This window comes from Blastopirellula retiformator (assembly GCF_007859755.1).
Lineage (GTDB): Bacteria > Planctomycetota > Planctomycetia > Pirellulales > Pirellulaceae > Blastopirellula > Blastopirellula retiformator.
On record NZ_SJPF01000001.1, the window covers coordinates 1,205,111 to 1,435,796 of the forward strand.

The 230,686-nt window shown below is 59.5% G+C and carries 180 protein-coding genes, 1 tRNA gene and 1 pseudogene (2 of these 182 cut by a window edge); 92 read left to right on the plus strand and 90 right to left on the minus strand.

Annotated features, from left to right (window positions below; genetic code table 11):
- Nucleotides 1–1,285: the 5' portion of a lipase family protein gene (locus Enr8_RS05025; protein ID WP_146429493.1), read on the minus strand. It extends 176 nt beyond the left edge of the window; the window shows 1,285 of its 1,461 coding nt (coding positions 1–1,285); its start codon is at nucleotides 1,283–1,285; the stop codon falls past the left edge of the window.
- Between the two features lie 319 nt (nucleotides 1,286–1,604).
- Here Enr8_RS05025 and Enr8_RS05030 point away from each other — a divergent pair, with 319 nt between their 5' ends.
- From Enr8_RS05030 to Enr8_RS05040, 3 genes are all read left to right on the plus strand, one after another.
- Nucleotides 1,605–2,213, plus strand: a complete 609-nt coding sequence (locus Enr8_RS05030) for a superoxide dismutase (RefSeq protein WP_146429494.1) — start codon at nucleotides 1,605–1,607, stop codon at nucleotides 2,211–2,213.
- Between the two features lie 502 nt (nucleotides 2,214–2,715).
- Nucleotides 2,716–3,723 (plus strand): hypothetical protein, encoded by a 1,008-nt coding sequence (locus tag Enr8_RS05035; RefSeq protein WP_146429495.1) that lies wholly within the window; start codon nucleotides 2,716–2,718, stop codon nucleotides 3,721–3,723.
- Between the two features lie 252 nt (nucleotides 3,724–3,975).
- Nucleotides 3,976–4,638: a carbonic anhydrase gene (locus Enr8_RS05040; RefSeq protein ID WP_246119949.1), complete on the plus strand. Its 663-nt coding sequence runs from the start codon at nucleotides 3,976–3,978 to the stop codon at nucleotides 4,636–4,638.
- A 99-nt stretch (nucleotides 4,639–4,737) separates the two neighbouring features.
- Here Enr8_RS05040 and Enr8_RS05045 read toward each other — a convergent pair whose 3' ends face one another.
- Together Enr8_RS05045 and Enr8_RS05050 are read right to left on the minus strand one after the other, a co-directional pair.
- On the minus strand, nucleotides 4,738–4,956 hold the full coding sequence (locus Enr8_RS05045; protein WP_146429497.1) for an SPOR domain-containing protein: 219 nt from the start codon (nucleotides 4,954–4,956) through the stop codon (nucleotides 4,738–4,740).
- A gap of 170 nt (nucleotides 4,957–5,126) precedes the next feature.
- A complete protein-coding gene (locus tag Enr8_RS05050; RefSeq protein ID WP_146429498.1) occupies nucleotides 5,127–5,453 on the minus strand; it encodes a DUF6793 family protein in 327 nt (108 codons plus the stop codon).
- Between the two features lie 342 nt (nucleotides 5,454–5,795).
- Between Enr8_RS05050 and Enr8_RS05055 the strand changes: the two genes are divergently transcribed.
- Complete coding sequence (locus Enr8_RS05055; protein ID WP_186767439.1) at nucleotides 5,796–6,632, plus strand: tetratricopeptide repeat protein; 837 nt, start codon at nucleotides 5,796–5,798, stop codon at nucleotides 6,630–6,632.
- Nucleotides 6,633–6,707: 75 nt separating this feature from the next.
- Here the strand turns inward: Enr8_RS05055 and Enr8_RS05060 are convergent, their stop codons facing one another.
- The 4 genes from Enr8_RS05060 to Enr8_RS05075 all read right to left on the minus strand — a co-directional run bounded on the left by Enr8_RS05060 (nucleotide 6,708) and on the right by Enr8_RS05075 (nucleotide 10,826).
- The gene (locus Enr8_RS05060; protein ID WP_146429500.1) at nucleotides 6,708–7,712 is read right to left on the minus strand and encodes a GGDEF domain-containing protein; all 1,005 of its coding nucleotides are present in this window, start codon (nucleotides 7,710–7,712) and stop codon (nucleotides 6,708–6,710) included.
- Nucleotides 7,713–7,773: 61 nt separating this feature from the next.
- Nucleotides 7,774–7,962, minus strand: coding sequence for a hypothetical protein (locus tag Enr8_RS05065; protein ID WP_146429501.1), 189 nt, complete (start codon nucleotides 7,960–7,962; stop codon nucleotides 7,774–7,776).
- 189 nt (nucleotides 7,963–8,151) lie between these two features.
- Entirely contained in the window at nucleotides 8,152–9,993 is a 1,842-nt protein-coding gene (locus Enr8_RS05070) for a methyl-accepting chemotaxis protein (protein WP_146429502.1), read from the minus strand.
- A 398-nt stretch (nucleotides 9,994–10,391) separates the two neighbouring features.
- On the minus strand, nucleotides 10,392–10,826 hold the full coding sequence (locus tag Enr8_RS05075; protein ID WP_146429503.1) for an EamA family transporter: 435 nt from the start codon (nucleotides 10,824–10,826) through the stop codon (nucleotides 10,392–10,394).
- A gap of 366 nt (nucleotides 10,827–11,192) precedes the next feature.
- Between Enr8_RS05075 and Enr8_RS05080 the strand changes: the two genes are divergently transcribed.
- Together Enr8_RS05080 and Enr8_RS05085 are read left to right on the plus strand one after the other, a co-directional pair.
- Entirely contained in the window at nucleotides 11,193–12,542 is a 1,350-nt protein-coding gene (locus Enr8_RS05080; protein ID WP_146429504.1) for an alkaline phosphatase D family protein, read from the plus strand.
- 291 nt (nucleotides 12,543–12,833) lie between these two features.
- Nucleotides 12,834–14,099 carry an MFS transporter gene (locus Enr8_RS05085; RefSeq protein WP_146429505.1) on the plus strand — a complete coding sequence of 422 codons (1,266 nt, stop codon included), beginning with the start codon at nucleotides 12,834–12,836 and terminating at the stop codon, nucleotides 14,097–14,099.
- A 76-nt stretch (nucleotides 14,100–14,175) separates the two neighbouring features.
- Here the strand turns inward: Enr8_RS05085 and Enr8_RS05090 are convergent, their stop codons facing one another.
- Nucleotides 14,176–14,601, minus strand: coding sequence for a carboxypeptidase-like regulatory domain-containing protein (locus tag Enr8_RS05090; RefSeq protein ID WP_146429506.1), 426 nt, complete (start codon nucleotides 14,599–14,601; stop codon nucleotides 14,176–14,178).
- 1 nt (nucleotide 14,602) lies between these two features.
- Entirely contained in the window at nucleotides 14,603–15,472 is an 870-nt protein-coding gene (locus Enr8_RS05095) for a DUF1559 domain-containing protein (protein ID WP_146429507.1), read from the minus strand.
- Between the two features lie 382 nt (nucleotides 15,473–15,854).
- On the opposite strand from Enr8_RS05095, the gene Enr8_RS05100 reads away from it, so the two are divergent.
- Both Enr8_RS05100 and Enr8_RS05105 read left to right on the plus strand, forming a co-directional pair.
- Entirely contained in the window at nucleotides 15,855–16,358 is a 504-nt protein-coding gene (locus tag Enr8_RS05100; RefSeq protein WP_222434795.1) for a MarR family winged helix-turn-helix transcriptional regulator, read from the plus strand.
- 92 nt (nucleotides 16,359–16,450) lie between these two features.
- Complete coding sequence (locus Enr8_RS05105; RefSeq protein WP_146429508.1) at nucleotides 16,451–17,080, plus strand: FMN-dependent NADH-azoreductase; 630 nt, start codon at nucleotides 16,451–16,453, stop codon at nucleotides 17,078–17,080.
- Between the two features lie 73 nt (nucleotides 17,081–17,153).
- Here Enr8_RS05105 and Enr8_RS05110 read toward each other — a convergent pair whose 3' ends face one another.
- The 3 genes from Enr8_RS05110 to Enr8_RS05120 all read right to left on the minus strand — a co-directional run bounded on the left by Enr8_RS05110 (nucleotide 17,154) and on the right by Enr8_RS05120 (nucleotide 22,237).
- Nucleotides 17,154–17,573, minus strand: coding sequence for a VOC family protein (locus tag Enr8_RS05110; RefSeq protein ID WP_146429509.1), 420 nt, complete (start codon nucleotides 17,571–17,573; stop codon nucleotides 17,154–17,156).
- 75 nt (nucleotides 17,574–17,648) lie between these two features.
- Nucleotides 17,649–21,053: a CHASE domain-containing protein gene (locus Enr8_RS05115; RefSeq protein WP_186767440.1), complete on the minus strand. Its 3,405-nt coding sequence runs from the start codon at nucleotides 21,051–21,053 to the stop codon at nucleotides 17,649–17,651.
- Nucleotides 21,054–21,340: 287 nt separating this feature from the next.
- Nucleotides 21,341–22,237 (minus strand): transporter, encoded by an 897-nt coding sequence (locus Enr8_RS05120; protein WP_246119950.1) that lies wholly within the window; start codon nucleotides 22,235–22,237, stop codon nucleotides 21,341–21,343.
- Between the two features lie 1,323 nt (nucleotides 22,238–23,560).
- Here Enr8_RS05120 and Enr8_RS05125 point away from each other — a divergent pair.
- Nucleotides 23,561–26,071, plus strand: coding sequence for an ATP-binding protein (locus Enr8_RS05125; RefSeq protein ID WP_146429511.1), 2,511 nt, complete (start codon nucleotides 23,561–23,563; stop codon nucleotides 26,069–26,071).
- A gap of 352 nt (nucleotides 26,072–26,423) precedes the next feature.
- Nucleotides 26,424–27,086, plus strand: coding sequence for a hypothetical protein (locus Enr8_RS05130; protein WP_146429512.1), 663 nt, complete (start codon nucleotides 26,424–26,426; stop codon nucleotides 27,084–27,086).
- A gap of 242 nt (nucleotides 27,087–27,328) precedes the next feature.
- On the opposite strand, the gene Enr8_RS05135 is transcribed toward Enr8_RS05130, so the two are convergent.
- From Enr8_RS05135 to Enr8_RS05150, 4 genes are all read right to left on the minus strand, one after another.
- Nucleotides 27,329–27,402 (minus strand) — tRNA-Asp (locus Enr8_RS05135).
- A gap of 269 nt (nucleotides 27,403–27,671) precedes the next feature.
- Nucleotides 27,672–28,514 carry an aminoacyl-tRNA hydrolase gene (gene pth2, locus Enr8_RS05140; protein WP_146429513.1) on the minus strand — a complete coding sequence of 281 codons (843 nt, stop codon included), beginning with the start codon at nucleotides 28,512–28,514 and terminating at the stop codon, nucleotides 27,672–27,674.
- 45 nt (nucleotides 28,515–28,559) lie between these two features.
- Entirely contained in the window at nucleotides 28,560–28,964 is a 405-nt protein-coding gene (locus tag Enr8_RS05145; protein ID WP_146429514.1) for a TM2 domain-containing protein, read from the minus strand.
- Nucleotides 28,965–29,045: 81 nt separating this feature from the next.
- Nucleotides 29,046–29,258, minus strand: coding sequence for a putative signal transducing protein (locus Enr8_RS05150; protein WP_186767441.1), 213 nt, complete (start codon nucleotides 29,256–29,258; stop codon nucleotides 29,046–29,048).
- Nucleotides 29,259–29,408: 150 nt separating this feature from the next.
- Between Enr8_RS05150 and Enr8_RS05155 the strand changes: the two genes are divergently transcribed.
- Nucleotides 29,409–29,690: a hypothetical protein gene (locus tag Enr8_RS05155; protein ID WP_146429516.1), complete on the plus strand. Its 282-nt coding sequence runs from the start codon at nucleotides 29,409–29,411 to the stop codon at nucleotides 29,688–29,690.
- 36 nt (nucleotides 29,691–29,726) lie between these two features.
- Complete coding sequence (locus Enr8_RS05160; protein ID WP_146429517.1) at nucleotides 29,727–30,005, plus strand: hypothetical protein; 279 nt, start codon at nucleotides 29,727–29,729, stop codon at nucleotides 30,003–30,005.
- 9 nt (nucleotides 30,006–30,014) lie between these two features.
- On the opposite strand, the gene Enr8_RS05165 is transcribed toward Enr8_RS05160, so the two are convergent.
- Genes Enr8_RS05165 through Enr8_RS25730 form a run of 3 tightly spaced genes read right to left on the minus strand, consistent with a single transcriptional unit; the run spans nucleotide 30,015 to nucleotide 31,731 of the window.
- A complete protein-coding gene (locus Enr8_RS05165) occupies nucleotides 30,015–30,617 on the minus strand; it encodes a DUF2500 family protein (protein ID WP_146429518.1) in 603 nt (200 codons plus the stop codon).
- A gap of 5 nt (nucleotides 30,618–30,622) precedes the next feature.
- Entirely contained in the window at nucleotides 30,623–31,006 is a 384-nt protein-coding gene (locus Enr8_RS05170; protein ID WP_146429519.1) for a hypothetical protein, read from the minus strand.
- Nucleotides 31,007–31,026: 20 nt separating this feature from the next.
- Entirely contained in the window at nucleotides 31,027–31,731 is a 705-nt protein-coding gene (locus Enr8_RS25730; protein ID WP_222434796.1) for a DUF2500 family protein, read from the minus strand.
- Nucleotides 31,732–31,908: 177 nt separating this feature from the next.
- On the opposite strand from Enr8_RS25730, the gene Enr8_RS05180 reads away from it, so the two are divergent.
- The gene (locus tag Enr8_RS05180) at nucleotides 31,909–33,135 is read left to right on the plus strand and encodes a molybdopterin-binding domain-containing protein (protein WP_146429520.1); all 1,227 of its coding nucleotides are present in this window, start codon (nucleotides 31,909–31,911) and stop codon (nucleotides 33,133–33,135) included.
- 350 nt (nucleotides 33,136–33,485) lie between these two features.
- On the opposite strand, the gene Enr8_RS05185 is transcribed toward Enr8_RS05180, so the two are convergent.
- The 3 genes from Enr8_RS05185 to Enr8_RS05195 form a co-directional block, all read right to left on the minus strand.
- On the minus strand, nucleotides 33,486–34,697 hold the full coding sequence (locus tag Enr8_RS05185) for a class I SAM-dependent rRNA methyltransferase (protein WP_146429521.1): 1,212 nt from the start codon (nucleotides 34,695–34,697) through the stop codon (nucleotides 33,486–33,488).
- Nucleotides 34,698–34,715: 18 nt separating this feature from the next.
- Nucleotides 34,716–36,293 carry a glutamate--tRNA ligase gene (gltX, locus tag Enr8_RS05190; protein WP_146429522.1) on the minus strand — a complete coding sequence of 526 codons (1,578 nt, stop codon included), beginning with the start codon at nucleotides 36,291–36,293 and terminating at the stop codon, nucleotides 34,716–34,718.
- Nucleotides 36,294–36,468: 175 nt separating this feature from the next.
- On the minus strand, nucleotides 36,469–38,067 hold the full coding sequence (locus Enr8_RS05195; RefSeq protein ID WP_146429523.1) for an amidophosphoribosyltransferase: 1,599 nt from the start codon (nucleotides 38,065–38,067) through the stop codon (nucleotides 36,469–36,471).
- A gap of 346 nt (nucleotides 38,068–38,413) precedes the next feature.
- Between Enr8_RS05195 and Enr8_RS05200 the strand changes: the two genes are divergently transcribed.
- Together Enr8_RS05200 and Enr8_RS05205 are read left to right on the plus strand one after the other, a co-directional pair.
- Nucleotides 38,414–39,490, plus strand: a complete 1,077-nt coding sequence (locus Enr8_RS05200) for a DUF1559 domain-containing protein (protein WP_146429524.1) — start codon at nucleotides 38,414–38,416, stop codon at nucleotides 39,488–39,490.
- Between the two features lie 85 nt (nucleotides 39,491–39,575).
- Nucleotides 39,576–40,031, plus strand: a complete 456-nt coding sequence (locus tag Enr8_RS05205; RefSeq protein ID WP_146429525.1) for a carboxypeptidase-like regulatory domain-containing protein — start codon at nucleotides 39,576–39,578, stop codon at nucleotides 40,029–40,031.
- Between the two features lie 87 nt (nucleotides 40,032–40,118).
- On the opposite strand, the gene Enr8_RS05210 is transcribed toward Enr8_RS05205, so the two are convergent.
- On the minus strand, nucleotides 40,119–40,895 hold the full coding sequence (locus tag Enr8_RS05210) for a response regulator (protein WP_186767442.1): 777 nt from the start codon (nucleotides 40,893–40,895) through the stop codon (nucleotides 40,119–40,121).
- Between the two features lie 326 nt (nucleotides 40,896–41,221).
- On the opposite strand from Enr8_RS05210, the gene Enr8_RS05215 reads away from it, so the two are divergent.
- Both Enr8_RS05215 and proB read left to right on the plus strand, forming a co-directional pair.
- A complete protein-coding gene (locus Enr8_RS05215) occupies nucleotides 41,222–42,727 on the plus strand; it encodes an ATP-binding response regulator (RefSeq protein WP_146429527.1) in 1,506 nt (501 codons plus the stop codon).
- A 92-nt stretch (nucleotides 42,728–42,819) separates the two neighbouring features.
- On the plus strand, nucleotides 42,820–43,968 hold the full coding sequence (gene proB / locus Enr8_RS05220) for a glutamate 5-kinase (protein ID WP_146429528.1): 1,149 nt from the start codon (nucleotides 42,820–42,822) through the stop codon (nucleotides 43,966–43,968).
- 12 nt (nucleotides 43,969–43,980) lie between these two features.
- Here proB and Enr8_RS05225 read toward each other — a convergent pair whose 3' ends face one another.
- From Enr8_RS05225 to Enr8_RS05240, 4 genes are all read right to left on the minus strand, one after another.
- Entirely contained in the window at nucleotides 43,981–44,184 is a 204-nt protein-coding gene (locus tag Enr8_RS05225; RefSeq protein ID WP_146429529.1) for a hypothetical protein, read from the minus strand.
- Between the two features lie 240 nt (nucleotides 44,185–44,424).
- Nucleotides 44,425–45,561, minus strand: a complete 1,137-nt coding sequence (gene hpnH, locus Enr8_RS05230) for an adenosyl-hopene transferase HpnH (RefSeq protein WP_146429530.1) — start codon at nucleotides 45,559–45,561, stop codon at nucleotides 44,425–44,427.
- Nucleotides 45,562–45,570: 9 nt separating this feature from the next.
- On the minus strand, nucleotides 45,571–47,646 hold the full coding sequence (locus Enr8_RS05235; RefSeq protein ID WP_146429531.1) for a terpene cyclase/mutase family protein: 2,076 nt from the start codon (nucleotides 47,644–47,646) through the stop codon (nucleotides 45,571–45,573).
- A 116-nt stretch (nucleotides 47,647–47,762) separates the two neighbouring features.
- Nucleotides 47,763–49,994: an ArnT family glycosyltransferase gene (locus tag Enr8_RS05240; RefSeq protein ID WP_146429532.1), complete on the minus strand. Its 2,232-nt coding sequence runs from the start codon at nucleotides 49,992–49,994 to the stop codon at nucleotides 47,763–47,765.
- 237 nt (nucleotides 49,995–50,231) lie between these two features.
- On the opposite strand from Enr8_RS05240, the gene Enr8_RS05245 reads away from it, so the two are divergent.
- Nucleotides 50,232–51,251 (plus strand): dihydrodipicolinate synthase family protein, encoded by a 1,020-nt coding sequence (locus Enr8_RS05245; protein WP_146429533.1) that lies wholly within the window; start codon nucleotides 50,232–50,234, stop codon nucleotides 51,249–51,251.
- Nucleotides 51,252–51,559: 308 nt separating this feature from the next.
- On the opposite strand, the gene Enr8_RS05250 is transcribed toward Enr8_RS05245, so the two are convergent.
- From Enr8_RS05250 to Enr8_RS05270, 5 genes are all read right to left on the minus strand, one after another.
- Nucleotides 51,560–51,958: a hypothetical protein gene (locus Enr8_RS05250; RefSeq protein WP_146429534.1), complete on the minus strand. Its 399-nt coding sequence runs from the start codon at nucleotides 51,956–51,958 to the stop codon at nucleotides 51,560–51,562.
- Nucleotides 51,955–53,295 (minus strand): PepSY-associated TM helix domain-containing protein, encoded by a 1,341-nt coding sequence (locus Enr8_RS05255; RefSeq protein WP_146429535.1) that lies wholly within the window; start codon nucleotides 53,293–53,295, stop codon nucleotides 51,955–51,957. Before Enr8_RS05255 ends, Enr8_RS05250 begins: the two co-directional genes overlap by 4 nt.
- Nucleotides 53,296–53,408: 113 nt before the next feature.
- Entirely contained in the window at nucleotides 53,409–54,485 is a 1,077-nt protein-coding gene (locus tag Enr8_RS05260; RefSeq protein WP_146429536.1) for a DUF1559 domain-containing protein, read from the minus strand.
- A 56-nt stretch (nucleotides 54,486–54,541) separates the two neighbouring features.
- Nucleotides 54,542–55,516 carry a DUF1559 domain-containing protein gene (locus tag Enr8_RS05265; protein WP_146429537.1) on the minus strand — a complete coding sequence of 325 codons (975 nt, stop codon included), beginning with the start codon at nucleotides 55,514–55,516 and terminating at the stop codon, nucleotides 54,542–54,544.
- A 120-nt stretch (nucleotides 55,517–55,636) separates the two neighbouring features.
- A complete protein-coding gene (locus Enr8_RS05270) occupies nucleotides 55,637–56,311 on the minus strand; it encodes a hypothetical protein (RefSeq protein ID WP_146429538.1) in 675 nt (224 codons plus the stop codon).
- Nucleotides 56,312–56,680: 369 nt separating this feature from the next.
- Between Enr8_RS05270 and Enr8_RS05275 the strand changes: the two genes are divergently transcribed.
- A complete protein-coding gene (locus Enr8_RS05275) occupies nucleotides 56,681–59,008 on the plus strand; it encodes a TolC family protein (RefSeq protein WP_146429539.1) in 2,328 nt (775 codons plus the stop codon).
- Here the strand turns inward: Enr8_RS05275 and Enr8_RS05280 are convergent.
- On the minus strand, nucleotides 59,005–59,409 hold the full coding sequence (locus Enr8_RS05280; RefSeq protein ID WP_146429540.1) for a GNAT family N-acetyltransferase: 405 nt from the start codon (nucleotides 59,407–59,409) through the stop codon (nucleotides 59,005–59,007). The two genes, Enr8_RS05275 and Enr8_RS05280, sit on opposite strands and share 4 nt — an antisense overlap.
- Nucleotides 59,410–59,519: 110 nt before the next feature.
- On the opposite strand from Enr8_RS05280, the gene Enr8_RS26575 reads away from it, so the two are divergent.
- A complete protein-coding gene (locus tag Enr8_RS26575; protein ID WP_222434797.1) occupies nucleotides 59,520–59,900 on the plus strand; it encodes a type II toxin-antitoxin system HicB family antitoxin in 381 nt (126 codons plus the stop codon).
- Between the two features lie 137 nt (nucleotides 59,901–60,037).
- Here the strand turns inward: Enr8_RS26575 and tssH are convergent, their stop codons facing one another.
- The gene (gene tssH, locus Enr8_RS05295; protein ID WP_146429541.1) at nucleotides 60,038–62,716 is read right to left on the minus strand and encodes a type VI secretion system ATPase TssH; all 2,679 of its coding nucleotides are present in this window, start codon (nucleotides 62,714–62,716) and stop codon (nucleotides 60,038–60,040) included.
- A gap of 386 nt (nucleotides 62,717–63,102) precedes the next feature.
- On the opposite strand from tssH, the gene Enr8_RS05300 reads away from it, so the two are divergent.
- From Enr8_RS05300 to Enr8_RS05310, 3 genes are read left to right on the plus strand one after another with little or no spacing between them, the layout of a single operon-like run.
- On the plus strand, nucleotides 63,103–65,124 hold the full coding sequence (locus tag Enr8_RS05300) for an efflux RND transporter periplasmic adaptor subunit (protein WP_146429542.1): 2,022 nt from the start codon (nucleotides 63,103–63,105) through the stop codon (nucleotides 65,122–65,124).
- 8 nt (nucleotides 65,125–65,132) lie between these two features.
- Nucleotides 65,133–66,041, plus strand: coding sequence for an efflux RND transporter periplasmic adaptor subunit (locus tag Enr8_RS05305; protein WP_146429543.1), 909 nt, complete (start codon nucleotides 65,133–65,135; stop codon nucleotides 66,039–66,041).
- A 2-nt stretch (nucleotides 66,042–66,043) separates the two neighbouring features.
- The gene (locus tag Enr8_RS05310; RefSeq protein ID WP_146429544.1) at nucleotides 66,044–68,230 is read left to right on the plus strand and encodes an HlyD family efflux transporter periplasmic adaptor subunit; all 2,187 of its coding nucleotides are present in this window, start codon (nucleotides 66,044–66,046) and stop codon (nucleotides 68,228–68,230) included.
- 324 nt (nucleotides 68,231–68,554) lie between these two features.
- Here the strand turns inward: Enr8_RS05310 and Enr8_RS05315 are convergent, their stop codons facing one another.
- Nucleotides 68,555–69,343 carry a hypothetical protein gene (locus tag Enr8_RS05315; protein WP_146429545.1) on the minus strand — a complete coding sequence of 263 codons (789 nt, stop codon included), beginning with the start codon at nucleotides 69,341–69,343 and terminating at the stop codon, nucleotides 68,555–68,557.
- A 379-nt stretch (nucleotides 69,344–69,722) separates the two neighbouring features.
- Here Enr8_RS05315 and Enr8_RS05320 point away from each other — a divergent pair, with 379 nt between their 5' ends.
- The 6 genes from Enr8_RS05320 to Enr8_RS05345 all read left to right on the plus strand — a co-directional run bounded on the left by Enr8_RS05320 (nucleotide 69,723) and on the right by Enr8_RS05345 (nucleotide 92,071).
- On the plus strand, nucleotides 69,723–83,087 hold the full coding sequence (locus Enr8_RS05320; protein ID WP_146429546.1) for a hypothetical protein: 13,365 nt from the start codon (nucleotides 69,723–69,725) through the stop codon (nucleotides 83,085–83,087).
- Nucleotides 83,088–83,288: 201 nt separating this feature from the next.
- Nucleotides 83,289–88,559 (plus strand): protein kinase domain-containing protein, encoded by a 5,271-nt coding sequence (locus Enr8_RS05325; RefSeq protein WP_146429547.1) that lies wholly within the window; start codon nucleotides 83,289–83,291, stop codon nucleotides 88,557–88,559.
- Nucleotides 88,560–88,736: 177 nt separating this feature from the next.
- Nucleotides 88,737–89,942 (plus strand): FHA domain-containing protein, encoded by a 1,206-nt coding sequence (locus Enr8_RS05330; RefSeq protein ID WP_146429548.1) that lies wholly within the window; start codon nucleotides 88,737–88,739, stop codon nucleotides 89,940–89,942.
- A gap of 352 nt (nucleotides 89,943–90,294) precedes the next feature.
- The gene (locus Enr8_RS05335; protein ID WP_146429549.1) at nucleotides 90,295–90,792 is read left to right on the plus strand and encodes a MarR family winged helix-turn-helix transcriptional regulator; all 498 of its coding nucleotides are present in this window, start codon (nucleotides 90,295–90,297) and stop codon (nucleotides 90,790–90,792) included.
- 73 nt (nucleotides 90,793–90,865) lie between these two features.
- Entirely contained in the window at nucleotides 90,866–91,564 is a 699-nt protein-coding gene (locus Enr8_RS05340) for a pirin family protein (RefSeq protein WP_146429550.1), read from the plus strand.
- Nucleotides 91,565–91,627: 63 nt separating this feature from the next.
- A complete protein-coding gene (locus Enr8_RS05345) occupies nucleotides 91,628–92,071 on the plus strand; it encodes a DoxX family protein (RefSeq protein ID WP_146429551.1) in 444 nt (147 codons plus the stop codon).
- A 101-nt stretch (nucleotides 92,072–92,172) separates the two neighbouring features.
- Here Enr8_RS05345 and Enr8_RS05350 read toward each other — a convergent pair whose 3' ends face one another.
- From Enr8_RS05350 to Enr8_RS05360, 3 genes are all read right to left on the minus strand, one after another.
- Nucleotides 92,173–92,397 (minus strand): BON domain-containing protein, encoded by a 225-nt coding sequence (locus tag Enr8_RS05350; RefSeq protein WP_146429552.1) that lies wholly within the window; start codon nucleotides 92,395–92,397, stop codon nucleotides 92,173–92,175.
- Between the two features lie 197 nt (nucleotides 92,398–92,594).
- Nucleotides 92,595–93,260 (minus strand): adenylyl-sulfate kinase, encoded by a 666-nt coding sequence (cysC, locus tag Enr8_RS05355; protein WP_146429553.1) that lies wholly within the window; start codon nucleotides 93,258–93,260, stop codon nucleotides 92,595–92,597.
- 20 nt (nucleotides 93,261–93,280) lie between these two features.
- Nucleotides 93,281–94,336, minus strand: a complete 1,056-nt coding sequence (locus Enr8_RS05360; RefSeq protein ID WP_186767443.1) for an acyl-CoA dehydrogenase family protein — start codon at nucleotides 94,334–94,336, stop codon at nucleotides 93,281–93,283.
- Between the two features lie 368 nt (nucleotides 94,337–94,704).
- On the opposite strand from Enr8_RS05360, the gene glgP reads away from it, so the two are divergent.
- Nucleotides 94,705–96,906, plus strand: coding sequence for an alpha-glucan family phosphorylase (glgP, locus tag Enr8_RS05365; RefSeq protein WP_186767444.1), 2,202 nt, complete (start codon nucleotides 94,705–94,707; stop codon nucleotides 96,904–96,906).
- Between the two features lie 168 nt (nucleotides 96,907–97,074).
- The gene (locus Enr8_RS05370; protein ID WP_146429555.1) at nucleotides 97,075–97,461 is read left to right on the plus strand and encodes a zinc-ribbon domain-containing protein; all 387 of its coding nucleotides are present in this window, start codon (nucleotides 97,075–97,077) and stop codon (nucleotides 97,459–97,461) included.
- Here Enr8_RS05370 and Enr8_RS05375 read toward each other — a convergent pair.
- Together Enr8_RS05375 and Enr8_RS05380 are read right to left on the minus strand one after the other, a co-directional pair.
- Nucleotides 97,407–97,847 (minus strand): ATP-binding protein, encoded by a 441-nt coding sequence (locus Enr8_RS05375; RefSeq protein WP_146429556.1) that lies wholly within the window; start codon nucleotides 97,845–97,847, stop codon nucleotides 97,407–97,409. The genes Enr8_RS05370 and Enr8_RS05375 overlap by 55 nt on opposite strands.
- Nucleotides 97,829–98,206: a hypothetical protein gene (locus tag Enr8_RS05380; protein WP_146429557.1), complete on the minus strand. Its 378-nt coding sequence runs from the start codon at nucleotides 98,204–98,206 to the stop codon at nucleotides 97,829–97,831. Before Enr8_RS05380 ends, Enr8_RS05375 begins: the two co-directional genes overlap by 19 nt.
- A gap of 347 nt (nucleotides 98,207–98,553) precedes the next feature.
- On the opposite strand from Enr8_RS05380, the gene Enr8_RS05385 reads away from it, so the two are divergent.
- Entirely contained in the window at nucleotides 98,554–99,516 is a 963-nt protein-coding gene (locus Enr8_RS05385; RefSeq protein ID WP_146429558.1) for a deoxyhypusine synthase family protein, read from the plus strand.
- Nucleotides 99,517–99,552: 36 nt separating this feature from the next.
- Here the strand turns inward: Enr8_RS05385 and Enr8_RS05390 are convergent, their stop codons facing one another.
- From Enr8_RS05390 to Enr8_RS05430, 9 genes are all read right to left on the minus strand, one after another.
- Nucleotides 99,553–101,166: a methyltransferase regulatory domain-containing protein gene (locus Enr8_RS05390; RefSeq protein ID WP_186767445.1), complete on the minus strand. Its 1,614-nt coding sequence runs from the start codon at nucleotides 101,164–101,166 to the stop codon at nucleotides 99,553–99,555.
- Nucleotides 101,167–101,340: 174 nt separating this feature from the next.
- Nucleotides 101,341–101,868 (minus strand): TspO/MBR family protein, encoded by a 528-nt coding sequence (locus Enr8_RS05395; protein WP_246119951.1) that lies wholly within the window; start codon nucleotides 101,866–101,868, stop codon nucleotides 101,341–101,343.
- A gap of 10 nt (nucleotides 101,869–101,878) precedes the next feature.
- Nucleotides 101,879–103,378 carry an AsmA-like C-terminal region-containing protein gene (locus Enr8_RS05400; RefSeq protein WP_146429560.1) on the minus strand — a complete coding sequence of 500 codons (1,500 nt, stop codon included), beginning with the start codon at nucleotides 103,376–103,378 and terminating at the stop codon, nucleotides 101,879–101,881.
- Nucleotides 103,379–103,543: 165 nt separating this feature from the next.
- Nucleotides 103,544–104,068 carry a thiol peroxidase gene (gene tpx / locus Enr8_RS05405; RefSeq protein ID WP_146429561.1) on the minus strand — a complete coding sequence of 175 codons (525 nt, stop codon included), beginning with the start codon at nucleotides 104,066–104,068 and terminating at the stop codon, nucleotides 103,544–103,546.
- A 343-nt stretch (nucleotides 104,069–104,411) separates the two neighbouring features.
- A complete protein-coding gene (locus Enr8_RS05410; protein WP_146429562.1) occupies nucleotides 104,412–104,624 on the minus strand; it encodes a BON domain-containing protein in 213 nt (70 codons plus the stop codon).
- A 198-nt stretch (nucleotides 104,625–104,822) separates the two neighbouring features.
- Nucleotides 104,823–107,636 carry an alanine--tRNA ligase gene (alaS, locus tag Enr8_RS05415; RefSeq protein ID WP_146429563.1) on the minus strand — a complete coding sequence of 938 codons (2,814 nt, stop codon included), beginning with the start codon at nucleotides 107,634–107,636 and terminating at the stop codon, nucleotides 104,823–104,825.
- Between the two features lie 318 nt (nucleotides 107,637–107,954).
- Nucleotides 107,955–109,115: a recombinase RecA gene (gene recA / locus Enr8_RS05420; protein ID WP_146429564.1), complete on the minus strand. Its 1,161-nt coding sequence runs from the start codon at nucleotides 109,113–109,115 to the stop codon at nucleotides 107,955–107,957.
- Between the two features lie 688 nt (nucleotides 109,116–109,803).
- Nucleotides 109,804–110,697: a MotA/TolQ/ExbB proton channel family protein gene (locus Enr8_RS05425; RefSeq protein WP_146429565.1), complete on the minus strand. Its 894-nt coding sequence runs from the start codon at nucleotides 110,695–110,697 to the stop codon at nucleotides 109,804–109,806.
- 12 nt (nucleotides 110,698–110,709) lie between these two features.
- A complete protein-coding gene (locus tag Enr8_RS05430) occupies nucleotides 110,710–113,898 on the minus strand; it encodes a tetratricopeptide repeat protein (RefSeq protein ID WP_146429566.1) in 3,189 nt (1,062 codons plus the stop codon).
- Nucleotides 113,899–114,121: 223 nt separating this feature from the next.
- On the opposite strand from Enr8_RS05430, the gene Enr8_RS05435 reads away from it, so the two are divergent.
- Both Enr8_RS05435 and Enr8_RS05440 read left to right on the plus strand, forming a co-directional pair.
- Entirely contained in the window at nucleotides 114,122–115,123 is a 1,002-nt protein-coding gene (locus Enr8_RS05435; protein ID WP_146429567.1) for an NAD-dependent epimerase/dehydratase family protein, read from the plus strand.
- Between the two features lie 16 nt (nucleotides 115,124–115,139).
- Nucleotides 115,140–115,385 (plus strand): hypothetical protein, encoded by a 246-nt coding sequence (locus Enr8_RS05440; protein ID WP_146429568.1) that lies wholly within the window; start codon nucleotides 115,140–115,142, stop codon nucleotides 115,383–115,385.
- A gap of 146 nt (nucleotides 115,386–115,531) precedes the next feature.
- Here Enr8_RS05440 and waaF read toward each other — a convergent pair whose 3' ends face one another.
- From waaF to mdh, 4 genes are all read right to left on the minus strand, one after another.
- Nucleotides 115,532–116,584, minus strand: a complete 1,053-nt coding sequence (gene waaF / locus Enr8_RS05445) for a lipopolysaccharide heptosyltransferase II (RefSeq protein ID WP_186767446.1) — start codon at nucleotides 116,582–116,584, stop codon at nucleotides 115,532–115,534.
- Between the two features lie 46 nt (nucleotides 116,585–116,630).
- Nucleotides 116,631–118,133, minus strand: a complete 1,503-nt coding sequence (gene rfaE2, locus Enr8_RS05450) for a D-glycero-beta-D-manno-heptose 1-phosphate adenylyltransferase (RefSeq protein WP_146429570.1) — start codon at nucleotides 118,131–118,133, stop codon at nucleotides 116,631–116,633.
- A gap of 429 nt (nucleotides 118,134–118,562) precedes the next feature.
- The gene (locus Enr8_RS05455) at nucleotides 118,563–119,294 is read right to left on the minus strand and encodes an alpha/beta hydrolase (protein WP_186767447.1); all 732 of its coding nucleotides are present in this window, start codon (nucleotides 119,292–119,294) and stop codon (nucleotides 118,563–118,565) included.
- A gap of 231 nt (nucleotides 119,295–119,525) precedes the next feature.
- Nucleotides 119,526–120,473, minus strand: a complete 948-nt coding sequence (mdh, locus tag Enr8_RS05460; protein WP_186767448.1) for a malate dehydrogenase — start codon at nucleotides 120,471–120,473, stop codon at nucleotides 119,526–119,528.
- 213 nt (nucleotides 120,474–120,686) lie between these two features.
- Between mdh and Enr8_RS05465 the strand changes: the two genes are divergently transcribed.
- The 3 genes from Enr8_RS05465 (at nucleotide 120,687) to lpxK (ending at nucleotide 124,392) form a co-directional block, all read left to right on the plus strand.
- The gene (locus Enr8_RS05465; protein WP_146429572.1) at nucleotides 120,687–121,961 is read left to right on the plus strand and encodes an outer membrane protein assembly factor BamB family protein; all 1,275 of its coding nucleotides are present in this window, start codon (nucleotides 120,687–120,689) and stop codon (nucleotides 121,959–121,961) included.
- 115 nt (nucleotides 121,962–122,076) lie between these two features.
- Nucleotides 122,077–123,177 carry an isocitrate/isopropylmalate dehydrogenase family protein gene (locus tag Enr8_RS05470; RefSeq protein WP_146429573.1) on the plus strand — a complete coding sequence of 367 codons (1,101 nt, stop codon included), beginning with the start codon at nucleotides 122,077–122,079 and terminating at the stop codon, nucleotides 123,175–123,177.
- Nucleotides 123,178–123,321: 144 nt separating this feature from the next.
- Nucleotides 123,322–124,392: a tetraacyldisaccharide 4'-kinase gene (gene lpxK / locus Enr8_RS05475; RefSeq protein WP_146429574.1), complete on the plus strand. Its 1,071-nt coding sequence runs from the start codon at nucleotides 123,322–123,324 to the stop codon at nucleotides 124,390–124,392.
- On the opposite strand, the gene Enr8_RS05480 is transcribed toward lpxK, so the two are convergent.
- Nucleotides 124,393–125,058 carry a histidine phosphatase family protein gene (locus Enr8_RS05480; RefSeq protein ID WP_146429575.1) on the minus strand — a complete coding sequence of 222 codons (666 nt, stop codon included), beginning with the start codon at nucleotides 125,056–125,058 and terminating at the stop codon, nucleotides 124,393–124,395.
- Nucleotides 125,059–125,352: 294 nt separating this feature from the next.
- Between Enr8_RS05480 and Enr8_RS05485 the strand changes: the two genes are divergently transcribed.
- The 29 genes from Enr8_RS05485 (at nucleotide 125,353) to Enr8_RS05630 (ending at nucleotide 155,203) form a co-directional block, all read left to right on the plus strand.
- Nucleotides 125,353–127,845: a tetratricopeptide repeat protein gene (locus Enr8_RS05485; RefSeq protein WP_146429576.1), complete on the plus strand. Its 2,493-nt coding sequence runs from the start codon at nucleotides 125,353–125,355 to the stop codon at nucleotides 127,843–127,845.
- A 16-nt stretch (nucleotides 127,846–127,861) separates the two neighbouring features.
- Nucleotides 127,862–128,317, plus strand: a complete 456-nt coding sequence (locus tag Enr8_RS05490) for a hypothetical protein (protein WP_146429577.1) — start codon at nucleotides 127,862–127,864, stop codon at nucleotides 128,315–128,317.
- A 2-nt stretch (nucleotides 128,318–128,319) separates the two neighbouring features.
- On the plus strand, nucleotides 128,320–129,213 hold the full coding sequence (locus Enr8_RS05495; protein ID WP_146429578.1) for a sensor histidine kinase: 894 nt from the start codon (nucleotides 128,320–128,322) through the stop codon (nucleotides 129,211–129,213).
- Complete coding sequence (locus Enr8_RS05500; RefSeq protein WP_146429579.1) at nucleotides 129,210–130,610, plus strand: sigma-54-dependent transcriptional regulator; 1,401 nt, start codon at nucleotides 129,210–129,212, stop codon at nucleotides 130,608–130,610. Before Enr8_RS05495 ends, Enr8_RS05500 begins: the two co-directional genes overlap by 4 nt.
- A 185-nt stretch (nucleotides 130,611–130,795) precedes the next feature.
- A complete protein-coding gene (gene flgB, locus Enr8_RS05505) occupies nucleotides 130,796–131,209 on the plus strand; it encodes a flagellar basal body rod protein FlgB (RefSeq protein WP_146429580.1) in 414 nt (137 codons plus the stop codon).
- A 14-nt stretch (nucleotides 131,210–131,223) separates the two neighbouring features.
- Entirely contained in the window at nucleotides 131,224–131,646 is a 423-nt protein-coding gene (gene flgC, locus Enr8_RS05510; protein ID WP_146429581.1) for a flagellar basal body rod protein FlgC, read from the plus strand.
- A 24-nt stretch (nucleotides 131,647–131,670) separates the two neighbouring features.
- Nucleotides 131,671–131,970, plus strand: a complete 300-nt coding sequence (gene fliE, locus Enr8_RS05515; protein WP_146429582.1) for a flagellar hook-basal body complex protein FliE — start codon at nucleotides 131,671–131,673, stop codon at nucleotides 131,968–131,970.
- Between the two features lie 40 nt (nucleotides 131,971–132,010).
- Nucleotides 132,011–133,651 (plus strand): hypothetical protein, encoded by a 1,641-nt coding sequence (locus Enr8_RS05520; RefSeq protein ID WP_146429583.1) that lies wholly within the window; start codon nucleotides 132,011–132,013, stop codon nucleotides 133,649–133,651.
- Nucleotides 133,652–133,665: 14 nt separating this feature from the next.
- Nucleotides 133,666–134,811, plus strand: coding sequence for a FliG C-terminal domain-containing protein (locus Enr8_RS05525; protein WP_146429584.1), 1,146 nt, complete (start codon nucleotides 133,666–133,668; stop codon nucleotides 134,809–134,811).
- Nucleotides 134,812–134,823: 12 nt separating this feature from the next.
- Nucleotides 134,824–135,483 carry a FliH/SctL family protein gene (locus Enr8_RS05530; RefSeq protein WP_146429585.1) on the plus strand — a complete coding sequence of 220 codons (660 nt, stop codon included), beginning with the start codon at nucleotides 134,824–134,826 and terminating at the stop codon, nucleotides 135,481–135,483.
- Complete coding sequence (locus Enr8_RS05535) at nucleotides 135,483–136,856, plus strand: FliI/YscN family ATPase (protein WP_186767449.1); 1,374 nt, start codon at nucleotides 135,483–135,485, stop codon at nucleotides 136,854–136,856. The genes Enr8_RS05530 and Enr8_RS05535 overlap by 1 nt, the downstream gene beginning before the upstream one ends.
- A gap of 23 nt (nucleotides 136,857–136,879) precedes the next feature.
- On the plus strand, nucleotides 136,880–137,329 hold the full coding sequence (fliJ, locus tag Enr8_RS05540; protein ID WP_146429586.1) for a flagellar export protein FliJ: 450 nt from the start codon (nucleotides 136,880–136,882) through the stop codon (nucleotides 137,327–137,329).
- A 3-nt stretch (nucleotides 137,330–137,332) separates the two neighbouring features.
- Nucleotides 137,333–138,031 carry a hypothetical protein gene (locus Enr8_RS05545; RefSeq protein ID WP_146429587.1) on the plus strand — a complete coding sequence of 233 codons (699 nt, stop codon included), beginning with the start codon at nucleotides 137,333–137,335 and terminating at the stop codon, nucleotides 138,029–138,031.
- A gap of 17 nt (nucleotides 138,032–138,048) precedes the next feature.
- Nucleotides 138,049–139,722, plus strand: coding sequence for a flagellar hook-length control protein FliK (locus tag Enr8_RS05550; RefSeq protein ID WP_146429588.1), 1,674 nt, complete (start codon nucleotides 138,049–138,051; stop codon nucleotides 139,720–139,722).
- A 105-nt stretch (nucleotides 139,723–139,827) separates the two neighbouring features.
- Entirely contained in the window at nucleotides 139,828–140,406 is a 579-nt protein-coding gene (locus Enr8_RS05555) for a flagellar hook assembly protein FlgD (protein ID WP_146429589.1), read from the plus strand.
- A gap of 94 nt (nucleotides 140,407–140,500) precedes the next feature.
- Nucleotides 140,501–143,332 (plus strand): flagellar hook-basal body complex protein, encoded by a 2,832-nt coding sequence (locus Enr8_RS05560; RefSeq protein WP_146429590.1) that lies wholly within the window; start codon nucleotides 140,501–140,503, stop codon nucleotides 143,330–143,332.
- A 98-nt stretch (nucleotides 143,333–143,430) separates the two neighbouring features.
- Nucleotides 143,431–143,649, plus strand: a complete 219-nt coding sequence (locus tag Enr8_RS05565) for a flagellar FlbD family protein (RefSeq protein WP_146429591.1) — start codon at nucleotides 143,431–143,433, stop codon at nucleotides 143,647–143,649.
- A gap of 18 nt (nucleotides 143,650–143,667) precedes the next feature.
- On the plus strand, nucleotides 143,668–144,444 hold the full coding sequence (locus tag Enr8_RS05570; RefSeq protein ID WP_146429592.1) for a motility protein A: 777 nt from the start codon (nucleotides 143,668–143,670) through the stop codon (nucleotides 144,442–144,444).
- On the plus strand, nucleotides 144,444–145,217 hold the full coding sequence (locus Enr8_RS05575) for an OmpA/MotB family protein (RefSeq protein WP_146429593.1): 774 nt from the start codon (nucleotides 144,444–144,446) through the stop codon (nucleotides 145,215–145,217). The genes Enr8_RS05570 and Enr8_RS05575 overlap by 1 nt, the downstream gene beginning before the upstream one ends.
- Nucleotides 145,218–145,399: 182 nt before the next feature.
- Nucleotides 145,400–145,825 (plus strand): flagellar basal body-associated FliL family protein, encoded by a 426-nt coding sequence (locus Enr8_RS05580; RefSeq protein ID WP_186767450.1) that lies wholly within the window; start codon nucleotides 145,400–145,402, stop codon nucleotides 145,823–145,825.
- 30 nt (nucleotides 145,826–145,855) lie between these two features.
- Nucleotides 145,856–146,488, plus strand: a complete 633-nt coding sequence (gene fliN, locus Enr8_RS25245; protein WP_186767451.1) for a flagellar motor switch protein FliN — start codon at nucleotides 145,856–145,858, stop codon at nucleotides 146,486–146,488.
- Nucleotides 146,489–147,018: 530 nt separating this feature from the next.
- A complete protein-coding gene (locus Enr8_RS05595) occupies nucleotides 147,019–147,672 on the plus strand; it encodes a flagellar biosynthetic protein FliO (RefSeq protein ID WP_146429596.1) in 654 nt (217 codons plus the stop codon).
- A 2-nt stretch (nucleotides 147,673–147,674) separates the two neighbouring features.
- The gene (locus Enr8_RS05600) at nucleotides 147,675–148,628 is read left to right on the plus strand and encodes a flagellar type III secretion system pore protein FliP (protein ID WP_146429597.1); all 954 of its coding nucleotides are present in this window, start codon (nucleotides 147,675–147,677) and stop codon (nucleotides 148,626–148,628) included.
- A gap of 23 nt (nucleotides 148,629–148,651) precedes the next feature.
- Nucleotides 148,652–148,927 (plus strand): flagellar biosynthetic protein FliQ, encoded by a 276-nt coding sequence (locus Enr8_RS05605; RefSeq protein ID WP_146429598.1) that lies wholly within the window; start codon nucleotides 148,652–148,654, stop codon nucleotides 148,925–148,927.
- 147 nt (nucleotides 148,928–149,074) lie between these two features.
- The gene (locus Enr8_RS05610) at nucleotides 149,075–149,878 is read left to right on the plus strand and encodes a flagellar biosynthetic protein FliR (RefSeq protein WP_146429599.1); all 804 of its coding nucleotides are present in this window, start codon (nucleotides 149,075–149,077) and stop codon (nucleotides 149,876–149,878) included.
- Between the two features lie 9 nt (nucleotides 149,879–149,887).
- A complete protein-coding gene (flhB, locus tag Enr8_RS05615; protein ID WP_146429600.1) occupies nucleotides 149,888–150,997 on the plus strand; it encodes a flagellar biosynthesis protein FlhB in 1,110 nt (369 codons plus the stop codon).
- Between the two features lie 96 nt (nucleotides 150,998–151,093).
- On the plus strand, nucleotides 151,094–151,738 hold the full coding sequence (locus Enr8_RS05620; protein ID WP_146429601.1) for an RNA ligase family protein: 645 nt from the start codon (nucleotides 151,094–151,096) through the stop codon (nucleotides 151,736–151,738).
- 333 nt (nucleotides 151,739–152,071) lie between these two features.
- Complete coding sequence (locus Enr8_RS05625) at nucleotides 152,072–154,816, plus strand: MGH1-like glycoside hydrolase domain-containing protein (protein WP_146429602.1); 2,745 nt, start codon at nucleotides 152,072–152,074, stop codon at nucleotides 154,814–154,816.
- A 3-nt stretch (nucleotides 154,817–154,819) separates the two neighbouring features.
- Entirely contained in the window at nucleotides 154,820–155,203 is a 384-nt protein-coding gene (locus tag Enr8_RS05630; RefSeq protein WP_146429603.1) for a hypothetical protein, read from the plus strand.
- Between the two features lie 171 nt (nucleotides 155,204–155,374).
- On the opposite strand, the gene Enr8_RS26580 is transcribed toward Enr8_RS05630, so the two are convergent.
- On the minus strand, nucleotides 155,375–155,665 hold the full coding sequence (locus Enr8_RS26580; protein ID WP_146430000.1) for an SRPBCC domain-containing protein: 291 nt from the start codon (nucleotides 155,663–155,665) through the stop codon (nucleotides 155,375–155,377).
- A 56-nt stretch (nucleotides 155,666–155,721) separates the two neighbouring features.
- Nucleotides 155,722–157,251 carry an arylsulfatase gene (locus Enr8_RS05640; RefSeq protein ID WP_146429604.1) on the minus strand — a complete coding sequence of 510 codons (1,530 nt, stop codon included), beginning with the start codon at nucleotides 157,249–157,251 and terminating at the stop codon, nucleotides 155,722–155,724.
- 647 nt (nucleotides 157,252–157,898) lie between these two features.
- On the opposite strand from Enr8_RS05640, the gene Enr8_RS05645 reads away from it, so the two are divergent.
- Nucleotides 157,899–159,320, plus strand: a complete 1,422-nt coding sequence (locus Enr8_RS05645; RefSeq protein ID WP_146429605.1) for a sulfatase family protein — start codon at nucleotides 157,899–157,901, stop codon at nucleotides 159,318–159,320.
- 280 nt (nucleotides 159,321–159,600) lie between these two features.
- Here the strand turns inward: Enr8_RS05645 and Enr8_RS05650 are convergent, their stop codons facing one another.
- The 3 genes from Enr8_RS05650 to Enr8_RS05660 all read right to left on the minus strand — a co-directional run bounded on the left by Enr8_RS05650 (nucleotide 159,601) and on the right by Enr8_RS05660 (nucleotide 162,974).
- The gene (locus Enr8_RS05650; RefSeq protein ID WP_146429606.1) at nucleotides 159,601–161,943 is read right to left on the minus strand and encodes a carboxylesterase family protein; all 2,343 of its coding nucleotides are present in this window, start codon (nucleotides 161,941–161,943) and stop codon (nucleotides 159,601–159,603) included.
- 212 nt (nucleotides 161,944–162,155) lie between these two features.
- Entirely contained in the window at nucleotides 162,156–162,467 is a 312-nt protein-coding gene (locus Enr8_RS05655) for a hypothetical protein (RefSeq protein ID WP_146429607.1), read from the minus strand.
- Between the two features lie 228 nt (nucleotides 162,468–162,695).
- The gene (locus tag Enr8_RS05660; RefSeq protein WP_146429608.1) at nucleotides 162,696–162,974 is read right to left on the minus strand and encodes a ferredoxin family protein; all 279 of its coding nucleotides are present in this window, start codon (nucleotides 162,972–162,974) and stop codon (nucleotides 162,696–162,698) included.
- A 292-nt stretch (nucleotides 162,975–163,266) separates the two neighbouring features.
- Between Enr8_RS05660 and Enr8_RS05665 the strand changes: the two genes are divergently transcribed.
- The 3 genes from Enr8_RS05665 (at nucleotide 163,267) to Enr8_RS05675 (ending at nucleotide 166,548) form a co-directional block, all read left to right on the plus strand.
- Nucleotides 163,267–163,848, plus strand: a complete 582-nt coding sequence (locus Enr8_RS05665; RefSeq protein ID WP_146429609.1) for an RNA polymerase sigma factor — start codon at nucleotides 163,267–163,269, stop codon at nucleotides 163,846–163,848.
- 438 nt (nucleotides 163,849–164,286) lie between these two features.
- Nucleotides 164,287–165,969 (plus strand): dihydroxy-acid dehydratase, encoded by a 1,683-nt coding sequence (gene ilvD / locus Enr8_RS05670; RefSeq protein WP_146429610.1) that lies wholly within the window; start codon nucleotides 164,287–164,289, stop codon nucleotides 165,967–165,969.
- 174 nt (nucleotides 165,970–166,143) lie between these two features.
- Nucleotides 166,144–166,548, plus strand: coding sequence for a DMT family protein (locus tag Enr8_RS05675; protein ID WP_246119952.1), 405 nt, complete (start codon nucleotides 166,144–166,146; stop codon nucleotides 166,546–166,548).
- A 257-nt stretch (nucleotides 166,549–166,805) separates the two neighbouring features.
- On the opposite strand, the gene Enr8_RS05680 is transcribed toward Enr8_RS05675, so the two are convergent.
- Nucleotides 166,806–169,199, minus strand: a complete 2,394-nt coding sequence (locus tag Enr8_RS05680; protein WP_146429611.1) for a VIT domain-containing protein — start codon at nucleotides 169,197–169,199, stop codon at nucleotides 166,806–166,808.
- 421 nt (nucleotides 169,200–169,620) lie between these two features.
- Here Enr8_RS05680 and Enr8_RS05685 point away from each other — a divergent pair, with 421 nt between their 5' ends.
- Complete coding sequence (locus Enr8_RS05685) at nucleotides 169,621–172,497, plus strand: c-type cytochrome (protein ID WP_146429612.1); 2,877 nt, start codon at nucleotides 169,621–169,623, stop codon at nucleotides 172,495–172,497.
- A gap of 100 nt (nucleotides 172,498–172,597) precedes the next feature.
- Here the strand turns inward: Enr8_RS05685 and Enr8_RS05690 are convergent, their stop codons facing one another.
- The gene (locus Enr8_RS05690) at nucleotides 172,598–173,476 is read right to left on the minus strand and encodes a LysR family transcriptional regulator (protein ID WP_146429613.1); all 879 of its coding nucleotides are present in this window, start codon (nucleotides 173,474–173,476) and stop codon (nucleotides 172,598–172,600) included.
- Nucleotides 173,477–173,595: 119 nt separating this feature from the next.
- Here Enr8_RS05690 and Enr8_RS05695 point away from each other — a divergent pair, with 119 nt between their 5' ends.
- Together Enr8_RS05695 and Enr8_RS05700 are read left to right on the plus strand one after the other, a co-directional pair.
- Nucleotides 173,596–175,323: an NADPH-dependent assimilatory sulfite reductase hemoprotein subunit gene (locus Enr8_RS05695; RefSeq protein ID WP_146429614.1), complete on the plus strand. Its 1,728-nt coding sequence runs from the start codon at nucleotides 173,596–173,598 to the stop codon at nucleotides 175,321–175,323.
- 19 nt (nucleotides 175,324–175,342) lie between these two features.
- Nucleotides 175,343–175,540 carry a hypothetical protein gene (locus Enr8_RS05700; RefSeq protein WP_146429615.1) on the plus strand — a complete coding sequence of 66 codons (198 nt, stop codon included), beginning with the start codon at nucleotides 175,343–175,345 and terminating at the stop codon, nucleotides 175,538–175,540.
- Between the two features lie 236 nt (nucleotides 175,541–175,776).
- Here Enr8_RS05700 and Enr8_RS05705 read toward each other — a convergent pair whose 3' ends face one another.
- Complete coding sequence (locus Enr8_RS05705) at nucleotides 175,777–176,334, minus strand: PEGA domain-containing protein (protein ID WP_146429616.1); 558 nt, start codon at nucleotides 176,332–176,334, stop codon at nucleotides 175,777–175,779.
- Between the two features lie 216 nt (nucleotides 176,335–176,550).
- Between Enr8_RS05705 and Enr8_RS05710 the strand changes: the two genes are divergently transcribed.
- From Enr8_RS05710 to Enr8_RS05730, 5 genes are all read left to right on the plus strand, one after another.
- On the plus strand, nucleotides 176,551–177,900 hold the full coding sequence (locus Enr8_RS05710) for a PP2C family protein-serine/threonine phosphatase (RefSeq protein WP_146429617.1): 1,350 nt from the start codon (nucleotides 176,551–176,553) through the stop codon (nucleotides 177,898–177,900).
- A 114-nt stretch (nucleotides 177,901–178,014) separates the two neighbouring features.
- Nucleotides 178,015–179,184, plus strand: coding sequence for an LptF/LptG family permease (locus Enr8_RS05715; RefSeq protein WP_146429618.1), 1,170 nt, complete (start codon nucleotides 178,015–178,017; stop codon nucleotides 179,182–179,184).
- Nucleotides 179,185–179,314: 130 nt separating this feature from the next.
- A complete protein-coding gene (locus tag Enr8_RS05720) occupies nucleotides 179,315–180,970 on the plus strand; it encodes a sensor histidine kinase (RefSeq protein WP_186767452.1) in 1,656 nt (551 codons plus the stop codon).
- A gap of 4 nt (nucleotides 180,971–180,974) precedes the next feature.
- Nucleotides 180,975–182,363, plus strand: a complete 1,389-nt coding sequence (locus Enr8_RS05725; protein ID WP_146429620.1) for a sigma-54-dependent transcriptional regulator — start codon at nucleotides 180,975–180,977, stop codon at nucleotides 182,361–182,363.
- 120 nt (nucleotides 182,364–182,483) lie between these two features.
- On the plus strand, nucleotides 182,484–183,113 hold the full coding sequence (locus Enr8_RS05730) for a PQQ-binding-like beta-propeller repeat protein (protein ID WP_146429621.1): 630 nt from the start codon (nucleotides 182,484–182,486) through the stop codon (nucleotides 183,111–183,113).
- 11 nt (nucleotides 183,114–183,124) lie between these two features.
- Here Enr8_RS05730 and lexA read toward each other — a convergent pair whose 3' ends face one another.
- Nucleotides 183,125–183,745 (minus strand): transcriptional repressor LexA, encoded by a 621-nt coding sequence (gene lexA, locus Enr8_RS05735; protein WP_146429622.1) that lies wholly within the window; start codon nucleotides 183,743–183,745, stop codon nucleotides 183,125–183,127.
- Nucleotides 183,746–183,992: 247 nt separating this feature from the next.
- Between lexA and Enr8_RS26015 the strand changes: the two genes are divergently transcribed.
- Together Enr8_RS26015 and Enr8_RS05745 are read left to right on the plus strand one after the other, a co-directional pair.
- Nucleotides 183,993–184,184, plus strand: a complete 192-nt coding sequence (locus Enr8_RS26015; RefSeq protein ID WP_146429623.1) for a Flp family type IVb pilin — start codon at nucleotides 183,993–183,995, stop codon at nucleotides 184,182–184,184.
- 220 nt (nucleotides 184,185–184,404) lie between these two features.
- Nucleotides 184,405–184,788, plus strand: a complete 384-nt coding sequence (locus Enr8_RS05745; RefSeq protein WP_146429624.1) for a hypothetical protein — start codon at nucleotides 184,405–184,407, stop codon at nucleotides 184,786–184,788.
- Nucleotides 184,789–184,797: 9 nt separating this feature from the next.
- Here Enr8_RS05745 and Enr8_RS05750 read toward each other — a convergent pair whose 3' ends face one another.
- The 14 genes and pseudogenes from Enr8_RS05750 to Enr8_RS05815 all read right to left on the minus strand — a co-directional run bounded on the left by Enr8_RS05750 (nucleotide 184,798) and on the right by Enr8_RS05815 (nucleotide 199,618).
- On the minus strand, nucleotides 184,798–185,769 hold the full coding sequence (locus tag Enr8_RS05750; RefSeq protein ID WP_146429625.1) for a PstS family phosphate ABC transporter substrate-binding protein: 972 nt from the start codon (nucleotides 185,767–185,769) through the stop codon (nucleotides 184,798–184,800).
- A gap of 106 nt (nucleotides 185,770–185,875) precedes the next feature.
- Nucleotides 185,876–186,601, minus strand: coding sequence for a hypothetical protein (locus tag Enr8_RS05755; protein ID WP_146429626.1), 726 nt, complete (start codon nucleotides 186,599–186,601; stop codon nucleotides 185,876–185,878).
- 145 nt (nucleotides 186,602–186,746) lie between these two features.
- Complete coding sequence (gene nagB, locus Enr8_RS05760) at nucleotides 186,747–188,648, minus strand: glucosamine-6-phosphate deaminase (protein WP_146429627.1); 1,902 nt, start codon at nucleotides 188,646–188,648, stop codon at nucleotides 186,747–186,749.
- Nucleotides 188,649–188,933: 285 nt separating this feature from the next.
- Complete coding sequence (locus Enr8_RS05765; RefSeq protein ID WP_146429628.1) at nucleotides 188,934–189,656, minus strand: phytanoyl-CoA dioxygenase family protein; 723 nt, start codon at nucleotides 189,654–189,656, stop codon at nucleotides 188,934–188,936.
- A 231-nt stretch (nucleotides 189,657–189,887) separates the two neighbouring features.
- A complete protein-coding gene (gene purB, locus Enr8_RS05770) occupies nucleotides 189,888–191,315 on the minus strand; it encodes an adenylosuccinate lyase (RefSeq protein WP_146429629.1) in 1,428 nt (475 codons plus the stop codon).
- 200 nt (nucleotides 191,316–191,515) lie between these two features.
- The gene (locus Enr8_RS05775; RefSeq protein WP_146429630.1) at nucleotides 191,516–192,184 is read right to left on the minus strand and encodes a hypothetical protein; all 669 of its coding nucleotides are present in this window, start codon (nucleotides 192,182–192,184) and stop codon (nucleotides 191,516–191,518) included.
- A gap of 253 nt (nucleotides 192,185–192,437) precedes the next feature.
- Complete coding sequence (locus tag Enr8_RS05780; RefSeq protein ID WP_146429631.1) at nucleotides 192,438–193,112, minus strand: hypothetical protein; 675 nt, start codon at nucleotides 193,110–193,112, stop codon at nucleotides 192,438–192,440.
- A gap of 356 nt (nucleotides 193,113–193,468) precedes the next feature.
- Complete coding sequence (locus Enr8_RS05785; RefSeq protein WP_186767453.1) at nucleotides 193,469–194,074, minus strand: DUF1559 family PulG-like putative transporter; 606 nt, start codon at nucleotides 194,072–194,074, stop codon at nucleotides 193,469–193,471.
- A gap of 34 nt (nucleotides 194,075–194,108) precedes the next feature.
- Nucleotides 194,109–194,384 (minus strand): annotated as a pseudogene (locus tag Enr8_RS05790) (transposase); the annotation flags it as partial.
- Nucleotides 194,385–194,464: 80 nt separating this feature from the next.
- The gene (locus tag Enr8_RS05795) at nucleotides 194,465–194,881 is read right to left on the minus strand and encodes a hypothetical protein (protein ID WP_146429633.1); all 417 of its coding nucleotides are present in this window, start codon (nucleotides 194,879–194,881) and stop codon (nucleotides 194,465–194,467) included.
- A gap of 84 nt (nucleotides 194,882–194,965) precedes the next feature.
- Nucleotides 194,966–195,904 carry a DUF1559 domain-containing protein gene (locus tag Enr8_RS05800; RefSeq protein WP_146429634.1) on the minus strand — a complete coding sequence of 313 codons (939 nt, stop codon included), beginning with the start codon at nucleotides 195,902–195,904 and terminating at the stop codon, nucleotides 194,966–194,968.
- A gap of 854 nt (nucleotides 195,905–196,758) precedes the next feature.
- Nucleotides 196,759–197,175, minus strand: a complete 417-nt coding sequence (locus Enr8_RS05805) for a hypothetical protein (protein ID WP_146429635.1) — start codon at nucleotides 197,173–197,175, stop codon at nucleotides 196,759–196,761.
- Between the two features lie 84 nt (nucleotides 197,176–197,259).
- Entirely contained in the window at nucleotides 197,260–198,216 is a 957-nt protein-coding gene (locus Enr8_RS05810) for a DUF1559 domain-containing protein (protein WP_146429636.1), read from the minus strand.
- Between the two features lie 418 nt (nucleotides 198,217–198,634).
- Nucleotides 198,635–199,618, minus strand: a complete 984-nt coding sequence (locus tag Enr8_RS05815) for a beta-ketoacyl-ACP synthase III (RefSeq protein WP_246119953.1) — start codon at nucleotides 199,616–199,618, stop codon at nucleotides 198,635–198,637.
- Between the two features lie 225 nt (nucleotides 199,619–199,843).
- On the opposite strand from Enr8_RS05815, the gene Enr8_RS05820 reads away from it, so the two are divergent.
- From Enr8_RS05820 to Enr8_RS05840, 5 genes are all read left to right on the plus strand, one after another.
- Nucleotides 199,844–200,803, plus strand: coding sequence for an aspartate carbamoyltransferase catalytic subunit (locus tag Enr8_RS05820; protein ID WP_146429638.1), 960 nt, complete (start codon nucleotides 199,844–199,846; stop codon nucleotides 200,801–200,803).
- Nucleotides 200,804–200,811: 8 nt separating this feature from the next.
- The gene (locus Enr8_RS05825) at nucleotides 200,812–202,080 is read left to right on the plus strand and encodes a dihydroorotase (protein ID WP_146429639.1); all 1,269 of its coding nucleotides are present in this window, start codon (nucleotides 200,812–200,814) and stop codon (nucleotides 202,078–202,080) included.
- Nucleotides 202,081–202,311: 231 nt separating this feature from the next.
- On the plus strand, nucleotides 202,312–203,055 hold the full coding sequence (locus Enr8_RS05830) for an NYN domain-containing protein (RefSeq protein WP_146429640.1): 744 nt from the start codon (nucleotides 202,312–202,314) through the stop codon (nucleotides 203,053–203,055).
- Nucleotides 203,056–203,361: 306 nt separating this feature from the next.
- On the plus strand, nucleotides 203,362–203,841 hold the full coding sequence (locus Enr8_RS26025) for a hypothetical protein (protein WP_246119954.1): 480 nt from the start codon (nucleotides 203,362–203,364) through the stop codon (nucleotides 203,839–203,841).
- Nucleotides 203,842–204,062: 221 nt separating this feature from the next.
- Entirely contained in the window at nucleotides 204,063–204,809 is a 747-nt protein-coding gene (locus Enr8_RS05840) for a tetratricopeptide repeat protein (protein ID WP_146429641.1), read from the plus strand.
- Nucleotides 204,810–205,122: 313 nt separating this feature from the next.
- Here the strand turns inward: Enr8_RS05840 and Enr8_RS05845 are convergent, their stop codons facing one another.
- The 4 genes from Enr8_RS05845 to Enr8_RS05860 all read right to left on the minus strand — a co-directional run bounded on the left by Enr8_RS05845 (nucleotide 205,123) and on the right by Enr8_RS05860 (nucleotide 207,797).
- Nucleotides 205,123–205,848 carry a DUF4261 domain-containing protein gene (locus Enr8_RS05845; RefSeq protein WP_186767454.1) on the minus strand — a complete coding sequence of 242 codons (726 nt, stop codon included), beginning with the start codon at nucleotides 205,846–205,848 and terminating at the stop codon, nucleotides 205,123–205,125.
- Between the two features lie 65 nt (nucleotides 205,849–205,913).
- Nucleotides 205,914–206,528 (minus strand): hypothetical protein, encoded by a 615-nt coding sequence (locus Enr8_RS05850; RefSeq protein ID WP_146429643.1) that lies wholly within the window; start codon nucleotides 206,526–206,528, stop codon nucleotides 205,914–205,916.
- Between the two features lie 381 nt (nucleotides 206,529–206,909).
- Nucleotides 206,910–207,110 carry a YjfB family protein gene (locus Enr8_RS05855; protein ID WP_146429644.1) on the minus strand — a complete coding sequence of 67 codons (201 nt, stop codon included), beginning with the start codon at nucleotides 207,108–207,110 and terminating at the stop codon, nucleotides 206,910–206,912.
- Nucleotides 207,111–207,275: 165 nt separating this feature from the next.
- Entirely contained in the window at nucleotides 207,276–207,797 is a 522-nt protein-coding gene (locus Enr8_RS05860; RefSeq protein ID WP_146429645.1) for a 3'-5' exonuclease family protein, read from the minus strand.
- Between the two features lie 200 nt (nucleotides 207,798–207,997).
- Here Enr8_RS05860 and Enr8_RS05865 point away from each other — a divergent pair, with 200 nt between their 5' ends.
- Nucleotides 207,998–209,494 carry an arylsulfatase gene (locus Enr8_RS05865; protein ID WP_146429646.1) on the plus strand — a complete coding sequence of 499 codons (1,497 nt, stop codon included), beginning with the start codon at nucleotides 207,998–208,000 and terminating at the stop codon, nucleotides 209,492–209,494.
- Between the two features lie 90 nt (nucleotides 209,495–209,584).
- Here the strand turns inward: Enr8_RS05865 and Enr8_RS05870 are convergent, their stop codons facing one another.
- The 3 genes from Enr8_RS05870 to ispF form a co-directional block, all read right to left on the minus strand.
- Nucleotides 209,585–210,835 carry a leucine-rich repeat domain-containing protein gene (locus Enr8_RS05870; RefSeq protein WP_146429647.1) on the minus strand — a complete coding sequence of 417 codons (1,251 nt, stop codon included), beginning with the start codon at nucleotides 210,833–210,835 and terminating at the stop codon, nucleotides 209,585–209,587.
- Between the two features lie 165 nt (nucleotides 210,836–211,000).
- A complete protein-coding gene (cysS, locus tag Enr8_RS05875; RefSeq protein ID WP_146429648.1) occupies nucleotides 211,001–212,533 on the minus strand; it encodes a cysteine--tRNA ligase in 1,533 nt (510 codons plus the stop codon).
- Between the two features lie 312 nt (nucleotides 212,534–212,845).
- Nucleotides 212,846–213,334: a 2-C-methyl-D-erythritol 2,4-cyclodiphosphate synthase gene (gene ispF, locus Enr8_RS05880; RefSeq protein ID WP_146429649.1), complete on the minus strand. Its 489-nt coding sequence runs from the start codon at nucleotides 213,332–213,334 to the stop codon at nucleotides 212,846–212,848.
- A gap of 198 nt (nucleotides 213,335–213,532) precedes the next feature.
- Here ispF and Enr8_RS05885 point away from each other — a divergent pair, with 198 nt between their 5' ends.
- Genes Enr8_RS05885 through Enr8_RS05895 form a run of 3 tightly spaced genes read left to right on the plus strand, consistent with a single transcriptional unit; the run spans nucleotide 213,533 to nucleotide 216,324 of the window.
- Complete coding sequence (locus tag Enr8_RS05885; protein ID WP_246119955.1) at nucleotides 213,533–214,561, plus strand: ABC transporter ATP-binding protein; 1,029 nt, start codon at nucleotides 213,533–213,535, stop codon at nucleotides 214,559–214,561.
- Nucleotides 214,562–214,583: 22 nt separating this feature from the next.
- Entirely contained in the window at nucleotides 214,584–215,447 is an 864-nt protein-coding gene (locus Enr8_RS05890) for an ABC transporter permease (protein WP_146429651.1), read from the plus strand.
- Nucleotide 215,448: 1 nt separating this feature from the next.
- A complete protein-coding gene (locus tag Enr8_RS05895) occupies nucleotides 215,449–216,324 on the plus strand; it encodes an ABC transporter permease (RefSeq protein ID WP_146429652.1) in 876 nt (291 codons plus the stop codon).
- A 54-nt stretch (nucleotides 216,325–216,378) separates the two neighbouring features.
- Here Enr8_RS05895 and asnB read toward each other — a convergent pair whose 3' ends face one another.
- From asnB to Enr8_RS05925, 6 genes are all read right to left on the minus strand, one after another.
- Nucleotides 216,379–218,298 carry an asparagine synthase (glutamine-hydrolyzing) gene (gene asnB / locus Enr8_RS05900; RefSeq protein ID WP_146429653.1) on the minus strand — a complete coding sequence of 640 codons (1,920 nt, stop codon included), beginning with the start codon at nucleotides 218,296–218,298 and terminating at the stop codon, nucleotides 216,379–216,381.
- Nucleotides 218,299–218,724: 426 nt separating this feature from the next.
- Nucleotides 218,725–220,014: an outer membrane protein assembly factor BamB family protein gene (locus Enr8_RS05905; protein WP_146429654.1), complete on the minus strand. Its 1,290-nt coding sequence runs from the start codon at nucleotides 220,012–220,014 to the stop codon at nucleotides 218,725–218,727.
- A gap of 33 nt (nucleotides 220,015–220,047) precedes the next feature.
- Nucleotides 220,048–223,341 carry a DUF1549 and DUF1553 domain-containing protein gene (locus Enr8_RS05910; RefSeq protein WP_146429655.1) on the minus strand — a complete coding sequence of 1,098 codons (3,294 nt, stop codon included), beginning with the start codon at nucleotides 223,339–223,341 and terminating at the stop codon, nucleotides 220,048–220,050.
- A 48-nt stretch (nucleotides 223,342–223,389) separates the two neighbouring features.
- On the minus strand, nucleotides 223,390–224,784 hold the full coding sequence (locus Enr8_RS05915; protein WP_146429656.1) for a WD40 repeat domain-containing protein: 1,395 nt from the start codon (nucleotides 224,782–224,784) through the stop codon (nucleotides 223,390–223,392).
- A gap of 366 nt (nucleotides 224,785–225,150) precedes the next feature.
- Entirely contained in the window at nucleotides 225,151–227,091 is a 1,941-nt protein-coding gene (locus tag Enr8_RS05920) for a hypothetical protein (RefSeq protein ID WP_222434798.1), read from the minus strand.
- Between the two features lie 17 nt (nucleotides 227,092–227,108).
- Nucleotides 227,109–227,288 (minus strand): hypothetical protein, encoded by a 180-nt coding sequence (locus Enr8_RS05925; protein ID WP_146429658.1) that lies wholly within the window; start codon nucleotides 227,286–227,288, stop codon nucleotides 227,109–227,111.
- Between the two features lie 90 nt (nucleotides 227,289–227,378).
- Here Enr8_RS05925 and Enr8_RS05930 point away from each other — a divergent pair, with 90 nt between their 5' ends.
- From Enr8_RS05930 to Enr8_RS05940, 3 genes are all read left to right on the plus strand, one after another.
- Nucleotides 227,379–228,767, plus strand: coding sequence for an HD domain-containing protein (locus Enr8_RS05930; protein ID WP_146429659.1), 1,389 nt, complete (start codon nucleotides 227,379–227,381; stop codon nucleotides 228,765–228,767).
- A 103-nt stretch (nucleotides 228,768–228,870) separates the two neighbouring features.
- On the plus strand, nucleotides 228,871–230,304 hold the full coding sequence (locus tag Enr8_RS05935; RefSeq protein ID WP_146429660.1) for a magnesium chelatase: 1,434 nt from the start codon (nucleotides 228,871–228,873) through the stop codon (nucleotides 230,302–230,304).
- An 86-nt stretch (nucleotides 230,305–230,390) separates the two neighbouring features.
- Nucleotides 230,391–230,686, plus strand: partial view of a vWA domain-containing protein gene (locus Enr8_RS05940; protein ID WP_146429661.1) — the beginning only. 1,411 nt of this gene lie beyond the right edge of the window; the window shows 296 of its 1,707 coding nt (coding positions 1–296); its start codon is at nucleotides 230,391–230,393; its stop codon lies off the right edge, out of view.

Genomic DNA, 230,686 nt, shown 5'->3' on the forward strand with positions numbered 1-230,686 from the left:
GGAGCGCCATGTGGATTGTCAGCAGATTCAAGACGTCAGGGTCGTTGAAGTAGCTGGTATGCACGAGTTCTTCGCCGGATAGTTCGGCGTTGAACGCGGCCAGTCCGGCCATCAACGTCTTTTGCCCCAGCAAGGCCCGCAGTTTCGGGGCGATGTCTTTCGACTTGGAGTTGGCTCGGGCGGTGATCCGCTGGGAGATGAAGTAGGGAAGGGGGGGGATGCTGTTCACATCCGTGTCGCCGATCGGGGCGGTCGAGACGTTGCAGAGTTCGGCCGACGGACGATTGTTCCCTTGTACCGCCTTGCTGACGTATTGTCGCACGAAGTGATTAAGAATCGGACGGACGATGTAGTTGAACGTCGGCGCCACGGTCCAGTAATAGGGGATCCACAAGAAGCTGAGATAATCGGAGACGAAGATCCGGTCGGCGGCGGTCACTTTGCCGACGAAGGTGATGTCGAGATGGAGCGTCGTCCGCAGGCCGTTGATCGCTTCGTCGTCTGGAGAGAAGATGCCGAGCCAGCAACGGCCATACTCTTGGATCACGCATTGCTCGGCATGCAGCTCTTGGCGGATCCGCCGCGACTCAATCACCGGGCCGATAAAAAAGCTGGCCAACTGGGCGAAGACGAAGAACATGACGAACACGCCGGCCATCGCCAGCCAGCCCAGATGGTCGTACATCAAGTAGTCCATCAGGTTAACGTCGCGGCCCAGCAGTTCTACCTGCGTCGAGGCGTAATGATCGGGATCGAAGATCGCACAATGCATGATGCGGAACATCTGCTGCAACGACTGGCGCGCGTGACTAAGAAAAAAAAGTCCGGCGATGATGTTGATCGCATTGGCGATGCTGACCGGGTTGACGGTCCGGTGGCGTAGGAAAGGGGTACCGACTGTCGACCAGGTGCGCAGGTAATCGAGCGGAATGCCGTCGACGCTCGCCTGGCGGAGCGCCATCCAGATGATCGAGCCGCCGTGGCTATGACCGACCAGGTGATAGCCTTGGCCCGCCGCTTCAAACTGGGCGACGTATTCGAGCAGCGCTTTGGCGCCTTTAAGTCGTTCGCGTTCGTTGTTTTCGCCCGACCAGTGAAACAGGCGGCCTTGTTCCTGTAGCGAAATGCCGTCTGGCAGGCGGCTTTCCAGCTCTTGCCAGACTTCGCTGCCTCGTTGCCAGAAAGCGTCCCCTTCTTCATGTTCGCGTCCGGCGAACGTGCCATGCACCAGGATGACGACATCCTCGGGCGTCGTGGGAGGGGTGTAGACTTTAAGCTCGGACATCAAGGTTCGCCTGGGAAACGCGACAGTCGGCACGCGAAAAACGCCGCGAGAAAGTAGAAGAAGCTGGCTTAGGAATCAAGACGAATCCCTGCCATTGAGCCAAAAGCAGGGCGCCGGCGGTAGTTGCGGTCAGGCGCCGCGGCAACCAGGCGTTTGATTTCGTGGGGGCGACTTCTAGGATTGCAGCGGGCGATTGTGCCGACCCTGGCAATGGGGTAGGTTACACCGTGAAACGCTGGCGCCGTCTATGCAAGCATGGCGCCTTTTTCTTTGAAGACTTAACGTACCCCGTTCGAATCAACATAACGGAGAAGCAACTATGGCTTACACGCTGCCGGAATTGCCGTACGCGTACGACGCGCTCGAGCCGTCGATCGACGCCAAGACGATGGAAATCCATCACACCAAGCATCACCAAGCCTACATCACCAAGGTCAACGATGCGATCAAAGGTACCGAGCTGGAAAGCAAGACGATTGAAGAGCTGGTCTCGGACATGTCGGCCGTGCCGGACAACATCAAGGGCGCCGTCCGCAACAATGGCGGCGGTCACGCTAACCACTCGCTGTTCTGGACCGTCATGAAGCCGGGCGGCGGCGGCACGCCGAGCGGCGACCTGGCCGCGGCGATCGACGCCGAACTGGGCGGTTTCGAGAAGTTCAAGGAAGCGTTCTCCAATGCGGCCGCGACCCGCTTTGGCTCGGGTTGGGCCTGGCTGTCGGTCGACGGCGGCAAGTTGGTGGTCGAAAGCACCCCCAACCAGGACACGCCGCTGATGGAAGGTCGCACGCCGATCCTCGGTCTGGACGTGTGGGAACACGCCTACTATCTGAACTATCAGAACCGCCGTCCCGATTACGTCTCGGCGTTCTTCAACGTCATCAACTGGGACGAAGTGGCCAAGCGTTACGCCGCCGCCAAGGCCTAGAGCGTTTTTCTCATCGCAGTAGCGTTTCTGGCGCCGGTGAGGCAAGCTGGTCAAGGCGACCGAAGCAGGTGAATCCTCAAGATTCGTCGATGCAGGTCAACGCCGACCAGCGCGGCCGCAACCAGCCAGAACGATACAGATGGAGGAAAACCGCTCTAGTCGAGCGACCGCGACAAGCGATCCATGAAAGAGCCGTTCGCCCTGCGAGCGGCTCTTTTTTTGCTAGCAGCGGGGATTCCCATTTTCTGACCTTGACCTCCGCGAAGCGTCTCCATACTCTCCCTCCCAAGTCGGCACACAACGCGTGGTAGACTTTTCCGATAAAACGGATCGAAATGGTTAATGTGCGGGTTACGCGCAGGTCGACTTTTGGATCTATACGGAGGTCGCCGCATACCAGTCGGCAGACGAAAACAAATCACTCAGGGACGAGGCCGCAGACGAGCACAGGGACGTGCTTTCTCGTGCGATGCCGCCTCACAGAGCCAAAGGCGCGTGAGCTATGCGAGTGCGAATCGAAAAATGGACGCTAGGAGCAGCGCTGCTTGCCGCTGCCGTTGTACCCTCAGTCGGCTGCAAGAGCGGCATGAGCTGGTGGGCCAGCAAGAAAGCCCCCGACGTCTCGAACGTCGCCACATCACAAGCGCCCCCTTACAGCGCTACGGCTGTCGCCCCGTCGAGCACTTCGACTCCGGTGCAGAGCAGCTCGTCGCTAGCCCGCAACTTCAACGGTACGGTGACGCCGAACTACGCCGCGACGACTGGCGCTGCGAGTTCGCCGAGCTACAGCGGCGCCTATCCGGGCATGGGCTCGCCGTCCGCTCCGCAACAAGGTTTTTATGCCGCCTCGCAAGGGCAGCAACCGGCGTCGACCAGCTATCCGGCCGGCATGACGCAACCGGTTAGCAATCCGTACGCCGCTCAAGGCGCTGCGGCCTACACCGCTTCGGCGGCTGGGGCTGCGGGCTATCCGTCGCGCAGCAGCTACTCGCAGCCGAGCAGGACCTCGCCGAGCAGCTACGGCCAACAACCGTCGACCAGCTATCCTGGCGCCGGCGCCGTTCCGGCCAGCTACGCCCCGAGCAGCGGTTCGCAGTACCGGTCCACCACCGGCGGCAGCAGCTATCCGTCGACCGGCGGAGCAGCGAGCGGCTACCCGTCGACCGGTTCGCAGCATCCGTCGACCAGCGGCGGCAGCAGCTACCCGAGCACCGGTGGATCGAGCTATCCGTCGACCGGCAACAGCTACCAGGGCGCCAGCAGCGGAAGCTACAACAGCCCGGCCAGCTACCAATCGACGCCATCGACCCCGACGCCTTCGACTGGTTCGACCCCGCACTATCGTCCGGGCGGCACCAGCGACTACGGCAGCGGCAGCTCGGCGCCGGCCGCGACCAGCTCGTATCCGTCGACCAGCACCTCGAACTATCCGAGCACCGGCGGTTCGACCTACCCGTCGACCAGCTCCAGCGAAAGCTCGGGCGGCTCGCGTTACTCGAGCGGCTACTAAGCCTCGAGAAGCTGCGATCTCCGATTCACGAAGAGACCTCGCCCTGGTGCGAGGTCTCTCTTTTTATGCGCGCTGGTGAAGATGCCGGTTGTAGCGATGATTCGGTTGGCGGAATTTCGCACGCCCCCGGCAAGTGTGGGCTAGGTTTCATTGGTACTCACCATCCAGTCCCAATCCCACCTTCATTGAGAGCGAGCGCCCATGTGCGACCATCAGCCAACTTCCCGCAGATCGTTTGTTAAATCCGTAGGCATGGCGGTTGGGGTCGCTAGTCTCGGTGCGTTTCGTTCCACTAGCGCCGCCCAGTTGGACGCTGAGAAATCCCCGGATCAGATCCTGGCCGAGTTGAAAGCGGGGAACGATCGCTTCTCCAGCGGCAAGACGAATCTGTCGCCGCGGACTCCGGAAGACTTCGCTCGCGATGCCCAAGGCCAGGCGCCGCCGGCGATCGTGTTGGGCTGCGCCGATTCGCGGGTTCCGCCAGAGATCGTGTTCGACCAACCGGTTGGCGATCTGTTTACGCTCCGCGTCGCCGGCAATATCGTCGGGTCGGGGCCGATTCTGCTCGGCAGTATCGAGTTCGCCGTCGCCGAACTGGGCGCCAAGTTGATCGTCGTGATGGGGCACAGCTCGTGCGGCGCTTGCGCTGCGGCGATTGAGCACATCGAAAACAACGATGCGCTGCCGGGTGCGATCGAAGGCATGGTCAACTACATTCGTCCGGTTGTTCGTCAGGTGCAAGGCAAACCGGGCGACAAGTTGGTCAACGTCACCAAGCAGAACGCGATCTACAACGCTCAAAAGCTGCGCAAGCTCGGTCCGATTCTGCCTGACCTGGTGAAGAGCGGCACGGTGCAGACGGTCGCCGCCTATTACGAACTGTCGACCGGCAAGGTCGAGTTCCTCGATAGCTAGATTGATCACGATCTGCGGCGCTAGGCCGCAAGAAACAACCGCGGCGCCAGCAGTCGATGCTGGCGCCGTTTGCATTTCTTGCAGTTCGTCGCTGCCGGCTTAACGACCAGCGGCGCACGAACCGAATTCTAAAATCCGACACTGCAGGCCTTTGCTAGCAAGTTGCTGTAGGGCCGCTTCCGCGTCGTTACGCGAGTTGTAAACGTCGTGGCGATGCCAAAACATCTCTTTGGTGTCGAAATATTGAACGCGAAAATGTCGAGCATCGCCGCCAGGGACACTGACGCCAATCGTCGACTCTTGCCATTGAAGGCTCATAATAATCTCGCTCCGAAGTCCCCAAACTTACTGCGATGTTATTTTCATCGAGTTCGGATGTAGTATCCGTTAAGTCAAAATGGGACAAGAGCGGTATTTCGTAGGTTCGCGCAATTGCCAGAAGCGGCTTGGATTTCCTGCAGCGTGATTTCCTGCAGAGTGGTCCCAGCCTACCAGCCAAGGACCATGTTCGATTCGATCGCCTTGCGGGCCTTATCCAGATCGACGCCGGTTTCGTTCATGTACAAACGAATCGCGTGGACCTTATCTCCCTCCGCCTTCGACAGGCAGTCGCGGGCGACCAGGCAAGGGTCCAAGCGGTGATCGGTCAGTCCCAGGGCCGCCTTCGAGATGACCCAGCTGTTGCGAGGCCGCTTGGTCAGACGAATCACTTCGTCATTGGGATAGTTGTCGTGGACAACGACCTTGGCCTGCGTTTCGTCTTCCGCCCAGGTAATCAGAATGTGAGCGTTCGTCTCGATCTCGAACAGCGGCATGGCTGTCTCCTTTCCGCGAAAGAGCATTAACCGGGACAGAGCATCTGGAAAGTAAGATGGCGCGCCGCGAGAAGTCGGGCACTCGCATTCGTGCACCTGAACCGTACTGCTGATCTTAAGCTCTGGCCGACATCCCAGCAACGGAGTTTGGACTGCTGGCGACGCCCTGACCGCAATTTCGCCGCAAAAAGAAGGGGAATACGCGCGTTTCGTCCGCCTTGGCCGGAAAGGGCCCATGGCCAGCGGCCAGGGGGAATGTTACGGTTGACCCAGCGGCGAAATCGCCTCCGATACGTCGCCCGACTCCTTCGCAGCCGCTTTCGTCGGCAGGATGAACGCCTGGTGAAATCTCGACTTCTTTGGATCCGCACGTTGCTGGTGGCCGCGATCGTCTTCGTGGTTCTCTCGCAGTTACTTCGTCCGTCGCTCGTCGGGCAGTGGTACTGGGCGTCGGCGCTAGAGAAACTGGAAGCCGGCGAAAACGACCAGGCGATCGAACTGGGCCAGAAGGCGGTCGATTGGAGCGGCGATTCCGCCGCGATGCGAATGCGGATGGCGGAGTTGCTCTACCGCGTCGAGCGCAACGAAGAGGCGCTCGCGTTGCTCGAACCGGCGGAGGAGAGCGAAGAAGAGGACGTAACGCTACTGCCGATGAAAAACTTCCTCCTCTCGCGCATGGGAGAGCATGAGCGGGCGCTCGCCCTGGCTGACGACCTGATCGCGGCGGCGGACGAAGGAAAGTTCCATCGCCATCGCGCCCTCAACAATCGCGCTTACGCAACGGCGCTCGCGTTGTCGGACGACGCTGAGCTGCCGCCCGAGGCGCTAGAGCAGGCGCAGAAGGATATCGAAGAGGCGATCGGCATCTATGGCGCCGATGCGTCTTACCTGGACACCCGTGGGTATGTGAAGCATTTCGCCGGCGACAACGAAGGAGCGGTGGGCGATCTCAACGTTGCGATCGAGATCTACCAGTCGCTGATCAACCAGGTCGAAGAGGAAGAGGACGTCTGGGGGACGATGAAAGAGATGCGGCTGAAGCAAGCCCAAGGGATGATCGGGGTGCTCTATCACCATCGCGGCGAAGCGCTCAAGGCCCTGGGCCGCGAAGAGGACGCGAAACGCGACTTTGAGCAGGCCGATAAGATGGGATACAGCCGCCAGAAGGGACATTGGTAGTCCCTTCCAGCTGGTGGCCAATCTTTAGCTGCCTGTTGAAAAATGCCATCGTGGCATTTTCCAACCTCGCCAGGCTCAGAGCGTAGCTCTTCGCGGCTCGACAATCGGTTCGCCGGCGCCGTGCAGTTGCTCGAGTTCACGCACTTCCGACAGCAGCGTGTCGGCCTCGTCAACCGCTTGCGCTTCGATTTCCGGAGTGATCTCCAGGCAAGGCAGGATCCGCGTGCCGTCATGGTAGAAGTTGCAGTTGCGGCCGTTCGCTTTGGCTCGATAAAGGGCGGCGTCGGCGTGAGCCAGTAACGTGCGCGCATCGTCTTCACCACGCGCCTGGGAAAGGCCGCCGCTGATGGTGACGCCCAGCTGCGCTTCGGCACTGGTCCGCAGTCGCTCGGCGAAAATGCAGGCGCCGTAGATGTCGGTCGACGGCATCAACACCACGAACTCTTCGCCGCCGTAGCGGGTGACGATGTCGGTTTCGCGGACGCAGTTGTCGATCACGTTCGAGATCTCCACCAGCACGCGGTCGCCATGCAGGTGACCATGCTGATCGTTGACCCGTTTGAAGTGGTCGACGTCTAAGATGCAGAGCGAGAAGGTGAAGTCGTAACGACCCTTCATTGAGATCATGTTTTCCAGCGAGTCGTCCAGCGCTCGGCGGTTGCTGAGCCCGGTCAGCGGATCGGTTCGCGACTCGGTGAAGGTCATCAACAGGCTGGCTTGCTGGCGGATTTCGTCATAGGCGTTGGCGATCTGCGACGAGAGCCGCATGGTGGGGCTGAGCATTTGCTCCGCCTCTTCGCACAGGTCTTGCCAGGCCTGGGTGTCTTTGGCGTCGCCCAGTTCGTTAATCCGCTCTTTGAAGTGCAGAATGCTGTTCTGATGCGTCGTCAGGTTGCGGCGGATGTCCCGCGAGATGTCCTCCAACTGACGGATCACGGCCTGGGCTCGTTTTACTTCGCGACGCGCGCGGCTCTGTTCGGCGACAGCGGCGCTGGCGTTGCGCTTCCCAAGGAAGTAGCCGATCAAAGCGACAAGCGCCAATGAGACCGGGACCGGGATTCCGAGCATCCAGTTTTCCATTTCTCGAACTTCCTCTCGAGCTGCACTTCAGGCGGTGGGGAGTTAGACGTGGGAGAAACGCCTAGGCGTTGGTGCGATTTCCGATTCCACGCATACACAGCACGCCGAAAATAACCGCGAAGACGAATACGTAGGTCCAGTCGCCCGAGTCCATTTGCTCGATGAACTGCTCTAGACTCTTGAACGAAGTGTGGAGGTATTCGCGCATTTCGGAATTGCCGGCAAGATTTGCGGAGCCGTCGTTGTTCATAGGGAAGTTTACGTCACAATTACGACGCGGCTGAAAATGCAGGCCCCAGTTGGGGAATTGGCCTGGGAGATCGGGATCGTAGCGATTGTGCCGATTATCGGGGCGTGCCGATTGCGTAGAGTGCGCAAACAAATGCCCGCCTTCGGGGAAGGCGGGCGAGGGTGGTCGAAGGTGGAAGGTCGCCGCCGACTAGCAGCGGAACTGACCCACCATGTGTTGGATCTTGTCGGCCACGCGGGTCAGTTCCAGACTGACGTTGCGGGTCTGGGCCGAGTCTTCGGCGGCGTCGTCCGCCGACTTTTTGACCCCGACGATGTTGCGGCTGACTTCGGTGCTGGCCTGCGTCGATTGCTCCAGGCTGACCGTCACGCCGCGAACGTTGGTCGATGCCGACGACAGATTTCGTGAGATCTCTTTGGTCGCGATGCTTTGCTCTTCGACCGCCGCGGCGATCGAGCGCGAGACCGAGTCGACGTTGTGAATCACCGTCAGCACTTTGCCGATCGATTCGACGGCGTCTTGCGACGATTCCTGAATTCGCGAGATCCGCTGACGAATGTCTTCGGTTGCCGTGGTGGTCTGGCGGGCGAGGTCTTTCACTTCGGTCGCCACCACGGCGAATCCCTTACCGGCGTCGCCGGCTCGGGCTGCTTCGATCGTGGCGTTGAGGGCCAGCAAGTTGGTTTGCTCGGCGATTTCCTGAATCACTTCGGTCACCTTGCCGATTTCGATCGCAGACAAGCCGAGCGCCGAAACGGTCGCGTTGCTCGCTTCAACCAACTGCGACGCTTCTCGCGACGTGTTGGTGGCGTTTTCGGCGTTGCGGGCAATTTCGACCACGCTGGAGGTCATCTCGTCGACCGCCGCGGCGACTGACTCGATGGTGCGGTTCATTTCGCGGGTGCTGGTCGAGATCGACTCCATATTGACCGACATCTCTTCGGCGGCGGCGGCGACGCTGGTCGATTGCTCCTGCGTGCTTCTGGCGCCGTCGGTCATGCGACCCGAGGTCGCGTTCAGCATGTTCGACGAACTGCTGAGCGTTTCGGTATCTCCCATCAGTTCGCGAATGATCTCTTGGATCTTGGTGACGAACAGATTGAACGAACCGGCCAGGCGGCCGAGCTCGTCACGTTTGTTTTCCGGCAGACGCTGAGTCAGGTCGCCATCGCCTTGGGCGATTTCGTCCAGCATCTTGGTGGTCGCGTTGAGCGGCAACAGGATCGAGCGAGCGATCAGCCATCCGCAGACCGACATGGCGACGATCGACAGACCGCCGATCGTCAGCAGAACCCAGATGTTCTGGGCCGCTTCAGCGCGGATCTGAACGGCCGTTTCCAACACCGCGTCGCGGGCGGCGTTCGCTTCGGCTCGCTTCTGGGCGATCCGTTCTTGTTTCGCTTCCAACTTGGCGCGGGTCCGAGCGAGCGATTGTGCTTGGGCCTCGGTCACCGCGTCTAGGTGACCGCGGAAGTCGCTAAACGACTCCAGGCCATAGCCATAGTCGCTGGCCGCTTGGACTTCCGCTTTTTTCGCCTCGTTCTGAGCGTCGGTGAAGATCTTGCGGGACGCTTCGGCCCACAGCTTGAATTTCGCCATCAGACCGTTGTAGACGGTTTGAACTTCTGGATCGTTCATGCCGTTGGCGGCCAGACGAAGCCGTTTGTCGGCTTGGCCGATGTTTTCTTCTTGCGTCGCTTGAGCGGCTTGGAATTGCTCTTCGCTGGTCGCCGCCAGGGCGAGTTTTTCAGCGATGATCGCCTGGTGAACGTCGCGATCGGCCTGCAGCATCAGTTCGATGCTCTCCTGCATCTGACGAAGCTCGGGCAGGTCTTTATTGATGACCGGCAGCATTTCGTCTTCGATCAGCGGAGCGATTTCGTGATCAATCAGGTGGACGAATTTTTCGTCGACGACTTGGTCGAGTTGTCCGAGCAGATAGCTGGAAGTCCGCCAGCCGAGGCCGACGATGAAGGCCAGTGCCAAGCAACTGAGCGTTACTTGAACGATGATTTTTCGTTGGATGCTCATGAAACTAATCCCGGACTAATCAATTGCTTTCCGCAACCAGCCAGAACGATACAGACGGAGGAAAACCGATCTAGGGAGCGCGTTGAGCAAAGATAGGTTGACGATCACAAAAACCAATGTGGTCATTCCGAGATTGCAGTGCACCGTTCGGCGCGGGGGAAAGCGACTATGCCGATTGTGCAGCGTGGATCCCTCAGAAGTCGTAAAATTCGCCGATTCTGGCGGCACGGTTCATTCCCTCTTTTCCCAATAACCGGGCGAACTTGTACCGAAATCGCCGGGCCAGACCCGCGCCAATTCGGTGAACCGCAAGCGCAAAAGCGCAGAACTGCGACTTCAAACCGGGTTTGATACCGCCGACGAAAGCTTAGCAGTCCTTTGATTTTCTCAACAGGCAGTTAGCGTTTCCAAGCCAGCAGCATCACTCCGGCGCCAACCAGGGCAATCGCCAACCACTCGCGCCCCGCCGGGCGATCTCCCAAGAAGATCACGGCAAAGATCGCCACCAAAACGACGCTGAACTTGTCGACCGGCGCGACCTGCGAAGCTTCGCCGACCTTCAAAGCGCGAAAGTAACAAACCCACGAAGCGCCCGTCGCCAGACCCGAGGCGACGAGGAAGCCGATCGTCTTGCCCGAGAGCTGGCGCGGATCGCTCAGCGCCCCAGTCGCCCACACGAACGCTGCCAGCACGACCAGGATGACGATCGTCCGGATCAACGTGGCGTAGTCCGAGTTGACTCCCTCGAGCCCGATCTTGGCGAAGATCGCCGTCAGCGCCGCAAACCCGGCCGAGAGAATCGCCCACAGGAACCAGTTATGCGAGATATCCATTGAGAGGCTCCTGAAGTTGTCGTCTCTTTGGGAGCGCCGAGGGATACGATTGAAGCGCATTAGAGAAAGTGTGTGATCACGAATTTACGTTAGCTGTTCGATCAAAAGTGGACGTCCACGTTGCGGCGCCAAATAGGCTGCAAGCGGTGTCTTTTCCGACTCGCGGACCCAGTTAAAGAGAGGTTTCGCGCATCGTCCCATTCTTATCTGCGAGAGGCTCGCCAGGCGACGGTTTTTAGGATTTTTGAGATTTTCCTCTTTCGCCTTTTTTGCGTGAATTTGGGAGGATTTTGAAGGCTCATCTCCCCCAAATTTAGTAATGTGAGGTTAGGGCAGTCTAGTCGTAAACTGAATTGGGAGTTGAACATGCGCCGTCGATCGTCACTTAAACTGCTGGCTGCCGGACTGCCGCTGACATTTGCTGCACAAAGCTTTGGAAAGAGTACGACCGGACCCTACTTCGGGAGCGGAGTCAAAGTCGGGGAAGTCACCTCCGACTCAGCCATTCTCTGGACCCGGACCTCCTCGGCAGATGAATGCGACTCCAATTTCGCATTGCCGGGCATCGCCGCCGACGTGCGCGTGCGCTACTGGATCGCCGAGCAATCGGGTTCCGAAAAAACGACCGCCTGGCAGTCGACGACGGCCGATGGCGACTTCGCCACGCAGATTCCGTTGAGCGATCTCTCTCCGGGCGTTAAGTATCGCTTTGTCTTGGAAGCGAAGAACTCGCTGGGGGCGAATCAGACCGACGGAACCTTCAAGACCGCGCCCCTTGCCGAAACGATCACGCCGATTCGCTTCGTCGTCACTTCCTGTCATAAGTACGCGACGATGGATGCGCCCGGCCTGGGGCAAAAAATCTATCTAGAGATGCTGAAGCTAAAGCCGCAGTTTTTTGTCCATACGGGCGATGTCGTCTACTACGACGGCGATACCGAACCGCTGGCAAGGAACGTCGAATTGGCTCGCTTGCATTGGCACCGGATGGACAACCTGCCATACCATCGCCAGTTCTATCCGAACATGGCCTCCTACTTTATGAAGGATGATCACGACGTCTTGAAAGACGATGCGTGGCCTGGTCAAAAATTTGGTGATCTTACCTTTGCGGAAGGATTGGCGATTTTTGATGAACAGAACCCGATGGGTGAGTCTCCTTACCGCACCGTTCGCTGGGGACGAGATCTCCAGGTCTGGATTGTGGAAGGCCGCGACTTTCGCAGCCCCAATCCTATGGCGGATGGTCCCCAGAAATCGATCTGGGGCGAGCAGCAGTGGGAATGGCTGCAGCAAACGGTCGCCGCATCGGACGCCAAATTCAAGATACTGATCAGTCCGACTCCAATCGTCGGACCTGATCGACCGCAGGGGAAGAACGACAACCACTCCAACGCAGTCTGGACCTCCGAGGGAAATCGCGCTCGCAAGTTCCTGGTCGACAACCATATGCACGTCATCTGCGGCGATCGTCATTGGCAATATCACTCGGTTGATGATGCGACGGGGCTCAACGAGTTCTGCAGTGGGCCCAGCACCAACAAACATGCAGGGGGCTGGAATCAAAAGAACTTCCTGCCGGAGCACCGCTTTTTGCGGGTCGCGGGAGGATTTCTGTGCGTCGACGTTGATCGGACCGGCGAGCAGCCGGGACTGCTATTTCGCCACATTGACGTCGATGGCGCCGTCGTCTACGAAAAGCGATTTGAAGGCTAGCAGCCTGGTGAAAAATGCCATCGTGGCATTTTCCAACCTCGCCAGGCTCAGAGCATAGCTCTTCGCGGCTCGCAAAATAACGACTTACGTCGTTATTTTGGGATCGCATCCGTGCGATCACGCAGTCCGTCGAGAAAATCAACGGACTGCTAGTGAAGCCATTTGGCCGCCAAACGCCCCACACTTGCTGGTGGGGCGAACCCTATTTGTTCGCTTACTGTCTCTTTCGGCGTTCTGCGGCATCCAATCGGGGATGCCCTTCATGCAGCAAGCAAGCCCCAAGAAGAACGTATGGCGACCGACAGCAGCGGCCCCACGCTGACCAGCGAAGTCTCTCCGGAATTACCGACCCCGACCGAAGTCAATGACGCGAAGGTGAGCCGCGCCCAAATGGTAGTGGCGATCCTGGCGGCGCTCAGCGTATCGCACATGCTGAACGACGTGATGCAGTCGTTGCTGCCGGCCGTCTATCCATTGCTGAAAGAGAACTATTCCCTCTCGTTCTTTCAGGTGGGGCTGATCACCTTTACCTTTCAAGTTACTGCATCGCTCTTACAACCGCTGGTCGGGATGGCGACCGATCGCCGCCCGTGGCCCTATTCGTTGGTGATCGGCATGGGCTTCACCTTGGTGGGACTAAACCTGCTGGCGATGGCAGGCAGTTTCAGCTCGATCTTGGTCGCAGCTGCGATGGTGGGAATGGGCTCATCGGTGTTTCATCCGGAAGCCTCACGAGTCGCCCGGATCGCCTCTGGCGGGCGGTATGGCTTTGCCCAATCGCTATTTCAAGTTGGAGGGAACGCCGGCTCGGCGATCGGTCCACTCTTGGCGGCGTTCGTCGTCGCCCCTTGGGGACAACAAAGCATCGCCTGGTTTTCGATCGGGGCTGTTGCGGCGCTGTTGATCTTGGGTTACGTCGGGCGCTGGTATCAACGTCATCTGAACGAACTGAAACAAAATCCGCGTTGCATCCAATTGGATGAGACGTCAGGCTTGTCGCCAGTTCGCGTCTACGCGGCCGTTGGCGTGTTGCTGACGTTGGTTTTCTCGAAGTACATCTACCTGGTCAGTTTGAGCAGTTATTACACGTTCTACTTGATGGACAAGTTTGACGTGCCAGTGCAATCGGCTCAGCTGTACTTGTTCGTCTTTCTCGGAGCGGTCGCCGTAGGAACGCTGGGGGGCGGACCGGTTGGCGATCGGGTCGGTTTCAAAACGGTGATCTGGTTTTCGATTTTGGGCGTGTTGCCATTTACGTTGGCGCTCCCTTACGCCAACTTGTTTTGGACCGTCGTGCTGACCGTGCCGATCGGTTTGATCTTGGCGTCGGCGTTTTCGGCGATCATCGTTTACGCCCAGGAACTAATGCCTAGCAAGGTCGGTATGATCGCCGGCATGTTTTTTGGATTCGCCTTTGGCATTGCCGGCATCGGCGCCGCGGCGCTCGGTTGGCTGGCGGACCAGACGAGTATCGAGTACGTCTACAGCATTTGCGCTTATCTGCCGCTAGTCGGACTGCTGACCGCGCTGCTGCCGAACCTGGAGGGGCGCGGATAGTCGCTGTGGCAATCGATTGGCGCGACGAAGTGGAAAAAAATCCCTACGCCGCCGGTGCGACGTAGGGATGTCGAGTTCATTTTTTTTGCAGGTGAAAGTCGATCAGATTGATTTCGTCCTTCACCTCGTAGACTAGTTCGGTTTCGGTGTTGTACCGAGCAGGGAACTTTTCGTCCGATGGTTTCGGAAACGAAAGGAGCGCCGCCGTGCTGATTTCGACGCGATAGATTCCGGGCGGAGCGCCCCGGCTATCGCGCGTGTACGCCAATTCGTAGTTCCCCTGTTCGTCGGTAATGGCGACCGCAGGACGCCCCGAGTCGGGCAGGAACATGACGCTGGTCTGCGGGATCGGTTCTCCATCGAGCGTCACTTGTCCTTTTACCGGGGCGACGTCATAGGTAGATCCTCCACAGCCTGCGAAAGCCAGCAAGCCGCAGACCCAAAGCGAGGATCGAGCCGCCGAGCAAAGCGGCTTCCTATTCGTGAAGTTTGTTTTCGGCATTCTAAAATCCTTCCACCGTTAGGCCGTCCTGACGATCTCCGAGCCGCTGATACAAACTCATGTTCGGCCCGCTATTGGTGGTCGCGTCGATCGTTTCGGAAATGAAGTGAACCGATCCGTCGCAGAAAGCGAAGTTGGCGCCGCCGGGATGAAAGCTGCCGAATCCTTTGTATTTGGTCGGGTCATTGATCAGACCGTCGCTGGTGTTGGTCGAAGCGAGAATGTACTTCTTGTTTTGGTGTCCCGGCCCTGACGTGGTGGTGCCAGCCCACAGACCGCCGATCGTGTGTTGATACTCTCGCTCGCCAATCAGAAACGTGTTACTGGTCCCGTCGAGAACGTTGCGAAAAGCGACACGACTTTGCGGCCAGAACATCCCGAGTCCCAGTTGGGTGACGGTGGCGTCTTTGTAGGACCCCATGCTCGCGAGATAGCTGGAGTAGGCGATCTCCTCGCTGGCGACAACGACCGGTACGGACTTGTCGTTCAAGTCGGGAGCGACGTCCGACGGACAGCGGAATGCGTCAAGCGGAATTTGAACGGCGGCCAGGATATCGGCGTCCGACAAGTCCATCAGCCCGTTGACCTGATCAATTTCGTCATACAGCGCCGTCTGTTCGATGAATGGCAGGATCTTGGCGCCCCAACCCCAGCCAAGTTCGTTGTTGAAACCTGGGGGAAACAACTTGTGGGTATCATGATAGTTGTGCATCGCCAGGCCGATTTGTTTCATGTTGTTCGTGCATTGCATGCGACGAGCAGCTTCACGGGCCTGCTGAACGGCGGGCAACAACAGTGCGATCAAGACTCCTATAATTGCGATCACGACAAGCAACTCAACCAGCGTAAATCCTTGGCGCTGAAACCTCATGGCCTGACTCCAGATACGACTAGAAAAATAAAAGATGGACGAAGATTTAATGGCGCATGGATGAGGTGCCGCCAATCCTAACAGTTGCTATCTGCGCAATTGGGCAAATAAGCAGCGGGTTTGGGCAGATCTTGAAGTAACGGTAAAGTTGCTCTCCAAGTTCTCCGCTATGCCACTTGTTAGGGCATGTAATCTACCCAGGGGCGATATGGCTGCCACCTTTCCTCCAATATTTGTTGCGGCCGTCACGCGATGTTTCGTAGTGCGGTTGCGAGATCGAACAGGGCGACAATCGGACGCCGGGTGTGAAGTTTTTCCCCGCTTCGCTCTTTTCTTAAAAATGCATGTTGCAACATATAATGGCGTGACGTAAAACTAGGGTATGAAGAAGACGTCAGCGAACATGGAGAGCGGGCTCGCCGCCGAGATCGGCAAACGCAAGCCGTTTGAAAGCTTGCGCCAAGAGGCGTTCTTGAATCTGGTGCGCACTCATGAGCAGCTCGCCAGTGAAGTCACCCGCTTGCTGAAGCAACATTCCCTTTCCGACGCACAGTACAATGCATTGCGAATTTTGCGTGGGGAAGGGGAGCCAATGCAGACCTACCAGATCGCCCAACGCATGATCACGGCGCAGACCGACATCTCGCGGCTGGTCGATCGCCTGGAAGCGAGCGAATTGGTCGAGCGGGAGCGCAGCGCGGATGATCGTCGCGTCGTCTGGGTCTCGTTGACCAGTAAGGGAAAGGCCGTGTTAAAGCAGTTGGATAAACCGCTCAGTGAGCTGCATGAAACGCAGTTTGCCGGCTTCAGCGACCAACAGCTGCGTACGCTGTCGAAGCTGCTCTTTCGGGCTCGTCAGTCGGAAGCGAAAGACAACAGCGAGTAAGTAGCTCCTCCATTTTTTTCGTCAAAAGCGCGTTGCGACAGTGATTGCGGCGCAATGTAATTCGTCACCGCCAAACCACAGGAGATCGTCCTATGGCCAAATTGCTCTATCTCGAATCGTCTCCCCGTAAAGACCGCTCGGCGTCGATCGCCGTCGCGAAGGAGTTCCTAGCGAAGTACCAAGAGGCGCATCCGGCGGACGAGGTCGACACGTGGGACTTGTGGTCGACTTCGCTGCCGGAGTTTGATGGCGATGTCCTGAACGCCAAGTATCAGATCCTGCATGGGCAAGAACATACGCCGGAACAGGCTGCCGCGTGGAAGGCCGTCACCGACGTCTTTGAGCGGTTCAACTCGGCCGACAAGTACGTCATGAGCGTCCCGATGTGGAACTTCGCCATTCCGTACAAGCTAAAGCACTTCATTGACGTTATCGCCCAGCCGGGGCTGGCGTTCAGCTTTTCGCCAGAGACCGGCTATTCAGGCCTGGTAACCGGCAAGCCGATCACGGTGATCTACGCGCGCGGCGGCGACTATTCCTCCAGCGAGCAGATGCAGGCGATCGACTACCAGAAGGCGTATCTCGAGTTCCTGCTCGGCTTCATCGGCTTCACCGACATCAAAAACATCCTGGTCGAGCCGACGTTGGCGGCGCCGGAAGTCGCAGGCCAAGCCAAGGACTCGGCCAAACAACAAGCGGCCCAAATCGTGGCCAGCTTCTAACCCAGAATCGCTGCACGCGCATGAAAACCGCAAGTGGCGACGGCCGCTTGCGGTTTTTTGCGTAGCCTGCTTCTTAGCGATCCATTTCGGGCTTGCCGCAGTTGATCATCCAGGGAGTGCCGAATCGGTCGGTCACCATGCCGAACCGATACGCCCAAAACGTCTCTTGCAGCGGCATCTCGATATCGCCTTGCTGCGACAGTCCGGCGAAGATCCGCTCCGCTTCGGTTGGATCGGCCAGCGCCAGCGAGACCTTCATTCCTTGCATCTTGTCGTAAACCTCGGGCGGGCAATCGGACGCCATCAAGTGCGTCTCGCCCACCGTCAGGCAAGCATGCATGATCTTGTCGCGAAAGTCGGCCGAGACTTGCTCTTCGGATGGAGAGCCCGCGTAGGGAAACATCGCCTCGACGGTCGCGCCGAACAACTCGGCGTAAAACGCAAGCGCTTCTCGACAATTGCCATTGAAGAACAGATAGGGACTGACGTGCATCGGGAGGGCTCCTGAAACAAGGGGCAGGGAATCCCTCTATTGGATCGTAAACGGCGGCGTCAGGAAAGCGGCGGTTTAGGCGTCGACCGGGCGTTGTTCCGGCGACAACGTGTTGATCCGGGTGGCGATCTCGGCCAGGAACGACCGGCGTTCGATCGGCTTGGTCAGGTACGCGTCGCACCCGGCGTCGAGGCACTTGTTGACGTCGCCTCGCATCGCATGGGCGGTCAGCGCGATGATCTGTCCTTTGTAACCCGCGCTGCGCAGCAGTTCGGTCGCGGTATAGCCGTCCATGACCGGCATCTGCATGTCCATCAGGATGACGTCATGCGGATTGTCGGCTTGCCAGGCTTTCAGGGCCGCGTCCAGACCAAGTTTGCCGTTTTCGGCGGTCGTCACTTCGGCACCAGCCTTCTTTAAGATAAAGCTAATCAGCTTGCGGTTGTCGGGCCCGTCTTCGACCAACAGGATGCGACCCGATAGTTTCAGTGAAGACGCGTCGGCAGTCTGCGGCTGGGTCTTGGCGATCGGTTCGTCTTCGGCGCTAGCTGCGGCCGCCGCCAGATCGCCGGTTCCGATCGACAAAGTGAACGTGCTCCCTTTGCCCAGCTCGCTCGTCGCGGTGACGTCGCCCCCCAGCAGAATCGCGATCTGCTTGGTAATCGCTAAGCCAAGGCCGGTACCGCCAAATTTGCGCGTCATCGAGGCGTCGGCCTGACGGAACGGCTGAAAGACGTGCTGCATCTGCTCGTCCGACATGCCGATGCCGCTGTCGGAAATCTCAAAAATCAACTGTTCACGTTCGACGTCGCAGCGAGTGGAAACTCGAACCACGCCGTTCTTGGTGAACTTGATCGCGTTACCCACCAGGTTCAATAGCGCTTGCTTCAGGCGGGTCGAATCGCAGAGGATCGACTTCGGCAGCTCGCCCACCGTCTTGAACGTAAGGCGGTTCTTCTGAGCATGGGCGCGGTCGCTCATCAGCTCTTCCAAGTCGCGCAGCGCCATGGCCGGGTCCATCGGACGAAGCTCGATGTCGAACTTGCCCGCTTCGACCTTCGAGAGATCGAGAATGTCGTTGATCAGTTCCAACAGGTGCGTGCCGTTGCGCTGAATGGTGCTGACCGCCTTCTTGCGATCTTCGTTCGAGACTTCGTCATCCAGCAGCATGTCGCTAAAGCCGATGATGGCGGTCATCGGGGTGCGGATTTCGTGGCTCATGTTCGCCAAGAATTCGCTCTTGATTCGGCTGGCCCGTTTCGCTTCCTGATGGGCCATCGTCAATTCGGTGTTCAGCGCCTTCAAGCGATTTTCGGCGGCGCATTTTTCGGTGATGTCGCTTTCGATCAGCATGTAGCCGGTCAACGCGCCGCTAGAATCCGTCAGCGGTGCGCTTTCGATGGCGACGACGTACTCGCGGCCATCTTTGGCGTAGTTGACGATTTCGGCATTGGTCGAAGCGCGCAGACGCAGCGCATCGCTGAGCCGCTCGACCGCATCCGGATTGCTGTTCGGGCCGTACAACAGTTCGCTCGGACGTTTGCCGAACGCCTCGTTCAGCTCGTATCCGCTCAGTCGAGTGAAGCCGTCGTTGACCCATTCGATTCGGCCGTCGACGTCCGTAATGACGACGGCGTTGCTGGTGCGGCGGACGATCTTCGCCAGCCGTTCCGCCTCTTCGGCGGCGTGATTTGCCGTTTGCTCGCTGATTCGCAGTTCGTGCGTCATGTCTTCGGCCAGCGCCAAGGCCCGGGCCTGACTCAGACCCATCGCCCACACGATGCCGGCCAGCATCAAGCTAAGCGCCACCCCCCCAAAACCAAAGAACGCCGGGGTGACGCGATCAACTTCCGCTTCAAACGGCGGGAGCGTGCTCGTCCTGATGGTCCACGTCCGGCCACCAACCGGAATTCGGGCAATGTTGACGAACATGCGGCCTGAATAGTCGGTTCCGTCGTCGTGTTGGCCTGGCTCATCTTTTAAATGGCCGTCGTGATCATACAGTTGCGATTGCTGCGCCAATTGGTCGCCATCAAAAATTTCAAAATCGAGACCCGCATTGACTAGATCGCCCATATGATCCAGACTGCGCTCCAGAATGATCGGCGCGTAAAGCACCCCGGCCAAGTTGGCTTGGCGTTCCTCGGGGGTCCGAGTGCTTGACCCATTCTCGTAGATCGGAACATAGTAGAGAAAACCGGCGCGGATCTTATCGTCTTGCAATAGATGAATCATGCCGGTGATTGTCGGTTCCCCCGTGCGAATCGCTTTTTCGATCGCCGTCCGGCGAGTCGTCTCAGACCCGACGTCATAACCCCATGCCCGACGATTGGGCTCTAAGGGATAGATGTGCTGGATCACGTAGGCGATCGACTCGTCACCGAGCGAAAGGACGTCGAAGTCGGGAGCGTTGTCGGCTCGTTCGGCTGCAATGAATTGTTGGATCTCGTCACGCGGCACGCGCTGAATCATGCCGAAGCCGATCGCCCCTGGGAATTCGGCCGGCAGGTCGCGGGAGTCGACATAAGACTTGAACCCGTCCCGGCTCACATGTTCGCTGCCCGCGTACATCCCGCGGGCGCCTTTCAGTCCGTAAACGCACAGGTTGGCGCGGCGCTGGATCTCTTCGGTCAACAGCTCGCTCCGTTTCAGGAACAAGGTGTGGTTCGTATTGCGAATATGACGCTGCGAGTCGCGAACGAGAAAGCCGGTCACCAGCAGCCCGACCGCCAGCGTGACGCAGACGAGCGCGACCAAAGGTCGGGCACGTCGCATTTCTTTCTTCAGGTTCGTCCCATCCTCTTCTTCGGCGGCGAGACTTAGTCCGCGGAGCGACAGCAAGACGCCAGCCGAGATCGCCGCCAGCACCATCTCCGTATGCAGCGCCGAGGTCGAATAAAAGTGATGATCCCGCATGCCGCTGGCCCGCGACAGGAAAATGACGATGCCGACCACGCCGACAAGGCCGCCCCCCAGCGTCATTCCGATTCCGAGCCATTGCCCGCGGCCGCGATAGAAGAAGATGCCGATCCCTAGCAGCACAGTTCCCAGCGCCGTCCCCGGAGACATCAGCCCCGGCGTCTGTCCTGCCGCAACCGAGACCGGGTCGGCGGATATCAGCGTATTGATTCCCAGATCGACATCAGCGATGTCCTGAATCAAGCAGGCCGATCCCAACAGGACGGCCAACAGCGCGCAGAACTTGCCGGCGCAGTGGAATCGACAGGTTGAGCAAATCGCCTGGGTGCGCAGCAGCCCCGCCAGTGAGAGCAGCGCCAGGCCGATCGCCGTGTTGACCTTCATCGTCGGCAGGCCGTCGACGACGCTGCGTAGCGACGTCCAGGCCGCCGGCCAAGCGATCAGCACCAGCAGCGAGACGCCCAGGCAGAGGCTCAGCAAGACTCGTGCGGCGATGATCAACCAGGCGACGTCGATCGTCGACGCGCGGTTCTCTCCCGTCTGGATTGTTTCAGTTCGCATTTCCGCACAGCCCCTAATCGCCGCCGTTTCGATCATTCGGCGGAGACGAGAACGTCCCGCCTGGCGCAAGGGGCCAGAAAACTACGGTCGAGTCCTCCCAAGAATCTAGGTTGCCGTGATGCGGCCGAACGAATATCTGAGTGCGAACTGCCGCAACATCGGGCGCCAATCGCCGCGAAGCGACGACAAGAGGCGCACAATCGTTTCAGCTGTACCCCACAGCATTTAAAGGGGGTTGGCGATCTTGCGACCAAACGCCGGCGGCTTCCGCGGTTGCGTCGGTCGCATTAGAACCGGACCCCGCCCCCAAAGTTGCTGAAGAAGTTGGGCGATTGGTCGTTCAGGCCCCAGCCAACACGGACCCCCAGCTCAAAATTTGGGGTGACCAGGTAGTGGAAGCCGGGGCTGAAATAGTGCTGTACGCTTTCCGTCTCCCGCCCCTCGGTAAAGATCCCAAAGTATTCGGCATGCGCCTTCCAGCCTGCGCCGACCGGGACTTTCAGAACGGTCGAAGGCGCCCATACGTTGAAATGGTCCTCTTCGGCGCTGCTGGTGCTGTAGCGAATCGCGGAGTCCCACTCCCAGCCCTCGCAAAACTGCCAACCTCCGACGTAGGTGGTCGAGAAATCGCTGTCATTCGCCTCGCCGCTGGTCGGCGTAAAGCCTTGCAAGATCAACGCCGTCCGCGGCGTCCAATCGCATTGCTGAGTCAGTTGGAACTTGCCGCCGTACAACAGACGACTCTCTTCCTCTAACTCGGCCGCGCCTTCTTCTTCAAAGTCGTCCGGCGCATTGCCCGAGACTGGGTTGCCGGCGCCCCCGACTTCGTAGTTCCAGCCGATCCGCAGCTCGATGTTGTCGGTCACGCCGATGCGGGTGACGATCTCCGGAAAACTATGCGTCTCTTTGACGGTCCGGTTGTCGATAAACGTATAGGCCGACTCGACCACCGTATGCCCATAGCCGACCACGCTGGTCGCCGGCGTAAATGAATCGCGGTCGGTTTCGATCTCGTCTTCTTCGCCCGGCTCTTGCTCGGTCGGCGTAAAGGCCTGCTCGGCAATGCTCTCCAGCGGAAACTGCGCTCGCGCCTCCAGCGCCGCCGCCAGGCTGCCCAGAACCAATAAACCGATGCAGGTCCGTTTCATCACAATCGTCCACCATGCAAACAGCGAGAACAGCACGACTCCGTCTCCCTTGCTTCGACCCGCCCCCGCCGCTCGCTCCACCACCAACCCCACCGCCGACAAACTTCCCACGATCGGGGGAATTGGTTTGCTAGCAGACCGGCGTGGAATGACGCATGTCGAAGTACGAATGACGAAATGAAATACCGGCCGCAAGTCGCCAAAGCGACCTGACCCCTTTGGCGAGACAGGACTGGACCGCTCCGTTTCGTTTTTTTCACCCCATTTCAACCCCTCAACTTTCGACCCATCCACAATGGTTGATAAGCACTGGACTCGCCCGCACATTTTTTTCCGTGTGCCAAGGCTCTGTGAGCCCACCAATCCCGTTTCCGCCAGACCAAGCCGGACCAGACTGGACCGCACGGTTTCGTTTTTTTGACTCCTCCCCAACCCATCAGCACCCGTTGATCACCACTGGACTCGCCGGCGCAATTTTTTTCACCCGGCGGTGCATCTGAACGCGCTACGAACCGGCCCGATTGCTCGTCTCTCCCCGGCGCCGCGGCGCAACCTCTTACAGCGATTACGTTTCCACGCGATTCCCCCAAAAACTGGACCGCCGCGCATCGTTTTTTCTCCGGCGAACTGGACTGGACCGCCACGTTTTTTTTGCCGCCCCGCATGGATCGAAACCGCATTCCCTCGGCTTGCGCACTCGGGCTACGATGGTGGCCGGATCGTGAACTGGACCGGACCGACCGTTTTTATTGCGTGGCGGACTGGACCGTCAGGCATCGTTTTTTCAGCTCCAAGGGGGCGCCGCTAAAGTAGCCCGGGGTACGCCTTCGACGATCCCTATCGACTGGACCGGACTGTTTCTAATTTTTCGGTCCGCCCGATTCATCCTCTTTCCAACCCGCGCCTACTGCCACCGCCGACACGATTCACGCTGTAACGAATAGGTGAACCTGCTCCATCTTCCGCGGTCGCCAATCGCGGCGGATGAACGAAGAACCACGCCGCAATCGACCAGAATTCCGTGCGCTCTGTCAAGCAAGTTTTCTTGCCCGGTTGGCCCGATTAGTCGCGGCGCGAATGGTCAGCTCGCGTCCGCGACAAGATGCCTTAGCAAGCGGATGAGATTTGCGTGGGGAACAATCGGATCGACAGTCCGGGACTCTTAATTGACCACTCTTTTTAGGGTGGCTAAAGTGGGTCTCGCTTCATTCGGCTCAACAACAGCCTTTGCTCCCGGTTAGGCAAGAGGCGCTTTGGGATTCCCAGTCGTGAGTTGGTTGATCCATTCTGTGATTCTCAGCAATAAGCCTGCGTCTTAAACGAAGTTCTTCTTCAGTTGCATCCGAGTCGAGAAAATCAATGGAAGATAGATTTAAAACTCTGCGGGAGAATTGCTACGGCCGGCGGGAACTTCAAGAGACTCTGCAGCAAAAGTATGACTTGGCAGCGGCAGACGCTCCACAGTTTGTAGTACTGCTTGGCCCTACCGGATTCGGCAAGACCCGGCTTGCCCAGGAACTCTACCGCTGGCTGGCGACTGAGCGAGATCCAGCGACGCCCGATTGCCCGCACGGTTATTGGCCCGATTCGTTCGTCAGCGATCGAGAAAAGGACAGCGTCAATCCTCGATTTGACGAAATTGCGAAACCCAAGATTCCATTCTTATGGTGGGGACTTCGTTTCCGTGAGGAAGCGGAACCTTGGGAAGCGTTGAACGAATCGCTGCATTGGCTCGGCGTTCATTCCGTTCAGATGGCGCAGCATCGCGAGATGCGAAACCAGGACATGGCCGCTTGGTATCAGCTCTTTGGAATGGGCGTTACCATCGCCGGTTTGGTTCCTATCCTGAGTACCGCGACCAATTGGATCTCGCTGGCCAAGGAAGCGTACGATGTGGTTCAAAGAAACGCCGAGCGGTCGGCCAAGCAAATCGATGAGCGAGAATCGGTGGCGGCTGCCAACGCACGCATTAACGCCGAGCGTGCGCAGCAGATCCTCAACACGCTCGGCATGTTTCTTGACTCGCAGGGTTCAGATGCGTCCACGGTTCCCGTAGTTTTGATGCTTGACGACGCGCATTGGATGGATGCGAATGCGCTGCAAATCGTGCGTCAACTCTGGACGCAAGCGACGGCGAATCATCAAAAGTTGCTGATCGTCGCGACGCATTGGGATGACGAATGGAAGCTCCATCTGCGCGGCAATACAGCCAACGAGCGAGGAGCACAAAAACTGGCGCAATTCGTCTCGTATTTATCAAGTGACAGCCCACAGAACGTGACGTTAGCGTCGGTCGGCCCAGTCGCAACTACGGCACTGCGTAAGTGGGTCGCCTGCGTTTTTCCAGCGCTGACCGAGCAACAAAGTCAACTTTTGATTGACAAAGCGCGCGCGCTGGAGCAGAACGCCGACGGAGATGCAACCGAAGCAGGCAGTCCACGTGTCCTAGAAGAGATGATGAAGTGGCTGTTGGAACGCCCTAATCGCTTCTTTGAGGATGGCGATTGCAATGGAAAATTACTTCCATCAGCAATCGAAGAAATTCAAACAACGATTCATGACCTCCGCGACATTGTCAAACAGCGATTTTTGGGACTATCCAGCGATCTCCGATTGACGCTCGGATGGAGCAGTCTGCAAGGGCTTCGGTTCTTGAACGAGTTATCGTTCGCCGTGGCGGAGCAGCTTGATTTTGGTCCTGATAAACGCGAATTCGCTGTATTGATTCAACGCGCCGAAGATCCGCACGGCTGGGTGGAACGCCTGCGTCAGCAAAACATCGATCCAGGGCGTTTCAACCTTTGTGAATTCCGGTCAAACGTCTTCTGTGAAGTGGTTCAAAACAATCTCGATTTTCCCCGCAGCCAGGAGATTGCGATCCGGTCTGCGATAACCGAGACGTTGAACATTTGGATGTTGGAGGGGCGTTTTGATTGTCCTCAGTCAGTAGGTGAGAACGGGAACAATGAATTGCGAATTAACGATGAGGATCTAACGATTCCCGAGCGGCGCGACGCCCTGCGGATGGCGATCACCCGCTTTCGCCCGGTCAATCCAACCGAAGCGATGTCCGAAGATTGGTCGCGATACGGCAGCGCGCTAGTCCGCTTGATCCAAATCGATACGTCCGGCCCTCTCTGGGGAGAACCGATTTTTTGGGAGCAGGCGGAAAGAACGGCGATCGAATTCGCCAACGCCCGCCCGCAGGGGTGGCCGCTCGAAGCTGTCGAAGTTAGTCAGCAAATCCTCGTCGCTGATGTACTTCGTGACATGCACGAATTCGACCTCGCCTTTTCGATCTTAGAATCGCTTAATCACCAATTGTCTCGAACGGAAATAGCTCGGACGCGTGCCCTAGTCGCGGAACGTCTGGCGATAGTTTCCCAGCGGCGCGGTGATCTAGCCGACGCAATGGTACTTTACCAGGAGAGCCTGGGACTTTGCCGCGGGATCGTGACGGAGTTCGGTCGTTCGCCCCAGTCGCTGCGGGACGTGAGCGTGTCGCTGGACAAGACGGCGGACATGATGCGTGCGCTCGGTCTTGGTACGCTGGAAATCGCGGGGGAGACGTACCAGGCGATCGACCTGTACGTGGAGAGCCTAGGACTTCGCCGCGGGATCGTGACGGAGTTCGGTCGTTCGCCGGAGTCGTTGCGGGACATTTTCGTTTCTCAGTCCAGATTCGTTGTACTAGCGATCGCTGACGAGCAACCTAACGGCGCCATCGAACCACTGCGAGAATGCCTAAAAATTCTCGACGAAATTGAGGCACGGGGCTGGGCGGATAGTCGGACCGTGGCGGATCGTAATTGGGCGGATTCCATGGTGAATGCGTTATTGAATAATGGAGACTCGGACGAATCATCCTGAGCAATAGGCTCGCTTGGCGTAAGCGCAAACGATCATCGCTCTATAAGTATTTCTGGCCGGACACAGAAAGAAACAAAGTCCCAATTCTCGATTGTTCCCGCTGGGGTGCCGGCGCGGCGGCTCGGGGAAGAACCTAGAGCCGGGGGGGGCCCGCTCGCAGCCGATCGGCCGCAGTTGCGGCGATTCTCGCATTGCTCGACGCCGACGCTAGAGAAGCCACAGCGGGGTGCCGCGATCAGCGTCGAAGCCGAGCCGGAGAACGGATCCAAGATCCGCGGCCGCTCCCGATCGGCGACGACTTGGCATAACACTACAATGACAAAGACCCGCCTTCATCTTCTCAAGAAAGCCAATGCCAACCATCCAGCAACTCCAAACCACCCTCCAATCTCTCCACGGCGAAGCCCTGTCGCTAACGCCTGAGCCGCGGGAGTCGCTCGCCGCGGCCGAGGCAGAGCTCGGCCTTACGTTGCCGGCGGCGCTGAGCGATTACTACGCACTTTGTTCGCACTCCGATTTGCCGAACCAGGCTCACAATCGGTTGCTGGGGCCGGGCGAGTTGGAGTTGCGGGAAGAGTCGCTTCTCTTCTATGTCGAGAATCAGGGGGTAACCGTCTGGGGCGTGTTACCGGAGCATCTGGAGCTGGATGATCCGCCGGTGCATGCCGCGTTTAATGACGACCAGCTGGAGTGGGAACTTGAGGACGATTTGCTCAGCCACTTCTTGTTGCGGATGGCCTATTGGCAGGCGGTAAATGGCGGCTTGCCGAATCTGGGGCTGGGGACGGCGACCAGCGAGACGCATCAGCAGGCCCAAGAGGCGTGGCCGCTGCTCTTGCGAGACGAAGTTTATCGTCTCTCTTTCTATGGGGGCGCCGGCCAGGTCGTCTGCCTGTTTGATCAGGAGGAAGGGAGCGGCGAGATCCAAGCCGCGACGCAGACGCCGCAGCAGATGGAAGCGGTGAACGAAGTTCTGAAGGTGGAGTGGGATTCGGTCGAGATGGCGGACGATTGAACGCAGGTTGTTTCGTCCGGTAGGAGGTCGACCGCGGAGTGATGCTTCCTGTCGACTTCGTCGACCCCGAAAGCGGAGCTTTCGCGGCTAACCTAGGACGTGTGCTGTGTACGATTGCGTGCGACCACTTTCCCTTGCTCGCGCGGTCGGCTAGTTTTTTGGATCGGCGCATAAAAAAACGCTCTGAGCGATCAGCTCAGAACGTTTTAACTGCGCCGCATACGACTTTTCGTCGTAGCAAGCGAGGCCGACGGGGATCGAACCCGCAACCTCCGGATCGACAGTCCGGGACTCTAACCAATTGAGCTACGGCCCCATTTCTGGGTTTCCTGGCGAAGTAAAGAATTCGTCAGTTATCCTGACGGCATCTGGCCCTCACCGGGAAGTTTTCAAGTATAGCTCCGGTCGGCTGGGGGACAAGGGGGGTCCTTTCAGCTTTTCTGAAGCTCTTCAGTCGTGGCGGATGCCCGTGCTGAAGTCCCCTATTCTCACTCGTTGGCGGCCGAGAATCAAGGGGGACCTACCGCAGGACGCAGGCCTGGTCCTGCAGGTTCGCAGCGTACCCAAGTCGAGGTGGACTGGCCGTTATAACAGTTGCAGATGTCCCGTAATCGGGTCGATTTTTTCGGCCGTGTCGGGGCCGATCGCCAGACAGGTGTTGGTCGGCTGGCCATGAAATTCGGTCCGGCCGCTGTCGGTGATCAGGTGAACTTCGAGCCCGGCCGCTTTGGCGGCGTTGTAAATGTCGAGCAATTCCTGCTCGCTGTTGACCCGGCAGCACACTTTGGCGAAATGTCCCGAGAGCCAGGCCTGCTGCGCCGGGCCGAAATCTGCGATCGTTACGGACCCCTCAAACATGCGATAGCACAGGAAGGCCATCGACGCGTGGGCGCCTTGGGCGATCTGCTTGCCGCGCCGCATCCCCAGGTCGTGCCGCATCACGATCACCTGTTTGACTTGCGTCGTCTCGCCGGTGGCGCTGAAGGACGAATCGAGCGGGTGGACGTCGGCCGCGACAAACTGCTGGCGCGCTTCGGGCGATTTGAGCAGTTCGGCCGAGTAGTGGCGGAGCAGCGCGTTCTTTTTCAGTAGATCGGGATTGCGGCGGCAGAAGTCTTCGCTGTCGACAAAGCTATCAACCGCCAGGCGTTGGCGGATCAGCTGGGTGTAGGCGACGGTGATCGTCTCGTGATAGCCGTCCTCTGGCCTATTTTCGCCGCCGAACGCGACATTTAACGCTTGGATGCCGCTACGGATTTTGGCGAGCGCTTCTTCGTAGGGCGCCTGGGTCAGGTAGAGGTAAGCGACCTGAAAGTGGCGGCGGTGCGTCCACTCTTCGCGCGGAATGGACTGGGCCTCGAAGCGAGCCAGCAAAGCGGCGTCTTCTGCGTGACGGCCGCTGGCGTTGGTTGGTTCGCTTGTCGTCATAGGGGGAAATATACTCCAGGCGCAGGTGATACGCCTAGAGACGCATCACACAGGCGTGCGGTTCACTTCGTCGACCTGCGAGTTGAGGGTCCACAGGTCATACAGCCAGCCAACCAGGAAGAGGCCGCCGGTCAAAAACCAGATGATCGCGGTGATCCATTTGCCCATGTACAGGCGATGGGCGCCCAAGGTGCCGACCACCGGAATCACCAGCAGGATCCAAGCGACATTGTAATCGATGCGGCCTGCGGCATAGCGGCGATCGGCGGCCCGATCCATCGATGGGATCAGAAACAGGTCGACGATCCAGCCGATGAAAAAGAGCCCAAGCGTGAAAAACCAGATCGTCCCGGTGATCGGACGCCCGTAGTAAAACCGGTGCGCGCCGAAGAATCCGAAGATCCAGCAGATATAGCCAATGAGCAGCGAGTGGGTATTTCCTTGATTCATCCAATGTCCTCGTGCAAGATCAATGCAGTGCTTGGGGGGCTATTCGCCGTAGCGAACAAAATCTTGCGTCGGCAAGTCGTTTTAGGTCTCTTTGTGGGACTCGAGCAATTTTTTGGCGGCGTGAACGAAGTTCTCCGGGACCAGGACGCGAGCCTGGAAGACGCCGGTGAAGCCCCCTTGGTGGGCGTTTTCGATCGTGCAGGGGATATCTTCCTCGGCCAGCGCGATCTTGATGACTTCGGCCTGACTTTCGTCGTAGGTGGTCATCACTTCGGTCCAATTGACGTCGTTCATCGGATCTCTCGCAAACGGGGTGAATTTCGCGGACGGCTGTTTCATTATTGTATCCGATTCGCCCCGCGGAGAAGGGCGGAGTGGAAAGCGGGGAGATTCGGAAGTCGATAAATCCACGATTTCCGATCGTAACAATCAGAGGAGGAGTTGATGACGTTGATCCTGACGCTGATCGTGCTAAACATCCCCGTCTATTGGCTGATGGGGTGGATCATGTTCGATTCGACCCACAACGCGGCCGATTCGTTCTGGGAGACGACGATCTCAATCTTGAAGGCGGTCTTTATCCCCCGGATTATTCGCGTGATGATGGACGACGAGCCGACGACCGACGGCAGCATATTCAACACCCTCTTCTTTTTCTTCGGCTGCATCGCGGTGGTGGCGGGCGAATATTACCTGCTGATGAAATTCGTCTGGCCGGCTGAGTAAACCGCTAGCATCACGCAGCGAATGGAAGGGAAACGCATGAATCTGGTCATCGCGTTGGCGATTTTGAACCTGCCGGTCTATTGGATTTTCGGCTGGGCGCTGTTTGTGGATAGCCGGGAAGAGCCGATGTCGTTTTGGGGGATCACCTGGAAGATCTTCTGCGAAATGAACGGACCACCCAGCGATCCGTGGACCGACGCCCCGACCGAGACCGGGGGACAGTTGCTTACCAAAGTGTTGTTCTATACTGCGTGTGCGGCGATGGTTGGCGGGGAGTACTATCTGCTGACGACCTATGTGTGGCCGGCCCAGTAAAGCGGACGATTACATCGCCACGCGGCGAAATCCGGCCGCCACTTTGCTGCGGCGAATCAAAACGCCGGCGTCCTCTTCGGCCAGCTTGCCGAACAGCTCTTGCTCCCAGATCGGGAACTCGTCTCGCTCCCCATTTTCGTACTCGAACGTGGCGTAGTAGTGGGCGAGCGTGCCGTTCTTGCCGCGCATTTCGACCCGCTTGGCGGCGACGATCGCCGGAATGGCGATGGCGGAGGCCGTGGCGTAAGTGTAGGCGGTCGAACTCGATTTATAGAGGCCGAACAGCCCGATCAACAGCATGCCGAGCGGAAGGATCCACATCGCGCCAGCCAGGGTGGCGAACATGATCGTCACAAAACCGGCGCCGCAGCAGAAGATGACCAGGAACCCGGTCTGCATAAACATCGAAGCCGGAACCGGCGGCGTATCGAGCGACTGACCCAGCACTGCGTCTTGAAACTGAGGAGAGTCTTTGATACGGGCGAATATCTCGCTACGGGACGCGGCTGATGTCGAAGCGGGGGCCTCTACGTCGCGACGAACATACGTTCCACAGAACTCGCACTGGGTCGAGTCGAGAGAAACGTCGGCGCTGCAGCTATCGCATTTCATGATTGCTAGGTTAACTGAAGTGAGCCACGCAAGGAACGAGAAACCGGCACGCACTGAAAGTTCGTGGCAACCTGGCCGCGGCGGAATAGAACGCCGGCCTGATCATGGGCCAGACGCTGATAAAGGCTCGGATCCCAGACCGACAGTTCTTGGCGGCGACCATCTTCGAGTTCGACCGTGGCGAATTTCGCTGCCAGACGTTTGCGAAAGCGGCTCTGGGCTGTGCCTTGAAACTGGGGCGAATCTTTGATCGCGGCGAAGATGCGTTTTCGCCAATCGTCGATTCGCTTGGTCATCGTCGGGGGCGGCGTTGGCTCGACATAGGAGCCGCAGTATTCGCACTGCGACGATTGTGGCGAAACGTCCGCGCCGCAACTGAAGTATTTCATCGAAATCGACCTCCGTCGACTCAGAGCGTGACCAGATCAAAATCAGCCGCATAGTCGACGCGGGAAAACAACACCCCGGCGTCCTCCTCGGCGATGCGGCCATACATCGTGCCATACCAGAGGGCGAACTCGTGACGCGATCCATCTTCCAGTTCAAACGTGGCGTAGTAGTTGGTCTTCGCCGAACTATCCCCTATGCCTCCCCAGACATGCGTCCGCTTGGCGACGACGATCGCCGGCTGGACTTCGATCGACGCGTTCTCAAGCTCTTCCTGTTTTTTGAAGACGCCGGAGAAAACGTGCCCGCCCAATTTTTTCACGAGCAAACTCATGCCAACGCCGACGACCACCATGACCGCCAGCAAAAATAAGGCGAGTACGAAGGCGATTAGAAAGAACGATTGCGGGCTGCGGGCGCCGCCAGCGACAAAAAAGAAGATTACGAATAGCAGAAAGCCGACCGGCGCGATCACCGCCAACGCCAGCTTGCCTGCCACCAGGTACGAAAAGACCGTGAACAGCGCCTTAGGCGCAGCGCTCGGCGTCGGCAATTTCCCCAGCCGTTCTGGCGATTGACTTTCCCGGTACTGCGGCGAGGCTTTGATGCGCGCAAAGATGTCAGCGCGGCTAGGCGATTGCGGCGAGGGAGACTCGATCTGCCCCCCGCAGTAATGGCAAAACCGGGCATCCGCCGGTGCATGGGCTCCGCAGCTTTTACAGTTCACGGGAGGTCGTCTCGTGCTTGGTGATTGGGATTCTTCATGAAACCGCTAATGTATTCGCTTCGGATACGAAAATCTTGCCCCTGGCCGTGGAGATTTGTCGCGATTGCCCGGGACGTTTTTTTTCCGAATTTCGCTATAATATCTGGCTCTGACTTCCGGATGCAAAATGGATCGCCCGTGAATATGCCCACGACCTTGACCGACGTCGTTTGTTGCGGTTGCAGCTGTTTGTGCGATGACCTGCAGGTCGACGTTGACGGCGGCCGAGTGGCGAACGTGACGCCCAACTGCTTGCGCGGCCAACGCTATTTCTCGCTGTCGGAACAAGGCGCCCAGTGCCGAATCGATGGTGAAGAGGCGTCGCTCACGCAAGGAATCTCCGCCGCAACCGAACTGCTGGCCGCCGCCAAGGCGCCGCTGCTGTTGGGTTTGGGCGAGCTAACGATTGACGCGCAGCGGGCGGCGCTCGACTGGGCCGACAAGCTAGGCGCCTATGTCGACGCCGGCAATCCGGCCGAGCCTGACCCGAGCGGCATGGTGCTGCAATCGACCGGCCTGATCACCGCGACCTTGGGCGAAATCCGCGACCGGGCCGATGTCGTCTTGTACTGGAACGCTGATCCCCAGCTGACGCATCCCCGCTATCGGGAACGGTTCGCGCTGGGCGTGGCTGGCAAGTTCTTCGCGGGCTCGCGAACGTCGCTGGTGATCGACCAGACGGTGACGGCAACTTCGTTGCGGGCCGATTCGTATTTTGAGTCGCCGATCACCGACAATCTGGAAGTTGCCCAGACGCTGCTGGCGCTAGGGCGAGGAAAGTGCCAAAACCCGCCGCCGAAACTGCTGCGGATTCATCAGAAGTTAGCGGCCGCCAACTACGCCGCGATCGTCTGCGGGCCCGAGTTCTTTGGCGGCGACGATGGCGCGGCGGTCTTAGAGACGTTGGCCGATTACGTGCGCGAGTTAAACCAAACCAATCGCGCGATCGTGTCGCTGCTCAAGAGCGGCCCCAATTGGGTTGGCGCCGCCGAGACGATCGCCTGGCGAACCGGCTATCCCAGTCCCGTTCGGTTCGCCGCCGATGGTCCTGAATATGAGCCAACCAGCTTTCGCGCGGCGAAGTTGCTGGCCCGCGGGCAGGTTGATGCGGTGATTCGTTTTGATGGCGATTGGCTGAGAAAGGCGCCGCCGGAGATGCTTACCGCGCTGGCCAAATTGCCGACGATTGCGTTTGGCCACGATGATCTCGACCTGCCGGCGAAGGTCGCCTTTCGCGTCGCCAAGCCCGGCGTCGAATGCGGCGGCAGCATGCACCGGTTGGATGACGTCCCCTTACCGCTGACTGCGGTGCTGTCGACCGAGCGGCAATCGACCGAGACGATCATTCGCCAAATCATTGGCTGAATACTCTATCGTCGGTTAGCCCTGATAGCTCTCGCTATCGGGGCGGCGCAGCCGCAGGAGGCATCAAAGCGCAGCCGGCGGCAAATCGAGCAGCGCCTCTTCGAAATGGCCCGAAGCAGGCGTAGGTTGGGTACAGCGAAGCGCAACCCAACAATGCGTTTGCAAGCTTCCGTAAGAGGTGGGTTGCGCCAGCGAGTTGGCTCTTTCGAGCATGGTCGCGCTCTTGGCGCTGGCTCCAACCACCCTACGTGTTGGGTGTGGTGAGTGCCGGCGAAATCCTATGCTCGGGCGGATGCTTCCTGCCGACTTTGTCGGCCCAGATAGCGGGAGCTATCTGGGCTAACCTTTTGTTACTCGACGCGGCAGATGAAGCACTTCAGGTACTGCGTTTCGGGGCAGGTGACCAGCGTCGGGTGATCGATCGCGGCGGCCCGCTGTTCCAGGATCTGGATGTCGCGGCCTGACTTTTGGGCCACGCCGAGCAGCGTCATCTGGAAGTCTTCCCGCGAAACGTTGCCGGAGCAACTGCAGGTCACCAGAATACCGCCGGGGTTGAGCAGATTGACCCCTTGGCGATTGACGTGGAAGTACGCCTTCAGCGCTTCGTTGATGTTGCGGCGGGTCTTGGTGAACTTCGGCGGATCGAGGATTACCGCGTCGTACTTTTCGCCGGCGTCGACTTGCGCCTTGAGGTGATCGAACGCGTCGACTGATTCAAACCGGGCGTTGGTGACGCCGTTTCGCGCGGCGTTACGGCGAGCCAGTTCGATCGCCCGATCGCTGCCATCGATGCCGATCACTTCGCTGGCGCCGCCCAGCTTCGCTGCGGCCAGGCTAAACCCGCCGCTGTAGCAGAACATGTCGAGCACCCGGCGCCCCGAGAAGTACTTCGCGGCGGCAACGCGGTTTTCGCGCTGATCGAGATAGAAGCCAGTCTTTTGTCCGCCGCTGAGATCGAGTTCAAACTCAATCCCGTTTTCCGAGATGTAGATCGGGTCGGTGGGCACTTCCCCTTGCAGCACCGCCGCTTCGACCGTGATGCCTTCCGCCTTCTGGATGCCGGCTTCGCCGCGTACCGCGATGCTTTTCGGGGCGATCAGTTCGTTGAGCGCGGCAACGATCACGTCCAGACGTTTTTCCATCGCCAAGGCGTTGATCTGCAGCACCACATGACCGGCGAAATAGTCGACGATCAAACCGCTGAGCCCGTCCGCTTCGCTGTAGACAAGTCGGCAGCCGGCCGTTTCGTGGAACAGGCCCAGCTGACGACGGCAGTCGATCGCGGCGGCGAGCTTCCGTTTCCAGAAGTCGTCGGTCAGCGGTTGATCGGCGTCCCAGCTGTAAAGCCGCGCGTTGATGCGGCTTTGGCGATTGACGACGCCGTAAGCGACGAAGCGACCATGATCGCCGACCAACTGCACGATGTCGCCATTGGCGGCCGAATCGTCGATCTGGTCAAATGCCGAGTGGAGCGCCCACGGATGACGCCCGTACAGCGGCTGCGCCTTGCGCGGCTTGAGGGTCGCCGTGGGAATACCGTCGACCGGTTGTTGTTGCGCCATTGCGGTTGTGCTGCGACGTTACGTCGCGTTCCTTTCTGCGGCCAGGGCCAGCGTCCGATCAATGCGGGCCAGGCACGAATCTTTCCCGACGATGTCGAGACAGTCAAAGAGTCCAGGACCAACCCCTTGGCCGGTCGTGGCGATGCGGACGGCGTGAATGATCTCGCCGATCTTGATTTCCTCAGAAGCGACGAAGTCATGCATCGTCTTGTCGAGGGTCGGCACGTCCCACGTTTCGACCACCGCGAGGGTCGCGCGGAACTTGGTCAGCAGGGCGAGTGCCTCAGGCGAACCCAAGCGTTTGTTGAACGCCTTTTCGTCGTACTTCATTTCTTCGTCGGCGACGAAGAAGTAATCGGCATACGCGATGATGTCGCCCATCACCTTCAGGCGATCGCCGCAGGCCTCGATGATGCGGGTCAGCTTGGGGCCGACTTCGCACGGCGCCGGATCGGCGACTAGGCCCGCCTTCTGCAGGTAAGGCAAGCAGGCGGCGGTCTTCTGCTTCAGCGGCAGTTTCTGCATGTAGCGATCTTGGAACGCCCACAGCTTTTTGCAGTCGAAGCTGGCTGGCGCTTTGGTGACGCGCTCGAGCGAGAAGTTGGCGATCATCTCTTCGATCGACAGGTCTTCGGTCTTGTCGTCCAGCGACCAGCCAAGCAGCACCAAGTAGTTGAGGATCGCCGCCGGTAGGTAACCGGTCAGCTCGTAGAAGTCGACGATCACCGGGTTAAACGTTTCGGCCGACGTGGTTAGGCCGATCTGATCGGCGATCACTTGCCCATGTTCGTTCAGCCGCTTGAAGTCGGCGTTCTTCAGGTACTTCTCAAGCTTTCGCTTGCTTAGCTTGTTCTTGCTGCCGGGCTCGGCGACGTAAGGCAAGTGCGCGTATTGCGGAATATCGAAACCAAGCGACTGCCCGATGAAGATCTGCCGCGGGGTGTTCGACAGGTGTTCTTCGGCCCGGATCACGTGCGTGATCTTCAGGTCGTAGTCGTCGACGACGCTCGCCAGGTGGTACAAGCAGGTGCCGTCGGCCCGCTGGATGACGAGGTCGTTTTCTTTGCTCCACTGGAACTCAACGTCGCCGCGGACGCTGTCGGTGAAGGCGCAGACCCCTTCGCGCGGCATCTTCAGCCGGACGACGTGACTGCGGCCTTCCGCTTCCCACTTGGCGCGTTCCTCGGCGGTTTCGGCCATGTACTTGCGGCTGTATTGGAACGGTCGCTTTTCGGCGTCGGCCGCTTTCCGCTCGGCGTCCAGCTCTTCCGGCGTCGCATAGTCATAGTAGGCGTGACCGCTGTCGAGCAGCTGCTGGGCCGCTTGCTGATAACGCTCGAGCCGCTCGGATTGGTAGTACGGTTCGTACGGGCCGCCCACTTCGGGCCCTTCGTCCCAGTCCATGCCAAGCCAGCGAAAGCCGTGCAGAATGGGGGCCAGCGCTTCTTCGACGTTCCGCTGTTGGTCGGTATCGTCGATGCGCAAGATGAATTGCCCGCCGTGACGTTTGGCGTACAACCAATTGAACAGCGCGGTGCGAACCCCGCCGATGTGGAGATATCCGGTCGGGCTGGGAGCGAAGCGTGTGCGAACCATGGCGATCTGCTAGTGCGGACAGGAAGTCAAATCGAACCAACCAGCTTAAAGCGCCGGGCGGTCGCTCGCAAAGGGGCTAGCAGTTCGGAGAAGCGTTCAAGGGGAGCAGGAATATTGGCGCCATGCTCTCGCGAAGACGCGATAAGAGCATGACGCCAAGTGAGAAACAAATCCCTCAGGTCGCCGTCACCGCGGGGTCGCGGCGTTCGTAGGTTCGGCCTTCGCTGCCGCTCAGGCTGGCGTCGAGGGCGACCTGGTAGAGCTGTTCGCCGGCTGCCGTTGGGTACTCGCCGCTGATGCAGGCCTGGCAAAGTTGGCCGCCTGGCAAGTTGACCGCGCGGGCAATCGCCGGCCGCGGCAGGAACCGGACCGAGTCGGCGCCGAGCGCGAGCGCCATTTCGGCCTGGGCTTCTTCGGTCAGCTGGCCGTCCGGCAGAAACTTCGGCGCGAATAGTTCGCCAATCGTCGACATGTCGATGCCGTAAAAGCACGGAGCGATGATCGGCGGGCAGGCGACGCGGACGTGAATCTCTTTGACGCCCCCTCGTTCGCGCAGTCGATCGAGCAGCACCCGCATGGTGGTGGAACGCACGATCGAGTCTTCGACCAAGAAGACCCGCTTGCCTTCCAACACTTCGCGGAGCGGGGTGTATTTGACTTCGGCGGCGCGGCGGCGTTGTTTGCCGGTCTCGATAAACGTGCGGCCCGAGTAGCGGTTGCGGATCAAACCTTCGCGGGACGGGATGCCCAGCTCAAACGCCATCGAGTCGGCGGCCGCTTTGCTGGTATCGGGGACCGGCACGACCAGCGTGTCTTCGTCGATCGTCACGCGGCCATCTTCCCGTTCCATCCGGGCCAACTCGACGCCCAGATTGGTGCGGGTCACATAGACGCTTCGTTCGTCCAGCGTACTGGCGACGTTGGCGAAGTAGATCCACTCGAAGAAGCAGTGCGCTTTGCGCGGCGACTCGGCGAATTTCTGAATCTCGAACTCGCCATTGGTAATCGTGATCGCGTGGCCGGGCTCCAGCGACTTGATGCTTTCGGGCTCAAAACCGAGGTTCAGCAGGGCGACGCTTTCGCTGGCCGCGGCGAACAGCGGGCCTTCGATCGCATAGCAGAGCGGCTTGATGCCGAGCGGATCGCGGGCGATCAGCATGTCCCCTTCGGCGTTCAGCATCACCAAGCTGTACGCGCCGTCAAAACGTTGGCTCGCGTTTCGTAGCGCCTCGATCAGCGGCACCTTGCGATCGCCGTTCATCTCACGGCTCAGCTCGTGCATGATGATTTCGGTATCGGTCTCGCGGGCCAGGTGATGATCGTTGTCGGCCAGCAGGCGATCACGCAATTCTTTGTAATTGGCCAGCTGCCCATTGAAGGCGAAGCTGAACCATTTGTGCTTGAGCAAATGATGCCGCTCAAACGGTTGGGCGTAACTGCGATCGTCTTCGCCGCAGGTGGCGTACCGGACATGGCCAATCGCGGCGCACCCGGCGTATTCCTTCATGAGCGCTTCGCTCTTGCCGCGATGCGACAGACGGAAGACTTCTCGCACCGTGCCGATGTCGCGGTGGGTGTCGATCAGCTGATTGCGACCCGGCATGTACGAAGTCATGCCGGCGGCCAGCTGTCCCCGGTTTTGGATGTCGAGCAACATCCGAGGCAGCAGCCGCGAAATGTGCGCGGGGCCTTGATCGGGACAGAGCGGGCTCGGCTCGTCGCTGGGAAGGTGATAGACGGCGGCGATCCCGCACTCGTGATAAAGCTCGCTCATGAACGACTCGCGGTGAAAACCCTTGCCGGATCAAGACTTACGTTGCCGCTAGCAACGCTATCTACCCAGGAAATTCTACGGAAAGAGGCGGGTTCTTCATTCTAGGATTGCCGCTGCAAAGACTCAACCGTCCTAAGACGCGGATTTCCGCTTGTTAGCGAAGTAATTCGCCCCTCTGGTGGCGTGCGTCGCCAGTCTGGAATTGCCATCTTCCGGAAATTATAATGAATGCCATTGATCTTGCGCTTTAACTCGCAATAATCGTGGCCTCCTTGCCATAGCGTCACGGCGATCCTGCACAAAATTTTTATCCCTCCTATTTTGTTTGATTCGGAAAGCCCGACCCATGAAACGTTCCGCATTTACGCTGGTCGAGCTGTTGGTGGTAATCGCCATCATCGGCGTTTTGATTGCGCTGCTCTTGCCGGCAGTGCAGCAAGCCCGCGAAGCCGCGCGGCGGATGCAGTGCAGCAACAAGCTGAAGCAGATTGGTTTGGCGCTGCACAACTATCACGACACCTTTGGCGCCTTGCCGGCCCGCCAAGGTGGTACCAGCGGTCCGGCCGACCCCGACTATCTGCAGCACAATGCAAGTCGGCTCAGCGGTTGGATTGGTACGCTGCCGTTTCTGGAATATGGAAATCTGTACGATCAGATCAAATCGCCCCAGACGTTCGGCGGCATCGACTTCAACCCCTACGGCGGCGGTCCGTGGAAGACGGAGTATCACCTGTGGCGAACGAAGATCGAGGCGCTGCGCTGCCCGTCGGATGGCGCTGTTAGCGAAGCGTCCGGCAGCGGTTTCTGCAACTACGCCTTTTCGATGGGAGACGCTCCTCGCCGATCGCATCACGCCATGTCCAATGGCATGTTCGGTGCACTTAGCTGGTTTAAGTTTGGCGACGTGACCGATGGCCTGAGCAACACGCTGGCGATCGCCGAGCGGACCGTCGGCGTCGATTCGACCAAGATTATTGGCGGCGGCATCGTCTTGGCGGCCGATGCCTGGTCGGGCTCGGTGACCGACAGCAACGCGCACTTGGTCACCCCCGCCGTCTGTGCGGCGAAGGCGGGCGCCGGCAAGCGGTATCTGACTGGTCTGGATACGCGTACCTGGCCGGGACGCCGCTGGGCGGATGGCGCTAATCCGTACGCCGGCTCGATCACCACGATCCTGGCGCCCAACTCGCCGTCGTGCAGTTCCGACTTTGGCTGGGATGGCTCGGCCGCGATTCTTTCCGCCAACAGTTTTCATCCCGGCGGCGCCAACGGCCTGCTCGGCGACGGATCGGTACACTTCTATACCGAAACGATCGACACCGGCAATCTTTCGGTCTCGCCGACCAATGGCGGTCCTTCGCCGTATGGCGTCTGGGGCGCGATAGGCACCAAGAGCGGCGGCGAAGCGAACGCCTCGCTGTAAATGATTCCTTCCTCTCCCCACTGCGGCGTCCGTGGCGACGCCGCAGTCCTGCCTGCCTGCCATCCATTCCTAAGGACCATTCCTCATGCGATATGCAATTTTCGCTGCGGCGCTGGTTGCGCTCGTGATAACCGGTTGTAGTAACGACTTGATGCCCGGGGCTGTTGAAGCGAAGGGAGTCGTCTTGCTCGACGGGGCTCCGCTTGAAGGCGCGACGGTCATTTTTTCTCCGGTCGGCGACGGACGTTCGGCCAACGGCCGGACCGATGAAGCGGGCGCTTTCTCGCTGGGAACGATCGCGCCAGCCGATGGCGTCTTGCCGGGCGAGTATCAGGTCGCCATCATCAAATCGCTCGTCGACGAGTCGCGTGCGACCGAAGATCCGATGGCGATCCAAGAGAGAACCGGTCAGTTTCCCCCTTCGCCGCCAAACATCAATATCGTCCCGCGCAAGTTCGCCAATCCCGAGAGGTCGGGGCTGACGGCCAGCGTTTCGGACGAAGGGACGACCGAATTGAAGTTTGAGATCGAGACGAAGTAACGTAGCGACGCGATTACGACAACGCACAAAAAAGCCCCGGCAATTGCTCGGGGCTTTTTTCGTGGAAAGTCAATTGTGGAACGCGTCTTACCAACCGGCGATCGCCGGTTGGGCGCGTTGGCTGACCGCTTCGACGATTTCGGCTGGGTCGAGCGGTTTGCGGAACCAGGCGTCGAAGCGATCTTCGGACTGGTCGCCATCGTCGGCAAAATGCTGCGGATCGCTGCCGGTCACGGCGAAGACTTTCAGTTTGCCCATGCGGGGATCGTTGCGGAGCACGCGCAGCGTAGCCGGGCCGTCGAACCGCGGCATGCTGAGGTCCATCAGCACGTAGTCGGGCAAGTCGTTCAGCGCCAGGTATTCGAGCGCCGCCTGGCCATCTTTGGCGACCGAGACGTGAAAGCCGTACATCCGCAACAGCCCGGCCAGCAGTTCGCGCTCGTTGTCGTCATCTTCGACCACCAGCAGGTTGCGCGACTTCTCTCCCTCTTTCTCGCGGCGGGTCGCTGTGCGATCTTGGCCGACGGCGGCGTCCAGCTCTTTCAGTTCCGCCAGCAGGCGTTTGAGCGTATCGACCGCTTCTTCGGTCATGCCGGCGTCGATCTGCCGGCTGCAGAGGTGCAGGCCAAGGTTGAGCGTGTTCAGGCGATTGCGAAACTGATGAGTGCCGATCAGGCTAGGCGCCTGGCGTTTCATGGCTTCCAGTTCGGCGTCACTGCAGGCGTCGGGACGCATGATCGACACTTCTTTGGGAGCGTCGACGCCGATCTTCACCATTTTGCCCCGCACTTGGAGCAACTCGACGGTGATGTTGAGATTGGGGAAAACGATCTTCTCTTTTGCGCGGCGAGAAAGCACGAGCATTGTAGGTCTCCATACCAGGGCCGCAATCGCGGCAAATAACATCCTTATGGGGCTCGCTCAACGTAGAGGCGATCACCCCGCGACAACTCGGCTCATTCCTTAAGCCGGAGTGCGGATCAATCCTGGCGCGGCTATCCATTGCGCACGCATCATTGCGAGCTTTCAATGTAGAGGCAGTTACGGTTTTCCGGCAATAGGAAAAATGTTCGCATTTCTTTCGTCGCCGACGCTTGGCGGAATGGTCGCTCTGGTATGATAAATTCCAATGCCGCTCTAGCATTCGCTACGGCGTTCTTCTCCGCAGAAAAGCCAAATGGAGTGCTAGCATGCGAAACGGCTGGAACGAGCAATTTCGCGGTTTCATGTTCGCCATCGCGGCCACCGCGGCCGCACTGTGGGTGAGGACGTTGCTTCACCCCATCTTGGAAGATCGGCTCCCCTTTGGCGTCTTCTATCTCTCGGTCATCATCAGCGCCTGGCTCGGCGGAACGGCGTCGGCCGTTGTGGCGATGGTGCTGGGAATGGTGGCTGCGGCGCACTTTATCATTCCGCCGCAATCGAGTCTGTTGATCGCCGAGCCGGCCGACTGGGTTTCGCTGTTGATCTACGCGATCGTCGGCGCGGTGACGATCGTCACTTTCGAGAAAACCCGCTGCGAGCAACGGGAAGCCGAACAGCGCTCTTGCGAAAATCAAGAGCTGACCGAAACGCTGAAACGTTCCGATCTGCAGAAAGACGAATACCTGGCGCTGCTGGCCCACGAGCTGCGCAATCCGCTCGCTCCGATTGCGACCAGCGTCGACCTGATGGCCCGCTGTCGTGATGATGGGCGGCGGTTTGACGCGCTGCGCCGGGCGGTGCTGCGTCAACTGTCGCAGTTGGTGCGGATCGTCGACGACCTGCTGGATGTCTCGCGCTATCTGCAGGGGAAGATGCGGCTGTTGCGGGATCCGTTTGACCTGCGCGAAGCGGTTGGCGCCGCCGTCGAAATGGTGCAGCCGCAAATCGACGAACGTCAGCACGACGTCCGGCTGCTGATTCCGGATGTGGCGATCGGCGTTAGTGGCGATCGCGTGCGGCTGGTTCAGGTCGTCTCGAACCTGCTGAGCAACTCGGCCAAGTACACGCCCCGCGGCGGACGAATCTGCATCGATCTGCGGGCCGAAAACGGCGAGGCGGTCCTTTCCGTCTCGGACAACGGCATCGGCATCGCCGACGATGACCGGCGGCGGATTTTTGAAGCGTTCGCCCAGGTCGATTCTTCGCATACCCGCGATCATGGCGGATTGGGGCTAGGGTTGGCTTTGGTGAAGCAATTGTGCGAACTGCATGAGGGCACGGTCGACGTCATCAGTCGTGGGCCAGGAAAGGGGAGCCGCTTTGAAATTCGGTTGCCGCTGGTCGAGTTGCCCACGCCGAGCGTGCGCGTCGTCGAAAAACAGGAGTCGATCGATCTAGAGTCGACGTCGGTGCTGATCGTCGATGACAATCGGGACGCGGCTGAAACGCTTTCGATGTTGCTAACCTTTGAAGGGATGAACGCGACGGTCGCCTACGATGGACCGATGGCGCTCGATCTGCTGCGGAAACAGAAGCCGGCGTTTATCTTGCTCGATATCGGGCTGCCGGGGATGGACGGGTACGAGGTGGCGCGGCGAATTCGGGCCGATCATGGTCAGGATGGGGTGAAGATTATCGCGCTAACTGGTTGGGGCGGTCCCGAAGATCGGCGCCGCACCAAGGAGGCGGGATTCGACGATCATGTCGTCAAACCGGTCGATCCCGCCAATCTGGTCTCGTTATTGCGGGGCGCGCAGCCGCAATCGGCGTAACTCATTTGCTGGCGTCCCCTTGTCGCCAATGCGGCGGGCATCGATAACTACGGTTTGTCGATTCCCGCTGTTTCAAGCCTTTCTTTCCACCTATGACCGATCTTTTGCGCCAGGAAATCGCCGCGACCGCCGACTTGATCGTCGTAAAAGTGGGAACCCGCGTTCTCACCGCTCCCGACGGAACGCTCAATCGCCCCCGCATCGCTCAATTTGCCGAAGAAATGAGCCGGCTGCTGGACGCCGGGCGCAAGATGGTGATGGTATCTAGCGGGGCGGTCGGCGCCGGGATGGATCGGTTGAAGCTGAAACAGCGGCCGACTGATCTGGCCCAATTGCAGGCGGTCGCCGCCGTCGGTCAAGCTCGCCTGATTGAAGCGTACGATCAAACGCTGGCGGTCCATGGTCGGCATGGGGCCCAGGTCTTGCTGACCGCCGAGGACCTGGATCATCGGGTTCGCTATCTGAACATTCGCAACACGCTGGTCTCGCTGCTCGAGTTTGGGGTGCTGCCGATCATCAACGAAAACGACACCGTCGCCGTCGACGAGTTGATGACCACGTTTGGCGATAACGATCGCCTGGCGGCCCGCGTCACCAATCTATTGCGTGCTCCGCTGTTGGTCATTTTGTCGGACGTCGCCGGCTTCTACGATCGCTCGCCCGACGATCCCGACGCGCAGGTGATTCCGGTCGTGCAGAAGTTTGACGATCACCTGATGTCGTTCGTCCGCGACAAAAAGACCGGCCTCTCGAAAGGAGGCATGGCCAGCAAGTTGGAAGCGGCCCGCCTGGTGACGACCGCCGGCGAGAACGTGATTATCGCCTCAGGGCGCGATCCGCAGGCCCTCACGAAGATCGTCAATGGCGAGCAGATCGGCACGCTGTTTCTGCCGCAGGGGAAAACGGTCTCGCCGCGGAAACGCTGGATCGGCTTTTCGGTCGAACCGCGGGGACGGCTCATCGTCGACGACGGCGCCAAGCGAGCGCTCGAAGCGTCGGGACGCAGTCTGCTGGCGATCGGCGTGGTAGGCGTCGAAGGAGACTTCGAGAAAGGGGACGTCGTCCGCATTTGCGGCAGCGACGGAACCGAAATTGCTCGCGGGCTAACGAATTACTCGGCGCCGGAAGTGGCCCGCATTCGGGGCATTCAAAGTGATCGGATTAGCGAGATCCTGGGGCATTGCCCGTATGTCGAATTGATCCACCGCGACAACCTCACGCTGAGTCGCGCGGCGAATTAGTTCGTCGATCGGCTACGGCTTCATCTCGATGTCGAACGGGTTGACCCCTTCTTCGACGTTGATTGTCAGGCCGCTCTTCCGCGGGTCGCGGTATTTGACCGGGATGTCTTTGGCGACCACCCGCACGACCATCTGGGACGGATCTTCCGGCGGCGGATTCTCGGGAGGCAGAATTGTCACGGTATAAGCGCCGGTTCGCACCGGCGTTTGCGTCACCTATTTTCCTTCGGCGTCGAGCGATTCAGAGATCCCGCTGCCAAGTTCGCCGCAGCAAAAGGTGATGTCGCCGCTGGTGACCGGCTTGCCGTTGAAGGTGACCCGGCCTTCGATCGTGCCGGCATTGCGAGACGAGTTGGCAACCGCGCTTCATTGTCACGATTGTGCATAGAATTGCAGCAATTAAATAAAATTACTGCGTGCCGGATGCGCAACAGGCGTTGGCCCGCCAACCGCCGCTCAGTCTTGGATCAGCGGCAGCGGAATGTCATCAGGCCGCAGCGTTGGCGACGGTTTGGCGCTGGGGCCATCCTGTCGGAGCTTGCCGCCAGCAGCCGGAGAGGCGAGCGGCAGTTTGCTCTCTTTTGGCGGGCCGAGCAGGGTCAGTTTGACCGTATTCCAGAAGCCGCTCAGCGAGCCGAACGTGGCGTCGACGGCGCTTGGTTCGTAGCCGCTATGGACCATGCAGTCGGCGCACTTGGGGTTGCCGCTGGCGCAGCCGTAGTTTTCCCACGCGACCGACGACATCAGTTCGTCAAACGACTCGCAATACCCTTCGTCCATCAGGTAGCACGGTTTCTGCCAGCCGAACAAGTTGTAGGTAGGATTACCCCACGGCGTGCACTCCAGCTGGTAGTTCCCCTTGAGGAACTCGAGGAAGAGGGGGCTTTGGTTGAACCGCCAGTTGCGAGCGTGATCAAGCAGTTGCCGGAACAGCGTCTTCGTTTCGTTTCGCGCCAGAAAGTGATCTTGGTCCGGCGCCTTCTCATAACGATAGCCGGGCGAGATCATCATTCCTTCGACGCCCAATTGCATCATGTCGTCAAAGAAGTCGCGGATCCGCTCGGGCTGGACGCCGTCGTAGATCGTGGTGTTGGTCGTCACGCGGAAGCCGCGAGCCACCGCCGCTTTGATCGCTTGAGCGGCGATGTCGTAGGTTCCTTCGCGGCAGACGGCGGCGTCATGCTCTTCGCGGGGGCCGTCCATGTGGACCGAGAATGACAGGTACTTGCTGGGCGTGAAGCTGGGGAGCGCCTTTTCCAGCTTCAGGGCGTTGGTGCAGAGGTAGATGTACTTCTTGCGGGCGACCAGGCCTTCGACAATCTCGTTGATCTGCGGGTGCAGCAGCGGTTCGCCGCCAGGGATCGAGACGATCGGGGCGCCGCATTCTTCGACCGCCTGAAAGCATTGCTCCGGCGTCAGATGGCGACGAAGCGTTTCGACCGGATGTTGGATCTTGCCGCAGCCGGCGCAGGCCAAGTTGCAGCGAAACAGCGGTTCCAACATCAAGACCAGCGGATAACGCTTTTGCCCAGACAGGCGCTTCTTCAGCACATAGCTGGCGACAGTCCACATTTGCGAGACGGGTACGCCCATTATCAGTTCCTAACTTCGCGCCGTCGCGCGGTTCCATTCGGCCAGAGCCAAGAGGGGAAAGTAAATCGGGTAGTAGTGATATTTCAGATAGAAGACGCGGGGGAAACCGGTTCCGGTGAACTCGACTTCGTCCCAGGCGCCATCCGGCCGCTGCGTATCGATCAGGTAGCGGACGCCGTTTGCGACTTGCGGCAACTTCTCACCGCCCGCAGCGATCAAGCCCAACAGCGCCCAGGCCGTTTGCGAAGCGGTCGGAGAGCCTTGGCCGCGCAGCGATGGGTCTTCGTACGTTTCGCACGACTCGCCCCAGCCGCCGCACGCTTGTTGATGAGCGAGCAGCCAGAGCTTGCCTTGTTCGATCGCCGGATCGTCGGCGGGTACGCCGACGGCTCGCAGGCCGACCAAACACTGCCAGGCGCCATAGATATAGTTAACGCCCCAGCGACCAAACCACGAGCCGTCGGAGAGCTGATTGGCGCGGATGTAGGCGACCGCCTTGCGGACGACGTCGCCGACCTTGCCAGGCGAGTTGATCGTGACGCCTAGCCGGCCGAACGACTCGATCACGCGGGCCGACAGATCGGGCGTGCTTGGATCGATCATCGCGTTGTGATCGGCGAACGGCACGTGACAGAGGAACTCGGCGTCGTTGTTCTTATCGAACGCCCCCCAACCGCCGTCATGGTTTTGCATCGCGGTCATCCACGCGACGGCGCGGCGAGTCGCCGCAGCCGCCTGTTCCATCATCGCAGCGGATGAACCAGCGAGCCGCTCGGCAATGCCGCGTCCGCCAACAACGACGCTGGTGTTGGCCAGCGTGTCGCCTGGATGCAGCTCGAGCGAAATATCGGCGGCCGCCAATTGGTCGACCAGCGCCATGATTCCCATCGACGTATCGTCGTTATCGGGATAGAAAGCGTTTTCGTATTCGAAGAACCAGCCGCCTGGTTCGCAGGCGACGTTGTTGCTCCAGTCGCCGGCGACGCGAACTTCTTTCGACAGCAGCCACTCGACGCCTCGGCAGGTCGGTTCCTGCGAAAGTCCTGAGCCAGCGGCGGCCAAAGCTCGCAGCGAGATCGACGTGTCCCAGACCGGCGACTTGCAAGGTTGCAAGCGAGTCTCGGCGCCGTCGTCAATCGCCAGCCGCTTTAGATGATCGAGGAAGTACTGGACCTCCGCGCTTTGTTTATCGTAGCCGAGCGTCAGCAGCGCGATCACGCCCCAGACGATCGGCGGAAAAATCGCGCCGGGACCGTCGCTCTTTTCGCAGCGGTCGAGCAGCCACTTTTCAGCCTTTTGCAGCGCGCGTTTGCGAAGCGGGCGGAGTTTGTATTTTTCGAGCAGCTTCAGTCCGCTGTCCGCGGTGCGGAAAAAGTGATCCCAACTGAACAAGCCCTGCGGTTTGTCGAGACCAGGGCAGCGAAGCTCGGGCCAGTCTTCCGGCTTGTTAACGAACAGCTCGTGGATCGAAACGTCGGCGGCGATCTCACGCGTTGGGCGATGGGCCCAGACGATCGCCAGCGGTACGAAGATTGTTCGCGACCAGGAGCTGATCCGATAAATGTTGATCGGCGACCAGTTGGGCAGCAGGACCATCTCGGGCGGAACGGCCGGGCAGAGTTCAAACGGGATCTGACCGAGCAGCGCTAGATAGAACCGGGTGAAGCTGTTGACCTTGTCGGCGCCGCCGGCTTCGAGGATCGCGTTGTGGGCGCGAATCATGTACTCGGCGGTCGGATCATGCCCGGTCAGCTTGAGGGCGAAATAGGCTTTGACGCTCGAGCCAACATCGATCGGCGCGCCTGGGAATTGCGTCCAGGCGCCGCTCGGCTCTTGTTGTTTCAGCAGTTGGGCGGCGCACCGCTGGGCGATTTCAGAACGTTCTTCTCGGAGCCAGGCGAGCAGCAAGATGTACTCGCTCTGCAGGATCGAGTCCCCTTCGAGTTCGGCGCACCAATGGCCGTCGGCATGTTGATGGGCGAGCAGCCAGTCGCGAGTAGCGGCGATCGAGGAGCCCGCTAATGCGCGCAGGTCGAGAAAGTGCTGCGAGATGCGATTGCTCGAGGTGGGGGAGGCGCCTTCCATGCATTCCTTCCTTGCGTCGACGAAAACGAAGGCTAGACGCGATCCTACGCGTTCTAACGAATCATCAAGGTAGGCGAGCCAGACCAATCTGGCAAGAGCGACGGGTTAGGAGAACGTTATGGAACGACCTCGTAGAACTCGCCCCAGGGCTGTTGCGGCTGGTTTTCGTCGGGATTGGCAGGCAACTCGGCGGGGCGGATGACCCCTTGGGCGACCAGTTCGGCAAAGAAGTCAGGCGTGACGAACTCGGCGAAGCCATAGTTGCCGGGACTGCGAAACCGGGCAATTTCGCTCCAGCTTACGTAGATATGGCTGACTTTGCGGGCGTGGAGCAGCTCTTTCCGCTCGGCCGCCGACTTGCCGACTAGCCCCACCAGGGGAGAGGCGTCAAAGCAGGTGTGGTAATCGATCGGCGTCTGCATATAGAAGACGTCCGCCTTGCCCTCGACGATCGCTTTGTGGTCCGCGGGGACCAACTCGGCGAGTAGGCCGGGATCGGGTCCGGCGTTGGCCTCTTTTAACAGCTGATAGTCGGTGAAGTAAAAGGTAGGCGCCAGGAAGGAGTTCCGCCAGTTGATCCACAAGAAGCAAATCGCCAAACCAACCGCCGCCAGCGAACTACAGACGGCGCGCCAACCGGCCGCCGAAATCCGCGCCGCGGCGTAGCCTGCCAACAAGGCGACGACCGGCGCCAGAGGAATCAAAAAGCGATCGTAGCGATGGGTGAAAAGCCACCAGATGGCGAAGTAGGTTACGGCATACAGCAACAAGCGCCAGGCGATGGCGTCTCTGATCGAGCGATCTTCCTTCTCTTCAGGCAAGCGTTGCGGTTGCCAGATCGCCAGACCCAGCAGCACGATCGCCGTCACAGCGAGCGGAAAGAGAGCGACGTTGGTCCAGTCGCTGGCGAAAGCGACCTTTTTGATCGCGTTGATCAGCAGGGCCGACGTGACGCTGTGGCCGTCGGCGTCGGTCGGCACGGCATGGGCGGCTCGCCACTGAGCGACTTGCTCCGGCGTGCGGATCGAATCGGGAAAGATCGAACCTGCCAGCGGATAGACCGGGTTGCCGGTGTAGACGACGTTCTTGATCAGCCACGGGGCAAACAGCAGCGTCACCCCAATCGTAAAGGCGATCGCCGACTTCAGATTAAGCCGCCGTCCCTCCACCGCTATCCAGACGGCCAGCGGCATTACCAGCAGCGGCAATGCCGGGTACTTACAGGCAGTCGCCATCCCAGCCATCAGGCCCGCCAACAGTGCAAGCCGCGGTAGCGCGATCGTCGCCGCAGGATCATCGCTGCGCTGCGCCTGAAACCAAACGATTGCGGCAAAGATCGTCGCGACCGTGTAGAACGCCCAGACGCCGTCAACCAGTCCATAGACGGCGACCAGTACGATCCAGGGAGTACCGACCACGACAATCGCCGCGATCTGCCCGGCGTAACTGCCAGCGATGCGTCGGGCGGCGCAGTAAGCGGCCAGCGCGGTAAGCGGAGCGTAGAAGCTGATCAAGGTCTTGCCGACCAGCGCGCCATAAAACCACGCCTGGTCGCTGGGCCAGATTGTCATCGGCAGCAGGGCCAACATCTCGGCGCCCATCGGCAAGCCGCTGTAAGCGTTGTACGACTCGACGGCGATTCGCCCGGTGGTGAGCCATTCGGTCGGTAGTCGCAGGTGATACTCCAGCACATCGTATTCGTACGGCGGCATCATTCCGCCGAGCAGCGTGCAGAGGACGATTGGCGCGGCGGCGGCGATCCAGATCCAGGGGCTCGGTTCGCGGGCCGCTTCCGTTTCGCTGCGGGGCGTTCGCTCGCGATACCAATCCCATCCGCCCCAACCGGCCAGTCCCAACAGCGGCAAGACAATCAGCGCCGGGTAATGCAACAAGCCGACAAAGCCGATCACGAATGTCCAGAGCGAGACCGTCGCCAATCCCAAGGCGGCGGCGAACACCAACGTCTCCAGCCGCGATAGTAGCCCTGTCAAACCGATCCGAGACAACAAACAGCGGCCGACCAGCGTGGCGACCAGCATGATCATCGCCGCCAGCACAAAGACTGGCGTGCGCTGCGTGAAGAAGGGGACCGGATCGATCAGCAGATCGGCCCAGGGGCCGAGCACCAGCGGGAAGTTGCCGAGGATCGTGAACAAGACGGTCAGTCGATCGGCCGGCTCGCCCTGAAAGACGGGGATCGGCGACTGGAAATAGACGATCAGGTAGGCGAAGCCGAGCAGGGCCAACAGCGCCGCCGGGGCGAAGCGGATCAGATCGCTACTTGCGAGAGCGGGTTCGCTGCTGGGGGCGGAAGAAGAGTTTCGCTCGCGGCGTGTTTTTTTCGACATTCGACTTACGGGTCCCGCGGTTGACGTTTCGAGCGGCGAACAGCGGATTTCCCCCGGCCAGCGGCGATCATTTCTAGGATAGCTCGTTTAAATAGCACGAAAATTCAAGGAGAAAGCCGCGGCTGACTTCCCCCGGTTCATGAACTAAGATATTGAAATCGTATAAAACTTTGACTAGCTTCACGCAACGATTCTAGCCTCCCATAACCGCCGCCGTTAGACCAAGCCTCTTTGAACATGTCAAACCAAGATCGTCTCGCCGGTATCTTTACGCCCAATATCGTTCCCCTCGATTCGCGGGGGGACATCAACGAGTCGGAACTGCGGCGTTACGTCGACTGGCTGATCGACCGGGGCGTGCATGGCCTCTATCCCAATGGTTCGACCGGCGAGTTCCTTCGCTTTACCGCCGAAGAGCGACGCCGGATCATCGAGATCATGGCCGATCAGACCGCCGGCCGCGTGCCGATTTTGGCTGGCGCCGCCGAGGCGAACGTCCGCGAGACGATCAAGGCCTGCGAGACCTACTACGAATATGGTTGCCGCGCCGTCGCCATCGTGTCGCCGTTCTACTACAAGCTGACCCCGGCCGGCGTCTACGCCTACTTCAAAGAGATCGCCGACAACACGCCGATCGACGTCACGCTTTACAACATTCCGATGTTCGCCTCGCCGATCGACGTGCCGACGGTGCAGCGGTTGGCGGAAGAGTGCGACAAGGTGATCGCGATCAAGGACTCTTCCGGCGACCTGCCGCACATGATGCGAATGATCGCTGCGGTCCGTCCGCTGCGGCCCGACTTTGGTTTCATGACCGGTTGGGACGCGGCGCTGATGCCGATGATGTTGATCGGTTGCGATGGCGGCACGAATGCGACCAGCGGCGTGGCGCCAGAGATCACCCGCAAGCTGTACGACCTGACCAAGGCGGGACGCATCGACGAAGCCCGCGACCTGCAATATCGGTTGCTGAAGCTGTTTGACGCGATGCTCTATAACAGCGAGTTCCCGGAAGGTTTCCGGGCGGCGATCGCGCTGCGTGGTTTTCATCCCGGCAAGGGACGTCAGCCGCAGTCGGAAAGCCAACTGGAAGCGATTGACGTGCTCAAACGCGAACTGCAATGTTTGCTGGCGGCCGAAGGTTATGTTGATGAGCCGGTCGGCGGCTGTGCGATCAAGGAAGAAGTCGACTCGGACGAGGTTGCCCGGATCGTGCAAAACGTCGTCGGCGAACTAAAACGCCGCGGCCTCGCATAGGCCAAACAGGTTAGCAGTCCGTTGATTTTCTCGACGGACTGCGTGATCGCACGGATGCGATCCCAAAATAACGACGTAAGTCGTTATTTTGCGAGCCGCGAAGAGCAATGCTCTGAGCCTGGCGAGGTTGGAAAATGCCACGATGGCATTTTTCAACAGGCAGTTAGCCCCGAAAGCTCTCGCTTTCGGGGCCGACAAAGTCGGCAGGAAGCATCACTCCGCGGCGAGCCCCAAGCCGGCTGACCACTCAACAAATAAAGCGCGCAGGAGCATCGATTCCCGAACGCTTTCGCCTTTTCTAGTGACGATTACCGCGGCATCTTCAGCCCCGGTATGTCGAGTGTGATCGCCTGACCGCTTTGCCAGTCGATCTCCAGCGGCGACGAAGCCGCACTGCCATACTTTTTCGGCAGCATGACCGGCGAACCAATCGACTCGACCGTGAAGCGATACTTGCCTGGCTCAAGCATCAGCGGACCTGCCGCGGCTGGCTGTACCAGTTCAAACGACCCATCCGCCGCGGTCGTGCCAAAACCAATCGGGGTATCAACGCCATCGGCGCGATAGACGTTGACCTGCATCTCGGCCAGGGGATTTTCACCAGTGGTCAAACGCCCGGTGGCGCCGCCGGTGACGGGTGTTGGCCCGCAGCCAGCCATTGCCAGTAGTGAAAACGTCAGACAGGCAAGCGAAAGCGAGCGAATCATACGGATGCGACCTCCGGCGCACGGGGTTGGCGAAGTCCCAGCCAGCCGCGAATGCCTGGCGAGCGACGCAAGACGAAGCGCTCCGCTAGATAGACGGCTAGCAACGACGCTCCAAACAACGGGAGATAAACGGCCAGCGCGACGACAATCACCAGCAGGCCAACAGATAACCGCGGCGCCGAGCCAACCGCCGGGGCGCCCAAGACGCCCTGGTCGCGCCGCCGCCACCACAGGATTACGCCGCTCGCGCTCAGCAAGATCAAACCGCTGGTAGTGATCACTCCCAGCAGTTGATTGGGCCAACCGAACAGTTGCCCTTCGTGCAGGGCGATGCCAACGCCGACGACCTGATCGATCACGTGACGATCGCCAAAATTCTGCCGGCTGATCAATTCACCACTCTCGCCGTCGATCGTTAGATTCACGCGATAGGGGCGGTTCTGCGTCATCGACGCGACCTTCCACTCGGTCGAGTCTCCGCGCGGCGGCGAGACAATCACCGGCGACGGGAGGTCGAGCGGCGTTACCGCTGCGGCGACTTGATTGGCCGCGCCGTAGTCACGCGGCGTCGGCTCGCTCGACTCTTTCATGGTCCGCGATCGGCTGATCTGCCAATCTTGCCGGGCAACCGCCGTACCGGTCCACTGGCGAGCTGTGCGGAAGTAGTTGCCCCAGAAGGTCGACCACGGCAAGCCGGACAGGATCAATACGATCGCAAAACCGGAAATCCAGATGCCGGAGACGCTATGGATGTCGCGCCAGAAAATCTTCTTGCCGCTCATCAGTCGAGGGAACAGCACGCCGCCGAAGCCCGACCACTTGCGCGGCCACCACAAGTAGAGACCGGTGAAGATCAGCACCAACGTCCAACAGGCGGTTAGCTCTACCAGGTAAGAGCCGCGGTTGCCGAGAAACAGTTCGCCATGCATCCGGCGAATCACGGCGATGAAGCGATCGGCTTCCACCTTTTGTCCGAGCAACGTGCCGCTGGCTGGATCGACATAGCAGCGGACCCGTTCGCCGTTCTGAGTGACGATGATCCGGGTTGCGGCGCCCGGCGATTGGGGCAGTTCAAACGAGTGGAACCGGGCGGCAGGCAGCGCCGCCAACGTCGCTTCGATCTGTTCCGAAATCGGCAGCGAAGTTTTGCCGGCTGGCAACTGGTCGTACGGACGATCGATCCATGACTCGATCTGCGGTTTGAACAGGTAGATCGTGCCGCTGATTGACAGGACGAGGAGGATCGGTATGCAAAACAGGCCGGCATAAAAATGCCACCGCCATACCGCGCGGTAGTCGGGCCAAGGCCGCTTGCGCGGCGAGTTGGAATTGTCCATGGAACTTCTATTGTCTGGGGAGGGAATATCTGGGGAAAGCGCACGCGGAGCCTGCGCGCTTTGTTGCCGAAAGCGCGCCAGGCCCCAAGGTGCGAGTTGAAGATGCGTCCGGGTTAGAACTCGCCCAGAACTTCGCCGCCGTTGACGCTATGCAAGGCGCGATGCGTCGACAGGTCGATCGTGTCTGGCAGCAATCGCACCGAGCCGTCGCCAAAGGTGACGTTGGCGCCGCCGGGATGGTAACTGCGCGGGGCGAAGTAGCCAGTCCAGTGGGTCACCACATCGGGAATACGGCTGTTGGGCGTATGGTAACCGTTGGTCATCGAGTTGATGGCCCCGGTAAACGCCCATGACATTCCCCGGCCGCGAATCGCGGCGCTTTCGCCGCCGCGCCACGAGGTGAAGCCGGTCCAGAAGGTGGAGATGTCGGGATTGGAGATCGCGCCATCGCCATTGGTGTAGCTGCTCCAGCCGCCGCCGTTGCCGGGCATGCCTTGCTTCGTCGGATCGGGATTGCTGGAGCCGACGCCGCTGGAGCCGTTCAGCGTGAACTGATACGGATAGGGAGGCGTTTCGCCGGCAGGCAAGGTCATGTCCGCGCCGACGCTGCGGACCGTTTCGCTCATCACGACGCTGTTGCTGGTTCCGTCGGTCATGTCGCGGAAGCCAGCCTTGGAGTATTGGTAGAAAATCCCGTCGGTCTTGTGCTTGAAGTCGTAGTTGACGCCGGTTCCGCTGCCAAAGCTGACCATGTAGTTCAAGCAGCCATAGGTATTGCCCGACGAGGTCGTCTGCGATGGCGCCGGATCACTCGGGCACAAGAAGAGGGACAGCGGGGTTTCGAACGCGGTGGCGAACGCAGCGTTCGGCGACTTGCCGCTCCAGCCGCCGCTGAAGGCGGCTAGCGAGTAGTCGAGTTGGTCGTTCAGGTTCCCTTGCTCGACGTAGGGGAGCAGGCGAGCCTGGACTGAAAAGTCGGTGTCGACCGTGCCGGCCATCGGAAAGACCTTGAAGGTCGATTCGTAGTTGTGCAGGGCCAAGCCAAGCTGCTTCAGGTTATTGGTGCACGACATCCGGCGTGCCGCTTCGCGGGCCTGTTGCACAGCCGGCAGCAGCAAGGCGATCAGAACGCCGATGATGGCGATCACCACCAGCAATTCGACCAAGGTAAAAGCGTGACGTAGTTTCATGATTGTATTGCTATTTGTTAGGTCTATTTCGAATGAATCGGGAGCGGTTGCGGCGATTAGTACTCGCCGATCACTTCTCCACCACCACGGGTCGCCAGGGCTCGCCAAATAACGATATCGACCGTTTCGCCGACGAAGCGGACGCTGCCGTCGACTCTAGCGGCTTGCACGCCGCCGGGATGTTGGCTGCGAGCGCTGGTGATCGCGAAGTTGTGATACCCGTTGTGGCAATCCGGTGAACTGGAGTTCGGTCCGTACCAGTGGTTGTAGAGCGCGTCGGCGAGATGGCCGTTGACCCATTTCGCGCCCCGCTGTCCCGACCAGGCGGGCGCCGAACTGGGCGTGCAAGCCGATTCGGTCGTTTGCGTGTTGGTGTCGAGCTGGATGACTCGATGCCGATAGTCGTTGTTGGATGGAGCGGAGTCGTTTCCGTCTCCCAGCAAGTGCTCGCTAAACACGACCGTGTTGCTGGTGCCGTCGGTGACGTCGCGGAAGCCGGTCTTAGACAGTGAGAAGATCACGCCGTCGGAATTGGCGTTGGCGCCGTCGTCCGAAGCGTCGCTAATGTTGTTGACGCCCGATCCGAGCGACATGGGGTAGCTGATGCCTCCGTAAACGCTGCCTGGAACTTCGTCCCGGTCACTGGGGCAAAGTAGCAACGAAAGACGAGTTTGGGCCGCCGTATCGTTCTCGCCGACCAGCGTCGCGTCGTACGACCCGGCGAAGGCGTTCATCGGCGGTACTTCGTAATGCAGCAGGTCGCCCAGGTTTCCTTGGTCGACATAGGGGAGCAACAGCGATTGCGGCGACCAGACGAACGGATAGCCGAGTCCGCCGGGCGGGAACGAGCCATGCGTGTCATGGTAGTTGTGCAGCGCTAGGCCAAGCTGCTTCAGGTTATTGGTGCACGACATCCGGCGTGCCGCTTCGCGGGCCTGTTGCACAGCCGGCAATAGCAGGGCGATCAAAACGCCGATGATGGCGATCACCACCAGCAGTTCGACCAAGGTAAAAGCGTGACGTAGTTTCATGGTTATGGAAATTGGGTGTGTGGGTTGCGATTTGTGAGATCGCGCGTGCGCACCAGTTAGCGCAAGCGCATACGGCGATTCTGTGAGAGGGCGAATCGGTTGCAGACAACCAATCGCTATCTAAGCCGCAATCGCATCCGGCGGCGGGCTGGCCGGCGTCAAGACAAGCGACGTCGGCGTCGTTTCGCCGGTGGTTAGAAAGCCGCAGAACTCCAGTCGGGGGCTCCAAGAGGGAGCGACCGGTTCTACGACCGAACTTGAGAAAATTGCAAACAGCTCCGGCAAGCCGCCGCAGCGTGAGATCGTGAAGAAGGGGCCTTTGTAGGGCGCCGAGTTGGTCGGCGAAGCACTCGTCTCAGGCGACGAGCAGCAGTTGTCGGACTTCTTGGCGCAACAACTCTTGGTCTTGGCGGCACAGCACGACGCCACCTGCTTGGCGGCGCAGCAACTTGGCTTCGCAGCTTGCACGATCGCCGCTTCGGCCATCAGCTTGGCGACAATATTGTCAGGCGGGGTGACGCCGTTCGTTTCGGCCCAGGCCAAACGCTCCTCAGGCGTATTGCAGCAGCAGTTGTTCCAGCAGGTGTATGCGTCGCGGCAGCCGCACGTTCCTCCCTGACAGGGAAACGGAATCGAGAGATCCTGCGGAACGAAACCGCGGAAGCGGACGCCGAACGACAGGAAGACGATGTTCGCGATCAGCAACATCGAGATCAGGGTGCGCCGGCGCAGCACGAAGCGATTGCGGACCCATGGCCGCAGATCGCATCGCCAGCTGGCAAGACGCTGGTACACCTCTTAACCCCTCCGATCGGAATAATTGCTTGAGGGTAACTGCTGACAGCGGTGCTGGCAACTGCGGCGAATTGTCGCAGGGGGCGCCTAATCAGCAGGCGTTGAAGTCGTCCCAGGCGGTCAAATCGAGAAACTGGCTGGCGAGTCTACCGCTGGCGCCAATTGCTAGCAAAGCGCCGATTCGGGGAAAGATTCCGAAATTGCGGGATTGATGGAGCGATTATGCCACGTTTGCCGAAAAGACTTCGAGGATAGCTAGTTCTGCCGACTGGGTTGTGATTGTTGACCATGGGTTAAACCGTTGCGACGCCTGGCTAGGGAAACGAGCTGACGATTACTCGATTTCGGTGACCTGAGGAAAGGACGGCGATGCTCCATCGCTGGACGAAACAGATCCTAGTGGCGCTTAGCTGCGTCGCCCTTGCGCTCAACGGCTGTTCGTTGCGGTGCTGGCGGCTCTATGACTGTCCCGATCCTCCTGCGTACGACGAAGATCTGATTGCCAAGTACGCCGGTCGCGGTCTGACGATAGAAGATCCGGTTCCCAACGCGTGCGAAGACGATTTTCTGCCAAGCGTACCGGTCTCGCCCGATGCGGCGGTCAGCGGCGAGGTAAAGTATGCCAACATCTCACTGCAGGAAGCGGTCGAAACGGCGCTGGCCAACTCGCAGGTCATGAAAGACCTGGGGGGAGTGCTCCGCAGCCCCGATGCGCTCGAAACGATTTACGACCCAGGCCGCGTCTATACTGACGGCCAGTTTGGTGAAGAAGCCGCTTTGAGCGCGTTTGACGCCAGCTTTGGCGCGGCGGCTTATTTTGAGCAAAACGACTATGGCGTTAACAACGTCACGGTCGGCCAGAACGGCCTGTTCAAGCAAGACTATAACAACTACGAGTTCGGGATCGAAAAGAAGAGCGTCACCGGCGCCACCTTCAGCTTGCGCAACGTCACGCAGTACGACAATAACAACCAGGAAGCGTCGTTCATCACGAACCCGTTTACCTTCGGACAGTCGTGGACCAACTATGCCGAAGCGCAGTGGCGGCAACCGTTGTTGCAAGGCGCCGGCGTCATGTACAACCGGATCGCCGGTCCCAATGGTGAGCCGGGCTTCGCCAATGGCGTGTTGGTCGCTCGCACCCGCACCGACATCAGCCTGGCCGAGTTTGAAGTTGCCGTCCGCAATCTGGTCAGCGACGTCGAGAACGCTTACTGGGATCTCTATTACGCCTATCGCGATCTCGACGCCAAGGTCGAAGCCCGCGACAACGCTCTTCGCGTGTGGCAAAACGTCCAGGCCAACGCCGGACAAGGACGCCGCACCGCCGACCAGGAAGGTCAGGCCCGCGAACAGTACTACCGGTTTGAGTCGGAAGTGATCAACTCGCTGCATGGCCGACTGACGCCGCGCACGCAGACCAACTACGGCAGCTCGGGCGGTACGTTCGTGCAGACGGGCGGCGTTCGCGTTTCGGAGCGGCGGTTGCGCGTGATCATGGCGGTCGACATCAATGGCCCGCAGCTGCTGCGACCGTCGGATGATCCGCCGGTGGCGAAGGTGAAGTTCGACTGGGATGCGATCGCGCTAGAAGCGGTCGCCCGGCGTCCCGAACTCCGCCGCCAGAAGTGGGTCATCAAGCAGAAAGAACTGGAACTGCTGGCGAACAAGAACTTCCTGAAACCGCAGCTTGACCTGGTCGCCCGCTATCGCTTGCGTGGGTTCGGCAAAGATCTGTGGGGTTATGATCAGCCGCAGTACGATAACGCCGTGCAAAGCATGATGGATGGCGATTTCCAGGAATATCAGATGGGAATCGAGTTCGACATGCCGATCGGCTTTCGCCGGGGACATGCCGCCGTCCGCAGTTCGGAACTCGCCCTGGCTCGCGAAAAGGCGATCCTCCGCGAGCAAGAGAACTTCATCATGTACGGTTTGAGCAACACCTACGGCGAAATCGAACGGGCTCACCAGGTGATGGAAGCCCAGTTCAACCGCCGCGAAGCGGCCTATGCCCAACAGCGGGCCGTCGAAGCTTCGCACGAAGCGGGTTTCGCCCCGCTCGATTTGCTATTGGAAGCCCAACGCCGCGTGATCGACGCCAATATCTTGTTCTACCAGGCCCGCGTCGACTACGCCCAAGCGATCAAGAACGTCCATTACGAAAAGGGCTCGTTGCTGGAGCACAACAACATCTTCATGGCGGAAGGCCCGTGGCCGCAAAAGGCGTACAACGACGCCTTGCAGCGCGACATGAACAAGCGGCACGCGCTGACCAACTTTGTGATCAACGACGCGCTAATCGGCAAGAAGAACCGTCCGTCGTTCCCGCTAGAGCCGTCGAAGAAGCCGTACGAGAGCACGCCGATCTTTGAAGGGCCAGCTTTTCCCGAAACGTCGGACGCTCAGCCGGCGATGCCGCAGAACCCGCTTCGTCAAGAGAAGAGCGAACCATCCAGCGTCCAACCGGCGTCGGCGACCGCCCCGGTGCAGCAGGATACCTCGGCCAAGGTGATTCAAGCGATGGGCGATCAATCGATCGACTTCGGTGGCGAGGACGAAGTTCACTCGCCGGTCTGGATCCATCGTGCCGCCAAAGCCCAGGATGCTCCGCCGGTGATCGAAGCGACCGGCGATCGCCCGGTCGACTTCAGCAGCGACGAGCCGACCGACTCGGCCATCTGGATCAACCGCTAAGACGATTCGCTCCGCTGGATCCAACACGACGGATGCTGCGTCATGCCGATGTGCGGATAGTACTCGACCGCCTGGGGCGCCGACAGCAAAATCAGGTTCGTCTGCTGCCCGCCTGCTTCGTGGGTGCGCCGGATCAACTCTTTGCCGATCCCTTGCCGCTGATAGGCGACATCGACCGCCAGGTCCGACAGATAGGTGCAATAGCTATAGTCGGTCAGTGCCCGGGAGATGCCGACCAGTAGCTCCCCATCGCGAGCCGTGACGATCAAATCGGCATGCCGCAGCATCGCCTCGATACGCTGGGGATCATTAATCGGCCGGCGTTCAGCCAGCGTGGAACGCTCGAGCAGGTCGAGGAACTCGGGGGTGGCTAGATCGGGTTCGAGTTGGTAGGTGGGCATGAGAATCTCAGGGGGAAGATTGTCGGTGGCGTTGCCGATAAGCATAATGGAACGACCAGAGCAAGCGAAGGTTTGCAACGCTCTTTGTCGATTCGAGGAGGTTTTGACCCATGCGACAGGTCGTGTTGTATCCCGATTTGGAAGATGGCGGCTGGATTGCCGAGGTTCCGAGTCTGCCCGGCTGCCTTAGCCAAGGGGATTCCAAGGAAGAGGCGATTGCCAACGTTCGCGATGCGATCGATACCTGGATTGACGGCATGCAAGCGGCGGGGCAGTCGATTCCTTCGATGTCCAGATCTGCGTTGTGTAGTGCCAAACGCACGAAGTGGAAGTGGTCATGCCTCCTCTCCCGATTCTCCATTCTCGTGATCTGTGCCGAGCCCTCGCTAAGGTCGGGTTCAAGGAACAGCCCGGACGTGGCAAAGGGAGTCACGCGTTCCTCTAACGGGCTGATCCGCCGAGAGGGATTACTGTTCCGAAGGGGGAGCTGAAACGCGGGACCGTTCGGGCAATTCTTCGGCAGGCCGATTTGACGGTCGACGAACTTCTCAAACTTCTCTAGCGCAAAAAAAAGGCGGCCCTGCTGATGACCGCCCTCGACGTGCGCTGTGCTCTCTCTGACCTCGAACTACGAAATCTCGTAGGCGAAGTCCCCCGTCTCGTTGACCGTGACGTTGACGCCGCCGATGTCGTCTCCTTCGGCCATCCGGGCCAAAAACTCTGACGACAGTTCCGGCAGCAGCGTGCGGGTCAAAATCTTGTCGACGTTCCGGGCGCCGGTGTCGACTTCCGTACAGCGAGCCGCGATCGCGTCGACCAGCGTGTCGGTGTAGTCGAACGAGGCGTTGTAGTTTTCTTTGACCCGTTTGCCAACCTTCTTTAGCTTCAGACGCACGATTTGCTTCATCACGTCGTCGGCCAGCGGGAAGTAAGGGATCACGTTGACGCGACCCAAAAACGCTGGCTTAAACGTCTTCAGTAACTCTTCGTGCAGCGCTTCGCCCAGTTGTTCCGGCGTCGGTTGACGCTGTGGATCGCGGCAGAGCTGCATGATCAGATCGGTGCCGGCGTTGGAGGTCATGATGACGACGGTGTTCTTGAAGTCGATGTCGCGACCTTCGCCATCCTTCATGTGACCTTTGTCGAAGACCTGGTAGAAGATGTCCTGCACGCCGGGGTGCGCCTTCTCCATTTCGTCGAGCAAGATCACGCTGTACGGCTTTCGGCGAACCGCTTCGGTCAGCACGCCACCCTCACCGTAACCGACATAGCCGGGAGGGGAGCCCATCAAGAGCGAAACCTTGTGCTCTTCTTTAAACTCCGACATGTTGATCGTCGTCAGGTTTTGCTCACCGCCGTACAGCAAGTTGGCCAGCGTCAGGGCCGTTTCGGTCTTGCCGACGCCGCTGGTGCCGGCCAGCAAAAAGATGCCGATCGGGCGACTCGGATCGTCGAGGTGAGCGCGCGAGGTGCGGATGCTTTCGGCGATTTGGTTCATCGCGTGGTTTTGACCGACGACTGCCTCTTCCATCAGGTTTTGCAGGTTCATGACGGTCTTGATCTCGTTCGAGACCATGCGGCCGACCGGGATGCCGGTCCAAGCGGCGACCGTTTCGGCCACCGCGGCGGCGTCGCAGCAAACGTGAACCAGCGGATCTTCCCCTTGGGCTTCTTCCAGGTCGGCGTGGGTCGCTTGGATTTGCGAGCGAATGTCGGCCCGCTCCTCGTCGGTCAGCAGGACCGGCGGTTCTTCCCCTTCTTTGACCGGGGCGCCGCGCTTGGCGTCATCGTCGATCAGCTGTTTTTGCAGGTCACGAATCTTGAAGACCAACTCTTTCTCGTTCGCCCAACGCTCGTTCAACTTCTCCAGGCGTTCGGCTTCGGTGGTGCGAGTCGTTTCCAGGTCGGCGATCGCCGCGGTGTGATCGTCGGCGCCGGCCGCCATTTCGCGTTCGAGGATCGCGATCTCGGTCGTCAGTTGTTCGATACGACGATGGGCGTCTTCGATCTCCGGCGGCGTCGAGTTCTGGCTGAGGCCGATCCGGGCACAGGTCGTATCGAGCAGACTGACCGCCTTGTCAGGCAGTTGGCGACCGCTGATGTAACGGTTGGAAAGTTTGACCGCCGACTCGACTCCTTCGTTCAAGATGCGAACGGCGTGATGCTTCTCGAGCGTCGCGACTAGGCCGCGCATCATGTCCATGCACTTCGGTTCGCTCGGCTCTTCGACCTTTACGACCTGAAAGCGGCGGGCTAGGGCGGCGTCACGCTCGAAGTACTTTTTGTACTCGGCCCACGTGGTGGCGGCGATGGTGCGCAGTTCGCCGCGAGCCAAAGCCGGCTTCAGCAAGTTGGCGGCGTCTCCCTGACCGGCTTGGCCGCCGGCGCCGATCATGGTGTGGGCTTCGTCAATGAACAGGATGATCGGCTTGGGAGAGCTTTTGACTTCTTCGATAACCGACTTCAAGCGGTTCTCGAATTCTCCTTTGACGCCGGCGCCTGCTTGCAGCAAGGCGAGATCGAGCGTGCGAATCGAGACGTTGGCCAGCACTTCCGGCACATCGCCGGCGGCGATGCGGAGGGCAAACCCTTCGACGACCGCCGTTTTGCCGACGCCGGCCTCACCGGTCAGGATCGGGTTGTTTTGACGACGACGACAGAGGATGTCGACGATCTGGCGGATTTCGTCATCGCGGCCAAGAACTGGATCGATGGCGCCGCTCTTGGCCCGCTCGGTCAGGTCGACAGTAAACTGGTCGAGCGACGGAGTCTTGGAAGCCTTTTTCGGCTTGCCGTCGGCGGCGTCGGTCTTTTCGGACTTGGTGGTCGATTCGTCGGTCTCGGCGGTGATGCTGGGGAGTTCGCGTTTGAGCGCTTCGACCGAGATCTTGCCGAGGGCCGACGAACTGCCGACGATCGCCCGTTTCGAGTTTTCGTCGCTCAAGAGCGCCAGCATGATGTGCCCGGTGCGGACCGCCGACTCGCCATATTCGACCGAAGCCAATAGCCACGCGTCGCGGGCCAGATCGACGACCGACGGGGCGATGCTGGGGGGGCGGCCATTGCCGGTTTTGAAGCGATCGATCGCCTGGGTTAATTCGGTGGTGAACTGCGTGCGATCGATTTCGCAATGCTTGAGGATCGCTTCGAGATCGGTGAACGGGGCTTCCAGCATTTTGGTCAGCCAGTGTTCGACCTCGATGTTGTAGTTGGTCCGCGACAGGCAGAGTCCGGCGGCTGATTCGAGAGCGCCGCGGCAGACCGGGTTGAGCTTGCCGACGAGTGATTTCAGATTGAGTCCGGACATCAGGGGCGGCTTTCGCGTCTGGGAAGGAGGTTGGCGTGTCGATGTTTGGCGCGCAGCAGCGCGCCTTCGGGAGTGTAGGATCATGTCGACGTACGGGGAGAAATTGCATCCCGCGGCATTTCGCTTCCGGTTAAAAAGGCGCCGGCTAGGAGGTTTGGGCGGGTTGTGAGGGCCAAATGTCGACCTGCGGCAGCAGGTTTTCAGAAAGCGACGTCTGGCTGAGCAACGTGTGAATATATTGGAACCTGTCAGTCGATCCGATTTCCCCTGATCGGTGCTGACCATTATCATGCAAGCTCTCGGCTGCGCGGCGAGGAACGCCGCCGCAAAAAGAGGCCTCGGTCTGGGTAGGATGGCCAGCCGTAGCGCCACTTTATAGTCCGCTTATGTCTTCAGAGTCCCCAATCTCCGTCACCACGGCCGAGGATGCTCGCCGTCAACTCGATTCGTTGCTGGACGAACTGGCCGATCTGGCCGAAGGTGCGTCGCCGCCGGAAGAGTTTTGGCCCGAGTTGCTGTCGCGGTTGATCTTCGCCGCGTCCGCCACCGGCGCCGCCATTTGGCAAGTCGGCGCTTCGCGGAGCCTGCAGCCGTTGTACGAACAAGGTTTTGACAAGGTCTATTCGGCCGCTCAGCGCGACGTAGCGATCGATATCGACGCCTGTTCGCTAGAAGCGGCGCTCCGCAAACCGAAAGCTTCGGCCATCGTCAGCGGCGGTGAGCAAGGAGGAACGGCCCGGTTGATGATGGCCGCGCCGCTGGAAATGGTCGCCCGAACCAGCGGATTGCTCGTCCTGTATCAACCGGCCGATTTGCCGACGGCGACGCAGAACGGGCAGCTGCGGTTGCTGGACGCCTTTAGCGAGATCGCCGTTCATTACCAAGAGCGGCGTCTGTTGGCTGACTTTGCCGGCGCCGAGCAGAACTGGAAGAATCAACTTTATTTCGCTCACGACATCCATCGCGATCTCGACGTCAAAAGAACCTGTTACCGCATCGCCAACGACGGGCGATTGGCGCTGGACGCCGATCGGATCAGCGTCGCGCAGTGGGATGGTCCGGTCGCCTGTGTGCAGGCGATCAGCGGCATCGACGTTATCAACCGTCGCGCGGCGGTCGTTCGCAAGCTGGAGCGACTCGCCACCGCCGTCGCCAAACAAAAGCAACCGATCATCTTCCGCGGAGATCGCGAAAATCTGCCGCCGCAGATCGAAGAGGCGCTGGTCGACTATCTGGAAGAATCGCCAGCACGCCTGGTGATTGCGACGCCGCTGATCCGTGAGGATGACCGGCGCGATGATGAGAAAACTGCCGGCGAAGGAACATTGGTCGGCGTGATGATCGTCGAACAGTTGGAAGCGACCGATGTAGAGCGTCTGGCGTCGCGCACGCGCGGCCTGGCCGAGACGGCGGCGCTGGCGCTCGACAACGCGCAACGCTACGAACGGCTTCCCTTGCGCGGCTTGATGCAACTGGTCGGCGTAACGCTGGCTCAATTCGGGTGGCGGAAGCTTTCGCGCACGATGCGGTATGTGTTGCCGGTGTTGCTCGTTTTGCTAGCGACCTGGTTAATTCCGGCTCGGTTCGAGATCGACGTCCGCGGGCAATTGCAGCCCGAAGTCGAGCGGCAGCTCTTCGCCCCGCTCGATGGCTACGTCGACGAGATCTTGGTGAAACATGGTCAGATGGTCGACGCCGGACAGGTGGTCGCCAAGCTCCGCTCGCCGGATCTGGAACTGAAGCAGACCGAAACGGCTGGTCTATTGGCGGCGGCGCAGTCCGAGCTGGACGCCGTCCGCGTTGAACGGACGCAGAATCTGCGCCGTAGCGACGACCGTCGCGACAGCCGCACCGCCGATCGCGAGCAACTGTCGGCCGATGAGATTCGCCTGACCCGGCGGATCGACAACTTGCAGCAGCAACTGCAGCTGCTCGACGCTCAGCAGCAGAGCCTAACTTTGACGGCGCCGGTCGCAGGACAGATTTTGAGCTGGGAGATTGAAGAAACGTTGATGGCTCGCCCGGTGTCGCGAGGCGATTCACTGCTGAAGGTCGCCGAAGTGGACGGACCGTGGGTGCTGCAGCTGGAAGCGGCCGATCGGCGCACCAAGCATATCCTCGACGCTCAGGCGATAAGCGACGAGCCGCTGGCGATCACTTTCCATCTGGTCAGCGAACCCGGCGTCAAGCATCCAGCGGTGCTGATCGAAGTGTCGCAAGTGATCGACGTTGGCAGCGAAACCGACGAGCCGGCGGCGCTGTTAACGGCCAGCTTCGACAAGTCGGAAGTCGACTTCCTGCGTCCGGGCGTTTCGGTCTCGGGCCGGGTCGATTGCGGCACGCGAAGCTTGGCTTACGTTTGGACGCACGAACTTTGGGAAGCGGTCCGCCGCCGCCTTTTCTGGTAACCAGCGAAATGAAACGACTCTTGCCCTGGACCTTGGGACTGGCCGCATTGATCGCGGCGCCGGCGACCGCTGGCGATATTCCAGTCAATTCGACGTTGCTCAAGATCATTGAGACGGTCGAAGTGCCGGCCCAGCAAGCGGGCGCCCTCGACAAGATGCAGGTCCGCGAAGGAACAATCGTCGACCGCGGCGAACTGCTCGCCCATATCGGCGACAAAGAGATGGAATTGAAATTGGTCGCCAAACAGGCGGAGCATGCCATCGCCCAACGCGAAGCGAACAACGACGTCAACATTCGCTTCTCACGAAAGTCGCTCGAAGTCTCGCAAGCTGAACTGCAGCGAGCGCTCGACGCGATCGCCAATTTCCCCAATGCGGTGACGCAAACCGAGCTCGATCGGTTGCGGCTCTTGGCCGAGAAGAACCGGCTGGAGATTGAACAGTCGAGCGAACAGCAAGAGATCGCCAAGCTGACCGCCAACCTGAAAGAAGCGGAAGCGGCGATCACCGGAGAGCGTCTGGCGAAGCATAAGATCGTTGCGCCGATCGAAGGTATGGTCGTCCATGTTTTTCGCCGCGTCGGCGAGTGGGTCGACATCGCTGATCCGGTGGTGAAGATCGTGCGGATTGATCGCCTGCGGGCTGAAGGTTTCGTCCGCAGCGAAGAGGCGGCGATCGGCTTGGAAGATCGGGCGGCGACGGTGCGGGTTTCGCTGCCCAACAGCGACCAGCTAGTCGTGCCGGGAAAAGTGACCTTCGTCGATCCCGAAGTCGATCCGGTTAATGGCGACGTGCGGGTCTGGGTCGAGATCGAAAACGCCGATTTGAAACTTCGCCCCGGTTTGCGGGTCGAAATGTCGATCGCGGGCGATGACGACAAGGAGACGCCGCCTGCCGAAGTAACGGTGGATAAATAATCGTGGCCGTCTCGCTGAAAGTACGCATCCGCCCTGATCTAAAGATCGCCCGGCAGCAGGGAACGCTGGAGCCCCGCTTTGTGGTGAAGGATCCGGTGACGCTGCGCTACTTCTATTTCGGCGAGCATGAGATGTTCATCATGCGGCGTCTCGATGGCCAGATGTCGGTCGCCGAGATTCAAGATGCGTACCAAGAGGAATACGCCCCGCTGAAAATTCGCCCGGTCGAGATTCATACGTTTTGCCATTCGCTGCATTCCCGGGGCCTGGCGATCGCCGGAGTCGCGGGACAGACGAAGCAACTGTTAGAACGGGCCGAACGAGATCGCCTTTGGCGGTGGTCGACGGCGCCGTTGTCGGTTCTGTCGATCCGCTTGCCCGGCGTTGATCCAGATCGGTCGCTCGATGCGGTCGCTCCCTATTTCGCCTGGCTGTTTCAAAAGACGACGGTGATCGCCGTGCTGACGATTGCCAGCGTGCTGGGTTTGCTGGGGCTGCTACATGTCGAGGAGATCTTCCGGCGCCTGCCGACAATGCAGTCGCTGTTTCAGGGAGAAAACCTGCTGTGGATGGCGATCGCCCTGGGCTTGGTCAAGATTTTGCACGAACTGGGGCATGCGCTCGCCTGCAAACGCTTTGGAGGCGAGTGCCATCAGATTGGCGTGATGTTGTTGGCGTTCGTTCCTTGTTTGTACTGCGACGTTTCGGACGCGTGGCTGCTGCCCGACCGAAACCGCCGGATGTTCGTATCGGCGGCAGGAATGTATGTCGAGTTGATCGTCGCGTCGCTCTGTGCGGTGCTGTGGTATTTCAGCGAGCCGGGCGTCGTGCAGTCGATCTGCTTCAGCGTGATGCTGGTCGCCAGCGTCAGTACGCTCGTGGTTAACGGCAATCCCTTGATGCGCTACGACGGCTACTATATTTTCGCCGACTGGGTCGACGTGCCGAACCTGTCGCAGCAAGCGAGCGAAGCGATTCGCCGTCCGCTGCTGCGGTTCTTTACCAGGCGCGACTTGGACGAAATGCCGTTTGACGCGAACCCCCGGTTCTTGCAGGCGTATGGGATCGCCGCGCTCGTTTACCGCACGATGGTGATCGGCGTACTGGTGTGGTTCGTCTATAAAATGTTGAAGGCGAACGATCTGACGCCGCTGGGCGATCTGGTCGTCGTGTTGGTAATCGCAGGCTTGCTGTTTCAGCCAGCGATTCGATTTTTCCGCTGGTGGAACCGACCGATGGCGATGCGCGAAGTTCGAGGAAAACGCCTGGCGATTGCGGCCGTCGTAGGCGCCTTTGTCTTGTTGGGCTTAGCGCAGATCCGCTGGGCGGCTCGCGTTCAGACCCCGGTGCTGGCGCAATTGGCCGAGTCGCAAATGATCTACGTGCCGGTCGAAGGCAGGATCGAATCGACCGTCGCGGCCGGCCAGCATGTCGTTGCCGGCGAGACGCTGGCGAAACTAGTCAACGATGATCTCGACTTGCGGCGGGTCGAACTGACCGGCGATGTGAGCGAGCAGCGGCAGCATGTCGAGAATCTCCGTCGCCAGCTGAACAATGATCGATCCGTCGCGGCGCAGATTCCAGCCGCCGAGGCGGTACTGGCCGACCTGCAAAGACAGCTAGACGTGGTCAGCCGCGATGCCGAGCGACTGACCATCAAGTCGCCCAGCGACGGCGTGGTGATGCCGCCGCCGCTGCGAGTGGAAGAGGGGCAAAGCCAACGGCAGTTGCCAAGTTGGACCGGCACGCCGCTTCAGCAGCAGAATCGGGGCGCGCTGCTGCAGCGAGGCGATCTGTTGGCGATCGTCGCCGAGAGCAACCAGATGGAAGCCCAACTGCTGATCCACCAGCGCGACGTCGACCTAGTGAATGTTGGCGACGAGGTGAAGCTGCTGTTTGACGGACTAACTGGCTCGACGATTCAAGGGAAGATCGTCGAGATCTCCCGCGATGAGGTGATCGCCGCTCCGCGCAATTTGGCCCAAGACGCCCAGTTGCCGGTTGAGGAAGGGGAGGCGGGCGAAATGTCGCTGGTCGAACGTTCGTATCAGGCGACCGTCCAGCTCGACTCGGTCCCAATCAAGCTGTTGCCAGGCACCCGGGGCAAAGCGGTCGTGCTGGGGCGTTCGCTCTCGCTCGGCCAACGGATCTCGCGGTGGATCAGCGGCAACTTCCGGTTCGAGCTGTAACGTAGTAGAGCGGTTTTCTTCAATCTTTAGCAGTCCGTTGATTTTCTCAACGGGCTGCTGGATCGTAGGGATGCGATCCCAAAATAGCGACGTAAGTCGTTATTTTGCGAGCCGCGAAGAGCGATGCTCTGAGCCTGGCGAGGTTGAAAAATGCCACGAGGGCATTTTTCAACAGGCAGCTAGCGTTCTGGCTGGTTGCGGCCGCGCTGGTCGGCGTTGACCTGCATTGACGAATCTTGAGGAATTCGCCTGCTTCGGTCGCCTTGACCAGCTTGCCTCACCAACGCCAGAAACGCTACAGCTATCAGAAAAACGCGCTAGACGCTACGGCAGGACGAACGCGGCGCCGGTGTAGAAGGTTCCCATGTAGACCGCTCCGCGCCAGCTCCAGGGGAGCCCGTGCCGATCGTGCGGGTTGCAGTCGCCGGGGCGATAGTGGCCCAAGGTGTAGATCCGTTCGCAGGGAGGATTCACGCCGATCTTGTAGGGCAACATGATCGTGTTGGCGAAGAAGTGGGCGGCCGACACGGCTGGCTGAATGACGCGATGGCGATTGCCGTAGCGCTCAAGATTGACTTCTTCAAAATAGAGCGGCTGGTGGTAAAAGGCGGGGGCTTCCCACATGGCGACCGAAGGCGCCCAGGGGCGCTGCACGCCGTAGATGGTGTCGACTTCGGGATACTCGGCGAACAGTTCGGCGGCGACGTTGGCCGGCAGCTTCACCTGGTGATTGGGGCCGGTCTGGATTTCGGGATCGCGGTAGCCGGTGTTGATCGTGTAGGTGTCGGCCGGGCGACGTTCGAGCAGCGTCTGCAGTTGCTCCGGCGTCATGTGCTTGAACGGATCCTTGCCGTCGGAGACCGACCGATAAAGCTCGCCATAGCGTTCGCCAGGGGGAAGAATATCGTCTTCGGTGACCATCGTTCCTTTGGGGATGATCTCGTCAGGCGCCGGGTCGACCGGTCCCAGTTGGGGCGTCTCGGTCGGTTGGACAAACGCGGCGGGACGAATGCGAAACGGAGTTGCGGGACCTTCGGCGCAAACCTGCCCGCCAGCCAGCAGGGCTCCGCAGAGGGGTAGGGCGAACAGGCAGATCGTGTGGAAGTGACGCATCCTTCGTCTTCACCATGCAATTGCGAAAGGGGCCGAGAGACTCCGTCTTCCTTCGATCGGCAATTGGCCGGTGGGTAGTCCAGCGAAGGTGGCCGGGGGCGGTCCAGCTTCCGCAGATTTGGCAAATTCAGCCCTGTCGGTGAGGCAAAACGGGCCGATCAGAACGAGTTGCGCGATTTTGGCGTCCGAATGCCGTAGGAATGAGGGAAATGGAGCGGTCCTTCGTTGACATTCCCAAAAACGTAATTTGAATGAGAAAATACGTATCTTTTGACGGCTAGGGGGGTTAAGTGCGGCACACGCATCCCTCGCTGGCAGTGTTTTCTGACCGCGCGCCGCTCACGCCCCCGCTGAGCGATTGACCGAGGGACGCTACCGAATGAACCGCAAGCGAGTCTTCTCGCGCAAGCAGAAACGGAAATCGCGCGGCGGCGATAGCAGTGCCGGCAAGCGGTTCTTTGATCAGTTCGACACCAAGCTCCGTTTTCGAGAGCTGGAGCCGCGGATGGTGTTGAGCGCGACCGCGATGGTCGACGGCAGCGGCATCTTGCAAATCACCGCCGATGCGGACAACGACGCGGTCACCGTCACCTACTCCGATTCGGGCCCCGATACGCTGTTTGAGGTGCGGGATCAAAACAACGTCTTGTTGGCCGACGGCAAGGCGAGCGAAGTGCAGGGCATCGCCATGGTCGACACCGGGGGCGTGCATGAGAATCAATCGCTCACGTTGATCGATAACAGCGTCTTAATCGACCCCAATCTGAGTGAAGGCCTGATCGCGAAAGGGATTGAAGGGGTTACATTTCAGGGCGCGGTCTTGGGAGACTCTTTCACCGTCGCCAAGTTCGTCTCGGTCGAGGGCGACACTTATGACGCCGAAGTGAATCAGACCGGGGCCGATCTGCTGACGCCGCTCGGGACGCCGGTGACGTTCACCGCAATCAACGGCGCGTCGATCGACGTCACGCTCGAGTCGACGGCGAACGAGATCTCGCAACTGAAGGTCGTCGAGGGGGGCGAAATCAAGCTCGCCACGTCGCAAGATCTGGGCGTCGCCGGCTCTACCGCCGACTTGATGCAGCTGAGCGGCCCCAAAGTTGAGCTCGGTGCGGACACGCTCGGCTCGCAGTTTGGCGCTTTGAAAATTGATCTGACCGCGGCCGGCGACATCGCCCAGAAAGGGGAAGTCGTCGTCACCGGCAATACCGATCTCGACGTGATCGGCGGGAAGGTCTTGCTGGGCAACGCTAACAACGACTTCCAGGGAGCGGTCTCGGTCAACGCCCTGAACGTTGTCGACGCCGACATGGCGACGATCGCCGATACCAACGACCTGCAGTTGGGCGACGTGCGGGCGGCCAATCTGGTCGCGATCACCGGCGGCAACCTGACCCAGGCGGCGATGACGACGGTCGAAGTGACCGACACGGTCGACTTTCAATTTGTGACCGCCGGCAAGACGTTTGATTTGCAGAACGCAGGAAACTTGCTCCCCTCGGGGGACGCTGATTTTCTGCTGAGCGGACCGGAGACGCCGGAGAACTTTTACCTGCGCAATGACGCGACCGACGCTGCGATTCCGCTGGCGATTCGCACGTTGGCCGGCAGCGGCGGCTTGAATGACCTGACGCTGATCTATACGCAGAACACGACTGCGATTGCGCTGCCCAATATCGACATCACCGGCGACCTGGTCTACCAGGCCCAGGGAGTAATCGCCCAAGACGCTTTGACGTCGATCAAGGTCGACGGCAACGCCAGTTTCAAGACGCTGGATGACGACAGCATTTATGTCGACATGGCCGACAATGAGTTCAACGTCATCTCGGCGACCGGAACGACCACCGCCAATGTGGTGATGATCAACGACAACGCTGGCGATCTCGACCTCGATCAAATCACGGCCCAATCGCTCGACGTCCAGACGGTCGGCACGTTGGGCAACGTCGCCAATGCGGCGGTGACGGTCAGCGGCGGCGCGGTGCTGAACGGCGATACGGCGATCGACTTGGGAGGCGAATCGGGCGATTCGCTGACTTTTGGTACGTTGACGTTCACCTCGCCGGGCGGCGTCTCGATTGCCCAGGACTCCGACACGAAACTGAGCGGCGCCAGTGGGGCCGATTCGCTGACGCTTGAGTCGACCGGCTACATTCAAAACGCCGCCAACGCCGAGGTGGTCGTCGCCAACAATGCGACGTTCATCGCCGGAACCGGCATTGCGCTGGGGAACGAGACGTCCGACAACCTGCAGTTTGGTTCGTTGACGTTTGATTCTGACTTTGGGGTTTCGATCAAAGAAGACGCCCAGACTCAGTTGAGCGGTTCCAGCCAGGCGGCGACGCTGTACCTGGAGTCAACCGGCGCGATTACCAATGCCGCCAATGCGAAACTGGTCGTCGACTACTCGGCGCAATTTCTTGCGACCGACGGCAACAATGGCAACGCCAACAATCAAATCACGCTCGGCGATCAGCCGGGCGACACGTTCCGCTTTGGCTCGCTGCGGTTCGGCACGGTCGACGCCGTTTCGATCGCGGAAGACAACGGAATGTTGTTGGAAGGAACGAGCAACTCCGGTTCGCTCTATCTTTCGTCGACCGCCGAGATTGCAAACAAGGCGAACGCCAAGTTGACCGTCGGGGGCAATGCCGAGTTGTCGGCCGGAACCGAGATCGACTTGGGGGATGAGACCAATGACAGTTTTCAGTTCGGTTCGCTGACCTTCGCTGGCGCCAGTGTTGCCATTGCGGAAGACGCCGCGACAGTCTTGACCGGAAGCAACACTGCAACTTCGCTCAACTTGAGTTCGACCGATACGATCACCGACTTGGCGATGACCTCGGTGATGGTGAGCGGCTCGGCTTCGCTGACGGCCGCCAATGCAATTACGCTGGCCGACGACTCCGATACGCTGCAGGTGACCGGACTGGCGACCTTTGAGTCAACCAACGACCAGGCGATTTCGTTAGGTGACGCGACCAGCAGCACCCAATTTGGTTCGCTCAATTTTCGTGGCGGAGCGGTCGCGATTGTCGAAACCGACGGCACGATCCTGAGCGGCGTGAATGAAGCGACCTCGCTGAGCCTGAGTTCCGGCGGTTCGATTGTCGACGCGATGACGACGTCGGTCACCGTCACCGGTGCGGCGACTTTCGACGCGAAGGATGAGATTCTGCTGGCCAACGAGACTGGCGATCTGCTGAGTGTCGGCGGCTTGGCGACGTTCGCCTCGGCCGATGGCGATGCGATCACGGTCGGGGGCGCCAACAGTACGACCTTGTTCGGTTCGCTGAACTTTGACGGCGGGGTCGTTACGATTCAGGAAGATGACGCCACGCAACTGGCGGGCGCCAACGTCGCAACATCGTTGAGTCTGACCTCGGGCGGTTCGATCACCGACGCCATGGCGACGACGGTGGAAACGACCGGACCGGCGACCTTCGCCGCGATAGACGAAATCCTGCTCGCCGATCAGGCGGGGGACATGATCGACATCAGCGACCTGGCGACTTTCACGTCGGCCGATGATGACGCGATTACGGTAGGGGGCGCCAGTAGCACGACGTTCTTCGGCTTCCTGACGTTCGACGGCGGCGTGGTTGCGATTCAGGCCGACGGCGGAATCACTTTGGTTGGAACCAACAACGCGACGTCGCTTGATCTGGCGGCGACCGGATCAATCACCGATGCGGCGATGACGTCGGTCGCGGTCACCGGCCCAGCGAAATTCGCCGCCAAAGATGAAGTCGTGCTGGCGAACGAGACCGATGACCTGCTCAGTGTTTCAGGAGTGGCGACGTTCAGCTCGTCCGATGGCGATGCGATCACCGTTGGCGCCAGCGACAGCACGACGCTCTTTGGCTTTTTGACGTTCGACGGCGGCGCGGTTTCGATTCAGGAAACCGATGCGACGATTCTGGCAGGCGCAAGCTCGGCGACGTCGCTTAACTTGACCTCCGGCGGTTCGATCACCGACGCGTCGATGACGACGGTCGAAGCGACTGGGGGGGTGACGCTCGCGGCCAAGGACGAAATTTTGCTGGCCAACGAGTCGGGCGATCAGCTGAAGATCGACGGTCTGGCGGTCTTCACTTCGGTTGACAGTGACGCCATCACGGTCGGCGGAGACGACAGCACGACGCTGTTTGGTTCGCTCAACTTCGATGGCGGAGCGGTGACGATCCAAGAAGATAACGCGACGCTGCTGACCGGAACGAACATGGCGTCGTCCCTCCGTTTGACGTCGGGCGGTTCGATCACCGATGCGTCGATGACGACCGTCAAAGTGACCGGCGCGGCGACTTTCGCGGCCAAAGATGAAATCGTCCTGGCCAACGAGACTGACGATACCCTGGACGTGACGGGCCTGGCGACATTCGCCTCGGCCGATGGTGACGCGATCACGTTGGGCGCTGTTGATAGCACGACGCTGTTCGGCTTTTTGACGTTCGACGGCGGCGCCGTTTCGATCCAGGAAACCGACGCGACGATTCTAACCGGCGCCAATAAGGCGACTTCGCTGAGCTTGACTTCCAGCGGTTCGATCACCGACGCGTCGATGACCTCGGTCGAAGTGACTGGTGCGGCGAGCTTCGCCGCCAAGGATGAAATCGTGCTGGCGAACGAGACCGACGACCTGCTGAATGTCGGCGGCTTGGCGACATTCGCCTCGTCCGACTCGGATGCGATTACTGTCGGGGATGCTGACAGCACCACCACTTTCGGTTCACTGAATTTTGACGGCGGCGGCGTCACGATCCAAGAAGACGATGCGACGCAGTTGGCGGGCGCCAACGTCGCAACATCGTTGAGTCTGACCTCGGGCGGTTCGATCACCGACGCCATGGCGACGACGGTGGAAACGACCGGACCGGCGACCTTCGCCGCGAAAGACGAAATCCTGCTCGCCGATCAGGCGGGGGACATGATCGACATCGGCGATCTGGCGACTTTCACGTCGGCCGATGATGACGCGATCACCGTGGGGGGCGCAAGTAGCACGACGTTCTTCGGCTTCCTGACGTTCGACGGCGGCGTCGTCGCGATCCAGGCCGATGACGGAATCACCCTGGTGGGTACTAACAACGCGACGTCGCTTGATCTGGCGGCGACCGGATCAATCACCGACGCGTCGATGACGACGGTCGAAGTGACCGGCGCGGCCACCTTCACGGTGAAAGACGAAATCCTGCTGGCGAACGAAGCGGGCGACTGGATCAACGTGGGCGGACTGGCGAAGTTTCTTTCGGCCGACGCCGACGCGATCACCGTCGGCGGCGCGGATAGCACGACCCTGTTCGGCTCGCTGAATGTCAACGGCGGGGCGGTCTCGATTCAGGAAGACGACGCCACGCTGCTGACGGGATCGAATGAAGCGACCTCGCTCGTGCTGACCTCCGGCGGTTCGATCGCCGACGACCCGGTCACCAGCGTCGAGGTCGTCACCGACGCCACGTTTACCGCGAAAGACGAAATTCTACTGGCCGACCAAACCAGCGACTTGATCGGCGTCGGCGGCCTGGCGACATTTGTTTCGACCGATGGCGATACGATCACCGTGGGGAGCGACGATAGTACGACCTACTTCGGCTCGCTGACGTTTGACGGCGGCGCAGTTGTGATCCGGGAAGTCGACTCGACGCTGTTAGCCGGAACTAATAACGCGACGTCGCTCGTGCTGACTTCCCTCGGTGCGATTACCGACGATTCGATGACGTCGGTCGCCGTCACCGGCGCGGCGACCTTCGCCGCCAAAGATGACATTGCACTCGCGAATGAGATGGGCGACTACCTGGAAGTCGGCGGCCTGGCGACGTTCACCTCGTCCGACAAGGACGCGATCACGGTCGGCGCCAGCGACAGTACGACGCTGTTTGGTTCGCTGACCTTTGACGGCGGCGGCGTCGTCATCCGCGAGGATGATGCGACGATTTTGGCGGGATCGAACCAGGCGACATCGCTAGTCTTGACTTCGGCCGGCTCGATCACCGACGCGCCGCTGACCACGGTCGAGGTGAGTGGGCCTGCAACCTTGGCCGCGAAGGATGAAATTCTGCTCGCCAACGAGACCGGCGACCTGCTCGATGTCGACGGTCTGGCGACGTTCGCGTCATCCGACGGCGCCGCCATCACCGTGGGTGGCGACGACAGCACCACCTCCTTTGATCTGCTCCGTTTTTCTGGCGGAGCGGTTTCGATTCAGGAAGATGACGCGATGGCTTTGGCGGGTACCAATTCCGCCGATTCGCTCGACTTGATCTCCGCGGATGCGATCACCGACGTCGCTGGGACGACGATTGACGTCCAGAACGCCGCCACGTTTACGGCCGGCGCCGCCATTACGCTGGGCGATAGCGTTGCTGACGTGATCGACATCGGTGGCCAGGCGACCTTCGTTTCGCTCGGATCCGGCGCAATCGCCGTCGGCGGCGCGAAAAGCACGACGACGTTTGCATCGCTCAACTTCGACACCGCCGGGGCGGTCGTCATTCAAGAGGACGACTCGACCCAGCTGACCGGCGCTAATATCGCCGACTCGGTCGACCTCCGCTCTGCCGGGGCGATTACCGACGACGTTGGGACGACGCTTGACGTCGCCGATTTTGCGACCTTCACGGCCGCCACTTCGATCACACTTGCTGACAACGCAACCGACGAGATCGACATCGCCGGCTTGGCGACCTTCGTTTCGGAAGGGGCCGGGGCTATCGACGTTGGCGTCGATACCGGACTGGCCGATGGCAGCGATAGTGGGGCGACCGTCAACTTCGGCCAGCTGAAGTTCGTCAGCGATGATGGCATGCTGGGCCGAGGCGCGGTGACGATTCGCGAGGATTCGAGCACCGAAATCGCCGGCGACAACATGGCGTCCGATCTGTTTCTCGCTTCCGGCGGATCGATTACCGATGCCATTGGAACCAAGGTCGATGCGACTGGCTCGGCGGTCTTCATCGCGCAGAATGACATTACGCTGGCCGACAATGTCGGCGACGAGTTGACGATCGCTGGTATGGCGACGTTCAATTCGCTGGGCGGCGGCGTTATTTCGATCGGCGACGCTGGGCTGGTCAACATCGGCATGCTCAGCTTCAGCACTAGCGGCGGGGTGGTGATCGACCAGGATGATGCGATTCAGCTGAGCGGCGATAACGTCGCCGGCTCGCTTACGCTCACTTCCGGCGTTTCGATTACCGACAAGCCGGATACGACGCTCGACGTCGACGGCGCTGCGACCTTCACGGCCGGAACTTTCATTGCGCTTGCCGATACCACCAACGACGTGCTCGATGTTGGCGACCTGGCGAAGTTCGTCTCGCTTGGCGCCGGGGCGATTGACGTTGGCGTTGATACCGGGCTGGCCGATGGCAGCGACAGCGGCGCGATGGTCGACTTTGGGCAATTGACGTTTGTCAGTGACGACGGAATGGGCGCCCGGGGAAATGTGACGGTTCGGGAAGATTCGAGCCTGGAAGTTGCCGGCGAGAACAAAGCGGCCGATCTCTTTCTGGCCTCGGGCGACTCGATCACCGACGAACTGGTCACGACGATCGATGCGACCGGCGCGGCCATCATCGAGGCGCAGAACAGTATTGCGCTGGCCGATACCGTCGGCGACGAACTGACGATCGCCGATATGACGACGTTCGTTTCGCTCGATTCGGGCGCGATCACAATTGGCGACGCTGGCCTGGCGACGTTCGGCATGCTGAACTTCAGCAGCGCCGGCGCGGTGGTGATTCAAGAGGATGATGCCACGCAACTGGCCGGCGATAATGTCGCCGGCTCGCTGTCGCTGACTTCGGCGGAGTCGATCACCGACAAGCCCGACACGACGATTGACGTGGATGATTTCGCGACCTACACCGCCGGGACGTTCATTACGCTTTCCGATACGACGAATGATGTGCTCGACGTCGGCGGGCTGGCGAAGTTCGTTTCGCTTGGCGCCGGGGCGATTGACGTGGGCGTCGATGTGGGCCTGGCGGACGGTAGCGACAGCGGGGCCGACGTCAACTTCCATCAACTGACGTTTGTCAGCGACGACGGCATGCTTGGCCGTGGGGGGGTGACGATTCGCGAAGATTCCGCGATGGAAATCACCGGCGACAACAAAGCGTCTGACCTGTTCCTGGCGACGGCCGATGCGCTGACCGACGAGGCGCTGACGTCGATCGATGCGACCGGCACGGCAACCTTGGAAGCGCAGAACGAAATTCTGCTGGCCGATTCTTCCGGCGACGTCCTGCATGTGGGCGACCTGGCAACTTTCACCTCGGTCAGCGGTTCGTCGATCACCGTCGGCGGCGACTTGAGCGATACGCAGTTCGGTTCGCTCACCTTCAACGGCGGCGTCGTCACGATTCAAGAAGATAACGGGACGCTGCTGGTCGGGACCAACGTCGCGTCGACGTTGAGCCTGACTTCGAGCGGCGAAATTGCCGACGGAACCGGAACTTCGGTCATGGTCAGCGGCGACGCGACCTTCACGGCGGAGGAGAAAATCACCCTGGCCGAAGATGGGGCCGATCTGCTGCAGGCGGTAGGCCTGGCGAAGTTCGTCTCGGTGGGGGGCGCCACGATCGACGTTGGCGTTGATACGGGCTTGGCCGACGGCAGCGACAGCGGAGCGACGGTCAACTTCGGGCAATTGACGTTTGTCAGCGACAATGGGTCAGGCGTTCGTGATGCGGTCGCGATTCGCGAAGACTCCGACATGGAAGTGACCGGCGTCAATCTGGCGGCGAGTCTCTTCCTGGCGGCTGACGGCTCGATCATCCAAGTCGAAGATGGCGACGCGCTGACCGCCGACCGAATTGATCTCGACGTGAACGGCGACGGTACGGTTGTCGGCGACGCGATTTTTGAGGCGGCAGCCGGAGGCGTGATCAACCTGTTTGGCGACACGACCGCCAATCCGCTGGGAGAACCGGTCACGACCTTCCTGGCCGAAAACAAAATTCAGAATGCCGAGTTCCGCGCAGCCGGCGGCGACTTGGCCGACGTTTTCTATCGCAACGTCAGCACGGCGGCGCTCTTCCCGACGCTGCCGGGGACGATCACTGGCGATTTGCGGATCCAGTTTTCCAGTGCCGATATGATCATCGACGACGACGTCAACGTAGGTGATCAATTGATTCTCGAAACGCTCGGTATCGGCGGTTCGATCTCCGATATCGATGGCGTTTCGATCGCAGCGCAAGACGGCATTTTCGTCGCCGAAGGGACCATCTCGCTGGCGGATGAAGCGGCCAACAGTTTGGCGATCGACGACAACGCGTTCTTCTACGCCCGCGGCGGCGACGCGATCACCGTTGGGGCCAGCGATGCGGACGGAACGGCAAGCGGGGCGACGGTCGAATTTGGTTCGCTCACCTTCTTCAGCGGCGATGGCGGCGCGACCCGCGGCGACGTGGTGATTCATGAAACCGTCGCGACGGAGCTCGCGTCGCGACGGTTCGATCTCGACGGCACGCCGGTCATTTTTGTCAACCAAGCCGACTCGCTGGTGTTGATCAGCGACGGTACGTTAACCGACGCCGACTCGGACGGTTCGATGGGAGAGACCATCCTGCGGGCCAGCGTCGACGTCGCCAATAGCTCGGTCATGATCGCCGGCGGTGAGATCTTGCTGGCCGATCAGGCCTTGGTGACGGTCGACGGCGTCGATCTGGGGCGTTATTCGTTGGGGCTTAGCGACGGCGCCGTCGATAACGACATCGCCCTGTTCGCGACGACCACCGGGGACGAAATTCGCGTTGGCGTTACCGATGCGCTGGCCAGCGACAGCGGCGCGCTGCTGGAAGTCGACGGTCTGACCTTCTATTCCGATGGCCTTGTGGCGAATGTCTATTTGCAGATCGACAGCAATGCGATTTTGGCCAATCGCGACTTCGCCGGGATGACTTACGAGAACCGGGCCGCCGACCTGGTGTTGCGCTCCAGCGGGACGATCGGCTCGGCCGGGGGCGATACGACGCAGATTGGCGGAGACGCCCGATTCTTGGCCAATGGCGACATCTCACTGGTCAATGCCGATCCGACCGGGCTGCTATTGGTGGACGGCAACACCTTTTTTCAATCAGGCGGAGCGGTCTCGGTTGGTACCGACACCAGCGGCGTCAATTTCGGCACGTTGTCGTTTGACGCGGTGGGCGACGTGCAAATCACCGAGTCGGCGACGGTCGGCAGTTTTGTGTCGCCGATCCCCGGCATGACCATCACCGACACGGCGTTTGCCGGCGGCAGCACCAATCACGCCGGATCGCTGACGCTGATCTCCGACAGCTTTATTGAAGATGCCGACGGCACGACGGTTGAAGTCGATACGACGGCGGCACTGACGGCCGGAACGACGATTTCGCTGGGTAACAACGCAGCCGATAGGTTTGTCGTTGGCGCAGAGGCGGCGTTCATTTCGACCGGCAGTGAGGTGATTAATCTCGGCGTGACGCTGACTTCTCCTCTGGCGACCAGTCGCGCCGCCGATAGCGGCGCCACGGTCCAGTTTGGCGCACTTCAGGTACAAAGTGTCGGCGGCGACGTCACGGTGCATGAAGACGGCGGCATGCTGCTATTCGGCGACAACCAGGCAGGCACGCTCGTCTTGGTCGCCAATCAGGGAGACCTTCGCGATCGGGCCGGTACGAGCGTCGCCGTCAGCAACTTCGCCGAGTTCCATGCCGAAAACAACGTCGTCTTGGCCGATCAAGCGACCGACCAACTGACCGTCGTCGGCAACGCTCTGTTTACCTCGGGCAATGACAACTACTTCGCCACGCCAGGCGTGACGCGTGAAATCAGCATCGGCGTTCAGGACGTCAATGCGGCCAGTAGTCCGAACGACGCTGCACGCGCAACCGATAGCGGCGCCGCCGTATCGCTTGGCAGCGTCACCTTCAATGGCCTAGCCAACCTGGACGACGGCGTGCACGTCACGATTCGCGAAGACGAATCGATGGCGATCACCCATGCCGAGAGGCGTGAAGGGGGAGGGGCGACCGAGATCACCAACTTCGCCGAGACGGCGGTGCTGATCGCCGACAACGTCGCCAATGACGCCACGATCACCGATCTGCAAATCGACGCCGTTGGCGGCACGTCGATCGAGACGACCAGCTATGCGGTGCTTGAGGCCGACTCGCATATCGTGCTTGCCGACGAGGCGGCCGATACGCTGACGATTGGCGACAACGCTTACTTCGCCTCGCAGTTGGGCGATATCGACCTGGGCGTGACGGCGAAAGCGGTCAACGCGCTCGATCGTGGCGCCGACAGCGGAGCTAGCGTGCAGTTTGGGTCGCTCAACTTTGTGGCCGACATCGGCGACGTCACGATCCACGAAGATAACGACACGCTGCTGAACAATGGCAATCCGCTTCGTGACGCCGGCAACTTGGCCAACTCGCTGGTGCTGGAGAGCGGCGGTGCAATCGAAGATGCGATTGGAACGACTCTGGAAGTTGCCGAGCTAACGACGGCGCCCACGGCGGGATCGGCCGAGGATCAGGTCGACGGTTTGGCGATCTTGCGAGCCGCGACCGATGTGCACCTGGGCGATTCCGACGGCGACGCGATCGACTTGCGGCGGTTGTCGCTAAGCGTTGGCGGCGACGTTTCGATCACTGAGACCTCGACGACCGATAGCGGGTTGTTGCTGCTGGACGGCTCGACCATCGCCGGAACGCTGGCTTTGCAGACCGACGGCCATCTGGTGCAGATCAATGAAGAGCGGACCGGCGCCGCGTTCACCTTGATCGAGGCTGACCAGGCGCTGTTGGTCGCTGGCGGCGGCATCGTGATGACCAATGTCGATTTCAACACGGCGACGCTGCAGGCTCACGATACCTTGCAAGTGACGCCGGGCGCGACGCTGAACGCCGATGACGCCGCCAACGATGGTTTGTTGGGGCGGCGGACCACCGACGCGATTTCGAGCTTGTTGCCTGACTCCAACGACGACACGTTTGCGCCGAAGGGACCGAGCACGACGCCAGAAACGCAAACCAACATGGATGGCGCCTATTCGATCGTGCTGTCGGACGCGAATAGCCTGACGGTTGGCCTGGTCACCGACGCCAAAGGGACGATCGCGGCCGATCCGGTCACGCTCGCCTTCGACGTCGCCAACAGCGACGATGTGGCGATCGCCGACTTTACGCCCGCCTTTTCGGCGGTGGGCGTATCGGCGGGGCATATGTTCGTGCAGACCGCCGGCGATTTGAACTTTACCGAAAACGGGGCTGATCCGCTCGACAACGTCGTCGTCTTTGGCGAAGTCCGGATGGTTGGCGGCGGCGTCGCCAACAACGCCTTCACGGCGATCGTGGGGGGAGACCTCAACATTACCGGCGACTCGCTGTTAGTGATGCGTTCGGCTGCCGACTTCTTCCTGTTCAACCCCGACAACAACACGCTGACGCCGTTTGTGGGCGGGGCCTTGTCCGACTCGGTCGGATCGATCGGCGCGGTCCATTCGTTCGCCACGTTTGTTGACGTCGATACGCAGCCAGGCTTTATCGAGGTTGGTGAGTTCGGACCGATCTATCAACGAACCGCCCAAAGCGTCGATCCTGATGCGTCGACCTCGCAGATCGCCAAGGGGGTTGGGTTTGGCCAGTTCCAGGTCAACGCGACGATTACGCAACTAGGCGATTCGTCGACGATGGACGTCAACGGTCAGCCGGTCTTCGTCGAGCAGAACCAGCGGGTGTTGGTTGACTGGGGAGACGGCTCGCAGTCGATCTACCTGTTTAAGGATCCGGTCGACGGCGCTCAGACGCTGCAGCATACGTACAACTCGGGCTTCGCGCTGACCGAACAACGGGCGACGGTCACGATCACCGTCTTCAACGATCCGCAGATCAACCTGTACGACAATGTCGTCGACGAAACTAACTTCCGCGACTTGAACTCGGTGACCGACGCCTTTGAGGTGATTATTCCGGTCGGCGTTCAATTTGCGCCCGAGCCGCCGCCGTTTGAACAACCGTCGGCGCCGGAACTCGCCTCGGTCGCCTTCTTGCCGGACACGGTCTTTGCGGTGACGACTAACAGCTCGTTTGAGTCGGACGGCGGTTCGCTCAACCAGGTGCAGGAAGTCGTTGTCGTCATCGTCAACGCCCTGGACGAAGAAGTGGGCGAGCGAATCGTGCTACAAGGCTTCAGCACGGTCGAAGAGGTCAAGCAGTACATTCAAGAGAACACGCGGTTCTTGCCGGGACGCTACAAGGTTTCGATCTTGCTCGCCGGTCAACAAGAGCCCGACGTCTACTACTTTGAAAAAATCGCCTCCGATGCGCCCGATGGCGCCAGTGGCGGGGCAGCTTCCGCCGCGGCGCGGGTAGAAGGATACGTGCGCATCGACGGCCCGCAGGGGGCGGTCGATGGGTCGGCCGAGCAAGTCTGGACCGCCCAGTACGAGAAATGGTTTGAGGCCGACGAGGATGGGGCCGCTGAAGCCGCTGCGCCGTCGGCTGAAGAATGGACGCCTGATCTTTCCGCCGCCTTGTTGCGTGAAGAACAAGCCGAAGCGGCCGAAGAGCAAGTCTCGCTCCGCCGCCGCTGGATGCTGCCGGGGGGGATTGGCGGCGCGCTGATGATGGCCGCCTACGCGATGCGTCCGAGTGAAGATCAACAGCGGACCAAAGCGGTCAACGAGGCGCTCGATCAGGCGGCTAGCGAGACGCCTGATGCGAAGTTCAGCATCTCTCGTCGGCGCTGGCGACGCCGGGTTCGTTAGTTCGGACGCGAAATTGCAGAATTCTCGCCTCGGACTCGGGGAATTCCCGGTTTTGTTGGTGAATCGGCCCCCTTTGATTTATGATCGAGTGATAACTGGCGCTCGGGCGGCGACGGCTCTAGAGGCCACGATCGCCGCCACGTTGTCGATTTTCCACCACGCCTTGTCTCGATTTCCATTGATCGCTGGAAAGATTCGTTCATGTTCGTCTGTCCGCAATGTAAAGCCCAGCTGACCGAAGCGCAGCACTCGGAAGGACTTTGTCCTGATTGCGGCGCTGCGCTGGACGGCCAAGAGGCGATCGGCCGCACGATAGATCTTCCCAGCGGCGAAGAGATTGGACAGACGTTCGAGTTCGAGTTGGTCGATGACGCGCCGGACGCGGATGATTCGCCGAGCGAAGCCAGCGACATGCCCCTTCATGGCGCAACGGTCGAGCTTGATTCCCCCGAAGCTGGCGAGCATGACGTGATGCAGACGATCGATCTGCCGGACGTCCAAGATGCTCCGCCGCCGCCGCCGCGCAACGTTGTCGCTCCACCTTCGGCGGATCCGCCGGCGGCGAATGCGTCAGGGCCGAGCGACGACGAGTTTGAATTCACCCTCTCTGGCGAAGAGCCGGAATCTGCGGAGCCGCCGCACGAAGTCAATCGCACGATCGACATTGATCAGCCCCCTGCCGATTTTGGCGGGACAATCGATCTGCCGGACGCGGCGTTTGCCGCTGAGCGAACGATGGAGTTGCCGGAAGGCGCCGACGTGCCGAAGTATGGTCAGACGGTCGACTTGCCAGCCGACGGGCCGGGCCGCACCATCGACTTGCCGGATGCGTATGGCGCCGACCAAACGGTCGACAGCGTTGGCTCGGCAGGCTCCGACTTTGACCAACCGATGGGCTCCAAGCCGCTCTCGGCCGACGGAGTTCGCCGCTATTGGGAAGGCGCCGAGAATCCTGGCGACTCGCCGCTCACGTCGCTGAAGACGGCGACCATCGCCCGCGGCCGTGAATTGGGCGTGGAGATTCGCGAGCGGATTCTGGTCAAAGACGGCCAGCAAGGCGTTTCCTCCGACTACGAACTGATCAACGTGCTCGGAGAAGGGGGGATGGGTACGGTCTACGCCGCCGATCAAAAGTCGGTCCGGCGTCGCGTGGCGATCAAGACGCTGAAGAACCGGGGCGGCAAACGGCGGGACGACCGCGCCAAGTTTCTCAGCGAAGCGGTCCTGACTGGTTTTTTGGACCATCCGAACATCGTGCCGATTCACGAATTGGGGCAGACCGGCGACGGCATGCTCTTCTATTCGATGAAGTTGGTCAGCGGCACTCCCTGGCACGAGGCGATCCGCAACAAGTCCGAACTCGAAAACCTCGAATACCTCGACCGCGTTTGCGATGCGGTGGCGTTCGCGCACTCGCGGAGCGTGATTCACCGCGACCTCAAGCCCGAGAACGTCATGCTCGGCGAGTATGGCGAAGTGCTGGTGATGGACTGGGGGTTGGCGGTTGATCTGAATCGGGGCGATCATTTCAGCATGGGCGGAACGCCCGCCTACATGGCGCCCGAAATGGTTCGCGGTCCGATCGAAGCGATCGGCATCAGCAGCGACATCTACTTGTTGGGCGCGATCCTGTACGAGATCGTGACCGGGGCGCCGCCGCATGCCGCCAAGACGGTGACAGAATGCCTGGTCGCGGCCGCCGAAAACAAAATCACGCCGTTTGAGTCGAAAAGCACGCTGCTGAAAATCGCCATGAAGGCGATGTCGACCGATATGAACGAGCGCTATGTGACGGTCGCGGCGTTTCAGTCGGCGATTCGCGAGTACCAATATCACTCGCAGAGCTTGGGGATGACGACCCGCGCTCGCGAAGAGTTGGACGAAGCGAAAGCGTCGCAAAACTACGAGCAGTTCTCCCGCGCGCTGTTTGGCTTTCAGGATGCGATCGAGCTGTGGCCGAAAAATGAAGCGGCGATCGCCGGCTTTCGAGACGCACGACGCGACTACGCCGAGTGCGCCCTGGCGAAGGCGGACTTCGATCTTGGTCTGCAGCAATTGGAAGAGAGCGATCCCGAAACGCGCTCGCTGTACGACGCGCTGATCCGCGGGCGTAACGATCGTCGCTTGGCGCAGTCGCGAAAGCGTTTCGCGCAGATGTCGGCGATTGCGGCGATGGTGCTGCTGATGGTTGGCGCGGTTGCGTTCGGCGTAGTCGTCTACGGCAAGAATGCCGTGATCGCCAAAGAACGGGACAACGCCGAACAACAGCGTCTGTTGGCGGAACAAAACGCTCTGATCGCCACGCAGAATGAGAGCGAGGCGCTGGCAGCCAAGGACGAGGCGGAGCAGGCCGAGATGGCGGCGTTGGTTGCCAAGCAGGCCGCCGAAAAAGCGCAGAAAGCGGCCGAAGATGCCCAGAAGAAGGAAGAGGAACAGCGGGCCCTGGCGGAGAAGAATGAAGAGAAAGCGAAGCAAAGTGCGATCGCCGCGGATAAGGCTCGTGAAGATGCGAACGAGCGCCGCGCCGAGGCGGAGTTCGCCGCCGTTTTCTCGCGGATCGGGTTGGCGCAAGCCAAGATCGAAGCGAACGATATCGGCCGCGCGATTGAATTGTTGGATCAGATTTCGCCACGGTTCCGGAACTGGGAATGGGGGCATCTCTACGAGCGCTGTCATGCCGACGTGCCGCAGATCGACGCCCAGCGGCCGATTCGCGCGATCGCCTTGTCGCCGCAGGGTGATCTGACGGCGGTTGGCGGGGCCGACGGAATCGTTTCGCTTTACGCGACCGGCGAGGGGGAACTTGCCCAGAGTTCGCTCGATTTGCAGGGAACGCCGATCACATCGCTCGCGTTCGCGCCAAGCGGAGACTATTTGCTGATCGGTTGCGACGACCCAAAACAGCATCTGCTGGCCTGGTATCCAACGACCGGTGAGAAGCGGTCGATCACCATCCGCAATCCCTACGTGCTGGCGGAGGACGATATTCCTTATCGCATTGATCGCGTGGCGTTTGATGCGATCAGCGGCGTCGCATTTGTGGCGGCCAACGGTTACTTGTTTACGATCGACTCGCCCGAAGCGACCGCCAAGCCGCTCCGTTACTTCAGCGATGGTTTGTATGGCGTTAGTCCGTCGCTGGATGGAACGACGCTGCTATTGGCTGGCGGTAACGTCCGCCGGGGACGGGTCGAAACGGTCGACCTGGAAACCAACGAGACCGCCGCCGAGATCTCGCTCAGCGAGATCCCGATCGCCGCTTGTTGGATTGGGCCCGACATGGCGGCGGTAGCGACCAGCGATGGGGCGATGGCGACCTGGACGGTCGGCCAGTCGGACGTCGCGGAGTTTGATCAACTGAACTCGCGGGTCAATACGCTCGACTACAATCCCGAGAGCGGTATGTTGGCGGCGGCGATGGAAGATGGATCGATCTGCGTCTGGGCGGTTTCGGAAGATCAATCTTGGCCGGTGCGCGGCAAGACTTTGCGGGGTCATTTAGACGTCGTTACATCGGCGCGGTGGAGCAAGGACGGCAAGACTCTGATCTCTGGCAGCGTCGACGAGCATCTCCGTTATTGGGACTACAAAGCCTATCGCGATCAGTTGACCATTCAACATGACTCAGGCATCCTGACCGCCGCTTACTCCAGTGACGGACGTTTGGCGGCCACCGGCGACAGCGGCGGCGTCGTCCGCATCTTCCAGCCGGGGCTCTTGGATGGCGGCGACGTGCTGGAACTGAAAGAAGGAGATTGGCTGGCCGAAGCCCGGGCGACTGAATTTGGCGCCCAGTTTGTCGGACCCAATCACCTGGTAACGCAGATCGGCGGCGTTTCGGCAGCGGTCTGGCAACTCGATTCGACGCGACAAATCAGTTCGTTCCCGATTGGGGGCAATTCGGTCGCGATCGCCGCTTCGCCCGATGGAGAGCGTTTCGCGCTGCAGGATGGCGAGAACGAACTGCTGCGGATTCGCAACTTTGCTGGCGACGAGGTGAAGATTCCGCAGCCTGCCAAGGCCTGGGGACTCGACTTCTCGCCCAGCGGCGACAAGATCGCCGTCGCCAAGCTGGTGATGGGATCGGTTTACAGCGCACAAACGGCTGACGGTTCGCTGTTGTGGAAGCGGGCGATGAACGGCGTCAAGCAGATGGGCTTTCTGAAGGAAGACGTCGTTGCGATCGGTGGGGCCCGCGGCAGCGAAGGAGGCGTCATCGTTCTGGAAACTTTCAGCGGCCGACAACTGGCGGAGTTCCGCGCCGCCGATGGCGAGTCGTATCAGGCGTTCGTCTTGTCGCCGGATCGTACGAAAGTGGCGGCCCTGTTCCGAAGCGGCGAAGCAGCCGAACATGTCGTCAAGATCTGGAGTCCCGACTCCGAGACGCTGGCGACGACGAGCGTTCCCTTCGAGGTGAAGTCGATGGCGTTTTTGGCGGATGGAAAACTGCTGTTGGCCAGTGATCAAGAGGTCTCGCTCTGGAACATGAAGGACCCGCCGCAACCGATTTCCGGCATCGCCCAGGCGGTCGCCGGCACCGGACGACGAATCAATAGCGTGATCGCCTCGCCGGTCCGCGACGACCAGCTGGCGATTGCATTCACCAATCGCGACGTCGAACTATGGAACCTGGCGGCGGGCCCGATGCAGCGGCTCAATTCGGCGCGTCCGGTGGTGTACGTCGGATTCTCAAGCGATGACAAAGAAGTGATCTCGGTGCATAGCGACGGAGTCGTTCGTCGCTGGAACGTGCTGGATGGTACGAAGCGGGGGCAATGGATGACCACGTGCCGTGATGTGACTTCTGCGGCGCTTGCAGGGGACAAGTTGGCGATCGCCTGTCGCGACGCCAGCCTGACGATTCTCGATTGGCGGACCGGCAAGTCGCTGGCCGATGGACAGTTAACGTCGGCGGCGCTCGATATGCAGTGGAGCCCGCAAGGGGACGCACGGTTGATCGCCGGGTGCGTCGATGGTCAACTGCGGATCGTTTCTGGCGAAAACGCCCAGCCGGTCGGAGAGCCTTTCGGCGGCCATGAAGGAAGCTACCTGGGGGTTGCGATCGACGATGACGGCAAGCGTTTGGCGGCCGTCAGCAGCGACCGCAAGGTTCGGGTTTGGCTAGAAGTCGACCTGAAGAACGGAAAAATCGGAGACGCGCGGACGCAGGATGGCCATTCGGCCGAAGTGACCAGCGTCGCCTTCTCGCCGGACGGTCGCCGCCTGGTGACGGGAAGTTCCGACAGTATGGTGATTGTCTGGTATGTGGATCGACCTGACAAAGATCAATCGCTGTTGATGCGAGAAATCATGCCTCTGCGGGGACATCAGAAGGGGATTAAGGCGATCAACTTTTCCCCGCGCAAAAATGAGCTGCTAACCGCCGGCGATGACGGACGCGCCACGGTCTGGTTCGCCGTCGATTGGCGTGAAGAACAGGAGGCTCCTCAGCCGATGGCTGAAAGTGAGTAGAGATAGCCGGTTTCGGGAAACCGTGGGTTAATTAGGCGAAAGTTATCGCTACGTTGGTGCATTTCGCCGCGATCCTTTGGTAGAAATTGGAAATAATGAAGTACGAGTGCCCTGGTCGAAAGGATGTCGGCCGTAGCGTTTCGCCTTCCTTGACTAGCGAACTGAGAGAATAGTACCGTGCGATGCGCGCTTAACATTTACGCCGGCCCGAGCGCCGGTCAGCGAATCCAGATTGGTGATGGGCAGACCATTAAGGTTGGCCGAACTCATGCCGCCGAGTTTCTGATTCCTGCCGATCCGCACGTCTCGGGTTTGCATTTCGCGGTGGAGTTGGCCAACGACCAACTGATGCTGACCGACTTGAAGAGCCGCAACGGAACCTACGTCAACGGCGAACGGATATCGCAGCCGATCGCTTTGCAAGATGGGGACGTGGTCACGATCGGCAAGACGCATCTGCAAGCGGCCATTCTCGGCGAGTCGACGGGATCCCGTTCTGGGTTCGGCTCTCGGTTGTTTGATGAGCAGACCGCCGCCGCCAACATGGACGAGACGGGACGCGCTGCCAAACCGCCATCGCCGGCGCCGCGCTACGATTCGGATCTGACCGAGTTTCTGCCGTCGCTGCCCGACAAAATGCTGGCCGCTGAATCGAGCGACGAGCAACAAGAGATTGGGGATCACTACTCCCGGCTTTCCAGCGGCGACTTTCAAAAGGCGCGACAAAAGGCTGGCTATGGCAGTCAGGCCAACGTCGAAGCGCCCGCCAAGCGTGAGGCCGAGCAACCGGTCGTCCATGGCGCGCATCCCGCCACTTCCGGCGCACCGTCGCCGGGGCCGCTCGACTACGAAGCCGGCGTCGCTCCGTCGGGACTCAATTATTTCACGCAGCGAGTCGTGGTCGATCCGATCGCCGTCGCTCGCTATATCGGCCAGGGACGCAATCTGTACGCGATCGTCAATCTCGCGCGTCTGCCAGGGGACGACCGCAGCGCCTTTTATCGCGAGGCGACCGCTCAAGGCGCCGTACCGATTTCGGACAATCAGTTGGTGCTGGATGACCGGAGCGTCGCTCAGTTCGAAAAGTCGATGCGATCGATCTGGGGACGCGACGCGGTGATTTGTCTCGCTAGCCGGGCGGCCAAATTCGCGTTTGTCGCCCACGCGCTGCGGGTCGCCGATCGGCTGACCTATCCCAGTGAATTGCTCGAATCGCTCTACACGAAGTCGTCGGGCGAAAACGACGACCTGTTTCAAGAAGTCTCGGCGATCATGCTCGAGGTAGAGCGGGGAGCCGGCTGGGCGATCTTCAAGAACGACGCCGAGATTCGCACCTGGCGAACCCTTGGCATGCCGTGCCCTCCCGCTTCGGCAGGGCAGTAGGCCCCGAAGGAGCTCGGCGCACAATCGCGCCGGGCTCAGACATCGCTCTTCGCGGCTCGCAAATTTACGACTTACGTCGCTATTTTGGGATCGCATCCCTGCGATCCAGCAGCCCGTTGAGAAAATCAACGGACTGCTAGCGGGGGCTCTCTCCCGACAGGTCGCCTCTTTTTCAAAGAATTCCCCCCCAAATTTGCTGGTAGGTGGCTCACCTTGGACGAAAAGGAACTCGCAAAATCTCAAATTCATGTACAATCGGCGCAAGTTCTCTTGGACACGAAAAAAACGACTTTGATATGTTGACATTCAGTTTAATTACATGTAAACTTTTTCGGTCAGAGGGAGTTTTGTGATGTCGGCAAGTCGATTGCAAGAAGAAATCAAGAAGCGTGAGCCGTTCGCCTCGGCGGAACAAGAGGCGACGCTCAATCTCTTGCGAACGAGTGATCAGTTGCACAATCGATTCGGCCGCCTGTTTCGCAAGTACGGTTTGACCTCTTCGCAGTTCAACGTGTTGCGGATCCTGCGTGGCGAAGGGCAACCGTTGCCCAGCCTGGAAATCGCCGAGCGGATGATCCAAGTCGTGCCGGCGATCACCGGTTTGATCGACCGTTTGGAAAAGCAGGAACTGGTCGAGCGTCGGCGGTGCAGCGACGATCGTCGCGTGGTCTACGTTGGGATCACCGAGAAGGGCTCGAAGCTGATCAGCGAAATGGACGAGCCGGTCAAGGACTTGCACATCGAGCTGATGGGGCATCTCTCGCAGGAAGAGCTGAAAGAGTTGAGCCGCTTGTTAGAGAAAGCCCGGACGAGCTTGGCCATCGATAACGAAAAAAGATCGGACGCGTAACCTACGCTCCTTTTTTTTAATCAAATAGTTTACACGTAAAACAGTGTTGTGAAGTTTAAGGGAAGGGGAAACGATGATCCAGGTTCGAAAAGCCAACGATCGCGGCCACTTTGATCATGGCTGGCTCAACACCTACCACACCTTTTCGTTCGCAGGCTACCACGACTCAGAGCAAATGCGCTTTCGCGATTTGCGAGTGATGAACGAAGACTGGGTCGCGCCGGGGCAAGGCTTCGGCAAGCATTCGCATCGCGACATGGAGATCGTTACCTACGTGCTGGAAGGAGCGCTGGAGCACCAAGACTCGATGGGCAACGGAGAGACGCTGCGTCCCGGTGAATTCCAGCGGATGTCGGCTGGCTCGGGGATCTTGCACAGCGAGTTCAACCCATCGACGAGCGACCCGGTCCACCTGTATCAGATCTGGCTTTACCCGGCCGAGAAGGGAATTGAGCCGAGCTACGAACAAAAGAGTTTTCCCGCGGAAGATCGCCAAAACCGGCTTCAACTGGTCGCTTCGCCCGACGCGGCGGAAGGCTCACTGCAGATCCACCAAGATGCGCGGATCTACCTGGCCGAAATCGAGAAGGGCTCGTCGGTCGAGCATGCGATTCCGGCCGATCGTCACGTCTGGCTGCAGGTGCTTCGCGGTTCGGTCGACCTGAACGGCACGCTGCTGGAGACGAGCGACGGCGCTGCGATCAGTCAGGAGGCGGCCCTGAAAATCACCGCCGCCGATCGCGCCGAGGTGATGTTGTTTGAGATGAACTAGCGTCTACCGCCAAAAGCCCATTTTTCCATTTGCCTTGCAACCCGTTACCAGAAAGAAACCTCAATGAACAATCCCATCCAACCAATCGTCTCAATCGTCGGCCGCGTGATGTTGGCGACCATCTTTGTGATGAGCGCCGTTGGAAACAAAATTCCCAACTTCGGCGGAGTCGTCGAGTACATGAAGTCAGCCGGCGTGCCGGCGCCCCAGTTTCTCTTAGCGGGCGCGATCGTCTTCTTAATCGTCGGCGGAGCGATGGTCGCCGCAGGCTACTATGCCCGCGTGGGCGCGGCGATGCTGCTGGTCTTCCTGGTGTTGGCGACCTACTACTTCCATCCCTTTTGGAGCGTACCGGAACAAGAGGCGCAGGCGCAAACGATTCAGTTCATGAAGAACCTGTCGATGGCAGGAGCGATGGTCTTCATCATGGCCAATGGTTCGGGAGCAGGCAGCCTGGATGGATCGGGCGGCGTCCAAGAGGAGACGAGCGAACAAGAGACAGGCTAAGAGCGTGCAAGGCTCGCTTGGCGAGGATGGGCGGAGCGCCGGTCGCAACGCGATTGGCGCTCCGTTTTCTTGCGCTAGAGCGAAGGTAAATCAGCAGCAGATCAGCCGCGGCCGACTTCGACCGTGTTCAGCAATTCGATATCAGCGGAAATCGACCGTGCGACTTCTTGCGCCAATTGCTTTTGGTAGAAGTTATCGACGCGTCCCGCCAAGACGATGCGATCGTCCAGATATTCGACCTGCAATTGGCGGAGCGGGAAGAGGGGACTGGCGCTTAACGCAGTCCGTATACGAGAGCGAACATCTTTTACGTTCGAACTAATCATCCGTGGATCTTCCTTGTCGACGAGTCTTTGCAGGGGAGGCTGCCTGACTGGCGGGAAATCTCCGGCGCACTTGAGCGAAGTAGCTTCCAAATGCGATTTCATCCATGGCGCTTGACGCCGGATATGTTGTTGTATGATTTGTCCGCCGAACGAGTCAACTATTTTTTTAGAAATGTTGACGCAATCGCGAACACTTCTCAGCCCGACACGATGCCGCGTTCTACCAACTGGGCGATCACGGTCGCCGCCAGTTGGTCAGGCGGCGCTGAACCGCCGGCCAGCGTGATCTCGGGCTTAAGCGGCGCTTCATACGGATCATCAATTCCTGTCATGCCTTTTAGCTCGCCGGCACGCGCCTTCTTATAGAGGCCCTTGGGGTCGCGACTTTCGCAGACCTCCAGCGGCGTATCGACGAAGACTTCGATAAAGTCGCCCGGGCCGCCGCTCGCTTCCAGACGATGGCGAACCAGATCGCGGTCTTTGCGATAGGGGCTGACGAAGGCGGCCAGCGTGATCAGGCCTGCCTGGCAAAAGAGCTCGGCGACGGCGCCAATGCGGCGGATGTTCTCTTCGCGATCGGCCGGTCCGAAACCAAGACCAAATCGCTGGGCGAAATCGGCGTCGTGCGACTCGGCCAGCATCGCGGTTGAAGGGTTAAGACCGTGGCGAACGTTGTCGCCATCCAAGAGGAACGTGTGAACGCCTTGATCATGCAGTTGGCGGTCGACGAGATTGGCGATGGTGCTCTTGCCGCAACCGCTGAGCCCGGTGAACCATACGACGCAACCTCGATGGCCATTGAGCTGTTGGCGATCGTCGCGACTAACCGCATGTTCGTGCCAGGTAACTTCGACTTTTTCCATCTCTGTTTGTTCCGCTTCGCTTAATCGAGGATGCCCGCTAGTTCGCAGAGGTTGGCTTGTTGGACCGGTTGAGGGCAGCTCCAAACCAAGAAGAAGAGCGCCTCGCGGCACCAACGGCCGACCGGATGCCCTGTAACGTAGCCTGCTCCCTTGGCGGCCGACAAGGCGGCTTGCGTACTGCGCAAGGCGATGCTGTTGGCCCGGGATCGCAGTTGCTCGGTGCTACAGAGGGGCTCGCCTGCTGCTGCGGAGAGCAAATCGGTCTCCAGGTCGCTCAATTCGTGGGCAAGTGACTCGGCGGCCGCGCTAAGATCCGGCCGCTTCTCGGCTTCGTCGCGGATATACGCAGCCGCGGCCATCGCCAGGCCAATTGCGAGCGTTGACGTTTCGAGGCCCCCAGTCCTGGCGCCGACGCCGGCTTTCATGACATTCTCAATCGGCCCGGCGAGTAGCTGGTCGGCGCCGATGCTGACTTGCGAGAATTTCACCATGCCGGTCGCGCTGCCGGTCAACCCGACCAGGTCGGCAGGTTGCTCAGCCGAGACCCCTGCGGCGTCACCGGGAACGGTGGCCAGCAACTCGCGTCCATCGTCCAGTGTGGCGCCGACGACCAAGGTGTCGGCATGCACGCCGCCGGTCACCCAAGGGCTGTAGCCATCGAGCAAAATCGTGTCGCCATCCACCTTTGCGCCCAGAACCGGCTTGCCAAGATGGCGTCGGCTGGTCGTCAGGTGCGAGATGCCGACCGTGGCGAGAGTCTTGCCGCTGGCCAGATCGGGCAGCAATCGCTCGCGGGCGGCGGTATTCGCCGAGCCGCCGATCCGGCGGCAAGCGCCCGTCCGCTGGGTGATAATGAAAGTGGTCGTCAGGCAGGCGGCGCTCAATTTCAAATAGCCGCGCACCACATCAGAGTCGCTCCAGCCAAGTCCGCCGTTTTCCTTCGAGAGGAACCAGCGAAAGACGCCAGCGTCACCGCAGGCCTGCAGCGAAGCGGCCGGCCAAGTCTCTTGTTTGGCAAGCTGGTGAAGATGCGCGCAAAGCTGGTCGAGTTCTGGATCGCTAGGCTTGAGGATCACGAGAATTCTTTCGGACGAAATTCAAGAAGAAAATAAAACTAGGAAGGATAGGCATTCGATTTGCTGTCAGCTGTCATCGTACGCATTTCGATGCGTTGTATCCAGCGACGAAGGATTCGCTCCTTTCGTCGGGGGAGACGAGCAGCCTGTTGGCGGCGAATGAAAACCAAATTAGTTGGTTGCTATCGCCAACTTACTGCGATATGTCTAAAGGAGACGTCGACTGCATGAAGATAGCTTCAAGCATTCGGTTGCAGCTTCCGATTCGTAGGAGTGATTGGGGTCGCATCCCCAATAGCGAACAGGTACATTTGCCTTAAGTCTCCAGTTCCCAAGCGTTTCAGGCATTGCCTGCCGAAGGATGGATTATGAGTCAAGCAGAATTGACGCAGTCTGAGTCGGACGCCCTAACCGGCGTTGTCGCAGAGTTGTCGGCCGAAAAACTCTATGACAAGTGCATGGAGCTGGCCAACAATCTGTGGTGGACTTGGCAGCCAGACGTTTTCAACCTCTTCCGCGACCTCGATCCGATTCGTTGGCGCCAGCTCGATCACAACCCGATCGCGCTGCTGAAAGAGTTCACGCCGGAGCGCCTTGAACTCCGTGCCGCAGAAATGGTCCTCTACAGCCGCATTAACCATGCTTATCGCCGGCTGAAAGAATATTTGACGACGAAGGATACTTGGTCGGCGACTCACGCCGGCGTGCTCGGTTCTCGTCCGGTCGCTTACTTTTCCGCCGAATTCGGCATCCATGAATCGCTGCCGATCTACTCGGGCGGTCTGGGCGTCCTTTCCGGCGACCACGTCAAAAGTGCTAGCGGTCTCGGCGTGCCGTTGATCGCGATGGGGCTGTTCTACGATCAAGGCTACTTCAAGCAGCACTTGGACGTCGACGGCTACCAGCACGAAGAATACATGGACACCAAGGTCGAGAACCTGCCGATGAAACCGGCTCTCTCGCCCGATGGAACGCCGATTACCGTCTCCTTGGAAACCCGCAGCGGTACGCTGCAGGCCAAGGTTTGGAAGATGAACGTCGGTCGCGTGAAGCTCTTTTTGCTCGACTGCGACGTTGACGGCAACAACCCGGAAGATCGCGAGTTGACCAGCCGTCTGTACGGTGGCGACGAGCGGACCCGTATTCGCCAGGAACTGGTGCTGGGCGTCGGCGGCATGCGTGCCCTGAAGGCGCTGGGCATCACCCCGGGCGTCTACCACCTGAACGAAGGTCACAGCGCCTTCGCTCCGCTGGAAGGGATGCGGGAACGGATCGTGGAAGATGGCATGGCGTACGACGACGCGTTGCGTGAAGTCGCACGGCAGACCGTCTTTACGACCCACACGCCGGTTCCGGCTGGTCACGACCGGTTTGACGCCGGGTTGATCGAAGAGCACCTGGGGCCGCTTCGCGACTCCATGGGCGTTTCGCACGATCAACTGATGGGGCTGGGCCGGGTCGAACCGCAAAACCCCAACGAGACCTTCTGCATGACGGTCTTGGGGCTGAAGCTGTCGCGCCGAGCCAATGCGGTGAGCCAACTGCATGGTCACGTTTCGCGACGCATGTGGGCTCATCTCTGGCCGTGGCGCGTGGAAGAAGAGATTCCGATCGGGCACATCACCAACGGCGTTCACGTTCCCAGCTGGGTCGCGTGGCAGATGTTGCAGCTGTACGATCGCCACTTCCCCAGTGGGTGGTATGCCCACATGGGCGAACCCGACGTCTGGCAGTACATCCACAACGTCGATCCGGGCGAATTGTGGGAAACGCACGCGACGCTCAAGAACCTGCTGCTGCAGTTCGTCCGTCGCCGAGTTTCGCGTCAATGTCGCCGTCGAGGGGAGAGTGATGACGCTGTAGAACGCGCACGTACGCTGCTCGATCCGAACATTTTGACGATCGGATTCGCGCGGCGTTTCGCTACCTACAAACGTGCCGACTTGTTCCTGGAAGACCTTGATCGCCTGGACGACATCGTCAACTCGACGACCAGGCCGGTGCAGTTCATCTTCTCGGGCAAGGCCCATCCGAAAGATGAGCCAGGCAAAGCGAAGATTCGCGACATCTTTAACCTCCGCAACGACGAACGGTTCCGTCACCGAATCGTCTTCGTCGAAGACTATGACATCAACGTCGCACGCCACTTGATTCAAGGGGTCGACGTCTGGTTGAACAACCCGCGTCGTCCGCTCGAAGCGTCCGGCACCAGCGGCCAGAAGGTCGTCCTCAACGGCGGCCTGAACTGCTCGATTCTCGACGGTTGGTGGGCCGAAGCGCACGACGGCGCCAATGGTTTCGCCATCGGCAACGGCCGGGTTCACAGTTCGGTCGAACGCCAGGATGAACGAGATGGGGCCTATCTGTATCAGGTTCTGGAAAACGAAGTCATTCCGCTATTCTATGACCGCGACGCCGACGGACTGCCGCACGAATGGATCAAGCGAATGATGAACTCGATCGGAACGCTGGGCTGGCGATTTAGCGCCCACCGCATGGTGATGGACTACACGCGCCATGCGTACGTCCCGGCCGCTGGCGGTTTGAGCTGCGACATGAGCCAGTTCTAGACGGTCGTTTCGTAAGCGATTTTCAAACTACAATACGGAGCGGAAAGCGAGACTTTCCGCTCCGTTTTTTCGTGCGCATGGGGCGACGAAATTCTGTTTGCGTCGTGTAGAGGAGGAGGTTAGGACAAAGGGCTACTCATTTCCCCCTCTCTCGATAGGAGTCGTCGCATGATCATTTGGGGATCTACCGGACGCGAATCGACTTGCGGTTCCGGCGATTTTTTCTGTCCCACTTGTCGTCGCGATAGCGAATACGCTCACCAGCGGGTGCAACGGCATTTCACCCTCTACTTTATTCCGCTCTTTCCGATGAATACGGTTGGTGAGTACGTCCAGTGCAACTCATGCGGCGGACAATACAACACCGAGATTCTCGACATTCCCCGCGAGCGGATTCGGGCGATGATCGAATCTTGGGTTTGTCAGCGCTGCGGCAACAATAACGCCGCCGAGTATGGCGAGTGCCTGTCGTGCCGCAGCCCACGTTTGGCGGCTCCTTCTCAGCCGATGATCGCGGCCCAAGATGACGATATCATCGAGGCCGAATCGGCGTAGCGGCTTCCGCTTGCGAGTCGAACGAGCAACTCGGCGTCGCGGCTGTCTTCCACCAACAGGACGTTCGCGTCAAGTCGCGTCGAAAATTCGTGCGTCGGCTTGGACTGGCTTGTCATGCACTCGTCGATCGATTCGACGAACGGGATCCCTTCGATATCTCCGACCGGGACCGAGAGGGTAAACGAAGATCCTTTGCCCAGGGCGCTCTCGACGATCAACGTTCCACCCATCAACTCGGCCAGACGACGGCTGATTGGAAGTCCCAGCCCGGCGCCTCCGTAAGATCGTGAGGTCGTATTGTCGGCCTGCACGAACGGCTCGAAGATCGTCTCCAGTTTTTCATTTTCGATGCCCGGCCCGGTATCGGTCACCCGGAAGCGCAACATGCGGCGTCCAACTTCGCCAGGTCGACGCCTGCGGGATCGCCGTCTCGCCAGGCGCGATCTCGTTGGTCGATGGCGGCTTGAAGGTCGGCAAGCTCCGCGAATTCGGCGTTCGACTGGGACAGCGCCGCACGAATCTGCGGCGACTCTGAGTAGGCCCGCCACTGGGCGATTTTGGCGTGCACCATCCGTTCAATTTCGTCGATGACCGATTGAGCCTGGTTGGCCGAGCGGCTGATGATCACGTTGCGTAGAACATCGGATGCCTGGCGGCTGGCAAGGTAGCCCAGCAGCATCATCTGATCACGAGGACGATCAGCAGTGAATAGAACTTCGTCGTCAGCCTCATGTGCGTCGCCCAACGCAAGAAACAAGCCTTCAACGCGAACCGCTAGGCCTCTATCTAACGTGGCGTTTTAAAGTGGCGGCCGAGTTTGCCAGTGCACGCTCGGCCCACGTATCAATTCTTACACACGTGCGACTGAAGTCTTGAAAACGGCGCTTTCCCGTGGTCGGTTTTGACCGCAAATCGCCAACGTTTCGGGGGTGGCCAAGGGGATGACTGTTCTGGTTGAACCAGAGCCGATGGGGTGGACAGTTTGGGCTTTTTATGGGGGAGATCCGTTCTCGTCGGGACGCCCGGGCAGTGATATACTGGCGGGCTTTCCCGATAACCTTTCGACTATCTTCCCGCTGAGGCTTGTGCGCGATGTCGATTACGCAGTTCATGGAACGCCATTACCGCCATTTTAATGCTCGAGAAATGCTCGACGCGGCGAAGTCATACAAATCGTTCGTCGAAAACGGCGGCAAGATGATGGTCACCTTGGCCGGGGCAATGAGCACCGCCGAGCTAGGCGTTTCGCTGGCCGAGATGATCCGCCAAGACAAAGTGCACGCGATCAGTTGCACCGCCGCCAACCTGGAAGAGGACGTCTTCAACCTGGTGGCGCACGACGAATACAAGTTGGCCACCAACTATCGCGATCTCTCGCCGGAAGCGGAACGGGATCTACGCGACGAAGGCTTCAATCGCGTCACCGATACCTGTATTCCGGAAACGGTCGTGCGCCACCTGGAGCGTCTGCTGACCGAGCTCTGGATTGAGGCGGGCGAAAAAGGAGAGCAGCACTCGCCGGTTGATTACTTCCGGGTGCTGTTCGACGCCAACGCCCTCGAGCCGTACTACCAGGTCCCGGTCGAAGACTCGTGGCTGAAAGCGGCGTTTGACGCCAAGATTCCGGTTTATGTGCCGGGGTACGAAGACTCGACGATGGGCAACATCTTCGCCGCCCGCGTCATCGACGGCACCGTCAAATCGCACAACGTGCTGAAGCCGGGCACCGCCCAGATGCAAGAGTTGGTGGAGTGGTACCTGGCCAACCAGGGAGATCACCCGATCGGCTTTTATCAGATTGGCGGCGGTATCGCCGGCGACTTTGCGATCTGCGCCGTGCCGCTGATCATTCAGGACCTGGAGAAAGACGTCAGCTACTGGAGCTACTTCTGCCAGATTTCGGACTCGACCACTTCGTTCGGCTCGTACAGCGGCGCCGTACCGAATGAGAAGATCACCTGGAACAAGTTGGACGTCCACACCGACAAGTTCATGATCAACTCCGACGCGTCAATCGTCGCGCCGTTGATGTTCGCTTACGTGCTGGGGGAATAACTCCCCAGCACGATTCTCGTCAATCCGGTCAGGCGACTACTGAATCAGCAGCGCCGCCTGGCTGAGGCGAACGAGCGCCTTGGCGACCGCTTCGGCGGCGATTCTTTCCATGACGTCCCCTTGGGGCGCCGACATCGCTTCGCCATCTTTACGCATCGTCAGCGTGCCGTCTTGCAGCATCACTTTCAGACCATCGCGGATCTCGTGATGCGTCTTTTCGCCGTCGATCAGTATCGCGATATGCCGCGTCAAGTCGTCCAGGCGGATCGTCTCGTGGCGGGCATTGGTCAAGCGATCGGTGCTGGCGGCCTGGATGCGCGCCACGCCGGGAACCTTCGGTTTGACCGTCACTTCTTTGGTGAAGAGGCTCGAGTTGTAGCTGACGTCGATCAAGCCGCCGACCATCATGTGGATCATGTTGTTGGCCATGCCGCGACGCAGAGCCGTCGGATCGACGTCTCCCATTTCTCGCGCTTTCGCTTCGACGTGCGCGACCATGTCGTCAAAGGAAACGGCCAGCGGGAAGCTGGACCCAATAAATTCGATCGCCGCCGCCATCAGCGGATCGGACGTATTGATGCCTTGGTTGGTCTGCGTATTGCGAAACGAAACGGAGTTCGGGGGCAATTTTGCGTCCGGCGACTTTTCGCTCGGTCGCATGGGCGAACTGATCCAGGACCCATCCATCGCCTTTTCGCCGAGCGCCCGATCGATCTTGGTCCCCTTGGCGCACAGGAGCGTCTGGCGGAACGTGCGATTCCGCACGAAGTCGGCGTATTGCTCACGCTGGATAATATCGGGAGCGACCCGTTCCAGCGTCTCGGCCACTTCCTTGGGGAAGTTGCCGGTCCACATGGTCGCTAGATGCGCTTCGGCCAGATATTGCAGGTCATGTTTGTTCGCTTCCTCGATGAACTCGTGGAAGTAGAACTGGGTGTTCTCGGCTTCCAGGTGGTCATGGTAGAGGTAGTTGTCGGTCTGCTTTTTCAGCAACTCTAGTTCAGAGTTGATCATCTTGCCGTAAGCGCCCGTTTCGGCGCCGACGCTCTTGGCGAGAAACTCGAGCAGAGCGCGGGCTTGCTGGACCTTCTTTTTCGGATCGGTCAGAACCCGCGTGTGGTAGCTCATCATGTTGCGAATGGCGCCACGCAAGTGCCAACCTGGCAGCGTGTTGTAGCTGACCAGCGCAATTCCTTGCGGGTTTAACTGGTCGCGGCAGATCTGTAGGATCTTGCTGCGAACTTCGGCCGGAACCCAAGAGTAGACGCCATGGCAGATGATGTAGTCGAACTTGCCCAGCGACTCATCGACGTCCATGATGTCGAGATGTTTCACTTCGATGTTGGTCAGGCCGATCTTCTCGATGCTCGCCTTCGCCACTTCCACCTGGCGTTGCGACAAGTCGAAGCCGACGAACTCGCTCTCCGGCAGCACTTCGGCCATGGGAATGATGTTGCCGCCCCCCGCACAACCAATTTCCAGAACGCGGCATTTGCGGATATCGGCCGGAGTCATGCCGAACAAGCGTCCCAAGGCGTGTAGTCGCTCAGGGTGGGTTTGCCGAAAAGGATGGCTCGGATAGGGAACGATGTCGTAGCTGGTGCGGGCCGCTTCGAGGGCGTCGTTCATCTGCGTGGTTTCAGCCGTCATCAGAACGCTGGACTCCATGAGAAGGCGAGTAGTGAGAGGGGAATCGTCCCTTCATTCTCGTAACGCACCTCCGATTTGTCTGCGGAAAACCGAGCAAACCGAGCAGGTTTGCCAGCATCTCGTCACGGAATAGGCGAGATGCGCCGATTGTGACGTTTGTCGCCGTTTTGCACCCTATCCGTTAAGGCGCCAGATCGCAAAATTAAGGCAACTCGCGTAGCTGACCCACAACAGATAGGGAACCAACAACAGGGCCGCTGGCCACCAGCGACGTGCAAAACCGTAGATCGTCACGCCAATCATCAACCACAGCGGCACGATGACAAGCAGTCCTAGCAGCGGGCTCTCCAAGCCAAAAAAAATCGGCGACCAGATCGCGTTGAGCGCCAGTTGAACTCCAAAAAAGGTCAGCGCCACACCGCTATCTCCCTTTCGCCAAACAAGCCAGGCGGCGATGCCCATCAAGATGTACAGCGTCGTCCAGACCGGCCCAAACAGATAGTTCGGCGGCGTCCACGGGGGCTTCTCGAGCCCTGCGTACCAGGTCGGAATCTTCGGCGTCGTGAACAACGCCCCGGCAACGCCAACGCCGACGCACAATCCAACCGCCAATAACAACGCCACGACCTGCATCGTGACCGATGGCTTCGTAGCGGGCTCTTGGGCATCGAACGCTTGCTCGGCTGTGTCTTGGTTGGCCATATTGGTGCGACTACAGATCGATCGTTCTGCTGGAAGGTTCCGGGCGGGGTGGAGCAGGGGCGCCGGCCGAGTTCCGGCTGGTTGGATCAGGCATTGGCGGCGGTGGCGGAACGTCTTCTTGCGGTAGCGGCTGGATGTCGATCGACGGAATCATTTCTGCCGGCGGTCCATTGTCGATCATGCCGCCGATCCCTTGTCGCAAGCGGTTGAATAAACCGCCCAATGGTCGCGGCGCCGCCGCGTCTTCGCCGGTGGGGGACGCATCGCCACGGAGGCGTTCCAAGGGGTTGATCGGCATCTCAGACCGCATCCTCTGCAACATTCCGCCCGCTGCACTGATCGCTTGGCCGAGGTCGACGTCTCCCTCTTGAACGTCTTCCAGAAAGCTCGCCGCCACCACTTCCGGCGCATCGGCCAGCGCTACCTGCGGCTCTTGGAGCGTGCCGGTGATCTTCAGACGAACCGTCTTGCCGCGCAGCATTTTGAGGATTGGCGTTTCTTCACTGAGGGTTTTGTCGAGTGGAACCGGAATCACGCACAGAATATCGAGCGTGTCGTCCAGGCCAACCGATCCGCTTGTCTGCACGCGGCAGTTGGGAAAGCCGATCTCCAGGCCCTTGTGATAGACGCGGCCGTTTTCCAGACGAAAGTTGATCTGACAGTTGTCGGCGATTTGAACGGTCGGTTCGATCTTGAGAGCATCGGTCAACGAACGGACGATCGGTCCGGCGATCAGCGACGCGTGGTGGATCTCGAGCGTGCCGTGGCCGCTGCCTTGCTTCGGATTGTCGAGCGGGAACTCCCATTCTTCAAACCGGAGCGAGGCTTCGCCATTGACGTTGGTCACGCCATGCATGATCGGCACGGCGTACTTCAGCAGGTCATCGCACATCTCTTCGGTCAGCTGGAAGTGATGCATCGCTTGGATGTGATCAAACTGCAGCAGCGGGCCATGCTCGGCCGTGGAGGGAGTCAGATGGCCATACAAGTCGAAGTGTTCGATCTTCCACTCGGCGCCGCCGGGGCGATTGGCCGAAAGCGTCGCGTCCTGAATTTCGATCGAGACCTGCCGATTGAGCGCCTCGGTCAACTTGGTTTCGTCGATCGGCGCCGGCTCGCTGGCGACCGAATCGATCAGGCTGTCCTCTTGCTTTTGGATAACGAAGTGCAGGTTCGGCTTGATGATCTCAAGATTGCCGAGTTGCCGCGGATTGACGATCAGTTGCCAGAAGTAGACGTCGTTCCGCATCTTCGGCACGCTGACGGTGAACTTGTCTTCCCGCTGGCGAATCTGAAGGCCTTCGATCCGCGTCGGCGTCAGCCAGCCGAGCGAAACGCGATCGACCATCACTTCGAATTCCGAAGCGGCCAGCACGGCGCTCAAGCCGCGCTGCGTCAGCGGGCGATACGAAACGAGCGTGGGCGCGGCGGCGATCAGCAGGGCGATAGCGCCCGCGCCGCTCAAGATCCACCAGAACCAGCTTCGTTTTTTGGGCGTTTCGTCCGTCATCGGAATCACCTACGACCGAGGGGGAAGGAGACGTCAGCGTTTTATCTTAAACACGTAGCGAGCCGATGGGAAAACCTTACCGACCGCAAATCGGGGGTTATCACAAAAAAAGAGCGATCCCTGGTGGGGGATCGCTCTGTTACGGTTTGCCAGCTGCGAGACGAACTAGGCGAGACACTTGTCCAGGGCCGCGATCACGTCGTCGTAGTTCGGCTCTTGCGTCACTTCCGAAACGACTTCGCCGTAGACGACCGTGCCGTCCGCGTCGAGCACGTAGGCGCCGCGAGCCAGCAGCATCAGCTCTTCCATCAGCATGCCCCAGTTGTTGCCGAAGCTGCGGGTTTGATAGTCGGAGCCCTTCTGGATGTTTTCGATGCCTTCGGCGCCGCAGAAGCGGTTCATCGCGAACGGCAAGTCGCAACTGACCGTCAGAGCGTTGATCTTGTCGCCGTAGCTGCCCAGCTTTTCGTTGAAGGTGCGGGTCTGCGTCGCACAGACGCCGGTGTCGACCGACGGCACAACGCTGAGGATGGTCGGCTTGCCTTTGACGTCGGCCAGCGTGATCGCCTTCAGGCCTTCCGGGCCAAAGCTATGCAGGGTGAATTCGGGAGCCGGCTTGCCGACTTCGACCGCTTCGCCGGCCAGAGTCATCGGGTTGCCTTTAAACGTGACGGCGCCTGATCGCGACATAGGAGATTCTCCTGAGCTGAAGTTTGCGTGCGAGGGGGTTCGATACGCCGGTATTGTCTCCCACTGTCGGCGGCCGAGAAAGGGGGCGCTTGCCGCTGGCGGCCAATCTTCTTGGCCAAGAAACAGATCAGCCCGCGGGCCAAAGTCCGCGGGCTGATCCAAGTCGTCGTAGGTATCGCGAGATTTGACGCTAGCTACCTGTTGAAAAATGCCATCGTGGCATTTTTCAACCTCGCCAGGCTCAGAGCATAGCTCTTCGCGGCTCGCAAAATAACGACTTACGTCGTTATTTTGGGATCGCATCCGTGCGATCACGCAGTCCGTCGAGAAAATCAACGGACTGCTAGGCCCAATTCACTTCCAGCTGGTTTTCGATCTGATCGACGCCAGCCTGGCGCAGGGCCTCTTGAGCCATTTGCTTCTGGAAAAAGGAGGAGACGCTCCCTTTCAGCACGATGCGGTCTTGCTCATGTTCAAAGCGGAACGAGCGTCCAGCAAAGTGCGGGTTGTTGGCGAGTGCGCGTTCCACATTGGCGGAAAAATCGGTTTGATTCATGAGTCTGCTCTAACAGGGATAAGCCGGGGTGTGAACGTCGCGGTGGGGCTGACCAGAAATTTCTATCGACCGTGCTAGCGTCGTAAATTGAGCCCTGAATTCCGAATCTATCGCTGGAAAAAGCGAAACGGCGCCGATCGTAACGATGGCGCCGTTTGGTCGGTCGGTTGAAAACTGGGAAGAGTTTTCGGCGTGGGCCTAGCCCAGCATCTGCTTCCCAAACGCAACGGCCGCGGCCAATGCGTCGGCAATCTTGCCCGGCTCTTTGCCGCCCGCTTGAGCCATGTCAGGGCGACCGCCGCCGCTGCCGCCGACGATCGTGGCGATCTCTTTGACCCAGGCTCCGGCCTTGCCGCCTGACTTGACGACCTCTTCGCTGAGCCCGGCGACCATCATCACCTTTTCGTCTCCCTGGGCCGCGATCAGCAGCACCGCACAGGGGGCCGCCTTCTTGCGGAGCTGATCGATCAGGCCGCGCATCTCGTTCGGACCGGCGCCAGGCGCTTCGGAGACGATCAGTTTGGTCGAGCCGACCGTTTCGGCCTTGGCCAGCAAGTCGTCGGCCGTCAGCACGCCCATCTCGGCGCGAGCGGCGATCTCTTTCTTCAGCGAGTCGACATCGGCCAGCATCGCCGTGATTCGGGCCGGGGCGTCGAACATGCCGACGTTGACCATCCGGGCCGATTCTTTGAGCGTCTCTTTTTGCGCCGCGTAGTCGGGCTCGGCCGCTTTGGCGTTGGTCGTGATCGGCGAGATCTCTCCCGGCGCCTTGCCGCTGCCGCCGGCCGCTTTCTTCAGATCGCGGACGTACTGCTGCAGCTGCTTGATCGCTTCCGGCACGTCGAGCTTCGCGACGCCGAGCGCCTTCGCCATTTCGCCCAGCGACGATGCGACTTGCTCGCGATACTCTTTCGCCTTGTCGCCGGTCAGGGCGACGATACGGCGTACGCCTGCCGACGGGCCTTCTTCGCTAACGACCTCAAACATGCCGACTTGCGACGTGTTGGTCAGGTGCGTGCCGCCGCACAGTTCGCGGCTGAAGGTACCCATCGAAACCAGGCGAACCGGGTCAGGGTACTTCTCGCCAAACAGCATCATCGCGCCCAGCTCGCGAGCCTTCGCCAGCGGCACGGTTTCCCATTTGACGGTTTCGCTCGCTGAAACGCGTTCATTAACGTCTTCTTCGATCGCCGCCAGTTGCTCGGGCGTGACCGCTGACATGTTGCTGAAGTCGAAGCGAAGCCAATCTTCGTCGACCTTCGAGCCTTGTTGCTGGGCGTGTTCGCCAAGGTTCTTCTGTAGCGCGTAGTGCAGGATGTGCGTCGCCGAGTGAGCCCGCTGAATGCCGGTGCGACGCTGGCTGACGACCGCCTTCGCGTCGACGTTGCTGCTGATTTTGCCGCTGGCCAGGTAGCCGCGATGCAGGAACAGGTCGCTATCTTTCTGCGTGTCGGTGACGATAAACAGGAAGCCCTCGCCGACGATCTCGCCGGTGTCGCCAACCTGACCGCCTGACTCGCCATAGAACGGCGTCGAATCGGTGACGACGATCAGCTCATGCTCTTCGCCTAGCAACTCATAGTCGTCGACCAGTTTCGTCGTACCGTCCTCATCGTTCGCGACGATGCCTTTGATCGTCACATCGGCGTCGCTTTGGTCATAGCCGACAAAGTCGGTTTGGCGGAGCGTGTTCTTCAGCGATTCGATCGGACCGGTTTCGAACAGCTTCATCGTGCCGGTACCGGTCAACTCGCCGAACTTCTCCATCTCTTCTTTGTAGCCGGGCCAGTCAAAGGTCAGCCCTTTTTCGGCCGCGACCTGCTCAAACAATTCCGGCGGAAAGCCATAAGTTTGATACAGCTCGGCCGCTTCGCCGCCGCTGACGACCGTCAGGTTGTCTTTGCGCATCGTGGCAAAGACCTTTTCGGTCCGCGCCAGGCCTTCGTCAAGTCGATCAAGGAAGTTCTCCTCTTCGGTCTTGATCACGTTTGCTACCCGCTGCGTCGTCTCTTGCAGTTCGGGGTAGGGGGTCTTCATCATCTCGGCGATCTTATCGACCAACTGATACGCGAACGGCTTGCGGAGACCCATTTGGTGACCGTCGAGAACCGCGCGGCGGAGCAACCGGCGGATGACGTACTTTTCCTTCTGGGCGCCGGGATAGACGTTTTCGTGAATCGCGAAGGTGCAGGCGCGGATGTGGTCGGTGATGCGGCGGAGACGACGGCCATTGTCTTCTTCCGGCACGTACTTCACGCCGCAGATTTCGGCCGCCGCTTCGACGATCGGACGCAGGATATCGATGTGGTAATTGGTGGTGACGCCTTGCAGGGTGGCGGCGGTTCGTTCGAGACCCATGCCGGTGTCGATGTTCTTGCTCGGCAGCGACTCCAGGTTGTTCGGCGGATCGCCGACGCGGTTGAACTGCGTAAAGACGAGATTCCAGATCTCGACCGGCTTGCTCCCTTTCGGGTGATAGTAGATTTCGCTGCACGGGCCGCAGACGCCGTCGGGGCCTTGGCTCGGCGCGCTGGCAGGCCAGAAGTTTTCGTCTTCTTCCAGGCGATCAATGCGGGAAGTCGGCAGGCCGATCTTTTCGTGCCAATAGTCGGCCGCTTCGTTGTCATCTTTGTAGACGGTGACGGTCAGTTGGTCGGCCGGCAGTCCCAGCCATTTCTTGTCGGTCAGAAACTCCCACGCCCACGAGATCGCATCGGGCTTGAAGTAGTCGCCGAAGCTGAAGTTGCCGAGCATCTCGAAGAAGGTGTGGTGGTAGGCGGTGCGGCCGACATTGTCGATGTCGCCGGTTCGCAGGCACTTCTGACAGGTGGTCGCCCGGGTGAAGTCGAGCTTCACGCGGCCGAGGAAGTGATCCTTGAATTGGTTCATCCCGGCCGGGGTAAACAGCACCGAAGGATCCCAGGTCGGTACGAGCACGTCGCTTGCGCGGCGGGCATGTCCTTTGGTTTCGTAGAAACTGAGGTACTTTTCACGGAGTTCGTCGGTCTTCATGGCGAAATCAGGCCGGGCCAGTAGGAGTCAAATAGCGCTGTTTAAAGGGGTTATGATACGCCCTGGAGGGCGAATCGGCTAGGCGGCGCGTGATCTGAACCGCCGCTAGAGGGTAGGACGCGATCGGGCGAGAAAGGTTTGCGGCTAGCAAAAAAAGAGGCTTCCGGGTGATGCGAACCGGAAGCCTCTTTGGTCATGGGCGTCGGATGGAGCCCGCCGACGCCCAAACGGAGGAAGTTTCGTTGCTCAACTCAGTGGTGCACTCGCTATGGCGGAAGACGACTGCGGAGATTCAGTCGTCCGCCGCACGCGAGAAAATTACAATTCTTCCGACGATTCCTCGTCTTTGGATTCGTCCTTACTTGGGGCGGCTTCAAACAGCTTTTCGCCGCCATGGCCAGCCGCGTGCAGCACTTTTTGCTTCAGTTCCGAGGTGATCTCGGGATTTTCGATCAAAAACGCCCGGGCCTTCTCTTTTCCTTGACCCAACTGCGTATCTCCATAGCGGAACCAGGCCCCGCTGCGAGCGACGATCTTCTGTTCCAAGGCCAAGTCCAGAATGTCCCCTTCATAACTGATGCCATTGCTGTGCATCATGTCGAACTCCGCAATCCGGAACGGCGGAGCCACTTTGTTTTTCACAATCTTGCAGCGAACGCGCTGGCCGACCACGTCCTCCCCATCTTTCAGCTGGCCGATGCGGCGAACGTCGACGCGGCACGAACAGTAGAACTTCAGGGCGCGACCGCCGGGGGTCGTTTCGGGGCTGCCGAACATCACCCCCACTTTTTCGCGGATCTGGTTGATGAAGATCACGATCGTCTTTGACTTCGCGATGATGCCGGTCAGCTTACGCATCGACTGGCTCATTAAGCGGGCCTGCAGACCGACGTGCGAATCGCCGATTTCGCCGTTGAGTTCCGCACGGGGAACCAACGCTGCGACCGAGTCGACCACGATCACGTCGACCGCGTTTGATTTGACCAGCATTTCGGTAATTTGCAGACCTTCCTCGCCGCTCGACGGCTGGCTGACCAGCAGCGTTTCGAGCTCGACCCCCAGCTTTTTGGCCCAACTGGGGTCCAAGGCGTGTTCAGCGTCGACAAAGGCGGCGATGCCGCCGGCCGCTTGGGCCTGGGCGATCACGTGCAGCGCGATCGTCGTTTTACCGCTCGATTCGGGGCCGAAGATCTCGATGATGCGTCCGCGGGGTAGTCCCTTCCCGCCAAGCGCCAGGTCGAGCGAAAGAGAACCGGTCTGGATCCCTTCGATCTGTTGGTGATTCGAGCCGAGAGGCATGATCGCCCCTTCACCAAACGACTTTTCAATTTGCTGTAGCGTCGTTTTAAGAACGGCATTGCCGGACAGCATCGCGGCGACATCTTTGTGCTCCGCCTTGGGCGACTTATCAGCGCCGGCCGCCTTCTTGGTGTTCTTTTTCGCCATTCGTCCGTTCTTGGAAGCTGTTGCAGTGACCATTTTCCGGGCTCCTTTATGGTAAATGTCTTGTCCGCTGGCAAGCATCCTTAGTTCGCATCGACTAAACGGATGGGCAGTGTACGTCTGTTGGGTGTACATGTCAACAGTGTCTTACCTCTGACTAAAGAAGAGTATCGGGGCGCCCTCTGACACGGTTGGTCACGGCCTGGGGAGAATCGAAAAGTTTTTGTTAGAAGCCTGGATATGTGAAAATGGGGCAAATGCGTCGTTGGTGTTGGCCATTGCAGGGACTGGACTCCTCGCGTTGTTTTTTCTGCGGGCCGCTAGGTGATGGGGGGCGTTTTCCCTCGGCTTGCGCACTCGGGCTACGATTGGGGACAGACTGGACTGGACCGTTGCGTTTTTTGTTGAGTTGGTGGACTGGACTCCTCGCGTTGTTTTTTTTCTGCGGGCCGCTGGGTGATGGGGGCGTTTTCCCTCGGCTTGCGCACTCGGGCTACGATTGGGGCTGAACCCTACGCGGGCCATTGGCTATCGGGAATCGACCAGAATTCCGTGCGCTTTGTCAAGCAAAACGGTTGGTGGGAACGGGCGCCGGGGCATTTCTTCGCGCAGCGAAGGTGCATCGCCGAATTTCTGCTCGGTCGACTGGAAAACCAGTTCCCGTCAACTTCGACTGGGCAACCCATTCATTGCCACGAAGACCTGGCAACGGCACCCCGAAGAATTACGTCGCAATCTGCTCGGCGGGGGTCGGTTCCGCTTCTTCTTCATCCAGATGATGCTGGTGGATGCGGGTTTTGCCCTCGAATTCTTCGATCGCCGGCAAGAGGCTGAAGAGGCGTTCGTCGATTTGGTGGAACAGGTTGATGATCCGGCTCTCGAAGTATTGGGCCAGGATCGCCGCCGGAATCGCCACGACCAGGCCCCCGAGCGTGGTGACGAGGGCGACGTAAATTCCTTCGGCCAGTTGATTGGCCCGGTTGCCGCCGATGTCGAGCTGCGTCGTTTTGTAGAACGCCCAGATAATCCCCCAGACCGTACCCAGCAGGCCCATCAGCGGCGTCACGCCGGCGGCCAGGGTCAGCCAGCGGACGTTGCCGTACAGGCGATCCGCTTCTCGTTCGCTCGCTTCGTTGACGGCGTGCACCACTTCCGACTGCGGGCGACCGATGCGGGAGAGCATCGATTCGACGATGCTGGCCATCGCCGACGGATATTTCTTGCACAGGCGATACGCTTCTTTCGGCTGAAAGCCGGCCGGCGATTCTTTCAGGTCTTCCAGGCCGTCGACCAGCGCCGGCGGAATGGTCCGACCGCGGCGCAGGGCGATCGCCCGTTCAAACGCCAGCGTGACGACCAGCATCGACATCAAGCCGATCGGGATCATCATCTGGCCACCCTTCAAGATCAGGGCGACCAGGTGCAGCTGATCATCGTCTCCCAGCTTTTCTTCCAGCAAGGCGCCAGATTCGTTGGCGACCGGCGCAGGCTCTTCATCGGCGGCGGCTGCGTCGTTATTCTCTTGCGCCCAAGCGGCGACCACGCCGACCCCGGCGGTCAGCAGAAAGGTGAACAACAGCAGCGCGACGTATCGCTGGGTCAACGAAAATCGTGTCATGGGAACCTGCGTTTACAGTTTGTCGATCGCTTTCAGGCGACTGGCGGCCAGTTTCGCTTCGGCTGCTTGCGGATAGTCCGAAACGACCATGCCATAATATTTCGTCGCTTCCGAGATGTAATGAACGCGGGCAGCGCCGACTGCGTCGCGGATGCGGACTTCGTTGCAGCGTCCCAGTTCGTAGGCCGACTTCGCTTGCCACGGCTTCACTTCGTCGACCGAGCCGGCGCCGCCAAAGCCGAGGACGACTCGTTTGAACTGCGCTTCGGCCGCCGGGTAGTCCTTTTTCTCAAAGTACAACTCGCCCAGCATGAACCGAGCGCGAGCGCCAGTGCGACCGGGCGAAAGTTCGGCGGCGGCCGTAAATCGCTTGACCGCCTCGTCGACCTTCTTCTGATTGTAATTCGCCCAGCCGATTTCGTATTCGGCTTCTGCGGCGACCGGAGAATCGGGCGATTTGGTCAGTAACTCGGTCATCCAGCGGATCGATTCGTCCCATTTTTTCAGTTGGGCCGCCGATTGGCCGGCATGCAGGCGCCACAGGTCGCGCATGTCGTCGCTCGAGAGCTGATCGGCTTTCACCTGGCCATAGGCGCCGGCTGCGTCAGCGAACTTGTCTTGTTTGTACAGGCATTCGCCCCGCATGAAGCTGGCGTCGGCCGCTAACGGTCCGCTGGGGTACTTGTTGGTCTGCTCGGCGAACGCGGCCGAAGCGGCGGCGTAGTCTCCTTGCTGATAATTGGACCAGCCCAGCTTGTAGGCCGATTTTTCACCGACGTCTGCGGCCTGAGCGCCCGAGAGAGCGGCCGCGTACGCTTTCTTCGCAGCATCGTAGTCTTGGCGATTGTAGGCCGCTTCGCCAACATGGTAGTTCGCTTCGGCCGCCAGTGGGCTTTCCGGATGTGACTTTGCAAGCTCGGCAAAGGTCTCGGTTCCTTGGGCGTCGCTGCCCGAAGCTTTCAGCGACCAAGCGAGTTCGTACAGCACCTTGTCGTCGTTCTCGTACTTCGGGAACTCTTTCTTGAGGGCGGCGAACTGCGCGGCCGCGCCCGCTTGATCGTTGGCGCCGACCAGGCAAAGCCCCTTCAGGTAAAGGGCGTCGGCCTTGTCAGCGGCTTGCGGCGATTTCCTCAGATAGGCGTCGACATCGCCAGCGGCGCCGGCAAGGTCGCCTGCCAAGCGGCGAGCGACCGCCCGGGCATGCAGCGATTGCGGAGCAAGTTCGTGAGCGCCATGCTTGGTTAGCAGCGTCGAAAAAGCGTCAGTCGCTTCTTTGCCTTGTTGCTGCTGAATGTGCGACCAGCCAAGTCCATACAGCGCGTGGGGCGCCAGCGACGAACTGGCGAACTTGTCGGCGACTACCTGGTATTGGTGGGCGGCACGGGGATAGTCGCCGGCAGCGTAGTAGAACTCGCCAAGTCGGTAGGCGGCGTGATCGCCAAGCGAAGAGCTGGGAAACTGCTGCTGCATTTTCTGGATGGTCGCGATCGCCGAGGCGTCGTCTCCCTGCTGGTGTTGAGCCCGAGCGAGCAAGATCAGCGTTTCGTCGGCCTGACGCCAGTCGGGTTTCGCAGCAAGCGAAGCGGCGAGGCTTTGCTGAGCGACCGGAAATTGATTGAGGGCAAACTGGCTGGAACCGAGTAGGAAGTTGGCTTCCGCTTTCAGCGCCGCGTCGGCCTGCTTGCCGGCGATCGGAGCGAGCAGCGCGACGACGTCGTTATGCTTCTCTTGCAGTTGCAGAGCGAGCGCCAGTCGCAACTGCCATTTGCCTTGTTCGGGGCGATTGCCGCCGGCGGCGATCAGTTCGCGGAACATCCGCTCGGCGTCGTTACGCTTCTTTTCCTGCAGCGCCGCTTCGGCGGCGACGTACTTGGCGTCGAGCAACAACTCATGCTTCGGAAACTGATCGACGAAAGCTTTGGCGAGTCGCGACGCGGTGGCGAAGTCTTGCGTCTCCAAGGCGGCGAAGGCGCCGTTGTACAAGGCTTGGGGCGCCTGGGGATCTTTGGGGTGTTGCGTGACGATTTGTTGATAGAGCTTGACCGATTCGCCGCGGCGCTTCGGTTGATCGTACAAGGCGTCGGCTTGATCGATTAGCAGCGGAACCAACTGTGGGCTCCCTTTGGCGGCGGCCAGTTTGGACGCGGCCAGTTTCTCGGCATCTTGCGGCTTGCCGGTCTTTAGGTAGACGCGGCAGAGCCAATGGGCCGCTTCCAATCCGGCGTCGTCGGGCAGTTTCGCCGCGGCGCCGAGCAACTTGGCGGCCTGGTTCCAGTCTTCGGCGCGATAGTAACAGCGTCCGGCCAGCATCAACGCTTCGTCATGGTATTTCGATTTCGGATAGTCGCTGGCGAGCTTGGCGTAGGTAGCGCCGGCGGCGGCAAGCTGGTCTTGTTTGAGCTGGGCGAAAGCGAGCCGGTAGAGGGCGTGATCGATCAGCGGGAATTTTGGATCGGCCGTGACTGCGGTCAAAGTTTGCGTCGCCTTGGCGAAGTCGTTTTGGGTGAGCATCGTTTCGGCCTGACGCATGCGCACTTCGGCCGCCAGATCATGCTGCGGGAAGGCGGCGAGAAACTTGCCGTAAACGTCGGCCGCTTCGCCTGGCTTGTTCAGCTCTTCCAGCGTCACGCCCCACGCGTAGGCGGCGTCGGCGCGATAGGGACTATGCGTGAACTGTTCGACCAGCGCTTTGTACGGGCCAAGCGAACGCTGCTTTTGATCGCTGAGATAGAACGACTCGCCGGCGAAGTAGAGGGCCTGATCGGCGTTCTTCCCCTTGGGGTACTCTTTGTAAAGCTGCTCGAACGTTTTGGCGGCCCGGTCAAATTGTTTGGCGTCGCTCGTCTTGGCCCAACTGTAGTAGGTGGAGCCGAGATTGAGCAGCGCGTCTTCGCGGAGTTCGGTCTTGGGGTTGTTTTGCAGGATCGCGTAGAAGTTTTTCGCCGCGTCGGGGTACTTTTCGAGCTTCAGCTGACAAACCGCTAGGTTGTTGCGGGCCTTCTCGGCGAGCGGATCGTTCTCGTAGCGGGTCAGGAACTTGTTCCACTCTTCGGCGGCCAGCTGATACTCTTCCGCCTTTTGAAAGGCGACGGCGTCGGAGTAGATGATCGCTGCAGCGGGGGGCGTCTCTTGCCCCCAAGCGGCGCAGGCGAACAGCAGGAGCGACACGGCGAGCGGCAGAGTGAGATGGCGAATCGGCATTATCTGGCGCGGGTGGGGGTGAGGCTGGTTGGTTACTTATCCGCCGGAAGGGGGCGATTTGCTATTTACGTACCATTATTCCCGAAGGTGCGGATTATGCCAGCAGAAAACGGCGGCAACCCGATCAGGGCGACCCACTTAGGTTGTCGCTCGCTAGCGGTCGATTTAGGATGAACCGTTCGGGCGGATCGTTACGCTCTCTCTATCTTCTTCGGTGGTTCGAATGACGCACGCGCTTGTGACCGGCGGCGCCGGGTTTATCGGTTCTCATCTTTGCGAGGCGCTGGTTGCGCAAGGGCGGACCGTAACCGCCATCGATGACGAATCGACCGGCAATCGTCGGAATCTGGCGCATTTGGAAGGCGAAGAAAAATTTCGCTTCGTTTCTGGTACGGTCGCCGATCGCGATTTGATCAAGAGCCTGCTGACCGAGGCGAACGAAGTTTACCATCTGGCGGCGGCGGTTGGGGTGGCGCTGATCCAAGAAGAGCCGATCCAAACGATCGAACGCAATATTTACCCGACCGAACTGCTGCTGGCCGAAATCGCCGCGCTGCGCGACGCCGGGCAAGATCTGAAAATGTTTCTGGCCAGCACCAGCGAGGTGTATGGCAAAAACCCGAAGGCGACCTGGACCGAGGAAGACGATTTGGTCTTTGGCTCGACGACGCGACCGCGCTGGTCGTACGGCGCGTCGAAGGCGATTGATGAGTTTCTGGCGCTTGCCTATTGGCAACAGCGAAAGACGCCGACGGTGATCGGCCGCTTTTTTAATGTCGTGGGCCCCCGGCAGACTGGCGCCTACGGGATGGTGTTGCCGCGATTTGTGGAAGCGGCCCTGTCGGGCAAAGGCCCGACCGTTCACTCTGACGGCGGCCAGATCCGCTGCTTCGCCCATGTCAACGACGTCGTCAGTGCAGTGATCCAATTGGTCGACACGCCGGCAGCGGCTGGTCAGGTCTTTAACATCGGCAGCGATCGACCGGTGACGATTCTGGAATTGGCCCAGATGGTGATTGGTCAGATCGATCCGAGCCTGACGCCGACGTTCCAGGCCTATGAAGAGGCGTTTGGCAGTACCTTTGAAGATGTGATCCGCCGGGTGCCCGACCTGTCGAAGCTGCGGAAAACGATCGACTACCAGCCGAAGTATGACCTGGAAGCGATCATCGAAGACGTCACCGTCGCTAAGCGGGCCGAACTGGCCGCCCGGCAGTCGTCGTAACGAAGGAGCGAGCCCCATGTGGGAAAAACAGCCGAACGACGATCGATTTGACCTGAAGTTCGCCCAAGGCACGCCGCTGTATGATGCGGTGGCCGAGGTCGCGGCCCGCGTCGATCGTTCGTTGCCGTCGATGGAAGAACTGACGATGGGGGAGATCTACCACCTGGCCCTGCAGGAATATGGCGAGCAACTGCCGGAATTCTGGGTGCGCTGGGCCGAGTGGAACGAACCGGGGCAAATGGACTCGATGGGCGATCTGTAGGCCCCATTCTTCCCGTGGAGCGCTGATCGGCAGGCGTTCAATTATGGCTACCGCTAGAGCGGTTGGACGCTTCGGAGCCTGTACGGAGTTTCTGCTCGCCTTCCCTGGTTCGCGCTGCGGGCTGGTGCATGCGCAGTAGGCGATCTCTACGCCGCCGCTCGTTTCGCTTGGTTCAAATGATCTTGAACCGCTTGATAGACGCGAGCGACTGACAGCTTCTGCATGCAGTCGTGATGCCCCAGCGGACAAACGCGTTTGACGCACGGTCCGCAGTCGACCGGATGATTGAGCATCGTCTCGACCGGATTGTGACTGTCGCCCCAGCGAGGATCGGTTGGCCCAAACAACGCCACAGTTGGCGTTGCAAACGCCGCGGCAAAATGTTTGGGGCCGCTGTCGGTGGTAACTAGCACGTCGGCTTGATGCACGGCCGCTTTGGATAGGCCGATATTGAGCGTCTCGTCGGCCAAGCTGCAGGCGTTGGGATGATCGATCGCCTGCTCGATCTTGGCGACCGTTTCTCGCTCTTGCGGTCCGCAGATCAACAAGACCGCCACGCTGGGATCTTTGACCAGTTGTTCGGCCAGCGTGATGTAATGTTCGGCCGGCCAATGTTTGGCGGCGCCGTAAGCTCCGCCGGTGTTGAAGACGACCACCTTCTTGCCGAAGAAGTCGAACTTCTTCCAGATCTCGTCAACGCGGCGCTGCTCGGCCTGTGAGATCGCCAGAACCGGCTGCTGACCTTGGCTAGGGTAGCCGGCCATTTCGACCAGGTCGAGATAGTAGTCAACCGCCGAGATTGGCGCGTACTTGCCGTTAGGCATCTTGGGAGGCGTCAGCCGATCAGTCAGCAGCGGACTGCGCCAGCCGCGAGCATAGCCGATGCGACGTTTAGCCTTGCCGAAGTAGGGGAGGGCGGCGGTCCGCAATGAATTGGTAAACAAAATCGCCTGGTCGAAGCTCTCGGCCCGCAACTGTTTGACGACGCCCCAAAAGCGGCGGCGACGGTCCGAGGTCTTCTTGCTCCAGTAGATGCTGCGGTCGAGCAGATGCGTTCCTCGCAGCACGTCTTTGACGTACGGCTGCATCACGCCAACGATCTCGTCTCCTGGTTGCGATTGGGCGCGGATCGCTTTCAAGGCGGGCGTCGCCATCACGACGTCGCCAATCCAGTTCGGTAGCACGACGACGGTTTTCATCGGCATTCTCGCGAAAGGAGGAACTTGGAGCCTAGTGAGAACAACGTCACGCTGCGGCGCGGCGAGGAGGTTGAGCTTCGGCGACGCGACGGATAATGTCGGTCGTCGATTTGCCTTCAACGAGGTTGATCAACCGCACTTCGCCTCCGTAGGAGGTGACAAAGTCGTAGCCCACAATCGATTCCGCCTTGTAGTCGCCCCCCTTGGCTAACACATGGGGGCGAATTGCCTGAATGAGTTCGAGCGGCGTGTCTTGATCAAAGACCGCCACATAGTCGACGCACGACAATGCCGCCAGCATCGCCGCCCGTTCGGTTTGACCAATCACCGGTCGTTCGGGACCTTTTAGTCGTGCGACGCTCTGGTCGCTGTTGAGTCCGACGACCAGGATGTCTCCCATCCGCGACGCTTCGTTCAAGTTGGTGACATGCCCATAGTGGAGCAGGTCGAAGCAACCGTTGGTGAAGACGATCCGTTGTCCGCGCCGCCGCAGTTCGTCCGACTGGCGGGCGAGCTGATCGAGCGACATGATTTTGCGCGAGCCGGGCTGATGATGGGCGGTCAGTTCGGCTTCGATCTCGTCCAGCGGAATGACCGCGACGCCAATCTTTTCAACTTCTAGGCCAGCCGCGACGTTCGCCAGACGAACCGCCTCGGCACGCGACAAACCTGATCCGATCGCCGCGCCCAGCATCGCCAGCACCATGTCGCCGGCGCCGGTGATGTCATAAACGCTGCGGGCTTCGGTCGGGAAGAGAGTCGCGGCGCCTCCTTTTTCGACCAGCGCCATGCCGTCGCTATCAAGCGTGACGATGACCGATTCTAGCTGCAAAGCGGCGCACAGCTCTTGGCCGGCGGCGGCTGCGTCGTCGGGAGTGCGGATCTTACGTCCCGTGCAGGTTTCGGTCTCGATTCGGTTCGCCTTGATCAGATCAGCGCCGCGATAGCGACCAAAGTCGCGACCCTTCATCGGATCGACCAGCACCGGCACGCCGCGATCGTTGGCGTGGCGAATCAGCGTTTGCAAAATCGCCGGCGTGCAGACCCCTTTGGCGTAGTCGGAGATCAAGACGATGTCGCAGTCGTTCAGCGCGTTGACGACGCCGTACAGCAGCTGCTCTTCGATCTCGCCGGCGGCGGCGTCGGTCGTCTCGTGGTCGACTCGCAAGATTTGGCTGGGGTGGCGAGCGCCGGCGCGGCCGACGAAGCGTTCTTTCAGCGTGGTTGGTCGGGAGGAGTCAGTCAGGCAAAGCGAAGCGTCGACGCCAGCTTGCTCGAGCAAGTTCACCAGATCGGCTCCGGCGGCGTCAGCGCCGACGATGCCGGCCGCGACTACTTCGCACTCGAGTCCGCGGAGCATATTGCAAACATTCGCGGCGCCGCCGAGGCGCAGTTCATGACTGTCGGCGCGCAGCACGATGACCGGCGATTCCTGGCTGACGCGTTCGGCGTCGCCATAGGTATAGCGATCGAGAATCAGGTCCCCCAGGACCAACACTTTGGGACTGCGAAGCCGCTGAAATGCGGCCAGCAGAGACTCGTTGTTCATTGCGTCATCCTTGACGATGGTCTTTCTCGCGAGGGATTCTACCGCAAGAGGTAAAATCCACCTAGACGAATGCGAGCCCAGAAATAGTAGCCCGCAGCGCGAGCGAGGGAAATGCGTTCGGTCCCTTGCCATGATAGACATAATCGACGTGCGCATGGCGTTGTGCTAGCTTCCATTCAACGCGTGATCGACGACGTTCAATGGGAGGCGATTCAGAGCCTTCGCGTTTGACTTGCAACCGCATTTCCCTCGCTCGCCCGTCGGGCGACGATCGCCCTAGCAGTCCGTTGATTTTCTCGACGGACTGCGTGATCGCATGGATGCGATCCCAAAATAGCGACGTAAGTCGTTATTTTGCGAGCCGCGAAGAGCTACGCTCTGAGCCTGGCGAGGTTGAAAAATGCCACGATGGCATTTTTCAACAGGCAGCTAGCCGCCGGTCACCTTCTGCATCAACCAGCGATTCAGATCCTCGAACATGTCGGTCGAGAGTTCATCGCCACAGAGATACTGGTGCAGATCGATCTTCATCCCGGCCGTGTGCAGCAGACGCAAATCTTCGCACAGCTTCGACTCAGGATAGCGTTCGCTTTGCTGCAGATGGATCATCAGCATCGGCAGCGAGCGGGCTTCGCTCAGGCGAGCCAGCGGCGAGCAACCTTGCGGGAAGCCTCCGCCGATCGATGCGGCGCCGGCGAACAGCTCCGGGTTGCGCAGAGCGAGGCGAATCGCCATCGCTCCGCCGCCGAGATAGCCGGCCAAAAAGATCCGCTGCGGGTGAATGTTGTACCGCTTTTCAGCGACGCGAACGGTCTGCAGCACGCGAGCGGCTGCAACGTCGATGTCACGCTGCTTTTGATCCCAGCGGAACGTCATGCCGGCGGTCGCGCCGTCATGTCGCGGCGCCCGGGGCGCCGCGGCGACGTAGTTGCGGGTGCTGGTCAGCGGCATCACGCGACGAAGTTGTCGTTCGTTATCGCCGGGGCCGTGCAACCAGACGACGAGCGGATAGGCATAGCCGGGCTCGTAGTTCTGCGGAGTAAAAAATTCGATCGCGGTCCGGCGGGACTGCAGCCGATCGATTTTGAACTCGAGGATTTGTTGCGCGGCTTGCGTGGCGGCTCCGGGGAGCGGAGCCGGGAGTACGTCTTGGCGTTTCATAAGCATTTGGCGCCGGGCCGTGGGTCTTCGCGGGGGACTGGAGGGGGAGATTAATGACTCTCGGCAAATGACGCAATTGCAGCTACGCCATTTCCCTTTCGAGCCCCGCGGGAGTTGCAGCGCGTCAATTGCGCCGCTGGGGCTCGAATCGTTGTCCGTCCTCGCAACGGTCGATATTATTAGCAGCCCAGCGAGTTTGAAGCAATCTCGCTAGCGGCAAATAATTTTCCGTTAACCTTCTAAGAGCTTGGTCATAGCAGCGACCAATTCCTTTACGGCGTCCACGCTCTTCTGGAAGTCGGCCTTTTCCTGGTCGTCCAGGTCGAGCTCGACAATCTTCTCGACGCCGCCCGATCCCAAGATGACCGGCACGCCGACGTAGTAACCGCCCACGCCATATTCCTTGTCGCAGTAGGCGGCACACGGAATCAGACGCTTCTTGTCTTTGATGATCGCTTCGACCATCTGCGCGGTCGCGGCGGCCGGAGCGTAGTAGGCGCTGCCGGTTTTGAGCAGACCGACGATTTCGGCGCCACCCTTACGGGCGCGGTCGACGATCGCGTCGAGCTTGTCTTGGCTCAGCAGACGACGAATCGGAATGCCGCCAACCGACGTGCAGGTCGGCATCGGCACCATCGTGTCGCCGTGACCGCCCATCAACAGGGCCGAGACGTCTTCGACGCTGACGCCCAGTTCCATCGCCAGGAAGGTGCGGTAGCGGGCGGTGTCGAGCACGCCGGCTTGCCCCAGCACGCGTTCCGGCGGGAAGCCGGTCGTCTTCATCGCTTGCTGCACCATCGCGTCGAGCGGGTTGCTGACGACGATGATCACGCAGTTGGGGCTGTACTTGGCGACCTGCTCCGAGACCGACGAAACGATCTTGGCGTTGGTGGCCAACAGGTCGTCGCGGCTCATGCCCGGCTTGCGGGGCAGACCGGCGGTGATTACGACGACGTCGCTATCCTTGGTGTCGGCGTAGTCATTGGTGCCGACGACGGTGCTGTCGAAGCCCATGATCGGCGACGATTGCATCAGGTCGAGCGCTTTGCCCTTGGGCATGTCTTCGGTCTTAGGAATATCGAGCAATACGATGTCGCCCAGCTCGGCGGCCGCACACCAGTGAGCGGTCGTCGCTCCCACGTTTCCGGCGCCGATGATAGAGATTTTGGCTCGTCGCATGATCGTCTCTCCGTCTTGTCTCAGTTGGTCATAGATCTTCCTGGCGCCGACGCGCTCAGGATTAACTGGTGAATATCGGGGTCTGACGACAGAAGTCAAGTAGACTCCACTTTCGCCAGAGGCGCCGAAATCGGCTATACTCTCCCGAATCAAGCCAAGCGGCGCTCGCCGCTTTCCACCTTTGTCGCATACCTGCTCGCCGGAGTCGACCACATGATTCGCAATGCTCTCGTTTTCTGCGGAATCTGGATCCTCAGCGCCTTGCCGGCCCTGGCGGCCGCACCCACCAACTGGCCGCAGTTCCGCGGTCCGATGCAAGATGGAGACGCCCAAGGCGCCCAACTGCCGACCGAGTGGAGCGGCGAGAAGAACCTCGTCTGGAAGAAAGAGATGCCCGGCTTTGGGGCCTCCAGCCCCGTGGTCTTCGGCGATCGCCTCTACATTACTTACTACGACGGATACGGCCTCAGCGAAGAAGAGCCGGGCGAAAAGAAAGACCTGCGGCGTCACCTGATGTGCGTCAACAAGGACTCGGGCAAAGTCATCTGGGACCAGGCGAACGACGAAAACGTCGAGAAAGCGGCCGACTACAAAGGCTTTATCGCGCTCCATGGATTTACTTCCAGCACGCCGGTGGTCGACGAGACCGGCATCTATGTTTACTACGGCACCGGCGGCGCCGCTTGCTATTCGCACGAGGGGAAGCTGCAGTGGCAGAAGGTGCTGGGGGACAAGACGCACGCCTTTGGGACCGCCAACTCGCCGGTCCTGTATGAAGATTTGGTCATCAACAACGGTTTCGTCGAATGCGGGGCGATCGTCGCCTTGGACAAGAAGACAGGCCAAGAACGCTGGCGGTTTGACCAAGTTAACCGGGCCTGGAACACGCCCTGCCTAGTGGCGGTCGACGGCAAGCATGAGCTGGTCTTCAGCTCGGAAGGAACCATTCGAGCGCTTGATCCTGAGACCGGCAAAGAGCTTTGGTTCTGCAAGGGGATCGACGACTACATCTGCCCCAGCGTGATCGCCCATGATGGGATCGTCTACGCGATCGGCGCCCGTAAGAGCACCGCCGTCGCCATCAAGGCGGGGGGCAACGGCGACGTTTCGGAGACCCATCGCCTGTGGGAACAAGGGAAAGGCTCGAACGTCTCGTCCCCGGTCTACTATGAGGGAAACTTGTACTGGGCCAGCGAAGGGAAGGGAATCGTCTACTGCGCCGACGCCGAAACGGGCGAAATCAAATACGAAGAACGGCTCGAGCCGCGACCGGGCCGCATCTACGCCTCGCCGATTGTGGCGGACGGCAAGCTCTACTACGTCAGCCGGGATGCGGGCGCGTTCGTGCTGCCGGCCAAGCCCGAGTTCTCGCTCCTTTCCCACAACGAAATCGCGGGCGACGACAGCATTTTCAATGGCAGTCCGGCCGTCTCCGGCGATAAAATGTACTTGCGTAGCGACAAGAATTTGTACTGCATAGCAAAGTAATCAAGCGGGCCGAGCCCCCCCGGCACGGCCCAGTTTACGGGGAAGTGCCGCTGTGGTACTCTTCACCGTTTAAACGTGCATGTTTCGGCATCTTTTAGCGCAATAGGGTTGAATAATGGCATACGAAGTGACGCTCATCACCGGTGATGGTACCGGTCCCGAATTGGCCGAAGCCGCGCGAAAGTGCGTGGACGCGACCGGAGTCGAAATCAACTGGGACGAGCAAGAAGCGGGCGTCGACATCATGGAAAAGGTGGGCACGCCTCTTCCCGAGTCGGTCATGGAAAGCGTTCGTCGCACTCGCTGTGCGCTGAAAGCCCCGATCACCACGCCGGTCGGTACCGGTTTCCGCAGCATCAACGTCCACCTGCGACAAGAGCTGGGGCTGTTCGCGTGCATTCGCCCTTGCAAGTACTACCCGGGCGTTCGCAGCTACTTCAGCGAAGTCGGCGTCGATATCGTCATCGTCCGTGAAAACACGGAAGACCTGTACGCCGGCGTCGAGTTTGAAGCGGGCAAGCCCGAGACTTCCCAGCTGATCGACTTCATCAACAGTCTGCCGTCGGACAAGAAGATCAAGACTAAAGGGGAAGAAACCGGCGTCTCGATCAAACCGATGAGCGTCAGCGGCACGCAGCGAATCGTCCGTTGTGCGTTTGAATATGCCCGCAAGAATGGTCGCAAGAAGGTGACGGCCGTTCACAAGGCGAACATCATGAAGTACTCGGACGGTCTCTACCTGAAGACCGCGACCGAAGTGGCTCAAGAGTTCCCCGACATCGAATTCGAAGAACGAATCGTCGACAATATGTGCATGCAGCTGGTCCAAAAGCCGGAACTGTATGACGTGTTGGTCCTGCCGAACCTGTACGGCGACATCGTCAGCGACCTGGGCGCTGGTTTAGTTGGCGGACTGGGCATGGCGCCGGGCGAAAACCTCGGTCCCGACGGAGCGGTCTTCGAAGCGACCCACGGTTCGGCGCCGAAGTACAAAGGGCTGAACAAGGTCAACCCGACCGCGCTGATCCTTTCCGGCATGCTGATGCTTCGCCACCTGGGCGAAATGGACGCCGCCGATCGTCTGGAGAAAGCGGTCGCCGCCGTGATCCAAGAAGGCAAGGACGTCACGTACGACCTGAAGCCGAACCGCGACGACCCCAGCGCCGTCGGCACCCAGGAAATGGCCGCCGCCATTTGCGCGAAGCTAGGCGGCTAGTCGCGAAAGCGATCAAGGCTCATCATAAAGGGACCGTCTCCAGTGAGACGGTCCTTTTTTTGTTGCAGTAGCTCCTGGGTAGGGTGCGTCTAGACGCACCGTAATTCGGTCGCGCTCCCCAGTCTGAAAACAGAGGCAATCAACTTGCTTACCGCGGAAGAATTCAAGGACTACGCCAGCGGGCGGCGGAAAGGTATTGGGGGGCTGATCATGCGGGGCATGATGTTGGCCGCCTCAAAGCTGTATGGCGTGGGCGTGCGGATGCGCAATCGGCAGTACGATCGCGGCTCGAAGCCGATCGAAGAGGCGGGCGTACCGGTCGTCAGCATCGGCAATATCACGCTGGGCGGGACCGGCAAGACGCCGACCGCCGCCTGGCTGGCCCGGTGGTTTCGTCGCCAGGACGTTCGCGTTACTTTGATCAGCCGCGGTTATGGCGCTGAGCGAGGAGAACTAAACGATGAGGCCCGCGAGCTGGACGATCTGCTGCCGGACGTGCCGCATCTGCAAAACCCCGATCGGGTTGCGGCGGCGAAGGTGGCGGTCGAAGAGCTAGCCGCCCAGGTGTTGCTGTTGGATGACGCGTTTCAGCATCGCCGGATCGCCCGGACCCTGGACGTTGTGTTGATCGACGCGACCGAGCCGTTTGGTTATGGCTATCTTTTTCCGCGGGGGATGCTGCGAGAACCGCTGGAAGGACTGGCGCGGGCCGATGTGTTGGCGCTGACCCGGGCCGACGCGGTCTCGGCCGAAGAACGACAGCGGATTCATAACGAGGCGCGGCAGAATAACAATAATGCGATCTGGATCGAAATGATTCATCGCCCCGCCCATTTGCGGAATGCGGATGGCGAAACGCTTCCGCTGGATCAACTGCAAGGGAAGCGAGTTGCGGCGTTTTGCGGAATCGGCAATCCGGCCGGATTCCGGCACACGATCAGCAGCTGTGGCGCCAATTTGGTCGACCTGAAGCCATTTCCGGATCATCACATCTACAAAAGCGCCGACATCGCGGCGCTTGAGAAGTGGGCCGCCGAGCAGCGGATCGATTACGTCCTATGCACCCATAAAGACCTGGTGAAGGTGGGGGTGAACCAGTTGGGCCAAACCCCGTTGGCGGCGATTGTGATCGAAGCGGACGTGACGGTGGGCTTGCCAGAGCTGGAAGAGCGACTGGCAAAATTAGTCGCCGAGATCCCGCCTGACGCTTTCTGACTAATACGACTCGCCGGTATGCGTGCGGGGCGTTTCCGACGTCAGGTGGAAGATCGAGTTGGTCGAGATTAGCCGCGTCTTGCCGCCGCGGAGTCGGACCAGCGTAATGCCGCAGTTGTCATGATGGACATGGCCGACGTTATCCAGCGGCAGTTCGAGCAGATAGGCGATCATCGAGCGGATCACCACATTGTGGGCCACCACGGCGACATGTTGCTGAGGATGGGCACCGAAGATCCGCATCAGCTCGGGCACGACGCGGTCTTGGACCTGCTTTAGGTTTTCCCCCTCGGGATAGCCATGCTCGGCGGCACTGGTGTGGTGCAGGCGATACGCCTCGGGATCGTTCGCTTCGATCCAGCCCCAGTCTTTTCCTTCCCAGCGGCCAACATCGACTTCTTGGAGCAAGTCCGACGTCTGGATCGTCAGCTCGCGCACGGCGGCGATTTTTTCGGCCGTCTGCATCGCCCGCAGCAGCGGACTGCTGTAGATCGCTGCTAGCGGCGTCCGTGTCAGAAACTTCGCCGTCTCTTCCGCCTGTTGCAGACCGATGTCGACCAGCGGCCCATTGATGCCGTTGCCCTGCAAGACGGGGGGCCGGCTAATGTTGTTGGCGGTCGCTCCGTGACGGATCAGGTACATCCAGGTCGTGATTTTTTCAGGCATCGGCGATCTAGGCGGATAGCGGAAAGAAAAAGAAGTGCTGGCGCCGCTATCTTACTTTTTCGCCGCCAGGTCGAGAACCGCCGACAACCGAGCGATCGCCAAGCGTGGGGGGACGGAAACGTCTTGACGGCAATCGCGGTGTTGAGGTATTTATGCCTCCCGCGAAATGCGCGAGCCTGCGCACTTTGCTGCGCCAAGACGAAGAGAAGCCGGATCTAACGACCCACTTCTAGCATCGGCACGGATGCCGAAGCCGCTTGAGCCAAAACCTGAAAAAGTCAATTTCCTCCACCGATGGCCGACGAAGTCAAGGAAGATATCGCGCCGGAAGCTGAGGCCGCCCCGAAAAAGGGCTGGCTCAGTTCGCGGATGCGCGTCGTGATCGTCGGCCTCCTGCTGTCGTCCGCCTTGGGGGGCGTCGCCTTCGTGCTGATGCCGAAGTCGAGCGTCAGCCCGGTGACGATCTATACGGCCCTCGAAAAGTTGGAAGAGGGAGACTACGCCGCCGCCCGGGGAATCGCCGAATCGTTCGTCGGCAATTACCAACTGCCGGAGCCGGAACAAGCGATTCCGCCCTATGTGTTGGGGGCGATCGCCTATCACGATTCGGATCAATTCTGGAGCGAGCAAGACAAGCAGCGGATCTTCATGATCGCCGCTCGCTATCTGCGCCAGTCGGCCGATCTCGGCTATCCCGAAGGGTACGCAACCGAAGGCAACTACATGCTCGGCCGCAGCCTGGTCTTGAGCAAGCAATACGGCAAAAGCATTCCGGTCTTGCTCAAAACGTACGAAGCGGCGCCCCAATATCGTCGCGAGATCGAAGACATGCTGGCCAGCGCCTACCTGGCCGACGCCGCTTCTAGCGACAAGCAACTGACCGACGCATTGACCTGGGCCGACAAGTACCTGGAAGTCAAGCTGCTGACGCCGCAACAGCGCGACTCGGCGATGTTGCGGCGGGCCAAGATCTTGCTCCGTCTGGGACGCCTGGATGATGCGGTCGCCGCGGTCGACGAAATTGCCAAGACCTCACCGGTCTACGTCGATTCGTTGATTGTTCGCGGCGAAGTCGAACTGGCCCGGGCCAAACAACAAAGTCCCAAACGCGAAGAAGAGCTGAATACGGCGATCGACTTGCTGCGGCAAGCGGCCGACAATCAGTTGGTCGGCACCGATTCGACCCGGGCTTCTTCGTATCTGCTGGCGGTCGCTCTCGATGAAGCAGGCGAAAAGCCGGCCGCCCTGAGTCAGGCGACCCGCACTCGCAAGATCTACTTCCGTACGCCGGAAGGAATCGCCGCCGGCGTGTTGGAAGGGCGTTTGTTGCGAGAAGTAGAGCGCTATGACGAAGCGGTCGACGTTTATCGCCGGACCCTGCAAGACGCGGCGCTGGAGCCGGAATTCCGCAACCCATACCTCACAATCGAACAGCTCCGCATCAAGGTGACCGCGGCGATCGAGCAGTTCCTCGATAAGAAGCAGTTCCAGAATGCGGTGGAAGTCGCACAAGCCTTGACGCCCCTCTTTCCTCTTGACCAAGCGCAGCAGACCGAGGGAGACATCCTGGTCCGCTGGGGCGACGCCATCATGAAAGAGGCCCAGGTTGCGAAACTGGCCGAGGCGGAAGCGCTCCGCAAGGAAGCCCGCGAACGCTTCCGTAGCGCCGGTCGCGTCTATGAGAAGCTGGCCGCCGAGCGTTTCTCGTCGCGGAGCTATACCGAAGAGCTGTGGAAGAGTGCGACCGCTTACTTCGACGGGCAAGACTTCACCAAGTCGATCGAAATGCTCGACATGTACAGCCATTACGAAGATCGCTCGCGTCAGCCGCGGTCATTGGTGGCGAAGGCCCGGGCGTTGATCGCCTTGGACCGCGCCGACGAAGCGCTCGATCTGCTGCACGAATGTTTGGACTTTTATCCCCGCGATCCGGTTACCTACGACGCTCGCTTGCTGGCGTCGGAAGCCTACCTGGAAGTGGGCGACCTGACGCTGGCCGAAGAGATGCTGCAAGCCAATTTGAACGACGGCCGGCTCGAGCCGCAGTCGACCGAATGGCGAAATTCGCTGTTCGCCTTGGGCCGCGTGTTGCACTTGGAAGGGGAAATGTTCGAGGCGCAGGCTCGCGTCGCTGGGATTCTGGAAGATCCGGAAGCGGTGCCGCGAGAAGCGTTTGAGCTGCTCGAAAAGAGCAACAGCTCGTATCTGCTGGCGATCAAGAACCTGAAGATGGCGGTTCGCCGTTATCCGAATGATCCGCAGTCGGTAATGGCCCGCTACCTGGCGGCCGAGTGTCATCGTCGCTCGTCGATGCTGCCGCGCAAGCGATTCCGCCTGGTCGATATCGAGACGCAGCGGGTCCGCTTCGACAAAGAAGTGAAAGACAACCTGGAAGCGGCTTTGGAGATCTATGCGTCGCTGGTCGACGAGTTGACCGAAGAGTTTGAGACCCGCGGCGAATTGCACCCGGTGCATGCCGACATCTTGCGCAACAGCTATTACGCCCAAGGGGCCGCCTACTATGATCTGCAGCAGTTTCCGCAAGCGATTGAAGCGTATTCGACCGCCTCGAACCGCTATCAGAACGATCCGATCGCCTTAGAAGCGTTTTCGCAAATCGCCAGTTGCTATCGCTTGATGGGGCAACCGATCGAAGCGAAGGGAACGCTGGAACAGGCGAAGATCGTGTTGGATCGTTTGCCCGCAGACGCCGACTACTCCGAGACCTCACACAGCTCGGCCGACGATTGGCGGAACTTCATCGATTGGCTTATTTCCACCCTTTAAGAGAAACGTCGTCGCTATGCACGCTTACGCCGAAACGGACGAACTCGCACAACTGATCGGGCAAAAGCACGATCTGCTGTCGAAGTTGCATCTGTTGTCGCGACGCCAATTGCAGTTGTCGGGACACAGCGACCACATCACCGACCTGATGCGAGTCGTCGCGGCCAAGCAGACGTTGATCGAGAACCTATTGGACGTCGATCGGAAGCTGGATCCGCATCGCCAATGCGATCCCGAGCGGCGTCAGTGGCGTTCGCCGATGGATCGTCATCGCTGCAGCGAAGCGACCCGCGATTGCCAGGCAATGCTGGAAGACTTGAAGCAGATGGAAAACGAAGCGGAAGAGCGCGTTCGCGCTAATCGAGACGAGATTTCCCGAAGTTTGCAAACAAACCAGGGATCCAACGTGGCGCTTGACGGCTATACGTCGGCGTCGGGGACGACACATCGCATTGACTTTACGGCAGGTTAACCATGGCAATGCCCGCACAACGAAATCGACTGCAGGACACGGCGACGGCGGATCAAGTGATTTCCGATGCGTTTGCGTCGGATGGCGCGATTGACGTCGATCGCTTGCTATCGGCCTGGGATACCGCGACGACTCGCTTACAGGAAACGCACGAAGCGCTCCGCCGCGAAGTCGCCCGCCTGTCGGACGAACTGGAAATTAAGAATCGCGAACTGGCCCGCAAGAATCGTCTGGCTGATTTGGGGCAGATGGCTTCGCACGTCGCCCATGAGGTTCGCAACAGCCTGATGCCGCTCACCATGTACGTCAGCATGCTGAAGCGTCAGTCCGATTTCGGACCCAACAGCGCCAAGATTGGTCAGAAAATCGAGAACGGCCTGACCGCCCTCGATTCGACCGTCAACGACCTGCTGCATTTCACCTCGGATCGTCAGCCGCAATGGAGCGGCTTTCCGCTGGCGTCGCTGCTGGACGAAGTTTGCGACACGCTGGCGCCGCAATGCGAAGCGCAGCGTGTGAAAGTGGCGATCGACGTCGATTCGCAGCTTACCGTACGTGCTGATCGTGGAATGGTTCGCCGCGCCGTGTTGAATCTCGCTTTGAATGCCCTCGACGTCATGAACGAAGGGGGCCGCTTGCTGCTGACCGCCTGCGTCGGCCGCTCAGGCGTCGAGATCGAATGTGCCGACTCGGGACCGGGCTTCCGACCGGAAGTCGCCTTGCGGGCCTTCGATCCCTTCTTCACCACCAAAAACACGGGCACCGGACTTGGCCTGGCGATCGTCCAGCGAGTGGCGGAAGCCCACGGCGGTCAAGCGATCGCCATGAATTGTCCAGAAGGAGGCGCGGCGGTGACGCTGGTGCTTCCGCAACCTCGAATGGAGGCCGCCGCATGAGTATCGTAGAAGCTCCTACCGCAACCGGAAACGTGCTGGTTGTTGATGACAACGCTCGCGCTCGACAATCGATTGTCGACGTGCTGGAGATGTTGGGACATCGCGGCTCGGCTTGTTCCGGCGGACACGAGGCGCTGCAGCGTATGGACGCCGGCGAGTTTGACGCCGTCGTGACCGACCTGCAAATGCCCGGCATGGACGGCTTAGAACTGGTCCAACAGATCCGTCGCCGCGACGCCCACATTCCAATCGTGATGGTCACCGCCCATGGCAGCGTTTCGACCGCCGTCGAGGCGATGCGATTTGGCGCCGCCGACTATTTGGAAAAGCCGCTCAACGCCGATCGCCTGGAAGCGGTCATTAACCGCGTGCTGGAAAACGCCGCCAGCGGCGATCGCGCCACAGTTACGGCCCCAGACGATGACAGCGAAGTGGCGATGATCGGTGACAGCCGCGCGATGGAAATCGTGCGTCAGCGGATCGCCCAAGTCGCGCCGACCGACGAAACGGTGTTGATCATCGGCGAAAGCGGCGTCGGCAAAGAGCTGGTCGCCCGCACGATTCACCAGTGGAGCCGCCGCGCCGGTCGGGCCTTGATCAGCCTGAACTGCCCGGTCCTGTCGGCTCACTTGATGGAAAGCGAACTGTTTGGCCATACCCGCGGCGCCTTTACCAGCGCCGATTCTTCCCGCGTCGGACGGTTTGAGCTGGCCGAACAGGGGACCATCCTGCTCGACGAAATCAGCGAGATCGACTTGTCGCTGCAGGCCAAGCTGCTGCGAGTGCTGCAGGAACGTTGCTACGAACGGGTCGGCTCGAGTGAAACGGTGGACGCCGACGTTCGCGTGCTGGCCACCACCAACCGCGACTTGCCAGGCGAGGTTTCGGCCGGGCGTTTTCGCCGCGACTTGTACTATCGCCTAGCGGTGGTGCCGATCGAACTGCCGCCGCTCCGCCAGCGCCGCGACGACATCCCGTTGTTGGTCAACCACTTTTTGCAGCAGACCGCGGTTCGTTTGGAACGGCCGATGTGCGACGTTCAGCCGGCGGCGCTCGACTTGCTCGTGCGTCACGATTGGCCGGGCAACGTGCGGGAGCTCGAAAACATCGTGACCCGGTCCTGCGTTTTGGCGACCGATGGTCAGGTTACCGCCAACGCGCTCTCCGCCTGGTTGCATGGCGAAGCGAGCGAAGAAGCCAGCGACTCTGTCGAAGCGCCGGTGGGCGTCAAGCTAGATGAGATGGAACGTCGGTTGATTTCGGCGACGCTCGAACATTATGACGGCCATCGCGAGAAGACGGCGGCGGCGCTGGGGATCAGTCCTCGCACATTGTCGAATAAACTTCGCAGTTACGGCCTGGCGCCGCGGGCGAAAACCTTCGCTCGGGCGATCTGAGGAAACTGGATCATGCGTAAATCGATCGGCAAAATTTTCCGAATGCAAGCAGCACGATTTGCTGCGGCGCCGCTTCGCTGCGGCTCGCACGTCGCGCGACGTCGTATTCAAATTGCCGAGCTTACCGTGATCAACGTAGGGTACGCCTTTTGCATGAAGTCCCTTCGCCTGGAAGGAGCCGAGCAATGAGCGGTTCGATTTTTAACGCCAGTACGATTCCGGTGCTCGAGCAAGTATTGAACTTCTCGCAGTCCCGACACAATCTGCTAGCGGGAAATATCGCGAACCTCGACACGCCTGGATACAAGGTGCGCGACCTGAACCTGAATCAGTTTCAGTCGAAGTTGCGTGAGGCGATCGAGGAGAAGAACAAACCGAACGAGCCGCTCTCTCCTGGTCTGATCGCGACCCGCGATTCGGATCCCATGCGAAGCGTGAAAGAGTCGATCCCCGGCATTTTGTTTCACGACGAAAGCAACGTCGGCATCGAACAGCAAGTCATGGAAATGACCAAGAACCAAATCATGCACAACATGGCGATTTCGTTGATGGAACAGCAGATGCGGTTGTTACAGACGGCAATTAGCGAACGCGTATAACCAGGAGAGTAAACATGAACGGCGCTCTCGATATTAGTTCCAGTGCGATGGTGGCGCAGCGAGTCCGCTTGAACGCGGTGACCAGCAACATTGCGAACATGTCGTCGCTTCGCGATGAGAACGGCGATATCGCTCCTTACCAGGCTCGACACGTGATCTTTGAAACCGACAGCTCGATCCACGCTCCCGGCGGCGCCTCCGGCGTGCGAGTTTCGTCGATCGAAGAAGATCAGGTCGAACCGCTGTACCGCTATCAGCCGACGCATCCGTTGGCGATTACCGAAGGCAAATACAAAGGCTACGTGGCCTACCCCCGGGTCAACATGGTCGAACAGATGGTCGATGCCCTCGAAGCTTCCCGCGCTTATGAGGCGAACATCGGCGTCGTCGAGATCTCGAAGAATCTCGCCGCCCAATCGCTCCGGATTTTGGCTTAGGGGAAGCCAGGGAGTTAACGACCCATGAAACCGATTCACAACGTTCAGCCGCAGACGATCCTGCCGAGTCAGTTGACCCGGCCGGCCGGAACGGCGCAGTCGCACGAATCGTTCGCCAACCTGTTTTTGGAAGGCTTTTCGCGCGTCAACGAAATGCAGCAACATGCGGACCGTGCAGTCGAGCAGTTGCAGACCGGCGGCGACGTCAATCCGTCGGAAGTGTTGATCGCCGTCCAGAAAGCGGACGTCGAATTCAAGCTGATGATGCAGGTGCGCAACAAGATGTTGCAAGCCTACCAAGAGATCAAAGACATTCGAATTTAGCGCCCAGACGAACTCCCACTAGTAGCATTGAGGTCCACGGATGGACTTTTTGAACAAAGCGTTTGAGCAGATCAAGGACCTGTTCTTCTCGATGACGCCGGGCTCCCGGATTATCGCAGGTCTGCTGATCGTGGTAATCGTGGCGAGCTTTGCGTTCCTGTTCCAGGGAAGCGTGTTCGAGCACGATACGGCGCTATTGTCGGGCGCTCCGATCGATCCCGCCGATCAAAAAGCGGTGCTGGCCGCGTTCGCCGCCGAAGGGCTGGACGACTACAAGGTTGAAGGGAGCCAGATCTTCATTCCCCGCGGCAAGCGCGCCGAATACGTCGCCTCGATCGTCAAGCACAACGCGATCCCGCCCGAGTTTCATCAAAGCATGGAAGACGCGGTCGAGGCCGCCAACCCGTTCGAGTCGGAACAGCATCGGTCGGATCGCCAGAAAGTGGCGAAGGAAAAAGACCTGGCCCTGGTGCTGCGGAAGATGCGGGGGATCGAGTTCGCCTCGGTTCACTACGATGTCGAAGATAAGGGGGGGTTCCCTCGCCGCAAGGTTTACACCGCGTCAGTGGTGGTGCGTCCTCTGGGTAGCGAGCAGATCGACCAGTCGCTGGTTCGCAGCATTCGCAACTACGTCTCCTACTCGATCGCGGGGCTCTCGCCGGAACATGTGTCGGTTACCGATCTGAACTCGCGCCGCACCTTCTCGGGCGATATCGAAAACCCGGCCGAAGACGCCTACGCCGCTCGCAAGCAGTTCTTCGAGTCGGCCTGGCAAGACAAGATCGCCGCCGCCCTCAATTACATCGACGGCGTCAACGTAACGGTTAACGTTGAACTTGATCGCAAGATGAATCAAAGGGAAGAACGCCTAGAGCATGGGGCTCGCCCAATCGCCTTGCTGACGTCGGCCGAAAAGCGGACCGAAATGAACAAGGTGCCGCGCGAAGGAGGACGTCCTGGTCTGGCCGCGCAAGCGCCCAACCAGCAAGCCGAACTGACGACCGCCCCGGCCCGCGAATCGTCGATGGAAGAAAGCCGCGAAGAGACCGCTTCGGTCACCGATAAGACGCTGATGCTGAGCGAAACCGCGTCGTTGACGCCGCAGCAAGTCCGCGTCGTGGTGACCGTTCCGCAAGACTACTACGAGAACATCTGGCACAAGCAAAACCCGCCTGCCGCAGGCGCCCCGCCTAATAAGCCGGATGCCGGCGTGGTCAAGAAGATTGAAGAAGACGTCAAGAAGTCGATCGAGTCGCAGGTGGTGACCCTGTTGCCGCCGCAACCGCCGGGAGACGATCCTTATCCGCAAGTCCACGTCACCTCGGTGACGCGAACCGACGTCGCCACGATGCCCGAACCGGCGCTGGCCGATACGGCGCTCGTATGGCTTGGCGCCAATTGGCAAACGGTGGCGATGATCGGCGTTGGCCTGTTCGCTTTGTTGATGCTTCGCAGCATGGTCAACAGCCAGCCGGACGAACCGGCGATGGACCAGGGCATTCGCTTGTCGGCGCCGCCGCAGATGGAGGAAGACGAAGAGGAGACCGACATTTCCGGCATGCTGAAAAAGCGGTTCACCAAGAACAGCCCGAACTTGAAAGACGAGCTGATTGAGATGGTCCGGGAAGATCCGGACACCGCCGCGGGGATTTTGAAAAACTGGATTAACGCGGCTAGCTAAGAGGGGGAAACGCCATGACGACCAAACTTGATCAACAGATGATTCGGAAGGCGGCGATCGTCGTCGCCGAACTCGACCCAGACGCCGCCGACGTATTGCTCGACGGATTTCCGGACGAGATTGCGCAACAGGTGCGGTACGAGTCGATGTTTGTCGACGAGATTCCGGCCGAAGAAAAAGCGGAAGTGCTGGCCGAGTTCATGCAGCGGCGCACTGGTTCGGCGCCCGCCCCCGAACCTGCCTCCGGCGACGAGTTGGTCCTGAGCTCGCCTCCGCATCCGGGATCGCCGCGCCTTCGCAAACCAGCTGTTGAGCCGCAGCCGGCCGCTCCGGTACCGCCGCCATTTCACTTTTTGAACGACGCGCCCCCCGAGATGCTGGCCCCGTTTTTTGAACAAGAGAGCCCCCAGATCATCGCAGTCGTTTTGTCGCATCTGGAGCCGACCCGGGCCTCCGCCATTTTGCGAGAGCTGCCGGTCGACTTGCAAGCGACCGTCATTCAGCGGCTGGTCGACCTGGGACATACCGATCCAGAAACGCTCCGCGCGATTGAATCACGGTTGCAGACGATCGTCCAGGATCAACTGCAGGCGATGTCGAGCCGCCGGATCGGTTTGTCGGCCGCCAAGGCGATCTTGGCCGCTTCCGACTCCGCCAACAGCGCCGAAGTCTTGAAAGCGCTAAAGTCGCGCAGCGCTTCGATGGCCAAACGTTTGGGTGTCGACATTCAGCCAGAACCGGCGCCTATCGAGCCGCCGGCGCCGAGTCTTGATCAGGTTTACGTCCCGGCTCAGCCGCAGCCCGCGAGCATGGAACTGGGCGCCAAGCCGGCGCCTGCCGAAGCGCAAGCCCCGCCAGAGCCATGCGTGCCGCTGGCCGAGTTCGTCAAGTTTGATGACGCGCTGCTGGGCCAAGTGTTGGCCGATACCGAACCGCAAACGGTGCTCTTGGCTTTGGCTGGCGCATCCAACGCCGTCACGCAGCGGTTTTATCGCGGACTGGCGAAGCGGGAAATCAACGACCTGCAGCGAAGGATTCGCGATTTGCAACCGGTATTGGTCCGTGACATTGATGCGGCGCAGAAGAAGTTGGGCGTCACCGCGGCCCGCGTGATTGCGCAAGGTCAGCAGGGCGGTTCTCGTTTGTCGGCATCGGCGTAGGAAGGTCACACCATGAGCGTCATCAAAGCGGAACAGCTACAGGGTGAAGACCGCGATTTCTCGGCGGTCGCCTTCAATTTCGAAGACGTCACCGATCGTGCGCAAGGCGAGCTGGCCAAGATCAAACAGTACGCCGCCAAGCTGATTCAAGAGGCCCAAAAGGAGGCGGCCGCCATTCGCCAACAGGCGGCCACGGCTGGTCAGGCCGACGCCATGAAGAAGGCGCAGCAAACGCTCAAGACGCAGGTCGATCAGCAAGCGGCGACCGTCATCCCGGCGCTGCAGCAGATCGTCAAAGAGCTGACCGAAGCGAAACAAACGTTCCTGAAGGAATGGGAAAACGCGGCGCTACATGTCGCCTGTTCGATCGCCGAGAAGATCATCCGCAAAGAACTCTCCGAACGCCCCGAGATTGGGATCGAGATGATTCGCGAAACGATCAAGCTGGCGAGTGGTTGCGGCGAGATTACCGTCCATATGAACCCGTCCGATATTGATGCGATGGATCAAGGCGCCAGTAACTCGGCGAATGTGCTGCGGAAGCTGTCGCCTTCGCAGGTGACGCCTGACGCGAGTCTGTCGCGCGGCGGTTGTCGCGTCGAAACGCAATTTGGCGAGATCGACGGCCAGATCGAAACGCAGCTGCAGCGTATTGAGGAGCAATTGAAGTAATGTTGCACCCGATTTGCGGACAACTCGAGCACCTGATGTCGCACGATCTCGTCGGCGGCGTCGTCGAAACGATCGGCACCACCGTCGCCGTGGGCGGATTTCCGGCCCCAGTTGGCAGCGTCGTTGAGATCCAGCGTCAGTCAGGCAAACCGCTGGCCGGCGAAGTGGTCGGTTTTCGCGGCGAGTTGACCCTTGTCTTTCCGTTGGAACCGCTCAATGGCGTCCGTCAGGGAAGCGCTGTGCGGCTGAAGCGAACGGTCCGTTCGGTTCCGGTTGGCGATACGCTGCTGGGACGGATCGTCGACGCGCATGGCAACTGCATCGACGGACTGCCGCAACCCGCTTCGGCGGCAAAGTCGCCGCTCGATCAAGATCCGCCTACTTCAACCAGCCGCCCTCGGATTCAGGAGGCGTTTTCGACCGGCGTGCGGGCCATCGACGGCATGCTGACCTGCGGCGACGGCCAACGTATCGGCATCTTCGCTGGTTCGGGCGTCGGCAAGAGCGTGACGCTGGGCATGATGGCTAAATACGCCTCGTCGGACGTCAACGTCATCGCGCTGATCGGCGAACGTGGCCGCGAAGTGAACGACTTTATTGAACGCGATCTGGGCCCGGAAGGGATGGCCCGCAGCGTCGTCATTGTGGCGACCAGCGATCAGCCGGCGATCATGCGGGTGCAAGCGGCGATGGCGGCGACCAGCATTGCCGAGTACTTCCGCGAGTCGGGGCGCCGCGTGTTGTTTTTAATGGACTCGGTTACCCGGTTTGCGATGGCGCAGCGCGAAATCGGCCTGGCTGCCGGCGAACCTCCGACGACCAAAGGGTATACGCCGTCGGTCTTCGCGATGCTGCCGAAGCTGGTCGAACGGACCGGCCGCAGCGCCAAGGGAAGCATTACGGCGTTTTATACGGTGCTGGTCGAGGGTGACGACACCAACGAGCCAGTCAGCGATACGGTTCGGGGGCTGCTGGACGGGCACGTGATCTTGTCGCGCGCGATCGCCGCCAAGGGGCATTACCCGGCGATCGACATCCTAGGCAGCATCAGTCGCTTGATGAACGATCTGGTGACGCCGGAAATTCGGGCGGCCGCCCAGGCGATTCGCGAACTGATGTCGGTCTATCGCGAGAACGAAGACTTGATCACGATCGGCGCTTATCGACAAGGGACGAACGCGCAGATCGATCAGGCGATCCGGATGCGGACCGAAATTGACGCCTTCCTACAGCAGGCGATTGAAGAAAAGTCGTCGGTGCAGGAAGCGCAGCAGCAGTTGGTGCAACTGGTCGCCAAGTGTGGAACTCGACCTACGCCCAACCCGGCGGCGCTGGCGAAGGTAAAACGTCAAGCCCAACAGGCTGGCGCCTAAACGAGAAAGGACGAAGGTAACCGATGGCCGACTTTCGCTTTCGCCTAGCGACCTACCTGAAACTGAAGATCGCTGCGCGCGATCAGCGCCAAGCCGAACTGATGGAAGTGCTATCGATCCAGGATCAGCTCACTCAGGAGATGCAGGAGACCGAGGAGCAGCTGAAGCAGACGGTGCTGGAAGCTCGCGACGGGTGCTCGATCGGCCGCATGAACGTCGACAACCTGATTGTCGCTCAGCGAGAAATGAATCACCTGCGGGCCGTGATCGGCCACAAGCGAGGTCTGCAGAAGAAATTGGCGCCCCATATCGAACAACGTCGCAACGCCCTGCTGGAAGCGGAGAAGGAAGTCCGTTCGCTAGAGAAACTGCGTGAGCGGCAGGAGAAACGCTTTCATGCCGAGCAAGAGCGACGCGAGAGCATCCAGATGGACGAAATCGCATTGATCGCCTTTGCGCGGAAAGGACGGTAATCGATGGCTGCAATACGACTGGCCGCCGCGGCGTTCGGCTACCTCTGCGTTGCAACGGTATTGGCCGCTGGGATCGGCGCGGCGATTTTGATCGCGACGAATCGGGTCGACACGAACAAGGCGTACTCGATTTTGGCGATCGTCTACGGCATCGACGAAGACAAGATTCGCGAACAGTTGGACGAAGAATCGCAGCCTGAGAAAGACAACGAAGAGCCCGACATGCAGGCGGTGATCGACGCCCGGGCTCGACGGCACTTGGCGCTCGATTTTCGCATTCAGGCGATCGACACCGGAATTGAAAACATTCGCGGCATGCAAGCGAACCTGGCCGAAGAACGTCGCCGCTACGACCAATTGAAAACGTCGTTTGACGAGCGGTTGCGCAAGCTGGAAGAAGGGGTTCGCGACGACGCGATTGTCGAACTGCAGCGGACGATGGAAGCGATCGACGCCCGACAAGCGAAAGAGCAAATGATGATCATGCTCGAACGGGACGACAAGTCGATGCAGGACGTGGTGACGATCCTCAAGGGGATGCCGAACGACAAACGCAAGAAGATCATCGCCGAGTTCCGCTCGGAAGAAGAGAAGCAAAAGTTGGCGGACATCCTGAATCAGATTCGTCTGGGCGTACCCGAGGCGACGCTGATCAAAGATGCGCGGGATCAACTCGACCAGTTTCAGCCAGAAGAATCGTAGGGTAGGGGAGTAGGGCCATGGAAACGCGAGACTCTCAGGGCGTGCAGTCGGCGACGTTATCGTTGCCGCCCCGTACGATCGGCGTTGCTGGCGCTGCGCCGGCCGATGCGCTGGCGTTTATCACGTTGATTCAACAGAACTCGGCCCTGACGCCGAAATCGCCTGGCGCCGAGGCGGGCTCTGTCGACAGTCGCCCCATCGACGATCAGCCGGCGACGGAAGATCGGCAGCCGACCTCCGACGACGACCCCAAGGCCGAGGCGAGCCCCACTACAAACGACGACGCCAAAACGGTCTATGAAGCGGACGAGATTCCGGAAGAGCTGCTGGAGCCGGCCGTTGAAGAGGCTTCTGGCGACGCCGCGACGGATGACGACCGAGGAGACGAAGAAGTAATCGTCGTCGAGACGAAAGTAGCGACGCCGATCGAAGAAGCGCCGGTTGAAGCGGAAGCGGAAGAGGAAGCGGTCGTCGAGTCCGACGAAGTTGAGCCGGCCGCCGACCCGTCGCTGGTGCGAGCGGAAGGTGACGCTGCCGACGATCGCGCGACCGCCGCCGAACTACAAGGCGAACAGGACGAAGCGATTGACCGGTTTGACGCCCAATTGACCGAGAGCGTCGCCGAAGAGAACTCGGCCGCCGCTGACTCGGAAACGATCGTCGAAACGGAGGCGAGCGGCGATGATCAATCGCAAGCGAGAGCGGATGTCGAGACTGCGGCGCCTGAAGACGAAATCCAACTGGTTGCCGAAGAAGTCGCATTGGAGCAAGGCCGCGCCGACGAGCCTGCCGCGGCCGACGAGGCCGAGCGAATTCGGGAAGCGCAAGAAGCGGCTGCCGCAGCGCTCGAACAAGAGCCGGGTGGCGATGGCCCGAGCGACGCCGAGCAGTTCGCCTCTGATCGTCGTGAGGCGAGCGAGAAAGTCCGTGAATCGAGTCGAGCCCGGCAGGAAGCGGATCCCGACGCAGCGGTCGATCCGGTCGCCGAGGTGGAGCAGGTGCAACCAACGCCGCCGGCGACTTCGTCCAATACGACGCCGGACACGCATACGGCAGTCGCCGCGATGGAATCAGGCGTAGCGCCACAGCCTGGCGGAACCGCCACGCAACCGGCCGCGGCTACGAACTCGGCGACGACCGGCGATTCGTCCAGCGTCAGTGAACCGAATTTGGGTTCGGCGATCCAGCGTGGTCTGCAACGCGGTCTGTTGCAAAAAGCGAAGGGTAACGGCGACGCTCCCAAGATTGATTCGGCCAAGCAGATTCAATTGATTCAGCGGGTTTCTCAAGCGGTGCGCACCGCGCAGACGCAAGGAGGACCGATCAAGTTGCGATTGAGCCCGCCGGAGTTGGGCTCGTTGCGGGTCGAATTGGAAGTGGAAGAAGGGGGCATGAAGGCAAAGCTCGAGGCGGAGAACGAAGCGGTGCGAAAAGTGCTGCTCGATAATCTGCCGCAACTGCGAGATCGCCTGGCCGAATTGAACCTGCGGGTCGACTCGTTTGACGTATCGGTCGGACAAGACGGCAATCCGCAAGACGCCGGCGGCGCCCAGGCCGAGCAAGAGCGGAGTTCCTCCGATCAACAACAGTCTAGCGGTCAGCGCAACTCAACAAGCGGCGAAACCTCCAGCGAGGAAACGACTTCGACGCCGATCGTCAGCGCCGATGGACAACTGAATGTGATGGTCTAAACGACCAAGACAATTCGAGAATCGCCTGCGTCGTGGGACGCTGCGCGGAGCCTTTGGAGACGCGGTTGCGCAGGGCGAAATTGAGACATTTATTTGGAGCGTTCTATGTCAAGTGTTAACAGTTCTACGTCGACAACTAGTAGTGGATCTGAGGGCGCGTCGGGTGGCGGTCTGCAAGATCTCGATATGGATCAGTTCCTGAAATTGATGATCGCTGAGTTGCAAAACCAGGATCCTTTGGAACCGATGAAGAACTCCGAGATGTTGGAGCAGATCGGACAGATTCGGAACATCACCGCGACCGAGCAACTGTCGACCACGCTGACCAACGTCCTGGACGGCCAAAACATTTTGTCAGCCACAACCTTGATCGGCGGTCAGGTTCAGGCGCTGACCGATGAAGGGGATGTGGTCTTCGGCGTGGTAACCGGCGCCCAGATCACCCCCAACGACGATGGAGTGCGAGAGGTCTTCCTGAAGGTGGCGACCGATGACGGCATCGCGACCGTGCGACTGGACGACCTGTTTACGGTGCTTCCGGCGCAGGCCTACACGGGCGATGGCACGACCGACGAGACCGATGAGACGGACGGAGCGAACGCTGGCGGCGGATCGGACGAAACCGACGACAGCACCGACGACTCCAGCGATGACGCTGCCGACGATTCGACCGCCGCGGCGTAGTCGCTTGAGCGAGACGACGATACTACCTGGCGAACGACCGACGCGATCGCCGCAAGCACCATTCCCGAGATTTCCTTTACGGAGAAGATGAAACATGGGTCTAGCATCGGCCATGACGACTGCGTTGACCGGCATGACGGCCGCCGAAACGCAGATTGACGTGCTGGGCAACAACTTGGCGAACTCGCAGACGGTTGGTTTTAAAGCTTCCGACGCGTTGTTCGCCAACCAGTTCTTGCAAACGCGCGGTCTCGGGTCGAAGCCGACCGACACCGATGGCGGTACGAATCCCCGTCAGGTTGGTCTCGGCGTGATGGTGGCTGAAATTACCCCCAACTTCACCCAGGGAACGATCGAGGTTAGCTCGAACCCGTCCGACCTGGCGATTCAGGGGGATGGCTTCTTCATTGTCCAGGGAAACAACGGCGAACGTCTCTACACCCGCAACGGCATCTTTAAGACCAACTCCAACAACGAACTGGTCACGATCACCGGCGAACGGGTGCTTGGTTTCGGCATCGACGAGAACTTCAACATCCAGGAAACGCAACTGGTTCCGCTGACGATTCCGCTCGGCGCCGCGGCGGTCGCCAAAGCGACCGAGAACGTTTACCTAGAAGGTACGCTCCCGGCGACTGGCGATATAGGCACGGTCGCGCAGGTGATCCAAAGTGCGATTCTAGGCAACGGCGCCATCGATCGGCCCGACGTTTCCACGTCGCTGGTGACCGTCGCCGAGACCCCGGATGAGAGCTCGTCGACGACGCAAAGCGTCTCGACGCCCGGCATCGGAGCGTTGGTGCAAGGACAGACCGAAGCAACCGGCGGCTCGGTGCCGGACGGTACGTTTGACTACCGATTTACGTTCTCCAACGCGGGTCTCACCAACGAAACGCAGGCTTCGGCCAACGTGAACGTCAACGTGGCCGACTTGGGTGACGCGATCGCAAATAACAACACGGTCACGTTCGCCAACCCGCCGCAGAGTTCCAGTCACTCGCAAGTGAACATGTACCGCAGTAACGACGGCGGCGCCACCTACTTCCTGGTCAGCTCGTTTGCGATGGGCGCCGCGGTTGAAGATACCGCCGCAGCGCCAACCGCGACGCAGTTGCCGGCCGCCAACATTGGCGGTACCGGCGCCAACGGCACGTTGACCGGCGGCGACGTGTACGAATATCGATTCTCGTTCCTGGACGCGGACGGAAACGAAACAGTTGCGTCGGATCCTTTGCAGATCACTGTCGACGGTTCGCCTGGCGATGGCAACGGCTACTCGGTCGTGCTCGATGCCATTCCGACCAGCGCCGACTACGACGAAGTGCGCATCTACCGGACCGCCCCCGGCGGCAGCGACTTTTTCGAGCTGAATACGATCACGATGGCGGCGGCCGCCGGCCCCTACATCGATGACGGTTCGACGCCGCTGACGGCCAACGCCCTGGACGAAGCGACGCTCAACGGCAACTACTCGTACTTGGTCACCTTCGGTCGTACCGGTCAGGAAGAAAGTCGTCCGTCGCTGGTTCTCGGTCCCGAAAACGTGATCAATGGTCGCATTTCGTTGTCCAACTTGCCGATGCCCAGCGGCGGCACACCGCCTTACGACACGGTCAACGTTTACCGGAACCTGTCGACCGACTCCGCGTCCTATTACCTGGTTACGGAACTAGCTGCCGGCGAAGACTTTGTTGACAATCGATCGGACGCCGAAATCTCGGATTTGACCAACACGGCCAATCGCGTGGTCGATCTCGACGGTCCAAAAATCGACTCCAATACGTTTTTGGTCGACGTCGTCAAACGGGACGGCCTGAACTTCGAGCAGATGTTTACCGAAGGGGATTTGACCTTCACCGGCTCGAAGGGTGACCGAACGCTCGACGAAAAGACGTTTACCGTTACCAGCACGACGATCGTGCAAGACCTGCTTGAGTTCATGCAGGCCTCGCTCGGCATTCAGCCGTCGGTCAACGGCAACTCGAACCCGATTCCTGGTTCCGAGAACACCATCGCCAATGAGACCGGAGCCTTGTCGCAGGGCATTAGCATCACCAGCGATGGTCGGATTCGCGTCGTCTCCAACAATGGCGTCGACAACGGCGTCGATATTGGTCTCTCGTCGTTTCAGCTGGACACCGGCAGCGGCGTGATCCAGAACCCGAACCTCAACTTCGGCGTGATTCAGGAGGCTGTGGGCGAAAGCGCCGTCGCCGACGTGATCGTGTACGACTCGTTGGGCGTGCCGATGAACGTTCGCGTGACGACCGTGCTGGAAGCCCGCAACGGCACCAATACCATTTATCGCTGGTTCGCCGATTCGCCCGCCAATGACGCCGACACGATCGGCGACGAGACGGAAGAGGCTCGGATTTCCGTCGGCACGGGCTTGATCTACTTCGACGGCGACGGCAACTTCATCGGTTCGGACAACAACACGGTGACGATCAATCGCCGGAATATCCCGTCGGAGTCGCCCCTGGAGTTTGACCTCGACTTCTCGCAGCTCTCGGGTCTGGCGGCCGATGAGGCGACCTTGAACGCGTCGCGTCAGGATGGTTCGGGCACCGGTAAGTTGAACAGCTTCATCATCAGCGAAGATGGCGTTATCCGCGGCGTCTTCTCTAGCGGCGTTGACCGCGACCTGGGGATGCTGCAGTTGGCCCGCTTCGCTAACCCCTCGGGTCTTGAGCAGCGGGGTAACAACCTGTTCGCCGCCGGCGTGAACTCGGGCTTGCCGGTTCAAGGCGATCCCGGTGAAGAAGGGATCGGTAGCGTCATTGCTGGCGCCGTCGAATTGTCGAATACCGACATCGGCGGAAACCTGATCGACCTGATTCTGGCCTCGACGCAGTACCGCAGTAGCTCGCGGGTCATCACTTCGGCCCAACAATTGTTCGACGAATTGCTGAATATCCGCCGATAGTCGGGATATTCCGATTGTGCCGACAGGCGACCTTCGATATTTTTAGGCCCCCGCTCTTACCTTTGCCGAGCGTGGGCCTATTTTTTTAGGTACCTCTCATGATTCAACTAACCCGATTGGGCGGACATCCGTTCGTGCTGAACGCGGAATTGATTCAGTACGTCGAATCAAGCCCCGACACCTTCATCACGCTGACCACGGGCGATCGGATGGTCGTCACGGAATCGATGGATGAGGTGCTAGCACGCGCAATTCGATACCAACAAGCGAAGTTTTTGGCGCCGGCCGGTCCGGTCGCCCCCTCCGCCAACGCCTAACCTGGGCAACACCTAACTATGGACATCGCGTCGGTCATCGGTCTGATCGCTGCATTCGGGCTGATCCTCGTAGCAATCTTGATTGCGCCGGGCTCATCGCTGGCGGCGTTCATCGACGCTCCGTCGATCCTGGTCGTCTGCGGCGGCGCGGTCGCGGCATGCATGATGGCCTTTCCGCTGAAGACCGTTCTCGGTTCGCCGATGGCGCTGAAGGTCGTTTTCCTAAACAAGCCGACCGACGTGACCGCCCTGATCAAAGAAATCGTCAGCCTGGCCGAAACCGCCCGTCGCGACGGTCTGCTGGCCCTGGAAGGGCGCATCGCGGAAATCAGCAACGCGTTTATCGTGCTTGGCATTCAGATGGCGGTCGACGGTGCGCGCCCCGACGTGATCGAAGATCTGCTCCGCACCGAAATTGACGCCGTCGCTACGCGGCATCGCGATGTGAAAGCCTTTTACGACCAAATGGGACGTTTCGCCCCGGCATACGGAATGATCGGCACCTTGCTCGGTCTGATCATCATGCTCGGTAACATGAGCGATCCTTCGTCCATTGGTTCCGGCATGGCGGTCGCCTTGTTGACGACGCTGTATGGCGCTATCGTCTCGAACTGCGTGTTTCTGCCGTTCGCCGAAAAGCTCTCGTTTTTGAACAAGCAAGAGCTGCTGGTGATGGAGATCATCGTCCGCGGCATTATGGCGATCCAGTCGGGCGAAAACCCCCGCGTCATCGAACAGAAACTGCGCACGTTTCTGCCTCCTGCGGCCCGCAAGAAAGCGGATGAGGAGAAGTAATGGGCGACGACGAAGAGGAGATGGGGATTCCGGAGTGGGTCGTGACCTTCGGCGACATGATGTCGCTGCTGTTGACCTTCTTCATCATGCTCGTCTCGATGAGCGAGATCAAAAAAGAAGAGCACTTTCAAGCGCTGGTCGAATCGTTCCGCCGTCAGTTTGGTCACGACGACTCGATGAACAGCGTCATCGCCGGCACCGCACAGCCGCGCAACTCGCATCTCTCGAACCTGGCGACGATGGGACGCGCCAAGCGTTTCAGCACGCAGGAAGGGGGCGAGAAGGTCAAAGCTCCCGTCGGCGACAGCCCGCAGGTCCGCATCGTTCGCCCCGGCAGTAACACCGCGGTCGGCACGGTGATCTATTTTCTGGGCGAATCGGCCAAGCTGACCGACGACATGAAACGCGATCTGCAGGCCCAAGCCCAAGAGTTTGGCGGCAAGCCGCAGAAGATCGAAATCCGCGGACACGCGGCGCCCAAACCGATTACTCCCGGGGCGCCGTTCATCGACCACTACGATCTGGGTTACGAACGCTGCCGGGCGGTGATGGACTTTCTGGTGTCGCTGGGGATAGATCCGCGGCGTATACGGATTTCAACGGCTGGGAAGAACGAACCGATTCATATCGGCACCGACCCGCTCAAATTGAAACAAAACCCCCGCGTCGAGTTGTTCCTGCTCGATGAAGTGGTCGACGACCTGGTCGGCTCTGGGGCCGAGCAGTCGCAGCGGATCACCAATGGCGGTCCTACCGGAGATAAGAAGCCGTAGCGCAAAACGCATGCTAGGCTTGGGGTGGATAGTTTGTTTTTTCAACCCTTTACCGGAAGAGTTCGGCTGCGATGGCTGATGCAACGCCCACTACCCCCGCTGGGCCCTCGCTGGTAACTAAGCTCAAAATTCTGGGCGCAGTACTGGCCTTAGTCGGTCTGGAATGTCTACTCGCGTACTTCGTGATTCCTTCCCCCGAAGACGTCATTGAAGCGGCTGAAATGCGAGCGCGCCAGCACTCGGCGACCGAGCCCGATATCGAAGAATTGACGACCGTCACGGACAAAGAGACGGTCGAAATCGATCTGAAGAATTTTGGCATCACGGCGTATCAGCCGCTCGCCAATACGACCCTGCGGATTGACTTTCATCTCTACGCGATGGTCAACGCCGAGAACCAGAGTGAGTTTGAGGACCTGATCGCCCAGAACGAGCATCGCTTCCGCGAGCAGGTAATCGTCACGCTGCGAAGCTCGGAAGTCAGCGATCTGACCGATCCCAGTTTGGGCTTGCTTAAACGCAAGATTTTAGAGAAAACCAACCGCATTCTGGGAAAACCCCTCGTTAAGTCAGTTATTTTCAGCGACTACTCGTTCATCGAGCAGTAGTCGTCTGAAATCAGCTCGGAATGGATTCCGATGAGCGACGATCAAATTGGACAGGACGAAATCGAAGAGCTGCTGAAGCAAGCGCAAAGCGGCAAGATCGAATCGTCTGGCGAACAGAAACCGGATGCGGCTGAAATCGAGTCGCTGGGACAAAACGAGATCGAGGCGTTGCTCGCCGGCGGAGGCGGATCTTCCGCTCCGAAAGCGGCCGCCCAGCCCACTCCAGCGGCGGCGACCGCGGCTCCGGCTGTAGCGCACCAGGGCGGCGAGGGCGGTATGGATCCCGGAGACATCGAATTTCTGCTGAATCAGGCTCAAGACGCGCTCGCTTCGCTGGAGTCGCCGACCGAGATGGCGCCCGAGGCTTCTCTCTTTTCCTTGCGCGACTTTGGCGGCGCCCCAGCTAGCACCAACAAGACCACGATCGACCTGGTCCGAGACGTCGAACTGGACGTCAAGATCGAGCTGGGCCGGACCAACATGTACCTGGAAGACGTTCTGAAAATGAACAAGGGCTCGGTCGTCTCGCTCGACAAGCTGGCCGGCGACCCGGTCGACATCTACGTCAACGGACGCATGATCGCCCGTGGCGAAGTGCTGGTCCTCAACGACAACTTCTGCGTCCGTATCGCCGAACTCATCGTCGGCGACGGGATCGAGTAGAGGTTTTCCCTCGGCTGTAGTTCGGGCGCCGTTGCCACGTCTTCGTGACAATGAATGCGTCTGCTACCTCAATTCGATAGCGAGTTAGCAGTCCGTTGATTTTCTCGACGGACTGCGTGATCGCAGGGATGCGATCCCAAAATAGCGACGTAAGTCGTTATTTTGGGAGCCGCGAAGAGCGATGCTCTGAGCCTGGCGAGGTTGAAAAATGCCACGAGGGCATTTTTCAACAGGCAGTTGGCATTCAGCTTGCCATGAAGTCCGTCGAATCGGACAAATCCATCATCCAGTCCGAGCACAATCATCGCCACGAAGACGTGGCAACGGCGCCCCAGCCGACAGCGACAGGCGGCGACAATTCACCAAAATAACGCTAGCAACAGAAGACGGCGCAGCGATTCGCCTTGTCATGCCAGACGCCCGCTTCTATGATCTGCGGGCCGATGGAAAAGGAAACGGATTTCCCTACCTCAAACGTCGGCGCCAGCGAGCGACCCGCTTGAGTCTTTTTTCCAAAAGCGAGTGCAAGGATGCACGCGATAACTCTCTGCCTGGTTTTGGCGACCGCCGCCGCCGATGGTTCGTCGGGACAAATGGTCAATGGTCATGCCGCCGTGACTGCGGTCACTCCGATGCGGATGCCGCATGACGCCCAACCGCTGCGTACCGCCGCGGCCCCGCAAGACTCGTCGCCGCAAAATCTGACGCCGCAAGCCGCACCCTCCGAAGCGGCCGGCGGACCGCTGACGCTGCCCAAGCGTAGAGAAAAGCCGTCGTCGCCGGTTGGTTCGATCTTGCCTAGCGCCGAGTCGAAACAACGGACCGCCACGATCGTCGCCAGCTTGATGTTGGTCGTCGGACTCTTTTTGATCTTCGCGTGGGCAGGGAAGAAGAAACTGCCGACCGCCAACTCGCGGTTGCCGCAGGAAGTGGTGCAGGTGCTGGGCCGCGCGCAACTGCAAGGTCGCCAACAATTGCAATTGGTCCGCGTTGGCAGCCGGCTGCTGCTGCTGTCGGTAACGCCGCATGGCGCCGAGACGCTGACCGAAATCACCGATCCGCTCGAAGTCGAATCGCTGCTGGTTCATCTGCGACAAAATGGAAACGGCAACATGACCGCCAACTTCCAGGAAGTCTTGCAGAAGATGGGCGAAAAGCCGGCTCGTGGTTTCCTGGAGGCTTAGTCATGCTCAACTCGAACAAGCTCCGAACTTTTTCGCTGACGCTGGCCGCCTTGCTGATCTGTACGGCGACCGCATCGGCTCAGTTTTCGACCGCTCAGCTGACGAGTCAGTCGGCCCCGTCGGTCGAGGTTACCGCAGAGTCTTCGCTGGACGCTCCGGTGAGCGAGGAAGCTTCCGACCTGGCCGACTTCGTCAAAGGGGGGCCAGAGCAATGGACCAGCCCCAGCGGCCTGGTCAGCACCATCCAGATCATGGTGCTGCTGACGGTCCTGAGCCTGGCGCCGGCGATCTTGCTGATGACGACCGGGTTTATCCGCATCATCGTGGTGCTCGGACTGTTGCGTCAGGCGCTTGGCACCCAGCAGTTGCCTCCTTCGCAGGTCGTCACCGCGATCGCCCTATTCATGACGATCCTGCTGATGTACCCGACCTGGCAGAAGGTGTACGAAGACAGCGTCGGCCCCTACACGCGGCAAGAGATCAATCCCGAGACGGGGGAGCAGTACAAGCTGTTCGCCGTCATCGACCCGGTCACCGGCGAACTGGGACCCGACGAAGCGTGGGAGCGAGGAACCAAGCCGATTCGCCACTTCATGAGCAAGCAGATCGACATCGCCGGCAATAGCGACGACGTCTGGATGTTCTTTGAGTTTCTTCCTGAGTCGACCAAGGAAGAGATTGGCGAGCCGCAGTCGTACGATGACGTGCCGCTGCAAGCGCTGATTCCGGCGTTCATCCTCAGCGAACTGAAGACCGCGTTCTTAATTGGTTTTCAGATCTATCTGCCGTTTCTGATTCTCGACATCGTGGTCGCCAGCGTGACGATCTCGATGGGCATGATGATGTTGCCGCCGGTGATGATCTCGTTGCCGTTCAAGCTGTTGTTATTTGTGCTGGTCGACGGCTGGACGTTGGTCGTCGGTATGCTGCTGCAAAGTTTCGCCCCCACCATCTGACGAAGAAGACCGGAGCTGCTCCCATGGACGTTACGACGACCGTCGACCTGACCCGCGAGGCGATGTTGGTCGCGCTCTGGATCTCGGCGCCTGCCTTGCTGGTCGGCATGCTGGTTGGTCTGGCGATCGGCTTGCTGCAAGCGCTCACCCAAATTCAAGATCAAACCGTTTCCTTTGTACCCAAACTACTGGCGATGGCGGCCGCGATGCTGCTGGCGCTGCCATGGGTTTTGGAGCGATTGATGATTTACACCGAAACCCTGGTCACTCACATCCCCGACCGCATCATGGGCGGGTAACGATTTGGCGGCATGCTCTTATCGCGTCTTGGCGAGAAGAGCATGTCTTCGAGCGTCTCCCAGGACAAAGCCATGCTCATCCGCCGAAGACGTCGCAAGAGCATGGCGCCAGAGGAAATGACCGATCTTGGCGGCGACAACGCGTAAATGGAAAGCTTGCCCCTTCTAGAACCGACGCTCCATCAGCTCTTCATCTTCGTCACGGTGTTGACTCGGGTGAGCGGCATGTTGGCGACTGCGCCGATGTTCGGGTCAAGCTACGCTCCGATGAAAATCAAAGCGTTTCTGGCGGTCACGATTTCGATGATGATCACCGGGCTCTTCTGGGGCGAAACGTTCCCCGAGCCGGAACATTGGATGAGCTACCTGGTGGTGCTCGGCGGCGAGTTGTTCATCGGCATTTCGTTTGGCCTGGGCGTACGGATTTTGTTCGCCGGCGTGCAGATCACCGGTCAGATGCTCGGCCAGATCGGCGGCTTGTCGGTTGCCGACGTCTTTAACCCGGCGTTCGACGACAACGTGCCGATGCTGTCGGTGCTGTTCGATATGGTCGTGGTGGCGATGTTCTTCTGCCTGGGAGGACATCGGTTTATGATCGGCGCGCTTCTGTCGACCTTTGCCGACGTACCGCCGGGCGTGGGCCTGGCTTCGCCGGAGGTGGTCGATGTGCTAGTGAAGACCTTGTCGACCAGTTTCATGCTCGGCGTACAGGCCGCCGCGCCGGGAACGGTCGCACTGATGATCGGCATCCTGGTGATGGGCCTGATCAGTCGCACGCTGCCGCAATTGAATCTGATCGCCGTCGGGTTCAGTATGAACTCGATGCTGCTGATGCTGTTCGTCTTTCTGACGGTCGGAACGATGGGATGGTTGTTTCAGGATCAATTGGAGCCGACCGTCAACTCGATTCGCGAAATGGTCATCAATCGCCACGCTGTGTTTCCGAAGTAGAAGTGAAGCATGGCCGAGCAAGATGACGACAAATCAGAAGAACCGACCCAGCACCGCCGCGACGAGGCGCGGAAGCAGGGGCAGATCACCAAGAGCCAGGATCTGATCTCGGCCGGTATGCTGGTGATCGCGCTCGGCGTGATCATGTTCTTCTCGCAGTCGCTGTTCAACTACTTTGGCGACTTTACCCGCGACAAACTGAGCCACGCTCCGCCGCTGCAAGTGAGCTTCCAGTGGGTGATGAATGAAAATGGCTCGGCTCTCTATCGCCTGGCGATGGTGATGGTGCCGATCTTGCTGCTGTTGATGGTCGCCGGCGTTGCGCTCAACATGATGCAGACCGGCGTGCTGTTTCTGCCAGAGAAGTTGACGTTTGATTTTCAGCGGGTCAATCCGCTCTCCGGTTTCAAACGCTTGTTCGCACTGGCCAACTTCGTCCGCTTCGGTTTCGGCATTCTGAAGGTGTTGATCGTTTCGACAGTCGCCGCCATCAGCATTTATTTTGATATGCCAACCATTTTGGGGTTGGCGGAACTGTCGCCCGGCGAGATCGCCAGCTTTCTGTTGATGACCGCTTTTTGGACGTCGATGAAGATCGGCGCCGTGCTGCTGATCCTGGCGCTTGCCGACTATGCCTTCCAATGGTGGAAGCATGAGCAAGACCTGAAGATGACCAAGCAGGAAGTTCGTGAAGAGATGAAGTCGTTGCAAGGCGACCCGCAGTTGATTGCCCGGCGTCGTCAGGTCGCGCGGCAATTGGCGATGAGCCGAATGGGCAGCGACGTGCCTCAGGCCGACTTCGTGGTGACCAACCCGACCGAACTGGCGATCGCCCTGAAGTACGACCCGTACAAAATGGCGGCCCCAGTCGTGTTGGCCAAAGGCGCCGGCCTGGTCGCCCAGCGGATCCGCCGCATCGCGCTGGAAAATGACGTGCCGATTGTCGAACGGAAAGAATTGGCCCGCGCTCTGTACCGCGACGCCGAGGTGAACCAGGCGATCCCCGCCGAGCAATACGCGGCGGTCGCCGAAGTCTTGAAGTACGTCTACGAACTGAAGGGCAAGACCCTGCCGACGTTGGATGACTTGAAAGAGCATGACCAGCGGAAGGCGGCGTAGCGAAGCGCGAACCGGCGAAGGGGCGCGGATGTCTCGCGGGAGTAGCGGCTCTGCCGCGGTCCATTCTTCGCGACTTGTTTTCGCCCAACGCGCCCGATGCTTTATTACCCCAAGATTCCCGGCAGCAAGCACGCGCCGCTCGAACGCTGCATCGCCTTCGAGAAGTACGACGGCACGAATCTCCATTGGGATTGGGACCGCGACTTTGGCTGGCATGCCTTTGGCACGCGTCGAGACTCCTTCAATCTGACCGAGGACGGAATCGCCCAGTTTGCCGAGCGACACGTGCACTTGCGGGAGTGCGTACCGGTCTTTCTGCAGACGTTGGCCGAACCGCTGGAGCGGATCTTCCGCGATCACGTCGACTATCGCGGCGAGCAAAGCCTGCAGGCCTTCACCGAGTTCTTTGGCCCCAACTCGTTCGCTGGCCTGCATCAGGTGGACGATCCGAAGCAGCTGCGGCTGTTTGACGTCTCGGCCGAATCAATCGGCATGTTGGGGCCGGGGCGGTTTGTAGCGGATTTCGGGACGCTGCCGATTGCCCGCGTTGTTTATCAGGGAAGGTTGACGGGCAAATTTGCCGAAGATGTCCGGGAAGGAAAGTACCACGTCGACGAAGGAGTGGTCTGCAAGGGGGGAGAAGGTGGGGCCGATCTCTGGATGGTCAAAATCAAGACCTATGCTTACCTACAGAGATTGAAGCAAGCGCTGGCCGACCGCTGGGAAGACTATTGGGAATGAGCCATTTCTGATGTCGCAGCCGGGTAATGCGTCAGGCGAAAATTCATTGCGTCGCGATAGCCGGGGTAGGCGGAAATCAGATCCGCTGGGCGTCGTTTATGCGGCGCCACGTTTCCCTACCAGATACTCTCGCCGAATGTTCCCACCGCTAGCAACATCCGCCGAGAATCGGCGGTATTTTCTTCAATACGGAATGAGATTCGCATGTTAGGATTTCGCGAATCGTCAAAGCAGCCGCATGTCGCCGAGGACTCGTTGGTCCGCTCGGTTTAAGCGCATGTTTCGCGCCATTTGTAGGCAGCTGCGACGATCAGGACAGAGGAATCAAGGGATATGCCGGAAGCGGAATGGGATCGGTTAGCCGCAGAGTCAGAACGCGAAAGCAACGAAAATTGGAAGCGTTGGGGGCCCTATCTCTCGGAACGTCAGTGGGGAACCGTTCGCGAAAGCGCTGCGGAAGAGGATCCGTGGCTCAATTTCACCTATGAGCAGGCGATCTGGCGAACCTACCGCTGGGGGGAAGATGGCCTCATGGGGATCTGCGATCGCCAGTGCCGCCTTTGCTTTGGCTTGGCTCTCTGGAACGGGCAAGATCGGATCCTCAAAGAGCGGCTGTTTGGTCTGACCGGTCCGGAAGGGAATCATGGCGAAGACGTCAAAGAGGCGTACTACTATCTCGACTCGACCCCGACCCACTCGTACCTGAAGGGGCTCTACAAGTATCCCCAGGCCGAGTACCCGTATCAGCGGCTGCGCGACGAGAACGCCGGCCGCGATCGGTCGCAGCCCGAGTTCGAGCTGACCGACACCGGCCTGTTCGACGAAGGCCGCTATTTCGACGTTCAGGTTGAGTACGCCAAAGCGTCGGCCGAAGACATTTTGATTCGGGTCACCGTTTCTAACCGCGGCCCGGAGCCGGCCCCACTGCACATCTTGCCGACTTGGTGGTTCCGCAACACATGGGCATGGGGACCGACGCTGGAGAAGCCCGAGAAAAAGCCGTGCATGTCGCAGACCGGCGAAGACGAACTGCTGGCCAAGCACGAGACTCTGGGCGAGATGCAGATCTACGCCGACGCCGGACCGGACGGCGAGTCGCCGGAGTGGATGTTTACCGAAAACGAAACGAACTCGTGGCGGTTTGAAGATCCCAACAGCGGTCGCCCGTCCTGCAAAGATGCCTTTCATCTGGCGGTGGTCGAAGGGATGGACGGCGTCGTCAATCCGACCAACTCCGGCACCAAAGCGGCCGCCCATTATCAATGCGTCATTCCGGCCGGCGAGTCGGTCCAGTTCCGGATGCGCATGTCGGCCAAAGAACAATCGCCGGTCACCCCCTTTGGCGCCGGATTTGAAGACGCCTTTGAGCAGCGCATTGAAGAAGCGGATCGCTTCGCCAAATCGCTGGTCGGACCAGGGCTCTCGAAAGACGAAGAAATGGTCCTCCGTCAGGCGAACGCCGGCCTGTTGTGGACCAAGCAATTTTACCACTACGTGATTCCGCGTTGGCTCGAAAACTCAAGCGGCGGCAAGCAGCGTCGCAAGAGTGATCAACAGCCGGGCGCCCCCAGCAAGCGGAACGCCGACTGGGGCCACTTGTACAATAAGAACATCATCTCGATGCCCGACAAGTGGGAATATCCCTGGTACGCGGCATGGGACTCGGCGTTTCACTTCATTCCGTTCGCCAAGCTGGATCCTTACTTCGCCAAAGAGCAGGCGATCCTCTTCTTGCGCGAATGGTACATGCATCCCAACGGACAGCTGCCGGCGTACGAGTGGAACTTCAGCGACGTGAATCCGCCGGTTCACGCGTGGGCCTGCTGGCGAATCTATCAAATGACCGCTTACAACGGCGATGGCGACCGGGTCTTTCTAGAGCGCGTTTTCCAAAAGCTGTTGCTCAACTTTACCTGGTGGGTCAATCGCAAAGACATTCGGGGCAAGCATGTCTTTAGCGGCGGATTCCTGGGACTGGACAACGTCGGCATCTTCGATCGGTCGAAGCCTTTGCCGACCGGTGGACACCTAGAGCAAGCGGACGGCACGGCCTGGATGGCCTACTTCTGCAGCAGCATGCTGTCGATCGCGTTCGAGCTGGCCGAAGACAATCCGGCGTACGAAGACATGGCGTCGAAGTTCTTCGAGCATTACGTTTCGATCGCCGAAGCGATGAACTCGCTCGATGGAACTGGCCTGTGGGATGAAGAGGATGGGTTCTACTACGACCATCTGCATATCGACGGCCGCAGCATCCCGCTCAAGATTCGCTCAATCGTCGGCTTGATTCCGCTGCTGACGGTCGACGTGATCGAAGACCAGACGATGGAGCGGTTGCCGGCGTTTTGCAAACGGATGGACTGGTTCCTCAAGTTCCGGCCGGAACTAAGCAAGTTCATGACGTACATGGAGTCCGATACGCAAGAGGATGGCGTCGGACGCAAACTGCTGGCGATCCCGACCAAGGAACGCCTGCTGCGGATGCTCCGTTACTTGTTGGATGAGGATGAGTTCCTCTCGCCTTACGGCATTCGCTCGCTGTCGAAGTTCCACTTGGAACATCCGTTCGAGTACGAGCTGAACGGCGAACGCCTCTGCGTCCAGTATCAACCAGCCGAGTCCGACAGCTGGCTCTTTGGCGGCAACTCGAACTGGCGCGGTCCGATCTGGTTCCCACTCAACTACCTGTTGATCGAAGCGCTCGAACGTTACTACAAGTTCTACGGCAAGTCGCTGCGGGTCGAATGCCCGGCGCGCTCGGGCCAATACATGGACTTGCAGGAAGTGGCGGACGAGATTCGCAAACGCCTCTCGACGCTGTTCCTGGCCAATACCGAAGGAGCCCGACCCAGCTATTGCCGCAGCGATCGGCTGATCAACGATCCCCACTGGCGCGAACTGGTCTTGTTCTACGAGTACTTTGACGCCGAAACCGGCAAAGGCTTGGGCGCGAGTCATCAAACTGGCTGGACCGCATTGATCGCCCCGATCTTGGGAACGCTGGCCGAACATCGCAGCGCCGCCACGCCGAAACCACCCAAGCGGAAACAAGCGACCGCATCAAGCGAATCGGTCTAAGCAATGAACGATTGGCTCGACTATCGCTATCCGCGCGGAGGGATCGCTTTCACCGCGGGCATTTTCATGCTCGCGGGGGCAGTGCTTTTTGTCGTCGGCGACACGTGGTTTACGAAGTACGTCTGTCCCTTCTTTCTTCCTCTGGGAATGGGACTCTGGCTGAAGCACGCGTGGGCTCGCTGGACGGCATTCACGCTGCTTGCGGCGACATCGGTGTTGGCGGTCGTTGTGCTACTGTTCGACTTTACGACGGTTCGCACGCTGAAATTGGTGACGTCGTTGTTTATGCTCTACGAATTGTGGGAGTGGAACGTCTATCCCGAGTCGGAGCAATTCGGCTTCCGCATGCCGGATGACGAGGACGACGTCGCCCTTAACGAAGAGTAGGTCAGACTGCTATTAGAGCGGTTTTCTTCAATCTTTATCGTTCTGGCTGGTTGCGGCCGCGCTGGTCGGCGTTGACCTGCATCGACGAATCTTGAGGATTCGCCTGCTTCGGTCGCCTTGACCAGCTTGCCTCACCAACGCCAGAAACGCTACAGCTATCAGAAAAACGCGCTAACTCTCGGCGTTTAGCTCCGCCGTCAGTCGATCGAGGTTTTTCTCTAGCCCATCACCCGCGAAGCTGCGGACGCTAGCGCAAGTCGCCGCGTCGTTAAACGCCATGACCCAATGCAACTGGCATCCGTCTTCGGCAGGCGTCAAGGTGATCGTTGTTTGAAAGTACGGGTAGCTCAGGTGGTCGAACAGGATTCGCGACGGTTCGTCGATTTCGAGGAAACGACTCTCGTTCTGATAGTTTCGATCGTGTGTGCCACTGCTGGACGAGCCAGCAGGGGCACACGAAATGGAAGTCCCTTACCCCCGTTTGATCTTCGCGTCGCGTTCGGCGATCAACGCGTCGACTAGTTACCGCCAGGGGACGGTTGCGACAGTTTCTCCAGCGCTTCGCCGACCGTAAAGCTGGCCGGTTCTTGACGCGGCGGGAAGTCGACGAAGGTTTCCATTAGGTTGCCGACAAGTGCCTGGGAGGGAACCAGGACGAAGGCTCGGCGATACCACCAGTCGTTGTACCCGATCCCGTCTTGCGCCTTCTCAAACGGATCAACCTTCAGGTCGAAGATGAGCGGAGCGCGAAGCGTGGTGAAAGGATTCCGCCAGACGTCCAGGCCAGTCGCTTCCTGGATCATGAAGTGTGCCTTCCAGCGATCGTAGCGCAGCGCCAGCAGGTCGCCATCGTCCGAAAAGTAGAAGAACTCCTTGCGAGCCGAAGGACCTTTGCCGGCCAGATACTCGCCTTGGTCGTAGCCGTCGAGGTGGACCTTGAAGGTTTTGTCCCCCGCCTTATGACCCTGCAGCAGTTTCTCTTTGATGTCGGCGTCGCCGGCGGCGGCCGCGAGCGTCGGAAACCAGTCTTCGGCCGAGAAGATGTCGGTGAAGATGCTGCCTGGTTCGACGGTACCTGGCCAGCGGATCAGGGCTGGCACGCGCCAACCGCCGTCCCAGTTGGTGTTCTTTTCGCCGCGGAACGGCGTCATCCCGGCATCGGGCCACAAGCAGACCATCGGTCCGTTGTCGGTGGTGTAGACGACGATCGTGTTTTCGGTCAGGCCGGCGTCATCCAGATAGTCAAGCAACTGACCAATGATCTTGTCGTGATAGACTATGCCGTCGGCGTAAAAGCCGAGGCCTGTCTTGCCGGCGTCTTCCGGTTTGACGTGAGTAAAGTTGTGCATGTGGGTCGTGTTGAACCAGACAAAGAACGGCTTGTCGGCCACTTTCGCGCGATCGATGAAGTCGGTCGTCGCGGCGAGGACCTCTTCGTCGATCGTTTCCATCCGCTTCTTGGTCAGCGGGCCGGTGTCTTCGATCTTGCCATCGGCCGACGACTTGATCACGCCGCGAGGGCCGAACTTCTTTTTGAATTCAGGATTCGTCGGGTAGTCAGGGTTTTCGGGCTCTTCTTCGGCGTTCAGGTGATAGAGGTTGCCCAGGAACTCGTCGAAGCCGTGATTGGTCGGCAGAAACTCGTCTCTATCGCCCAGGTGATTCTTGCCGAACTGGCCAGTGACGTAGCCCATCGGCTTCAGCATTTCGGCGAGCGTCGGATCTTCTTTTTGCAGGCCAAGATCGGCGCCTGGCAGACCGACTTTCGATAGCCCCGTGCGGAACGGCAACTGGCCGGTGATAAAGGCCGAGCGTCCAGCGGTGCAGCTTTGCTGGGCGTAGTAGGACATGAACTTGCCCCCTTTTTTCGCCAGTCGATCGATGTTGGGAGTTGAGTAGCCCATCATTCCTTGATGATAGGTGCTGATGTTCCACATCCCGACATCGTCTCCCATGATGAAGAGGATGTTCGGCTTGTCGGCGGCGTATGCGCTTGCCGTAATGAGCAAGGCGATACAAAGAGATGCGAGGCGAAGTCGCCGGATCATGACTTTCTCCCGGGTGAAGGCGATGAAGCGAAGCGTGATTTGGGCCGAGATGGACCGCTTGTTGATATCTTACGATTAGCGAAACGGCGAAAGCCACGAGAAAATGGCAAATTTTGTTGACACTTCAAGTGGCGAGTGAGGTAGGTGCGTCGCAACGATGAGAGCGAGGTGGGGTGATGACAACTCGCGACGGGGCGTTAGCGAAAAGAAACACGTCGCCTGGAGAATCGCGAAGTCATCGTTACATGCTTATTCGTATTGATGAAGCGTCGCGCTGTGGTATGAGCGATCGCAGTCCCGAGGCAAGTGACGCTTTACGGACCTAGCTGCCTGTTGAAAAATGCCATCGTGGCATTTTCCAACCTCGCCAGGCTCGGAGCATAGCTCTTCGCGGCTCGCAAAATAACGACTTACGTCGTTATTTTGGGATCGCATCCGTGCGATCACGCAGTCCGTCGAGAAGATCAACGGACTGCTAGCAGATGCAAAATGTATGTCGCGCTCAGTGTGCGAGTCGCCGACGCAACTCAAAGCGACCCATTCTCGCGGCTTCTAGCGGAATCGGGCAAAATTTGACCCGCACTCTCTCTTCAGCGACAATCGAAGCCTCTCCTGCCCAGCATCTTCCTCTGACTTGGATATGCAAAATGCCTGTTTCGTTTGCTCGTTTGCTTCTCGTGGCGTTCTTTGCCGGACTCACTGTTTCTTCCGCCGCGGCCGCCAAGCCGAACTTCGTCATTATTAACATCGACGACCTGGGTTATGCCGATATCGAGCCGTTTGGCTCCGAAATCAATCGGACCCCCAACCTCAACGCGATGGCGGACGAGGGGATGAAGTTGACCTGTTTTTACGCGGCGCCGGTTTGCTCGCCATCGCGGGCGTCGCTGATGACCGGCTCTTATCCGAAGCGGAGTCTGTCTATTCCGCACGTTCTCTTTCCGGCGTATGCCGAGGGACTCAGTCCCGACGAAGTGACGATCGCCGAGCTGATGAAAGAGCAGGGGTATGCGACCGGAATCATCGGCAAGTGGCACCTAGGCGATCAGCCGGAGTACCTGCCGACGAAGCAAGGATTTGATTACTACTATGGCCTCCCTTACTCCAATGATATGGGCCCGGCCAAAGATGGCGTGAAGAGCAATTACGGCGCTCCGCTGCCCAAGACCAAAGGAAAAGGACAACCGCCGCTTCCGCTAATGCGGAACGAAACCGTGCTGCAGCGCGTGTTGGCGAAGGACCAGGCCGAACTGGTCGCCAACTACACGCATGAAGCGATCAAATTTATCCGCGATCATCAGGAGGAGCCGTTCTTCCTTTACCTGCCGCACTCGGCGGTTCACTTTCCGCTCTACCCGGGCGACGCGTTCCGCGGCAAGAACGAGCATGGGCTCTACAGCGACTGGGTCGAGGAAGTCGACTGGAGCGTCGGGCAGGTGCTGCAGACGCTGAAAGATCTCGGCCTGGATCAGCGCACGCTGGTGATCTTTACCTCGGACAATGGCGGATCGCTACATCACGGAGCGGTGAACAAGCCGCTGCGAGCGGGCAAAGGAACAACCTTTGAAGGTGGGATGCGGGTGCCGACGATCGTCCGCTGGCCTGGTAAAGTGCCGGCCGGTAGCAGCAGCGACGAAGTGGTCGGCATGATCGACGTGTTGCCGACGCTGGTTCGTTTGGCCGGCGGACAGGCGCCGACCGACCGCAAGCTGGACGGCGGCGACATCGGCGCGATTCTGGCTGGCGAGAAAGACGCCAAGAGCCCGCACGACGCCTACTACTTCTATCGCGGTTTTAAACTGCAAGCGGTTCGTAGCGGTCCGTGGAAGCTGCTGCTGAAGCAGGGACAACTCTACAACCTGAAAGAAGACATCAGCGAGTCGAAGAACGTCGCCGCCGAACATGCCGACATCGTCGAACGCTTGCAAAAGCTGGCGACGGCGATGGACAGCGATCTGGGCGTACAGAAGATCGGCCCTGGATGTCGTCCGCTCGGCAAGGTGAAGGACCCGCAACCGCTGATCGACTACGACGGCACGATCCGAGCGGGGTTTGAACCGCAGAAGTAGGGAAGAAAAGCGGAAAGCGCAGTCACACTAGAGCTGTTTTCTTCAATCTTTATCGTTCTGGCTGGTCGGCGTTGACCTGCATCGACGAATCTTGAGGATTCGCCTGCTTCGGTCGCCTTGACCAGCTTGCCTCACTAATGTGCGCTGCGCATCCTTTCAGCTTTTCATTTGCTGTCGCGGCCGCGGAGCATTCGACCAGCGTCTCTGTGAGTTTCCAACCGCACTGCCTCGGCTCGCGCCTCGGGTTAGTGTTGATTGGGAACTCGTCTCCGCTCTCTGTTTACTTGTCCGACGTATCAACCTTCGCCCAAAACGGGTGTTGGCGGTCGGCTCGGGTGCGGACATCTTCCAGCATCACTTCGGCCGTCGGCTTTAGGTCGCGGTCGTAGCTGCGGCGGTCGATGTTGATGGTGGCCCGCTTGTCGAAGTCAACCATCTCGGGCGTGAAGTAGACGGTGGCGCCGCCAGACTTGGATTGCACCGAGACGCCGTTGGTGGCGAGAATCTTCGCTTCGATGTCGGTCGTGGTCGCCCGGGATTGCGGCCACTCGGCCGGCAAGACTTGGCCCCGCTGCGGCAGGTCGCGAACTTCGACCCAATAGAAGAAGTTGTCCCAAGGGCGCATCGTCGCCAGTTCAAACTCTTTTGGCATAAAGTCACGGACGTGCAGGTCCATCCAAGTGAACATCTCCTGGATCTCTTCCTGGAAGTGCTCGTGGCCGCGGCCGAGGTACTCGACCACGGTGACGTCCATGTTGTTCTTCTGCAGATAGCGATCCCAGTCGCGGGCGTTCTTTTCCAGCTTGTTGCCGTCGTATTGGCCATGAACGAAGTACATCGGTACGAACCGGGCGTTTTCCCAGTAGCGAGATACGTACTTGTCGGCCGACGCGACGATCGGCAGTACGCCGGTCCATAGATCGGGATGAGCCAGACCGATGTCCCAAGCCGCGTCGCCCCCCATCGAGTGCCCGGTCAGAAAAACGCGATCGGTATCGATCGAGAACTGACGCATGGCGCCGCGCAGCGAGTAGAGAACCGCCGCGTGCTCTTGGGCCGAGTATTGGTAGTTGAACTGGTGCTCTTCGCGCCAGACCGGGGCGATCACGATGTAGCCATGGCGAGTTGCCTGGCCCATTCGCATGCCAAAGTTCTTGTTGTACGAGCCGGCCCACCAATCGATTTGCTGCTCGGGCGTTGAGCCGCCGTTGAGAGTCACGATGGTCGGGTAGCGTCGATAAGGATCGTAGTCGGGAGGAAGTTGCACGTAGTATTGAAAGTCTTTGTAGCCAGGAATACCGGGCGTCGTCATCAGTTTGTAGCCGGGGATCTCCGATTCGCTAAACGCCTCGGCGTCGCTGAGCGGCGGCTTCATGTTCAGGATGATCTTGGCCAGGTAGTCGGGCGTGCCGGCTTCCTGCGACTTCAGTTGATTGAGGATGCCCGCCTTGTCGACGTCGAGCCGGTTCGAGACGTACTGCTGCACCAGGCTACGAACGTCATAAGCGCTGATCGCGACCGCTAGGTTCTGCGTACCGTTGTTGGAACCCAAGATCCAGCCGCTGATTGCCAGGGCGATTTTTTCTTCGGCCAGCAGGGCATCGTCGTCCGCCAGACGCATGAAGTCGGTCAGGCGGTTGATGGTGTTGATCGAGCAGTCGCGGCTGATCTCGGCCACCGCAGCGTCGACCTTCGGTTTGAGCGCGGGATCGTTGAACTCGGCGGCGAATTTCTCCAGCAAGTCGACCGCACGAGCGCGACGCTGCGAGATCGTGTCGTACTCGGTCAGCATCTGCCGCACCTTTAGCAGCGTTTCGCCGGCCACGCCTTCGTCCGGAAAACGAGAGAGCATCTGATAGGCCAGCGTATGTTGTCCCGAGGATTGGCGGAGATCGATCTCTTGAATCAAGTTTTGCGAAGCGAGTTGTCGTAGCCCGCTGATTTGTTTCTTCAGGTCAGAGAGCTGAGGGAAGTCGCGGATGACTTCGGCCAGTTCCAGGGCGGCGTCTTGGTAGCGTTCGGCCTGTAGGTACAGGCGAACAATTTTCAGCCGCTGATCGGGGTCTTTGGAATCAAGCTGCTGCCGCAAGATTTTGCTGAGCGTTTCGCGGGGGATGCTGCTGGTTCGCATGCGCATATCCCAGATGTAGGCGTTCTCGGCTTGTAGACCTTCCACCTTCGTGTAGCGGGGGGTGATTTCGGTGATTCCTTGAATCACGTCGATGTTGCCGCGTACCGTTTCCATGGTGTAGATGCGACGTCCCCATTGATCAAACGGCGTGATGCGAATGCTGTTGCCGATGATCAGGACGTGATTGCCGGACTGCGGAAGTCGTTGATCAATGTGGATACGTTCTTGCAGCGCCGGGGGAGAAGGTTGGACGTCTTTGACCAGATAGCTGGGAACGTAGACTCGGCGGAGATCGTCATCGGCCAGGACGATCAGCTGCAGCGCGACCTCACCGCCCGAGTTGTTGTTGGTCAGGCCTTCGCCAATCGAAGAGATCTTGCCGAGCTTCCCTTCGATCGTCATGCCGTTCTTGAGCGTCAGCACGTCGGCGGAAACGGACGAAGCGAGCAGCGCAGTCAAGAGCAGGGCGGGAAGCGAAAACCGGTTCATCATGCGATCTGTCGACTGGGGGGGAAAGAAGGAGAGAGGACGGGGAATTGTATCTCTCTGCGGCGCCGCAGGTAGACGGCGGACTCTTTCCATTGTCAATGAGATGGCATTGCGGTCAACAAAATCGCCAGAAACGGCAGAAACCGAACGCGGGGGAAGGAGGAAGCTGGCTAGGCTTCCCCCGAAATGGCCCGTGCGCCGGCTGACGCTGGCCGCTAGTTGGCGCTGAAGGTGATCGACGAAGCGGGATCGCGCGTGATCGGATCGGCCATGAATCGCTGGTAGCAATCGCGGCAAAGTTGGAAGTTGCGTTCCAGCTGATCTTCGTGCAGCGTTGGATCGTCGAGGCTCTGAACTTTTTCGAGCGCGTCGGAGATTGTCGCCAAGTGATCGTGGTCGGTATCCTCTCGATCGTACTCGTCAAGTTGCGGTTCGATCTCGAGAAAGGCGGTCAAGCGAACGATGAAACAGGGATCGGTCGCTTTGTCAAAAACTTGCTGACAGCAGTGGCAAGTATATTGACTCATACAGCGTTCCCTTCGTGCGAGGAGGAGGAGGGCGTTACGGCGACATCATGTCAGCGGTTCACTTTATCGTAACGTCGCTTTTGCGAGCGGAGCAATACGAGTTGACTGAAAATTGGTGGTCGCCTAACGCCCAATAAAAAAGCCGCAACGCGATTGCGCTACGGCTTCTACTTTGGCTTGATGGCGCTGGTCGCCTTGCGGCAGCGACCTTACCAAGCGGCGGTGACCTTAGTTGTCGGCCAGCGGCTCTTTCTTTTCGGTGATCGATTCGCACTGCGGCGCCATCTCGGCGTTCAGTTCGACAAAGCCTTGCCATTCTTCCGGCACGTTGTCTTCGTGGAAGATCGCTTCGACCGGGCACTCCGGAACGCACGCTTCGCAATCAATGCATTCTTCCGGGTGGATGTAGAGGATCTTGTCTCCCTCATAGAAACATTCCACCGGGCAAACGACCACACAATCGGTGTACTTGCACCCAAAGCAGGGTTGGCAAACTACGTGAGTCATCGCTTTTCGTTTTCTCCTCGCGAATGCGTCGCTAAATGTTGACGGCGGCCCCGCCCGCAATCTGGAGCCAAAATAATCACTATTGGAGTGAATCCACGGGAGGTATTTTCGCCGAAAGTCTTATTACAGAACCGCTTTACCGTAAGTTATCCCTGCTATAATGGACTGTCAAGATAGACTGCCGCTATCAAATATTCAGGGCAATCTTGCCTCAGGAGGGGGCTGCAAATAGAATCCGCCAGGGCGGAGTTTCTTCCATCCGGCCGACTTTCCTAATCCTTGCGAGGCCAAAGTGGCCCTAACCGAAACGGATCGCAATCTGCTCGACAGCTGTCTGACCGGGGAGCCGTGCGCTTGGGAAGCGCTGGTTGACCGGTTTGTGGGGCTGGTTGTGCATGTCGTCGACCACACCGCTCGAAGCAAGGGGGTCGAGATCACGCCCGAGGATCGTGAGGATCTGGCGGCCGACGTTTTCGCCCGGCTGGTACGCAAAGATTTTCGAATCTTGCGAGATTTTCGCCGAAAATGTTCGCTGGCGACTTACCTGACGGTGATCGCGCGGCGGATCACGATTCGCCAATTGCATCGCCGCATCCGCGAACGTTCGCTCCACTTCGCTCTTAATGGCGAGCCAAAATCGCCGGTCACGTGGACCGTCGAGCAGCGGATCGAAGACCGCGATCAGATCGAAGCCTGGCTCGGCAGCCTTTCCGGTCTGGAGGCCGAAGTGGTTCGCCGTTTCCATCTCGACGGGCTCTCGTACGAAGAGATCAGCCGGCAGTTGGGGATTCCGGTCAATTCGATCGGTCCGACCCTCTCACGGGCCCGGCTCAAAATTCGCCGCAGCAACTCGGCTGACTCTGTTTTCAAGTAGAGCGTTTTTCTGATAGCTGTAGCGTTTCTGGTGTAGGCGGCGATTCCGACGCTGCGGGCGTACTCTTCCTTCCAGGCCGCTTTGGGCGGCGCGGCCGGTTTTTCGGCAGGAGGCGGATCTTGAGCGCGAACCTGCTGCCGGCCAAAAGTGACGAGCAGGGCGAAGATCAGCGTCGGTAGGCGTCGTGGCGTCGGCCGCAGACCAATCAGGGTGTCGAGAATCCCGTTATTATTTCCTCGTTTTGAGCCTTGGGGAATTATGGGTCGCAGGAAAAGGGGCAAACCATGAGAAATCGCTACAACCGGACGGTCTGGCCCCGCGGCGGCGACTTCGCGACCGGGATTTCCGGCTTTCTAGGCAGCCGGACAAAAGCCAGCTAAAATGCGTAATTCTTTCTACCCCCCGTTACCCCCCGCAAGTGAACTGAAGGAGCGTTTGATGTCCGCCCCGCTCAACAAGTACAGCAGCCGCGTTACCCAGCCGAAAAGCCAGGGCGCGTCGCAAGCCATGCTTTACGGAACCGGCATGACCGAAGCCGACATGGACAAAGCGCAGGTTGGCATCGCCAGCGTCTGGTACGAGGGGAACACCTGCAATATGCACCTTAGCCAACTGTCGGAAGAGGTGAAAAAGGGGGTGGTTGCGGCCGACATGGTCGGCATGCGGTTCAACACGATCGGGGTGAGCGACGGGATCTCGATGGGGACCGAGGGGATGAGTTTCTCGCTGCAATCCCGCGACCTGATCGCCGACTCGATCGAAACGATCATGGGCGGCCAGTGGTACGACGGTCTGATCGCACTGCCTGGTTGCGACAAGAACATGCCCGGCTGTTTGATTGCGATGGGACGACTGAATCGTCCGGCGATCATGGTCTACGGCGGCACGATCAAACCGGGACACAACGCCAAGGGGGAAAAGCTTGATATCGTTTCGGCGTTCCAGTGCTACGGCCAGTTCCTGTCGCAGTCGATTACCGAAGAAGAGCGGAAAGAAATCGTACGTAAGGCTTGCCCTGGCGCCGGCGCCTGCGGCGGCATGTACACCGCCAACACGATGGCGACCGCGATCGAAGCGCTCGGAATGACGCTTCCCTATAGCAGCAGCATCCCGGCCGAAGACCCGGCCAAGCAAGAGGAATGCATCGCCGCCGGCAAGGCGATTCGTTACCTGCTGGAAAAAGACATCAAGCCGCGCGACATCATGACCCGCGATGCGTTTGAAAACGCGATGGTGATGGTGATGGCGCTGGGCGGCTCGACTAACGCGGTGTTGCACTTGATCGCGATGGCTCGTGCGGTCGACGTCGACCTGACGATCGACGACTTCCAGAAGGTGAGCGATCGCGTCCCGTTTCTGGCTGACCTGAAACCGAGCGGCAAGTTCGTGCAGGAAGACCTCCACTCGATCGGCGGCACGCCGGGCGTGATGAAGTACCTGATGGCGGAAGGATTCCTGAAGGGGGACTGCTTGACCGTCACCGGCAAAACGCTGGCCGAAAACATCGCCGATCTACCAGGTTTGAAAGAAGGTCAGACGATCGTGCATTCGCTCTCCGATCCGATCAAGCCGTCGGGGCACATTCAGATCTTGAAGGGAACGCTGGCTCCGGAAGGCGCCGTCGCCAAAATCACCGGCAAGGAAGGGCTCCGCTTCCAAGGTCCGGCCAACGTCTTCGACAGCGAAGAAGACATGTTGCACGCTCTGGAAGGCAAGAAGATCAACAAGGGGGACGTCGTCATCATTCGGTACGAAGGCCCCAAGGGTGGCCCTGGCATGCCTGAGATGCTGACGCCAACCTCGGCGATCATGGGCGCTGGTTTGGGTAGCGACGTGGCGCTGCTGACCGACGGTCGATTCTCGGGCGGTTCGCACGGATTCATTGTCGGTCACATCACGCCGGAAGCCCAAGAAGGAGGCCCGGTTGGGTTGGTGCAAAATGGCGACATCGTGACGATCGACGCCGACGGCAACTCGATTGACGTCGACGTCTCGGTTGAAAAAATGGCGAAGCGCAAGGCCGCTTGGACCGCTCCGGCGTACAAGGCGACGCGCGGCACGCTCTACAAGTATATCAAGAACGTGAAGAGCGCCTCGGAAGGCTGCGTCACCGACGAGTAGTCGACGCAGCTCTAACAACTAACCCGAGGCGCGAGCCGAGGGAAAGCGGCCGGAAATCCGCATTCGTGGCGCCTGGGGTTTCCGGCCGCAATCGATTGGGCGTCCCTTTCTTGACATCCACCCACATTCCATCGGCTTGCGCCTCGGGTTAGTGCTGAAAGGCAATTGTTGAACATGTGGACGATCATCCTGCTGATTCTGTCGAACATCTTCATGACGTTCGCCTGGTATGGGCACCTGAAATTCAAGAGCAGCGCCCTGTGGGTGGTGATCCTGGCGAGTTGGGGGATCGCCTTTTTTGAGTACTGCCTGCAAGTGCCGGCCAATCGTTGGGGGCATGAGCGGTTCAGCGCGGCACAGCTGAAGATCATGCAGGAGGTGATCACGCTAGTCGTCTTTTGCGTCTTCGCGGTCACGTTTCTACGCGAGCCGCTGAAATGGAACTACATTGTCGGCTTTGTGATGATCTTGCTGGCGGTGGTTTTCGTATTCGGGTTTGACCGGCCGACCAAGGGAAGCGAAGAGGGGGAGCCTGGCGTCGAGCAGGTAATCGAAGAGGAGCCACCGGTGGATGGATAGCGAAGAACGGTCGAGGGATCGTAGCCCGAGGCGGCGCGAGCCGAGGGAATGCGGTTGCCAACCCTCACTGATCATCGGCTTACCGCTTCCGGCCGCACGGCATACCTCATCCTTCGCGTAAGTCGCTACCGCTCTCTCTCGGCTGGCGCCTCGGGCTACGATTGGTGATACTCTGGATCCATAAGAAAAGAGGATGACCAGTCTGGTCATCCTCTTTTCGTTTGCCGCTTCCGTACCGGCCCCTCTGGGGTCAGCGCCTACTTAATTAGGTAGTACTGACCTCGCAGGTTGCATAGCAACTGTTCTCCTTGTCGCTGTTGGGCGAGTAAGGCGTTCTGCTGTTTGTTGTTCGCGGCGACCAGCGAGAAATACTCCTTGCTGAATCGCTCGACCGTCTTGATCTTGCTCTTGTCCTTTTCGGGATCGATGTCGCCGGCGCTTTCGGCGATCCAGACCTTGTTTCGCAGGAAGAGCGTATCGTTGCCGACGTTGCGAACGTTGGACGCGACCACCGTGACGTCATTTTCGACATCTCGGTAGACGGCGTTGCCCGCATAGGCGTTCGCCGTCGCTTGAGGCGTTGCGGCAGGCATCGCTGGGCCACGTCCGCCGCCGCCAAATCCACCACCGACTCCAGCGGCGTAGCCGTCCGTTCCCTTTTGCAGCGCTCCCAATCCGCTACTGTTGGCGCGATCCGCCTTTTGATAGGCGCCCTTTTGCGACCGCTGGGCGAACCCAGAACGTCCCGACGATTCCGCCAGCTTGCGGGTTTCGGCTTCCGCCAATTCAAAGCTTTGCATCCCGCCGCGGCGGGCATCGGCCAGATCACTAACCGTTGCGTTTTCGTCAGCCAGGAACGACGTGTACGGCGTGATGATCCCATGCTTGGTCGAGAGCGAGACCAACTCCTTGATCAGCTCGTCGTTCTTGCCATTGAGATCGATCTCATCAATGATTTCGCCGATTCGCCGCATCGCCCATAGCTTTTCGACAAACGCATACGTTTGGTCGTCGCTCTCTTTGACGAACTTGGCCGGGAAGGCGACCTTTTGCTTCTTATCGCCCACCGTTCCGACGATGGTGATCTTGGCGTCGCCATGTTTGCGATAGCGACCGGCGATGATCAGTTGCTCGCCGGCGAACAGGTCGTGCGCCTCTTTCGGTTGCAGGCGATTGACGAAGTTGCCGCCGCCATGCTCTAGGTCGTACTTGATTGCGACGTTGGTCATCACCGGGGCGCTGATCTTGTTGTAAAGCCGGGCGACATGCGCTTCGATATCTTCGTTGGGGCGAACGTACTCGCTTTGACCGAAGCACTCGCGCGACAGCCGATCGAGCAAGCGGCTGTTGACGTCATAGCCGACGCCGAAGCTGATCACCCGGGCCCGGACGTCGTTCCGCTTTTTGGCGCCATCAACGATCTTGGCCTCGTTTTGCTCGCCATGGGTCGGCAAACCGTCGGTCAAGAAGAGGACGTAGCTGGGACGCGAGGCATCCTTGAGCATGCCCATCGCTTTGGAGAGTGCGCCATCGATATTGGTGCTGCCGCCGGCATAAAGATTGTCGACGAAATCGATCGCTGACTTGCGCGATTTGTCGTCTAGCTTTTGCAGTTCCGGCTGGAATGACTCGACATCGCTGTCGTAGGCGATGATGTTGAAGGTATCGCCTTCATTGAGGTTGTTCAGGACGAACTTCGCCGCCTCTTTTGCCTGCTCGATCTTTTCGCCGCTCATACTGCCCGAGCGATCGACCACAAAGATCACCGACTTCTTCGTTTTTTCGTCTCCCTCTTGTTCGATCGGCGGACTGGCGAGCAAGAGGAAATAGCCATCCTCGTCTCCCTCGGGACGATAGGTGAGTACGCTGGCGCTGAGGTCGGTCTTGGCTGTGTCGAAGAAGAGCCGGAAGTCGTCGGTCGGAACGCAATCGGTTTCTTCGATCGTCACGACCGCTCGATTCTTCCCTTTTCGTTTCACGTCGACTTCGTGCGTCGGACTGTAGACGCTCTTTAGCTTCTCGGTCGTGTTGACCGTCAGCCGCATCCGCAGCTTTTCGAGCGGCTTGTCCGTGAACCGAGCGGTCGAGAGTGGGAAGAGGAAGTCCGTTAAGCGGTTATCCTTCCGCAGCAATTGACTATAGGTGATCGTCACTTTCCGCGTGGCGCCGGCCGGTACGGGAAAGACGCTGGTCTGGAACATCCCGGTCCCAACCCATTCGAGCAGCGCTGGATCTTGATTCTTGCGCACGATCTCTTCGTAAATCTGTCGCGCCTTGTCTTTCGGCAGTAGCTTGGCGGGGTACTCTTTGCCGTCAACCAACAGGGTCAAGCTGTCGATCGCGCCGTCGTACGGCAGCGGGAAGAGAAACGAAACCTGCAGTTGGCGACTGCATGTATTCTCGAACGTTTGCGAAACCTGCACCTTGGCGATCTGGTCTTCGATGTTCGCGTCGACCTCCAGGCTCTTGATCTTGTACGACTCCGGAATCGGCTGCGGCGAAGGACGCGGGATCGGCCGCGGAAGCGGAATCGGGCGAATCGGATCGTGAATGATCACGACCGTTTGCGCAGAAGCGTTTAGCGCTCCACTCAGCAGGGCGATCATTAGAGCCAACGGCCCCCAAAGGGCGAGGCGTTTGAGACGAGACATGGCGGTGCTCCTAACGTCGAGATAGCGGGCTTTGTAACTTAGACGATGCCGAGGGAGCAACGGTTTTGGGAAGAAGCGAAAAGATTTTGGGCGCAATTGCGTGGGTTTGCGGGGCTAGCGTCACGAATCGTTCTATAACGTGCGGAATCAGCGGCAGATACTGGCGTTTGCGAACGCGTAATCTATAATCCTGCTTAAGCCGTTGCCCCCATGAATGAGTATCAAAAGGGAGCGGCTTCAGCTTGCCGAACGTGACGATTTTCCTTCTTCTCTGTCGTTTCTCCTGGCAAGTTCGTTTTCCCTCCTTCCGCAAATTCACCGAGCACCCTCGCCCCTTTTCTGGGAGTCCTACCGAATGTGTCGTCTCGCGTCATGCTTTGTCCTTTTGTGTTTTGCATCGGTCGCTTGCGCGCAAACGCCGATGTGGATCTGGAAATCCAACAGTGCGGCCGACAATGAAACGGTCTATGTCCGCAAAGAGGTCCAACTAACCGGTCCGGTCAAACAGGCGACGTTGTACGCCACCGCCGATAACCACATTAGCGCGACCTTCAACGGCAAGCCGGTCATTCAGCACGATGACTGGGCGACCTGGGGCAAGGCGAACGTCACCAAGCTGATTCGCGACGATCGTGCGTTGATCGCCGCCGCCGGCAAGAACGATTCTGGCGTCGCGGCGATGCTGCTGAAGCTGGAAGTCGAATACAAAGATGGCAAGAAGCAGACCTTCGTCAGCGACGACAGCTGGAGCGTCTCGACCAAATCGGCGCCTGGTTGGGATCGTGCCGGCTTCAAAGCCGATTGGAAAAACGCCTACGTACTTGGCAAGCTCGGCATGCAGCCGTGGGGCAATGTGAACGTGGCCGCCGTCGCCGCCGCTCCCGGAGAAGCGACCCCGGTCGACAACATCAAGACGCTGGAGGGCTTCACCGTCGAACGCCTTTACTCGGTGCCGCTGGGCCAAGAGGGATCGTGGGTCAGCATGACCGCAGACCCGCAAGGTCGCTTGATCTGCTCGGATCAATATGGCGGGCTCTTCCGCGTCACGCCTGGCAAAGACGCCGCCACGACCAAGATTGAACAGCTAGACGTGGCGATCGGCGCCGCTCAAGGCTTGCTATGCGCTTACGACGCGCTCTACGTTTCGGTCAACGGCGGCGCCGCGCAGGGCTCCGGTTTTTACAAGGTGACCGACACCAACGGCGATGATCAGTACGACAAGGTTGAACTGCTGAAGAAGTTCAATGGCGGCGGCGAACATGGTCCGCACGCGATTCGCCTGGGGCCGGATGGCAAGCTCTATGTCATCGCCGGCAACCATACGAACATTCCGCAAGGCGGCGAAGTGGGAGCCCCGCACAAGAACTGGGCCGAAGATCTGCTGCTGCCGCGCAATCCCGACGGCAACGGCCACGCGACCGGCCGCATGGCGCCCGCCGGTTGGATTGCCCGGACTGATAGGGACGGAAAAGAATGGGAGCTGATTTGCGCCGGTTTCCGTAACCCGTACGACATCGCCTTCAACGCCGACGGCGAGTTGTTCACTTACGACGCCGACATGGAGTGGGACACCGGATCGCCCTGGTATCGCCCGACTCGGGTTAATCACGCCGTTTCGGCCGCTGAATATGGATGGCGATATGGTACCGGCAAATGGCCCGATTACTACGTCGACAGCGTCGGAGCGGTCGTCGACATCGGCCTCGGTTCGCCGACCGGTATCGAGATGGGCCTGGGCGCCAAGTTTCCGGCCAAGTACCAAAACGCGCTGTACATCAACGACTGGACCTATGGCGTGATCTACGCGGTGCAGATGACTCCGCAAGGCGCTACCTACACGGCCAACTTCGAGAAGTTCATCACCGGTCGACCGCTGCCGGTCACCGACATCGTCGTCAATCCGAAAGATGGCGCCCTCTACTTCACGATCGGCGGACGTCGTACGCAATCGGGCTTGTACCGTGTGACCTACGACGGTCCGGAATCGACCGCGCCGGTCGCCACGACCGAAGGGGAAGAAGGTCGCGAGGCTCGCGCCTTACGTCGTGAACTGGAAAAGCTCCACACGACCCAACCGGACGGCGCCCTCGGCAAGATCTGGCCGAGCCTGGCCAGCAACGATCGGGCGATTCGCTACGCGGCCCGCGTCGCGCTCGAAAACCAGGACCTCGCCGCTTGGAAGGACAAAGCCCTGGCCGAGACCAACGCCAACGCCACCATCCAGGCCTTGGCCGCCCTGTGCCGCACCGGCGACAAGGTGGATCAAACGGCTGTCTTGGAGAAGTTGAACACGCTGCCGTACGACCGGATGAGTGAAGAGCAGATTCTAGACGCCTTGCGCGTTTACCAGCTCGCTTACATCCGCCTGGGCGGCAAGCAGAATGACGCGGCCAACGAAGCGGTCATCGCGGTCCTTGATCCCCGCTTCCCGGGAGACAGCGAAAAGCTGAACCGCGAGTTGTTCAACTTGCTGGTCTACCTGGAAGCCCCGGGCATCGTTGAGAAGGGGATGAAGCAACTGTTCGCAGGGCAAACCCAGCAAGAGCAGATGTTCTACGCCTTTGTGCTGCGGAATGCCGAGAAGGGTTGGACCATGGATCAGCGGAAGGCTTACTTCAGCTGGATGAACCTAGCCCAGACCAAGTACCGCGGCGGCAATAGCTTCAAGAAGTTCGTGATGCAGATTCGCGATAACGCCTCCGAGAAACTGGCCAAGGCTGACTTGGCCGAACTGAAGGAGATCATGGATGGCGGCCAGATTGAAGAGGTTGCTAATCTCGAAACGACGCGCCAGTTCGTCCACAACTGGCAGGTCGATGATCTTGTCGGCATGTTGCCGCAGGTCGAATCGGGACGCAGCTTCGAGAAAGGCCGCGTCGCCTTTGAAGCCGCCCAGTGCGCCAAGTGCCATCGCTTCGCGGGGCAGGGGGGCGGAACTGGTCCGGACCTGACCGGCGTCGGCAATCGCTTTGCTCCGCTCTATGTGTTGGAGGCGATGATCCTGCCGTCGAAGGTTGTTTCGGATCAATACGTCAACACGATCTTCCAGACCGATACCGGCGACATCCTGGTCGGCCGGATCATCAGCGAAACCGACGACGAGTACCAGGTCCGTAGCGGCCCGTTCGCCAAAGAGCTGACCGTGCTGAAGAAAGACGAAATCGACGGCATGAAGCACTCGCCGCAATCGGAAATGCCCAGCGGCTTGCTCAACACGCTGACCCAGGAAGAGATCCTCGACCTGATCGCCTACCTCCGCAGCGCTGGCAACGAAAACGACGCCGCCTTTAAAAAGTAAAGGTAGGGCAGGCCGTGCCTGCCGCGATAGCGCCAATCATCAAAATGGGCTGCCAAATCTGGCAGCCCATTTTTTATGCGTTAGACCAGGGGTGCCGTTTTTACTGATCGCGCAAAACGTCATTGAACGCCCTGGCTGCAGGACCGGCAAATCGATCCTGCGCCTGCACCAAGTGCAACGGCCGCGGAATTTTCAGGTCCGCCAGGCGAATCGCCTTCAGCTCGCCGGAGGTCAACTCCGCTTCGACCGACAACCGCGACACGATCGCCAGTCCGACGCCAGCGGCGACCACATGCTTGATCGCTTCGGTGCTGCTAAGGGTCATTAGCTCTTTCACTTCGACGCCGCACAGCGAGATCGCCTGCTCTTGGACGGCCCGGGTGCCGGATCCTGATTCTCGCAGTACAAAGCTCTGCCCGCTTAGGTCGGTCGCTTTCACTTTCCGCTTCTTCACCAGCGGATGCGAGGCCGCAGCGACGACCACCAACTCATCTTCGGCGAAGCTTGTCGAAGTAAGGCCCGCTTCTTCCACAAACCCTTCGGTCAGGCCCAGGTCAACGCGATAGTCGAGCACCTGCTGATGGACGAAGGCGGTGTTGCCGACCGAGACATGGACGCGAATCTGAGGATGCTGCTGATGGAAGCGGGCCAAAACCTGCGGCAATAGATACCCGGCGATTGTGGTGCTGGCGCCGACGAACAGCTCGCCGCGGCTCACTTCTCGCAATTGGGCGACCGCCTGTTCCGCTTCCGCTTCGAGCGTGAAGATTTTTCGGGCATATTCGCTCAGCAGTTTGCCGACCGTCGTCAGTCGCAGTCCCTTGCCGGTGCGGTCGAACAATTGCTCGCCCAACGCTGCTTCAAACTCTTTCAGCTGTTTCGACGCCGCAGGCTGACTGATCAGTAATTGCTCGGCGCCCAGGCTGACGCTGCCGGTTTCGGCGATGGCGTGAAAGATCGCCAAGTGGTGCAAATTCATGGATATAGACTCAGGTTATGCGTTTAATGAATTTTATGTCTTTGATTTATGTGGGGCAAGTCTCGATATTTGCAAACGTGGAAAGCAACTTCTCTTGGTGACCCGGAAAGAGCAAATCGATGAGCCAGACGACTCTCAGCAAAATCGAACTTCTCAAGCAAGGCAGCCGCCAGCTGCGGGGGACGCTAGCGGAGGAATTGCAGAACGAGCGTCCCGACTTTTCGGGCGACGCGATTCAGATGCTCAAGTACCACGGCAGCTATCAGCAGGACGACCGCGACGTCCGCAAGCAGAAGAACGCCGATGGTACGAAAAAGCAGAAAGCTTACTCGTGCCTGATCCGGACCGTAGTTCCCGGCGGAAAGGTGACGGCCGAGCAGTTTCTGGCCGAGCTCGATTTGTGCGATCGCCTGGGGAACGGCACGTTGCGGATTACCACCCGGCAAGGCTTTCAGCTGCACGGCGTGCTCAAGAGCGACCTGAAGGAGACGATCCGCACGATCAACCAGATCAAACTTTCGACCTACGCCGCTTGCGGCGACGTCAGCCGCAATGTGATGTGCTGCCCGGTGCCGTACAAAAACAACCCGGTTCGTGAGCAGATGCAAGGGGTCGCGCGGCAGATCTCCGTCCACTTCCGGCCGCAGTCCTCCTCTTACTACGAACTCTGGCTGACCGACGAAGAAGGAAACAAGGAAAATCACGCCGAGTTCCAACCGGTCGCCGAGCCTATCTATGGAGAGCGGTATTTGCCGCGGAAGTTCAAGTTTGGCGTCGCCGAGCCGACCGACAACTGCATCGACGTCTACACGCAGGACGTCGGTCTGCTGGCGATTATCGAAGCGGACCAGGTGGTCGGCTACAACGTGATCGTCGGCGGCGGGATGGGCAATACCCCCTCGGCCGACAAGACCTTTCCGCGCCTTGGCGACGAGCTGACGTTCGCCACTCCCGAAAACGTGATCGCCGTTTGCGAAGCGATCGTCAAAGTGCAACGCGACTTTGGCAATCGCGACGATCGCAAGCGAGCCCGGCTGAAGTACGTGCTGCATGATTGGGGCGTCGCCAAGTTCAAAGCGAAGGTCGAAGAGTACTACGGCGAACCGCTACCGGAACCGCGACACGCGCCCGTGACTGGCATCGACGATCATCTCGGCTGGCATGTCCAGGGAGACGGTAAGCTGTTCTACGGAATCAACATCGAGAACGGCCGCGTCGCCGATGTCGACCAAGTGCGAATCAAAAGCGGTCTGCGAGCGATCCTCCAGCGGTACGGAATGGAGACTCGCCTGACGCCGCTGCAGTCGGTGATCTTGTGCGACGTCGATCCGAAAGACCGCCGCGACATCGAAACGCTGCTGCAGGAGTACGGGATGAAATCGGTCGACGAGCTGTCGCTCGCCCGGCGGTTTGCCGTCGCTTGCCCCGCGCTGCCGACCTGTGGTCTGGCGATTACCGAGTCAGAGCGGGTCATGCCGCAGCTGATTGATCAGCTTGAGCCGGTGCTGGCCGAGCATGGACTCGCCGAGTCGCAGATTTCGATTCGGATGACCGGGTGCCCCAATGGGTGTGCCCGGCCGTATATGGCGGACATCGGCCTGGTCGGCAAGTCGGTCGGCAAATACACAATCTACCTGGGGGGGAATCCGCAAGGAACGCGAATCGGCTTCGTCTATCAAGAGGCGACGCCACTGGCAGAGATTCCGGCCCAGCTGTCGCCGCTGTTGGCTCGTTACACGGCGGAAAAAGAGGGCGAAGAGGGATTCGGCGACTACTGCGCCCGCATTGGACGCGATGCATTGTTGGCCAAGGTTGGCCAGTCGGAAGCGGTCACACTTCAAAACTAAGATCAGGGAATGGATAACGATGAAACGCTATTACTCGCTTTGGAAATCGACCTGGTGGTTGTGGATGCTGATCATCGGCGGCGCCTTTTATCTGTCGACGCTCAGTAACGTTCTGATGTGCGTCAGCTTGGTCTACCTACCAATTTGCGTCGTCATCTTTTTATGGTTCGGCTTGGTGCGTTACGACGATCAGGGGAATCCGCTCGACATCGTCTAACAGCCTGTTGAAAAATGCCATCGTGGCATTTTCCAACCTCGCCAGGCTCAGAGCATAGCTCTTCGCGGCTCTCAAAATAACGACTTACGTCGTTATTTTGGGATCGCATCCGTGCGATCACGCAGTCCATCGAGGAAATCAACGGACTGCTAAGCATACGTCGTTGTAATCGGCGTGTTGCGCGTTCTGTATGAACCCGCAGCGCGAAAGCTTGAGAAGCCTGCCGGCGTCTTCTTTTATTGGCCAAGTACCGGCGGCGGCAATACGAAGCCTCCATCGGGTAGCGTCTCGGGACGCATTACCGGGGGCAGTAGTTGCGGTTGATTTTGCGGCGTCACGTTGACGGCCGGATCGACCTGCGTGGCGAGCGGCGTGACGTAACCGGCCTGGGCGTTGGAGCGAAGTTGCTCGGCGCGGCTCCGCAGTTCTTCCGGCGGCACGATCCGCCGCGGTTCCATCGCGAAGTCGAGATCCCGAGTGTCCCGAATTTCCCACGGCCAGAGGTTCTCGCTAAAGAACTCGATCACCGGGTACTCATACCAGGGGGGCTTGAAGGTGTGCAGCTGCGACACCGACTCGTAGCCATGTTTCTCGAGCCGGATCTCGCGCGTGCCATAATGGACGTAATTGGCCGAGACCGGCGTCACGCCGATTTCCTGATCGTCGACGTACACCACCGCCCCCGGAGGGCTGGTGCGGATATTCATCCGGCGACGTACGCAACCGGTGCTGGCGCAGGCGATTAGCAGCGTCAGCAGCAGAAAGTTACGAAAATGGAAAGTCCGACGGTTCATGCCGATGGGCCGATTCCGATCTAAATTAGGTTGAAGCGGGGGCGAAGTTTAGCAATCTGCTGCGGCAGCGGCTAGACGAAAACGGGAATCGAAGTTAAATCTTTTCGTCGTAAGTACTTGTTGACGCAAAAATTCCGCTTTAATATCGCAGGTTTCCGTAAATAATAGGTAGGGCCGCTTTCTGGCGGAAATTGTTGGACCGGAGAAGAGCGACGCATGTCGGTTGAGTCCCATACGTGGCATAACACGATTCAGATCGCTGCGCTCAGCGATGTGGGGATGCGCCGTAGCAACAACCAGGACCACTACGGCGTCATTCTCTCGGCCAATTGGGACGAATGGCGAAAGCGGGGGCACCTGTTTGTCGTCGCCGACGGCATGGGAGCCCACGCCGCTGGCGAACTGGCGAGCGAAATCGCGGTTGACCGCGTCGGCCATCTCTATCGCAAGTACATCGAAAAAACGCCTCCCGATGCGCTCGTCACCGCCGTCGAAGAAGCCAATGCGATCATCAATCGCAAAGGAGAAGAGAACTCGGCGTTCCACAAAATGGGGACGACCTGTAGTTCGCTGTTGATCTTGCCGCAAGGTGCGATCGTCTCGCATGTGGGGGATAGTCGCGTCTATCGGCTGCGGGGCGATAAGCTCGAGCAACTCTCGTTCGACCATTCGATGGCCTGGGAAATTCGGGCTGCGACCGCGGGGCTCGACGCCGCCGACGTGTACGACGCGATTCCCAAGAACGTCATCACTCGTTCGCTTGGCCCAGGGCCGACGGTCGAAGTCGATCTGGAAGGTCCCTTCCCGCTGCAGGTGGGCGATACGTTCTTCGTCTGCAGCGACGGAGCGACCGGCCCCTTGCGTAACGACGAAATCGCCATCATTCTGAAAACGCTGGATCCGGCGCACGCCGTCCAACTGATGGTCGACTTGGCGAACCTGCGCGGGGGGCCTGATAACATTACCGTTATCGTGGTGAAGATCACCGGCGAGGCGATCACCCAAGATCCCACCCACAGCGAACCGCTGATCATGGAAGAGACTCGCCCGGCGAATCCTCCTTCCCGCCAGAAGCTGCGAAACCCGCCCTGGACCGTTTGGGCGCTGCTATTGCTGTTTGGGTTTGCGACGGTGTCGCTGGCCTACATGCAGCGTCCCTTCGAGGCGGTCATCGCCGGGCTGGCGGCGTTTGCGGCCTTCGTATTTGGGGCGGTCTATATGTATTCAGGCCCGGTTGAAGATGAGCCGATCAAGGCGACTCCCAAGCGCCGGCTTGGTCGCGGACCGTATGAGGAAACCCCCTGCAACACGACCGAGAACGTCGCTCGCAACCTGGCGGCGACCGTGGTCGAACTCCGCGAGGCGTCGGAAACCAACCAATGGAAGCTCGACTGGGATCGGGTCAACCAACTGCGCAGTCAGGCCCAGCTCGAGCTAGCAGCGGGCGACTACTTTAACGCCACGCGGCTCTTTTTGATCTGCATCGGGGCGATGATGGCACAGATTCGGATGCAGAGCAAAAAGAAGAACCCGCTGGAAGATGAGTCGAAGGTCGACTTGATTTAGGTCGCGGCTCTACCGGTTTGGGGCGTTCGCTTGCTGGGAACGAAACTGTCGTTCCGTCGTCTGCGGGAACTTGCTAGAGTTCGCACGAATTCGCCCGTTTCTTTTCGACCCGCAATGCGAATCATTACCCGCTACATCTTGTGGGAGATCCTCAAGATCTTCTTTTTGGCGCTCGGCGCGCTGACGTTGCTGATCGTTTTGGTCGGCGTCGTGCAACAAGCGCTGCGCGAAGGTCTGGGCCCTGGTCCGATCGCCCGGATCATTCCGTACATGATTCCCGATGCGCTTCGGTTTTCGATTCCCGGCACTATCCTGTTCGCCTCCTGCAGCGTTTACGGGCGGCTGTCGTCCGGCAACGAACTGGCCGCGCTAAAGGCCTCCGGCGTCTCTCCGCTAGTAGCGCTGTGGCCCGCCTACGCGGTCGCCCTGGTACTGTCGATCGTTTGCGTTTGGCTGAACGATGTTGGCGTCTCCTGGGGCAGCCAAGGGGTGCGTCGGGTGCTGGTGCAATCGTTCGAGGAAATCGCCTATGGCATGCTCCGCACGCACAAGTCGTTTAGCAACGAGAAGCTCTCAATCCTGGTCCGCGAAGTCGACGGCCGGCGGCTCATGCGTCCGCAAATTGTCGCCGCGGCGACTCCTACTTCGCCGCAACTGTTGATCTCGGCCGCCGAAGCGGAACTGCATAGCGACGAGAATAACCAGTTGATTATTTCGCTGATTGACAGCCGGATCGAAAGCGACGGATCAAGCCAAGGGGTCTTCGAGCATCCTGGCCAACTCGACCATATCATCTCGCTCAATGACGAGCTTTCGGCCGAAAGTCGTAGTCCGTCGAAGATCGCATCGTCCCGTATCGCCACCGTGCTGGGGGAAGAGCGTGAACTGGTCAAGAGCCTGGAGGAGGCGGACGTCGCTTGGAACAGTTTCTCGCAGTTGGCGACCTTGGACGACGAGCAAAGGGCCCCCCGGATTGATGCGTCCTTCGTCGATTGGCAGATCAATCGTCTGCGGACCGAGCCTTGGCGGCGATGGGCGAACGGCTTCAGCTGTTTGTTCTTTGTGCTGCTGGGCGTGCCGCTAGCGATCAAGCAGCGGAACCCTGATTTTGTGACCAGCTTTTTTATGGCGTTTCTGCCGGTCTTGCTTGTCTTCTACCCGCTGCTAGCGTTCGCCGTCGATCGAGCGAAAGATGGGGCGCTGCCGCCTCAGGCGGTGTGGATCGGCAACCTGGCCCTGTTGGCGGTCAGTCTCTACTACCTGCGGAAGGTCTGGCGCTACTAGCGGCAAGTCGCCCGGTTCGGCTTGAATCGTCACGGCGAAGCTTGCTACACTCTCCAGGCGATCGCCGGTCGCGGCGAGACGATGGATGTCTCGCCCAAGGTGGCGATCGGTTGCGACAAGGAGGTCGCTTGTGTTTACCCGACGCCCGATTCGGGACAAGATGCTGATTGGCGCGGTGTTGCTGACCGCCATTGTGCTGGGTCTGGCCGCCACGGCCGTCTGGTGCAGTTACAGCTACCGCGGCTTGGCGCGCAGCGTCAGCGTACGCGCCAGCGAACTGCCGCTCGCCATCGACTTCAGCCTGGCGGTGACCGATCTGCGTCACATGCTGGGGCAATCTCGCGAAATCAATCACGACGGCTTTCCGTCGTCGTTCGATCCTTCGCCCGAACCAAAAGAAAACGATGCGGTCTCTGGCTTTGATCCCTCGCTGCAGCGCGAGGAGTTCGCCGCTCGGTTGATGCATGTCGAACGTTCGCTGCAGGTCTACAAGCAGCAACTGGAATCGAACGACGCGCTTGCCAACGACATGAGCGACTATTCGTACGAGCGCGAGACGATTCGCAAGATCGACGAATTGATCGCCAAGATTCAAAGCGAAGCCAACAACGGCGACTGGGTGTTGGGACTGGTCGACAAGACGATGTTAAAACGGGACCTCGACAGCCTGCACACGCTGGCGATGGAGTTGCCGAGCTATCTGATTCAGCGGATGCAGCGTCTGAAAGACGAAGCCCATAGCCAATATCGAGCCGGGATCGTGATCTCCGTTTCCGCCACGCTGGCCGGCGTCACGTCGCTCGGCGTCTTCATGTGGCTCTGTTGGGTTTGGATCTTCTGCCCGCTCGGGGTCTTGATGAAGGGCTCGCGGATGGTCGCCAGCGGCAACTTTTCGCACCGCATTCACTTGAACACGCACGACGAGATGAGCATCCTGGCCGAAGCGATGAACGCCATGACGCAGCGGTTTGAAGAGATTCGCCGCAATCTTGATGGCCAGGTCCAAGAGCGAACCAAGCAAGTGGTCCGCAGCGAGCAACTCGCCAGCGTCGGCTTTCTGGCCGCCGGCGTCGCTCACGAAATCAACAATCCGCTCGCTTCGATCGCCTTCTGCGCCGAGTCGCTGCAAAGTCGCTTGGCCGAAGCGCTGCCCGCCGAAGAGGCGGAGCAAGCGGTCTGCAGCGTCGACGACGTCGAACTGCTGCGGAACTACCTGGGCATGATCCAGGACGAAGCGTTCCGCTGCAAGGAAATCACCGAACGGTTGCTCGACTACTCGCGTCTGGGAGATGTCGAAAAGGCCGACACCGACCTGGGCGAGCTTGTCCGCAATGTGATCGACATGGTCAGCCATCTCGGCAAGTACCGCGAAAAGAAGGTCAACTTCAATTCACGCGACGCGGCGATCGCTCCGGTCAATCCGCAAGAGATGAAGCAGGTCATGCTGAACCTGATCACCAACGCATTGGACAGCTTAGACCCCGGCGGCGAGGTCAACGTCGAACTGAGATCGCTGGACGACGATCAGATTATCGTCACGGTACGAGACAATGGTTGCGGCATGACCGAAGAAGTGAAGAAACACTTGTTTGAACCCTTCTTCACTCGCCGCCGTAACGGACAGGGTACCGGGCTAGGTTTATCCATCACGTATCGCATCATCGCCGATCACGGCGGGCAAATCGACGCGCACAGCGAAGGACCGGGGTGCGGGTCGGAATTCCGAATTACATTGCCCGCTAGCACGCCAGGGAAGGAGCAACACCATCGCTACCAAGCAGCCTAGTCGGTTGAAGATCCTCTTCGCCGACGACGAGAAGTCGTTGCAAAAACTGATGAGTCTCGAACTGCCCCGTTTGGGACATGAAGTTACCGTCTGCCCCGACGGTTTGACTGCCGTTGCTGCGCTCGAGCGCAATACGTACGACTGCATTCTGGTCGACCTTGATATGCCGGGACTGAACGGCATCCAGGTGATCGGCAAAGCGAAAGAACTTTCGCCCGAGACCGAGGCGATCGTCCTGACCGGCAAGTCGTCGACCGAATCGGCGATCTCGGCGTTGCGGTTCGGTGCGTTCGATTACTTGACCAAGCCTTGCCGTTTGGTCGAACTGCAGACGCTGCTCGATCGGGTCGCTGACAAGCGGGAATTGACCCGCAAGTATCGCGCGGTCAAAACGCGGTTGGAAAAGCTGGAAGGTAAGTCGAACCTGATCGGCGATTCGACCAGCATGCAGCAGGTGGGACGCTTGATCTCGAAAGTGGCGCCGACCAATTCGACCGTGCTGATCCGGGGCGAAACCGGTACCGGTAAAGAACTGGTCGCCCGCGCTCTGCATGATCAAAGTCACCGCGTCGAGATGCCGTTCGTCGCCGTCAATTGCGGCGCTCTGCCAGAGAACCTGATCGAAAGCGAACTGTTCGGGCATCGCAAAGGCTCTTTTACCGGAGCTGAGGATACGCGTATCGGCTTGTTCGAGGTCGCCAACGGCGGCACGCTCTTTTTGGACGAAATCGGCGAACTGCCGAAGTCGCTGCAGGCGAAACTGCTGCGGGTGCTGGAGACCGGCGAGATCCGCCGCGTCGGCGATAACGACTCGATGAAGATCGACGTCCGCATCGTTTGCGCCACGCACCGCGACGTTGAACAAATGGTGGCCGAAGGGGACTTCCGCGAAGACTTGATGTTCCGCATCAATACGTTCGAGATCCATCTGCCGCCGCTCCGCGAACGGACCGAAGACATTCCGCTGTTGGCCGAACACCTCTGCCGTCGCTTCTGGCCGAATGTGCCAATGACGCAGACGATCTTTTCGACTGACGCGATTCGCGCCCTGAAGTCGCACGATTGGCCGGGCAACGTGCGTGAACTGGCCAACGTTGTCGAACATGCGACGATCTTGTGCGAAGAGCCGCCGATTGAGCCTGATCATTTGCCTCGTCGCTTTGGGCGATCCAGCGGCGACGGCGCTATTGGCGCCGGAGGCGCTGCCGCTGGCAAGCCGGTGTTGAAAGCGATCGGGCCGTTATCGCTACGTGAACTGGAAATGCAGGCGATCTACCAGGCGCTCGAACGTCACGAAGGAAACAAACCGCAAGCGGCCGAAGAATTGGGCGTGAGCCTGAAGACGCTTTACAACAAGCTCAACCAGGCGTCGAGCATGGACAAATCGGCCTGAAGCGATTGAGCTTCGTCAAAATCAGAAAACGCCGCATGCTAAACGCCGAGCATGCGGCGTTCTTGATGGATCGTGCAAAATTCTCGCAGGGGACGTTGCGGAGCGTTAGGATGACGAGAAATGAAACTTGTCTCCTCACGAAACGATAAGGTCTACGACATGCGCGTTTGCCGAGCTACCCAATTCGTTCTGGCGGCGTTTCTGGTTCTGGCGACGCTCACCCCTGTCTATGCTCAGGGCTTTGGCGATGCCCGCCGCTATAACGGCTACATCGATGCGGAACCACTCTTGATCGTGATCCCAGACTCGCGCGACTGCGCATTGGCCTACAACGCTGAGAGCGATGATTGGGATAAGGTCGAGTTCTCTACGCCATTGCCTGGGGAGGGTTCGCCGGTGGCAATCGGCGGAGATGTCGCCGTGTTCGTCCATGAGGGCGTCGCCTATGGATACAGCGTGGAGACTAGCCGGTGGGCGTCGATTAAATTGGACGACCCCAAGACGCCTGGAATCCCGGTTATTGGCGGTAAACTAGCGGCGGTGATCCATGGAGATTTCGTTTACGGATTTGGCGCTAAACATGGCGTTTGGGCGAAAGCGAAGCTGTCCAGCGGCAGCAAGGCGAAGCCAATAATCGGCAGCACCTTGATCAAGGTCATCGACGGAAACGTGATGCTGGTCTTCGGCGAAGCCAGCAAACGCTTTAGCGGCGTTGACCTGACCAACGGCGAAATGGTTAAGCTTCGGTAGCGGCCAAGCGCCTAACTCATCTTCCGCACGACCCCGACCACGACGCCGCGGACCTTGGCGTTTTTCACATAAATGGGGGACATCGACGAATTGGCGGGCTGCAAACGGATGCGGTTCTTTTCTGGGAACCAGTATTTGAGGGTCGCCTCGCCATCTTCGGTCTCGGCGACGACGATTTGGCCGGTTTGGGCGCTGGTTTGTTTGCGGACGACGACGTAATCGCCATCTTCGATGTGAGCCTCGATCATCGAGTCCCCTTTGACGGCCAGCACAAACTGGTCGTGCCGGGCGAACATGTCGCGGAAATCGATCAGCTCTTTTTGCTCGATCGCTTCGTGCAGTACGCCGGCGGCGATCTGGCCGACCAGTGGCAAACCGACTTCATCCGCTTCGTCGCAGGTTAGCTGAATGGCTCGCGACATGTTGGGCTGGCGGGAGATCAACCCTTTTTTCTCGAGCGCCTTCAGGTGGCACATCACGCCATTGGGTGAGCTGATTTTAAACTCGTCCCCAATCTCGCGGACCGTCGGACCATAGCCCCGCGAGACGATCTTGTCGCGGATAAAGGAGAAAACGGCACGTTGACGTTGGGTCAGTTGATCGAGTGCGCTGGTCGAGTTGGAAGAGGCCATTAGACCGGTCTCCAGGGGTGAGTTCACTTACCTTCCAGTAAGCATAATATACGGCTGTACATAGGTCAATAGCGTTTGTACACCGTTGTCCTCGGCAAATGTCAATAAAGTATCCCCCCCGGTTTTTGCTATTTAGTCGATTGTGAACTAGGGTTCCAATACAACCAACTTCCTTCGCTTTAAGATCCTGGTGGTTCCTGGGACACGAATAAACCAGGGTCAATAGCTTATCCGGGAACCCAGTCACATGTCTCACTTGATCCACTTCCTGCTCTCCGAAGAGGGGCCTACCGCAGTAGAGTATGCGGTAATGCTCGCGATGATCCTGGTCGTCTGCATTGCGGCGATCGGCATCATGGGACAACAAGTCGGCGCCGGCTATCAGCACGCGACTGACGAGTTTGCACGCACGTTTCCCTCTTCGATTACTTCGCCATAGCTTTCGATCGCTCGCTTACCACTACGACGATGATCTGGCCGCCGTCCCATTGGGCCGGCGGTTTTTTGGTGGGATTGTGCCGATTTCCGGGCGGCGAAAACGAGTCGATTCTGCGTCGCAGCCAACGACTGGCCAGCGGCAGGTGCTACATTTTGGGGAAGTCCGCCAGTCGGGCGTCGACCTGTTCCCGTTCTCCCCTCCGCTTGTTTGGAGTCTCGCCATGATCAAGACCATGCTTCCGCTGTTTGTTCTCGTTACGCTGATGAGCGGCGTCGCCCTTTCGCAGGGCAACGAGAAAGAACGTTACGTTGTGATCCCGGTCGACGACAAGCCGTTCGCCGTTGAACAGAGCAACTATGTTCGCTTGACCGGCGAAGCGATTTCTGGATCACGGATCAAAATGGAAATCAAAGGCCCGGCCGAAGTCGACATGATTTCGTTCGTTAAAAAGGTCAAAGGCGAAGACCTGCTGCTGGGTATGCAGATCAAACAGTACGACCTGAAGCTGACCGGCAAAGGCAAAGTGACCGCCACCATCACCTCTATCTTCCCCGACTCGACTTCGGAGCCGAAGGTGACGAAGTACGAGTTTGAGGTGAAGTAGCCCCTCGGGCTATTTCTGGGGACGCGGGCAGACGGAATAACGACCGCTTTGTGCCCGCGATTCTGCCAACGGTGCGAATCCCTCGCGAACCAAGCCGCTTTGTCCCTCTTGGCTATAGACGAAGCGGATAAACTCGGCCAACAGCGGATCGAGCTTTTCGCCACTCGGCACAATGTAGATCAGTCGTAGCTTTTGCGTCAGCGGATAGCGGTCGAGGTTCTCGATCGTTGGGGGGATCGTCGTTTCGCCGACTTGGATCGGCACGGCCCGCACCGCTGGAGTTTGATAGCCGATGCCAGTATATCCACAGCCATTGGCGTCGCCGGCGATTGCTTGCAACAGCGACTGACTGCCCGGCATCTCGATAATCGTTGATTTGAAATCTCCGCCAAGCAGTGCGGTCGTTTTCAGCTGGCCGTAAACTTGGCTGGCGCTGTTGCGTCCGTACAGGCGAATCGGCTGGTTCGCCATGGGGGCAGTTGGCGGCAGCAGTTGACTCCACGTGGTGATGTCGTGCTGGTCCGCTTTCTTCGTACTAGAGAAAATGGCGTCGACCTGTTTCATGTTCAAGCAGGCAATGGGATTGTCGCGATGCACAAAGATCGCCGTCATGTTCGCCCCGATGGCTATTTCAACCGGCGGCCCGCCGAGCTTCGCTTGTAGCTTGAACCGTTCCGATTCGCGAAGCGCCTGGGTCGACATCCCCAAGTCGGCGCCGCCGCTCAGCAGACCACCGACTGCGGTGGAAGCTCCTTTCTGGCGGATTTGAACATCGACGTTGGGGTAGATCTTCGTAAAGCCGTCGGCCCAGCGGTGAACGATGTTGTTCATCGTATCGGAGCCGATCAGGCGTAGCGTGCCCGAGAGCGAGTCGACCGGGTGATAGTGCGGAAGATCCGGATCGATGGCGATTGGCTCGGCCCAGGCGAGCCCGGTCGCTATAAACGAACAGAGGAGCGTCAACGGAATCTGTCTGCACATCAATCCAACTCCACGTTAGGACGAAGTCAATTATTCCCGATCAGCGTTAAGTTTTGTGGAAGAGCATTGCCGAGACGCAAAAAAACTGCGGCGCTAGGCGACGGTTTTACGACGCAACGTTAAAGGTGATCACCGTCCCACAGAACTCACATAGGACGAAGCAAAAGTCCATGTAGGCTCCTTGGTATTCGTACCAAAACTCTTCTTCCCCGTTCACCGGAATCGGCGGGATCATGGCGATTGGCTGAAAGGCGGTCGTTAGATTGTGTTGATCGCACGCAGGATTGCGGCAAACGATCGGCCCAGAGTTATCAACGTGCCTGAGCCCGCCTCCGCATGAAATCAGGTGATTGATGTCGAGATCGTCCAGGATTTGATTGTCTTCGGCGTTTGGTTGGAAGTAACCGTCACTGCGGAGAAACCCCAGGATTCGGGCTTCTTCATAGGCCAGCGGAACCAAATCGAGCGGCATCGATGGGAGTTGTTCGACCTGCAGGCACTGGTAGTCCGGTTCGTCTGCCTGCTCATCGCCGATCCAGAGAATGCGGATCTCGTTGTCGGAAACAATTCCATACTGCATCGCCCCTCCGCCGCTGCCGTATTTGAACGGATAGTAGAGCGGGAGCCGCTTTAGCGTCGGCTCGGCGACGAATGGAATCGCTTCGTCGGTCAAAGCGAGCGACGCCAACAACTGGACCGGCACATCCGAGCCAGCGGGGCAGAGTCCATGATAGGGCAGAGAACCGCCAAACTGATGTCGCCCCGAAGCGGATGGCACAAGTCGAAAAGGGCGACGATTGGCGGCGGAGATGACCGATAGCGACTGCGACATCTGCGTTCCTTAAATGTAATAAACCGATCGCCTACCATCCTACCAATTCGAAGCACATCGCAGGCACAAAAAGAGCCGCAGTCCAAAGACCGCGGCTCGAAGCAAATTGTCGATCAAAAAAGCAGCCAGCTCTTATCCGCTTTCCTTACAGCGGTATCCCATTCCAGCGGACGAACGCCTCGATCGCAAAGTACTCGGGCAGGCCGATCTGGTTGTAGCTGTCGGCGGTTCCCTTGTTGCGGTCTTCGGCGCGTTGCCAGAACTCACGAGGGTCGCTGCCCGGGAAGAGGGCGCGGTCTTTTTGGCTTTCGTGCATGAAGATCGCGTGCCGTTTCAGGTTGATGTCGCCCGGGCTGAGCGGAACGGCGATTTCGATCTCGTGCAGCGGGTACTCTTGCCAGGCGCCGCGGTAGAGCAGCGCGTCGGGACGCGAGCCCGTTTCTTCTTCGATCCGCTTCAGGGCGCGGAAGATCGCCATCGCACAAACGCGATGCGTGCCGTGCGGGTCCGACAGGTCGCCGGCGATGTAAACCTGGTCAGGCTGCTCCTGCATCAGCAGGTTGTAGATGATGTCGACATCTTCCTGGCCGAGTGGGTTCTTCGAGACGGTACCGGTCTGATAGAACGGCAGGTCCAGGAAGTGCAAATGCTCTTCTTTGCAGCCCACCTTCAAGGCGCCAGCTTTCGCTTCGCTGCGACGAATTAGCCCTTTGATGTTCATCACCGACAAGATGTCGGGTTCGCCAGGCTTCTTCGAGGCGAGCGAGCCGGCCACTTCCTGCTCGACTTCTAGCGAACGCTGCCCGTCGATGCCGAACATCCGGTTGTACTCGCTGACGAAGTCGGCGTACCGCTGGGCGTCATGATCAAAGACGGCGATGTTGCCGCTGGTCATGTAGGCGATGTGGACCTCGTGACCATCTTCAACCAGGCGGATGAGCGTCCCGCCCATGCTGATCACGTCGTCGTCCGGGTGCGGGCTAAAGCAGATCGTCTTCTTTCGCTCTTTACCGGCCGGGTGATATTCGATCGTCTCTTGCATCCACTTGAAGACGCGGTGGGCGAGCGAGCCGGCCGGGCCATGATGACGCAGCAACTGGTGCAGGTTGAACTTGCGGAAGTCGTCGTCATCCAACTTCAGCAGCGCCTTGCCGGTCTGTTGGCAGAGCCAGATCACCGCTTTCTTGATCAGCGATTCGGTCCAGTCAACGCTTCCTTGGGCCCAAGGGGTCTTGATGTCGGTCAGTTTGCTGGCGGCCGCTTCGTCGATCAGGACCTGCGCGTCGGGGTGATCTTGCAAGAAGCTGGCCGGAATACGGTCAGACGGCGTCGCTTCGACCGTTTCGCGAATGACGGTCGATTTGCCTTCGCCCAAGGCGAGCAGCAAGATCCGGCGGGCGTCCATGATCGTAGCGATCCCCATCGTGATCGCGCTGGTCGGGACGTTTTCTTCCTGGAAGAAATCGCTGGCGGCCGACTTACGCGTGACCGGGTCGAGCGTGCACAGCCGAGTGCGGCTGTTGCGGATCGAAAACGGTTCGTTGAAACCGATGTGGCCGTTGCCGCCAATGCCGAGCAGCATCAGGTCGATGCCGCCAGCTTCTTCGATCTTCCGTTCGTACTCGCGGCAATAGTTGTCGATCTCGTTGTGCGGAACGTTGCCGTCGGGAATGTGGATGTTCTCGGCCGGAACGTTGACGTGGTTGAAGAGCGTCTCGTACATCGTCCGGTGGTAGCTTTGCATCTGCGTCGGGCAGATGCCGTAGTACTCGTCCAGATTGAAGGTGATGACGTTCGAGAAATCGAGGCCTTCCTCCTGGTGCATGCGGATCAGCTCGCGATAGACGCCGGTCGGCGTCGACCCGGTCGGCAAACCGAGGACCGCCTTCTGGCCGTACGAATTGCGTTCGCGAATCACCGCGGCGACTATCTGAGCGACGTGGCGAGCCAGTTCTTCGCTGGTGTGAAAGGTAAAAGTGGGGATGCGCACGCCGCGGACGGGGGCCGCGGTCGGCAACGAGGCGCTGTTGGTCATGGTTTGAATCATAGAATTCCGGTTCAGGGCATCGAGCAGTTACCGAACCATTGAGTATGCATGGTGGGGAATAATGGCTCCAGCCGCACCTTTGCGCCCTCCACGCGTCTCTGTGCCGAGGGGCAATAACTGCGGGAAAACTAAGGTTCCGCCGCGGAAAAAAGTGGGACGATTTACCGCATAGAGCCGAAAATTTCATTCGCTCGAATCTCTATCGTACGCGAAACGAAACGTCGTTTTGCGCAGGTTGGATCTAAATTGAGGGGCGAGCCGGGCGTCGCCAAAAAGCCCAGTAGTTCATGCAACCGCTTGAAACAGCTGCCAAGCGAACCCTTCTGCCAGCGTCGGCACGGCGGCAAATTCCAAATGGAGAATCCGCCGATGGCGGTTGCTGCCCGGCGTCGACTCACCGCTGGCGTGCGACAGCAGGGGACGCATCGCCAGTACGTCGCCGCGATGACAACCGATAAGGTGGGGCGTACCGCTGGCGGCCGCTTTGCCAGTCTTGTGAGAGCCGGGCAGCACCTGCAGGGCGCCATTCTCGGCGTCGACATCGTCCAGGTGGATCCGCAAGGTGAGCATTTGCTCTAGCAGCTCCAGCGGCGCTTCGACATGCGGAACGCCGGCCTTGAAGGTTGGCTTGGCGTACTGCTGACTGGGGCCGACATGCTCGCGGACCGCGATCGTAAGATCTTTATGCCACGGCAGCGACCAGGTTTTCTCCGGCGGCTTGTCGAAGTAGAGAACGCGGACCAAGCCGCAGTCACGGCCCAGAACCTCTAGTAGCATGTCGACGAGCGCTGGTTTGCGCCACACGTGTGCGACGTCGGGATAGACCGACAGCACGTTGCGGGCGGCATAGGCGGCGCCGGCACGCGTGCGGATTGATTCGCCATCGCGCTGGGACGCTTCGATCGCGGCCGTGAGATCGGCGGTTATTTGGTCGAGCTCAGCCAGATCGAAAGGAGAAGGAAGGAGGACGAAGCCATCGTGGTCAAGTTTTATAGACGCAGAGGACATAGGAGAAACATCCATATTGTCATGGTGGCGTAGCCGCCATTCATCGTTGCCTCAGGGCAAGGCGTGGGAACGCGCACACAAACAAAAACGTCGAATGCCGGAACAACTCTCCCGCATGCGACGTTCGGATTTCGTCTCTGATTGGTACTCTTTCGTAGGACAGGCCGTGCCTGCCGAATGGATACGCCCGCGATCCGGCAGGCACGGCCTGCCCTACGATTGTTGGATCAACTACACCCGCAGCTCTTCTTTTTCGGCCAAACGATATTCAAACCTATGCTGGATCGGGGCGACGACGTCTTCCAGGAACTCGTCAACTTGCTCCGGCGAACGGCCGACGTATTGCGACGGCTCGAGCACCTTTTCCATGTCGATCTCCGGGAAGGCGGGGTCGGCCTGGAGACGTTCGAGCAGGTCGTTTGGCTTGCCTTCCATCTTGACCACCTTGCCCGCAGCGATCGAATGTTCGCGGATCTTCTCGTGCAGATCTTGGCGATCGCCGCCTGCCGAAACGGCCGCCATCAAGATGTTTTCAGTCGCCATGAACGGCAGCTCTTCGCCTAAATGCTTGCCGACCATCGCTGGGTAAACGACCATGCCGCTGGCGACATTCTCGAGAATGATCAAGATCGCGTCGATCGCCAGGAAGGCTTGCGGCAGCGTCAGACGGCGGTTGGCGCTGTCGTCGAGCGTCCGCTCCATCCACTGCGTCGCCAGGGTGTTGGCGCCGCTCGACTGCAGGCTCATCACAAAGCGAGCCAAGGCGCAGATTCGTTCGCTCCGCATCGGGTTTCGTTTGTACGGCATCGCCGACGAACCGATCTGCTTCTCTTCAAACGGCTCTTCCACTTCCTTGCGGTGCGACAAGATGCGGAGGTCGGTCGCGATCTTGTGAGTCGACTGGGCGATGCCGCTGAGGGCGTCGAGGATCTGCGAGTCGATCTTGCGCGAGTAAGTTTGCCCGGTGACGGCGTAGGTGGCCTCGAAGCCCATCTTCTCGGCGACGCGTTGTTCTAGCTGACGGACCTTGTCGTGGTCGCCATCAAACAGCGTCAGGAAGCTGGCCTGGGTGCCGGTCGTTCCTTTGCAGCTGCGAGCCTTCAGCGTCGCCAGGCGATGCTCTAGTTCTTCCAGGTCCATCACCAAGTCGTAGTTCCACAAACAGGCACGCCGGCCGATCGTGGTGGGCTGCGCCGGTTGCAAGTGGGTAAAGCCAAGGCAGGGGAGCGCGCGGTATTCTTTGGAGAAGTCGGCCAGTTTCAAGATCACCGCGGCCAGACGCTTTTCGATCAGGTGCAGCGCGTCGCGCAGCAGGATCAGGTCGGCGTTGTCGGTGACGAAGCAACTGGTCGCGCCGAGGTGAATGATTCCCTTGGCCTGCGGGCAGATGTCGCCGTACGCGTGGACATGCGCCATCACGTCATGCCGCAGCGCTTTCTCATGCTTGGCGGCGTTGGCGAAGTCGATGTTATCGACGTTGGCGCGCAGTTCGTCGAGCTGGGCGTCGGCGATCGGCAGGCCCAACTCTTGTTCCGCTTCGGCCAGGGCGATCCAGAGTTTGCGCCAGGTCGAGAACTTGCGCTGGGCGCCCCAGATTCGGCTCATCTCTTTCGAGGCGTAGCGAGAAATCAGCGGGTTTTCGTACTGGTCATGCGACATCGGCGTTTCCACAAGCGAAAGCGGGGGCAGGGAAGCAAAACCTGCATTTTAGCGAGATTGGGCCCGCTTGGTCAGGCGCCTGGGGGAAGAGCGAAGCGGCACGCGGGGGACGCGGGAAGAATGCGGATTTCACGGTCCCAGGAAAATCGAGTCGCGTGTGGCACTGCTGGCTTGTCCAGCAGTGCCACACGGAAACAGGGCTACAAATCAAGCGCCTTGGTGCTGGGATCCAGGTCAAAGGGGCGTGCAGGTTGTGGTTGAGGCCGCACGACAGGCGCTGGATCAACGGGAGCGGCCCGGAGCGGAATGACTCGTGGGATGATAGTCGTCGTGGTTCGCTCGACGCGGTTGGTGATCAGCGGCGTCGTGTAGTAATAGCTGCGGCGGCCGATTAGCGGCTGGTAGTAGTCCATCGGCGGCGTGGCGGCGAAGTCGGCTTGTTGGCCAAAGTAAGGATCAACGGTGTCGTAACCGAACAGGTCGTAATAGAGTTTGTCGTATGACTTCTGCACATTCTGCCAGGCGATGCGGATCACGTACGGACGAGGCTCGGGAATACGGCTGTCAAGTTCGCGCTCCAGTTCCTTGTAGGCGGCCGAGACGTTGCTGAAGCGGCGCTGTAGATAATACGGATTGGCGTTACGGCCGGCGTCTTGGCGATATTGCTCCATCTTGTTGGCCAGCTCGTTGGCGGCCGAGGCGAGTTGCGGCTGATCGGCAGTGGTTAGCTCTGACCCGAGCTTGGCGGCCGACTGCTGCAGCATGTTGGCGTCGGGCGTCACCCGGTAGAGATCGGGGAAGAGACTTTGGGCGTGGGCCGTACCGCTGACAAGCAGCGCGGCCAGCAGCGAAAGGATGGCGGTTTTCATCGGTTTCGTCTCCCAGAAAAGGTTTCCCCTATCGGATTGATTCTAGAGGGAAGGTTTCGCCGAAGGCAATAAAAAAGCCGACGCACCCGGGGAGGAGGTCGGCCTTTCGTAGGTTAACGTTCGTCGCACTGCGACTATTTGTCGGTTGAAAAATGCCATCGTGGCATTTTTCAACCTCGCCAGGCTCAGAGCGTAGCTCTTCGCGGCTCGCATCCGTGCGATCACGCAGTCCGTCGAAAAGATCAACGGACTGCTATTTGTGAAAGCCGCCCTTGTTGAAGTGGTTGTTCCACTTCCGGCTGGGGTTGGAGAAGACCTTCTTGGTCTGGATCGTCACCGGACCCAGCTTGATCGTGCCGCCGATGTGCGGTTGGTTGATCGGGAACTTGTGGTTCGGCTTTTGAATCGGGAATTTATTCACGTTGTGGGGGAATCCGCCCACCTTGTGCCCATGCCCGTGATGATCATCGAAATGTCCACCGATCTGGCAGGTGTAGCTGATGAACCCGCAGTGACGCGAGTAGAGGTCGTAGTAGACGCGGTCGAAGGCGCGTTCGACATCGGCCCAGGTTTGCTGCACCAACCAATCGTTGCGAACGTGGCAGGCATGGATCAGCAACGTTTGCACATGTCGCAATTCGCGAGCGGTCTCCTGGAAGTCGGCTCGCAGGTGCGAGAGCGAACCGCCATGCGCCGCCGTTTCGGCGAAGTGAGCGGCCGCTTCATCCAGGTGATGCGCCTTGTCGTCGAGGTGCGAAAATCCGGTGCGGTGATGGATCAACTGGTGCAAGCGATGGGTCGCTTGATGCAGGTAGTAGGTGTCGCTTTGAATGCGACCGCCAAACTGCCAATGGCCCGCCTGGGCCAGTTGCGGAGCGGCGATCAGGATGGCGGCGACAAGCGAAAACAGAGCGATTTGGCGTTTCATGGTTATTTCCCCCGGCGTTGGCGTCTCGATAATCCAGAGCGGCGACTGTGCCGCTTGGCGTCGAAAGGGAGTAATGGCATCGCTGGCGCCAGAATGTGCCAGCGGCTGGAGGATATTGACGCAAGTCCTTTGTGGGTAAGGGATTGGTGGTTTTGAATATTTTTCAGAGAAACCGGACTCGGCAAGATCGAGGGGCAATCTGGCCCGAAATGCTATCGATTTGACAACAAAATTCTCAGGGCGAGACAGTCAGCTGGGTTGCGGGCCGGAATGTTGTGTGGGGGAAGGGCGCGCAAAAAAAGGCCGAGCGAAATTCGCTCGGCCTTTTGAGATGGAAAGCGGGACAGGTTGCCGGATTACGACTCTGACGAGACCGGCGCCAGGGCGGTCGGAGCCTTGCCTCTGTTGGCACGGGGCGCTTTGAAGCCCGCCGGAGACGAGAACTGGCCATCGGCCGAGGTGGTGAAACCACCGCCGCCGCCGTAATCGGTGTTGTTGTCGAACTTGCCGGCGCTGCCCGATCCGGCCCAACCGCCAAACAAGCCGTAAACGTTGTCGCCATTGTTGGCGACGGTCAAGTCACGACTGGCGACTTCGCCGATTAGCAGCGTGTTGGAGGTGCCATCGGTGAAGGAGTGAAAGCCGGTGATCTCGTTGTACATAAAGGCGCCATTGTCGCACTTCCAGCCGTAGTAGCTGGTGCAGCGACCCGAGTCGGCGTTGTTGGACGAGGCCGATTCGTTGAGGGCGCCGTTAATGCCAACGTAGTTGTGGTACTGGTGATTGCGGGGATTGTAGCCGAAGACGTTGTTGCTGTTCTTCGGTTTGACGTTCGACGGGCAATTGAACGCACTGATGACGACGCCATTCAGAATGTTCGAGTTGACCGTGGCGTCGGTGCTCTTGAAGCTCTGCGTCCAGTCGAACTGATCGATGAGTGCGGTCTGTTCGATGTACGGCAAGGTCGAGAGCTTCCAGTTGACCAGTCGCTCCGGCTAGCGTTTCGTTGATGCGTCGCCATGTGCCGTCGTCTCGCCAGCGGGCGAAGTAGTCGTAGACCGTGCTCTTCGGCAGCAGATCGTGCGGCAACATGTCCCACTGGCACCCGGAGCGACATTGATAGAAAATCGTATTCACAACTTCCCGCATGTCGACCGAGCGAGGTCGGCCTCCCTTCTTGCTTTGCCGATACCGGGGGATCAACCCTTCGATCAACTCCCATTGTTCATTCGTTAAATCACTCGGGTATCGCTTTCGGACTTCGTCGGACATCGCAGGCTCCAAGAGTTTGGCGAGCCGCAAAGTGTGACGAAAATCGGAGTTTCAAGAAATGGCAGTTTCCGGATAGGCTCTTAGTTCCCTGAGGTTGAGATCGCCAGTTCGATCGTGTTGTACCCCGACGTGATGTCGACTTGTTGGATCTCTTCGTAGTACTGATCGGGGAAGGGAAGTTTCCGCTTGGCGCTGCGGGATGTCGGCACCGCTTCCGGCGGAACCAGTTTGACGACGCAGGGGCCAAGTCGGACGCCGTTGCGCGTCAGCGAGTAAATCGCCTCGAATTGGCCGGAGTCGTCGGTCGTGGCGGTACTGCCGCGAACCCCTTTCTCTACGGGGTCAAACTCAAGGTTGATGCCGGCGCGAGCCGGTTTTCCGTCGATATGCAGGGTACCGGTCACGGTTCCCAGGCTCGATTGGTTGCTGGGGCTGCAGCCGACTGCCGCCAACAGCGCCAGCAGGAGGCCCAGCGAAGATAACTTAGAAAAGTGCATTAGCGTTTACTCGTTCGTGGAGGCTGAACCTGCGCCGCCCCGGTGCGGCGCAGAGGAAACTAGACGAGATCAAGTCGCCGGCGACTACGGCAGGTTCACGACCGCGCCGTCATCCCGAATGCCCAGTAGTTGGTAAACGCCCATGCCGCTGGCGCTGGCATAGATCTGGCTGTGAAGGCCGTCGCCGCCAAACCAACCATTGGCGAGTCCATTCTTGTCAAATTCGATGTCTTCCGAAATGAACTGCACCGAACCGTCGCAGAAAGCGAAGAACGCGCCGCCCGGGTGCTGGCTGGTGAAGCCCCAGTGCGCGGTGTGGTTGATCGGGAACGAGACGCAACGCGACAGCGTGTTCTGGCGTTCCAGATAATCGTTACCTGGCGTGCCGGCCCAGAAAGCCCAACCGCGCGGGCCCGAATCATAACCGCCCGCCTTGGCCGAAACCTCGCCCAGGGCGAAGGTATTCGAGAGGCCGTCAGTGATGGCCGAGAAGTTCATCCCTTCGTAGTTGATCGCACCGGTGTTGGCCGCCTTGTCTTGATCCCAACCGGCCTGGCCGTAACCGCGGCTGGCGGCGTAGCTGATCACGCCATATTCGACGTTGTCGTGCGTGTAGGTTTCCGGAGCGACCGTCGAGGGGCAGCGGAGGCTGTTGATCACCGTTCCCAGAGCCAGCGTCGCGTTGGCGTCGGGCGTGCCGCTGACCGCTTGCGGGAAAGTGTAGCCGGTCACGCCGGCGGCGTCGGCTAGGTTGTTTTGTTCCAGGTACGGCAGCAATTGGGCGGCCCAACCCCAGAACGTGTTGTTCCGGCGGTAGGAAGGCATTTCTAGGTAGGTGTCGTGATAGGTGTGCGTCGCCAGGACGGCTTGCTTCAGATTGTTACGGCACGACATGCGCCGCGCCGCCTCGCGGGCTTGTTGGACGGCAGGCAAGAGCAATGCGATCAAGACGCCGATGATGGCGATCACGACCAAGAGTTCAACAAGAGTGAAGCCGCGTTGACTTCGAATAGAATGAGTCATGGGTGGCAGTTCTCCAAAGGAACGAGCGGATGAAAAAATAGGAGATGGATGGTCCGTAGACTGAAGTGCCGCTTCTCTGTCCACGTTGTTGCTGCCCAAGTCATGGCGCTCTTGTGCGTGTCGCTCCGCTATGAGGAGTGGGATAACTCATATCGCGTCATGATTGATTGCGTGATTGCTAATCCACTTTTCGTACCAGTCACGAACTTTTCTAAATGAAACAGGAAAAAATCCTGCATCCAGGGGGCGTGGTTGTGTTGGTTGGGGCTGGCGAGTTGTATCAATTCCTCGCCTTCCTGGAGTATTTGATATTCCGACCTTTGGGCGTCCTCGACTGGAGGCAAATTCTGTGCACAGTAAATAGGCGGTGGGCGCCTGTTTTTTCGTCAAGACGCGAGAAACCCGCCATTCGGCGCGCAAGGATGCGATGAATTAGCGCGCACAAGGGAGGAAGGGCTTGGTGGATGGTGTGCGGGCACAGACTGGAAGTCAGATGGCGTTGAACAAGGGAGCGTGGTGCATTACTGCAAGAAATGTCTCCTAACAGTCCGTTGATTTTCTCGACGGACTGCGTGATCGCACGGATGCGATCCCAAAATAACGACGTAAGTCGTTATTTTGCGAGCCGCGAAGAGCTATGCTCTGAGCCTGGCGAGGTTGAAAAATGCCACGATGGCATTTTTCAACAGGCAGCTAATGGGGGTGGTTTAGATCCCGCGCTGAATCGCTTCGGCCAGCGAAGGGGTTTGATTCCCTACGAAGCCCTGCCGAAGCGATCAAGTCGGAGGATGTGGAACGAACGAAGTCGTCCACCAAATGGTGAGAGAAAGTGTGTTAGAATCCGCACGAGAGCCCTAGTTTTCGGCCTTGGAAATCTTCAGTTCCAAGGTGGTGTGGCCCCCGTGGACGTTCACCTGTTGGATCTCTTCATAGTACTTTTCGGGGTAGGGAAGCTTGGGTTTACCGCTACCGGTCTTAGGAACGACCAGCGGCGGTTCCAACTTGATGACGCACGCGCCAGTGCGGACGCCGTTGCGTGATGCGGAGTAGACCGCTTCAAAAAAGCCCGACTCGTCGGTCGTCGCGATACTGCCGCGGACTCCTTTTTCGAGCGGGTCGAAAACAAGTTTGACTCCCGCAGGCGACGTTTGGCCGTCAATCATCAACGTGCCGGTGACGCTACCGAACTCCACGTCTTCTTTCTTGCCGCATCCTCCGATCGCTGACAGCGATAGAAGGAGAAGCAGCCCCGATACTCTAGCTGCGTACATATGCATATCGTCCTTGAGCCACGGACGCCCATCGCGCCGCGGCTGGAAATAGAGGGAATAAGAGAAACGCCAAAGGGGCGGCGACTATGGCAGCGAAACCACCGCGCCGTCGTCTCGGATGCCGAGCAGCTGGTAGACGCCCATGCCGTCGGCTTTGGTGTAGATGTCGGCGTGGAGTGCGTCTCCACCAAACCAGCCATTGGCGGCGCCATTGTTGTCGAAGTCGATGTTCTCCGAAATGAACTGCACCGATCCGTCGCAGAACACGAAGTAGGCGCCCTCAGTGTGTGCGCTGGCGAAGTTGAAGTAGTCGGTCAGGTTCAGCGGATACGAAACGTTCCGCGAGATCGACGCCTGGCGGGCAATGTAGGCGGTATCTTGACCAGCGGTCGGTTCGGGCATCGCAGCCCAATAGCTCCAGCCGCGAGGACCATCTTTCCAGCCTTGGTACCGCGCCGAGGCTTCGCCGACGGCGAACGTGTTGGAAAGTCCGTCCAAGATGTCCGAGAACCCAAGGCCGTCGATGTTGATGGCGCCGGTGTTGGCCGCTTTGTCGCGTGGCCAGCCAGCTTGACCATAGCCGCGACTGGCGGCATAGCTGCAGACCCCGTATTCAAGACCATCGGCCGCCTCGTAGACTTCGGGGGCGGTTGACGAAGGACAGAGGTAGCCGGTGATGACGGTACCTATCGCTTCTTGCGCTGCGGTACCTGCGGTGCCGTCGGAGACCTGCGCCAGCGAATAGTCGTTGATGCCGATCGTGTCGTAGACGTTGTCTTGTTCCAGGAACGGCAGCAGGGCCGCACTCCAAGCCCAGTAGACGTCATCCTGATACGCCGGCATTTTGCCGAACGTGTCATGATGGTTGTGCAGGGCCAAGCCGATTTGCTTGAGGTTGTTGCGGCATTGAGTGCGACGGGCCGCTTCGCGAGCTTGTTGCACGGCCGGCAAGAGCAACGCGATCAAGACGCCGATGATGGCGATGACGACAAGTAACTCCACAAGCGTGAAGCCGGATCGGGAAGAAGGATTCGAACGCATGAACTTGGAAACCTCAGAAGACCAAAAAATGAAAACGGAACGTTAAGTCAAAACGAAACCGCGCATAGGAGATATTTCACACAAGGTGCATGTTTTGTGCCGGAAGTGAGAAAGCGGAGACGAATCGATGGAAAACGCTACTTCGGAGGGATGGAAAGTTGAAAGCGGGATGTTTTGGTGAAAAACTCTCTCATTCGAATTGTTTTTACACGTAAGTGGCGGGACCACCTGCTCAAAACAAGAGGGGATCGTGCGCACTTCCGGTGCAAGTCGCTGCCCACAATTTGATCGGGCCGTAGCGGGCGAAAAGGAGGGGCGCGAAAGCAGAGAAAAATCAGCGCGCAGAGCTGCCTGATGTGGTCCGAGTCTGTTATTGAGATCCGCGCGTCTTACGACGGCGCCAAAGCGCGAATCACGACTACCACCGCATCAGCGAGGTGCCCCAAGAGAGTCCGGCGCCAAAACCGGCGAGCAGCACCAGATCGCCCCGTTGGATGCGACCGGCCTGGTACGCTTCGTCCAGCACCAGCGGAACGCTGCCGGCCGACGTGTTGCCGTAGCGATCGAGATTGATCACGACCTTCTCACGATCGAAGCCGAGATTCTCGCAGGCCGCGTCAATGATCCGCACGTTCGCCTGATGCAGCAAGACCAGCGAGACTTCGTCGGCGGTGACGCCGGAGTGAGTCAGCACATCTTGAATGCTGTCGGCGATCACGCGAACCGCCCATTTGAAGACGCTGCGGCCATCCATGTGCAGGTAGGCGTGTCCATCGGCCAGGCTTTGGTCGTCAAGTCGCTTCAGCGAGCCGCCGCCAGGGACGCACAGCAGTTCGCCACCTTCCCCTTCGCTGCCGAGGGTGTAGGAGAGAAAGCCTTGTTCTTCGGACCCAGCGCCCAGGATGACCGCTCCAGCGCCGTCGCCGAACAAGGGATAAGTCTTCCGGTCATCCGGATTGGCGATTCGCGACAACAGATCGGCCCCAACCACCAAGGCTCGCCGACTGGCGCCGGTCCGCACAAACTGGGCGGCGGTGATCATCGCATACATAAAGCCGGCGCACGCGGCGCTGACGTCCATCGCCGCACAGCGAATTCCAAGGCGATCTTGCAGTAGACAGGCGGTCGACGGGGTCGGCATATCTGGCGTGAACGTGCCAACGACGATCAGATCGATTTCGCCGACGTCGATTCCCGCATTTTCGATCGCCGCCAACGCGGCCGCTTGCGCCATGTGGCTGGTCGCCATCTCCGGCGGCGCATGACGTCGCTCGCGAATTCCGGTCCGTTGAACGATCCACTCCGGATCACACCCCAGCGAAGAGAGGTCTTCGTTCTTGACGACGTTCTCAGGGACAAAGCTGCCGACGCCCAAGACCTGTACGCCAAGCAGTTGCCGCAAGGGACTGCGATTCGAAAGTTGTGAAGCAGACTGCCCATGAGCGGCAGTCGAACTAGCCGACGGCATGAACGGGGAATTCCTGGGGTAGCAGACTTTTTGGCGCGAATAGCCAGTATAACAAGCTTTGATCCATTTTCCCACTTGCGTCCGTCTGGTTGCTGGAGCGGGTAATTCCACCTAAAATCTCACGCCAGCAATTGCCAGGCATCCCTGTAATCGGACGTCATGATCGAACTTCCCCCGGAATTGGAGTCGCCCCCGGTCCCCTGGACCCGGCGGCACCTGCTTGACCTCGAAAGCCTGACCGCTGACGAGATCACCACCGCCCTCGACGTCGCCCAACGTTTTAAAGAGGCGACGAAAGACTGTAAGGTTAAATTGCCAGCGTTAGCGGGCGTCACGTCGGTGAATCTGTTCTTTGAAGATTCTACCCGCACACGGACCAGCTTTAGTTTGGCGGCCCGCCGTTTGGGGGCCGATAGCGTCGAATTTTCGGCTTCCAGCAGTAGCGTCTCGAAGGGCGAAACGCTGCTGGACACCGCCAAGACGATTGAGTCGATGAAGATCGACGCGATGGTGATTCGGCATCGCTCGCCGGGCGCCCCGCAGATGTTGGCGAAGAATCTCGACTGCTCGGTGATCAACGCCGGCGATGGACCGCACGAACACCCAACCCAGGGTCTGCTCGACATTCTGACGATTCGGCAGCATCGCGGCTCGATCACCGGGCTGACGGTCGCGCTGGTCGGCGACATCGCGCATAGCCGCACGGCCCGCTCCAACATCTGGGGACTGAAAAAGCTGGGCGCCCATGTGATCGTCTGCGGCCCGTCGACGCTTGTCTCGAAGCAATGGGAGAAGTTGGGCGTTGAGGTTTCGCACAACCTGGACGACATCGTCGCTCGCTGCGATGTGCTAAATCTGCTGCGGATCCAATTCGAGCGGCAATATACGCGGCCGTTTCCTTCGGTCCGCGAATACGCACTGCTGTACGCGATGAATCGCGAGCGGATGTGCCGCGCGAAAGACGACATCCTGATCATGGCGCCCGGCCCGATCAATCGCGGAGTCGAAGTGACGCCGGACGTGGCGGATGGTTCGCAGTCGGTCATTCTGCATCAAGTGAATAACGGTTTGGCGGTGCGAATGGCCGCGTTGTATCTGGTCACCAAAGCGTCGCGGTAGAAAAGAACATGTCGACCATCTTGCTGAAAAACGGCCGCTTGATCGATCCGAGTCAACAGATCGATCGCGTGACCAGCGTGTTATTGAAGGATGGCGTTGTGGCGTCGATTGACGCCGGCGACGCATCGGCCGACCACGAGATTGACGTCACCGGCAAAATTATCGCGCCGGGGCTGATCGACATGCACGTGCAACTGCGCGAGCCGGGCTGGGAAGAAGACGAGGCGATCGCCAGCGGCGCCGCTTCGGCCATCGCCGGTGGTTTCACGTCGATCGCCTGTCTACCCAATACCGAACCGCCGCTCGATACGCCGGCTGGCATCGAGTATGTCCGGCATCAGGCCAACCGTGCCGACAAGTGCAACGTCTATGTGATCGCCTGCGTCAGCAGCGGCCGCAAAGGAGAACAACTCTCCGAGATTGGCACGCTGGTCGAAGCGGGCGCCGTCGGCTTTAGCGACGCTTCAAAGCCGATTAGCAATCCAGAACTGTTGCGGCGGGCGCTCGAATATACCCAGATGTTCGACAAGCCGGTCCTCAATCGGCCGGAACTTGTCGAACTGACGCACAACGGCGTGATGCACGATGGGATGGTTTCGCTGGTCCTCGGCCTGGCGCCGTTGCCGGTCGAAGCGGAAGAGGTGATGGCGGCCCGCGATATTTGCTTGGCGGAAGCGACCGGCGGCCGGCTGCATCTGATGAGCGTCTCGTGCAGCGGGACCATCGAGATCCTCCGCCGGGCGAAGGTCCGCGACGTTGGCGTCACCGCCGAGATTCATCCCTGCAACTTCTCGCTGACCGACGAGGCGCTCCGCTCTTTCAATCCCAACTGCAAAGTCAATCCGCCGCTCCGCTCGGCCGATCATCTCGAGGCCTGCATTGCGGCGCTGGCGGACGGCACGATCGACGTCATCTCCAGCGGTCACGCGCCGCGGGCATCGGAAAAGAAGATGCACGAGATGACCGATGCGCCGTTTGGGATGGTCTCGCTGGAGACGACGCTCGGGCTCACCTCGACCAAGTTAGTGCAGCCGGGACATTTGACCTGGAGCCAGGCGATCGAAAAGCTGAGCACGACGCCGGCCCGCATTCTCGGTATTCCAAAAGGAACGCTGGCCGTTGGCGCCGACGCCGACGTGACGGTGATCGATCCCGAGTTGAACTGGACCGTCGATCCGGCCAACTACCTCTCCCGCAGCTCGAACTGCCCGCTGTCTGGCTGGGAACTGACCGGCAAAGCGGTCCATGTGATCGTCGGCGGCGTGGTCAAAATGTAGAGCTTCTTCCTGGCTCAGGAAGAAGGGCAGGGGAAGATCGAGGAAGACGTACAGCGGCAGAAGATGTAGGTTGGATGCAGCGGAGGGCTGGCCCAACAGACGGCTTGCAAGCAAAAAGGTGGGTTACGCAAGCGGGACGACCTTCTTCCAGTGGCGAACCAATTGACGCTTGGTCCACCCACCCTACAAGTTCTTCCATTTACGGCGATCTAGTCTCGTACGAAACCGACCATGCCTCTCATCATCGACGGCTACAACCTGCTCTACGCGGCCGGCGTGGTTAGTTCGCTCGATGGCAGCGGTTCGTTCGAGCAGGACCGTCTGGCGCTGTTAGAGCTGATCCGCTCGGTCGTCGATTCTGAGGAGATTCGTCAAACGGTGGTCGTCTTTGACTCGGCCAAAGCGCCTCCGGGGCTGCCGCGGACGGTGCGGTACCATGACATCGTCGTCCACTTCGCCTCGGAGTACGCCGACGCTGACGAAATGATCGAGTTCTTGATCGAACGGCATGCGGCGCCCCGTCGGCTGACGGTCGTTTCGAGCGATCATCGCGTGCAAAGGGCGGCTCGCCGCCGGAAGGCGACGGCGATCGACAGCGCCCATTGGGTCAGTCTGATGCGTCGCAAACGCCACGCCCAAGACAAAGCGGCCCAGATCCCGACCAAACCGCTGGCGCCCCCGTCCGATTCGGAAGTCTCCCGTTGGATGCGGGAGTTCTCCGACGTTGACGTCGATCAGATCGCCAAAGAGCTGAAGCCGCTGAAGCGATCAACGCCGCCGCCAGCCAAGCCGGCAGATCCCGCGCCCAGCGAAGAGACGTCGAAGAAGCCGACCCCGGACAATCCCTTCCCCGACGAGTTTGAAGACGAAATCCGCCAGCTCGGCAGTCAGCTAGGTGGTTCGATCTTTCCGTCCGACTATCTCGACGAGATCGCCCGCGAGTTTTGGGACGACGGGGAAGACCCGCCCAAGTAGGCATTGGATCTTCTAGGCAACAGCCAAGGGGTGTCATTGCGCCCCTTAGATTGCGGAGGTTCTGCCCAAAAACCGACCCCATAGGTTCCATTCTGGGCCCGATCTAGCGGGTTTTGCTTCTTCTCTGCCGATTTCTTGCGGCGTAATCGGGCGCGATCCCCTGATCCATAAGATCCGGACTAACCGGTATATCTACGCAAACCGCTTCTTTTTCCTAGGTGTTGCATTTTAGCCACATGTTACTCCGATCCCATACTTTGTAAGCGACACGTTCCTTCCCTCTCGAGTCTGTTGGAGATCCTACTCGTGGCCAAAGCCCAAACCAGCAAATCGACCCCGCGTAAGACCGCTGCGAAAAAGACCACCCCTGCGAAGAAGACGACTACGAAGCGTAGCCCCAAGGCGGCCGCTCCCAAGAAGCGAGCCACCAAAGCTGCCGCCGCCAAGGAAGAAACGGTCGCCAAAAAGCCGGCTGGCGAAAAAGAAGTGACGATCGATCGCCGCCGCAAGGAAGAGCCGGTACAGATCGAACGCCGTGCGAAGGTTGCCCGTCGTCGTCAGATCGACCCGACCACCTGCGAACGGGACTACGACAACGACGAAATCGAATTCATGCAAGCTCTGGACGCCTACAAGCGAACCAGCGGCCGAATGTTCCCGACCTGCAGTGAAGTGCTGGAAGTGCTGAAGGGTCTGGGCTACCAAAAGAACATCGGCGGCGGCGAAATGCCGGTCGTCGAAGAAGAAACGGAAGAAGCTTCCCTGGTGGCGGAAGCGGGCCAATAGTCGCCTGCCGCCGCTATCACTGCTTGCTACCACGAAACAGGAAGGCCGTCCCCTCGGTCTTCCTGTTTTGTTTCTTGAGCGATTCTCTCTTGTCGTGACAAAAAAATCTCTCTACTCTCCCCACGCGCGAAGAGTCCTTCCTGCGCCGGCATGTCGTCGGCTCCCCGTGATTGGGGCGAAGACTCGATAGATCAAACAAAACTAGTACGAGGGCTCGCAACGTGAGCGAACCATCAAAAAAATCGGCGATCACTCCCACGTGGCTCTTTGGCGGCGGCCTGCTGTTGGCGATCGCTTGTAGCGGTTGCCAGATGGCCTCCAGCAGTTCCAACGTCGCCGGCGTGCGGGCGGTGCAAAGTGGACAACCGATGGTCGCGGTCAATCATTTCCAGCAGGCGCTGGCCAATGATCCGACCAACGCCGACGCTCTCTACAACATGGCCGCCACCTATCACGAGATGGCCAAGGTCAACAATGACCCGGCGATGATGAAGCAAGCGGAGGAACTTTATAACCGTTGTCTTGATCAAAACGGCGATCATGCGGAGTGTTATCGCGGACTCGCCGTGCTGCTGATCGATATGAAACAGCCTGATAGCGCCTACACGTTGATGGAAGGCTGGGCACAGCGCAGTCCAAACTCGGCCGATCCCAAGGTGGAACTGGCGCGTCTGTATCAAGAATTCGGCGATGACCAAACGGCGCTAGCTCAACTGAACCAGGCGGTGGCGATCGACGCCAACAATGCTCGGGCGTGGGCCGCGCTTGGCAACATGCGAGAAAAGTCCGGCGACTACAGCCAGGCTTTGGCCAACTATCAGCGCTCGCTGGCGCTGAATAACTTCCAAGACGGCGTCAGTACCCGGGTGGCGACGCTCGTTCGCCAAGGGGTCCAAGCCGACACGCCGCTATCGCCAACCGGCGACACCCGCATCGTGCAGAATCCGAACACGACGCAGCGGTACTAGAGCGTTTTTCTGATAGCAGTAGCGTTTCTAGCGTTAGTGAGGCAAGCTGGTCAAGGCGACCGAAGCAGGCGAATCCTCAAGATTCGTCGATGCAGGTCAACGCCGACCAGCGCGGTCGCAACCAGCCAGAACGATACAGATGGAAGAAAACCGCTCTAAGAGTGGGTTAGCCGCGATAGCTCTCGCTATCGGGGCGGCGCAGCCGCTGGGCGCATCGGCGCCCGACTGGCTGCAAAGAGGATTTTTCAATGCCGATTGACTGAACGATCTCCGCGAGTGTGCAAATCGCGGATTGATGCTTCCTGCTAACCGACTATCCTGCCGGGGTCAGCTTCCAGACGCCGTACGGATTGTGGAATAGATGATCCGGCTCGAACATCGTGCACGCTTGATGTTCGATCTTATACCGCGGCGCTTCGGCCTTCACGCTGAAGGTCTGACCGTTTTCGAGTTCTGGACTGTCGAACAGCAGATAGCGGAGGAAGGCGTCGATTAGCTCGGCGGCGGTTTGCGGCTGGATCTCGGCCTGAACGACGCAATCGGGATATCCCAGGTTGTGCATGCCGCAAGAGTAAAAGATGTCGCCTGAGCCGATGTAGGTCACGTAGGCTCGAAAGAGCGTGGGGAGGTCGCCCTTCTCGCTCCACTCTTCCCACTTCTTGGCGGGGTGGGCGATGCCGGTCGACTCGATCTTGATCGCGATCCCGCCGCATTTCAGCAGCGCGGCGGCGGCCAGCATCATCTTCTTGGCGGTCTCTTCCGATCCCCCCTTGGTGATCAGATAAACGCACGAGCTATGTCGGTCGATCTCGGTGAAGGTCGCCTCGTCGAGCCAACTGCGACCGGCGATGGCGAACGCCTTGCCGAGATTGGGGTTGGGCTCTTCAAACTGAACCGTGACCGCTTCGCGGGTCTCCTTGTTCATCATCGCGACGCCGGCGTAGAGATAGTCGCCGTCTGGCTTGCCGACCGACATCACCAGGTCATTGCGGGTCTTCCAGGCGCCTGGTACGCAAACGACCAGTTCGGGAGACGTCATCGAAAATCTCCCTTCCATGGAGAAAAGTGTCGCCAATCAGTGACGATCTAATACGCAGTGGCGAGCTAGAATGCAGCCCGTTTGTCGAAACCCTGCTTGTCGAGACCAAGCCGCGAACTCGCCAACAGCGACCGGAACTTGGAAGCGGGACGTCGGCGGGCTTTGCTTTGGGCGCCGGCCAAATGGGTCACATCAAAGTGGAGCGACTGATCGTCGTCGCCATGAATGACGTCAATCAATCGATCGCCTTTCCGCACCAATTGCTGAGCGCCGTCGGGGGAAGTTCCCTGGGTAATGCTGAAATAGGCCAGCAGGTCGTTTTCGTCCGACAGGTGCGTGATGCGGTAGGGGGCGTCAAGCGACCCGTCACCGGTGGCGAGCAAGCCTTCCAGCATCGATCGAAAGAGGAACCGTTCGAGTTCAGCCTCGCCGTAGCAACCCATTTCGTTGGCGGCGACGCCAGCGAAGAAGTGGGCGGCGGGACTGGCTACCCATGCAAACGGCATTTCGGTCGTCCGCCAGTAGGTTTCGCGAAAATCGCCGCGCTGACAAGCCGCTTCTAACTCGAAAACGAAACCGCCTTGCGGATCAAAATCGGGTTCCGCGGCTACCTCGGCCTGTAGCTGGGCGAAACCCTGGCTATTTGGCGCCTCGAGATAGTTGCGATAAACGTCCGACATTCAAAGCCTCACCAAGGGGGCGACAAGACGGATGTGCGAGTCACTTATTCGCTTCATCAGAAGCTCTCGACATCACGCGTGCGTCTCGTCTTTAAAGAGCCGCGTACTCAGTTAACTCTTTTAGACTAACGAGCGCTCTTTCGAAAGGCAATAACTTTCGCGCGCGCAGCGCTGCAATTTTTCGTCGAAGCGCAGCGCTGCGGTAGCGCACCATGGTCGTAGATGGTAACGCAGCGGCGCTTGCAACGCGCTGCGCGAAGTTGTTTGGCGCGCTGCCGATCGTTGTGGTCAAGAAACAACAAAGGCCGCGAAGAGGAACTCGTCGCGACCTTGCTTAAGATCAAAGTTTGGTCGTCAGGCGACCAATTCTTGGCATGGCGATTAACCAAAGGCGTCGAAGGATCCCCCTTTGCCCGCCTCTTTGCCGATACGTCCCGCTGATTCGATCAACGAAACGACCGCTTCGCCTTGTTGTTCGACGGCATCCAGGCCTTTTTTCGCGACCGCGTAGCCGATTTGCGACTTCGTTTGGGCATCTTTCGCCGCCAAAACGCTCGCAACCGCTGGATCTAAACCTGTCATCGCTACCCCTTCTGAAAACAACATCGCTTATTTCGGGTATCGGTTGGTCAGAAGCGGAAACTTGGGCGAAAACCAGGCGTTCCCCTGGTGCGGATTGGCGCGATCTTGACGACAAACCACTCGCGTCGTGCGTTTCGCAGCGGCTTGGGTGATCGCCAGCGAGCGTTAATCCAACCGGATCTTCAGTCCCATTTCCGTTTTCATGTGTAGCAGGGCTTCGGCGTTTCCCTTGGCGTCGTCGACCGGGTGATGCGTATGTTTCGTCTTGCGCAGACGCTTGAAATTAACGAAACAGTCCTTTTGCATCCCTTTGTAGAGCGATCCCAGGTTGCTCGAACTGTGCCCGAACGGATTTTTCCCCACCAAGTGGTGGAAATACCAGTTCACAAACTGCCAATCAAAGCCATTGTTGTCCGAGATGAACATCGGCTGGCCGTTTGTCGTCTCGCCGATCCAGGCCGCCAGGCGTTGCATTTCGGTCTCGGCGGTCGGAAAGGCGAGAGTTTCCTCTCGCGAGAAGCCGCTGACCGCCAATGCCTGAGGGATCCACTTGTCTGAGATCGGGCGCAGCTGCGAATAGAAGGTTTGCTCAAGGCCTGGCTTCACCAGCACGGCGCCCAGACAGACCATCGAGTAGTCGCCGGGGATCGGACCATCCGCCTCGACGTCAATCATGTAGTAGCTCATCGAATTCTCTTTCTCACTTTTCTCTTTCTTATTTGTTCAATCGCCTATTGGAGCGATGACGCCGATGGTCGGCAACTTGGTTCGCGCCCGCAGCGACTCGGTATAGGAAAAAAAGTGTCGGTCGGCATCGATTTCTTCTACAATAGGGGGCTCTAAGCAACTGTTTCATCTCGCCAAAATCCTTCCTGCCGAGAAGCCCCATGCCCCAACTTCGTCCGTTTCTGCTCGCACTGTTCGCCCTCTGTCTGTTGCCAGGCGTCAGTTCCGCCGCCGAACTGGCCCGTTCGCAGCCCAACATCATCCTGATCATGACCGACGATCAGGGATACGCGCCGGTCGGGCGTCATGGGCATCCTTGGATCGAAACGCCCAACATGGACAAGTTGTACGACCAGTCGGTCCGGTTTACCCGGATGCTGGTCGCGCCAACCTGCTCGCCGACGCGCTCGGCCTTGATGACCGGTCGACATCCAATGCGAAACGGCATCACCCACACGATCCTAGAGCGGGAACGGATGACCCTGGACGCGGTCACCTTGCCGCAGACGCTCAAGAAAGTGGGCTACACGACCGGCATCTTCGGCAAGTGGCACCTGGGAGACGAAGACGAATACCAGCCGCACCACCGCGGCTTCGACGAGGCGTTCATTCATGGCGCCGGCGGCATCGGTCAGGCGTACGACTGCAGCTGCGCCGACGCACCCGGCAATAAGTATTTTGACCCGGCCCTTCGCCACAACGGCAAGTTCGTCAAAACCGACGGTTACTGCACGGATCTCTTTTTCACCGCCGCGCTCGGCTGGATCAAAGAGCAGAAGGACCGGGACGCCCCGTTTTTCGCCTACATCGTGACTAACGCCCCGCACTCGCCGTTTATCGCTCCCGAGAAAAACGCCGAGCGATTTACCAAGCTTGGTTTTGACAAGAACGCCGCCGGCTTCTACGGCATGATCGAAAACATCGACGAGAACCTTGGCCGCGTAATGCAGAAGCTGGATCAATGGCGGCTGGCCGATGATACGGTCGTTATCTTCATGTCGGATAACGGCATGTCGGGGGGCGTCTCCGGCAAGGGGGGCAAACCGCTCGGCAAGTCGGCTGAGGGCGAAGATCTGTACGCCTACAACGCCGGCATGAAGGGGCTGAAGGGATCGAGCGACGAAGGGGGCGTCCGCGTGCCGTTCTTCGTTCACTGGAAGGGGAAGATCGAGCCGAACCGGGACGTCGACCGCATCGCCGGGCACATCGACGTTTTCCCCACAATCGCCGATCTGGCCGGAGCGCCGCTGCCGGAAGGTCAGGTCGAAGGACGCAGCCTACTGCCGCTGGTCGAAAACGCAGAAGCCGATTGGAAAGATCGCTATCTGTTTACGCATCAAGGTCGCTGGCCGACCGGCGCCGAGCCGAACAAGTACCAGTGGGAAAAGTTCGCCGTCCGCAACCAGAAGTATCGCCTGGTCGGCGAAAATCAGCTGTTTGACATGGAAGCCGATCCTGGGCAGAAGACCAACGTGATCGACGGGCATCCTGACGTCGCCGCCGCGATGAAGACCGCCTACGACGCCTGGTGGAAGGGGACGCGACCGATGATGGTCAACGAAACCGCCAAAATGTCGCCCACCAAGCCGTTCTGGCAGGCTTACTATGCCCAGGAAAAAGCAGAGGGAATCCCGGCGTGGGTTCCGCCGCAACTGTAATTGGAGCATTGCGGGTTCACAAGCAGGCCAGGTTCGTCGTCGGTTGAGCGCATCTGGCTCGGGCGGCGTTACTCTCGCTTGGGAGTCGCACTAGAACATCGCCGTCTCTTTGCCGCTTCCGTTGACCAACGTGATCTTGCACTTTGGCAGCGCCCCCTTCAGTCGCTTGGCGCCTTCCTGCGTCACTTGCGGGCCGAGGGTAACTTCGCGCAGCGTCTTGATCTTCGCCAGATCGTCGATCCCAGCGTCCGTGATCGCCGCCGATCCCGCGCTCAGATGGGTCAATTTCGACAGCTTGGCCAGTTCGGCCAATGACGCATCGTCAAAGCCTTCCCCAATGGCGAGCGACTTTAGGGAACTGGCCGTTGCAATCGCGGAGAAGTCCTGGATGCCGCGGACTTTCAGCAGCGACAACTGCGTTAAGTTGGTCAGCTTGTCCATCGCTGGCCAGGCCTCCAGCGGCGGTTCGCATTTCATCAAGCCGATATCGAGCGCTTCGAGCGTCTCGGCCGTCGCGAGCGCTTCCACCAACTGGGGCGAGACGCGGACGCCGTCAAACGAAGCTAACTCGCCATGGTCGATCGCCAGCCGCTCTAGGTTGGTCATCTTGTGCAGCGGCGGCGCCACGTCGGTCGGCGTCTTGGACGACGTGATTCGTAGCGTCTGCAAGTGCGCAAGTTCGCCAATCGCTTGCCAGGCTCCGGCGTCGGCCCAGCGGGTTTGATACAGGAACAACTCGCGGACCGCAGCCATGTCGGCGATCGCAGCGACGATCTCCGACGTCATCTCGGCGTCGATCAGCGTCAGTTTTTTCAGGCTGCTGCTGTGCGCCAACGGCGCCAGATGCTCGGCCGTGATTTCGCCCCCGACCAGGGCCAGGTGACTCAGGCGTTGCGCTTTGGCGATCGCCGCGTAACCGTCGACCGTCAGCGAAGTGCTGTCGAGATCGAGCTCTTCGATCGCCGATCGCCCGATCGCGGCGGCGTCTTCATCGCCAATCCCCTTGCCGTAGGCGTTCAGGCAAACAGGCGAGTCGAAACTGATGACGCGGCTGACCAACCCGGGCCGCGGTTGATTCAAAAAGAGCGTCACTTCGTCGAGTTCGGCATACGCGTTGGGACCCAATAGGCCCTCCGTCCAGTGAGGCTCCGCCGGCAAGCCCGGCTCTTCCTCTAGTTCCGACCTCAACGTCAACGCTCCTCCGCTGGCTTGCAACTCGCTCCGGACGCTTTCAAACCGAACGGAACGGAGTCGGTAGTAGCTGACGTAGGCCAGGACGACGGCGAATAGAGTCACCACGGCCATCAGGGCCAGCAGCGAGAAGCGGAAGATGCGTTTCATAGGAGACGAGCAGGTCGGGGCCGATTGTCAGAAAAGCGAGCTTGATTGTACCTCCCCCCGTAGGCCATGGCGAATGACAAAGCAAATTGGGCAAGAGTCAAAAAAGGCCGCCGAGTTCGCCCCGGCTGCCTTTGGGATGGAAACTATGGCGCCAGCGGGTTTTTCTTAACCCAAACGCCAGGTCGCTCCTTCTTTGCGGTCTTCCAGCGTCACGCCGATCTCGGTCAGGCGATCGCGGATGACGTCGCTCATCTCGAAGTCCTTTTTCGAGCGAGCGGTTGCCCGGACGTCGATCAGCAGTTGCATCAGCTGACCGACCAACTCGCTGTCGCCGCTTGACGACTTCTCGGGCGCCTTCACAAAGATGCCGAGGATGCCGGCCAGTTCGCGGAGGACCGTGAACGCATGGACGACGCTGATCACATCTTCCGGATTCTTGGTCTCTTCCAGCTTTTTCTGATCGATCGTTTTGTTGATCAGACGGGCGATTTCGAATAGTTCGCTGACGGCGCCGCCGGTGTTAAAGTCGTCGTCCATCTTTTCGAGATAGGCGTCGCGATGTTTGGCGACGGCAGACAGCAGTTCGTCTTTTCCGGCGTCGAAGTCCCCATCTTTGCGGGTTTTGGCGGCGTCAATGTTGTAGAAACTGTCGCCAGTCAAACGTTCAAACCGTTCAAACAAGCGATAGAAACTGTCGAGGCCGACGCCGGCTTCGGCGATCGCTTCTTCGCTAAACAGGATCGTGCTGCGGTAATGGGTGCGAAGCAGGAAGAAGCGGATCCGCTCGCCTCCTTGGCTGTCGATCATTTTGGCCAGACCGCCAGCGCCTTGGGAGCGGCTCATCTTGCCGCCGACATCTTCGGCCGCATCGCTTTCGCGTTCGGCGCGACCGCCGATCTTGCCGGCCGCCGCATCGCGCCGCAAGAGACCGTTATGCATCCAGTATTTGACCATCGGCTTGGCGTGGCAGCATTCGCTTTGAGCGATTTCGTTTTCGTGGTGGGGGAAGATCAGGTCGAGCCCGCCGCCGTGGATGTCGAAGGTTTCGCCCAGAATCGCTTTGCTCATCGCCGAGCATTCGATATGCCAGCCAGGGCGGCCTTCTCCCCACGGACTTTTCCAGCTTGGTTCGCCCGGCTTCGCTTTCTTCCACAGGGCGAAGTCGCCCGGCGAGCGTTTGCGAGAAGCGGCCTCGCCACCTTCTCCTTGCATCGCTTCGACGGTCCGGTTGGTCAGCTTGCCATACTCGGCGTCTTTGGTGACTTCAAAGTAGACGTCCCCTTCCGACTCGTAGGCGAACCCTTTTTCGATCAGTTCGGCGACCATGGCGATGATGCCGTCCATCGTTTCGGTCGCTTTCGGCATCTTGTCGATCTGGTCGACTCCCAGGGCCGATAGATTGTGCAGGTAGTCGGCGATGTTCTCCTTCGCCACTTCCTCCATGCTGATGCCGCGCTCGGTCGCCTTTTTGATCAGCTTGTCGTCGACGTCGGTGATGTTGACGACCAACGTGACGTCATAGCCGGAGTAAGCGAGATACCGCTTGATCGTGTCGAAAATAACCGGGCCAACCATATGACCGATATGCGCCTCGGCATATACGGTCGGGCCGCAGAGATAAATCCCCACCTTGCCCGGCGTAACCGTTTGAAACTCTTCCTTGGTTTTCGACAACGTGTTGTAAACGCGAATGGTCATGGCTTTTTAGGTTAAGAATGGAACATGGAGGACGCGGAGAAGAAACGGAGGACACGGTAAGGAAAATCGTGGTTCGTGACTTCGCAGGTCCTGTTTAAGTTGTGAGTTGAATGGTTGTGGGGTAGTGGTGTGATTGGCCGCCGAAGTAGAACTTTGATTTCTGCGGAAGAAAGCCGGATTCAAGCGTCTGATAGACTCGGTAGAAAGCGTCAATAATCGGTTGAGTCCGCTGCTGATCAACAAGCATGCCTTCCCCCTCTTACCGCGTCTTTCCGTGACTCTTGCCGTGTGCTCCGTGTTCTATTCTTCTCTTCAGATAAACTCGTCAATCCGCTCCAGCAGGACGACGCATTCGGCTTGGATCGCTTCTAAGCGGCCGACCGGGCCGACCTTTTCGCCGGTTTTCGATTTGATGCCGATCTGCTCGGGATGGATGTCGAGGATCTCCGCCAGGGCGGTGCGCATCGCGTCTTTGTAAGGCGAAAGTTTCGGTTCCTGCGCGAAAATCACCGTGTCGAGGTTGATGATCCGCCACATCTGTTCGTTGATCTTGTGGTTGGCGAAACGCAAAAAATCGGCCGAATCGCGTCCCTTGTTTTCCGTGGCGCTGTTCGGAAACCACTCGCCAATGTCGGGCAAATTGGCGGCGCCCAGTAACGCATCGGTGATCGCGTGCATCAAAACGTCGGCGTCGCTATGACCAACCATGTGGCGGTCATGCGGAATATCGACTCCTCCCAGCCGCAGCGGGCCTCCTTCGGCAAGCCGATGAGTGTCGTGCCCTAATCCGATTCGGATCATGTGGGGTCTGCTAGTGCGGGAACGGTAACCTTAAAAAACGTCAGAGTTTGCGCTCCTTACGCCAACTCCCAATGGCGGGCGATTATAGCCCACACGCCGAAAACCGACAACGCGAACGAGCGGCCCTCGGGCAGACCTCCTATTTGTCCGCGGGCTTCCCGCACTTCCTCTATGACCCGTCAGAGTTACAATCGAAGCATGCCCCCAATTATCGAAATCCAGCAGCTGACGAAGACATACGAGGTCTACCAGAAAAAAGAGGGGCTCTTGGCCTCGATCCAAGGGCTGTTTCATCGCGAACATAAGACCGTCGAGGCGGTTCGCGGTATCGATCTGACCGTCGATCAGGGGGAATTCGTCGCTTTTCTGGGCCCCAACGGCGCCGGGAAGACGACCACCCTCAAGCTCCTCTCTGGCGTCATCAATCCGACTAGCGGCAGCGCAAACGTCATGGGATACGTCCCCTGGAAGCGCGAAAATGGGTATCGCCGGCGGTTTGCCTTGGTGATGGGCCAGAAAAACCAGCTCTGGTGGGATCTACCGGCGCAAGATAGTTTCCGGCTCCACCAGAAGATCTACCGGGTCGACGAGCAGGAATTCAAGCGAACCGAGGATGAGCTGACCGATTTGCTCGACGTCCGCCGGCTGTTGAATCAGCCGGTCCGCAACCTTTCGCTCGGTGAGCGGATGAAGATGGAACTGATCGCCGCGCTGCTCCACTCGCCCGACGTGTTGTTCCTGGACGAACCGACGATCGGTCTGGACGTGGTCGCCCAGCACAACATCCAGCAGTTCCTGAAGCACTACCAGGAAGAGCGAGAAATCACCGTCCTGCTGACCAGCCACTACATGAAGGACATTGCCGCCCTCTGCAAGCGAGTGGTGGTGATCGCCGGCGGCGAGATTATCTACGACGGTTCGCTCAACGGCATCATCGACCGCTTTGGCGGCCACAAGATCGTGACGCTGCAGTTTGATCAGGAAGAAGTGCCGGGCGATTTGGCGCGCTTTGGCGACGTGCTGGAAATTCAATCGCCGCGCGCCAAGATTCAGGTCGATCGCAACGCGGTTGGTCGGGTGTTGGGCTCGATTCTTGATCAGTACGAACTGGCCGACGTCAGCGTCGAAGACCCGCCGCTGGAGCAGGTGATTGCTGACGTCTTCTCCCTATCGCGAGGCGACGCCTCGCCGGAGACGACTGGTTCTGAGCCGGCCGCGACCCACTAAAACCAAGCGAAGGAGCTACGTCATGAGCGAATTGGCGGCCCGCGCTTCAACCTGGTGGGCAATCTTCAAAATCAACTTTCACGAGAAGCTCGTCTATCGGGGCGACTTCATGCTCGGCACGCTGATGCGATTTCTGCCGATCGTGACGCAGGTCTTCTTGTGGTATGCGGTGTTTGGTTCGATCCAGGCCCACATGAGCGACGACGGCGACGGCGGCCAGGCCAAGATCGCCGGCTATACCTACGACAATATCGTCGCCTATTACTTGCTATCGACGGTCAGCCGCGCCTTTAGCAGCATGCCAGGGTTGGCGTCAGGCATCGCCCTGCAGATTCGCGAAGGGGAGATCAAGAAATACTTGATCCAGCCGCTCGACCTGATTTCGTTCATGTTTCTCAATCGGCTGGCGCACAAGCTGACCTATTACATTGTCGCCGCGGCGCCATTCGCCCTGGTGTTTTGGCTGTGCCGCGACTTCTTTAGCGGTTGGCCGCCGCCGCATATTCTGGCTGCGTTTTTTGCGTCGCTGATCATGAGCTTCGCACTCGGCTTCTTTCTAGAAGCGACGATCGGCATGATTGGCTTCTGGTTTTTGGAGGTCAGTTCGCTGCTGTTCGTCTACATGCTGTTCAACTTCTTCCTCTCGGGACATATGTTCCCGCTTGACATGCTCGACAACGTCAGTGGACCGTGGGGTTTGATCGTGCGAGGGTTGCCGCTGATGTACCTCGCCTATTTTCCGGCGGCGGTGTTCCTGGGGAAGATCCAAGGAACCGAACTGGTGATCGGCCTGATTGTGCAGTTGGCCTGGGTGATTTTCTTTTTTTTCACCTGTCGGTTGGCGATGCATTACGGCGTCAAGCGATACAGCGGATACGGAGGCTAATATGGCGTCAGAACGAGCGGCTTACGGCGCCGTGTTTTACACCTTCGTGCGCAACAGCTTGATCCGCGACCTCAGCTATCGCAGCAACTTTTTCATTGAGTGCGCCTCGAGCATGTCGTGGGTCTTGATGAACCTGGGGTTCTATCTGCTGATCTTCAGTTTTACGACCGAGATCGGCGACAACACCGGTTGGCGAAAGTTCGAGTTTTTCGTCTTCCTGTCGACGACGCTGTTTATCAACAGTTTGATGCAGACGTTCTTTATGCCGAATGCGCAGGAATTCTCCGAGCTGATTCGCACCGGGCGTCTCGACTTCGCCTTGCTCAAACCGATCGACACGCAGTTCCTAATTTCGTTTCAAAAGGTGAACTGGCCGTCGATGTCGAATTTTTTCTTCGGCGTCGTCCTGCTGAGCATTTCGCTGTGGAATTTGACGCAGCGGCCCGAGAACCCGCTGGTAGTCACCCCTTACATGATGATCGCCTACCCGCTGTTTATCTTGTGCGGGGTCGGTATCCTGTACAGCCTGATGATCATTCTGGCGGCGACCAGCATCTGGCTGGGCCGCAACCAATCGTTGTACGATTTCTGGTTCTACATCACCAGCTTTTCCCGCTACCCGATGGAAATCTACGAAGGGGGCATCGGCGGCACGCTGAAGTTCATCTTCACCTTCATGATTCCGATTTTGGTGGTGGTGAACGTCCCGGCCCGCATCATGGCCAAGCCGCTGGGAGTTGACGATGGGGGCCAATCGATGATGTATAACAGCATGCTTCTGGCGATCTTCGCTGTGATCGCCACCGCCGGCAGCATCCTGGGATCGCGATGGGTCTTTAAGAAGGCGCTGCTCAGCTACCGCAGCGCCTCGTCGTAAGCAGCGATCGTAGCCCGACGCGCACCGCATTTCCCTCGCTCGCGCGTCGGGCTACTATTTGCCGTCGATCCACTCGCGTTGCCATAGCTCTAGCACTAGCAGCGCCCAGAGCCGTGCACTGTGGTCGAAGCTTCCGCTCATATGTTCATCGAGCAGCTCGCGGACCGTCTCTTCGCGGAATAGCCCGCGGCTGAGGGCCTTTTCCGAAAGGAGCGAATCGGTCAGCAGTTCCTTTAGCTCGTGTCGGAACCAATAGTCGAGCGGCACGCCGAAGCCCATCTTGGGGCGGTTCCAGATTTCCTGCGGCAGGCGATCGCCAAAGACCTTGCGCAAGATTTGCTTGCCGTGGCCGCGACTATGTTTGCGACCGACCGGTAAAGCGGCCGCATACTCGACCAACCGGTAGTCGAGAAACGGTTGCCGTACTTCCAGGGCGTGCGCCATCGAGGCGATGTCGACCTTGCAGTTCAAGTCGCAAGGTAGGTAGGTGACTAGATCGGCCAGCGACGCGCAGGTGATCGCGTCACGCTTGCCCGATCGCAGCCAGGCGGTCTTCAAAAAGTCGAACGGATCGTTGTCGCCGAGTTGGTTGACGAACTGGTCGGTGTAGAGTTGTCCGCGTCGCGATTCGTTGAAGATGCCGATCCAGTCGAGATACCGCCGCTGCGGCGACAGCGCGATCGCTTCGGAGAACCGCTTTGCTTGCCGCAATCGCGACTTCTGCCGTCCGCTGGAAGGGAGGTTTTGCCACATCTTGGCGCCAAGCAACTGCTTGAGCGGTCCAAGTCGATCGATCATCGCGCCCAGTCCGACCGCTTTGTAGCGTCGATAGCCGGCAAACAGCTCGTCGCCGCCGTCGCCGCTGAGGGCGACGGTCACTTCGGCCCGGGTTTGCTGCGAGACATACCAGGTCGGGATCGCCGAGCTATCGGCCATCGGCTCGTCGTAGTGCCAGGTCAGCTGCGGCAAGATCTCCAGAGCGCTTGGCGTGACCTGAAACTCGTGGTGCTCGGTTCCCAGGTGATTGGCGACCTGCCGGGCGAAGCTGGTCTCGTCATATTCCTTCTGCGGAAAGCCGATCGAGAAAGTCTTTACCGGGCGATCGCTGAACTTCTGCATCGAGGAGACGACCAGCGACGAGTCGACGCCGCCTGAGAGAAACGCCCCCAACGGCACGTCGGCTTGCATCCGCAGGCGGACGGCGTCGTCGAACAACTCGCGCAGCTCATCGTCTTGTAGCGGCGCGGTGCGGCGATCTTCGCGGGTGAAGTCAGGCTTCCAGTAACGCTCGACATGCAGGCCGGCGTCGCTGAAGACCGCCACTTCGCCGGGCGCGAGCTTCTTGATCCCTTTCAGGATCGTGTTGGGGTGCGGAACATATTGATAGGTCAGGTACTCGTCGACCGCCGAAGGATCGACTTCGCGCGGCACGTCAGGCAACGCCAGCAGCGCTTTCAGTTCGCTGCCGAAGACGATCCGCCCCGCGTGATGATAGTAGTAGACCGGCTTTTGCCCCAAGCGATCGCGTCCCAAGACGAGCCGTCGTTCACGCTGGTCCCAAATCGCGATGGCGAACATCCCGTTGAAGTGACGAAAGCAGCTGGGGCCTTCGTCTTCGTAGAGATGGACGATCGTCTCGGTGTCGCTGTGGGTGCGGAAGGTGTGCCCGGCGCCTTCGAGTCGGCTGCGTAGCGCGTGGAAGTTGTAGATCTCGCCGTTGAAGGCGGTCCAAACCGTTTCGTCCTCGTTGGCCAACGGCTGATGTCCGCCAGCCAGGTCGATAATCGACAACCGGCGATGTCCCAGCGCGACGCCAGGCAGCGGCGGATAGGGACTGCGCGATTGGAAGTCGCGATGATAGTAGCCAGCGTCGTCGGGACCACGATGCGAAATGCTGTCGGTCATTTTCCGCAGCGCATCGGCCGAAACCGCAAGTTGTGGATCGGTCCAAGCCGCTCCCGTGATGCCGCACACGCGCTAGTCCGCCTTGTTGTCAGTCAGGTGATTTTTGATTTGTCGGTTGGGTGCAGCGCCGAAAATGTAGGGTGGGTGGAGCAAGCGCGTACGGGTTAGCCGATTTGTCGTCGAAATGATTCGCTTGCGCAACCCGCCTTTGCGTGCAAGCACATTGTTGGGTTTCGCTCCGCTGCGCCCAACCTGCAGCTTTTTCGCGACGGCGTTCTCTTCTACCCTACGATTCTAATCGGGCGAAGCGGGGCGAACAGCTGCAGAAAAACGGGCGAAAAACTAGCTGCCTGTTGAAAAATGCCCTCGTGGCATTTTCCAACCTCGCCAGGCTCAGAGCATAGCTCTTCGCGGCTCGCAAAATAACGACTTACGTCGTTATTTTTGGATCGCGTCCGTACGATCACGCAGTCCGTCGAGAAAATCAACGGACTGCTAGCGCTTGAGACTAACGCAGACGATTTCCTCATCATTTCGGACGAAAACCGCCCGATCGGCGAACGCCGGGTGTGCCCAGGTAACGCCGCCGCGGCGGGAAAGCTGGGCCGTGGTCGGAGCGATGATCGCCGCTCGATCGAGCTCGCGATAGCCCTTGCGAGAGAGTTCGGCGATTACCAATTCCCCTTTCTCATTGAAGAGCCAATAGAGGGTTCCGTTACGCACGAAATGAATGTTGCTCCAGCGGCCCGGCGGCGTCGCCGTTTGGTCGGTCCAGATGCGATCGCCGGTGTTCGGGTCCAGGCAGCGGAGTTCGCCATGGCTGTCGCAACCGAAGATGGCGCTCGAGGTAAAGACTGGCGTGCTGATGATCGACTGCAGGGCGTCGGTGTCGCGTTCGCTTGGCCCAACCCGCAGCCACAGCTTTTCGGCGGTTGGCTCCTCTTGTCCCAACTGCAGCATTAACGAACCGTCGTAAAACGAAGTGAGGAACAAGCGGTCTCGATTGACGACCGGAGTAGAAATCCCGATCGGCATGTTCTTCGGCGCCCAAGGTATCCGCCAATAGACGGTCCCGTTTTGGGCGTTGAGCCCGGCGACGCTATCGCCGGTCCAGCAGACGACGACGTCCTTGCCTCCTTGATCGATCAAGATCGGCGCCGAGTAGCCGGCCCGATCGTTTAAGGCCCGCCACTCTTCTTCGCCGGTTCGGGTGTTGAGGGCGACGATGCAAGCGCCGTCTGCGCCGCCAATCTGCAAGATCAAGCGATCGCGGTAGACGAGCGGCGCGGCGGCGATGCCCCAGGCGGGCATCCGTATCTTGTAGTCGGCGTCGAGATCACGCTGCCAAAGGATTTGGCCCGACGTCGCATCAAGGCAGAACAAGTCCCCCATCGTGCCGAGGGCAAACGCGCTGCCGTTGTCGATCGTGACGCTGGCCCGCGGGCCGGCCTGATAGCCAACGCCGATGTAGGGGCAGTCATATTCGTGAGACCACAGCTTTCGCCCGGTCCGCTGATCGAAACAATGAATTCGCTCGATCTGCTTTGGTTCGACCAGGCGATCGGTGACGTAGACCTTGCCGGCAGAGACGGTGGGGCCGCTATAGCCGGCGCCAATTGGCGCTCGCCACAGCACTTCGGGCCCTGCGGCCGGAAACTTGCGAAGGATGCGATCCTCGCGCCAGACGCCGTCGCGGTTTTCACCACGCCACTGCGGCCAGTCTTCGGCCGCCGCAAGCGTGCAGACGGCCAGGCCAAAGGCAATCGAGAGCCAAGTGGTACGCATCCGGCGAATCCTTCCGTGCGACCTGGGCGCAGACTAGCGGTTGAACAAAAATGCTGGACTATTGATCAGCGCCCAAGCCAGGTCTTGTACGCCGGTCAAACGTTGATTCTTCTCAAGTTCGGCCAGTTTGGCAACCTTGTCTTGCAGTTGTTTCAGCCGAACGTCGCGTGACCGATAGTGTTCGGATAGGCGATTCGTCTGCTCTTCGCTGCGATCGGCGCTAGGGACGGCCAAGATCTGCTGAATCTCTTCCGGCAAGCTGCTCTTTAGATGCAGCGGACGCGGGCTGGTGGTGACCGACACGCGGAACTTGCCGAGCAAGTGATTGCTATCGGGGTACTGGAAATTCATCCGAACCGTCAGGTTGGTCCCCTCAGCAAAGCCGGCGTCATCGGCCGTTTCATAGATGGCGACGTGATTCTGGTTGAACTTCGGGCTGACCGCCCAACCGCTGCCGGGATTGCCGTCGATCGCCCCGCGGACATCCCAACCTTGCTGTGAGAAGTCGGCCTCGCCGCCGCTAAGCTGCACTTCGACCGACTGGGCGGCGTCAGTGCTGCTGGTCGCCGAGAGGGTAAGCTCGCTCAGGACGAAGTTGCCGTTGGGGGCCCGACCAGGTCCGCCGCTGGGCAGGTTCGAGTCGGCTAACGCCTCGATCCGCACGCCGGTGATGCCGGTCAGATCGGTTGGAAAGACCAGTTCGTATTCACCTTTTGCGAGCTTGCCGCTGACGAAGATCGACTGGTCCTCCCGCGACTCGAACTGGGCGCCGACGGTTGACTTCATGCCGGTTGCATCCAGTGGCGTCCACTCGGGCGTACGGGCTACGCCGGCTTCCCAGTCGGCCATGCCGGCCATCAGCTGGGCGTCGTACGCGGCCAATTGTTCTTGGGCCGCTTCGTAATCGCCAATGGATTCGTGCAGCGTCTGGATCGCCAGATCGCGTTCGGCGGTTGTTGGCTTTCGGGCAAAGAACCGTAGGAAAAGCTCTTCGACCAGCTGCGCGTCATCGGGCGTCGATGCGACCAGCTTGGTCAGTTCGCTGTTGGGGTCGGCGATCGCATCGGCGATGGTGGGGCCGTTGATCAGCTTCATGACTGGGCCCAGCATCACGCCGCCCGAGCGTTCGCATTCACACGAGCTTTCCCGCGGCGGACGACCGAAGTCGTCCAGAAACGGAATGCGGGCCGAGACGTCGGTCAACTGCGTCGCCCGGAAGCCGGCCGGAACGCCAGGCAGTTTGGGCATGCTGCCGGTCGCGGCATGGATTGCGTCGTACAGCACTTCCGCCGGCAACCGGCGGGGCAGGGCATGCGAGTAGTTGATCGCGTCATCTTCGTTCCAGCGATTCGTTTCGACCGAATGTTGATAAACCCGCGACGTGCAGATGCGACGCAAGATCGCCTGCATGTCGAAATCGGAGTCGATGAATTCCTGCGTCAGCCGATCCAGCAACTGCGGATTGACGGCCGGGTTGCCGGCGCGGATGTCATCGATCGGTTCGATGATGCCGACGCCAAACAGATAACCCCACAGCCGATTGACGTAGCTCTTGGCGAAGTATTGGTTCCGTGGCGAAGTCATCCAGTCGGCCAACTCGGCGCGGCGGCTGGCGGCGTCCTCAACCAGGTCGTCTTGGTAGGGGAACTCGGGCGAAGCCACGTCGCCGGTCAGCAGATGTTTCACCTCGCCCGATCCGGTGTCGTAAATCACTTCGGCCAGCGGCGTCGCCCCTTCGACCGCGGTTCCGCCGATTTTTTGACCCGCGTACTGTTTATCTTCTTTGCGGCCAACCTGAGCGAAGAAGGCCGAAAGGTGATAGTACTGGCTCTGCGTCCACCGCTCGAACGGATGGTCATGGCACTTGTTGCAGTTGAAGCGAACCGCCAGAAACAGCTGCGTCGTGTTTTCCATCGCCCCTTCCGGATCGCGGAGGATCTTGTAGTAGGCGCTGGGCGGGTTGTCGATGTTCGAGCCCGAAGCGGTCAGGATTTCATGCACGAACTGATCGTACGGCTTGTTCTGGGCGATCGACGCTTTGATCCAATCGCGAAACGCGTGGACGCCAGGCTCGCCGAGAAACTTCTCGTTGACCTGCAACAGGTCAGCCCACTTGTTGGTCCAATATTCGATAAATGGGGCGCTGCCGATCAAGCGATCGACGAGCGCTTCTCGTTTCGCTTGCGTTGGCGCTTTGTCGGCCAAGAACTCTATCACCGCCTCGGCGGTCGGCGGCAACCCGGTCAGGTCGAGCGAAACACGGCGGATGAACTCTTCGTCGCTGCAGAGCGGGCTCGGCAGCACTTTCACCCGCTGCAGTTTGTCGTAGACCAGCTGGTCGACATAGCTTTCGGTTGGCGGACTGGTCCACTCGAAGCCCGATCGATCCCCCATCACCGTGACGGTGGTTGCGGCATAGGCGCCATCGAAGCGGGCCAGCACCGCCGCTTCGCCTCGCCGCAACAGCGACAACACGCCATACGCGTCGGCGACTGCGACTTCGATATTGCCGCTTTCGATAAACGCATCGGCGGTGACGTCTTTGACCGTACCGTCGGCATAAGTAGCGAGAATGACGAACTGCTGCTTCATCTTCGGCAGCGGAATCACCGGGTTCTTCGGCAGTATCTCGATCGAGGCGACCTTGGGCGAATCGAGATCCAACTGCACGCCGCCGGCGATCCAGTTGCGAAGGATCTCGTAGCGACGATCGCCCGGCTTGGTCAGTTGGCCGCCGACATGCGGCACGGCGCCGCTGGTCTTTAGCAGCATCAAGCTTTGATCAGGCGCCGCGCGATTGAAGCGTCGGCCGGCGACATCATCGACGAGCGCCCGGTGATCGTAGATCGGGTCGTAACCGCGCAAGGAGAGCTTGAAGCCATTCTTACCATCTTTCGACCCGTGACAGGTTCCTTGGTTGCAGCCCATCTTCGACATCGCCGGGTTCACGTCGCGGATGTAGTCGGCGGCGATCTTTGCTTCCTGGTTGCGGACGACGACGGGAACATTGACGCTGTGCTTCCCATATTTCAGCACCAGTTGCGACTCGCCGTCGGCGGACGGCGAAACGAGCCCGGCCGGCGTGAACGTGAACTCCGTCGACTCATCCTGCCGTTGGGCGACCCGCGTCAGATCGACGATCTCGCCCGAGTCGAGCGTGCCGGTCACCAGCACCTGGGCGTAGGCGAAGGGCGAATCGAGTTCGATCCGCGCGGGCCAGGCTTCGACCTTGATGAGTTGCTTGCCGGGTGGAATCGTGTTCTCGGCGCGAGCGAACGGCGCGAGCGTGACCAGCAATAGCATGCTGAAGAGGATGCGCGATTTCATGAATGCGTTTCCTTGCTAAGCCCAAGGCTCAACGGAGCGGAAGTTTATTTAGTTGGCCGAAACAGGTTGCCCGGTGAGGGGAACGGCCGAAAACTGGCGCACCAGCGAACCATCTTCGACCAGGTTAACGCGAACGACGCCGTCAAAGCCAACCGAGGCCAATTGCTTGCCGTCAGGGCTGAAAGCGAGCGAGTAGACCGGCCCTTGCTGACCGTCCAGCTTGCGAAGCAGTTTGCCATCTGCCGCGTTAAACAGGTGGATTTCCCCTTGCTGATCGTTGCTGCTACCGGCGGCGACCAGCGTGGCGTCGGGCGAGAAGGCGACATCATATACCCGGCCCGGCATGGCGGGGAAAGCGCGGATCAGGTTGAAGTCGTCGCCGATCTTGCGATCTTTCTCACGAAACATCTTGTAGATCTTCGGCACGCCGTCGGCGCCGCCGATCAGCAGTTGATCTTCGGTCGGATGCCGCATCACCGCCGCGATCCCCCCTTGGAGCGCCCCCGGCGTGATGCTGGTGATGTTGTCGATAAAGCGTTCGGTCTTCACCTCGTACAGCTTCATCGTCATATCGCGACTGACCGAAACCAGGTGTGAACCATCTTTCGAGAAGGTCGTATCGAGGGCCCAGTCTTCATGGGCGCCGTTGAACAGTTGTTGCTCACCGGTGGCCGCGCTGAAGACGCGGACCGTGTTGTCGCCGCAGCCGACGGCGACTTGCTGGCCGTCGGGGGACCAACTGCCGCCATAGATCGTGTCGTGCGAAACGGGGAGCGAGAAGTCAAGCTTGCCGCTTTGCAAGTCCCACATCTGGAACTCGCCCATACGACCAGGCGAACCGCCGGCGACGACCAGCTTGTCGCCATTGGGTGAGAAGCGGGCCGACTCGATTCGCTCCGACATGCCGACCAGGCGCTGGGCAATGCCGCTGCCATCGGCATGATGCAGCAGCACCTCGTGATAACCCGACACGGCCAGCAGTTTTCCATCGGGCGAGTACTCGACCGAAGTCAGTACCGGCGGCAGCGAATAGACGGGCGGATGATCTTGATCAAACTGGGCCTTGGCCGACTCCGGCGTGTCGTCTTTGGCGCCTTGGGCGATCCATAAGTTGAGCGTATGGCGATCGGTCTCTGAGAGGGGAGGTTTCCCTTTCGGCATCTCGGCTTTGCCGTCGGTCGGGGTGACGTAGGCGGTCAGCGAACTGTCGGCGGGCTGGCCCGGCACAATCGCCGCCTCGCCACTTTCGCCTCCGGCGATCAGTTGGGCGAAGTTGGTCATGACATAGTCGCCCCCTTGCTTGGCCGGTTGATGGCAGCCTTGGCAGTGTGCCTGAAAGATCGGCCGGACGTCACGATAGTAACTGACTTGGCGATCTTCCTCGGCGACCACAGGAGCAGCGCAAAGCAACAGCAGCGTGACAGCGAACAGCTTCGACGGCATCGCAAGGGATCCTTTCGAAAGCGCCGGTGGGTGAGCAGGATTGGGAGAGCCGGGAAGGGAAGGGCGCCGCGGTGAGTTTGCGGCGAGGGATGACGCGAAGTTCATGCTACCCGATCAGTGGGCCAGATTGCAAGGAATTCTAGCCAGCGGGTGGGAGATGGCGCCCTATTGGTTAGCCTCGATAGCTCTCGCTATCGGGGCGGCGCAGCCGCAAGAAGCATCAATTTGCGGTTGGAAGAACGCGGTGGTTGGCGACGTCGATTGGCATGGCTTCCGCCGCTTGAATATCGGCCGCGGATCGATGCCTCCTGCCGACTTCATCGGCCCAGACAGCGAGAGCTGTCTGGGCTAACCGATTGATAGCGACTACTTCCGCAGCGTCACGCCGGTTTCCATCCAGCCGTCGTTTTCGGTCGTGACGAACAACCCGGCCGGGCCCAGGTAAGGCGCCATCTTCTCAAACGCCGGCAGCTTCGAGGCGTCGAGTTCTTGCATCCGGTGCTTTTCGTCTTCGTGACCGATCGCCCAGATGCGGTTGATCACCACGCCCAGCAGCGACTTCGACTGCGGCATCTGATTGGTGCGAAGCATCTCGTGCGTGACGCGGAACGATTCGTCGGTGCGGCCGAACTGTTGGAAGCTGACCTGGTTCATGCCAAGCGACGTCAGGGCGGTTTGGACCCGAACGTAGTCGGAGGCCGCCGCGAGATCGGCTTTGGTTTGCAGCGTCTTCTCTAGCAGGCCGACATGCGACGAAACCAACAGCCATTTGTCATGAATGGTGATCGCCATGTTGGGCATTTTCGCCGCTTCTTCTTCCTGGGCGTTCGCCATCACCAAGGCGGTTGGCATGGTCGGGCCGACGATCGTCAGGGTCGGCAGCTCTTCTTCGATTTCTTCCAGCTTCCAAGCTTCGAGTTCGTTGCCGTCGGCGTCTTTCAGTTTCAGCGGTTCGGCGTTCGGTTCGTTCTTCAGAATCTTCCAAACCGCGGCTTTCACCTGGGCGACGTCGGTGATTTCAATCGCCAGCAAACGGCGTTCGCTTTCGGTCGTCACTGGTTGAACGCAGTCCGAGATCAAAATTACCTCTTCACCCAAGTAAGGAATGATGTCCTGCGGGATGTCGACCTGCGGGCCGAGGTTATCTTCCTTCAGGCTCAACATTACTTCGTCAAAGATCTCGTCGTCGGCGTAGGCGTTGACGATCGTTTTGACGTACTTGAAGGCGTCTTGCATGTCGAAGCGGAAGGCGAGATAGGTCGCCAGGTCTTGCGGAATCCAGGCCGGCGGAGCGATCGCGGCGCCGTTGGGGAAGTCCATGACGCGGGCGCCACGAACAAAACGAGCGCCCGCTTCGGCGTTCTCGTCGGTCGGAGCGTAGGCGAACGAGCGATGCAGGATATCGAACTCTTTGTTCGGTCCGGCGTTGAAGTTGACGATACCGCCGCCACCTTGGATCGCTTCAAAGCCTTCCTCTTGCAGCAGCTTCAGCAGGTCTTTGCCGCGCTTCTTGCGACCGCCCGCTTGGGCTCGCAGCACTTCGACCAGACCAAACGGTTCGATGAACCAGCGAATGTTGGGCGCCAGACCTGCCGCCGCTTTGTCGACGCGGGTTTGGACTTCGATATACGGCGTGAAGCCGGAGAGGGGCTCGGCCGCTTTGCCGGCGGCTTGGGCTTTGACCAGTTCGGTGATCACGTCCAGGTTGTCGCCGGCCAGAAGCTGATCTTTGTTGATCAGGTAGTAAGCGACGCGGGCCTCGACTTCCCCCTTCTTCTTTGGGAAGACGTATTTGACGCCGTCGACTCCTTCGACCTTGATGGTCGACTTGGTGGCGCCTTGTTCGACCTGATTCTTGTCGATCTTGGTGAGCAGCTTGTTGGCTTCTTTTCGCTTGCCGGTGATGTCAACGATCAGCATCATCGCGTGCGAAAGATTATCGAGCGGTTTGCCCGTTTTCTCATCGATCGGATCGGCCTCGGGCTGCAGCAGGGCGAAGGCGATCTCGCCGCCGTAGACGTCCTTCAAGTCGTCGATCTTGATGCCCAGCTTCACGCCGCCGTCCGACAGACGGTCCTTGAACTGCTGTAGCAGGTCATCGGCGAACGGTTTCATGTCGTCGTGCTGCGCCAGTTCCCCCAATTGGGTCTCGTCAAAGCGAGCGCTCAGCTCGTCAAAGTCGGGAAGCGAGACGAAACCCTTCGTCGTGGCCGGAAGCAGGTCCGCAGCCGGCGGGGCGGCAACAGCCAAGGTCGAGGAAGCGGTAACGCAAATTGCGCAAAGTACCAAACGGAGACTCAGTGGCATGCGAAATTTCACTTCTATTATTCCTCCGCCTGTGCTTTCTGCCTGATTTTGCGAGTGCGCTGACGATCGCCCATGGCGCACTTTTCATTTATCGGCAGGGGCGTTCTCAAAACAAAACAATGTGTGGACAGGAAACGGGCGCCAGTTGGCTTCTCTATCACAAAACGGGTGGCTTGTGACGGATTTTCCGGATTCATGATTCTGAATCGCCTGCGCAGTTTATGCAACCTAACTGGCTGGGGCAAACCCGGTGGACGCTACCGAGGACAAGTTTCATAATCGGCCGAATGAATCCCTATTCCAGCGAAAGCCTCTGTAGCGACCCCATCCATGGCTATATCCCCTTCGTCGTCGATGGCGAACCGGGGGAGGTGACCGAACGCCATATTATTGACTCTGCCTGGGTGCAACGAATGCGGCAGATTCACCAGCTGCAAACGGCCTGGTGGGTCTATCCAACGGCGGAACATACCCGGTTTCAGCATGTTTTGGGGGTAATGCACCTCGCGAGCCGAGCCGTCAAGCATCTCTATCTCAGTCTGAAAGAGTCGTGTCCTGAAGCGCCCAGCCGCGGGTATGTCGAAACGCTGCTGCGGATGGCGGGCCTGCTTCACGATGTCGGGCACGGTCCCTTTGGCCATTTTTTCGACAGTCATTTTTTGTCGCAATATGGTCTGACGCACGAGAAACTTGGCGCCCAAATAATTGAAGAAAAGTTAGCTGGCATGCTGTCACAGCTGCGGCGGAACCCCAATAGCGAGCTTGCGCACGATGAGCAGCTTGACCCGGGGCAGATCGCCTGGCTGATTCAGCGTCCGCGGGAAGAAGAGGAAGCCGCCTATCCGCAGTGGCTGATTCACCTGCGCAGTCTGCTGAGCGGCATCTACACGATCGACAACATGGACTTCGTGCTCCGCGACGCCTACATGACCGGCTACAGCAGCCGTTCGTACGATCTGGATCGGCTGCTCCACTACAGCTTTTTCACGCCCCAGGGACTGACGATCCATCATCGCGGCATGGGGGCGTTGATCCGGTTTATGAACGTCCGGGCCGAACTGTTCCACAACGTCTACTTCCATCGCGAGGTGATGGCGATCGACAAGATGCTGGAAGATTTGTTCCGCGACAGCCGCGACCATTTCTTCCCCGGCGATCCGTCGACCGATCTGGATCGCTATCGCCAGCTGACCGAGTTCTCGCTGCTGGTCGATGTGGCCCGCTGGAGCCAAAGCGACAGCGGCGAACTGCGGGCTCTGGGACAGCGGTGGGACCAACTGCTGGCGCGCGACATCCAGTGGAAGTTCGTCTGCGAGCGGTCGATTGGGTTCAATGACGCGACCACCGAGCAGTCGAATATCTTGCGTTCGGACCGCATGGCCGAAGTGGCGATCCGCGAGGGGTTGCCGGCGGAGCTGAAAGAGATGCCGCTGAAGGTGGCGGTCAGCCGGTATATCTTCCGGCACGAAACGGCCGGCGCCCAAAAGAACTTTCTGTACGACGCCGCACACAACCAGGTGCGCCCGCTGACCAGTGATCAAATTTTTCGCAGCCTGCCGATCAGTCGCAAGATTTGCCGGATCTACGCGGAAAATACGGACCACGCGCCGCAATTATCGTCCGCATTGGACGCCCTGTTTGGCGGGACGCGGATCGACGACCTGACCAACATGTGAACCTGACGCCGGGCCGAAGTTTCCTGTTGAGTTGGCGATTGGACGCCGCGCGCTATAATGCCCAGCGACGCGATCACTTACGAATCTTTGCCACAGGAATCTCATGGCGTCTGAATCGGCCCCGCGGGCCCACAAGCCGCACACGCTGCGCGAGCTGCGCGACAGCGGTTGGAAATCGAAAAGCGTAAAAGATGAAATCCGCGATAACTTTGTGCGGATGCTCGCCGCCGGCGAGACGCTCTTTCCCGGCATCGTCGGCTATGACGATACGGTCATCCCCGAGATCAACCTGGCCCTACTGGCAGGGCACGACATGTTGTTTCTCGGCGAAAAGGGACAGGCGAAAAGTCGTATCATGCGGATGATCTCGCGGTTCTTAGACGAAGAGATTCCGTACGTCGACATCCCCGGCTGCCCGGTCCACGAAGATCCGTACCACCCAATCTCGTCGGTTGCCAAAACCTACCTGGCCACCCATGACGAAAACCAAGTGCCGATCGCCTGGTGGAGTCGCGACGATCGCTACGTCGAACGCCTGGCGCCAGGCACCAAGTTTGCCGACGTCATCGGCGAAATCGATCCGGCGAAGCTGGTTGGCGGGGTGAGCATGTCGACCGAAGACGCGCTCCACTTTGGTTTGATTCCCCGGATGCATCGCGGCATCTTTGCGATGAACGAACTGCCGGAGCTGGACGAACTGGTCCAGGTCGGCTTGTTCAACATGCTGGAAGAACGGGACGTGCAGATCCGCGGCTATCCCGTGCAGTTCGACATTGATCTGCTGCTCCTCTTCTCGGCCAACCCGGCGACGTACAACCGCAGCGGCAAAGTGATTCCGCAGCTGAAGGATCGCATCGGCACCGTGGTTCACACGCACTACCCGCGTGAACGCGATCTCGGCATCCAAATCATGCAGCAGGAAGCGGCCGTTGACCTGGATGGCGACTATCCGGTGGTGGTCCCGTACTTCATTCGCGAGATCCTTGAGCAGATCACCGTCTGCGGGCGAAAGAGCAAGTACATCGATCATCAGTCGGGCGTCAGCGCCCGGTTCAGTATCGCCAACTACCGCACTGCGGTCGCCAGTGCGCGGCATCGCGGCGTGATCGTTGGCGAAAAGCCGGCGGTCGTGCGGTTGTCGGACCTGGGGCATCTCTATTCGTCGTCACTCGGCAAGCTCGAACTCGACATGATGGGAAGCCATCAGATGACCGAGCGACAAGTCCTCGATGCGTTAGTCGCCGAGGCGGTCCGCATCGTCTTTGAGGAATACGTCGAACAGCACGGTCTGGAAGCGATCGGCGATATCTTCAGCCGCGGCGTGAAGATCGAAGTGGGAGACTTGCTCCCTTCGAGCCAATACGCCGATCGCCTGAAGCATGTGCCGCCGATCTGGGACAAGGCGTTTGAGCTGAACGCCTCGGAAAACGAAGCGATGCGGGCCTCCTGCGTCGAGTTTGTCCTGGCCGGTTTGCACGCCATAGATCGCATCTCCCGCTCGCAACAGCACGGGCGAATCGAGTACGAGTTTGAGTAGTACAGCAACAATGCCTGGTGCCATGCTCTTACCGCGTCATCGCGGAAAGAGCATGTCTTCGCCCTGCTAACAACCAAGGGCTATCGATGAAACAACCCTACCGCCCCGGCGGCGTCATCCACACCTATCAAAAGTACGATCCGCAGCGGTTCCCCAGCCCAACGCAGGAACCGCCCGACCTCGTCTCGCCGGCGATGGAACATATGCTGATGTACGGCGAGATGCGCGAGCTGACGCCGGAAGAGCTGGCCCGTGCGATCAAGCTCGACCCGAGCCAGATCGCCGGTCTGGGGCCCAATCTTGATGCGCTGATCAAGATGCTCCAGGAGCGGAAGCGGAAGATCCTCGAAACGTACGAAACCGACAGCGTCCAAAAGAAGGC

What these genes read in the sequence shown, in the direction of transcription:
- Enr8_RS05030 (WP_146429494.1), top strand. Translation starts at nt 1,605, where the DNA reads ATGGCTTACACGCTGCCGGAATTGCCGTACGCGTACGACGCGCTCGAG.
- Enr8_RS05035 (WP_146429495.1), top strand. Translation starts at nt 2,716, where the DNA reads ATGCGAGTGCGAATCGAAAAATGGACGCTAGGAGCAGCGCTGCTTGCC.
- Enr8_RS05040 (WP_246119949.1), top strand. Translation starts at nt 3,976, where the DNA reads ATGGCGGTTGGGGTCGCTAGTCTCGGTGCGTTTCGTTCCACTAGCGCC.
- Enr8_RS05045 (WP_146429497.1), bottom strand. Translation starts at nt 4,956, where the DNA reads ATGAGCCTTCAATGGCAAGAGTCGACGATTGGCGTCAGTGTCCCTGGC.
- Enr8_RS05050 (WP_146429498.1), bottom strand. Translation starts at nt 5,453, where the DNA reads ATGCCGCTGTTCGAGATCGAGACGAACGCTCACATTCTGATTACCTGG.
- Enr8_RS05060 (WP_146429500.1), bottom strand. Translation starts at nt 7,712, where the DNA reads ATGGAAAACTGGATGCTCGGAATCCCGGTCCCGGTCTCATTGGCGCTT.
- Enr8_RS05065 (WP_146429501.1), bottom strand. Translation starts at nt 7,962, where the DNA reads ATGAACAACGACGGCTCCGCAAATCTTGCCGGCAATTCCGAAATGCGC.
- Enr8_RS05070 (WP_146429502.1), bottom strand. Translation starts at nt 9,993, where the DNA reads ATGAGCATCCAACGAAAAATCATCGTTCAAGTAACGCTCAGTTGCTTG.
- Enr8_RS05075 (WP_146429503.1), bottom strand. Translation starts at nt 10,826, where the DNA reads ATGGATATCTCGCATAACTGGTTCCTGTGGGCGATTCTCTCGGCCGGG.
- Enr8_RS05080 (WP_146429504.1), top strand. Translation starts at nt 11,193, where the DNA reads ATGCGCCGTCGATCGTCACTTAAACTGCTGGCTGCCGGACTGCCGCTG.
- Enr8_RS05085 (WP_146429505.1), top strand. Translation starts at nt 12,834, where the DNA reads ATGGCGACCGACAGCAGCGGCCCCACGCTGACCAGCGAAGTCTCTCCG.
- Enr8_RS05090 (WP_146429506.1), bottom strand. Translation starts at nt 14,601, where the DNA reads ATGCCGAAAACAAACTTCACGAATAGGAAGCCGCTTTGCTCGGCGGCT.
- Enr8_RS05095 (WP_146429507.1), bottom strand. Translation starts at nt 15,472, where the DNA reads ATGAGGTTTCAGCGCCAAGGATTTACGCTGGTTGAGTTGCTTGTCGTG.
- Enr8_RS05100 (WP_222434795.1), top strand. Translation starts at nt 15,855, where the DNA reads ATGAAGAAGACGTCAGCGAACATGGAGAGCGGGCTCGCCGCCGAGATC.
- Enr8_RS05105 (WP_146429508.1), top strand. Translation starts at nt 16,451, where the DNA reads ATGGCCAAATTGCTCTATCTCGAATCGTCTCCCCGTAAAGACCGCTCG.
- Enr8_RS05110 (WP_146429509.1), bottom strand. Translation starts at nt 17,573, where the DNA reads ATGCACGTCAGTCCCTATCTGTTCTTCAATGGCAATTGTCGAGAAGCG.
- Enr8_RS05115 (WP_186767440.1), bottom strand. Translation starts at nt 21,053, where the DNA reads ATGCGAACTGAAACAATCCAGACGGGAGAGAACCGCGCGTCGACGATC.
- Enr8_RS05125 (WP_146429511.1), top strand. Translation starts at nt 23,561, where the DNA reads ATGGAAGATAGATTTAAAACTCTGCGGGAGAATTGCTACGGCCGGCGG.
- Enr8_RS05130 (WP_146429512.1), top strand. Translation starts at nt 26,424, where the DNA reads ATGCCAACCATCCAGCAACTCCAAACCACCCTCCAATCTCTCCACGGC.
- pth2 (WP_146429513.1), bottom strand. Translation starts at nt 28,514, where the DNA reads ATGACGACAAGCGAACCAACCAACGCCAGCGGCCGTCACGCAGAAGAC.
- Enr8_RS05145 (WP_146429514.1), bottom strand. Translation starts at nt 28,964, where the DNA reads ATGAATCAAGGAAATACCCACTCGCTGCTCATTGGCTATATCTGCTGG.
- Enr8_RS05150 (WP_186767441.1), bottom strand. Translation starts at nt 29,258, where the DNA reads ATGAACGACGTCAATTGGACCGAAGTGATGACCACCTACGACGAAAGT.
- Enr8_RS05155 (WP_146429516.1), top strand. Translation starts at nt 29,409, where the DNA reads ATGACGTTGATCCTGACGCTGATCGTGCTAAACATCCCCGTCTATTGG.
- Enr8_RS05160 (WP_146429517.1), top strand. Translation starts at nt 29,727, where the DNA reads ATGAATCTGGTCATCGCGTTGGCGATTTTGAACCTGCCGGTCTATTGG.
- Enr8_RS05165 (WP_146429518.1), bottom strand. Translation starts at nt 30,617, where the DNA reads ATGAAATGCGATAGCTGCAGCGCCGACGTTTCTCTCGACTCGACCCAG.
- Enr8_RS05170 (WP_146429519.1), bottom strand. Translation starts at nt 31,006, where the DNA reads ATGAAATACTTCAGTTGCGGCGCGGACGTTTCGCCACAATCGTCGCAG.
- Enr8_RS05185 (WP_146429521.1), bottom strand. Translation starts at nt 34,697, where the DNA reads ATGGCGCAACAACAACCGGTCGACGGTATTCCCACGGCGACCCTCAAG.
- gltX (WP_146429522.1), bottom strand. Translation starts at nt 36,293, where the DNA reads ATGGTTCGCACACGCTTCGCTCCCAGCCCGACCGGATATCTCCACATC.
- Enr8_RS05195 (WP_146429523.1), bottom strand. Translation starts at nt 38,067, where the DNA reads ATGAGCGAGCTTTATCACGAGTGCGGGATCGCCGCCGTCTATCACCTT.
- Enr8_RS05200 (WP_146429524.1), top strand. Translation starts at nt 38,414, where the DNA reads ATGAAACGTTCCGCATTTACGCTGGTCGAGCTGTTGGTGGTAATCGCC.
- Enr8_RS05205 (WP_146429525.1), top strand. Translation starts at nt 39,576, where the DNA reads ATGCGATATGCAATTTTCGCTGCGGCGCTGGTTGCGCTCGTGATAACC.
- Enr8_RS05210 (WP_186767442.1), bottom strand. Translation starts at nt 40,895, where the DNA reads ATGCTCGTGCTTTCTCGCCGCGCAAAAGAGAAGATCGTTTTCCCCAAT.
- Enr8_RS05215 (WP_146429527.1), top strand. Translation starts at nt 41,222, where the DNA reads ATGCGAAACGGCTGGAACGAGCAATTTCGCGGTTTCATGTTCGCCATC.
- proB (WP_146429528.1), top strand. Translation starts at nt 42,820, where the DNA reads ATGACCGATCTTTTGCGCCAGGAAATCGCCGCGACCGCCGACTTGATC.
- hpnH (WP_146429530.1), bottom strand. Translation starts at nt 45,561, where the DNA reads ATGGGCGTACCCGTCTCGCAAATGTGGACTGTCGCCAGCTATGTGCTG.
- Enr8_RS05235 (WP_146429531.1), bottom strand. Translation starts at nt 47,646, where the DNA reads ATGGAAGGCGCCTCCCCCACCTCGAGCAATCGCATCTCGCAGCACTTT.
- Enr8_RS05240 (WP_146429532.1), bottom strand. Translation starts at nt 49,994, where the DNA reads ATGTCGAAAAAAACACGCCGCGAGCGAAACTCTTCTTCCGCCCCCAGC.
- Enr8_RS05245 (WP_146429533.1), top strand. Translation starts at nt 50,232, where the DNA reads ATGTCAAACCAAGATCGTCTCGCCGGTATCTTTACGCCCAATATCGTT.
- Enr8_RS05250 (WP_146429534.1), bottom strand. Translation starts at nt 51,958, where the DNA reads ATGATTCGCTCGCTTTCGCTTGCCTGTCTGACGTTTTCACTACTGGCA.
- Enr8_RS05255 (WP_146429535.1), bottom strand. Translation starts at nt 53,295, where the DNA reads ATGGACAATTCCAACTCGCCGCGCAAGCGGCCTTGGCCCGACTACCGC.
- Enr8_RS05260 (WP_146429536.1), bottom strand. Translation starts at nt 54,485, where the DNA reads ATGAAACTACGTCACGCTTTTACCTTGGTCGAATTGCTGGTGGTGATC.
- Enr8_RS05265 (WP_146429537.1), bottom strand. Translation starts at nt 55,516, where the DNA reads ATGAAACTACGTCACGCTTTTACCTTGGTCGAACTGCTGGTGGTGATC.
- Enr8_RS05275 (WP_146429539.1), top strand. Translation starts at nt 56,681, where the DNA reads ATGCTCCATCGCTGGACGAAACAGATCCTAGTGGCGCTTAGCTGCGTC.
- Enr8_RS05280 (WP_146429540.1), bottom strand. Translation starts at nt 59,409, where the DNA reads ATGCCCACCTACCAACTCGAACCCGATCTAGCCACCCCCGAGTTCCTC.
- Enr8_RS26575 (WP_222434797.1), top strand. Translation starts at nt 59,520, where the DNA reads ATGCGACAGGTCGTGTTGTATCCCGATTTGGAAGATGGCGGCTGGATT.
- tssH (WP_146429541.1), bottom strand. Translation starts at nt 62,716, where the DNA reads ATGTCCGGACTCAATCTGAAATCACTCGTCGGCAAGCTCAACCCGGTC.
- Enr8_RS05300 (WP_146429542.1), top strand. Translation starts at nt 63,103, where the DNA reads ATGTCTTCAGAGTCCCCAATCTCCGTCACCACGGCCGAGGATGCTCGC.
- Enr8_RS05305 (WP_146429543.1), top strand. Translation starts at nt 65,133, where the DNA reads ATGAAACGACTCTTGCCCTGGACCTTGGGACTGGCCGCATTGATCGCG.
- Enr8_RS05315 (WP_146429545.1), bottom strand. Translation starts at nt 69,343, where the DNA reads ATGCGTCACTTCCACACGATCTGCCTGTTCGCCCTACCCCTCTGCGGA.
- Enr8_RS05320 (WP_146429546.1), top strand. Translation starts at nt 69,723, where the DNA reads ATGAACCGCAAGCGAGTCTTCTCGCGCAAGCAGAAACGGAAATCGCGC.
- Enr8_RS05325 (WP_146429547.1), top strand. Translation starts at nt 83,289, where the DNA reads ATGTTCGTCTGTCCGCAATGTAAAGCCCAGCTGACCGAAGCGCAGCAC.
- Enr8_RS05335 (WP_146429549.1), top strand. Translation starts at nt 90,295, where the DNA reads ATGTCGGCAAGTCGATTGCAAGAAGAAATCAAGAAGCGTGAGCCGTTC.
- Enr8_RS05340 (WP_146429550.1), top strand. Translation starts at nt 90,866, where the DNA reads ATGATCCAGGTTCGAAAAGCCAACGATCGCGGCCACTTTGATCATGGC.
- Enr8_RS05345 (WP_146429551.1), top strand. Translation starts at nt 91,628, where the DNA reads ATGAACAATCCCATCCAACCAATCGTCTCAATCGTCGGCCGCGTGATG.
- Enr8_RS05350 (WP_146429552.1), bottom strand. Translation starts at nt 92,397, where the DNA reads ATGATTAGTTCGAACGTAAAAGATGTTCGCTCTCGTATACGGACTGCG.
- cysC (WP_146429553.1), bottom strand. Translation starts at nt 93,260, where the DNA reads ATGGAAAAAGTCGAAGTTACCTGGCACGAACATGCGGTTAGTCGCGAC.
- glgP (WP_186767444.1), top strand. Translation starts at nt 94,705, where the DNA reads ATGAGTCAAGCAGAATTGACGCAGTCTGAGTCGGACGCCCTAACCGGC.
- Enr8_RS05370 (WP_146429555.1), top strand. Translation starts at nt 97,075, where the DNA reads ATGATCATTTGGGGATCTACCGGACGCGAATCGACTTGCGGTTCCGGC.
- Enr8_RS05375 (WP_146429556.1), bottom strand. Translation starts at nt 97,847, where the DNA reads ATGTTGCGCTTCCGGGTGACCGATACCGGGCCGGGCATCGAAAATGAA.
- Enr8_RS05385 (WP_146429558.1), top strand. Translation starts at nt 98,554, where the DNA reads ATGTCGATTACGCAGTTCATGGAACGCCATTACCGCCATTTTAATGCT.
- Enr8_RS05390 (WP_186767445.1), bottom strand. Translation starts at nt 101,166, where the DNA reads ATGACGGCTGAAACCACGCAGATGAACGACGCCCTCGAAGCGGCCCGC.
- Enr8_RS05395 (WP_246119951.1), bottom strand. Translation starts at nt 101,868, where the DNA reads ATGGCCAACCAAGACACAGCCGAGCAAGCGTTCGATGCCCAAGAGCCC.
- Enr8_RS05400 (WP_146429560.1), bottom strand. Translation starts at nt 103,378, where the DNA reads ATGACGGACGAAACGCCCAAAAAACGAAGCTGGTTCTGGTGGATCTTG.
- tpx (WP_146429561.1), bottom strand. Translation starts at nt 104,068, where the DNA reads ATGTCGCGATCAGGCGCCGTCACGTTTAAAGGCAACCCGATGACTCTG.
- Enr8_RS05410 (WP_146429562.1), bottom strand. Translation starts at nt 104,624, where the DNA reads ATGAATCAAACCGATTTTTCCGCCAATGTGGAACGCGCACTCGCCAAC.
- alaS (WP_146429563.1), bottom strand. Translation starts at nt 107,636, where the DNA reads ATGAAGACCGACGAACTCCGTGAAAAGTACCTCAGTTTCTACGAAACC.
- recA (WP_146429564.1), bottom strand. Translation starts at nt 109,115, where the DNA reads ATGGTCACTGCAACAGCTTCCAAGAACGGACGAATGGCGAAAAAGAAC.
- Enr8_RS05425 (WP_146429565.1), bottom strand. Translation starts at nt 110,697, where the DNA reads ATGACACGATTTTCGTTGACCCAGCGATACGTCGCGCTGCTGTTGTTC.
- Enr8_RS05430 (WP_146429566.1), bottom strand. Translation starts at nt 113,898, where the DNA reads ATGCCGATTCGCCATCTCACTCTGCCGCTCGCCGTGTCGCTCCTGCTG.
- Enr8_RS05435 (WP_146429567.1), top strand. Translation starts at nt 114,122, where the DNA reads ATGACGCACGCGCTTGTGACCGGCGGCGCCGGGTTTATCGGTTCTCAT.
- Enr8_RS05440 (WP_146429568.1), top strand. Translation starts at nt 115,140, where the DNA reads ATGTGGGAAAAACAGCCGAACGACGATCGATTTGACCTGAAGTTCGCC.
- waaF (WP_186767446.1), bottom strand. Translation starts at nt 116,584, where the DNA reads ATGAAAACCGTCGTCGTGCTACCGAACTGGATTGGCGACGTCGTGATG.
- rfaE2 (WP_146429570.1), bottom strand. Translation starts at nt 118,133, where the DNA reads ATGAACAACGAGTCTCTGCTGGCCGCATTTCAGCGGCTTCGCAGTCCC.
- Enr8_RS05455 (WP_186767447.1), bottom strand. Translation starts at nt 119,294, where the DNA reads ATGAAACGCCAAGACGTACTCCCGGCTCCGCTCCCCGGAGCCGCCACG.
- mdh (WP_186767448.1), bottom strand. Translation starts at nt 120,473, where the DNA reads ATGCGACGAGCCAAAATCTCTATCATCGGCGCCGGAAACGTGGGAGCG.
- Enr8_RS05465 (WP_146429572.1), top strand. Translation starts at nt 120,687, where the DNA reads ATGATTCGCAATGCTCTCGTTTTCTGCGGAATCTGGATCCTCAGCGCC.
- Enr8_RS05470 (WP_146429573.1), top strand. Translation starts at nt 122,077, where the DNA reads ATGGCATACGAAGTGACGCTCATCACCGGTGATGGTACCGGTCCCGAA.
- Enr8_RS05480 (WP_146429575.1), bottom strand. Translation starts at nt 125,058, where the DNA reads ATGCCTGAAAAAATCACGACCTGGATGTACCTGATCCGTCACGGAGCG.
- Enr8_RS05485 (WP_146429576.1), top strand. Translation starts at nt 125,353, where the DNA reads ATGGCCGACGAAGTCAAGGAAGATATCGCGCCGGAAGCTGAGGCCGCC.
- Enr8_RS05490 (WP_146429577.1), top strand. Translation starts at nt 127,862, where the DNA reads ATGCACGCTTACGCCGAAACGGACGAACTCGCACAACTGATCGGGCAA.
- Enr8_RS05495 (WP_146429578.1), top strand. Translation starts at nt 128,320, where the DNA reads ATGGCAATGCCCGCACAACGAAATCGACTGCAGGACACGGCGACGGCG.
- Enr8_RS05500 (WP_146429579.1), top strand. Translation starts at nt 129,210, where the DNA reads ATGAGTATCGTAGAAGCTCCTACCGCAACCGGAAACGTGCTGGTTGTT.
- flgB (WP_146429580.1), top strand. Translation starts at nt 130,796, where the DNA reads ATGAGCGGTTCGATTTTTAACGCCAGTACGATTCCGGTGCTCGAGCAA.
- flgC (WP_146429581.1), top strand. Translation starts at nt 131,224, where the DNA reads ATGAACGGCGCTCTCGATATTAGTTCCAGTGCGATGGTGGCGCAGCGA.
- fliE (WP_146429582.1), top strand. Translation starts at nt 131,671, where the DNA reads ATGAAACCGATTCACAACGTTCAGCCGCAGACGATCCTGCCGAGTCAG.
- Enr8_RS05520 (WP_146429583.1), top strand. Translation starts at nt 132,011, where the DNA reads ATGGACTTTTTGAACAAAGCGTTTGAGCAGATCAAGGACCTGTTCTTC.
- Enr8_RS05525 (WP_146429584.1), top strand. Translation starts at nt 133,666, where the DNA reads ATGACGACCAAACTTGATCAACAGATGATTCGGAAGGCGGCGATCGTC.
- Enr8_RS05530 (WP_146429585.1), top strand. Translation starts at nt 134,824, where the DNA reads ATGAGCGTCATCAAAGCGGAACAGCTACAGGGTGAAGACCGCGATTTC.
- Enr8_RS05535 (WP_186767449.1), top strand. Translation starts at nt 135,483, where the DNA reads ATGTTGCACCCGATTTGCGGACAACTCGAGCACCTGATGTCGCACGAT.
- fliJ (WP_146429586.1), top strand. Translation starts at nt 136,880, where the DNA reads ATGGCCGACTTTCGCTTTCGCCTAGCGACCTACCTGAAACTGAAGATC.
- Enr8_RS05545 (WP_146429587.1), top strand. Translation starts at nt 137,333, where the DNA reads ATGGCTGCAATACGACTGGCCGCCGCGGCGTTCGGCTACCTCTGCGTT.
- Enr8_RS05550 (WP_146429588.1), top strand. Translation starts at nt 138,049, where the DNA reads ATGGAAACGCGAGACTCTCAGGGCGTGCAGTCGGCGACGTTATCGTTG.
- Enr8_RS05555 (WP_146429589.1), top strand. Translation starts at nt 139,828, where the DNA reads ATGTCAAGTGTTAACAGTTCTACGTCGACAACTAGTAGTGGATCTGAG.
- Enr8_RS05560 (WP_146429590.1), top strand. Translation starts at nt 140,501, where the DNA reads ATGGGTCTAGCATCGGCCATGACGACTGCGTTGACCGGCATGACGGCC.
- Enr8_RS05565 (WP_146429591.1), top strand. Translation starts at nt 143,431, where the DNA reads ATGATTCAACTAACCCGATTGGGCGGACATCCGTTCGTGCTGAACGCG.
- Enr8_RS05570 (WP_146429592.1), top strand. Translation starts at nt 143,668, where the DNA reads ATGGACATCGCGTCGGTCATCGGTCTGATCGCTGCATTCGGGCTGATC.
- Enr8_RS05575 (WP_146429593.1), top strand. Translation starts at nt 144,444, where the DNA reads ATGGGCGACGACGAAGAGGAGATGGGGATTCCGGAGTGGGTCGTGACC.
- fliN (WP_186767451.1), top strand. Translation starts at nt 145,856, where the DNA reads ATGAGCGACGATCAAATTGGACAGGACGAAATCGAAGAGCTGCTGAAG.
- Enr8_RS05595 (WP_146429596.1), top strand. Translation starts at nt 147,019, where the DNA reads ATGCACGCGATAACTCTCTGCCTGGTTTTGGCGACCGCCGCCGCCGAT.
- Enr8_RS05600 (WP_146429597.1), top strand. Translation starts at nt 147,675, where the DNA reads ATGCTCAACTCGAACAAGCTCCGAACTTTTTCGCTGACGCTGGCCGCC.
- Enr8_RS05605 (WP_146429598.1), top strand. Translation starts at nt 148,652, where the DNA reads ATGGACGTTACGACGACCGTCGACCTGACCCGCGAGGCGATGTTGGTC.
- Enr8_RS05610 (WP_146429599.1), top strand. Translation starts at nt 149,075, where the DNA reads ATGGAAAGCTTGCCCCTTCTAGAACCGACGCTCCATCAGCTCTTCATC.
- flhB (WP_146429600.1), top strand. Translation starts at nt 149,888, where the DNA reads ATGGCCGAGCAAGATGACGACAAATCAGAAGAACCGACCCAGCACCGC.
- Enr8_RS05620 (WP_146429601.1), top strand. Translation starts at nt 151,094, where the DNA reads ATGCTTTATTACCCCAAGATTCCCGGCAGCAAGCACGCGCCGCTCGAA.
- Enr8_RS05625 (WP_146429602.1), top strand. Translation starts at nt 152,072, where the DNA reads ATGCCGGAAGCGGAATGGGATCGGTTAGCCGCAGAGTCAGAACGCGAA.
- Enr8_RS05630 (WP_146429603.1), top strand. Translation starts at nt 154,820, where the DNA reads ATGAACGATTGGCTCGACTATCGCTATCCGCGCGGAGGGATCGCTTTC.
- Enr8_RS05640 (WP_146429604.1), bottom strand. Translation starts at nt 157,251, where the DNA reads ATGATCCGGCGACTTCGCCTCGCATCTCTTTGTATCGCCTTGCTCATT.
- Enr8_RS05645 (WP_146429605.1), top strand. Translation starts at nt 157,899, where the DNA reads ATGCCTGTTTCGTTTGCTCGTTTGCTTCTCGTGGCGTTCTTTGCCGGA.
- Enr8_RS05650 (WP_146429606.1), bottom strand. Translation starts at nt 161,943, where the DNA reads ATGATGAACCGGTTTTCGCTTCCCGCCCTGCTCTTGACTGCGCTGCTC.
- Enr8_RS05655 (WP_146429607.1), bottom strand. Translation starts at nt 162,467, where the DNA reads ATGAGTCAATATACTTGCCACTGCTGTCAGCAAGTTTTTGACAAAGCG.
- Enr8_RS05660 (WP_146429608.1), bottom strand. Translation starts at nt 162,974, where the DNA reads ATGACTCACGTAGTTTGCCAACCCTGCTTTGGGTGCAAGTACACCGAT.
- ilvD (WP_146429610.1), top strand. Translation starts at nt 164,287, where the DNA reads ATGTCCGCCCCGCTCAACAAGTACAGCAGCCGCGTTACCCAGCCGAAA.
- Enr8_RS05675 (WP_246119952.1), top strand. Translation starts at nt 166,144, where the DNA reads ATGTGGACGATCATCCTGCTGATTCTGTCGAACATCTTCATGACGTTC.
- Enr8_RS05680 (WP_146429611.1), bottom strand. Translation starts at nt 169,199, where the DNA reads ATGTCTCGTCTCAAACGCCTCGCCCTTTGGGGGCCGTTGGCTCTAATG.
- Enr8_RS05685 (WP_146429612.1), top strand. Translation starts at nt 169,621, where the DNA reads ATGTGGATCTGGAAATCCAACAGTGCGGCCGACAATGAAACGGTCTAT.
- Enr8_RS05690 (WP_146429613.1), bottom strand. Translation starts at nt 173,476, where the DNA reads ATGAATTTGCACCACTTGGCGATCTTTCACGCCATCGCCGAAACCGGC.
- Enr8_RS05695 (WP_146429614.1), top strand. Translation starts at nt 173,596, where the DNA reads ATGAGCCAGACGACTCTCAGCAAAATCGAACTTCTCAAGCAAGGCAGC.
- Enr8_RS05700 (WP_146429615.1), top strand. Translation starts at nt 175,343, where the DNA reads ATGAAACGCTATTACTCGCTTTGGAAATCGACCTGGTGGTTGTGGATG.
- Enr8_RS05705 (WP_146429616.1), bottom strand. Translation starts at nt 176,334, where the DNA reads ATGAACCGTCGGACTTTCCATTTTCGTAACTTTCTGCTGCTGACGCTG.
- Enr8_RS05710 (WP_146429617.1), top strand. Translation starts at nt 176,551, where the DNA reads ATGTCGGTTGAGTCCCATACGTGGCATAACACGATTCAGATCGCTGCG.
- Enr8_RS05715 (WP_146429618.1), top strand. Translation starts at nt 178,015, where the DNA reads ATGCGAATCATTACCCGCTACATCTTGTGGGAGATCCTCAAGATCTTC.
- Enr8_RS05730 (WP_146429621.1), top strand. Translation starts at nt 182,484, where the DNA reads ATGAAACTTGTCTCCTCACGAAACGATAAGGTCTACGACATGCGCGTT.
- lexA (WP_146429622.1), bottom strand. Translation starts at nt 183,745, where the DNA reads ATGGCCTCTTCCAACTCGACCAGCGCACTCGATCAACTGACCCAACGT.
- Enr8_RS26015 (WP_146429623.1), top strand. Translation starts at nt 183,993, where the DNA reads ATGTCTCACTTGATCCACTTCCTGCTCTCCGAAGAGGGGCCTACCGCA.
- Enr8_RS05745 (WP_146429624.1), top strand. Translation starts at nt 184,405, where the DNA reads ATGATCAAGACCATGCTTCCGCTGTTTGTTCTCGTTACGCTGATGAGC.
- Enr8_RS05750 (WP_146429625.1), bottom strand. Translation starts at nt 185,769, where the DNA reads ATGTGCAGACAGATTCCGTTGACGCTCCTCTGTTCGTTTATAGCGACC.
- Enr8_RS05755 (WP_146429626.1), bottom strand. Translation starts at nt 186,601, where the DNA reads ATGTCGCAGTCGCTATCGGTCATCTCCGCCGCCAATCGTCGCCCTTTT.
- nagB (WP_146429627.1), bottom strand. Translation starts at nt 188,648, where the DNA reads ATGATTCAAACCATGACCAACAGCGCCTCGTTGCCGACCGCGGCCCCC.
- Enr8_RS05765 (WP_146429628.1), bottom strand. Translation starts at nt 189,656, where the DNA reads ATGTCCTCTGCGTCTATAAAACTTGACCACGATGGCTTCGTCCTCCTT.
- purB (WP_146429629.1), bottom strand. Translation starts at nt 191,315, where the DNA reads ATGTCGCATGACCAGTACGAAAACCCGCTGATTTCTCGCTACGCCTCG.
- Enr8_RS05775 (WP_146429630.1), bottom strand. Translation starts at nt 192,184, where the DNA reads ATGAAAACCGCCATCCTTTCGCTGCTGGCCGCGCTGCTTGTCAGCGGT.
- Enr8_RS05780 (WP_146429631.1), bottom strand. Translation starts at nt 193,112, where the DNA reads ATGAAACGCCAAATCGCTCTGTTTTCGCTTGTCGCCGCCATCCTGATC.
- Enr8_RS05795 (WP_146429633.1), bottom strand. Translation starts at nt 194,881, where the DNA reads ATGCACTTTTCTAAGTTATCTTCGCTGGGCCTCCTGCTGGCGCTGTTG.
- Enr8_RS05800 (WP_146429634.1), bottom strand. Translation starts at nt 195,904, where the DNA reads ATGACTCATTCTATTCGAAGTCAACGCGGCTTCACTCTTGTTGAACTC.
- Enr8_RS05805 (WP_146429635.1), bottom strand. Translation starts at nt 197,175, where the DNA reads ATGTACGCAGCTAGAGTATCGGGGCTGCTTCTCCTTCTATCGCTGTCA.
- Enr8_RS05810 (WP_146429636.1), bottom strand. Translation starts at nt 198,216, where the DNA reads ATGCGTTCGAATCCTTCTTCCCGATCCGGCTTCACGCTTGTGGAGTTA.
- Enr8_RS05820 (WP_146429638.1), top strand. Translation starts at nt 199,844, where the DNA reads ATGATCGAACTTCCCCCGGAATTGGAGTCGCCCCCGGTCCCCTGGACC.
- Enr8_RS05825 (WP_146429639.1), top strand. Translation starts at nt 200,812, where the DNA reads ATGTCGACCATCTTGCTGAAAAACGGCCGCTTGATCGATCCGAGTCAA.
- Enr8_RS05830 (WP_146429640.1), top strand. Translation starts at nt 202,312, where the DNA reads ATGCCTCTCATCATCGACGGCTACAACCTGCTCTACGCGGCCGGCGTG.
- Enr8_RS05845 (WP_186767454.1), bottom strand. Translation starts at nt 205,848, where the DNA reads ATGACGTCTCCCGAACTGGTCGTTTGCGTACCAGGCGCCTGGAAGACC.
- Enr8_RS05850 (WP_146429643.1), bottom strand. Translation starts at nt 206,528, where the DNA reads ATGTCGGACGTTTATCGCAACTATCTCGAGGCGCCAAATAGCCAGGGT.
- Enr8_RS05855 (WP_146429644.1), bottom strand. Translation starts at nt 207,110, where the DNA reads ATGACAGGTTTAGATCCAGCGGTTGCGAGCGTTTTGGCGGCGAAAGAT.
- Enr8_RS05860 (WP_146429645.1), bottom strand. Translation starts at nt 207,797, where the DNA reads ATGAGCTACTACATGATTGACGTCGAGGCGGATGGTCCGATCCCCGGC.
- Enr8_RS05865 (WP_146429646.1), top strand. Translation starts at nt 207,998, where the DNA reads ATGCCCCAACTTCGTCCGTTTCTGCTCGCACTGTTCGCCCTCTGTCTG.
- Enr8_RS05870 (WP_146429647.1), bottom strand. Translation starts at nt 210,835, where the DNA reads ATGAAACGCATCTTCCGCTTCTCGCTGCTGGCCCTGATGGCCGTGGTG.
- cysS (WP_146429648.1), bottom strand. Translation starts at nt 212,533, where the DNA reads ATGACCATTCGCGTTTACAACACGTTGTCGAAAACCAAGGAAGAGTTT.
- ispF (WP_146429649.1), bottom strand. Translation starts at nt 213,334, where the DNA reads ATGATCCGAATCGGATTAGGGCACGACACTCATCGGCTTGCCGAAGGA.
- Enr8_RS05885 (WP_246119955.1), top strand. Translation starts at nt 213,533, where the DNA reads ATGCCCCCAATTATCGAAATCCAGCAGCTGACGAAGACATACGAGGTC.
- Enr8_RS05890 (WP_146429651.1), top strand. Translation starts at nt 214,584, where the DNA reads ATGAGCGAATTGGCGGCCCGCGCTTCAACCTGGTGGGCAATCTTCAAA.
- Enr8_RS05895 (WP_146429652.1), top strand. Translation starts at nt 215,449, where the DNA reads ATGGCGTCAGAACGAGCGGCTTACGGCGCCGTGTTTTACACCTTCGTG.
- Enr8_RS05905 (WP_146429654.1), bottom strand. Translation starts at nt 220,014, where the DNA reads ATGCGTACCACTTGGCTCTCGATTGCCTTTGGCCTGGCCGTCTGCACG.
- Enr8_RS05910 (WP_146429655.1), bottom strand. Translation starts at nt 223,341, where the DNA reads ATGAAATCGCGCATCCTCTTCAGCATGCTATTGCTGGTCACGCTCGCG.
- Enr8_RS05915 (WP_146429656.1), bottom strand. Translation starts at nt 224,784, where the DNA reads ATGCCGTCGAAGCTGTTCGCTGTCACGCTGCTGTTGCTTTGCGCTGCT.
- Enr8_RS05920 (WP_222434798.1), bottom strand. Translation starts at nt 227,091, where the DNA reads ATGCCACTGAGTCTCCGTTTGGTACTTTGCGCAATTTGCGTTACCGCT.
- Enr8_RS05925 (WP_146429658.1), bottom strand. Translation starts at nt 227,288, where the DNA reads ATGAATCCGGAAAATCCGTCACAAGCCACCCGTTTTGTGATAGAGAAG.
- Enr8_RS05930 (WP_146429659.1), top strand. Translation starts at nt 227,379, where the DNA reads ATGAATCCCTATTCCAGCGAAAGCCTCTGTAGCGACCCCATCCATGGC.
- Enr8_RS05935 (WP_146429660.1), top strand. Translation starts at nt 228,871, where the DNA reads ATGGCGTCTGAATCGGCCCCGCGGGCCCACAAGCCGCACACGCTGCGC.